General features: G+C 36.6%; 230 protein-coding genes and 1 tRNA gene (2 of these 231 cut by a window edge). 124 read left to right on the forward strand and 107 right to left on the reverse strand.

The features are described 5' to 3' along the window. A protein-coding gene (locus tag HBN50_RS01965; RefSeq protein ID WP_273867480.1) for a trypsin-like serine peptidase crosses the window boundary here: on the reverse strand, positions 1 to 150 show its start. It extends 597 nt beyond the left edge of the window; 150 of the gene's 747 nt are visible here — the first part of the coding sequence; the start codon lies at positions 148 to 150; its stop codon lies beyond the left edge, outside the window. A 178-nt stretch (positions 151 to 328) separates the two neighbouring features. Between HBN50_RS01965 and HBN50_RS01970 the strand changes: the two genes are divergently transcribed. Further along, positions 329 to 1,030, forward strand: coding sequence for a hypothetical protein (locus HBN50_RS01970; protein WP_273867481.1), 702 nt, complete (start codon positions 329 to 331; stop codon positions 1,028 to 1,030). Here the strand turns inward: HBN50_RS01970 and HBN50_RS01975 are convergent. Genes HBN50_RS01975 through HBN50_RS01995 form a run of 5 tightly spaced genes read right to left on the reverse strand, consistent with a single transcriptional unit; the run spans position 1,020 to position 5,911 of the window. Next, positions 1,020 to 1,931: a spore coat protein U domain-containing protein gene (locus HBN50_RS01975; RefSeq protein WP_273867483.1), complete on the reverse strand. Its 912-nt coding sequence runs from the start codon at positions 1,929 to 1,931 to the stop codon at positions 1,020 to 1,022. The two genes, HBN50_RS01970 and HBN50_RS01975, sit on opposite strands and share 11 nt — an antisense overlap. 15 nt (positions 1,932 to 1,946) lie before the next feature. Next, on the reverse strand, positions 1,947 to 4,358 hold the full coding sequence (locus HBN50_RS01980; RefSeq protein ID WP_273867484.1) for a hypothetical protein: 2,412 nt from the start codon (positions 4,356 to 4,358) through the stop codon (positions 1,947 to 1,949). Then, positions 4,348 to 5,040 carry a fimbria/pilus periplasmic chaperone gene (locus HBN50_RS01985; protein WP_273867486.1) on the reverse strand — a complete coding sequence of 231 codons (693 nt, stop codon included), beginning with the start codon at positions 5,038 to 5,040 and terminating at the stop codon, positions 4,348 to 4,350. Before HBN50_RS01985 ends, HBN50_RS01980 begins: the two co-directional genes overlap by 11 nt. Before the next feature lie 54 nt (positions 5,041 to 5,094). Beyond that, on the reverse strand, positions 5,095 to 5,403 hold the full coding sequence (locus tag HBN50_RS01990; RefSeq protein WP_273867488.1) for a hypothetical protein: 309 nt from the start codon (positions 5,401 to 5,403) through the stop codon (positions 5,095 to 5,097). A 37-nt stretch (positions 5,404 to 5,440) separates the two neighbouring features. Next, the gene (locus tag HBN50_RS01995; RefSeq protein ID WP_273867491.1) at positions 5,441 to 5,911 is read right to left on the reverse strand and encodes a fimbrial protein; all 471 of its coding nucleotides are present in this window, start codon (positions 5,909 to 5,911) and stop codon (positions 5,441 to 5,443) included. Between the two features lie 316 nt (positions 5,912 to 6,227). Here HBN50_RS01995 and HBN50_RS02000 point away from each other — a divergent pair, with 316 nt between their 5' ends. The 4 genes from HBN50_RS02000 (at position 6,228) to HBN50_RS02015 (ending at position 10,039) form a co-directional block, all read left to right on the forward strand. Then, positions 6,228 to 6,815, forward strand: coding sequence for a MarC family protein (locus HBN50_RS02000; RefSeq protein ID WP_273867493.1), 588 nt, complete (start codon positions 6,228 to 6,230; stop codon positions 6,813 to 6,815). Between the two features lie 119 nt (positions 6,816 to 6,934). Beyond that, complete coding sequence (locus HBN50_RS02005) at positions 6,935 to 8,146, forward strand: hypothetical protein (protein WP_273867495.1); 1,212 nt, start codon at positions 6,935 to 6,937, stop codon at positions 8,144 to 8,146. 199 nt (positions 8,147 to 8,345) lie between these two features. After that, positions 8,346 to 9,188, forward strand: coding sequence for a helix-turn-helix domain-containing protein (locus HBN50_RS02010; protein ID WP_273867497.1), 843 nt, complete (start codon positions 8,346 to 8,348; stop codon positions 9,186 to 9,188). After that, the gene (locus tag HBN50_RS02015) at positions 9,185 to 10,039 is read left to right on the forward strand and encodes a hypothetical protein (RefSeq protein ID WP_273867499.1); all 855 of its coding nucleotides are present in this window, start codon (positions 9,185 to 9,187) and stop codon (positions 10,037 to 10,039) included. The genes HBN50_RS02010 and HBN50_RS02015 overlap by 4 nt, the downstream gene beginning before the upstream one ends. Here the strand turns inward: HBN50_RS02015 and HBN50_RS02020 are convergent. From HBN50_RS02020 to HBN50_RS02030, 3 genes are all read right to left on the reverse strand, one after another. After that, entirely contained in the window at positions 10,036 to 10,779 is a 744-nt protein-coding gene (locus HBN50_RS02020; RefSeq protein WP_273867502.1) for a hypothetical protein, read from the reverse strand. The genes HBN50_RS02015 and HBN50_RS02020 overlap by 4 nt on opposite strands. Positions 10,780 to 10,805: 26 nt before the next feature. After that, positions 10,806 to 11,588 carry a class I SAM-dependent methyltransferase gene (locus tag HBN50_RS02025; RefSeq protein WP_273867503.1) on the reverse strand — a complete coding sequence of 261 codons (783 nt, stop codon included), beginning with the start codon at positions 11,586 to 11,588 and terminating at the stop codon, positions 10,806 to 10,808. Positions 11,589 to 11,667: 79 nt separating this feature from the next. Then, positions 11,668 to 12,429: an alpha/beta fold hydrolase gene (locus tag HBN50_RS02030; protein ID WP_273867505.1), complete on the reverse strand. Its 762-nt coding sequence runs from the start codon at positions 12,427 to 12,429 to the stop codon at positions 11,668 to 11,670. A gap of 109 nt (positions 12,430 to 12,538) precedes the next feature. On the opposite strand from HBN50_RS02030, the gene HBN50_RS02035 reads away from it, so the two are divergent. Beyond that, positions 12,539 to 13,036 (forward strand): SRPBCC family protein, encoded by a 498-nt coding sequence (locus HBN50_RS02035; RefSeq protein ID WP_273867507.1) that lies wholly within the window; start codon positions 12,539 to 12,541, stop codon positions 13,034 to 13,036. Here HBN50_RS02035 and HBN50_RS02040 read toward each other — a convergent pair. Together HBN50_RS02040 and HBN50_RS02045 are read right to left on the reverse strand one after the other, a co-directional pair. Beyond that, positions 12,994 to 14,154, reverse strand: coding sequence for an MFS transporter (locus HBN50_RS02040; protein ID WP_273867509.1), 1,161 nt, complete (start codon positions 14,152 to 14,154; stop codon positions 12,994 to 12,996). The two genes, HBN50_RS02035 and HBN50_RS02040, sit on opposite strands and share 43 nt — an antisense overlap. Then, positions 14,147 to 16,669, reverse strand: coding sequence for a U32 family peptidase (locus HBN50_RS02045; RefSeq protein ID WP_273867510.1), 2,523 nt, complete (start codon positions 16,667 to 16,669; stop codon positions 14,147 to 14,149). The genes HBN50_RS02040 and HBN50_RS02045 overlap by 8 nt, the downstream gene beginning before the upstream one ends. A gap of 131 nt (positions 16,670 to 16,800) precedes the next feature. Here HBN50_RS02045 and HBN50_RS02050 point away from each other — a divergent pair, with 131 nt between their 5' ends. After that, entirely contained in the window at positions 16,801 to 17,373 is a 573-nt protein-coding gene (locus HBN50_RS02050) for a glutathione S-transferase family protein (protein WP_273867511.1), read from the forward strand. Position 17,374: 1 nt separating this feature from the next. Here the strand turns inward: HBN50_RS02050 and HBN50_RS02055 are convergent, their stop codons facing one another. Continuing rightward, the gene (locus tag HBN50_RS02055; RefSeq protein WP_273867512.1) at positions 17,375 to 18,646 is read right to left on the reverse strand and encodes an acetyl-CoA hydrolase/transferase family protein; all 1,272 of its coding nucleotides are present in this window, start codon (positions 18,644 to 18,646) and stop codon (positions 17,375 to 17,377) included. A 108-nt stretch (positions 18,647 to 18,754) separates the two neighbouring features. Between HBN50_RS02055 and HBN50_RS02060 the strand changes: the two genes are divergently transcribed. Next, the gene (locus tag HBN50_RS02060; RefSeq protein WP_273867514.1) at positions 18,755 to 19,366 is read left to right on the forward strand and encodes a LysE family translocator; all 612 of its coding nucleotides are present in this window, start codon (positions 18,755 to 18,757) and stop codon (positions 19,364 to 19,366) included. Here the strand turns inward: HBN50_RS02060 and HBN50_RS02065 are convergent. The 4 genes from HBN50_RS02065 to HBN50_RS02080 all read right to left on the reverse strand — a co-directional run bounded on the left by HBN50_RS02065 (position 19,363) and on the right by HBN50_RS02080 (position 22,815). Next, positions 19,363 to 20,058: a DUF481 domain-containing protein gene (locus HBN50_RS02065; protein WP_273867515.1), complete on the reverse strand. Its 696-nt coding sequence runs from the start codon at positions 20,056 to 20,058 to the stop codon at positions 19,363 to 19,365. The genes HBN50_RS02060 and HBN50_RS02065 overlap by 4 nt on opposite strands. Positions 20,059 to 20,130: 72 nt before the next feature. Then, positions 20,131 to 20,784 (reverse strand): glutathione S-transferase family protein, encoded by a 654-nt coding sequence (locus HBN50_RS02070; protein ID WP_273867516.1) that lies wholly within the window; start codon positions 20,782 to 20,784, stop codon positions 20,131 to 20,133. A 100-nt stretch (positions 20,785 to 20,884) separates the two neighbouring features. After that, a complete protein-coding gene (locus HBN50_RS02075; RefSeq protein WP_273867518.1) occupies positions 20,885 to 21,943 on the reverse strand; it encodes a hypothetical protein in 1,059 nt (352 codons plus the stop codon). 8 nt (positions 21,944 to 21,951) lie between these two features. Further along, entirely contained in the window at positions 21,952 to 22,815 is an 864-nt protein-coding gene (locus tag HBN50_RS02080; protein WP_273867519.1) for a DUF4423 domain-containing protein, read from the reverse strand. 146 nt (positions 22,816 to 22,961) lie between these two features. Between HBN50_RS02080 and HBN50_RS02085 the strand changes: the two genes are divergently transcribed. Further along, positions 22,962 to 25,127: a hypothetical protein gene (locus tag HBN50_RS02085; RefSeq protein WP_273867521.1), complete on the forward strand. Its 2,166-nt coding sequence runs from the start codon at positions 22,962 to 22,964 to the stop codon at positions 25,125 to 25,127. On the opposite strand, the gene rlmN is transcribed toward HBN50_RS02085, so the two are convergent. Further along, entirely contained in the window at positions 25,124 to 26,170 is a 1,047-nt protein-coding gene (gene rlmN, locus HBN50_RS02090) for a 23S rRNA (adenine(2503)-C(2))-methyltransferase RlmN (protein ID WP_273867522.1), read from the reverse strand. The genes HBN50_RS02085 and rlmN overlap by 4 nt on opposite strands. Positions 26,171 to 26,258: 88 nt before the next feature. On the opposite strand from rlmN, the gene HBN50_RS02095 reads away from it, so the two are divergent. The 6 genes from HBN50_RS02095 to msrA all read left to right on the forward strand — a co-directional run bounded on the left by HBN50_RS02095 (position 26,259) and on the right by msrA (position 32,169). Continuing rightward, positions 26,259 to 27,023 carry a hypothetical protein gene (locus HBN50_RS02095; protein ID WP_273867523.1) on the forward strand — a complete coding sequence of 255 codons (765 nt, stop codon included), beginning with the start codon at positions 26,259 to 26,261 and terminating at the stop codon, positions 27,021 to 27,023. A 52-nt stretch (positions 27,024 to 27,075) separates the two neighbouring features. After that, complete coding sequence (locus tag HBN50_RS02100) at positions 27,076 to 28,056, forward strand: putative zinc-binding metallopeptidase (RefSeq protein ID WP_273867525.1); 981 nt, start codon at positions 27,076 to 27,078, stop codon at positions 28,054 to 28,056. Beyond that, complete coding sequence (locus tag HBN50_RS02105; RefSeq protein ID WP_273867529.1) at positions 28,053 to 29,057, forward strand: D-alanine--D-alanine ligase family protein; 1,005 nt, start codon at positions 28,053 to 28,055, stop codon at positions 29,055 to 29,057. Before HBN50_RS02100 ends, HBN50_RS02105 begins: the two co-directional genes overlap by 4 nt. Positions 29,058 to 29,095: 38 nt before the next feature. After that, positions 29,096 to 30,001 (forward strand): YihY/virulence factor BrkB family protein, encoded by a 906-nt coding sequence (locus HBN50_RS02110; protein WP_273867531.1) that lies wholly within the window; start codon positions 29,096 to 29,098, stop codon positions 29,999 to 30,001. After that, positions 30,001 to 31,539 (forward strand): hypothetical protein, encoded by a 1,539-nt coding sequence (locus tag HBN50_RS02115; RefSeq protein ID WP_273867533.1) that lies wholly within the window; start codon positions 30,001 to 30,003, stop codon positions 31,537 to 31,539. The genes HBN50_RS02110 and HBN50_RS02115 overlap by 1 nt, the downstream gene beginning before the upstream one ends. 84 nt (positions 31,540 to 31,623) lie before the next feature. Further along, positions 31,624 to 32,169 (forward strand): peptide-methionine (S)-S-oxide reductase MsrA, encoded by a 546-nt coding sequence (gene msrA / locus HBN50_RS02120; RefSeq protein ID WP_273867534.1) that lies wholly within the window; start codon positions 31,624 to 31,626, stop codon positions 32,167 to 32,169. Here msrA and HBN50_RS02125 read toward each other — a convergent pair whose 3' ends face one another. Further along, positions 32,170 to 32,784: an alpha/beta family hydrolase gene (locus tag HBN50_RS02125; RefSeq protein ID WP_273867535.1), complete on the reverse strand. Its 615-nt coding sequence runs from the start codon at positions 32,782 to 32,784 to the stop codon at positions 32,170 to 32,172. Between the two features lie 67 nt (positions 32,785 to 32,851). On the opposite strand from HBN50_RS02125, the gene HBN50_RS02130 reads away from it, so the two are divergent. The 3 genes from HBN50_RS02130 to HBN50_RS02140 are packed head-to-tail and all read left to right on the forward strand — an operon-like array spanning position 32,852 to position 35,973. After that, positions 32,852 to 34,081, forward strand: a complete 1,230-nt coding sequence (locus HBN50_RS02130) for a CobW family GTP-binding protein (protein WP_273867538.1) — start codon at positions 32,852 to 32,854, stop codon at positions 34,079 to 34,081. Beyond that, entirely contained in the window at positions 34,078 to 35,214 is a 1,137-nt protein-coding gene (rlmD, locus tag HBN50_RS02135; protein ID WP_273867541.1) for a 23S rRNA (uracil(1939)-C(5))-methyltransferase RlmD, read from the forward strand. Before HBN50_RS02130 ends, rlmD begins: the two co-directional genes overlap by 4 nt. A 3-nt stretch (positions 35,215 to 35,217) precedes the next feature. Beyond that, positions 35,218 to 35,973, forward strand: a complete 756-nt coding sequence (locus HBN50_RS02140) for a class I SAM-dependent methyltransferase (protein ID WP_273867543.1) — start codon at positions 35,218 to 35,220, stop codon at positions 35,971 to 35,973. Here HBN50_RS02140 and HBN50_RS02145 read toward each other — a convergent pair. Both HBN50_RS02145 and truA read right to left on the reverse strand, forming a co-directional pair. Continuing rightward, positions 35,959 to 36,675, reverse strand: coding sequence for an Hpt domain-containing protein (locus tag HBN50_RS02145; protein WP_273867545.1), 717 nt, complete (start codon positions 36,673 to 36,675; stop codon positions 35,959 to 35,961). The two genes, HBN50_RS02140 and HBN50_RS02145, sit on opposite strands and share 15 nt — an antisense overlap. A 232-nt stretch (positions 36,676 to 36,907) precedes the next feature. Continuing rightward, complete coding sequence (gene truA / locus HBN50_RS02150) at positions 36,908 to 37,720, reverse strand: tRNA pseudouridine(38-40) synthase TruA (protein ID WP_273867547.1); 813 nt, start codon at positions 37,718 to 37,720, stop codon at positions 36,908 to 36,910. Positions 37,721 to 37,844: 124 nt separating this feature from the next. On the opposite strand from truA, the gene HBN50_RS02155 reads away from it, so the two are divergent. Both HBN50_RS02155 and HBN50_RS02160 read left to right on the forward strand, forming a co-directional pair. Beyond that, positions 37,845 to 38,513: a TetR/AcrR family transcriptional regulator gene (locus HBN50_RS02155; RefSeq protein WP_273867548.1), complete on the forward strand. Its 669-nt coding sequence runs from the start codon at positions 37,845 to 37,847 to the stop codon at positions 38,511 to 38,513. 12 nt (positions 38,514 to 38,525) lie between these two features. Further along, the gene (locus HBN50_RS02160; protein ID WP_273867550.1) at positions 38,526 to 39,182 is read left to right on the forward strand and encodes an SDR family oxidoreductase; all 657 of its coding nucleotides are present in this window, start codon (positions 38,526 to 38,528) and stop codon (positions 39,180 to 39,182) included. A gap of 18 nt (positions 39,183 to 39,200) precedes the next feature. On the opposite strand, the gene HBN50_RS02165 is transcribed toward HBN50_RS02160, so the two are convergent. Continuing rightward, on the reverse strand, positions 39,201 to 39,581 hold the full coding sequence (locus HBN50_RS02165; protein ID WP_273867552.1) for a hypothetical protein: 381 nt from the start codon (positions 39,579 to 39,581) through the stop codon (positions 39,201 to 39,203). A gap of 118 nt (positions 39,582 to 39,699) precedes the next feature. Here HBN50_RS02165 and HBN50_RS02170 point away from each other — a divergent pair, with 118 nt between their 5' ends. Continuing rightward, the gene (locus HBN50_RS02170) at positions 39,700 to 40,068 is read left to right on the forward strand and encodes a response regulator transcription factor (RefSeq protein WP_273867554.1); all 369 of its coding nucleotides are present in this window, start codon (positions 39,700 to 39,702) and stop codon (positions 40,066 to 40,068) included. Here the strand turns inward: HBN50_RS02170 and HBN50_RS02175 are convergent. Further along, on the reverse strand, positions 40,061 to 41,539 hold the full coding sequence (locus HBN50_RS02175) for a hypothetical protein (protein ID WP_273867557.1): 1,479 nt from the start codon (positions 41,537 to 41,539) through the stop codon (positions 40,061 to 40,063). The genes HBN50_RS02170 and HBN50_RS02175 overlap by 8 nt on opposite strands. Further along, positions 41,539 to 42,288, reverse strand: coding sequence for a hypothetical protein (locus HBN50_RS02180; RefSeq protein ID WP_273867559.1), 750 nt, complete (start codon positions 42,286 to 42,288; stop codon positions 41,539 to 41,541). The genes HBN50_RS02175 and HBN50_RS02180 overlap by 1 nt, the downstream gene beginning before the upstream one ends. A gap of 211 nt (positions 42,289 to 42,499) precedes the next feature. On the opposite strand from HBN50_RS02180, the gene HBN50_RS02185 reads away from it, so the two are divergent. Beyond that, a complete protein-coding gene (locus HBN50_RS02185; RefSeq protein ID WP_273867561.1) occupies positions 42,500 to 43,405 on the forward strand; it encodes a hypothetical protein in 906 nt (301 codons plus the stop codon). Here the strand turns inward: HBN50_RS02185 and HBN50_RS02190 are convergent. The 3 genes from HBN50_RS02190 to HBN50_RS02200 are packed head-to-tail and all read right to left on the reverse strand — an operon-like array spanning position 43,398 to position 45,984. Then, positions 43,398 to 44,189, reverse strand: a complete 792-nt coding sequence (locus HBN50_RS02190; RefSeq protein ID WP_273867562.1) for an ABC transporter permease — start codon at positions 44,187 to 44,189, stop codon at positions 43,398 to 43,400. The genes HBN50_RS02185 and HBN50_RS02190 overlap by 8 nt on opposite strands. Then, positions 44,190 to 44,987, reverse strand: coding sequence for an ABC transporter permease (locus HBN50_RS02195; RefSeq protein ID WP_273867564.1), 798 nt, complete (start codon positions 44,985 to 44,987; stop codon positions 44,190 to 44,192). Position 44,988: 1 nt separating this feature from the next. After that, a complete protein-coding gene (locus tag HBN50_RS02200) occupies positions 44,989 to 45,984 on the reverse strand; it encodes an ABC transporter ATP-binding protein (protein ID WP_273867566.1) in 996 nt (331 codons plus the stop codon). A gap of 54 nt (positions 45,985 to 46,038) precedes the next feature. Between HBN50_RS02200 and HBN50_RS02205 the strand changes: the two genes are divergently transcribed. From HBN50_RS02205 to HBN50_RS02230, 6 genes are all read left to right on the forward strand, one after another. Continuing rightward, the gene (locus tag HBN50_RS02205; RefSeq protein WP_273867567.1) at positions 46,039 to 46,893 is read left to right on the forward strand and encodes a zinc metalloprotease HtpX; all 855 of its coding nucleotides are present in this window, start codon (positions 46,039 to 46,041) and stop codon (positions 46,891 to 46,893) included. A 42-nt stretch (positions 46,894 to 46,935) separates the two neighbouring features. Continuing rightward, complete coding sequence (locus tag HBN50_RS02210; RefSeq protein WP_273867568.1) at positions 46,936 to 47,175, forward strand: hypothetical protein; 240 nt, start codon at positions 46,936 to 46,938, stop codon at positions 47,173 to 47,175. Between the two features lie 91 nt (positions 47,176 to 47,266). Continuing rightward, positions 47,267 to 47,749: a hypothetical protein gene (locus tag HBN50_RS02215; protein ID WP_273867569.1), complete on the forward strand. Its 483-nt coding sequence runs from the start codon at positions 47,267 to 47,269 to the stop codon at positions 47,747 to 47,749. A 64-nt stretch (positions 47,750 to 47,813) separates the two neighbouring features. Then, on the forward strand, positions 47,814 to 48,149 hold the full coding sequence (locus HBN50_RS02220) for an acylphosphatase (protein ID WP_273867572.1): 336 nt from the start codon (positions 47,814 to 47,816) through the stop codon (positions 48,147 to 48,149). Between the two features lie 132 nt (positions 48,150 to 48,281). Then, entirely contained in the window at positions 48,282 to 48,764 is a 483-nt protein-coding gene (locus tag HBN50_RS02225; RefSeq protein WP_273867574.1) for an FKBP-type peptidyl-prolyl cis-trans isomerase, read from the forward strand. Between the two features lie 125 nt (positions 48,765 to 48,889). Then, the gene (locus HBN50_RS02230; RefSeq protein WP_273867576.1) at positions 48,890 to 50,116 is read left to right on the forward strand and encodes a Bcr/CflA family multidrug efflux MFS transporter; all 1,227 of its coding nucleotides are present in this window, start codon (positions 48,890 to 48,892) and stop codon (positions 50,114 to 50,116) included. Here HBN50_RS02230 and HBN50_RS02235 read toward each other — a convergent pair. Both HBN50_RS02235 and HBN50_RS02240 read right to left on the reverse strand, forming a co-directional pair. Continuing rightward, positions 50,080 to 50,988, reverse strand: coding sequence for a DMT family transporter (locus tag HBN50_RS02235; RefSeq protein WP_273867578.1), 909 nt, complete (start codon positions 50,986 to 50,988; stop codon positions 50,080 to 50,082). The two genes, HBN50_RS02230 and HBN50_RS02235, sit on opposite strands and share 37 nt — an antisense overlap. Before the next feature lie 121 nt (positions 50,989 to 51,109). After that, positions 51,110 to 52,015 (reverse strand): 1,4-dihydroxy-2-naphthoyl-CoA synthase, encoded by a 906-nt coding sequence (locus tag HBN50_RS02240; protein ID WP_273867579.1) that lies wholly within the window; start codon positions 52,013 to 52,015, stop codon positions 51,110 to 51,112. 276 nt (positions 52,016 to 52,291) lie between these two features. On the opposite strand from HBN50_RS02240, the gene HBN50_RS02245 reads away from it, so the two are divergent. Further along, the gene (locus HBN50_RS02245; protein ID WP_273867581.1) at positions 52,292 to 52,540 is read left to right on the forward strand and encodes a hypothetical protein; all 249 of its coding nucleotides are present in this window, start codon (positions 52,292 to 52,294) and stop codon (positions 52,538 to 52,540) included. 411 nt (positions 52,541 to 52,951) lie between these two features. Here the strand turns inward: HBN50_RS02245 and HBN50_RS02250 are convergent, their stop codons facing one another. Together HBN50_RS02250 and HBN50_RS02255 are read right to left on the reverse strand one after the other, a co-directional pair. Then, on the reverse strand, positions 52,952 to 53,506 hold the full coding sequence (locus HBN50_RS02250; RefSeq protein WP_273867584.1) for an FMN-binding protein: 555 nt from the start codon (positions 53,504 to 53,506) through the stop codon (positions 52,952 to 52,954). Beyond that, positions 53,494 to 54,663 carry a hypothetical protein gene (locus HBN50_RS02255; RefSeq protein ID WP_273867586.1) on the reverse strand — a complete coding sequence of 390 codons (1,170 nt, stop codon included), beginning with the start codon at positions 54,661 to 54,663 and terminating at the stop codon, positions 53,494 to 53,496. The genes HBN50_RS02250 and HBN50_RS02255 overlap by 13 nt, the downstream gene beginning before the upstream one ends. A 143-nt stretch (positions 54,664 to 54,806) precedes the next feature. On the opposite strand from HBN50_RS02255, the gene HBN50_RS02260 reads away from it, so the two are divergent. Further along, positions 54,807 to 55,853 carry an ABC transporter ATP-binding protein gene (locus HBN50_RS02260; protein ID WP_273867588.1) on the forward strand — a complete coding sequence of 349 codons (1,047 nt, stop codon included), beginning with the start codon at positions 54,807 to 54,809 and terminating at the stop codon, positions 55,851 to 55,853. 165 nt (positions 55,854 to 56,018) lie between these two features. Further along, complete coding sequence (locus tag HBN50_RS02265) at positions 56,019 to 56,513, forward strand: DUF2452 domain-containing protein (RefSeq protein WP_273867592.1); 495 nt, start codon at positions 56,019 to 56,021, stop codon at positions 56,511 to 56,513. Here HBN50_RS02265 and HBN50_RS02270 read toward each other — a convergent pair. Then, the gene (locus HBN50_RS02270) at positions 56,510 to 56,908 is read right to left on the reverse strand and encodes a hypothetical protein (RefSeq protein ID WP_273867594.1); all 399 of its coding nucleotides are present in this window, start codon (positions 56,906 to 56,908) and stop codon (positions 56,510 to 56,512) included. The two genes, HBN50_RS02265 and HBN50_RS02270, sit on opposite strands and share 4 nt — an antisense overlap. 164 nt (positions 56,909 to 57,072) lie before the next feature. On the opposite strand from HBN50_RS02270, the gene HBN50_RS02275 reads away from it, so the two are divergent. From HBN50_RS02275 to HBN50_RS02285, 3 genes are all read left to right on the forward strand, one after another. Further along, positions 57,073 to 57,795: an alpha/beta hydrolase gene (locus HBN50_RS02275; RefSeq protein ID WP_273867596.1), complete on the forward strand. Its 723-nt coding sequence runs from the start codon at positions 57,073 to 57,075 to the stop codon at positions 57,793 to 57,795. Beyond that, a complete protein-coding gene (locus HBN50_RS02280; protein ID WP_273867599.1) occupies positions 57,788 to 58,252 on the forward strand; it encodes a GNAT family N-acetyltransferase in 465 nt (154 codons plus the stop codon). Before HBN50_RS02275 ends, HBN50_RS02280 begins: the two co-directional genes overlap by 8 nt. A gap of 69 nt (positions 58,253 to 58,321) precedes the next feature. Beyond that, a complete protein-coding gene (locus HBN50_RS02285; protein WP_273867601.1) occupies positions 58,322 to 58,489 on the forward strand; it encodes a hypothetical protein in 168 nt (55 codons plus the stop codon). 32 nt (positions 58,490 to 58,521) lie between these two features. On the opposite strand, the gene HBN50_RS02290 is transcribed toward HBN50_RS02285, so the two are convergent. Both HBN50_RS02290 and HBN50_RS02295 read right to left on the reverse strand, forming a co-directional pair. Further along, positions 58,522 to 59,352, reverse strand: coding sequence for a pseudouridine synthase (locus tag HBN50_RS02290; RefSeq protein ID WP_273867602.1), 831 nt, complete (start codon positions 59,350 to 59,352; stop codon positions 58,522 to 58,524). Continuing rightward, positions 59,349 to 59,684, reverse strand: a complete 336-nt coding sequence (locus HBN50_RS02295; RefSeq protein WP_273867604.1) for a hypothetical protein — start codon at positions 59,682 to 59,684, stop codon at positions 59,349 to 59,351. The genes HBN50_RS02290 and HBN50_RS02295 overlap by 4 nt, the downstream gene beginning before the upstream one ends. A gap of 86 nt (positions 59,685 to 59,770) precedes the next feature. Between HBN50_RS02295 and HBN50_RS02300 the strand changes: the two genes are divergently transcribed. Beyond that, positions 59,771 to 60,247 (forward strand): DUF2489 domain-containing protein, encoded by a 477-nt coding sequence (locus HBN50_RS02300; RefSeq protein ID WP_273867607.1) that lies wholly within the window; start codon positions 59,771 to 59,773, stop codon positions 60,245 to 60,247. Here the strand turns inward: HBN50_RS02300 and HBN50_RS02305 are convergent. Then, positions 60,184 to 60,681 carry a PEGA domain-containing protein gene (locus tag HBN50_RS02305; protein ID WP_273867609.1) on the reverse strand — a complete coding sequence of 166 codons (498 nt, stop codon included), beginning with the start codon at positions 60,679 to 60,681 and terminating at the stop codon, positions 60,184 to 60,186. The two genes, HBN50_RS02300 and HBN50_RS02305, sit on opposite strands and share 64 nt — an antisense overlap. A 79-nt stretch (positions 60,682 to 60,760) precedes the next feature. On the opposite strand from HBN50_RS02305, the gene lgt reads away from it, so the two are divergent. Continuing rightward, positions 60,761 to 61,564 carry a prolipoprotein diacylglyceryl transferase gene (gene lgt / locus HBN50_RS02310; RefSeq protein WP_273867611.1) on the forward strand — a complete coding sequence of 268 codons (804 nt, stop codon included), beginning with the start codon at positions 60,761 to 60,763 and terminating at the stop codon, positions 61,562 to 61,564. Here the strand turns inward: lgt and HBN50_RS02315 are convergent. Next, entirely contained in the window at positions 61,518 to 63,317 is a 1,800-nt protein-coding gene (locus tag HBN50_RS02315) for a hypothetical protein (RefSeq protein ID WP_273867612.1), read from the reverse strand. The genes lgt and HBN50_RS02315 overlap by 47 nt on opposite strands. 32 nt (positions 63,318 to 63,349) lie before the next feature. Beyond that, positions 63,350 to 64,192: an ImmA/IrrE family metallo-endopeptidase gene (locus tag HBN50_RS02320; RefSeq protein WP_273867614.1), complete on the reverse strand. Its 843-nt coding sequence runs from the start codon at positions 64,190 to 64,192 to the stop codon at positions 63,350 to 63,352. Between the two features lie 120 nt (positions 64,193 to 64,312). On the opposite strand from HBN50_RS02320, the gene HBN50_RS02325 reads away from it, so the two are divergent. Both HBN50_RS02325 and HBN50_RS02330 read left to right on the forward strand, forming a co-directional pair. Next, positions 64,313 to 64,813, forward strand: coding sequence for an NADPH-dependent FMN reductase (locus tag HBN50_RS02325; protein ID WP_273867617.1), 501 nt, complete (start codon positions 64,313 to 64,315; stop codon positions 64,811 to 64,813). 21 nt (positions 64,814 to 64,834) lie between these two features. Further along, positions 64,835 to 65,839: an AI-2E family transporter gene (locus HBN50_RS02330; protein WP_273867619.1), complete on the forward strand. Its 1,005-nt coding sequence runs from the start codon at positions 64,835 to 64,837 to the stop codon at positions 65,837 to 65,839. A 1-nt stretch (position 65,840) separates the two neighbouring features. Here HBN50_RS02330 and HBN50_RS02335 read toward each other — a convergent pair whose 3' ends face one another. From HBN50_RS02335 to HBN50_RS02345, 3 genes are read right to left on the reverse strand one after another with little or no spacing between them, the layout of a single operon-like run. Next, entirely contained in the window at positions 65,841 to 66,953 is a 1,113-nt protein-coding gene (locus HBN50_RS02335; protein WP_273867621.1) for a methyltransferase, read from the reverse strand. After that, positions 66,953 to 67,153, reverse strand: coding sequence for a hypothetical protein (locus HBN50_RS02340; protein WP_273867623.1), 201 nt, complete (start codon positions 67,151 to 67,153; stop codon positions 66,953 to 66,955). The genes HBN50_RS02335 and HBN50_RS02340 overlap by 1 nt, the downstream gene beginning before the upstream one ends. 25 nt (positions 67,154 to 67,178) lie before the next feature. After that, complete coding sequence (locus HBN50_RS02345) at positions 67,179 to 67,967, reverse strand: metallophosphoesterase (RefSeq protein ID WP_273867626.1); 789 nt, start codon at positions 67,965 to 67,967, stop codon at positions 67,179 to 67,181. 158 nt (positions 67,968 to 68,125) lie between these two features. Between HBN50_RS02345 and serS the strand changes: the two genes are divergently transcribed. From serS to HBN50_RS02360, 3 genes are all read left to right on the forward strand, one after another. Next, entirely contained in the window at positions 68,126 to 69,397 is a 1,272-nt protein-coding gene (serS, locus tag HBN50_RS02350) for a serine--tRNA ligase (protein ID WP_273867628.1), read from the forward strand. A gap of 155 nt (positions 69,398 to 69,552) precedes the next feature. Further along, positions 69,553 to 69,900, forward strand: a complete 348-nt coding sequence (locus tag HBN50_RS02355) for an Hpt domain-containing protein (protein WP_273867629.1) — start codon at positions 69,553 to 69,555, stop codon at positions 69,898 to 69,900. A gap of 2 nt (positions 69,901 to 69,902) precedes the next feature. Then, positions 69,903 to 70,541, forward strand: a complete 639-nt coding sequence (locus HBN50_RS02360; protein WP_273867631.1) for a response regulator transcription factor — start codon at positions 69,903 to 69,905, stop codon at positions 70,539 to 70,541. Here HBN50_RS02360 and HBN50_RS02365 read toward each other — a convergent pair. Further along, positions 70,533 to 71,060 (reverse strand): GNAT family N-acetyltransferase, encoded by a 528-nt coding sequence (locus HBN50_RS02365; protein WP_273867633.1) that lies wholly within the window; start codon positions 71,058 to 71,060, stop codon positions 70,533 to 70,535. The genes HBN50_RS02360 and HBN50_RS02365 overlap by 9 nt on opposite strands. A 90-nt stretch (positions 71,061 to 71,150) precedes the next feature. Between HBN50_RS02365 and HBN50_RS02370 the strand changes: the two genes are divergently transcribed. The 3 genes from HBN50_RS02370 (at position 71,151) to HBN50_RS02380 (ending at position 75,416) form a co-directional block, all read left to right on the forward strand. Further along, entirely contained in the window at positions 71,151 to 72,251 is a 1,101-nt protein-coding gene (locus HBN50_RS02370) for a ParA family protein (protein WP_273867635.1), read from the forward strand. Further along, a complete protein-coding gene (locus HBN50_RS02375; protein WP_273867636.1) occupies positions 72,252 to 72,614 on the forward strand; it encodes a hypothetical protein in 363 nt (120 codons plus the stop codon). Positions 72,615 to 72,734: 120 nt separating this feature from the next. Beyond that, a complete protein-coding gene (locus HBN50_RS02380; RefSeq protein ID WP_273867638.1) occupies positions 72,735 to 75,416 on the forward strand; it encodes a helicase-related protein in 2,682 nt (893 codons plus the stop codon). Here HBN50_RS02380 and HBN50_RS02385 read toward each other — a convergent pair whose 3' ends face one another. Together HBN50_RS02385 and HBN50_RS02390 are read right to left on the reverse strand one after the other, a co-directional pair. Continuing rightward, the gene (locus HBN50_RS02385; RefSeq protein ID WP_273867639.1) at positions 75,417 to 75,623 is read right to left on the reverse strand and encodes a hypothetical protein; all 207 of its coding nucleotides are present in this window, start codon (positions 75,621 to 75,623) and stop codon (positions 75,417 to 75,419) included. A 76-nt stretch (positions 75,624 to 75,699) separates the two neighbouring features. After that, positions 75,700 to 76,641, reverse strand: coding sequence for an HD-GYP domain-containing protein (locus HBN50_RS02390; RefSeq protein WP_273867641.1), 942 nt, complete (start codon positions 76,639 to 76,641; stop codon positions 75,700 to 75,702). Between the two features lie 254 nt (positions 76,642 to 76,895). Between HBN50_RS02390 and HBN50_RS02395 the strand changes: the two genes are divergently transcribed. Together HBN50_RS02395 and HBN50_RS02400 are read left to right on the forward strand one after the other, a co-directional pair. Beyond that, positions 76,896 to 77,561: a 2-hydroxychromene-2-carboxylate isomerase gene (locus HBN50_RS02395; protein ID WP_273867643.1), complete on the forward strand. Its 666-nt coding sequence runs from the start codon at positions 76,896 to 76,898 to the stop codon at positions 77,559 to 77,561. Between the two features lie 2 nt (positions 77,562 to 77,563). Beyond that, the gene (locus HBN50_RS02400; RefSeq protein WP_337961794.1) at positions 77,564 to 78,121 is read left to right on the forward strand and encodes a peptidylprolyl isomerase; all 558 of its coding nucleotides are present in this window, start codon (positions 77,564 to 77,566) and stop codon (positions 78,119 to 78,121) included. A 28-nt stretch (positions 78,122 to 78,149) separates the two neighbouring features. Here the strand turns inward: HBN50_RS02400 and HBN50_RS02405 are convergent, their stop codons facing one another. Next, entirely contained in the window at positions 78,150 to 79,184 is a 1,035-nt protein-coding gene (locus HBN50_RS02405) for a serine/threonine protein kinase (protein ID WP_273867645.1), read from the reverse strand. Positions 79,185 to 79,307: 123 nt separating this feature from the next. On the opposite strand from HBN50_RS02405, the gene HBN50_RS02410 reads away from it, so the two are divergent. Together HBN50_RS02410 and HBN50_RS02415 are read left to right on the forward strand one after the other, a co-directional pair. Then, entirely contained in the window at positions 79,308 to 81,143 is a 1,836-nt protein-coding gene (locus HBN50_RS02410) for a hypothetical protein (protein WP_273867647.1), read from the forward strand. Between the two features lie 28 nt (positions 81,144 to 81,171). Continuing rightward, positions 81,172 to 81,837, forward strand: coding sequence for a Type 1 glutamine amidotransferase-like domain-containing protein (locus HBN50_RS02415; RefSeq protein WP_273867648.1), 666 nt, complete (start codon positions 81,172 to 81,174; stop codon positions 81,835 to 81,837). Here the strand turns inward: HBN50_RS02415 and HBN50_RS02420 are convergent. Continuing rightward, positions 81,824 to 82,951, reverse strand: coding sequence for a GNAT family N-acetyltransferase (locus tag HBN50_RS02420; protein WP_273867649.1), 1,128 nt, complete (start codon positions 82,949 to 82,951; stop codon positions 81,824 to 81,826). The two genes, HBN50_RS02415 and HBN50_RS02420, sit on opposite strands and share 14 nt — an antisense overlap. Before the next feature lie 174 nt (positions 82,952 to 83,125). Here HBN50_RS02420 and HBN50_RS02425 point away from each other — a divergent pair, with 174 nt between their 5' ends. Continuing rightward, entirely contained in the window at positions 83,126 to 84,424 is a 1,299-nt protein-coding gene (locus tag HBN50_RS02425; protein WP_273867650.1) for a hypothetical protein, read from the forward strand. Next, positions 84,421 to 84,903, forward strand: a complete 483-nt coding sequence (locus tag HBN50_RS02430) for a hypothetical protein (protein WP_273867653.1) — start codon at positions 84,421 to 84,423, stop codon at positions 84,901 to 84,903. Before HBN50_RS02425 ends, HBN50_RS02430 begins: the two co-directional genes overlap by 4 nt. Here the strand turns inward: HBN50_RS02430 and HBN50_RS02435 are convergent. Genes HBN50_RS02435 through cmoA form a run of 3 tightly spaced genes read right to left on the reverse strand, consistent with a single transcriptional unit; the run spans position 84,897 to position 86,988 of the window. Next, positions 84,897 to 85,271 carry a YbaN family protein gene (locus tag HBN50_RS02435; RefSeq protein ID WP_273867654.1) on the reverse strand — a complete coding sequence of 125 codons (375 nt, stop codon included), beginning with the start codon at positions 85,269 to 85,271 and terminating at the stop codon, positions 84,897 to 84,899. The genes HBN50_RS02430 and HBN50_RS02435 overlap by 7 nt on opposite strands. Next, entirely contained in the window at positions 85,268 to 86,257 is a 990-nt protein-coding gene (gene cmoB / locus HBN50_RS02440) for a tRNA 5-methoxyuridine(34)/uridine 5-oxyacetic acid(34) synthase CmoB (RefSeq protein ID WP_273867655.1), read from the reverse strand. Before cmoB ends, HBN50_RS02435 begins: the two co-directional genes overlap by 4 nt. Next, entirely contained in the window at positions 86,257 to 86,988 is a 732-nt protein-coding gene (cmoA, locus tag HBN50_RS02445) for a carboxy-S-adenosyl-L-methionine synthase CmoA (RefSeq protein ID WP_273867656.1), read from the reverse strand. The genes cmoB and cmoA overlap by 1 nt, the downstream gene beginning before the upstream one ends. A 121-nt stretch (positions 86,989 to 87,109) precedes the next feature. On the opposite strand from cmoA, the gene HBN50_RS02450 reads away from it, so the two are divergent. The 3 genes from HBN50_RS02450 to acnA all read left to right on the forward strand — a co-directional run bounded on the left by HBN50_RS02450 (position 87,110) and on the right by acnA (position 91,312). Further along, entirely contained in the window at positions 87,110 to 87,793 is a 684-nt protein-coding gene (locus tag HBN50_RS02450; protein WP_273867658.1) for a hypothetical protein, read from the forward strand. Between the two features lie 18 nt (positions 87,794 to 87,811). Further along, complete coding sequence (locus tag HBN50_RS02455; protein WP_273867659.1) at positions 87,812 to 88,501, forward strand: response regulator transcription factor; 690 nt, start codon at positions 87,812 to 87,814, stop codon at positions 88,499 to 88,501. A 141-nt stretch (positions 88,502 to 88,642) separates the two neighbouring features. Continuing rightward, positions 88,643 to 91,312 (forward strand): aconitate hydratase AcnA, encoded by a 2,670-nt coding sequence (gene acnA, locus HBN50_RS02460; RefSeq protein WP_273867662.1) that lies wholly within the window; start codon positions 88,643 to 88,645, stop codon positions 91,310 to 91,312. A 16-nt stretch (positions 91,313 to 91,328) separates the two neighbouring features. Here acnA and HBN50_RS02465 read toward each other — a convergent pair whose 3' ends face one another. The 5 genes from HBN50_RS02465 to HBN50_RS02485 all read right to left on the reverse strand — a co-directional run bounded on the left by HBN50_RS02465 (position 91,329) and on the right by HBN50_RS02485 (position 93,915). Continuing rightward, complete coding sequence (locus tag HBN50_RS02465; RefSeq protein ID WP_273867663.1) at positions 91,329 to 91,799, reverse strand: hypothetical protein; 471 nt, start codon at positions 91,797 to 91,799, stop codon at positions 91,329 to 91,331. A gap of 12 nt (positions 91,800 to 91,811) precedes the next feature. Next, a complete protein-coding gene (locus HBN50_RS02470; RefSeq protein ID WP_273867664.1) occupies positions 91,812 to 92,294 on the reverse strand; it encodes a hypothetical protein in 483 nt (160 codons plus the stop codon). Between the two features lie 188 nt (positions 92,295 to 92,482). Then, the gene (locus tag HBN50_RS02475; protein WP_273867665.1) at positions 92,483 to 92,758 is read right to left on the reverse strand and encodes a barstar family protein; all 276 of its coding nucleotides are present in this window, start codon (positions 92,756 to 92,758) and stop codon (positions 92,483 to 92,485) included. A 10-nt stretch (positions 92,759 to 92,768) separates the two neighbouring features. Further along, a complete protein-coding gene (locus HBN50_RS02480; protein WP_273867666.1) occupies positions 92,769 to 93,518 on the reverse strand; it encodes a hypothetical protein in 750 nt (249 codons plus the stop codon). A 10-nt stretch (positions 93,519 to 93,528) separates the two neighbouring features. After that, positions 93,529 to 93,915, reverse strand: coding sequence for a hypothetical protein (locus HBN50_RS02485; RefSeq protein WP_273867667.1), 387 nt, complete (start codon positions 93,913 to 93,915; stop codon positions 93,529 to 93,531). Positions 93,916 to 94,135: 220 nt separating this feature from the next. On the opposite strand from HBN50_RS02485, the gene HBN50_RS02490 reads away from it, so the two are divergent. Then, the gene (locus tag HBN50_RS02490; protein WP_273867668.1) at positions 94,136 to 95,608 is read left to right on the forward strand and encodes a sensor histidine kinase; all 1,473 of its coding nucleotides are present in this window, start codon (positions 94,136 to 94,138) and stop codon (positions 95,606 to 95,608) included. 30 nt (positions 95,609 to 95,638) lie between these two features. Here HBN50_RS02490 and HBN50_RS02495 read toward each other — a convergent pair whose 3' ends face one another. Then, positions 95,639 to 98,887 (reverse strand): S41 family peptidase, encoded by a 3,249-nt coding sequence (locus HBN50_RS02495; RefSeq protein WP_273867670.1) that lies wholly within the window; start codon positions 98,885 to 98,887, stop codon positions 95,639 to 95,641. Positions 98,888 to 99,039: 152 nt separating this feature from the next. On the opposite strand from HBN50_RS02495, the gene HBN50_RS02500 reads away from it, so the two are divergent. From HBN50_RS02500 to HBN50_RS02520, 5 genes are all read left to right on the forward strand, one after another. Beyond that, positions 99,040 to 100,185, forward strand: a complete 1,146-nt coding sequence (locus tag HBN50_RS02500) for a cysteine desulfurase family protein (RefSeq protein ID WP_273867671.1) — start codon at positions 99,040 to 99,042, stop codon at positions 100,183 to 100,185. A gap of 11 nt (positions 100,186 to 100,196) precedes the next feature. Continuing rightward, on the forward strand, positions 100,197 to 101,399 hold the full coding sequence (thiI, locus tag HBN50_RS02505; protein ID WP_273867672.1) for a tRNA uracil 4-sulfurtransferase ThiI: 1,203 nt from the start codon (positions 100,197 to 100,199) through the stop codon (positions 101,397 to 101,399). A 121-nt stretch (positions 101,400 to 101,520) separates the two neighbouring features. Next, on the forward strand, positions 101,521 to 103,740 hold the full coding sequence (locus HBN50_RS02510) for a carboxy terminal-processing peptidase (RefSeq protein WP_273867674.1): 2,220 nt from the start codon (positions 101,521 to 101,523) through the stop codon (positions 103,738 to 103,740). 14 nt (positions 103,741 to 103,754) lie between these two features. Further along, entirely contained in the window at positions 103,755 to 104,000 is a 246-nt protein-coding gene (locus HBN50_RS02515) for a hypothetical protein (RefSeq protein ID WP_273867675.1), read from the forward strand. A 14-nt stretch (positions 104,001 to 104,014) separates the two neighbouring features. Then, on the forward strand, positions 104,015 to 104,704 hold the full coding sequence (locus tag HBN50_RS02520) for an RDD family protein (protein ID WP_273867676.1): 690 nt from the start codon (positions 104,015 to 104,017) through the stop codon (positions 104,702 to 104,704). On the opposite strand, the gene HBN50_RS02525 is transcribed toward HBN50_RS02520, so the two are convergent. Beyond that, entirely contained in the window at positions 104,690 to 105,766 is a 1,077-nt protein-coding gene (locus HBN50_RS02525) for a type IV pilus twitching motility protein PilT (protein ID WP_273867677.1), read from the reverse strand. The two genes, HBN50_RS02520 and HBN50_RS02525, sit on opposite strands and share 15 nt — an antisense overlap. 103 nt (positions 105,767 to 105,869) lie before the next feature. Here HBN50_RS02525 and HBN50_RS02530 point away from each other — a divergent pair, with 103 nt between their 5' ends. After that, on the forward strand, positions 105,870 to 106,889 hold the full coding sequence (locus HBN50_RS02530) for a glycosyltransferase family 9 protein (RefSeq protein ID WP_273867678.1): 1,020 nt from the start codon (positions 105,870 to 105,872) through the stop codon (positions 106,887 to 106,889). Here HBN50_RS02530 and HBN50_RS02535 read toward each other — a convergent pair. Then, a complete protein-coding gene (locus tag HBN50_RS02535) occupies positions 106,870 to 108,516 on the reverse strand; it encodes a hypothetical protein (protein WP_273867680.1) in 1,647 nt (548 codons plus the stop codon). The two genes, HBN50_RS02530 and HBN50_RS02535, sit on opposite strands and share 20 nt — an antisense overlap. A gap of 8 nt (positions 108,517 to 108,524) precedes the next feature. Then, positions 108,525 to 109,562, reverse strand: a complete 1,038-nt coding sequence (locus HBN50_RS02540; RefSeq protein ID WP_273867681.1) for a DnaJ domain-containing protein — start codon at positions 109,560 to 109,562, stop codon at positions 108,525 to 108,527. Positions 109,563 to 109,664: 102 nt separating this feature from the next. Between HBN50_RS02540 and HBN50_RS02545 the strand changes: the two genes are divergently transcribed. The 3 genes from HBN50_RS02545 (at position 109,665) to HBN50_RS02555 (ending at position 113,444) form a co-directional block, all read left to right on the forward strand. Next, positions 109,665 to 110,660 carry an enolase C-terminal domain-like protein gene (locus HBN50_RS02545; protein WP_273867683.1) on the forward strand — a complete coding sequence of 332 codons (996 nt, stop codon included), beginning with the start codon at positions 109,665 to 109,667 and terminating at the stop codon, positions 110,658 to 110,660. Between the two features lie 105 nt (positions 110,661 to 110,765). After that, positions 110,766 to 112,307: a lytic transglycosylase domain-containing protein gene (locus HBN50_RS02550; protein WP_273867684.1), complete on the forward strand. Its 1,542-nt coding sequence runs from the start codon at positions 110,766 to 110,768 to the stop codon at positions 112,305 to 112,307. Positions 112,308 to 112,310: 3 nt separating this feature from the next. Continuing rightward, entirely contained in the window at positions 112,311 to 113,444 is a 1,134-nt protein-coding gene (locus HBN50_RS02555) for a glycosyltransferase family 4 protein (RefSeq protein WP_273867685.1), read from the forward strand. A gap of 5 nt (positions 113,445 to 113,449) precedes the next feature. Here HBN50_RS02555 and HBN50_RS02560 read toward each other — a convergent pair whose 3' ends face one another. The 3 genes from HBN50_RS02560 to HBN50_RS02570 form a co-directional block, all read right to left on the reverse strand. Beyond that, positions 113,450 to 113,839: an ExbD/TolR family protein gene (locus HBN50_RS02560; protein ID WP_273867686.1), complete on the reverse strand. Its 390-nt coding sequence runs from the start codon at positions 113,837 to 113,839 to the stop codon at positions 113,450 to 113,452. After that, the gene (locus tag HBN50_RS02565) at positions 113,839 to 114,357 is read right to left on the reverse strand and encodes a MotA/TolQ/ExbB proton channel family protein (protein ID WP_273867689.1); all 519 of its coding nucleotides are present in this window, start codon (positions 114,355 to 114,357) and stop codon (positions 113,839 to 113,841) included. The genes HBN50_RS02560 and HBN50_RS02565 overlap by 1 nt, the downstream gene beginning before the upstream one ends. Before the next feature lie 98 nt (positions 114,358 to 114,455). Then, on the reverse strand, positions 114,456 to 114,836 hold the full coding sequence (locus HBN50_RS02570; protein ID WP_273867691.1) for a CBS domain-containing protein: 381 nt from the start codon (positions 114,834 to 114,836) through the stop codon (positions 114,456 to 114,458). Positions 114,837 to 115,055: 219 nt separating this feature from the next. Here HBN50_RS02570 and HBN50_RS02575 point away from each other — a divergent pair, with 219 nt between their 5' ends. Next, complete coding sequence (locus HBN50_RS02575) at positions 115,056 to 115,346, forward strand: HPF/RaiA family ribosome-associated protein (RefSeq protein ID WP_273867694.1); 291 nt, start codon at positions 115,056 to 115,058, stop codon at positions 115,344 to 115,346. A gap of 158 nt (positions 115,347 to 115,504) precedes the next feature. Continuing rightward, entirely contained in the window at positions 115,505 to 116,332 is an 828-nt protein-coding gene (locus HBN50_RS02580) for a flagellin N-terminal helical domain-containing protein (protein ID WP_273867696.1), read from the forward strand. Between the two features lie 4 nt (positions 116,333 to 116,336). On the opposite strand, the gene HBN50_RS02585 is transcribed toward HBN50_RS02580, so the two are convergent. The 7 genes from HBN50_RS02585 to pstS are packed head-to-tail and all read right to left on the reverse strand — an operon-like array spanning position 116,337 to position 123,148. Then, positions 116,337 to 118,166: an ATP-binding protein gene (locus HBN50_RS02585; RefSeq protein ID WP_273867698.1), complete on the reverse strand. Its 1,830-nt coding sequence runs from the start codon at positions 118,164 to 118,166 to the stop codon at positions 116,337 to 116,339. A 2-nt stretch (positions 118,167 to 118,168) separates the two neighbouring features. After that, complete coding sequence (locus tag HBN50_RS02590) at positions 118,169 to 118,882, reverse strand: response regulator transcription factor (RefSeq protein ID WP_273867700.1); 714 nt, start codon at positions 118,880 to 118,882, stop codon at positions 118,169 to 118,171. A gap of 23 nt (positions 118,883 to 118,905) precedes the next feature. Continuing rightward, positions 118,906 to 119,517: a phosphate signaling complex protein PhoU gene (phoU, locus tag HBN50_RS02595; protein ID WP_273867702.1), complete on the reverse strand. Its 612-nt coding sequence runs from the start codon at positions 119,515 to 119,517 to the stop codon at positions 118,906 to 118,908. A 9-nt stretch (positions 119,518 to 119,526) separates the two neighbouring features. Then, positions 119,527 to 120,291 carry a phosphate ABC transporter ATP-binding protein PstB gene (pstB, locus tag HBN50_RS02600; protein WP_273867704.1) on the reverse strand — a complete coding sequence of 255 codons (765 nt, stop codon included), beginning with the start codon at positions 120,289 to 120,291 and terminating at the stop codon, positions 119,527 to 119,529. Positions 120,292 to 120,293: 2 nt separating this feature from the next. Then, a complete protein-coding gene (pstA, locus tag HBN50_RS02605; RefSeq protein WP_273867706.1) occupies positions 120,294 to 121,163 on the reverse strand; it encodes a phosphate ABC transporter permease PstA in 870 nt (289 codons plus the stop codon). Then, positions 121,160 to 122,143 carry a phosphate ABC transporter permease subunit PstC gene (pstC, locus tag HBN50_RS02610; protein ID WP_273867708.1) on the reverse strand — a complete coding sequence of 328 codons (984 nt, stop codon included), beginning with the start codon at positions 122,141 to 122,143 and terminating at the stop codon, positions 121,160 to 121,162. Before pstC ends, pstA begins: the two co-directional genes overlap by 4 nt. A gap of 21 nt (positions 122,144 to 122,164) precedes the next feature. Further along, positions 122,165 to 123,148: a phosphate ABC transporter substrate-binding protein PstS gene (gene pstS, locus HBN50_RS02615; RefSeq protein WP_273867710.1), complete on the reverse strand. Its 984-nt coding sequence runs from the start codon at positions 123,146 to 123,148 to the stop codon at positions 122,165 to 122,167. A gap of 171 nt (positions 123,149 to 123,319) precedes the next feature. Between pstS and ggt the strand changes: the two genes are divergently transcribed. Beyond that, complete coding sequence (gene ggt / locus HBN50_RS02620) at positions 123,320 to 125,083, forward strand: gamma-glutamyltransferase (RefSeq protein WP_273867712.1); 1,764 nt, start codon at positions 123,320 to 123,322, stop codon at positions 125,081 to 125,083. A gap of 35 nt (positions 125,084 to 125,118) precedes the next feature. Here ggt and HBN50_RS02625 read toward each other — a convergent pair whose 3' ends face one another. The 3 genes from HBN50_RS02625 to HBN50_RS02635 all read right to left on the reverse strand — a co-directional run bounded on the left by HBN50_RS02625 (position 125,119) and on the right by HBN50_RS02635 (position 127,527). Beyond that, positions 125,119 to 126,057, reverse strand: coding sequence for a hypothetical protein (locus tag HBN50_RS02625; RefSeq protein ID WP_273867714.1), 939 nt, complete (start codon positions 126,055 to 126,057; stop codon positions 125,119 to 125,121). 86 nt (positions 126,058 to 126,143) lie between these two features. Beyond that, complete coding sequence (locus HBN50_RS02630) at positions 126,144 to 126,362, reverse strand: hypothetical protein (protein WP_273867716.1); 219 nt, start codon at positions 126,360 to 126,362, stop codon at positions 126,144 to 126,146. 151 nt (positions 126,363 to 126,513) lie between these two features. After that, positions 126,514 to 127,527, reverse strand: a complete 1,014-nt coding sequence (locus HBN50_RS02635; protein WP_273867718.1) for a hypothetical protein — start codon at positions 127,525 to 127,527, stop codon at positions 126,514 to 126,516. A 186-nt stretch (positions 127,528 to 127,713) separates the two neighbouring features. Here HBN50_RS02635 and HBN50_RS02640 point away from each other — a divergent pair, with 186 nt between their 5' ends. Then, positions 127,714 to 128,655 carry a hypothetical protein gene (locus HBN50_RS02640; protein WP_273867720.1) on the forward strand — a complete coding sequence of 314 codons (942 nt, stop codon included), beginning with the start codon at positions 127,714 to 127,716 and terminating at the stop codon, positions 128,653 to 128,655. A gap of 31 nt (positions 128,656 to 128,686) precedes the next feature. On the opposite strand, the gene HBN50_RS02645 is transcribed toward HBN50_RS02640, so the two are convergent. The 3 genes from HBN50_RS02645 to HBN50_RS02655 are packed head-to-tail and all read right to left on the reverse strand — an operon-like array spanning position 128,687 to position 132,174. Then, positions 128,687 to 129,550, reverse strand: coding sequence for an ABC transporter permease (locus HBN50_RS02645; protein ID WP_273867722.1), 864 nt, complete (start codon positions 129,548 to 129,550; stop codon positions 128,687 to 128,689). A gap of 6 nt (positions 129,551 to 129,556) precedes the next feature. Further along, positions 129,557 to 130,576, reverse strand: a complete 1,020-nt coding sequence (locus HBN50_RS02650) for an ABC transporter permease (RefSeq protein WP_273867724.1) — start codon at positions 130,574 to 130,576, stop codon at positions 129,557 to 129,559. Beyond that, a complete protein-coding gene (locus tag HBN50_RS02655) occupies positions 130,576 to 132,174 on the reverse strand; it encodes an ABC transporter substrate-binding protein (protein WP_273867726.1) in 1,599 nt (532 codons plus the stop codon). Before HBN50_RS02655 ends, HBN50_RS02650 begins: the two co-directional genes overlap by 1 nt. 437 nt (positions 132,175 to 132,611) lie before the next feature. Here HBN50_RS02655 and HBN50_RS02660 point away from each other — a divergent pair, with 437 nt between their 5' ends. Continuing rightward, a complete protein-coding gene (locus tag HBN50_RS02660) occupies positions 132,612 to 134,039 on the forward strand; it encodes a L,D-transpeptidase (protein ID WP_273867728.1) in 1,428 nt (475 codons plus the stop codon). 129 nt (positions 134,040 to 134,168) lie between these two features. Further along, positions 134,169 to 136,418, forward strand: a complete 2,250-nt coding sequence (locus HBN50_RS02665) for a hypothetical protein (protein ID WP_273867730.1) — start codon at positions 134,169 to 134,171, stop codon at positions 136,416 to 136,418. On the opposite strand, the gene HBN50_RS02670 is transcribed toward HBN50_RS02665, so the two are convergent. The 4 genes from HBN50_RS02670 to sfsA all read right to left on the reverse strand — a co-directional run bounded on the left by HBN50_RS02670 (position 136,399) and on the right by sfsA (position 140,533). Beyond that, entirely contained in the window at positions 136,399 to 137,301 is a 903-nt protein-coding gene (locus HBN50_RS02670; protein WP_273867733.1) for a hypothetical protein, read from the reverse strand. The genes HBN50_RS02665 and HBN50_RS02670 overlap by 20 nt on opposite strands. Positions 137,302 to 137,346: 45 nt before the next feature. Continuing rightward, positions 137,347 to 138,690, reverse strand: coding sequence for a hypothetical protein (locus tag HBN50_RS02675; RefSeq protein WP_273867734.1), 1,344 nt, complete (start codon positions 138,688 to 138,690; stop codon positions 137,347 to 137,349). Positions 138,691 to 138,837: 147 nt separating this feature from the next. Then, positions 138,838 to 139,722, reverse strand: coding sequence for a polysaccharide deacetylase family protein (locus HBN50_RS02680; protein WP_273867735.1), 885 nt, complete (start codon positions 139,720 to 139,722; stop codon positions 138,838 to 138,840). Between the two features lie 79 nt (positions 139,723 to 139,801). After that, entirely contained in the window at positions 139,802 to 140,533 is a 732-nt protein-coding gene (gene sfsA / locus HBN50_RS02685; RefSeq protein WP_273867737.1) for a DNA/RNA nuclease SfsA, read from the reverse strand. 103 nt (positions 140,534 to 140,636) lie between these two features. Here sfsA and HBN50_RS02690 point away from each other — a divergent pair, with 103 nt between their 5' ends. Further along, entirely contained in the window at positions 140,637 to 141,977 is a 1,341-nt protein-coding gene (locus HBN50_RS02690; protein ID WP_273867738.1) for an HD domain-containing protein, read from the forward strand. On the opposite strand, the gene HBN50_RS02695 is transcribed toward HBN50_RS02690, so the two are convergent. Further along, positions 141,974 to 143,338, reverse strand: a complete 1,365-nt coding sequence (locus HBN50_RS02695) for an HD domain-containing phosphohydrolase (protein ID WP_273867739.1) — start codon at positions 143,336 to 143,338, stop codon at positions 141,974 to 141,976. The genes HBN50_RS02690 and HBN50_RS02695 overlap by 4 nt on opposite strands. A gap of 138 nt (positions 143,339 to 143,476) precedes the next feature. On the opposite strand from HBN50_RS02695, the gene HBN50_RS02700 reads away from it, so the two are divergent. The 6 genes from HBN50_RS02700 (at position 143,477) to HBN50_RS02725 (ending at position 151,519) form a co-directional block, all read left to right on the forward strand. Continuing rightward, positions 143,477 to 144,385: a class I SAM-dependent methyltransferase gene (locus tag HBN50_RS02700; protein WP_273867740.1), complete on the forward strand. Its 909-nt coding sequence runs from the start codon at positions 143,477 to 143,479 to the stop codon at positions 144,383 to 144,385. A 110-nt stretch (positions 144,386 to 144,495) separates the two neighbouring features. Next, positions 144,496 to 145,746 carry an ATP-binding protein gene (locus HBN50_RS02705; protein WP_273867741.1) on the forward strand — a complete coding sequence of 417 codons (1,251 nt, stop codon included), beginning with the start codon at positions 144,496 to 144,498 and terminating at the stop codon, positions 145,744 to 145,746. A gap of 31 nt (positions 145,747 to 145,777) precedes the next feature. Continuing rightward, positions 145,778 to 146,416, forward strand: coding sequence for an orotate phosphoribosyltransferase (gene pyrE, locus HBN50_RS02710; RefSeq protein WP_273867742.1), 639 nt, complete (start codon positions 145,778 to 145,780; stop codon positions 146,414 to 146,416). Between the two features lie 204 nt (positions 146,417 to 146,620). Continuing rightward, complete coding sequence (locus HBN50_RS02715) at positions 146,621 to 147,895, forward strand: citrate synthase (protein WP_273867743.1); 1,275 nt, start codon at positions 146,621 to 146,623, stop codon at positions 147,893 to 147,895. A gap of 50 nt (positions 147,896 to 147,945) precedes the next feature. Next, on the forward strand, positions 147,946 to 149,004 hold the full coding sequence (locus HBN50_RS02720; protein WP_273867744.1) for a small ribosomal subunit Rsm22 family protein: 1,059 nt from the start codon (positions 147,946 to 147,948) through the stop codon (positions 149,002 to 149,004). Between the two features lie 97 nt (positions 149,005 to 149,101). Further along, positions 149,102 to 151,519, forward strand: coding sequence for a cache domain-containing protein (locus HBN50_RS02725; RefSeq protein WP_273867745.1), 2,418 nt, complete (start codon positions 149,102 to 149,104; stop codon positions 151,517 to 151,519). Between the two features lie 15 nt (positions 151,520 to 151,534). Here HBN50_RS02725 and HBN50_RS02730 read toward each other — a convergent pair whose 3' ends face one another. Continuing rightward, positions 151,535 to 151,798: a type B 50S ribosomal protein L31 gene (locus tag HBN50_RS02730; RefSeq protein WP_273867748.1), complete on the reverse strand. Its 264-nt coding sequence runs from the start codon at positions 151,796 to 151,798 to the stop codon at positions 151,535 to 151,537. A 115-nt stretch (positions 151,799 to 151,913) separates the two neighbouring features. Further along, positions 151,914 to 152,189, reverse strand: coding sequence for a hypothetical protein (locus HBN50_RS02735; protein ID WP_273867749.1), 276 nt, complete (start codon positions 152,187 to 152,189; stop codon positions 151,914 to 151,916). A 164-nt stretch (positions 152,190 to 152,353) separates the two neighbouring features. On the opposite strand from HBN50_RS02735, the gene rpmG reads away from it, so the two are divergent. Further along, positions 152,354 to 152,530, forward strand: coding sequence for a 50S ribosomal protein L33 (rpmG, locus tag HBN50_RS02740; RefSeq protein WP_273867750.1), 177 nt, complete (start codon positions 152,354 to 152,356; stop codon positions 152,528 to 152,530). A gap of 148 nt (positions 152,531 to 152,678) precedes the next feature. After that, the gene (locus HBN50_RS02745; RefSeq protein ID WP_273867753.1) at positions 152,679 to 154,130 is read left to right on the forward strand and encodes an HD domain-containing phosphohydrolase; all 1,452 of its coding nucleotides are present in this window, start codon (positions 152,679 to 152,681) and stop codon (positions 154,128 to 154,130) included. Here the strand turns inward: HBN50_RS02745 and HBN50_RS02750 are convergent. Then, a complete protein-coding gene (locus HBN50_RS02750; RefSeq protein WP_273867754.1) occupies positions 154,111 to 155,130 on the reverse strand; it encodes a DUF4340 domain-containing protein in 1,020 nt (339 codons plus the stop codon). The genes HBN50_RS02745 and HBN50_RS02750 overlap by 20 nt on opposite strands. A gap of 60 nt (positions 155,131 to 155,190) precedes the next feature. Next, positions 155,191 to 155,985: a hypothetical protein gene (locus HBN50_RS02755; RefSeq protein ID WP_273867757.1), complete on the reverse strand. Its 795-nt coding sequence runs from the start codon at positions 155,983 to 155,985 to the stop codon at positions 155,191 to 155,193. A 168-nt stretch (positions 155,986 to 156,153) separates the two neighbouring features. Between HBN50_RS02755 and HBN50_RS02760 the strand changes: the two genes are divergently transcribed. After that, on the forward strand, positions 156,154 to 157,851 hold the full coding sequence (locus HBN50_RS02760; protein WP_273867759.1) for a S8 family serine peptidase: 1,698 nt from the start codon (positions 156,154 to 156,156) through the stop codon (positions 157,849 to 157,851). Positions 157,852 to 157,926: 75 nt separating this feature from the next. Here the strand turns inward: HBN50_RS02760 and rpmB are convergent, their stop codons facing one another. Beyond that, on the reverse strand, positions 157,927 to 158,163 hold the full coding sequence (gene rpmB / locus HBN50_RS02765) for a 50S ribosomal protein L28 (protein WP_273867760.1): 237 nt from the start codon (positions 158,161 to 158,163) through the stop codon (positions 157,927 to 157,929). 274 nt (positions 158,164 to 158,437) lie between these two features. Between rpmB and HBN50_RS02770 the strand changes: the two genes are divergently transcribed. After that, positions 158,438 to 159,865, forward strand: a complete 1,428-nt coding sequence (locus HBN50_RS02770; protein WP_273867761.1) for a lipoxygenase family protein — start codon at positions 158,438 to 158,440, stop codon at positions 159,863 to 159,865. On the opposite strand, the gene HBN50_RS02775 is transcribed toward HBN50_RS02770, so the two are convergent. After that, positions 159,862 to 160,344: a 2OG-Fe(II) oxygenase gene (locus tag HBN50_RS02775; RefSeq protein WP_273867764.1), complete on the reverse strand. Its 483-nt coding sequence runs from the start codon at positions 160,342 to 160,344 to the stop codon at positions 159,862 to 159,864. The genes HBN50_RS02770 and HBN50_RS02775 overlap by 4 nt on opposite strands. A 68-nt stretch (positions 160,345 to 160,412) precedes the next feature. Between HBN50_RS02775 and HBN50_RS02780 the strand changes: the two genes are divergently transcribed. Together HBN50_RS02780 and HBN50_RS02785 are read left to right on the forward strand one after the other, a co-directional pair. Further along, positions 160,413 to 162,854: a hypothetical protein gene (locus HBN50_RS02780; protein ID WP_273867767.1), complete on the forward strand. Its 2,442-nt coding sequence runs from the start codon at positions 160,413 to 160,415 to the stop codon at positions 162,852 to 162,854. Between the two features lie 31 nt (positions 162,855 to 162,885). Then, positions 162,886 to 163,791: a hypothetical protein gene (locus tag HBN50_RS02785; protein WP_273867769.1), complete on the forward strand. Its 906-nt coding sequence runs from the start codon at positions 162,886 to 162,888 to the stop codon at positions 163,789 to 163,791. Here the strand turns inward: HBN50_RS02785 and HBN50_RS02790 are convergent. Together HBN50_RS02790 and HBN50_RS02795 are read right to left on the reverse strand one after the other, a co-directional pair. Then, positions 163,788 to 164,801, reverse strand: a complete 1,014-nt coding sequence (locus HBN50_RS02790; protein ID WP_273867772.1) for an SPL family radical SAM protein — start codon at positions 164,799 to 164,801, stop codon at positions 163,788 to 163,790. The two genes, HBN50_RS02785 and HBN50_RS02790, sit on opposite strands and share 4 nt — an antisense overlap. Further along, positions 164,801 to 165,826, reverse strand: a complete 1,026-nt coding sequence (locus HBN50_RS02795; protein WP_273867775.1) for a 5'-methylthioadenosine/S-adenosylhomocysteine nucleosidase family protein — start codon at positions 165,824 to 165,826, stop codon at positions 164,801 to 164,803. Before HBN50_RS02795 ends, HBN50_RS02790 begins: the two co-directional genes overlap by 1 nt. Before the next feature lie 142 nt (positions 165,827 to 165,968). Here HBN50_RS02795 and HBN50_RS02800 point away from each other — a divergent pair, with 142 nt between their 5' ends. Then, the gene (locus HBN50_RS02800; RefSeq protein ID WP_273867776.1) at positions 165,969 to 166,904 is read left to right on the forward strand and encodes an aldo/keto reductase; all 936 of its coding nucleotides are present in this window, start codon (positions 165,969 to 165,971) and stop codon (positions 166,902 to 166,904) included. Continuing rightward, on the forward strand, positions 166,894 to 167,760 hold the full coding sequence (locus HBN50_RS02805) for a glycosyltransferase family 2 protein (protein ID WP_273867778.1): 867 nt from the start codon (positions 166,894 to 166,896) through the stop codon (positions 167,758 to 167,760). Before HBN50_RS02800 ends, HBN50_RS02805 begins: the two co-directional genes overlap by 11 nt. Here the strand turns inward: HBN50_RS02805 and HBN50_RS02810 are convergent. Then, positions 167,722 to 168,783 carry a hypothetical protein gene (locus HBN50_RS02810; RefSeq protein WP_273867779.1) on the reverse strand — a complete coding sequence of 354 codons (1,062 nt, stop codon included), beginning with the start codon at positions 168,781 to 168,783 and terminating at the stop codon, positions 167,722 to 167,724. The two genes, HBN50_RS02805 and HBN50_RS02810, sit on opposite strands and share 39 nt — an antisense overlap. A gap of 47 nt (positions 168,784 to 168,830) precedes the next feature. Between HBN50_RS02810 and HBN50_RS02815 the strand changes: the two genes are divergently transcribed. Beyond that, positions 168,831 to 169,790, forward strand: a complete 960-nt coding sequence (locus HBN50_RS02815; RefSeq protein WP_273867780.1) for a histone deacetylase family protein — start codon at positions 168,831 to 168,833, stop codon at positions 169,788 to 169,790. 16 nt (positions 169,791 to 169,806) lie between these two features. Here HBN50_RS02815 and HBN50_RS02820 read toward each other — a convergent pair whose 3' ends face one another. After that, positions 169,807 to 171,186 carry an HAD-IG family 5'-nucleotidase gene (locus tag HBN50_RS02820; protein WP_273867781.1) on the reverse strand — a complete coding sequence of 460 codons (1,380 nt, stop codon included), beginning with the start codon at positions 171,184 to 171,186 and terminating at the stop codon, positions 169,807 to 169,809. Positions 171,187 to 171,355: 169 nt separating this feature from the next. Here HBN50_RS02820 and HBN50_RS02825 point away from each other — a divergent pair, with 169 nt between their 5' ends. Then, on the forward strand, positions 171,356 to 172,132 hold the full coding sequence (locus HBN50_RS02825) for an outer membrane lipoprotein-sorting protein (RefSeq protein ID WP_273867782.1): 777 nt from the start codon (positions 171,356 to 171,358) through the stop codon (positions 172,130 to 172,132). Continuing rightward, the gene (locus tag HBN50_RS02830) at positions 172,132 to 173,397 is read left to right on the forward strand and encodes a hypothetical protein (protein ID WP_273867784.1); all 1,266 of its coding nucleotides are present in this window, start codon (positions 172,132 to 172,134) and stop codon (positions 173,395 to 173,397) included. The genes HBN50_RS02825 and HBN50_RS02830 overlap by 1 nt, the downstream gene beginning before the upstream one ends. A 36-nt stretch (positions 173,398 to 173,433) precedes the next feature. On the opposite strand, the gene HBN50_RS02835 is transcribed toward HBN50_RS02830, so the two are convergent. Together HBN50_RS02835 and HBN50_RS02840 are read right to left on the reverse strand one after the other, a co-directional pair. Continuing rightward, positions 173,434 to 173,757: a hypothetical protein gene (locus tag HBN50_RS02835; protein WP_273867785.1), complete on the reverse strand. Its 324-nt coding sequence runs from the start codon at positions 173,755 to 173,757 to the stop codon at positions 173,434 to 173,436. Positions 173,758 to 173,891: 134 nt separating this feature from the next. Beyond that, on the reverse strand, positions 173,892 to 174,572 hold the full coding sequence (locus HBN50_RS02840; protein ID WP_273867787.1) for a hypothetical protein: 681 nt from the start codon (positions 174,570 to 174,572) through the stop codon (positions 173,892 to 173,894). 137 nt (positions 174,573 to 174,709) lie between these two features. Here HBN50_RS02840 and HBN50_RS02845 point away from each other — a divergent pair. From HBN50_RS02845 to HBN50_RS02855, 3 genes are all read left to right on the forward strand, one after another. Continuing rightward, positions 174,710 to 174,785, forward strand: a tRNA-Ala gene (locus tag HBN50_RS02845). A gap of 254 nt (positions 174,786 to 175,039) precedes the next feature. After that, positions 175,040 to 175,591: a hypothetical protein gene (locus tag HBN50_RS02850; protein WP_273867788.1), complete on the forward strand. Its 552-nt coding sequence runs from the start codon at positions 175,040 to 175,042 to the stop codon at positions 175,589 to 175,591. Positions 175,592 to 175,708: 117 nt separating this feature from the next. Next, complete coding sequence (locus HBN50_RS02855; RefSeq protein ID WP_273867790.1) at positions 175,709 to 176,215, forward strand: AAA family ATPase; 507 nt, start codon at positions 175,709 to 175,711, stop codon at positions 176,213 to 176,215. A 141-nt stretch (positions 176,216 to 176,356) separates the two neighbouring features. On the opposite strand, the gene HBN50_RS02860 is transcribed toward HBN50_RS02855, so the two are convergent. Beyond that, positions 176,357 to 176,827, reverse strand: a complete 471-nt coding sequence (locus HBN50_RS02860) for a hypothetical protein (protein WP_273867791.1) — start codon at positions 176,825 to 176,827, stop codon at positions 176,357 to 176,359. A 271-nt stretch (positions 176,828 to 177,098) separates the two neighbouring features. On the opposite strand from HBN50_RS02860, the gene HBN50_RS02865 reads away from it, so the two are divergent. After that, a complete protein-coding gene (locus tag HBN50_RS02865; RefSeq protein ID WP_273867792.1) occupies positions 177,099 to 177,848 on the forward strand; it encodes a hypothetical protein in 750 nt (249 codons plus the stop codon). 695 nt (positions 177,849 to 178,543) lie between these two features. Here the strand turns inward: HBN50_RS02865 and HBN50_RS02870 are convergent. Continuing rightward, a complete protein-coding gene (locus HBN50_RS02870) occupies positions 178,544 to 179,797 on the reverse strand; it encodes a serine hydrolase domain-containing protein (protein ID WP_273867793.1) in 1,254 nt (417 codons plus the stop codon). Between the two features lie 252 nt (positions 179,798 to 180,049). Between HBN50_RS02870 and HBN50_RS02875 the strand changes: the two genes are divergently transcribed. Beyond that, a complete protein-coding gene (locus tag HBN50_RS02875; protein WP_273867794.1) occupies positions 180,050 to 180,481 on the forward strand; it encodes a hypothetical protein in 432 nt (143 codons plus the stop codon). Between the two features lie 41 nt (positions 180,482 to 180,522). On the opposite strand, the gene HBN50_RS02880 is transcribed toward HBN50_RS02875, so the two are convergent. Then, a protein-coding gene (locus tag HBN50_RS02880; RefSeq protein WP_273867795.1) for an IS3 family transposase occupies positions 180,523 to 181,661 on the reverse strand; the annotation gives its coding sequence in 2 pieces (ribosomal slippage) (positions 180,523 to 181,397 and positions 181,397 to 181,661; 1,140 coding nt in all). A 51-nt stretch (positions 181,662 to 181,712) separates the two neighbouring features. Between HBN50_RS02880 and HBN50_RS02885 the strand changes: the two genes are divergently transcribed. The 3 genes from HBN50_RS02885 to HBN50_RS02895 all read left to right on the forward strand — a co-directional run bounded on the left by HBN50_RS02885 (position 181,713) and on the right by HBN50_RS02895 (position 183,333). Further along, positions 181,713 to 181,952: a hypothetical protein gene (locus HBN50_RS02885; RefSeq protein WP_273867796.1), complete on the forward strand. Its 240-nt coding sequence runs from the start codon at positions 181,713 to 181,715 to the stop codon at positions 181,950 to 181,952. 100 nt (positions 181,953 to 182,052) lie between these two features. After that, the gene (locus tag HBN50_RS02890) at positions 182,053 to 182,505 is read left to right on the forward strand and encodes a GNAT family N-acetyltransferase (protein WP_273867797.1); all 453 of its coding nucleotides are present in this window, start codon (positions 182,053 to 182,055) and stop codon (positions 182,503 to 182,505) included. A gap of 18 nt (positions 182,506 to 182,523) precedes the next feature. Further along, positions 182,524 to 183,333, forward strand: a complete 810-nt coding sequence (locus HBN50_RS02895; RefSeq protein WP_273867798.1) for a retropepsin-like aspartic protease — start codon at positions 182,524 to 182,526, stop codon at positions 183,331 to 183,333. Between the two features lie 437 nt (positions 183,334 to 183,770). Here HBN50_RS02895 and HBN50_RS02900 read toward each other — a convergent pair whose 3' ends face one another. After that, positions 183,771 to 184,562 (reverse strand): hypothetical protein, encoded by a 792-nt coding sequence (locus HBN50_RS02900; protein ID WP_273867799.1) that lies wholly within the window; start codon positions 184,560 to 184,562, stop codon positions 183,771 to 183,773. Positions 184,563 to 184,768: 206 nt separating this feature from the next. After that, the gene (locus tag HBN50_RS02905) at positions 184,769 to 186,274 is read right to left on the reverse strand and encodes an alpha/beta hydrolase family protein (RefSeq protein ID WP_273867800.1); all 1,506 of its coding nucleotides are present in this window, start codon (positions 186,272 to 186,274) and stop codon (positions 184,769 to 184,771) included. 814 nt (positions 186,275 to 187,088) lie between these two features. Here HBN50_RS02905 and HBN50_RS02910 point away from each other — a divergent pair. The 4 genes from HBN50_RS02910 (at position 187,089) to HBN50_RS02925 (ending at position 189,970) form a co-directional block, all read left to right on the forward strand. Further along, the gene (locus HBN50_RS02910) at positions 187,089 to 187,889 is read left to right on the forward strand and encodes a hypothetical protein (protein WP_273867802.1); all 801 of its coding nucleotides are present in this window, start codon (positions 187,089 to 187,091) and stop codon (positions 187,887 to 187,889) included. Between the two features lie 354 nt (positions 187,890 to 188,243). Further along, positions 188,244 to 188,621: a hypothetical protein gene (locus tag HBN50_RS02915; RefSeq protein ID WP_273867803.1), complete on the forward strand. Its 378-nt coding sequence runs from the start codon at positions 188,244 to 188,246 to the stop codon at positions 188,619 to 188,621. Between the two features lie 68 nt (positions 188,622 to 188,689). Then, a complete protein-coding gene (locus tag HBN50_RS02920) occupies positions 188,690 to 189,235 on the forward strand; it encodes a hypothetical protein (RefSeq protein WP_273867804.1) in 546 nt (181 codons plus the stop codon). Between the two features lie 183 nt (positions 189,236 to 189,418). Further along, positions 189,419 to 189,970, forward strand: a complete 552-nt coding sequence (locus tag HBN50_RS02925) for a hypothetical protein (protein ID WP_273867805.1) — start codon at positions 189,419 to 189,421, stop codon at positions 189,968 to 189,970. Positions 189,971 to 190,107: 137 nt separating this feature from the next. Here HBN50_RS02925 and HBN50_RS02930 read toward each other — a convergent pair whose 3' ends face one another. Together HBN50_RS02930 and HBN50_RS02935 are read right to left on the reverse strand one after the other, a co-directional pair. Beyond that, positions 190,108 to 190,920 carry a hypothetical protein gene (locus HBN50_RS02930; RefSeq protein WP_273867807.1) on the reverse strand — a complete coding sequence of 271 codons (813 nt, stop codon included), beginning with the start codon at positions 190,918 to 190,920 and terminating at the stop codon, positions 190,108 to 190,110. Next, complete coding sequence (locus HBN50_RS02935) at positions 190,917 to 191,558, reverse strand: hypothetical protein (RefSeq protein WP_273867809.1); 642 nt, start codon at positions 191,556 to 191,558, stop codon at positions 190,917 to 190,919. The genes HBN50_RS02930 and HBN50_RS02935 overlap by 4 nt, the downstream gene beginning before the upstream one ends. Before the next feature lie 239 nt (positions 191,559 to 191,797). On the opposite strand from HBN50_RS02935, the gene HBN50_RS02940 reads away from it, so the two are divergent. The 3 genes from HBN50_RS02940 (at position 191,798) to HBN50_RS02950 (ending at position 194,270) form a co-directional block, all read left to right on the forward strand. After that, the gene (locus HBN50_RS02940; protein WP_273867810.1) at positions 191,798 to 193,294 is read left to right on the forward strand and encodes a PQQ-dependent sugar dehydrogenase; all 1,497 of its coding nucleotides are present in this window, start codon (positions 191,798 to 191,800) and stop codon (positions 193,292 to 193,294) included. A gap of 88 nt (positions 193,295 to 193,382) precedes the next feature. Next, positions 193,383 to 193,748 carry a hypothetical protein gene (locus HBN50_RS02945; RefSeq protein ID WP_273867811.1) on the forward strand — a complete coding sequence of 122 codons (366 nt, stop codon included), beginning with the start codon at positions 193,383 to 193,385 and terminating at the stop codon, positions 193,746 to 193,748. 168 nt (positions 193,749 to 193,916) lie between these two features. After that, positions 193,917 to 194,270, forward strand: a complete 354-nt coding sequence (locus tag HBN50_RS02950; protein WP_273867813.1) for a hypothetical protein — start codon at positions 193,917 to 193,919, stop codon at positions 194,268 to 194,270. A 9-nt stretch (positions 194,271 to 194,279) separates the two neighbouring features. Here the strand turns inward: HBN50_RS02950 and HBN50_RS02955 are convergent, their stop codons facing one another. Then, a complete protein-coding gene (locus HBN50_RS02955) occupies positions 194,280 to 195,125 on the reverse strand; it encodes an MBL fold metallo-hydrolase (protein ID WP_273867814.1) in 846 nt (281 codons plus the stop codon). Between the two features lie 60 nt (positions 195,126 to 195,185). Between HBN50_RS02955 and HBN50_RS02960 the strand changes: the two genes are divergently transcribed. Further along, positions 195,186 to 195,530: a MerR family transcriptional regulator gene (locus HBN50_RS02960; protein WP_273867815.1), complete on the forward strand. Its 345-nt coding sequence runs from the start codon at positions 195,186 to 195,188 to the stop codon at positions 195,528 to 195,530. 19 nt (positions 195,531 to 195,549) lie between these two features. Next, entirely contained in the window at positions 195,550 to 195,768 is a 219-nt protein-coding gene (locus HBN50_RS02965; RefSeq protein WP_273867816.1) for a hypothetical protein, read from the forward strand. A 23-nt stretch (positions 195,769 to 195,791) separates the two neighbouring features. On the opposite strand, the gene HBN50_RS02970 is transcribed toward HBN50_RS02965, so the two are convergent. Then, positions 195,792 to 197,594, reverse strand: coding sequence for a GMC oxidoreductase (locus HBN50_RS02970; RefSeq protein ID WP_273867817.1), 1,803 nt, complete (start codon positions 197,592 to 197,594; stop codon positions 195,792 to 195,794). A 264-nt stretch (positions 197,595 to 197,858) separates the two neighbouring features. On the opposite strand from HBN50_RS02970, the gene HBN50_RS02975 reads away from it, so the two are divergent. Then, positions 197,859 to 199,181: a hypothetical protein gene (locus tag HBN50_RS02975; protein ID WP_273867818.1), complete on the forward strand. Its 1,323-nt coding sequence runs from the start codon at positions 197,859 to 197,861 to the stop codon at positions 199,179 to 199,181. 3 nt (positions 199,182 to 199,184) lie between these two features. On the opposite strand, the gene HBN50_RS02980 is transcribed toward HBN50_RS02975, so the two are convergent. Then, positions 199,185 to 199,892 (reverse strand): substrate-binding periplasmic protein, encoded by a 708-nt coding sequence (locus HBN50_RS02980; RefSeq protein ID WP_273867819.1) that lies wholly within the window; start codon positions 199,890 to 199,892, stop codon positions 199,185 to 199,187. Between the two features lie 219 nt (positions 199,893 to 200,111). Between HBN50_RS02980 and HBN50_RS02985 the strand changes: the two genes are divergently transcribed. Further along, the gene (locus tag HBN50_RS02985) at positions 200,112 to 201,620 is read left to right on the forward strand and encodes a methyl-accepting chemotaxis protein (RefSeq protein ID WP_273867820.1); all 1,509 of its coding nucleotides are present in this window, start codon (positions 200,112 to 200,114) and stop codon (positions 201,618 to 201,620) included. Then, a complete protein-coding gene (locus HBN50_RS17580; protein ID WP_443135158.1) occupies positions 201,621 to 201,929 on the forward strand; it encodes a DUF952 domain-containing protein in 309 nt (102 codons plus the stop codon). Here HBN50_RS17580 and HBN50_RS02990 read toward each other — a convergent pair. Continuing rightward, positions 201,850 to 204,141, reverse strand: coding sequence for a S8/S53 family peptidase (locus HBN50_RS02990; RefSeq protein WP_273867821.1), 2,292 nt, complete (start codon positions 204,139 to 204,141; stop codon positions 201,850 to 201,852). The two genes, HBN50_RS17580 and HBN50_RS02990, sit on opposite strands and share 80 nt — an antisense overlap. A gap of 113 nt (positions 204,142 to 204,254) precedes the next feature. On the opposite strand from HBN50_RS02990, the gene HBN50_RS02995 reads away from it, so the two are divergent. Both HBN50_RS02995 and HBN50_RS03000 read left to right on the forward strand, forming a co-directional pair. Next, complete coding sequence (locus HBN50_RS02995; RefSeq protein WP_273867822.1) at positions 204,255 to 204,626, forward strand: hypothetical protein; 372 nt, start codon at positions 204,255 to 204,257, stop codon at positions 204,624 to 204,626. Beyond that, positions 204,623 to 205,009 (forward strand): hypothetical protein, encoded by a 387-nt coding sequence (locus HBN50_RS03000; RefSeq protein WP_273867823.1) that lies wholly within the window; start codon positions 204,623 to 204,625, stop codon positions 205,007 to 205,009. Before HBN50_RS02995 ends, HBN50_RS03000 begins: the two co-directional genes overlap by 4 nt. On the opposite strand, the gene HBN50_RS03005 is transcribed toward HBN50_RS03000, so the two are convergent. Further along, positions 204,986 to 207,979, reverse strand: coding sequence for an alpha-1,6-glucosidase domain-containing protein (locus HBN50_RS03005; RefSeq protein ID WP_273867824.1), 2,994 nt, complete (start codon positions 207,977 to 207,979; stop codon positions 204,986 to 204,988). The two genes, HBN50_RS03000 and HBN50_RS03005, sit on opposite strands and share 24 nt — an antisense overlap. Before the next feature lie 195 nt (positions 207,980 to 208,174). Between HBN50_RS03005 and HBN50_RS03010 the strand changes: the two genes are divergently transcribed. From HBN50_RS03010 to HBN50_RS03045, 8 genes are all read left to right on the forward strand, one after another. Continuing rightward, positions 208,175 to 209,467, forward strand: a complete 1,293-nt coding sequence (locus HBN50_RS03010) for an NCS2 family permease (RefSeq protein ID WP_273867825.1) — start codon at positions 208,175 to 208,177, stop codon at positions 209,465 to 209,467. A gap of 129 nt (positions 209,468 to 209,596) precedes the next feature. Further along, a complete protein-coding gene (locus tag HBN50_RS03015; RefSeq protein WP_273867826.1) occupies positions 209,597 to 210,085 on the forward strand; it encodes a hypothetical protein in 489 nt (162 codons plus the stop codon). 88 nt (positions 210,086 to 210,173) lie between these two features. After that, a complete protein-coding gene (locus tag HBN50_RS03020) occupies positions 210,174 to 211,397 on the forward strand; it encodes a hypothetical protein (RefSeq protein ID WP_273867827.1) in 1,224 nt (407 codons plus the stop codon). A 116-nt stretch (positions 211,398 to 211,513) separates the two neighbouring features. Further along, the gene (locus HBN50_RS03025; RefSeq protein ID WP_273867828.1) at positions 211,514 to 212,599 is read left to right on the forward strand and encodes a sensor histidine kinase; all 1,086 of its coding nucleotides are present in this window, start codon (positions 211,514 to 211,516) and stop codon (positions 212,597 to 212,599) included. 171 nt (positions 212,600 to 212,770) lie between these two features. Beyond that, positions 212,771 to 213,259, forward strand: a complete 489-nt coding sequence (locus HBN50_RS03030; protein WP_273867830.1) for a DUF4402 domain-containing protein — start codon at positions 212,771 to 212,773, stop codon at positions 213,257 to 213,259. A 63-nt stretch (positions 213,260 to 213,322) separates the two neighbouring features. After that, the gene (locus tag HBN50_RS03035; RefSeq protein WP_273867831.1) at positions 213,323 to 214,102 is read left to right on the forward strand and encodes a hypothetical protein; all 780 of its coding nucleotides are present in this window, start codon (positions 213,323 to 213,325) and stop codon (positions 214,100 to 214,102) included. After that, entirely contained in the window at positions 214,090 to 216,588 is a 2,499-nt protein-coding gene (locus tag HBN50_RS03040) for a hypothetical protein (protein WP_273867832.1), read from the forward strand. The genes HBN50_RS03035 and HBN50_RS03040 overlap by 13 nt, the downstream gene beginning before the upstream one ends. Beyond that, the gene (locus HBN50_RS03045; RefSeq protein WP_273868343.1) at positions 216,588 to 216,995 is read left to right on the forward strand and encodes a DUF4402 domain-containing protein; all 408 of its coding nucleotides are present in this window, start codon (positions 216,588 to 216,590) and stop codon (positions 216,993 to 216,995) included. The genes HBN50_RS03040 and HBN50_RS03045 overlap by 1 nt, the downstream gene beginning before the upstream one ends. Here the strand turns inward: HBN50_RS03045 and HBN50_RS03050 are convergent. Further along, positions 216,992 to 217,237: a hypothetical protein gene (locus HBN50_RS03050; protein ID WP_273867833.1), complete on the reverse strand. Its 246-nt coding sequence runs from the start codon at positions 217,235 to 217,237 to the stop codon at positions 216,992 to 216,994. The genes HBN50_RS03045 and HBN50_RS03050 overlap by 4 nt on opposite strands. A 212-nt stretch (positions 217,238 to 217,449) precedes the next feature. On the opposite strand from HBN50_RS03050, the gene HBN50_RS03055 reads away from it, so the two are divergent. Next, positions 217,450 to 218,052, forward strand: coding sequence for an ATP/GTP-binding protein (locus HBN50_RS03055; protein WP_273867834.1), 603 nt, complete (start codon positions 217,450 to 217,452; stop codon positions 218,050 to 218,052). A gap of 1 nt (position 218,053) precedes the next feature. Here HBN50_RS03055 and HBN50_RS03060 read toward each other — a convergent pair whose 3' ends face one another. Next, a complete protein-coding gene (locus tag HBN50_RS03060; protein WP_273867835.1) occupies positions 218,054 to 218,767 on the reverse strand; it encodes a hypothetical protein in 714 nt (237 codons plus the stop codon). Positions 218,768 to 218,931: 164 nt separating this feature from the next. Here HBN50_RS03060 and HBN50_RS03065 point away from each other — a divergent pair, with 164 nt between their 5' ends. After that, positions 218,932 to 219,162, forward strand: a complete 231-nt coding sequence (locus HBN50_RS03065; RefSeq protein ID WP_273867836.1) for a hypothetical protein — start codon at positions 218,932 to 218,934, stop codon at positions 219,160 to 219,162. Between the two features lie 7 nt (positions 219,163 to 219,169). Here the strand turns inward: HBN50_RS03065 and HBN50_RS03070 are convergent, their stop codons facing one another. Next, positions 219,170 to 220,288 carry a FecR family protein gene (locus tag HBN50_RS03070; protein WP_273867837.1) on the reverse strand — a complete coding sequence of 373 codons (1,119 nt, stop codon included), beginning with the start codon at positions 220,286 to 220,288 and terminating at the stop codon, positions 219,170 to 219,172. Between the two features lie 106 nt (positions 220,289 to 220,394). Between HBN50_RS03070 and HBN50_RS03075 the strand changes: the two genes are divergently transcribed. After that, entirely contained in the window at positions 220,395 to 221,114 is a 720-nt protein-coding gene (locus tag HBN50_RS03075; protein ID WP_273867838.1) for a hypothetical protein, read from the forward strand. Here HBN50_RS03075 and HBN50_RS03080 read toward each other — a convergent pair. Then, complete coding sequence (locus HBN50_RS03080) at positions 221,094 to 221,903, reverse strand: hypothetical protein (RefSeq protein WP_273867840.1); 810 nt, start codon at positions 221,901 to 221,903, stop codon at positions 221,094 to 221,096. The genes HBN50_RS03075 and HBN50_RS03080 overlap by 21 nt on opposite strands. Positions 221,904 to 222,099: 196 nt before the next feature. Between HBN50_RS03080 and HBN50_RS03085 the strand changes: the two genes are divergently transcribed. Both HBN50_RS03085 and HBN50_RS03090 read left to right on the forward strand, forming a co-directional pair. After that, positions 222,100 to 222,384 carry a hypothetical protein gene (locus tag HBN50_RS03085; protein ID WP_273867842.1) on the forward strand — a complete coding sequence of 95 codons (285 nt, stop codon included), beginning with the start codon at positions 222,100 to 222,102 and terminating at the stop codon, positions 222,382 to 222,384. A gap of 208 nt (positions 222,385 to 222,592) precedes the next feature. Further along, positions 222,593 to 224,566: a methyl-accepting chemotaxis protein gene (locus HBN50_RS03090; RefSeq protein WP_273867843.1), complete on the forward strand. Its 1,974-nt coding sequence runs from the start codon at positions 222,593 to 222,595 to the stop codon at positions 224,564 to 224,566. Between the two features lie 28 nt (positions 224,567 to 224,594). On the opposite strand, the gene hisS is transcribed toward HBN50_RS03090, so the two are convergent. Beyond that, entirely contained in the window at positions 224,595 to 225,956 is a 1,362-nt protein-coding gene (gene hisS, locus HBN50_RS03095) for a histidine--tRNA ligase (protein WP_273867845.1), read from the reverse strand. A gap of 133 nt (positions 225,957 to 226,089) precedes the next feature. Here hisS and HBN50_RS03100 point away from each other — a divergent pair, with 133 nt between their 5' ends. After that, a complete protein-coding gene (locus HBN50_RS03100; protein ID WP_273867846.1) occupies positions 226,090 to 227,019 on the forward strand; it encodes a M23 family metallopeptidase in 930 nt (309 codons plus the stop codon). On the opposite strand, the gene HBN50_RS03105 is transcribed toward HBN50_RS03100, so the two are convergent. Continuing rightward, complete coding sequence (locus HBN50_RS03105) at positions 226,981 to 227,424, reverse strand: DMT family transporter (RefSeq protein WP_273867847.1); 444 nt, start codon at positions 227,422 to 227,424, stop codon at positions 226,981 to 226,983. The genes HBN50_RS03100 and HBN50_RS03105 overlap by 39 nt on opposite strands. 87 nt (positions 227,425 to 227,511) lie before the next feature. Here HBN50_RS03105 and HBN50_RS03110 point away from each other — a divergent pair, with 87 nt between their 5' ends. Further along, a protein-coding gene (locus tag HBN50_RS03110) for a DNA recombination protein RmuC (protein WP_273867849.1) crosses the window boundary here: on the forward strand, positions 227,512 to 227,608 show its beginning. The gene runs 1,043 nt beyond the window's last position; only the first 97 of its 1,140 coding nucleotides appear in the window; it begins with the start codon at positions 227,512 to 227,514; its stop codon lies off the right edge, out of view.

A 227,608-nucleotide genomic window follows, 5' to 3' on the forward strand; every position in this document is an offset into this window, starting at 1 on the left:
TGTTGCCGTACAAGGCGAATAACTCGTTAGACTTTCAACCATGCGGCCAACTCTTTCAAGACGAGATGGAATACGATTGTCCTCTTGTCCACAAATGGATTTGTCGTTTGCAAATATTGTGACCGAGGCAAGAAGGAGAAATTTAAGCATAGAAACCTTTTAGTAGATCATTGTTGGTTAAGCTAAACTTAATTTACGCGACACGGCTTTGACAGCAAATTTTGTGAACGTATAAAAAATACATGCTCTCAGGAGTTGTGAAGGATAATTTTACTTTGTTTAGTCACTGATTGTTCAATTCTTAAATTGATAGTGATTAATGATTCTTATGAAAAATCTAATCCTTATGTCTATTTTGGCCCTCACTATTAACTCATCATTTGCTAGTGGTTGTGGAACGACTCTCGAATGTGAAAACCGCGCGATCGAACTTAATACAAGAAGAAACTCCCACATCTGTGAGTTTCAAAAAGAGATTCCAACATTCAAAGAAAAAGAAATTAAAGGAAGCATTCGTTATATGGATAGCTTTAGTGGCTCATATCACTATGATGTTCTAATGAAAGATGGCAAGACGATTTTCTCAGTAAAGCTTCACCTTCGTTCATTTGATAAATTAGAAGACTGGCAAAAAGACTATTATCGAGAGCAAATTTCCATGGCCCTTGATATGTGGAATGATGCAGTTAGGCCTCACTATCCAAATTATGAATTTCAAGTTGAATATGTAGAAAGAAGCGAAGCCTATTTTCGTCCAAAGCTTGTAACGAATAAGAGATGGCATGGTCGTGGGCCTTATTATGCCGGTTGGTTTTTTTACTGGAGTCCACGAACAATTGCGCATGAATTAGGGCATATGTTCGGACTTGATGACGAGTACCATAACTCTCTTGCTTCGAGTACATCAGTTTGTGATAGAGAGTCTCTGATGTGTAGTAATGGAAATCCTAATTCTTCGTTGAAGAAATACCATTTTGATATACTAACAAAAAGAGCTCTAGGAAGTTGTGTGGAAAACGCTACTCGATAGTCATTGCCGTAATCGTAATGTAGTCGGTGTAGAGACCTGATTGTTTATTATTAACATTTCCGATTTTTACACTGACAGTATGAGCATTTCCTTCTTCCGGAGTGACCCCATTACTTTCTGCTAGGGCCTTACTCGTAGGTAATTTCTTCTTTTTGCCATCTATTTTTAAATCGTAGCTAATTTCATCTCCATTGACTTCATTCTTCATGACTCCACTATTAATAGAGTCAAAGAAGATCATGTAGCCGGCATTTGAGCGGACTCTAAGATCGAAAGATAGTTCTTCATTTTTCTCTAACTCCCCAAAATCTAGAGTCTGTTCCGTGTCATTAATGTTAAATGGCGCACCTTGATCGACAAGAGAGATGTCGACGACTTTTGGAACGAATGTTGAGACCGAAATTGAATTTCTGGCGGAAAGTTCATAGCGATTATTATTTCTCTGAGTATAAACTGAAACTTGAACAGAATCATTATAGAGTCCACCTCTGACAAGAGGAGCTGAGCCATTTGTCGGAGGACTTAATTTTGAATAGTAATTCAGTGTTCTTGGCCAAAAGGAGTGAGAGCTAACGATGGTATCGTTAGTTGTTTGTATATCTTGGGCATCCTTTAGAACTTGTGTAGCACTACTATCTTTGTAGAAATTGTAATCGACAGTTTCCCCAAAGGCGTGAGTGAGCTTACGATTGTAGGAGTTTGCATTTCCTTTAGAAAAGGTCACGAGAAAGCTTCTAAAGTAGCAGCTAAAATCTGAAGTTCCATCGACAGTAAAAGAAGTATTAATCACTTGACCTCTTGAAGACCAGTCAAATGATAGATCTTGAATTGTTAAATTTGCATCACAGGCAAGAGACCAATTGGTAAATAGGATTAAAATTGATGTTAGGATAATCTTCATATAAATCTCGATTGATTATTCAATGTTAACAAGGCCAATATCCTTGAGTCCTTGCTCTTGCGCTGTAATTTTAAAGCGAAACTTCTTATGTTTTATATTGTTGAGCTGTATTTCATAATCTCCAGCAGTCATTCCTTCCACAAGAAATTCACCTCTTCTTCCAATAAAAAAGAGATGAACTTCTTCTGTTTTAATATTTGTTATACTTCCAGTCTTTAAAGTTAGTGCTTGGCCTTTTAAACTCATCATCCCTTTGAGAACTACACTTCCTGGTGCACCAATTTTAAGATAGTGACCAGTTTTGTATTTTGGGTAAATAGCTAAGTTCTCTTTACCAATATTATAACCTTCCTCTAACTGTGATGTATCAAAACTTAGAAGCTTGTAGTGAAAAGGTGCTAAGTTTGTAAGGACGATATCATCAGTAAGGGAGTTTTCACCTTCGTTGTATCCCGATGTTGTTCTAACACCAATTTTTTGCCCTTTGAGGTATTTGTTGGGGTTAATAATGGCAAAACTTCCGCGAACAGGTTGCCCTAAGCGAACTTTGCTACCGACCGCAAGAACTGATCCTTCAAGTTTGATCGTTGTTTTTTTAGAATCCTGACCCGTTTCGTTTTTATCATAGCGATGAGAAAGTGAAATATTTGCTAGAGGAGAGTGGTACTTCAGAGAGCCTTCCCCCGTTGTCATTTCATTTTGCTTCGTGACAGAAACATTTGAGCTGAGAGAGTTAACTTGCTTTGACGTTGTCTTGGACCACGTTGCACGCTTTGTTTGAGAAGTACTATCATAATAAGTTGTGACGTACTGATTTTTTTCAGAGAAATTTATTGTTACAAATGCGTAGAGTGTTTCATTCCAATTAGAGTATTCATCTTTTTGTTTTGAAGCATAAATATTGGCATTAACTCTTCTGGATATTCTCGTTGAAAGTGATCCCGTTATTCCATATCGATCATTAAGCTCATCGTATCTTGCTTTTGAAAATTGAAGTGTTGCTCCAATTGATGAGTTACTAAAAATACTTGTGTTAACAGATGTTGTAAAAGTCGATGAAAGATTATTTCTTTGATTTAAGTTTCCAAGAGTGGTGAAGTCTTTGGTCGTATAATCTAAACTTGTAAAGAAAAAGAGGTTTTTCAAAAGATCAATTTGCGAAAGATTCACTTCATATCTAAAAATACCATAGGCACCATTTCGATCAGTATCAAAAGTTTTACTAGTTGCGAGACCTAAAGAGAGTAGTCCCCACTTAGTTGCATAGGTCTGATTTGTTCCGAGGATTCCTTGAAATTTGTCACCTTGAGAATAAAATTTTGATGTAAGCTCTTTTGTCATACCCCTTTCATAGTAGAGAGAGAAGGTTGGACCATCTTCTGTGATATATTTCTTATTTTCTGATTCTTGATCAGATTTAATTCCAATAGCATAGCTAAAACGATTAACACCTTTTTCGATGAGATCAGTGGAACTAAATTTTGAAAATTGAAAGGTTTTTTCAATTCCAGAATCATCTTTTGCCACAACGAGAATATTATTGAGACCACTTTCAAGAGGTACACCAGTTAGAGTGTGCTCTCCTGCTTGAAAATACGCGACTTTTACAAGTCGAGAATTTACATAAATTTTAACTTGTGATCTTTCTTCGAGATAGAACTTATGCTTATAAGTTGGGGTTGTTTTTATATAAGGATTTAGTGCAAAGTCTTTAGTCCAGGAGATTCCAAAAAGATTTCGATAACTTTGTTTTTCAACAGTCTCAAAATTAATGTCTCCTAACTCTGCTCTTTGTTGTCTTTTAGAAGAGTGCCAGAGAAGACGAGTGTTGGCCCTCTTTAGTTTTGAATCATTACTTTCATAATAATGTTCACTCTCTAGGGTATAGTCTTTAAAACTGTATGCTGGATAGAGATTAAGTCTCGTCTGACTTTCACTTGTGCTCTTTGAAACAATCTCACTTTGAATGAGATAGTTCATATGAAATGAGTGGCGATCTGGGTACTTAGAACTCTTAGACCAAGAAGGAGCACCAAGATCTAAACTCCAGTCCTCAATTCGCTTAATTTTTGGATCAATTGTTAGAATGAGTTTGAGTTCATCAGCGAGATAGACAACTTTTACTCCGAGGTTTTTAAGTTGGTCTGTTTTAATGTTGTCGATGGCCTGAACTTGATTGAGAATATCTTCTTTTACCAATTGCTTTAAAATATATAAAAGATCTTTTGTGTCGATATGGTTGAGTCTTTCGAGAAGTACATTTGCTTTAACTTCTCCTCGATACTGCCCTTGATAGAAAAGGGGAATCTCAAGAACTTCTTCTTTAACTTTCTTCCCAAAGACTTGTTGATAAAGCTTACTCATATCCTCGATGGGATAGGCATTGTTTGATAAAAGTAAAAGAGAGAAGATTATTTTATTGTTCAAAATCTAAGTCGACCTTTTTAACACGTTCACTTGATGGCAATTCAACTGTAAAAATTCTTGTTTTTCCTTGTAGAATATTTTCACCTGCAAAGTTAGGTAGTTGAAGTTTTTCAAGTGTTACTTTCTTCTTTGAATTCAAAGTGAAAATTGCTTTAAGGTCATGGAGTACTTGATGGACATTACCTTTATTTGAAATTTCAAGTGTTAGTTTTTTACCTTTCTGTTCTTTAACTTTGATAGCAAGATCTCTTTTCTCGCTAGAAGGTGAAACATAGACAGCAGCAATATAGCGCAGTAGTAGTTTAATTCCTTGCTTTTTCTTTGCATTCACATTGATTGGTAATTGTTCAGCGATCAATCGAAAAGATTGTTCATCTTTGATTTCTTTATCTCCTAGCCACTGAAGTCGAAGGCTCCTTTTTTCTTTTGGCTTCAAAAAAAGTTGGCTAGGGTAAACTTTAAAAAGTGAACTTGCCAAAGGGTGCTTTTCTTTTCCAAATTTATCCATTTCTCTTTTGGCCATTGTGACTTCTACGGCAATCACTTCACTGGACTCATTTTCTACATAGACGACATTTTTGAAATCACTTTCTTTTTTTAGTGAGAGTGTCATCGGCGAGAGTTTAAAAGCATGGGTCGTAAAAGAGACAATAAGAGCAATAAAGAGAAAAAAATATTTCAACGCGAACCTTCCGTGGTTACTTAAGAATAAGAAAGAAGGAGTTATCTTCACTCCTTAGTTATTCATTATATTAAGAGTAAGTGATCTTTTAAAGCTCTTTTCTTTGCTTTTTAGAACAATCTGATAATTATTTTGATTAATTTTTTGAAGTTTCCATTTCTTTGAATGGGAGTGAAGAGAGACTTTGAATTTTTGTCTCATATTATTCTCAGTAGAGATAAAGATGGTATTTTTTCTTTTGAGATATTGGGCCTTCGCTTCAAGAGTTCCTTGCACTTGGGCCCTCAAATAGAGGTTACCGCTCGTTGAGGCAAGTGAGGTGAGGGCAATCATGAATAGGGATATAAAAAAAACCGACTTCATTAGTCGGCTTTTCGGTATAAAATTTAAAAGACTTTAATTAGTTTGCTGAGATTGTGAAGTAGACAGTGTCAGAGTATTCACCAGCAACAAGAGCTGTTTGAGCTTGACCAGTATAAGAGATCGTTACATCTTTATCTTCGTCATAATTTCCAGCAGTTGTTGTTGAGAAATCAGATCCTGAAGATAGATCAACAGTATTTGTTCCATATTTCATCGTATATGTTACTGAACCAACTCCACTGCCGTCTTCGTGGTTAAGTTTCCCAGAGTTTTGAGATTCTACACGTACTTTATATCCCGTCTTAGAGTTTGATACTTCATTAACTGTAGCGACCTTTAGATCAGTTTGTGACTGAGTAAGGTCCAGTTGAGTTGCAACACTTTCTGCTTGAACATCAATTGAAAGAAGTTCCTGAACGACACCTCTTAGTGTCAGAGTGCCTTGAGTGGCAGCGAATGATGTTGAAGCTGTAAGGGCGATAAGTAGGGCAAGTGCTGATTTTTTCATTAGTCTCTCCTGTTGTTTTTAGATGATCTAGTTGTTTCGCTTGAGTGATCATTTCCTAATTAATTCTATGCAATCAGAGGGCCAAAGTTAAGGCAGGCAAGTTTTTAGACACTTGCGTTAATAAATTTAAGATATTGTGTAAAAACAGATGATTAGTGTCTAAAAGTTAATCATGCTTAAACTAGATTGTTAGGAGAGCCTAACTTTAGATTTAAGTAAGAAAAGAAAGCTATATGCTTAAAATTTAGTTGGACGGGAGGCGGAATTAAGTTATTTTGCTCTTGTTAATTAAGTTTTAGAAAGTAAGGGGCAACCCATGTTTAGTACAGTAAGCGTTAAAGAAATTTTCTCAGTGACACTGATTCTTTTTTCGGTCATCGATATCTTAGGGGCCATTCCAATTATCGTTGAACTTAGAAGAAGGGAAGGTCATATCGAGTCAGGAAAAGCGACAATCGTTGCAGGTTTACTGATGTTTCTTTTTCTCTTTATTGGTACTTCTATTTTAAAACTCTTTGGTGTGGATGTTGAGTCCTTTGCTGTTGCGGGGGCATTAATTATGTTCCTTTTAGGTCTTGAGATGGTTTTGAATATCGAAATTTTTAAACCCGATCCTGAGCAATCGTCTGGTAACTCAACAATTGTTCCTCTGGCCTTTCCCCTTCTTGCGGGAGCGGGAACGATGACGACACTCATCTCTTTAAGAGCTGAGTATGAGAAAGTTAATATCCTGGTAGGGGTTGTTATCAATCTTATTGTGGTTTATCTCGTTTTAAAGTCCTCTGGAAAGATCTCACGCATTCTAGGGCATTCTGGAACACTAGTTCTTAGAAAGGTCTTTGGAATCATTCTTTTGGCCATCGCCATAAAATTAGCAAAAGGAAATTACACTCAGCTAATTTAGAACATCTGTCTTAAATTTAGACAGTATTTTTAAAAAGGTATTCCTAATTTCAGATGATTAGCTCTGGCACAAAGCTTGCTTACAATTTAGTCATATTTTAAATTCAACAAAAGTTAATAATGAAAGTATTTAGTATTTTAAGTTTAATCATTTTCTTACTCCCCCCAAGTGTATGGGCCAGTGAAGCTGATTTTATCAATCGCTTCACCGGCCTATTACAATTGTCGTTGAGATCAAGTGATGTCTTTATTAGTCATTACATTGATTGCTATGAGGGGAATGAAGAGGCATTAAAGTTAAAAGCTATTAAAGACACTGAGGCCTTCTGTAAAGATAAGCTCTTTGATAAAATGGACACCTATAAAGAGCAATATAGAGAAATGCGTATTCTTCTCTCTCTTGCTGAAACCTCATTTGAAGGTGACTCTCATCAATTGCATATCGATTGGTTTATTGATCGCAAAAAAGATCAATATTTTCTTCCTCGATACATGAAGTTACATCCAACTCATCTGTTCTCTAAACTTGGAGATTTAGAAGAACTCTCTGATAGAGAAATTGATGAATCTATTTCTAGACTTAATCAGTACTTTAAAAAAGTTGCTTTAGAATACTTTGAAAAAGATTTAACGAATGAAGAGCTCAGAGAAAAAATTGTCGCTTTAAAAGATTTCGAGAGAGCTCTCTTTAGAAAGCATCTTCACTTTAAGTTCAAAAGTTTTAGAGAAGGTGTCATTAAGAAGTACAATCAGCTACTGAAAAAAAGTCCAGTCATTGCTTTTATTGAAGATAAGGGCGAGGACATTACAAACAATGATATCAATGAGGCCTTCAAGAAAAATAGAGAGATCGTTAAAGAAGTTACTGAAGATGTTTTAAGCGATATTGATGAAGTGACGGAATATTCTGACTTGAGTATTTTTATGGGGTTTAAAAATCTCGTGGCCAGGCATCGCCAGCTTTTTCCTGAGGATGAGGCCTACCTTGATAAGACTGAGAAAATGTATCAAAGAAAGAATATGTTCATTCATGGCTCGATGGTTGGTGTAACCATTGGCGGTTATGCAATTTGTGAAATGATTAAAGTTCGAATGATTTTTAAGGGACTTTGTAAGTTTACTCTTGGTTTTGTTCCCAATGCTGTCTATGTCTATGTTGATGAGATGGAATTGGAGAGATTATTTAATGCCATGTTTGCCTCGGCCCATGGGGAAGTGGCACTTAGAAATGTCAATGAGCTCAATGATCTTGAATTTGCACGTGCGTTAAGTTGGATATCTTTGCCCTTCTATACCGGTGCCCCAGAAATTATAGATTTCTTAAGGTTGTAGTCTTTCTTAGCTTCTAATAATAATTCCTATCCGAATTGTTAATATTCGTTAACAATCTAACTCTTTTAAACCTAATTCGTTGCAGCTATATTAAGAAATATTGATTTTGAATTCAGGGGAAAGGAATCAGTCTTGAAAATTTATTTGAAAGCGAATAAATTTACTTGAGGAGTATCGGAGTTACGAACAGGAGAAGCAAATGATTCAAGAGGAAAGGGAAGCTGCCAAAAAAGCTGCCGGCGTCATTCGCTGTGCAAGAAAAATGAACAACCTGACTCAAACAGATATCTCAGAGATGCTTAAAATCTCTCAGGGGACTGTTAGTAAGGTTGAAAGTGGGGACTTGATTTTAAGTTCATACCACTGGATGAGGTTCTGTGAAATTTGCGGAATTTCAATGGAGACAATCGGAACGGGATACATTGAGCAATTTGGATACACGCAAGTGACTTCAAATCGTCGTATCGGAAAGTTTCAGCTCTCAGCAAGGTATGCCAATAATGCAGGAATGAAAGTAAGAGACTTTCTTCCTCTCATTGATGCCTTAAAGAATAATCTAGGAGAAAAGGATTGGAAGTCTTTTTCTAAGAAGCGATTCAAAATTGATGAAGATTACTTTATCAATCTAGATCACCAGTTATCATTCTATTTTGTCCAAGATCTTATCGAAGAGATGATTAATCAGCACGTCGAAGTTTCTACTGAGATGATTGCCTCTTCGACCTCTCTTGAGAAGTTAAAGAAGCAAATTTCTACATTAAAGTCGAATCCATTTGACCAAATTAGGTTCCCTGATAAATACTGCCGTTATTTAAATGGAGACTTTAATTTGGTTCCAACAGATGAAAATGAAGACCGTATTCACTTTAAGTACATTGGAAAGAAGCACTTGAATGGTTTTAGAGTTAATCAAGAACTAGCGAACAAGTACTTCCAATACAAGCAGCAGTTTTTTGCACAGCTTTTACGTCCGTTGAATATCGACCTTCTCGATTCTAATGGACTAGAGGGGAGCTTTGTCGCTCATATTGCTCATTCATGAATATAGATGAATTTAATCGCAAAATTTGGTTCGAGGTAGATCGTTTAGGCGAATACCTCGAATGGTCTAATGAAGATTTTGGCCATTACTTGAAGATGTCTCAATATGAGCTGAGTTCAAAGCGTGCCAACAATAGCGAGATCCCACTTTTAAATCTTACTCAGTTCTGTAGTGAACTTGGAATTTCTATTGACCTACTCCTCTCTGGAGAAGTCGATTTAGAGTGGCTGAAATATCAAAGACAAGGAAAGCGCTTCCATATTCCAAGCAAGTATAAAGAGGGAAGCTTTTCAAAAATCAGAACTTCTTCAAATGTTTTAAAATATCTCGATGATCACTATCTCGCTCAATCGGAATTTCTTTTAAAAAGACTAGGGCTTTCGCGAGAGATGTTCCTCACGGGCGATGAAAGTATCAGTATTAATTGTCTTGTTGAGATGACCAATTACCTCAAGACACAAAAAATGAAAGAAGATGAATTCATTAATATTGGATTCGCTTCATTTGAAGATAATAAAGGGAGTCTCTTTGCTAAAAAGCTTTCAGAGTTCTCTTGTGCTAAAGAGATTATCGAAGCTGTTATTTATGAGAACTCTACTTCCTATGATTTAAATTTTCGCTATGAAATAGAGGAAATGAATAGTCGCTATACCATTATTTCAGAAAGGCCAACTCAAGAGGCGCAAGATGCCCTGTCTCGTTTAAAAGTTGGTACTTACGAGACAGAGCTTATTAAAAGTGGTGTCTTGCGTGGACTACCTCGTTATATTGATCAAAAAGAACTCGATGGCTTTATTGTAAGTTCTGTTCACAAGGGTCACGATAAAACTCGCTATCAGCTAAATTTTTAAGCTGCGCGCTTGAGTAATTTCAATTCTTTCTTACTTGATATCACAGTCTTATTATCCCATATGTCTTTAAATTTTTCGGCCATTTCAAGAGCGTAAGGATGATCAAGTCTTGATAGTCGCATTAAGCGTACTTGTTCTTCAAAAAGAGAGTACTGACTAATGAGAGGGAGATCTTCTCCTTTGTTCTGGATTCTCTCATATCCCCAGGAAGAGAAGAATTGGTCGGTCTTGTATTTTACAACTCCTGAAGAGTAGACGATATCGCTTTTGAATTCTTTATGAAAATTAACGTGAGAACAAATAAAAAGCTCCTTTAAATGCTCTGTTATTGCTCTGTCTTTTCTTAGTGAGGGAAGGATTGTGTAGGATGAGTCCCAGCGAGCTTGTAATCCTTTTTTATCTGCTTGCTCTAATTCATTCACAATGATTTGAGAGTGCACATTTGCTTTTGATGAATTTAAAAGCGAAAGCAATGGAAATTGAATTCGGTGGAACTCACTTCTTTGCGGTGTGATTGATTTAAAACCGGCGACAGGGAGATATCTTTCACCGTATTTAAAACACATTAAAATATGAGTAGCGATGAAATCAGCGGTATCGACAGGGAGTACACCATATTGATAGCCCGTTTTAAAGCCATCAACTTTAAGTTGAACCGTATCGTTTAAAATATCACGTGTTCGGGGGTCGTGTAGTGTGTCGTATGGGCAATCGAGAACAACGATATGAAAATCTAGCATTGAAACCTCTTTTGTGTGTCTATTTTTTAGAAAGTTGCTGAAGCAATAAATTTATTAAGAAAGAGAGTGGACTCATCCTTCTTTTGTTCCTCAATATAGAGTTTGCAAAAACGTTCATAGTCTTCATGGGAACCAAGTGCTGATGTTAATTCTTCTTTTGCGAGATGAAGTCTTTGAATATTATTTTCAAGTTCTAGTTGTCGCTGAATCCCTTGGAAGGTGTGAGATGTCATGGTCCATTTAATATTTTTAAATCCTGCTTTTTTTAAGTAAATTGATAATTTTCTTCCAGCAAAGAGATCGACTGTCAGATTTCTTCTGAGTGTTTCAATATAAGATTGAAGTTCAGCATTTTCACTCCAAAGGTTGATAAAGCAGCCATCAGTATCGACAAGGCAAATCTGACCATTTGGATTTAGGACTCGTCTAAACTCTTCTGTTACCTCAACAGGGTGACTGAGGTATTCATAAACAAAGCGGCAAAAAATAAAATCATAAGAATGGTCGGGTTGATCTATTTTTAATAGATCACTATGGAAGTAGTTAATCCTAGAATTTGGATCTGTATTTTGAGCTTGCTTCAATCTGAGCTCGGAAAAGTCGCAGGCATGAATTTCTGAGTTGGGTAGAGTTGATTCTAAATAGCGTGAGACCATTCCTGTACCACAGCCTGCATCTAAAATCTTTTTCTTGTTTCTTAGAGAAAAGTTTCTAAGTTCTTCTTTGTAGCAATAACCGTCGATAAGACTTTGTTTCTCAAGTCGAGAATACTCTTCACTCTTATCCATAATGTAATTTGGTGAACGCATGGAGGGCCCTCTTTTTTTGGATATTATTAGGATTTAAATAATATCGGAGCCCTTTGTACTTATTTTTAATAGTTTTTATTTATGAAAGAAAAATTTTAGTGATTTCAATTATTTGATCTGGAGCTTCTATGTGAGGATAGTGACCTGACTCTTTGATAAGTTTGAAATCTAGATTACGGTTTAGGTTAATGATGGGGTCGTGTATCGAATAGAGAACAAGAGAGTTCTTCTCATCAAAATTTTCTATGAGCTCTAGGGGAGCTGAGGCCCTGATGGCCAAGTAGGAATTGATATTAAAACTATACTCATCAGTGAGAAAAGAATAGTAAGCGGCCATAACATCTTTATTTACCCAATAGTTGAGAAAGAGCTCTTGGTAAGTTCCAACTATTCCTAGTGCTTGAATTCTTATTTCATCAAAACTTCTAGTAAAACTTTGAGTTAGTTGTTGTAATTGATCATACTTATCTTTGTCTTCTCGCTCAAAATGATCTTTTGCGAGCTTAATAATATTTAAGTCTGTATTTAACGGTTCTAGGTCGGGACAGATGTAGATGACTTTTTGGTTTTTAAGACCCAATTTCTTAATGAGTGCCAGTGCATATTGAGCACCAAAAGAGTGGGCAATAAGAACTGGAGGATTTTGAAATTGTTGAAACTCCTTAACTAGACTTTCGATGGCGATGTCGAATGAAACTTCCTTGACTTCATCTCTTATTTCAGAGGGCTCATTCCAAAAAGTGATTCTAAGATCGTTAGATCGAAACTTCGATTCGATCATTCTCTCATCTGCATGTGAATTAAGACCTGGTCCGCCATGGATAAATAGTAGATTCTTCATAGGCCATTTATACAACTTTTATTTTCTAATGTTAATTAAAAGAAACAAATCACCAACATTCTGTATAGATTTTTGGGTAAAATAAATAAAATCCTTAGGGGAGGCAATTATGGGGCACGTCTTAACAATAGAAAGAACGTTTAGAACTGACCATCATAAGCTCTTTTTGGACTTCGTTGATCCTAGAAAAATTGAACACTGGTTTTATGAGGAAGATTATTGGACAGCTCAAGCAGAGGTCGATCTAAAAATAAGAGGGAAGTACCGAATTGAAATGGTGACAGATATTGGAAACTCTTTTGTTCATTATGGAGAGTTTTTAGAATTTAATCCCGCTCATACCAAATTAAAATTTACTTGGAATTCTGGTGTTGTTGAAAACACTATTGTCGATATCGAATTTCGAGATCTTGCTAGAGCACGTTCGATGATTCGCATCCATCATGGGATGTTTGAAAGTGAAAGCTCTCGCGACAAGCATGAGTTAATTTGGAATAAGTGCCTTGATCATTTAGAGAAATATGTAGAAAATCCTACACCTTTTCCCATTTATCAAGACCCTGATTACAAAGACTCAGACGATTTTGAAGAAACTCGAGCTAGTTGACGATTAATTTTAAGAAGTAAGCTCAAGGATAGGGTAAAGAGAAAAAAGACGAGAACAAAAGATATTTTTGTTCCGAGGATCTCGTTACTAATTCCAAAGATGTAGTGAGTAAAACTAAGTCCCACACCAATGAAGGTCATGACTGCTGTTGTCATGTATTCACTTCTATCTTGATAAATTTCACTTATGTAATTCATGGCCACTGGAAAAAAGTAACTCTGAAAAAGACCTATGAGAACGTAGAAATACGGTGAGATTAAGAAACCAAGAAGAAAAGATGTCAGACTCGTTATCAGAGAAAAAACTAATATAGAGCCACTGCTGTAGCGCAGATTGATAAAACTAAAAGAAAGTCTCCCCAGACCTAAAAAAGCAAAGAAACAGCTTATCGAAAAGGCCGCTTGGTTTGGTGTGAATTGGTAAGCTTTCTCTAAAACATAGGGAAGTCTTGATGAAATAAGAATTTCTGCACTCACATAACTTGCTAGCATGACTCCAAAGAAAAACCTTTCGCTAAGAGGGACAGACTTTTTTAATGGAGACTTATTGATCTTAATCTTTTTCAATCCATTCAAAAAGAAGCTGATAAATAAAACCACAAAAGCGGCGAGACTAACGACAAGAAAGTATTCTTTCCATGTGAGAGAGTTACTAATAAAAAAAGTTAGAATGAAAGGAGCTGCAAAAGAAGTTGCTCCATAGACAGAATGAAGTCCGGCAAAAAGCTTTCTTCTATTCTTCTCATTACTTCCACTGGCAACAAGGATATTCATTGTAATTGTACAAATGGCAAGGCCTACTCCCAAAAGAACAGAGGCGAGAATGAGAAGAGGGAATTGATGTGACTGCCCACTATACCAATAGAGAATTCCACTCATACCTAGTAGGGCCAATGAGTATCTCGTTGCCTTAATTGGACCAAGAAATCCTAGCCAATAACGACTCGTGAAATTGAGAATGAGTCCAGAAAAGCTGGCCAATGAAAAAATGAGGGCCCCTTTAGAGGTTTCAAGATGAAAGTCTTTAAGAATTGAAGGGTAAGCTGGTCCTCGACCATTGTCGAGAAGGCTAAGAGCAAAAATTGCACCGTAGGCCAAGAAGAGGTAGGCTTTATTCATATTTATTCATACCCTTTTTCTTGTCTCTATAGCTATCGTTCTTTAATAATTGACCTGTTGAAAGTCCATATTTTTCCATACTGTTGATTGAACTCATTAATTCTCTCTCTTCAATACGATCTTCAAAAAAATCGATATAGCTTTCGATTTTTTTAATTAATTCTTCACCTGATTCATGAAGAGCTTCAATTCTAAATTGGTGTAATCCGTAGGGAAGGACTGTATTTAAAAGTCCTGAAGCAGACTGTGAAGTAGCATTGAACATTGTGTTACGGCACTCTTGATCAACTTTAATATAATGTGAATTTCCAAATTGATCTTTTAATTCCATTTTGTGCTTTTCACATGGCTTTCCACAATCTCTAAAGCTAGAGCCATTACTTAAAAAAGCGGCAAATACACAGTGTTCCATATGAAAACTTGGCATATATTGGTGAATAGTTAATTCTAAATTTTCTGCAGGGCCTTCTTTTAGCATCGATAGAAGCTGGGCCTCATTGAGATCATAACTGACAGAGAGTGATTCGAGTCCTTTTGAAAGAAGGTAATTGGCACTTAGAGCATTGGCGACATTTAAGCTAAAGTCTCCTCTTAGAGGTAACTCTGGATTATTCTTTTTCAAGTAGGAAATAGCACCTAAATTTCTCACAAGAACAAAGTCTGGATTAAGTCTGAGAATATGATTGAGGTGATGGTACTCTTTTGGTTTTAAAATTCTTGTTGTTGCAATAGCGCATTTTATATCAGAGTTTGAAAGCTTCTCTTTGAAAAGCTCTATTGTACCACTAAGAAATTTTGAAAATTCATAATCGAGTATGATGGAATCGATCTGTCTTGTCTCTTTGTCTGTGGTTGCTAAAAATTCAATTAATTTCTCTGCTTGAAGAGGTTCTCTAACAAGAATATTGAGTTTGGAGAGATTCTTTTCATAACTTTTTATCTCTCTATTTCGTGCAATCTCATAATCTTGATAGAAAGTGATCTGGCGATCGATTCTCTTCTGATTTAACTGTTCTATGGCCTTTCTTCGCAACACTTTGAGCTCTTTGTTGTTTAAGAAAGGTTGTGTCTTGTTTGTTATGATTTCAATTTCTTTCAACTCATAGGCACTTTGAGAAAGGGCACTAAGGGTTTTTTTTGACTTATTGAGATCAATTTCTGATTTAGCTTCTTCAAGAGGAGATTCACTAAGGACTGTGATTGTGTTCCCTAGGTCGTCTTGGATTGTTAAACTCGCTTTCTTTGAAACTTCTGCCAAAAATTCAATTGAAAGTGGAATTCTCTTCCAAAAATCTCTTGATTCAAAGCTCTTTACAGTTTCTTTTTCTAGTTGAGGCGAAGAGGTTAGATAGACGGTATCGTTTACTTGGATTTTTCTTAAGTCAAAATCTTTTGAAAAACTTAGCTCATACTTAGATTGATTGAGAATTTTTACGTCAAAAACCTTCGCTCCAAGTTCTCTTTTTTTTCCATTTTCAAAGGCAGTAAAAAGAAGACCTTCGCCTTTTAGGATATTCCTTTGAGAACCAATGATGAGTGTATTTCTCGTTTTATTTAAAACCTGACCTAATTTCAACCCTCTATTACTGCCGTAGCTTCCATCTACTAATTGCTGATGATCGACCCCATGCAGCCAACCACTGAAGAATCCTCTCGAGTAGGAAATGGCCATTTCTTCAATACTCTTCTTTAGCGATTCAGGATTGTATTGGTCATTAATTACTTCTTTATACGACTTTGCCGCTGTTGCCACAAAGCTTGGCGACTTTAATCGCCCTTCAACTTTGAATGACTCTACACCCATTTCAATGAGCTCTGGAAGCTCATTTATTCCACAGAGATCCTGTGGTGAAACAAGATAATTCTTATCAATGAGATCTTTCTTCTTTCCATCGACAATCATTTCGTATTCAAAGCGACAACTCTGAGCACATTGGCCTCTATTGGCCGAACGTCCACCAATACTTTCCGAAGTAAAGCATTGACCAGAGTAAGCAACACAGAGGGCACCGTGAACAAAAACTTCTAGTTCTTTTTGAGTCTTGCCACGAATTTCCTTTATCTCTTTAAGAGAGTTTTCACGACCAAGCACAAAGCGTTTGATATCTAGGTCATGAAGTAATTCAATGGCCTCACTATTTGTTACGGTCATTTGAGTCGATGCGTGAATTACTTGTTGGGGGGAAATGGCCTTAATTAGTTGAACGAGACCAAGGTCTTGAACAATAAAGGCATCAATTCCAAGAGGCAGAACTTTTAAAAGAGTTTCCTTCGCCTTTTCTAATTCGTTTTGAAAAATGAGAATATTGAAAGCGAGATGAACTTTCACTCCGTAGAGGTGGCACAGGTCGACGATCTCTTTTAGATCATTAATACTATGGTCAACTGTTCGTCCACGAGCGTTGAATCCTGGCATTCCAAGATAGATGGCATCTGCTCCATTGTGGATGGCAGCTCTGGCCATGTCGATATTTCCAACAGGCAATAGTAACTCAGATTTCTTCTCTTTTTTCATAGCGTTATCATTAGCAAAACTCTTGGATCGAGACAATGAGAAAGCCATAAGGTGGGAATTTTATTTACTTTTTTGGAACTGGTAACTCTTTGAAAAAAGGACTAGAATTTCCATTAAATAAGGAGCTTTTAATGAAAATTTACGGATCGACAACTTCACCCTATGTGAGACGATTGCGCCTTCTTTTGGAGGGACAGAGCTATCAATTTCACAAGGTGAACCTTATGGATGAGAAGGATCGAAAATTATTGGCAGATCTTGGGCCTATTAAAAAAGTACCTATTCTTGAAGACGGTGAGACTGTTCTCTATGAATCACGAGTGATCTTTAATTATTTGCAACAAAAGCTAGCTATAACAAAGAATGAGAGCGAAAAAGAAAATACTCTATCAATAATTGATGCTCTTAGTGACTCTCTGGTTATTATTTTACAGTTGAAATGGTCTGATGTTCCCTTTGATGAATCGAAGCTCATCTTCAAATTACAAAAAGAGAGAATTATTCAATCTCTTGAAGTGTTAGAGGAAATGGTTTCTCTTGGAAAATTCTCTGCGTGGGATTATCAAGCGATGTGCCTTTATTGTCTGATCGACTGGATTCTCTTTAGAGAGGTGTGGAACCTGACTGAGTATGAATCGTTACAAAAATTTCATGCGACTCATCGTGAAAAAGAGGTCTGCCAAATGACAGACCCTAGATTGTAAATTAAGAGATAATTGATTTTTTTATATCAAACCATGCACGATCGAGTTCCTCTCGATCGTCAGGGTGAGAGATTTTTATAAGCTCTTTTGCTCTTTGATTGAGAGTTTTTCCAAAGAGATCAGCGACACCATATTCAGTAACAATGTAGTGAGCATGGGCGCGAGTAGTGACAACGCCAGCTCCTTGTCTGAGTTTTGGAACGATTTTTGAAAATCCTTTTACTGATTTAGATGTGATAACTGTGATTGGTTTACCTCCTTCAGAAAGAAAAGCTCCTCTCATGAAGTCCATCTGTCCACCAACTCCAGAAATGATTCTCGATCCAACACTGTCAGCGCAAATTTGACCAGTCAGATCGATTTCAACAGCTGAGTTAATCGCAACGACTTTAGGATTTTTCTTAATGATTGCAGGATCGTTAACAAAAGATGCTGAAAGCTGAATGATAGATGGATTGTCGTCGATAAAATCATAAAGCTCTTTAGAGCCCATAACAAAGCCCGATACCGTTTTTCCTGGATAGACTTTCTTTTTTGAATTTGTGACAGCACCAGATTTTAGTAGTTCTAAAATACCATCAGACCACATTTCTGAATGAACACCTAAATCTTTGTGATCTTTAAGAAAGTGGCAAACTGCGTTCGGTACATTTCCAATTCCTACTTGAATTGTCGAGCCATCTTCAACAATCTCAGCGACACGTTTTCCAATGGCCAATTCCGTTTCACTCAGTCCTGTGCAGAGAACTTCTTGAATTGGACGATCAATCTCTGTATAGAAATCAATTTGAGAAGTATGAATAAATCCATCTCCGTGAACTCTAGGCATTTGCTTATTGATAAGAGCGACAACCTTTTTAGCTGCTTTTAATGCCCCTAGGGTAATGTCTACACTGACACCAAGAGAACAATATCCATGGCGGTCAGGAGAAGATACTTGAATAAAAGCTATATCGACGGACTTTTCACTATTTTTTAAAATATAACTTCCCTCAGAGAGAAAGCAAGGAGAGTAGTCGATGTTATCATAGTTAAGAAGTCTTCTTACATTTGATCCACAGAACAAACTTGTTATACGAAGGTTTTCTCCTAGGTCTTGAGCGAGTTCACGATAGTCATTTTCTGTGTGGATATGTATAAGCTCTATTTGTTTTTCAATACCAACGAGAGAGTCAAGCAGTTCAGTTGGTGTTGCAGCTCCTCCTTGAACAAAAATTCTGGCATCATTTGGAATAATACCGTGCAATTCCTTTTGATCTGATAATTTCTTCATTTGTTTTCCTTTTATATTTTATAAGAAACTTTATAATGTCGATTAGTGTTTGATACTATGATTCACATCATAATTAGATTTCATTTATTATAAGGTATAGAAGGTTCTATGAATATTTTTAGTTTGTTAGGTGTAATGGCCCTTGCTCAATTCAGTCCTGGTCCAGATATGGCGCTTCTTCTTAGAAATGTTCTTTCTCAGGGAAAGGGACGCTCTCTTGTTACAGTACTTGGAATCGTTGCCGGATTATCAATTCATTTTTCCTTGTGCTCTTTAGGTCTTGCTAGCTTACTCAAAGTTAATGAATCTTTATTTTTGGCCATCAAAGTCATAGGATGCCTCTACCTTATTTATCTTGGTATATCAGGTCTTCTCGCCAAAGTGTCACAGAACGGTCAAATTGAAGAAAAAAATCAGATTAGTTATATGAAGGCCTTCACACAAGGCTTTGTTTGTAATGTTCTCAATCCAAAGGCCACGATGTTTGTGCTTAGTGTTTTTACAGCGCTTGCAGGAGATGGACTAGAGACGAAGACTCTTTTTTTCTACTCGGGACTTCTATTGCTTGAAGCCTTGGTTCTTTGGTCAGTATTTGTACTTTTTGTTAGTCGGAAAGAAGTGATTGGGAAGATTAAAAAAATTGAGGCCCATATTGCAAAAGTGCTGAGCCTCATCTTGATTATTTTAGGTGGTCTTGGAATTTACGAAGGATTCTTTTAGAAAGTTGCAATAAGGCTTGTCGTTATCTTTCTGTCGTAAGCTGTTGCACCTTCTGTTGGAAGATTATCTTTTTTCCATTCGTATGTAACTTTTAGAGAAAACATCGAGTTGATTGTATTTCTAAAACTAGAGAGGACATTGAGTTGCCAGTCTTTGCTTTCATCAAAGTTTGGAACATATTCGACCTTCGTTTCAAATGAAGTCGTCTTATTATAATCAAATTTATAAGAAGCTTGTAAGAGGGCCTTGTTGAAATATTCTTTAGCTTGTTCAAAGCGTTTTTCAACAGTATATCGATAGGCAACTTCTGATTCAACAGAATGTTTGTCTGATTTGTGTAAAATAATATTCGAACCGACATCTGTGTTGTAGCTTGTTTCTATACCAGCGAATTTATCACCTTCAATAATTTCTCCGAGAAGAAGACCAACCCTTTTAGAGAAACGATAGACATAATTTGTATGAATATCCCAATTTCTTGAACTTAAAACACCTTCAGAAGTCCCGTAAGTGTAGTGTCCTCCAAATTTAATCTTATGTAGATTCTTCTCATAAGAGTTCTTAGAAATAAGATTGTATGTTTCAAGTTGTGAATTACCACTTGTATTAACAAGTCCTACTTCAGCTTCATTATGAAATTCAGCTTGAGCTAATGGACTAATAAAAAGTGCGATGAGTAACAGACGTCTCATAATTTCTCCTTCATTTTTTGTTAGAAATAGTCTCTACAATTTAATGAAAGGTGTCAATGAGACGTCACTAAACTAGTTTTTCGAAAAGTAGACAGAGGCCCTATCGATATAGCTTTTCATCTTTTGCTCAAATTGTTCAGGGTTGCTTTTAAGCACATAAGGCTTTTCTTTTTGGTAAGTGTAGATGTCATTGAGCTTCGGATAATGTCTGAGAATATCAGTAGAGTAAGTGTTGTCTAAAAAATGAATTCTCTGAAGAAGGGGAATGAGTGAAGAATCCACGAGAGAAAATCCATCTTCTAAAAATGTTTCTCTAGAGTTAGCCGCCATTTCAAGCCATGAAAGTTTAGACTTTAATTGATGAGTCTTTTCTTGTACTTCTTTTTCACTTTTTGCCATCATGATTTGAAAACAAAGTCCTGTTAAGTCTCCGTTGTATTCTATCCAAGATCTGGCCTTTGCTCTTTTAAAGGCATCTTGGGGAAGAAGGTTTGAGCCAGTTATATCGTCGATATATTCATTAATAACTGATGACTCAAAGAGGACGTCATTATCAATACAAAGTACTGGAACTTTTCCTGTTGGCGAAAGCTTTAAAAACCATTGCGGTTTATTTTGAAGATCAATATATTCAACTTCGTGGTGGATGTTTTTAAAAAGTAGTGTGATTGTTGACCTTTGAACATAGGGACAAAGTTCAAAACTTATAAGTTTCAATTTATGCATAAATTCTCCTTCATCTATTAGGATAACAGAATCACGACTGTGAAGGAAAGTGTTTAGATTAAATCTATTTTAGAGATAAAGAGTACTAATATTACAGTTATTAGTTTTTAGAAGGTATGCGCTTGGCAAATTTGAAGAGTTTTTCATTATTCTCTTGGTTCCAAAAGACAAATTGGAATGATTCAGCTTTCTTGGCACTATAGCTCATTCCCTCCAAAGAATCGAAACATTCCATATGAACTTCAATTTCAAGTTCGGAGATGAAGTCTTTAAGAAAGATCGCTGAAGAGGTTTGGCGTACATTTGTAATATTAATTTTTTGAATATCACGGTAGTTCTTTGGGCAAGAAAATTCACTCAATATCGCTTCAGAGATGTTGAAATTGTGTTTTCTTTGTTTCAGGTAAATAAAGGTATCACTTTTTAGATGGCCTTCTGATTGCGTTACTTTAAGTTGGTAATTACTTTGTCCAGGAATATCAAAGCTATGAGACTTGAAATCTAGTCTTGCCATCGCCGCGACTTTTAATCCTAGGTGATGAAGAAAGTCATGATCTTCAATTCCTATTTGGTGACCTACTTCATGAACAATAAGGGCCGTAATATAATTCATATTAACTAGATCGAGCATATTATAGAGTTGAGCAATATTAACATAGATTGGAAATTCATCTGTAAAGCCAGTTCTGGCTACTCTTGGAGTATTTGATGGGCCTTCATAGAAAAAACCAGAGTACTTCTCATCTATAAAAGCAAACTTATCACTTTTATTGATATTGATTTCGATAACCTCACTCATCTCTTTGAGAATTTCTTTTTCTTGTTTTGAAATATTACAATTTTCTTGTTGAATACAAACTTCTAAGAGGTAAGGAAGGTTATTATAAGCAGAGTGAAACATCATTTCGACAATTCCACCGCCATTACCAACGACATCACCATCACCACTTTTTGCCATGACTTCTTCAAGTTGGTAGATTTCTTTTTGAAAAGCGAGGTTAAGCCCAATCCTTTTCATTGGATCTAATCTCTCTTTAAGTTCTTTAATCTTTGAGGTGACATCCAACTCTTTATTTTGATGAGAGTCATTAAGATCTTCATTGGCAAAGATTGAAAATTGTAGACTTGAGAATAGGAGAAAAATGATTATTTTTTTCAAGTGACGACCTAGTGTTTTAAAATGGGTTTAGTGTGTGGAAAAAATTGAAATCCTAGTTGATAAACCTCATTTCTATTTTCACCACTTGCAAATTTATTATTAAATTCTTTAATGAATGCATGGATTTCATCTTTTGCTTCCTTCGCTCTTTCTTCATCAAAGCAAAGAGTTAAAGATGAAAATTGCCTTCTATTGCACGACTCTTCATCGAGAGAGTCTAATGCTTGAAGAAGCATTTCTTTATGATGGATCTGAATTGTTTTTGATGGAACATCTTGTGTCGTGATAATTCTTTGAGCACTAATTTTAAGATTTCCATCTTCCGTTTTGGTAATGTACCCAAGTTCTAAGAGATCATTAATGGCCTTTTTAATTTGAACCTTAGAAACTTTCTTTTTAAGTCTCTTTTCAATCCACACTAAGTCATTAATAAATTCACCTGTATTGATTAGCTGCTTGATTGCAATATAGTACCATTCACTAATCAATGAGAATTCTTTGAGAGAAATATTAAAAGAAGTATTTTTCTTTTGGATTTCATGAATCTCTTCTTGAATTTTAGAGAAATCAAGTGATCTTTCTTTGGTCTTTTCTAGTTCTACGAGAAGACCAAAGTAGCGAGATTGCTCTTCATCTAGAGCAAGTAACTCACAGAGCGCTTTCATCATGTCTTTACTTGGATGTCTTTGTCCTTTTAAGACCATCGAAAGAGAACTAGGGGATTTGTAACCAAGTCTTTTGGCCCAAGATGCTAGATTATTTGAACTATGGCTATAGAGTCCATTAGGCATACAGGCACTAATGAGAAACTCTCTATAGTTAGAGAAGTTATAAACCTCTAATGTCCTAAAATTTAAGTGTTCTTGTGTCATTTGACCCCCAAGTCTTTAACTATTTACTGCTTTCTTGAATTCTGTTCAATAAAATCAGTAAAGTTTGTAAAAAGGTTAGCATTTTCATGAAATTTTAGTGGTTTAACTCGTTAAAGTTTACGCTCAGAATAGCCGACAAGAATGGTATGAAATACGTGTTTTCACCCATTTTACTATTCATTCTCATAACGACAGCGCGAGCAGAGTTTCGTGAAATTAGTGATTGTGGGGATAATCAGAGTGGTCTAAGTCAAATCAAAGACCTTGGTGGAGTCACTGTAATTGGTGAAAAAGATGATTATGGGGAGTGTTTTTTTACGATCTCTCCCAATACAAATTCCAATCATCGTTCATTAACATTTAAAAACGATGGAAAGATGAATGTCTTTCTCGACTATGGGAAAATTGGGGGAGCAAAAGAATATGGCTTCTATCCTGTTCAAAATAAAGTTCAAGTCTTTTTTGATGAAGGAAGTGGAAAGATAAAAGTTATTCATGCCTCAGGTGATGAATTCTTTATCAATTCAAGTGACGGAAGTATCGATGAATCGATGACAACCGATATCACCATTAAACAACATGAACTCAAAGCGGGATCCAATGCTGGATTCTCTATGTTTGCACCAAATAATATTCTAATCAATTACGGTGCGACTTTGCATAAATCTCCAATTGAATATCCACATAGAGAAATTCTTTTAGAAGATAGGAGAGGTAATTATTGTTCCGTTAAGGCCAAGGATATCCACTTATACAAAATTCGTTGCTCCGAAGATCATCCCGTATGTGGATGTGAAGGAGATCTGACTAAAACGTGTGATGTTCCAAGTAGTCAGATTAGTGGTGCTTCAATAGAAGATGCTCTAATGAAAAGTGACTTTCCAGAAATTTTATCGACTCTCTGTCCTGACGTATCTCTAAAAAAAATGCCTGAGAGAAAGAGAGTAAAACCAATTGTTCCTGTAAAAGTTGAAAAACCTGAAGTGATTGTTGCACCAGTGCCACCAGTTGACCCTCCTAAAAAAGAAGTTAAGACGCCAGCACAATTAGATCTTGAAGCTCGTAGAAGAGCTAATATTGAAGCTGCCAAACTATTATTAAAAAATACGAAAGCACCAAAAGTTGTGGTTCCTGCTGAATCTGAGACAGCTAATGTTAAAGAGATTATTAAACCTAAGAAAAAACCGAAACAACCGCTTGCTGAAATACCATCACTTAATGTTAAGAAGAAGCCAATTGTAAAGCAACCAGTCCCTGCAGTTGTATCAATTGAGATACCGGCTCAAGAGATTGAACAAGCAATTGTTCAAAATGACTCTGAAGAAAAGAATGAATTTGATCTCATTTCATTTGATCAGGATCTCGAAATTCCTGAGGCCCCTGTACAGCTAGTTCCTAAGAGAGCTCCTACTGCTAGAAGTGGTGCTAGCACATTGAAACCAGGCAAGAACCCAATTCAGCCTGTCGCTGTGATTTCTCCTGTTAAACCAGGTAAAGAACCACGCTTTGATAGTATTCCTGAAGTGGCCTCTTTCAAAGAAGATCCGATCGATACGCAAATTGCAAAGGATCTAAATCTTAATTGTCGTCTTATTTTAAAGGACTTTTTTGATGATCCAAAAAATCAGGATGCCATCAATGAATATATCCAAACTCAGGGAAAAATTACTTTACACCGACTGGCCTGGACTTACTTAAAGTCCTCTGAAGCTGATGCTAGACCTGTTGAACAGGTGATTAAGGACCTCCTGATAAAAAGAGATCCAAAGTTACATAAGAAGTTCATAGATAAGAAACTAGGTTCAAAGAACCAAAGGCTTCTTGAAGTTATGAGTGAATTAAAAGAGGTGAGTGAAAGCTATTCATCTAAAGAATCGATGCCTTATTCCCTAAAGTACGGAGATGTAAAAATGATGGAACTTCTCGTTCGATCCGAGAAGAGATATGGTCCAACTCCAGAAGTGGGAATGATGAATTTTCTTAATATCATTTCAAATTCCTACAAGAGCCGTCTTAAAAATAAGAGACACAATAAGTTAAAAGTAGAAAAGATACTTACTGGTCTTGTTAGTAAAATGAATTCTTTCGAAAAGAGAGTCAATCGTTACCTTGTTCAAAATAATTGTACAAAGCAATCTGATCTCATTTCATGTCCTAGAAAAGAGGAAGCAAATGAGCCAATCGATTTTAGTAAAGTGAGTCAAATCCAAGAAGATATTGTTGATCAAATTTATGCTAAACAATTTGAAAGAGACAAAGAGCTAGAGAATAATTTTAAATGGGGAAATTATTGGCTTCATGTAACAAATTAATCGTGCTCAACTTTTAACTGGCCACAGGCCGCCAAAATATCATCACCTTTTGTTGTTCGAACCATTGTGTGAATGCCAAATTCAGAGAGTTTTTCTTTAAAGAGATCGACTTTCTTAAGGCTTGGTCTTTTATAAATTGATCCCGGAAATTCATTGAATGGAATAATATTAACGATTGCACGTCTATTGGAGAGAAGTTTACCGAGCTCTTCAATGCTTTTTTCATCGTCATTTAATTGATCAATAAGAAGATACTCAAAGTTGATGAACTGCCTTTTAAGCAGAGGTATTTTATCAAGAGCTTCAAAGAGCTTTTCTAAATTATAGGCCTTATTTAGAGGAATGAGCTCATTTCGAATCTTATCAAATGGAGAGTGGAGCGAAAGGGCTAAATTAATACGCGGGAATTCATGAAAGCGTTCTAATCCTGGCAAGTAACCTGCACTTGAAAGAGTAATTTGTCTAGGTCCAAGATGAGCTCCATTTGGCTCGAGAAGGATCTCCACTGTTTTTTTGACTTCATCAAAATTGTGAAGAGGCTCTCCTTGACCCATGAAAACAATATTAGGACTCACTGCTTTATTGGGATGGTTTTCCTTTAGCCAATTCCAAGCTTGAATATATTGACCTATGATTTCTTTGGTTTCAAGATTTCTTGAAAGTCCCTGAGTACCTGTAAAGCAGAAACTACACTTCATGGCACATCCAACTTGTGAAGAAAGACATACCGTAAACTTTTTATTAAAAGGAATGAGGACCGTCTCAACTCTTTTTCCATCACTCATTTCCATAAGGAATTTCGTCGTTTGATCATCTGCGTTTTGAATGGTTACAATCGTTGGGAGAGTGAAGTCAAAAGTTCTCTCTAGATAGGATTGTAGGTCTTTAGAAATACCTCTCTCTCTACTAAAAAGGCCATCTCTCTTTTTGTAGAGGATTTCATAGATATTGACAGCAGCAGACTCTCTTAGACCTTCTTTAGAAAGAAGCTCTTTAAGTTGCGATAAACTTTTTGAATATATTGAGTCTAAATTAACTGTCATGTGCCATTTTATAGCGGAAAAGGGACTTTCAGTCACTAGAATGACTAAATTTTCTTGATAATGGGTGAGGATATCGTATTATTTTTCTATGAAAATAAAAACTGTTGTCTTGCTTCTCTTCATCTCGATTTTGCAATCGTGTTCAACCACTCCGAAGGTTCACCATCAAATGCAATATACAAGTGAGTCTCTTGGAATGGACAGGATGAAATTAGGTTTAGATGTATCAAGCGTTGAGCGCTTTCAAGTTGCCCAAGACTTGCGAAGAGACCCATTAGATAAGACTCCGCGAAAGCAAGATTCCTATTCTTTACTTTTTTACGGTTCAAAAGGAGTCACTGACTTTTGGGATCTCGATATGACGGTTGGCCCGGACTACCCAATAACAATTGGTTCAACAATCCAGCTTTTTGGAGCTCCCTATGCAGGCGCTGGTGCCTCTAATTTTTCTCTAGCTCTACGTCTCAGCGCTGGAATCTCAGTGACAGCTGGCGAGATTAAGGCAAGTTCAATTCAAACATCTAGTAATGTGCAAAAGAAAAGAGAATGGGTCATGAATGGCTATTCGATTTACTGGGGCCTTAAAGCTGGCTACCGCTTTGTTGCACCTCTTTTAAGTTACGTGGTCTTTTCTCGAGAGAGAATCGGCTATTTTATTGATTTTATGGAAGGGGTTGAGGAAGAATCTGACATTGACCTCCATCATGACCTTTTAGGAGTCGGGTTCGAATATAAGCTTGGACTGCTTGGGCTTGGGCTTGTTGTTGCCAAGGAGGAGTATCAAATTGAGCAAGATCGCGGGCAAGACTTTGATGATATCTACTACGGGTTAAACCTCTCTGTTCTCCTGTAGATATTACAAAATATCTCTCATAAAAATCTGAATCCATGTTAGATTTCTTGGCATGGATATAATCGCTCAAAAGCAAATTCGCTCATTCTCTAATTTCCCAAAAGATCACTGGGTCTTCCTGTGTGTCATGCAAGTTCAAAAAGAGTTAAGAGAAAGAGGAATTCTCTTTGAGATCAAAACTTATATCGGAGATGACTGGTATTGTTTAGATCATCAGATCGCTATCAGTATTCCTTTTTACCTCTATGATCGCAGTTTATTTCGCTACATCAAAAAATATACTTGTGCAGCAGAGGGAGGGTCTCAAAAAGAAGTTTTAAAAATTCTAAGACATGAAGTTGGTCATGCTTTAGAAAATGCTTTTCTACTTAAGGAAAACTCGAAAAGGGTTTTGGCCTTTGGAGATAGTTCTAAAAAATATCCTCGTCGCTACTTTGCCAAAGCTTCTCGTTATGATTATGTTCACCACTTAGGGGGTGGCTACGCTCAGTCTCATCCAGATGAGGACTTTGCTGAGACATTTGCTATTTGGTTGAGTTCTACAAAAACGACGAGAAAAAAGTATAAGTCTAAGGCAAAGATGAAGCTTGAAACGATGGATACTTTAATGGAAGAAATTAAAGGAAAAAGAGCTCAACGCACGCGCGCCATTCAGACTGACTCGGCCAAAAAAGATAGAAGAACGATTGAACATTATATTAGAGAGAAAGTTTTTGAACGTGGTAGTTCTTTAAGAACTGTTATGGGAAGAGCTGCCAAAGAACTATTTTCAAGGTCTCAAACGACTCAAAATACTCAGGCACTTCATTTTTTAAAGAGTGAGAGAAAAAAGATTGCTTTAAGGGTTGAAAAGAGAAGTGGAATCCCTATCATATATAGTGAAGCTTTGATGAAAAGGTTTGAAGAGATTAGTACGGTTTGGAATTTAGAACTTCGAACTTCAAAAAGGGAAACATCTAAGTTGATGGAGAACTATTTGCTCTCAAATGCTACTCATCTTATAAAAACAGGTCACTATAAGGTTCCTATGTGAAAAGAATTTTAATCATCACTCATCCAACGTTAATTCCACCAAAACAATACAGCGAAAACGATTTAGAATTTCAAGAATGGGCAACAGAATATGATATTCAAATGGCCTTATCAGAACTAGGTTATGAGTTCGAGTTTTTCGGTGTGTATGATAACTTAAAAGAATTCATGGAAAAGCTTGAAGAGTTTTCTCCCGATGTTGTCTTTAATCTTCTAGAGGAATTTCAGGGTGAAGTTAATCGCGATTTTCATATTCCAGTTCTACTAGAAATGATGAATATTCCCTACACAGGCTGTCGCCCAAAAGGGCTTATGATTGGAAGAGATAAGTCGCTGACAAAGAAAATTCTTGCTCATCACAGAATCCGAACACCTTCTTTTACTGTTGTTAAAAAGGGGTCAACATTAAACGTTCTACCTAAGAATTTAAATTATCCTATGATTGTTAAGTGTCTTCATGAAGAAGCTTCAAAAGGAATTTCACAAAGTTCTCTTGTTCATTCTTATGAGAAGCTCTTGGCACGCGTGGATTTCATTCATCAAAGCATTGGGGATGATGCCTTAGTTGAAGAATTTATTGAAGGAAGAGAGCTCTTTGTAGGGATGATGTTTCAAAACTCTATCAAGATCTTTCCAGCTTGGGAGCTCGTTTTTGAAAATAGCGAACAACCAGAAAAAGAAATCTATTCTAATAGAGCAAAGTTTAATGAAAAGTACAGAGAGAGGCTTGGGGTAAGAACAAAGGCCTCAAAGTTAACAGCTAATCAGCAATCCAGATTAAAGCAGATTTGTAAGAAGGCCTATAAAAGCCTCGGACTCTATGGCCATGCTCGAATTGATTTTCGAATGAACTCGAGAGGGGATTTTTACATTTTGGAAGTTAATGCGAACCCCAACCTCGGTCGCCTCGATGAATTTTCTTTGAGTGCTAGGCATGCAGGGATAAGTTATGAAAAACTCATTGATTCTCTTATCAAAACCTCTTTAAAAATTTCTGAGTAAGATTAAGGCTTGTTGGCTAAGTTGCCGATAAGTCTTGCATGAAGTCGATTGCAAAACTCAATGAATTTGGCGAGAAAGTAGAAAACTCAGCTTTTGAACTCTTTCGCTCAACTACCGTCAGGCTCTTAAATGGTTTTTTTCTTTTTAAAAAGAGAAAGGGTGAAGTCGTTGCAGGTGCTTCGACTTTCTTCACTCTATTAAGTTTTGGTCCACTCATTCTTCTTTTAATTTCTCTATTAGGACAACTTTTTGACGATTCGTCACTAGCGCGACAATTCGTTTTAAATGGTATCAACTTGAGCTTTCCAAAAATTGATCCGTGGATTTTGCGAAATATAGAATATCTCGTCGATGCCCAATTAGGCGCTAAGGGGAACAAAATTATACAAATCCTCTTTTTATGTGTGACCTGTATGGGTGTAAGCACGACATTTGTTTTTGGAATTAATACGATCAGTAAAGTTGATCCCGATGGAGGGCTCATTCGCGACGATCTAAAATCGGCCATCGTAGGACTCTTTGTCGCTCTTTTTCTAGTTGCGCTAGTTGTCCTTTCACAACGTGATGCTATGATTGACTATATTTTAGATACCGGTCTTGGCCTAGATTTTTTAGCTCCTCTGATTGAATCAAATGTATTCACTTGTTTAATGTCTCTCCTTTTTTTCACTTTCTTTTATAAGTGGAGTGCTTCTATTGCTGTGTCGATGAAGGATTCTTTCTATGGCGCTATGACTTTCATGTTTTGCTTTATCGTTGGAAAGTCTGGTTATTGGATTTATTTAAAATACTTTAAGGAAGATCTCGTCTCTGAGTACGGGCACTTTTATAATTTTATGGTAGCACTCATCTGGGTTTATTTTCTTATGTGTGCTTTCTTTTATGGTGCAAGTGTTGCTTATGTGACGAATAAGAAAGTTTATTCAAATAGACGGAGAAAATAATGATACGTTTTTTACTTTGGGATATGGCCTTTAATCTCTTTAAAATTGATATTAAAGAAAGACATCGCTATTTAATTGAAAAAAGTAAAAAGATGACTATTGATCTTGGTCGTGGAGTTATTTTTAAATATGGTAAGGCCGACTATGTGAGATTTAGAGAGCAAGTTGAAAACTTCTCACTCGACATTATTGCATGGTCGCATAGTGAGAATTTGAGATTTCACGCTTATAAGAACGACACCTATATTCCATTTCTTATGGTTATGGAGTATGCCAAGAAAACGAATCTCGATTGTCATAGCGTCTTCAAAGAGATTCTTGAAATTTCTCTTTGGGATAAAAGTTATAATACGTGGAGAGTTCCTATTGTGAATTCCTTTGAATCTAAACTTCTCATTCCAAAGAAAGAGTCGATTGAAATTAAAAAAGATGTTTTAAATGAATTTCACTATGTACGAGAAGATTATAGCGATGAATTTTCCTTTTTCATGGCCATGGCCACCGCATTACTTGCGGAGGGAAAAGTAGACAAGAAAGAAAAGGAAGTTATCCAATATCTTTTTTGTGATCATCTAAAATCTCTTAAAAGTAGTGTTAAAGGTCAGTTAAATTATTTACATTATATAACAGGCCGTCATCAACTTTCAAAAGATGAACAAGAGAAAGTGATGGCCTTCTGCTCAACCCTGATCACTTGTGATGGGGAAATTTCTAAAAAAGAAGTTGCTCTCTTTGAAATTTTTCAAAAGGAATTTCAGCTTGGGCATGAAGATTTAAAAAACATTAAGCAATACAGTGGCATGTCTATTGAAGATATTTTCTATGGAAGCTCGCCAAAGCTGATAAGTTACGCTCTTTACTTTGGATTATTAATCATAGCTTCCGATGATAAAATACACGAAAAAGAACTCTCTCTAATTAAAAAAGTTCACACAATTTGGCAATGCTCTAAAAAAGATCGAAATGATGAGGTTTTTCACGCCCTCCTATGGGTAAGGTTCATTGCAAAAAGAGGAATTGAATTACCAAAATTCTATCAAATCATTAAAGACTCGCTCTTTGTAAATGAGGATATCTTCAATACTGCAAGAGATTTTCTACTTCTTCTTGATGAAGGGGAAGGAGACAAGAGAAGACTTTGGTCAAAGTTTCTTTTAAAAACTCAAAAATATCTTCCACGTACTTATGAGGTTCAAAGAGATTATAAGACTTATAATGAATTATTATCTTTTTGTACTTTTGCTTTAGAGTACCCCCTCAAAGAGAAGATGATGGGGCTTATAAAAAAACAAGTCAAAGAGGTTCTCTATCAATTAGATCAAAGTGATATCGAGAAGTATCTTTCAGTTGTCTTTGATATGGTTCTACTTGATGGAAAGGTCGAGCTTCTTGAGGATCAATTTGTGATTGATCTTTGCTGTCACTACGATATTTCAGATGAGCACTTCAGAAGAGAGCTTTTCTTCTCTTCATTTATCCATTCAAGTCAAATGGTCATCTCTGAATTTATAAATTACTCACTTTTTAAAAAAGTTTAGTGTAACAATTTATGAATTAGGCTCACAGATTATAAAGTGAGGAAATATATGCTCTGTAAGGTCTTGATTTTTATTGTTTTTTTGATGGCACAAGTAAGTTTTGCTAGTGAGTATAAGAAAGCGACATTCGCCGGTGGTTGTTTTTGGTGTATGGAGCCTCCCTTTGACAAGCTGACTGGAGTTGTCTCTACCACGTCTGGCTACATTGGTGGGACCATGAAAAACCCAACTTATCGCGACGTCTCTGCCGGACATAGTGGTCATACTGAAGCAGTAGAAGTTCTCTACGATCCAAAAAAAATTTCTTACGATGAACTATTAAAGGTCTTTTGGCGCAATATTAATCCAACGACTAAGGATCAGCAATTTGTCGATATTGGCCCACAATATAGAACGGGTATTTTTTATCATGATGATTTTCAAAAAGACCTCGCCTTGAAATCAAAAGAGGAACTTGAAAAGAAGAAGATCTTTGGAAAGAAAATTGTCACTGAGATTACAAAGGCAACAACATTTTGGCCTGCAGAAAAGTACCATCAAGATTACTATATTAAAAATCCTGTACGCTATAAGTTTTATCGCTGGAATTCTGGGAGAGACCAGTATTTAGATAAGATCTGGAAAAAATAATTACTTAATAAATTTTTGAATCTCTTTGACCGCTTCATCTAGATGTTGATCAAGTGTATGGCCAGATTTTACTCGAGGTTTTAAGCTATGATCACCATCTTCTAGCCAATGAATTTTGATTTTCTTCGATAGGTTATATTGGAGTACTTCCTCTTTATTACCCATAGAATCTCTTGTTCCTTGGAGTATCAGTGTTTTCTTTTTAAAATCTTCAAGATGAGCGATGCGATCATTAGGTTCTTTGCCTGGAGCATGAAAGGGAAAACCTAAACAGATAATTCCTTTTACCATTGATAGATCTTCCAAAAGGGTGGCCATTCTTCCTCCCATGGACTTCCCTCCAATATAGAGATTTTTGTCTTTAAACAAAGTTATAGCATCCATCCAAGTCTGGAGAAGTACTTTCTTTGTATTAGGCGGTCTCTTTTTTCCATTGTGTCGTCTTTCATTCATATAGGGGAATTCAAAGCGAACAACTGTAATATCCTTTTGGACAAGTTTTTCGACGATTTGATTCATCCAGTCACTATCCATTGGTGCACCTGCTCCATGGGCCAAGATAAAATAATTTTGATTACTCTTCTTTCCATCGATTAACAGGTCTTTTTTATTCATTGTTGCTCCAAATTTGTATATAATGACTCATACTATAAAATATTATGAAATAAGAAAAGAGTCCTCCATGATTTCACTTACTCTTGTCGTTGGTTTTTTAGGATCGGGAAAAACGACACTCATCAATCAACTTATTCAATCCTTTCCAAAGAAATATGCCATCATCGAAAATGAATTTGGTGAAATGAATATTGATGAGAAGATATTAGAAAGTGATCAACAAGTTGTTTTCGATATTAGTGATGGTTGCCTTTGTTGTTCAGTTAAAGGTGATTTGGTAATTAATCTAAAAAGAATCCTTGATAAAATTGAAGATGTTAATCACATTTTTATTGAAGCAACAGGAGTGGCAGAACCTGGTCCTATTGTTGAGACTTTACTCGCGAGTGATTTTTTCAAAGAGAAATTTCTTTTAACATCAGTGATTAGCGTTATAGAGAAAGAGAGTTTCTTAAAAAATAGACATGGAGAATTTTCTAATCTTTTTAAATCTCAATTAGCTTTTTCTGATATTATCTATTTTTCTAAAAGCTGGGATCATCATATTAATCAGGCAAAAGATTTTATCAAGCAAATTAACCCTCAGGCTAATTTCTTTGATTCTATTGAAGGACTCGATTTTAATCAAAGTTACCTCGATCACAAATGGCATGTGGCCAAAGAAGTCGAAACTTATCCTTTCTCTACATTCTATGCTCTTTCATGCCGTGATGATGTAAAAATTGAATTCAAAGAGAATACGAAGGGTTGTTTTATTCCTCTAGCGAATAACCATCAGACGAATATTGATGAATCAAAAAAGATCTTCAGTTACTCGGCCGAAAAGGCGCAAGATGAATTAGTCGAGCTGGATCATCTCTATCAATTTAACGCTAAAGCTTATCAAGTTGACACGGAAAATTTTAGCGAGATACTACTGGCCCTAGGCCATCATGTAGACTTTGAGCTTGAAAATGCCGAAGTTCTCTCACAGCACGAGTTTTTAAAAAAGAGCTCGCTCATCATGTTTTTAGGGTCGTGTTCCTTTGAAATAGAAGGAGAGATTGATTTAGAGAAGTTTCAACTCTTTCTCAATTACACAATGATGCAATATGGAGACAATCTCTTGCGTTGTAAGGGGATTATTAATGTCTCTAAGGATCGTTCACTTCTTTTTCAAGGGGTTTATAACTCTTTTGATATTCAATTATTTGAAGGGGAGAGACCTTTAAAATCACAATTTGTTTTTATTGGTAAACACCTCCGTTCTGAAGTTCTAGAGCAAGGGCTTCTCAATTGTCGAAAGGATTCCCAGTGAGCTCTTGTCATCATTATGAAGAAAGTTATTGTCGCTCATGCCAGTTAATAGGTAAGGAGTATCAATTAGGTTTAAAAGAAAAAGTGTATCACTGGCGCTCCCTTTTGGAAATTGACTCTAATTTAATAGAAGAGGTTTTCTATCCCAAAGAACCGCTAGGTGGAAGAAATAAGGCGAAGATCATGGTCGGTGGAAGCGTTGAATTTCCACGATTTGGCTTTCCTGATCCTGAGAACTTCAAAAAAGTTCGCCCGCTTGAAAATTGCCCGCTCTATTTGCAAGGAATGAATAATATTTATCCCGTTTTAAAGGAGCTCGTTCGTTCATATCAACTTACTCCCTATAATGTAGAGCTAAAAAAAGGTGAGTTGAAATATATTATTTTCTATCAATCAGAAAGTACGAATGAGAAATATTTGAAGTTCATTGTTCGATCAAAAGAATCATTAGATCGTTTGAAAAAAGCACTTCCATTTTTAAAAGAAAATATTAGTCAACTCAAAGTCGTCTCAGCTTCTCTACAGCCCGAGCATAAAGCTATTTTAGAAGGGGAAGAGGAGATATTTCTTACTGATACTACGAGAATAAATAATAGAATGAATGATCTTGAACTTCCGATTTCAACGAGAAGTTTTTTTCAGGTAACAAGTGAAGTTGCTTCCAAACTTTATCTTTCTGTACAAGAGCGAATGAGCGAATGCGACTACGCTCTGGATCTTTTTTGTGGAGTGGGAGGTTTTAGCTTTCATCTTGCTAAAAAGGCTAAAAAGGTTTTTGGAGTTGAGCTTTCTAAAGATGCTATTGAATGTGCAAAAGATGCTGTTAAAAAAAATAACCTTTCTCACATTGATTTTCTCGCTAAAGATGCCTACGATTTTTTAAAAGAGCAGAGACCTAAAATCGATACGCTTGTTGTTAATCCTCCTAGACGAGGACTGGGTGAAAAATTATGTCGCTTAGTCGAAGAATTTGAGGCAAATGAAATCTTTTACTCTAGTTGTAATCCAGAGACATTGAATAAAGATCTTTTACTCCTTAGCAAATATGAAGTTATTTGGGCAAGACCATTCGATATGTTTCCTTATACGAATCATCTCGAGTTCTTAGTTCATTTAAAAAGGATAGAGGTTTAGAGTATGCTAAGAAATTTCTTTGCTTCAATTGTTTGGAGAAACAGCGGTAGAAAGGCCTTTCAGTCTATTTATAAGGAGGCCCTTCGCTCGAAAACGTATTTAAAATATATTGAAAAAGTGCATGGCAGAGATTCTTTTTGCTATAATATGCTCTCTAAGAATCAATACGAAGAATTTATCGCACAAATTAAATCTCTAGAGAATACTAAAGATAAAGTCGCCCTAGATATTGGTTGTGGTCCAGGTCTTATGGCCCAAGCATTACAAGAAAAATATTTTAAGAGAGTTATTGGTCTCGATTTTTGTGAAAAAATATTTATTGATCAAAGTGACAAACTTGTTTTGGTTGAGTCAAATATCGAGATGATGCGTTTAGAAAAAGAAAGTTTCGATTTTATCTATTGTATCGATTCTTTTTATCATTTACGAAATCCAAAAAAGGCCCTGAATAAAATTTTAAATTCCTTAAAAAAAGATGGTCTCTTTGTCCTTTTTTATAGCTTTACAGGTGAAAGTAAAATGGCCCCCATGCTTAAGTCTTGGGGGGTTGAGGGAAAGGTTGATATTGTCGATTTTACTGATGATGATCTCTCTTTTTGGAAATCTTCAAAGCAGGCATTGAATAAGTTTGAGCAAGACTTTTACAATGAAGCTTGTCAAAGAGTATTCAAAGCGAAGAAACTTGAATGTGATAAGTTTCTAAAATATCATGAAAATGGTGATATCCATCGTAAAATGCTCGTTTTAAAGCGTCTCTAGAAACTTAATCAGATTTTCTTTTAGCTCTTCTTCTGTTAAGTGTGAGCTATTTTTATAAAAGCTATCTTTTAAAAGTTTAAAGTACTCTTTATTCTTATCCAGAAGTAATGTTGGTACCTTGTGTGAAGTTGAAAAGTACTCTTCTATTTTTAAGAAGTTATTACCACGACAGAAGTCTTGATTTGCAATTAAACCTTTAGTATTTTCTGTTTTAAGATGTTCAAAAGCACTTGCTAGATTTTGGCATTTAACAATCTCATAAGGATCGAAAAGATCTTCGTAATTACCAATCCAACTAGCACTTCCTAAAATAACAATTTTTTCTTTTTGCTCTTCAGATTTTTTCATTGGAATAATATCGATAGACGTCTCTACTTCGGGTGTCTTTTCACTCTCTTTTCCATTTAAGATGGAGCGTGAAAGATCAATGACATAAAAGAATTGTTGGATTTCATTCTCGCTTAAAGATTGGTCAATCTCTTTGTCTCGCAGGCTACTCTCTAGCTTATGCATCCAGGACTCAATTTTATAAAAGCCAAACATGGCCGATGATCCCTTAAGACTGTGTAGGCAATTGAGAAGTTCTCGTTGAAATGAATGGATTAAAGACTCTGGTGAAATGGTAAGACAAACTCTCTCTATTTCATCGAGTATCTCTAACGCATCTAGTTTGAATTCGTTAAGAATGTCTTGGTCGTCCATTTTTCTCCCCGATAGGCGATAAAATTCATTTATGAATTATTTGCATCATTCTCTTCTTCGTATCATTATAAATCTAACTTAAGTTCTTTATAAACATGATATATGTCCCTGTTTTTAAAGGATAGTTTGCAATTCTTAATAATTAAAGAACTTAGATAGATAGTCTTTAGGGAAGCTTAATTTGTTGTCATTTTTTTTAAAGATAAAATTGAGCTAAGCTTGAATTTTTGTCCTATCTTTTAAAGATATTTTCCAAGTTTTCGTTCTTAAAATGAATACTACAGAGATAAAGCCCGCTTCCTGGAGCGATAAAACCAAGTTTTAAATTTGATTTTAAGCTAAGAGATTCTCTTATTTGCTCTTTTGTAATCAATCCTCTTCCAAGATCAATGAGTGTTCCGACAATGAGACGCACCATTTGTTTCATAAATCCGTTGGCCTCAATTTTAATGAGATAGGACTGTTCTATAGAGAGGCCATCGATGAAATGGGGATTTTTCTCGATTGAAAGAGCTTTAATTTCTCTTTCCATTGTCCCTTTGATGGGACTTCTATATTGGTAGTTGTGAAAGGAATGAACACCTTTAAAAAGCTCTAGGGCCTCGATCATGGCCTCGATATCAAGTTGTTCTTTGAAGTTTGGACAAAGCTGGGAGCTGAAGAGATTATCACTTTGTTGGTTAGAGAAATAGTAGCAATAACATTTACTTTTTACTGATTGAATCAGTCGAAACTGAGCGTTTGATTTAATAATTTGTTTTATGTGAATATCGCTTGGAAGCTTCTTATTCAAAAAGTCTTTTAACTCCCTTTCATCTATTGATTCATTTAACTGCAATTTACAAAATTGATCCAAGGCATGAACTTTTGAATCGGTTCTACTTGCGCCCAGTAAATGGAAAGAACCTGGTCCAAATCTCTTTTCAAGGACTGTTTCAATGGTGCCACTGAGTGTTGGGAAATTCTTTTGCTTTTGCCAACCAAAGTATGCGTTTCCAAAGTAGCTGAGATTGATTAAATAATAATACTTTTTGTTTTGTTCCATAATTCCTCTAGATAGCTGTATTTCTATAAAACGATGAATAAAGAGAGTAAAGGTGAATATTAATTTGATTTACTGACTTGTGGTCATTAAAATGAGTTTACGTTAGCCCAATGGAGTATAAAATATGAAGCCTTTAAAAACAGATGAAACAAAAGTTAGAAGACGTTCGCGTACAGCAATCGAAAAGAACGAAAAAAAGAAGAAGATTGTTGAAACGGCCTTAGATCTCTTATTTAAAGATCAGGGAGGTGAGCTTCCATCTGTTGATAATATTGCAAAAGCAAGTAGCGTTGCTAAGGGAACAATCTATTTATATTTTAGAACAAAAGAGGAGATTTTTCTCTATGCGATGGATGTCTATTTTAAAAATTGGTTTAACGAAATTAAAACCGCACTTAAGGAAAAAGAAGCGATTAACTCAACAGAATTTTCTCGCATCTTTTCATCTCCTGTTCTTGATAACGAACAATTCTTAAAACTTGCTTCTATGAAAAGACTTGTTTTTCAAAGAGGACTTAGTAGTGAGTTGATTCTCTCACACAAAGATATGATTGTAGCTGGTGTTAGAGATGTCGCCTCTGAAATTTCTAGAATTACTTCGAGAACAAATGAGGAGTGTGAAAAGTTGATTATGCGCTCTTATGGTGTCGTTCTTGGTTGTCACTATATTTCATATCCACCAAAGGGGAATATGACGACTCTTTCAGAAGAAGAGAAATCAATTCTTCTACTCAACCTCGATGAAGATATTAATCATATTCTCAATTGTTTGTTTGAACGTTTTTTAAATTAATAAGGAGTTGTCATGGCAAATGTTGTCATTACTGGGGCCAATAGGGGAATTGGTCTTGAATTAACAAAAATATTTACTAAAAGAGGCGACTCTGTAGTGGCCCTATGCCGTGAGGCATCTTCTGCACTTAGAGAGACTGGTGCAAAAATTATAGAAAACTTTGATGTGACTAATCAAGAGTCAATTGATTCCCTTAGTGAGAAAATTGATGGTGTTGATCTTCTTATCAATAATGCAGGTATTTTTTTGAATGAGACAATACAAGCGTTGGATTTTGATTCCATTGAAAAGCAGTTTCAAGTGAATACTCTTGCACCCCTTAAAATAACAATGGCCTTAATTAAGAATTTAAATCAAGGGTCCAAGGTTTGTTTTGTTTCTTCTCGAATGGGATCAATCAGTGATAATACTTCTGGGAGTTACTATGGTTACAGAATGTCTAAGGCGGGATTAAATGCTTTTGGAAAGTCGCTGGCCATGGACCTTAAAGGGCAGGGGATTGCTGTTGCTCTTTTACATCCTGGATATGTACAAACGAAAATGACTGGCTTTAATGGAGAAATTTCTCCGACAGAAGCAGCCGAGGGTTTATCAAAGAGAATTGATGAGCTGACTCTTGAAAACTCTGGTGGTTTTTGGCATTCAAATGGTGAACAATTACCTTGGTAGTTTAAAATACGGATGGGCCTAGATCAGGCCCATTTCTCTTCCTTTTTGCATCAGGTCAGCTTTCTCTTGCTCACTCATATTTGCAAATTGCTCTTGGAGTGCGCGCAATTGCTCTGGACTCATCGAAGACATCATATCATTAGCTTGTTTCATCATATCCTCTTTGGACATATCGCCAAAAGCTGAGTCTTGGGCCAATGATTTTTCAAAGACAACTTTCTCTGTTTCAATTGTATAGTCAATTTGATGATCAGCTTTCATCTTTTCTAAAACGTTGTTGAAATTAAGACCTCTGTTATCGGCCGCTTCATACATTTTTTCAACTGGAAGTGAAACACGCTTTTGTGGAAAGCCATTTGATTCTAGTGTCGCTATGATTTTTTCAATAAATTCATTCATCTCTGTCTCCTGCTAAATTGAAACGTCTATGAGAATCTATCGCTTTATGAGGGAAAATTGAAGAACTTTTAAGGTCTTTTTGTGAGTTATTAACGGATAATAGAGAGAAGGAGTATCTATGAGAAGTATCGTTTTAGTTGATGATGAAACAGATATGTTTCCTCTTTTTAATATTAAATTTAAAAAAGAGATAAAGAAAAATGAAATTAAATTTATTTTCTTCTCCTCTGCTCAAGATGCACTGACTTTCATCAAGGGGACCCCGCCGGATAAATTTCAGTATATTATCAGTGATATCAATATGCCTAATATGGATGGCCTTGAATTGTTGCGAGAAATTAAAGATCGGGATCAGCATCAAAAAGTCTATATGATTTCAGGGCAACAGAGTCTCGATGCAAAAAAAGAGGCCAAAGAACTAGGGGCCGATGGTTTTTTGAAAAAGCCAATTAACTTTCAAGAGTTAAAAGATTTACTTCTTAGCTAGCTATTTCTTTGTGAACGAATTCTTCTGCTAGAAAAAGGGCATTCTCTGTTAAATAAGAAAAACTCAAAAGTCTATCGTTGAATTCTCTGTGTAGTGGTCTTCTATAGCGAAGAAGTGGGCGAGTGGCGGCCCTCAGCTTCAGCTCATCTTTGATAAAGGTGTCAAAGATATGAGCGGCCAGATCTTTTTGACCTTTTGAAGCTGACTCCCAATATGTTTTTGCCATTGTCTTTAATAAAATTTCTTGGTGTTCAGCTTCTGTCACTCGTTCTTCAATGAGTGGTAGAATACTCTTTGAAACAAAGTTAATCGCTAACTTTTCGTCTTCATAAGCGCAGTAGAGAATAATTCGCCCTAAATCAAAGAACATCGTTTCTAAAGCATTTTTAAGTTGATGCCTATGCGACTGTAGGGCGTAGTGAAAGAAACTCTCTACGGCAAACTTCAGATGAATAGGGTTGTTGATTAATAGCTCAATGGCAAGTCGGTAGTAGTAACTAATTGATTGAAAGCGATCATTATCCTTGGCCTCAACCGCACGGTTGAAAAGAGAGTTTAATGTCATGAGATGCAGATCAATTAAGGTTTCTCTATTTTGATCGATGGCCTCATCTAATGTTTCTAGAAGTTTTTCACAGTAAAAGGGAATGATTTCATTATTTTGTTTGTTGAGATTATTGACGATTTTAGTGAGCCTGCCTATGAAATAGGCCTCAGGCCACTCTTTTTCTTTTTCAAGATAAAACCTTGCTTCTTGAGAGATCCCAACGATAAATGAAGGTTCATAAAGTCTCCATGTACTTTGCTCTTCTTCGTAATTACTAATGAGATCATTGACGATTTCATAGGAGCGATCAAAAACCATATAGATGAGATGTTTGTCATCTCTTTTTGCTGCTGTGTAAGCGATATTGGAGAGGACTTCAAAAGACTCAAAACAGCTTTCTTTAAATTCTAGAGGAACAGCTTCTTTTCTGATTCGATTCAACTTTTTAAGAACTTGGTGTTTAAGAAGGGGGAGAAAGTAGCTCGGTTTAATAAATTGGCTTACATAGTACAAGTAGGGAATGATCCCACCAATGGCCAGACAGCTAATAACGAAGCTCGCAAGGTAGAGGCCATGATAGTATGGATTTTCTGGTGAGGTAATATTACAAATCATAACCAAGAGATTAGAGATAAGAATAAACCCCATTCCAATAACTGTTAGAGGGTGGGTCACAAAAATTTTAGAAATACGTGCTGTATAGAGATTTGAAGTGAGTGTAATAATTAATGCCATTGAGGTTAATAGAGCAGAGAAAAAGGAATTGAGCATCCTATTGGTTGCAGCTAGTCCCGAGGAAGGAGAGTGAATATCATTACTCCACAAGAGAACTGCTAATCCCACTGAGAGTGTATAGCCGATGACAAGCAAGGGAATGATCTGGTAAATGATTCCCTTTTTAACTCGCTCTAAAGTTAGTTTCATTAAAATGACTCATCTAATTCTTTTTCAGGCTCTAAGACATAGTGAAACATCTCTATTTTAATATGCCGACTCGTTTTAACACTAACGATGAAATCGCTATCATTGAATTCGACACTATAAGTTCTTCGACCGTTTTTATCGCAAAAATTATCGAAGCAATTAATAATCCTCAAGCTTTTATATTTTGTCCTCTCAAGAGATTTTAAAATCCCTGTAGAGTCAAAGAAGAAGATTCTCATATCAGTAACAACGAGAACTCCATAGATGTGCTCAGAAAAGCTAGGGCTGAATCTTCCAAGAAGGGCCGCTTGTACTTTTTCTTTTGGATGAAAGATATTGGGCGTCTCAATCATTCTAGAGACAACAATGGGCGTGAACATTTTTTTACACTCCATCATTTTCATATCAACACGCTCTTTTAAGAAGTGATTCATGGAGTTCTTGCTCAAAGTCCAACCTTTCATATAGTAGTAGACTTCCTCGGCACTCGTTGCATCGTCATCGATAAAATAGCGATAGACATTTTGATCATTTCTAACTTCTATGATTCCCTTTTCATGCACAGGTACCGGCATGTTGACACTGATAATATGTTCAAAGGGAATGGTGTGAATGATCTCCGATTCACTGGCAAAGAGGTAGTGGTCTCTTGTGACGTAGAGCCTACCTTCGAGGCCTTCGTAGGTTGAATTTATATAAAATGGGGCATTGGTTTCAAGTTCATCTATTGTTGCAGCGGCGATACCCATGAGAAGCTCCTCTGAATGATAAACGTTACTAGAGCCTATTGTATAGGCTAGCTCATTTAAAATTTATAAATGTTTGTCAAAGTTTTCTCATAGTTAAGGAATTTCATAGACTTTAATAAATAAATTTATTTTTAAAGTGTAAATATCTCATTCTGTGGCGAAATTGAGCAAAAACAGCTATTCTATCTTCTCAATTTCTAAGGTGATACTGATGGCAAAAAAAGACAAAAGTAAGACGAAACTCAGTTTTGATGATTTTTTTAGCGAATTCTACTCGTCGAGATGGGACACGCTTAAAAAGGCCATGATTGAAAAAGACTTCAAGGTTTGGAGACGCAATAAGTTTAGCGACTTAAAGATGTGTGAGTCATTAGAGCTTAGACCAATAGAGTGGTTGGAGTCTTGCTATTATCCTGGAGAAAATAGTGAGGATTTAAAACTCTGTGATGAAAATGGAATTCGTCTATTTTATGGGATGGACCCTGCGAGTATTATTGTGGCGAGAACGCTTGCTATCAATTCGGGTGATGAGGTTCTCGATATGTGTGCTGCACCTGGGGGAAAAACACTTGTTCTCTTTGAATCGCTCGTTGATGGAGGAAATCAAAAGAGTAACGAAGTCTCTAGAACGAGACGCGATCGCTTAAAGAGAGTTATTCGTGACTATATTCCTGAAGAAAAGAGAATGCGTATCTCTATCTCTGGTAAAGATGGCCTTCGCTTTGGCCTAGACGAAGTTGAAACCTATGATAAGATTCTTGTGGATGCCCCTTGCTCGGGCGAAAAACATATTTTAGAAAGTGAATCTGAGCTTTCAAAGTGGACGGTAAAGCGAACGAAGAGGCTTGCTGGTCTTCAGTATGGACTTTTGTGTTCTGCTCTTTTAGCGGCAAAGAAAGAAGCTGAAATTGTTTACTCGACTTGCTCTATCTCCCCACTTGAAAATGATGATGTTCTCGAAAAGCTTCTTTCAAAGAAAGGAGATCAGTTTGAGTTTTCTCCATTAGAAGGTCCTATTTATGATCTTGGGGAAAAAACGAAGTATGGAGTTATTTTTCTTCCTGATCATTGTGGGTTCGGCCCACTGTTTGTTAGTCGATTAAAGAAAATCAACTAGAAGCAGAGTCATAGTGAGCAATGGCCTTTTTCCAAATAAAGATTAAGAATAAATAAGACGCAACGATGGCCACAAGAAGCCCTAACAGTGGACTAACGCTTATTGGTTGCAGCAAGAATTTTACAGGTGCTGAACCAATGACTAAAATCGGGAAAAAGAAAGTGAGGGCCCTCTTTGCAAGTGGGTTATAGATAAAATCAGGCCAACGGGCCAGTTGCTGAAATTGCATTCTAAGTACATTAATTCCAAGTCCTTCTGTTAACCAAAACATACTTGTCGTAATGATGAACTCAATGATTGCTAAGAGAATAAATGAGAGCAACACCAGTAGTGGAAGTGAAATCCAAGAAACAATTGGTAAATCTACTTTAAGTCCATAGTAAATGAGCGCACTCCAAGTGAAGATGATATTAATAAAACTCGATGGCCGAAAATAACGAAAAAAGACAATAAAGATCGAATGAACGGGCTTTAGGAGAGTGTAGTCAAGTCTTCCTGTTTTTATATCTTCAGATAGTATCCAGAATGATTCGCTAAGAAGAGTCATGTGAAGATGATCTATTGTTAGCATAAAGGCCACAAAGAAAAGTAATTGTTCTCTATCCCATGGACCAATTGTTGAAATGTGGTCATAGATGAAGCTCACAGTTAAAAGAGCACTCAAATAAAAGAAGATATCCATGACAATGAGAAGAACAAAGTTTAAGCGAAAACTTGATGCCTCTGAGACACTTGTTGCCACGTACATTTTATAGATACTGAGGTAGTGTTTAATTGTATTCATCTAAATTCCAGCTGCCGTGTAGTTTTTTATTCCTCTTTTCCATATTAAATGATTGAGAAGAAAAGCAATCATTATCCAAAGTCCAATCACTGCTATGGCGATTGGAAGTTTCGAGTAGTCACCTTCAAAAATCTTAACAGGGTAGTAGGTGAGATAGGGAAAAGGTGTCCATTGAAGAAGATCGACAAAGGCCTTTGGGTAAAAATCTAGTGGCAAAATTGCCCCCGATAAAAAGAGTGAGAGAGTTTGCAAGATGACTCGCAAAATCCAAGTTTCTTCCAGCCAGAAGGCCAGAATTCCGCAAAGATATTGTAAGAGATACCAAAAAAATGAGATGTAAAAACAAAATAATATTCCAATTGCAAGTTGGGAGACGGTTAAATCCGCAAGGAATCCAAAACTTGATATAATTGCAATTGTCACAAGACTAATGAGTAATTGTAGAAATTGAAAACTGAGAAAACTTGCCGTATGAAATTCCCAAAAGTTAAAAGGATAAATGAGGTAACTTGAAATTCTACCTAAGCGTATATCTTCAGAGAGATTCATCGAGTTATGACCTTGGGCCAAAAGAGATATAATAAGGGTCCAGATATGATAGTGGATCATTTCTTGAAAATTATACCCTTGAATGACCTGTTGCTCATCGCCACCATAAATTGATGACCAAAGATTATACTTAATGAAAAAGAAGACAATGGCAGGGCCAATAACTTGTAGGAAGAAATTTAATCGATAGGCCGTGTATTTAGACCAACTAATCTTAATTGTTTGCCACCACTTTGCAACATTTTTCATGCTATTGATCTCTCGTCAGAATTTCGGGATTGGCCATAAGGGTTTTCATAACTTTTTCAATAGGCATTTTCTCTGTATGAAAATCTGAAACGGAAAATGTCGAAAGAATTTCACTGGAAACTTTGTTGAGTTCATTTTCATCAAGTTTCAATTCAACTTCCATTTTGTTTTCACTCCATTGGCAATCGTGATTTCGCCAGAATGAATGTGCAAATACTTGATCGTCTTGAAAGGTGAATGTTACCGTTTTCTTTTTACCGAGAATTTTTTCAAAGTCTCTTATGGGACCATCGAATCCTTTCTTCCCTTTAAAGATAAGAACAATGCGATCACAGAGAGCTTGTACATCCGCCATATAATGAGATGTGAGAATAATCGTAACCTTATTTTTTTGATGGTATTCTTTGATGAAGTTTCTAATATTTTCTTGGGCCACAAGATCAAGTCCAATGGTTGGTTCATCAAGGAAGATTATATCGGGAGAGTGCAGTAAGCTCGCCATGAGCTCTAGTTTCATTCTCTCACCCAAAGATAATTTTCTAACATGGACGTGAAGGAGTTCTTTGACATCGAGAAGAGTCGACATCGATTCAATTTTTTCTTGAAAAATATCATCTGGTATTTCATAGTACTTTTGAAGAAGAGAAAGTGAGTCCATGGCCGGAATATCCCACCAAAGTTGAGATTTTTGTCCCATGACCAAGGCGATCTTTTTTCGAAAATCTTTATTTCTCTCCCATGGATTATGACCATTCACTAATAACTGCCCCTTAGAGGGAACAATAATTCCTGTGAACATTTTCATAAGGGTTGTTTTCCCAGCACCATTAGGCCCTAGTAATCCTATGATTTCGCCTTTTTTAATCTCGAGATTAAAGTCTTCAACGGCATTTTTAGTGATATAATCTCTTTTAAAGAAGGTTTTGAATGCACCTAAGAGTCCAGGTTCTTTTTTGTAGCTTCTAAATTGTTTTGTGAGTCCATTTGCTTCTATCATGGTTGAATCTTAAGTTTACGGTGACAGATATTCAATCCTTTTTAGGAGTAGCTTTTGCTAAATTTTAAAAAATGGCGATCTTACAACTTGAGGCTTATTATTGAAGAAGTGGTCCTTCTTTCGATTCTCTGTTTGGTTAGTGTCATTACGACCTATGTGATTTTTGGAGATATTTTTAGTGCGCTCTTTTCAATGATCATTCCTATCCTTTTTACTTTTCATTTGAAAAATAGTTCCCAGATTTTACTTCGCTACTATCGAGCAAGGCAATTAGATCGAGAGGATTTTGATTCTATCTATTCTATTGTCGATGATCTCTCTGTAAGGGCTTCACTTGATCAAAGACCTAGACTGTATTTTCTCGATACCTTTCAAATTAATGCTTTCACTGCTGATTTTGGTGAGTATTATGGTATAGCCATTTCTCGAGGTTTGATCAATACGATGCAAGAGAGAGAACTTAAAGCTGTCTTGGCCCATGAAATATCTCATATCTCTAATCGAGACCCGCTTTTTTTAAAAGTAACAACCGCTATTTATAGCTTTATCTCTTTTGTCAGTACGGCCATTCATATTATTTTAATTCTCTGCTTACCATTTTACTTATTAAACTTAATAGAGATACGTTTGCAGCTGGCCTTTGCCATCATATTCTCGCCGTGGATACTCAGATTCCTTATTTTGGCCATCATGAGAAATCGAGAATATAAGGCAGATCTCAATGCAAGTCTTCTTACTCAAGATCCTCTGGGACTTGCCATGGCCCTTAGAAAGTTACTTCGATTACAAGGGCGCTTTTTGAATCTCTTTTTTCCTTTTCGTCCCAATCAAAAAACGAGCATGCTCGACACTCATCCAACGACAACAAGTCGTATTTCTCGCTTACTCGATCTTGAAAAAAGGATGTAACGTTTTCTCTTGGAATCTCACTCAATGAAAAGGAGTGGCAAGATGTTGACGTGCAAGAGGGTCTATACACTTTTATGGTCTAGTGAAGATTTACATTTTTGGCAAAAATGTCGTGTTTCTCTACACTTACTTATATGCCCTAATTGCCGTAGGGCCCAAGAACTTAAAGATCGGTTAGATATGGCCATGAAAAAGGTTCAAATCAAGTATGGGGATTTAGAAAAAATAAGGAAACTAGAAGATGAAATTCTTGTAAGTGTTAGAAATTACGATAGGAGATGAGTGTCTCTCTTTTTGACAGTAAGGGAATCTTTTTCAAAGTCTCTGCACAAAAATCTCTGTTGGCTAAAATTTTCTTAAGGAGGCCAACGAGATGGTTCAAAAACTTTGTGTTCTATTTTCTTTTCTAGCAATTCTTCTTTCATCTGCAAAAGCAGATGAGTTTAAGATTGGAAATGACAAACACGAGGTCAAGCTCTCTTGTGCTTTTACAAATTGTCTTATTGTTGAAATGAAAGATGGAAAAAGAGAAACTCTCTTTGATGGAATCAATAGAGACCAAGGCAAAAATCTAATTGATCTCTCTTTGAAATCGAATAGCTCAAAAATTTATTTTCCTATCTCTTCAAAGAAAATGAACTCAAGTAGTGGGTTGGCACCTCTTCGTTTTGTCTTAGATCTTACTCATATTGCTTTTGTACAAGTTCCAAATATCCTATCTCAAAAGATCGCCCGTCTCTTTTTAAAATTAGATGAGGATGGAAGCCTATCTTGGCTTTATTCTTCATTTCTTAAATCATTCAAGACGGACTCAATCGCAACGACATTAAAAAAGATTAAAAATCGTTCTGTTTAATTTCTCGTATTTTCCTCTAGCAGTATAAAATGAAATTATGTTTTCTTGTGTGAAGGAGGCTCTAATGAAGAAGAAAGTTACGATTAATGTCTATGGCAAGGTTCAGGGAATCATGTTTCGCCAAACTTTTATTCGGGCCGCAATCAAAAGAGAGCTTGATGCCGGAGCCACAAATGATCCCAATGATAGAAATCATGTCACATGTTCAATGGAAGGAGATGATACGATAATTGAAGAATTGATTCATGATTTAGCTCAATTGGATAAACTTAACTCATGGGGTGCTAAGGTTGATAAAGTCGAAAGACTTAGTGACTATCTCAATTATTCTTCTCACGAAGTAACGACTGAAAATGTTGATGAATACAAATGGTCTAGTGGTGTAGAGTTCTATCTCTAATACTCGATGTCATCACAGCTCTAATTCAAGAAAACATAAAAACTTTCAATGTTTTGCCAAGTATTTCTGGGCATTCTCCTCAATATGGCCTAGGGTTAAAGTATAACGCTAATTCTACATAAGGATTTAATTATGACGATCTCTAAAAACAAAGTTGTGACAATGCACTATCATTTAACAAATGATAATGGAGATGTTCTCGATTCATCTCAAGGCGCAGAGCCTCTTCTATATCTACAGGGTCACAATAATATTATTCCAGGTCTTGAAAAAGAAATGGAAGGTAAAAATGTTGGAGACAAATTTAAAGTAACGATTGAAGCAAAAGATGGTTATGGAGAATATGATGAAGGTCTCGTGCAAAAACTTCCTAAAGAGCAATTTGCACAATTCCCAGAGCTAACAGTAGGGATGAGATTCCACATTGATAGTAACTATGGGCCAATGGTTGTTCAGGTCGATGAAATTACTGATTCTGAAGTGACGATTAATGGGAACCACGAACTTGCTGGAACAAGACTAACTTTTGATGTTGAAGTTGTTGAGATTCGCGATGCAAGCCAAGAGGAAATTGATCACGGTCACGTTCATGGACCAGGTGGACACCAACACTAAAATCTATTGATTATGAAGCCCCGTTATTTCGGGGCTTTTTTATTTCAATAGGATCTATTTGAAAATGGCTCCTTCCATTGACCTATACTCAGACTTGGGAGATGGTTAAAGAAATCGGAGTCTTCATGAACCAAATCAAAAATCCAAATAATAATTTAACTATTTTAATCTTAGGGCTCTTAACGGCCTTTGGACCTTTAAGTATCGATATGTATCTGCCATCATTTGTTTCTCTTTCAGAAGAGTTTGCTGTTCCTATATCGCAGATTCAACTGACTCTTGGAGCATTCATTATTGGTATGGGTGCAGGACAAATTTTCTATGGACCATTATCTGATCAGTATGGAAGAAGAACATCGCTCTTTGTTGGACTCTTTCTTTATATCTGTTCATCTTTTCTTTGTATCTACGCTCACTCGGTTGAGCAAATTATCTTATTGCGCTTTATCCAGGGACTTGGAGGATGTGCCGGAACAGTTATGGCACGAGCGGTTGTTAGAGATCTCTATGATGGAGACGATGCCGCAAAAATTTTTTCAGTTTTAATGCTTATCATGGGAGTTGCTCCCATTCTTGCTCCAACGATTGGTGGCTTTATTTTAAGTGCCTACACGTGGAGAATTATTTTTATCATCCTCGGTTGTATTGGTGTTTTGGCCTTCATCAATGTTCTGTTCTTTTTAAAAGAAACAAATCCAAAGGAAAAACGAAACCCACGAGCTTTGAAGATGGCCTTTTCTACATACAGAGAGATCGTAAAGGATAAATCTTTTATCGGTTACCTTTGTACAGGAGGAATGATTCAAGGGGTTCTCTTCTCTTATATCACAGGCTCATCATTTGTTTTTATGAAGTACTATCATTTAACAGAATCACAATACGGCCTGCTCTTTGGTCTTAATGCATTTGGATTGATCATGGCCTCTCAGGTTAATCGCTATCTTCTATCTAGAATGTCCATCAATCAAATTATTAAGAGAGTGACTCTGGTGAACTTTATTTGCGCTTGCTTTCTCTTATTTAATGGAATTACGGAAACGTTTGGATTCTATGGAATTGCTGTACCTCTTTTCTTTTGTATTGCATCTATTGGTATGGTTTTTCCTAATACGACGGCAGGAGCCCTGTTAAATCACTCAACTCACGCAGGAAGTGCTTCAGCGCTACTTGGAACTCTTCTCTTTGTCTTTGGATCGAGTTCTACTCTGTCGGTAAGTTTATTTGCCAATGGAACTCTCATTCCAATGACTGCTGTGATTTTCTTTTGCTCCCTGATGGGACTTAGTCTTTTTCGTTTTCTCGTACTTCGCAATGATCAATCAGCGGTTGCTGAGAGTTCTTCAAAGTCTTGAGCGTCCTTTTCAAAATTTGTCATTTTGGGAATGAGTGCGACACAGATAAGAACGAGTGAACAGCCAATGAGAGCTTGAATTGAGAGCGTCTCTGCGAAAAAGAGATAGCCAAAGAGTGCTGCAAAAATAGACTCTAAAAGAAAGGCAAGGCTCACAATATGAGGAGGCGTTCCTTGTTGGGCAAAGACCTGAAAGCTAAAGGCGATGATCGAAGAAAAAATCGATAGAATAATAAATCCTAATAGCGGAGAAGGGCTAAGAGTTACAAGTGAGTCAAAATCTAAAAGAGGTTTTAGGTTTGGTGGTCCTTCAAACATAAGTCCAAAAATGAGTCCTAAAACTCCCATATAAAAACATTGAAGAAGATTAAATTCCACGGCCGGTAAGTGGGCAGCGTATTTATCAACAGCTAAAATATGGAGAGCAAAGAAGAAGGCCGAGATAATGGTAATGATATCTCCCATATTGATATTGTCGATTTTAAATTCACACAGAAGCATGATTCCAAAAAGTGATCCCGCTAAGAGAAACCAATAACCTTTCTTAAAACGTTGTTTAAAAAAGAAGTAAGTCAAAATGGGCGTGAAGATAGAATAAAAGACTGTGAGAAAGCCACTCTTTGCCAGTGTGGTCATTTCAATTCCATATGTTTGAAGCTGGAGAGCTGTTAAAAGCAACACTGAACAAATGATGGGACCAATCTTATCTTTGATTGTTCTTCTCATCATGAGAAAGGGCAGTGAAAAGAGTGCAGCGAAAACGTAGCGAAGTGAATTTGACCAAAGAGGTGAGTAGTCTACAAGTGTCCATCTTGTTCCTACAAAACCCATTCCCCAAATTAATGTCGCTATAATTAAAAGTCCAAATCTCATGCTGCCTCCTGCCAAAGAAGGTAACACCGAATCAAAAATAAGGGAAGTTTATTAGGCCTAAGGGATTTTGTTTAAAAGTATCAATGGCCCAGACAGTGATTGCTGGGCCGTTAACTTTCAATTAGTAATGCCAAGGAAATTTAGAAAAGTCTTGATCTCTTTTTTCGAGGAAGGCATCTCTTCCTTCTTTTGCTTCATCTGTAGCGTAGGCTAGGCGAGTTGCTTCTCCAGCAAAGAGTTGCTGTCCTACCATTCCATCATCAGTGAGGTTGAAACCAAACTTGAGCATTCTCATGGCCGTTGGAGATTTTGAGTTCATTTCTTTTGCCCAGCGAAGAGCTTCATTTTCTAACTCTTTATGTTCGACAACTTTATTAACCATTCCCATTTGGAAAGATTCTTCGGCCGAGTAGTTAAATCCGCAAAAGAAAATTTCTCTCGCTCTTTTTTGGCCAACCATTTTTGCAAGATAGGCCGAACCATAACCAGAGTCAAAGCTTGCTACATCAGGATCTGTTTGTTTAAAGATTGCATGTTCTTTAGAGGCAATTGTTAAGTCGCAAACAACATGAAGAGAGTGTCCTCCTCCTACGGCCCAACCTGGAACGACGGCAACGACAACTTTAGGCATAAAGCGAATGAGTCTTTGAACTTCTAAAATGTGAAGGCGTCCAAGCTTTGCTGGATCGACAACACCTTCGCTTCCTTCGTACTTGTATCCATCTTTTCCACGAATCCTTTGATCTCCACCAGCACAGAAGGCCCATCCTCCATCTTTAGCAGAAGGCCCATTCCCTGTTAAAAGAACAACTCCTACATCAGAGGTCATACGTGCGTGCTCAAGTGCGCGATAGAGCTCATCAACAGTCTTAGGGCGAAAGGAATTTCTGCACTCAGGTCTGTTAAAAGCGATTCTCACAGTCCCTTGGTCTTTAGCTCTGTGGTATGTAATATCAGTGAATTCTTCAAAACCTGGAACTTCATTCCATAGCTCTGGATTAAAAATATCTGAAACTTGATTGGTCATATGGTTCTCCTTTTATCGAGCCTATCCTAATGATCGGAAGGTCTTCAGTCAACGCAAGGAGTGCGTTTGTAAGGGATTGAATTTAGATAATTGACAATGATTCGTGTCACTTTTTAAGAAAAAAAGTTGGGCCAAAAAACTGGATAGATCAGTTATAAGTGTTGGTTTTAAAAGAATTTAGAATAGAAATTTGAAATTCTTTGAAAGCGAGATCTTATTTGTTTTTATAATGGACTTTATCACGTTAAGAATCCGATTTTTGAGAAGGGGAAGAGGATGGCACTTTATATCGTTAAAGACGTTATTGTAGATCATTACAGAGATGAAATTAGTTCAGCTTACAGTACAAGTAGTCATTATGGAGTTTTAAATTCAGGTGAATTTGATCATGCCATCACTGAGTTGTGGAAGGCCGCAAGAGTTGACGGTCTTACAAGAGATTTTTTCAACACATTGGTTGAGTACGAAGTGAAGGCCCATGGTGTTGAACCTGAAGTAACTACCTTTTTACAACAGGCCGCTTAAGTTTTTGTCCCATGAATTGGTGGTAGATAAAGAGAATGGTCCATAGGATTGATGATCCAATGTGGCTCCATTTCCAAAGGCTTGTTGTCCAAGATTCGACAGAACTTTGAAGTAGATACCCCGAAAATGTCATCAAAATAAAAAGGGCGGTCATAACGAGGCCGCTTCTTCTTAGTTTTTGATAGCCGCAGACAATTCGAAACCAAATGTGGTCTTGCCATATCACTCCTATACAAAAAATAAGTAGGGGAGATAAAATGATATGCAAGTGGTGAAAGTGAGCTTGAAAGGGATGAGACTGTAGTCCGTAGAGACCTTGAACTTTCATGAAGTACTTAAACACTCCATAGAGAAGCCCAGTGAGTATGCTCGCGTAGGAGCTATAAATAAGGGCATTCTTCTGTCTTGGACTCATTTCTTGTAGGCAACCTTGTCGATTGCGAGAATGCGTCTCGCGCTAATCACTGTTGATTTCGATGTGAGAGTTGCACCACTCACGACATCAATTGATTTCTTTAAATGAAGATCTCCATTTAAAATTTTGCTTTTAAACAGATCGAGCCACCTTTTTGGTGCTTTATATTCCACAGGCTCTTGGAAATTGAGAGTTCTAATTCTTTCAATGGACTGATTTTTGACAGCGATAAGCATTGATTGAGTGTGTGTTCGTACAACTTGCGAATCAATATAGGCGTGAATCATTTCCTTTTCACATTGAACGAGAAAACTCATAACGATTCCCGTATCAATTTTTAGCTCTGAAAGTGAACTTGCTTTTTGTAATTCCTCTTCTGAGAGATAAATCATTTTCTTTTCAATTTTACATTTAGGAAAATGGCCTTGCATAACATCGTTTAATGTTGCTCCACCTGCAAAAGAGAGGTTTATTGATAATAAAAGAGGGAGGAGTAAAACTCCTCCCTTATAAATCGAAGAATATGTTTTCAATTTAATTAGAAATGCCATCCCATACCTAGGTTGAATGAATCTCTACCAGTTTCAGCTTCATTTGTATTTTTAACATAATCAACTTTGAAAGTAATTCTGTCAATTGGCTTGAACTGAACACCGTAAGTGATATTTGTTACTTCTTGTGACTTGTTCTTAGTTACACCTGCTGGAACTTCTTCTTGAGTGTTGTAAGTTTCGTAACGAACAAATGGCATAATGGCCATGTCTGATCCAGACATTACATCATAACCAGCTTCAATGTAGTAACCTTGCATTTTATCAGCAGCGCTTCCACCTTTTTGCTCATTAAGTTTCTTCCCATCAAGATCTGCCCAAGTGTAAAGAGCACGAGTCTTTAGACCTTTCCACTGATACTCAGCGTGAAAGTCGAAGATATTGTGGCTAACACCAGAAACACCATTAAGTTTTCCAACGTATGCTGAAGCTCCAGCTACAAGACCTTGAAGACCTGTATAGTCAACTCTTGCCACATAAGAGAAGTGATCAGCCGTTGCATTTGAAGCCTTTTGACGACCATCTCTAACACCATTCTCTCCAAAGTTTGAAGCAGAACCATCAAGCGAGTTCATGATGTAGAACTTGTAGTTAAAAGAAGAAAGCTTCCCATAAACACCAAGTCCGTGCTCTCTCCAAGTTGTTGGAAGAATTTTATTTTCAATTTCTGGTCTGTTTACTGAAAAGAATGTTGTTGGCTCGTGTGTTTCATTGATCCAACCCATTGGTGTAAGAAGAACACCCGCTCTAAAGTTAAGAGCATCAGAGTGGTGGTAATCAAGGTGAGCAAATTCTAGATAAATTTTGTTAGCGTGCTCAATTTCGATTTCTGTGTTTAGAGTCCACTTCTCATCGAATTTGTAACCAACGTAAAGAATATTTCTTAGCGCATCAGCTGTTGCTGGTTGAGAAGAGCGATCACCCTTTTCATTTTCTCCACTTTTATTAGTGTAAGTAATCTCTCCGTATCCTCCAATCGATAGACCGTTTCCAAGATTGTAAACTTTGTCTTTTGAAAGACCTTGAGTTTGTGCTCCTCCGTGACGAAGTTTAGCAACTTCTGAAGCGAGAACGTCAATTTTCTTTTCTAGTTCAGTAACTGTGGCACCCATCGCGACAGCTGGAACAAGAGCTAGTGCTGCTAGTGTCTTTTTCATGTTGAACTCCTTATTAACATGGTACTGGTCTAATACTAAATAAAATGTTTGACCTGTCAAACAGAATCGAGTCAATAGGAATTGTTTTGATAAAGCTTCCAATGCCCATAGTCAGCTTGAGAGCTTTTTGATAAAACCCTTGCATGGATATATTACGCATAGAAAAACTCTTGAAAACATATGATGAAAAGTCGTTAACCACTGTTAATGAAGTAAGCTTTGCCCTTAAAAAAGGGGAGATCCTCTCTATTATCGGTCCCTCTGGAACGGGAAAGAGTACCTTGGTTAAAATGATTGCGGGTATCGTTGGCCCTAAGTCGGGCAAGATGTTCTTTTATGATACCGAGCTGCCATATGAAAAAGAGCATGAGAAGATCGCCTATGTTCCGCAAGAGCTCTCATTAGATAATGATAAAAATATTTTTGATAATATAAAAACGAAAGTGGCCCACCTTAATGAAGATGAAATTCATGTGAAGGTCAGAGATATGATTGAAGTTTTTGGTCTTCAGTATAAAGACTTTAAAAGTCCAACAGAGCTCTCAACGGGACAAAAGCAAAGGGCCGAGATGGCCAAGGCGCTCGTGAATTCTCCTGAAGTTTTAATTCTCGATGAGCCCTTTTCGAATTTAGATAAAAGTCTTCGTGAACAATTAAAAGCTGAGCTATTTGAAATTCTAGAAGAGAGAGAAATAAGCTGTATTATGGTGACTCACGACTTGGATGATGCCTTTTCTGGTTCCGATCGCGTGATGGTGATGGCCGATGGTATTGTTAAGCAATTGGCTTCGCCGAGAGAAATCTATCAAAAACCAGCATGTAGTTATGTTGCCCGCTTTAGTGGTGCCGTCAATCTTCTGGCTGGCCCTATTACCCCTCTTGAAAATGGACTCTATCACATAAAGAATAGTTTTGGAGAGTTTGAAGCGAAGGCCCATCAAGAAGCTCTTTCACAAGCTAAGTTTGCCTATCTCGTCGTTCGCCCAGAAATGACTGAATTGAATAATAAGGGAAAATACAAAGGAACAGTCTTAAAGAAGCGCTTCTATGGACCCTATGTTGATCTTTGGCTGAAGACTGTTGATCAAAATAAATTTATCATTCGCGTTCCTTATGATCAGGAGCAGGAGATCGGTAAAACTATTCGCTTTGATATAAAAGCGAAAGATCTCTATCTACTCATGATTTAAAAAAATCTAAAAATACTGATCTAGCTCATAGTGGCTTTCGCTAATTCATGTAAATTAGATGAAAGAGGTTTGGGTCTAGGTTGCACAAATTCCGATCTCTAAGACCAGTGAGGTTTTATCCCTATTTTTTTTCCTCACTGGTTTTTTCTATGTTACCTTATCACTATGAGTGACAAAAATAATCCAAAGAAAGATTCAAAAGAAAATTCTAAGAAAGAGCAGGCCCAGCACGAACTGGATGTCTTTAAAGAGGACCGTGTCGATCTTCAAGGTCTGATCAAATTTGCTCACGAAAAAGGTGGCTTTTCAATCGTTCCTACTGAAAAGGGAATGAGAGAGGGAAAGGCAATGGAGGCCTTACAAGGGCAAACCCAAATGCAACTCGATACTATCTTTGAGCAAATGAAAGTTCTAGCGAAACAGGCCGAGCAACTGCGCTCACGAGTTGATCTCTCTTCACAAGTCTATGATGCAAAGTATAGCTTTGATCCTGTCGTTGGTGATCAATATTATCTCTATGATAAAAAAGATGGTTCTAAGATTCTTTCGATGATTTCACCTGATCAGTGGAATAATGATTCTCTAACTTACGTTGCTACTGTGAAGTTCTTGGCGGATGAAACTTGGGAAGTCATTGCTAAAGAAGGTGATGAGAATTAAGCCGCAGCCATTTCTCCACTTCGATAAAAGAGCACTGCTGATAAGATGGAGTGCTTGAGTTCTTTTTCAATTTCGACTTCATTAACTAAATAGCAGCCACTATCAACAAGCGTTAACAGCCAATTTCTCGTTTCAGTGTTTTTTGGCAAATGATTGATTAAAACAATTGGTGTGCTTGGAACTATGTCTGCGAGCATTCCTTGATCAAAAATTTCATAATTATCTAAGTAAATTATGAGGGCATCAGTTGGAACAGTCCCGATATGTTCAATGCACTCTTCCTTACTCCAAGAGAGTGAGACATCCCAGTTATTGCTTGAGAGGAGAAAGCCTATTCGTGAGGCTTCATGGTCGTTATTTGTCAGAAGGTTAACAGACAAATTGTGAATATTCATGGGAGCCCTCCTAATGGATAGTCTCTATTATAAGATAAATCTCAACTTCAAGTGTTTAAATGTTTTATTAATTAAATGATAACGTTTGATTGGGAGTTTGCGTTGCGTCTAGGGACTCTCAATATTTCCATTATAATGGTTGAACATCACTAAGGAGGGTGCATATGCCTTTAGAGTTTAAAAAGGTTAAAAACGGTCAATTAACAATCTCTTATGCTATTCAACGCCATGGAGAGGGGCCGAATCTTGTCATTTTACCAGGAGCACTGGCAACAAAATGGGACTATACAGGCTTTGATGAGTTCTTTTCTAAAGATGATAATAAGGCACTCGGGACCGTGATCTCACTAGACTTTAGAGGTCGTGGGGAGAGTGAATTACCTGAGGATGAGAAAGTTAAGATTGGCTTTTCTGTCGATGATCATTTAAGTGATGTTGCCGCAGTCATTGATGAAGTTGGTCTCAATAGTTTCTACATTGTCGGTCATTCATTTGGTGCTGCTCTAGGATTGAAATATGCCATTAATAATCGCGATAAAGTTTTAGGATTAATTGTTGGAGACTACGTTCCTTTTTGTCCTCCTTTTGATAGCAACTGGAAGGAGAAAATTGAAAAGAGAGTAGGTCAATTTAATATTCATCCAGATCTTCCGAGTCTTTTAAAAGATGGTTTTAAACCAGAGGGATTCGTTCACCAATTAAGTGAGATCGACGGGCTTCCTCTTCTCATCATTAAAGGGCAATTTCTATCAAATGATAAGGCCATGAAAATGTGGTCGGCCATGAGGAATACCCAAGTGTTTGATGGACCAAAAGACCACGATGTCTATTCAAGTGATCAAACGAGAAAGAGAGTTTTAAACTTCTGTGGTGCGAGCCTTGCTTGAATTGATTGAAAATAATCCTTTTGATGTTGAGGGACTTAAAGAAGTTTATCAAACAGAGAAAGAGTTAAAATTATCTTGGCCTAGTGCGAGATGGCCAATTGAAGAAGGTGAGTGGACGCAGTGGCTTGAGGCAGAGCACTCTGAATCAGTATCGCTCATCTTTGAACTCCATCAAAAGAAGATCGGTCACATCGCTTTTAAACGTTATCTATTGGAACCTAAGATGTGCTATCTGTGCTTTGTTTATATGCAGCCAGATTTTCGCTCTAAGGGGCTTTCTAAAGTCATGCTCGATCAGGCTCTTTTTTATGCCAAGTCGCGATGGTCACTCGATGAAGTTCATTTGCTCGTCGAGAAAAATAATTTAAGAGCACTGCAGTTTTATGAAAAAAATGGCTTTCAAGTTCTCGATACTATGAATGACAAATGGCGCATGAGAAAAATGACAGAGAGTTGACCTATTTGACCTTGACCTTTGGGCCATCGGTATTATCTTGTGAGAAGAAATCATAAAGGAGATAACGATATGGTTAAGCCTTGTAAGATAGGGAAGGTTCATGTGAATAGAATGGGGATTATGATTCCCGTTCCACGAATGATTCCACTCTACACAAGAAATGGCGATGCTCTTGCGAAAATTAAGGCCAAGGAAAAGAGCGAGAATAAAAAGAAGTCTTCTAAAAAAGAATCTTAAAAAAAATAATGCCCCTTATTCAGGGGCATTTTTTATATGTGCTCTAATTTTTCTTCAGGGACTTCAAAGTTGAAGACGCGGTTAGTGACAGGATCAGTCACTTTCAATTTATAAGCGACGAGTTTAATTTCCTCACTATCTTTTTTCCCTCGACCAAATTTACGATCACCAACAATAGGGTGACCTAGATCGGCAAAGTAAGATTTGAGTTGTTGGACTTTTCCTGTTGGAAGAGTTGCTTCAACTAATGTCGTCTTTTCTCTGGCTTCGATAACACGAAAATAGGTTTCGGCCTTCTTTCCTTCTAAAACGGCATCGATAACTTTGTCTTTGTCACCTTCGACAAGATCCCCACGAACTTCAACTAAATACTTCTTTTCAATTTTTGTACTCGCCCAAATATCACTGAATTTACTTGCAAGTGTTTTATCGTAAGAAACGAGAATCAATCCGGCTGTCTCTCTTTCTAGACGGTGAACGAGATAGACATCCTTTTTGCCTAATTGCTGAAGCTGTCTCTCGACTGCTCCTTCATCAGCAAACTTTGTTCCGTGAGATAGGATATTTACTGGCTTATACCAAACTCCCCAGTGTCTCGATTCATAGATCAATTCGATTGGAGTCGATTCGATTTTTTCTAGGTGAGGGTTATAGTAGAATTGGACCTTTGTTCCAACGAATAGTTCGAGACTTGCTCTTCTCGCTCTTTCAAATTTTTTACGGCCTTTTTTCTTATACCAGACGGCACCATTTTTAAGGTATCTTTTCAAGCTTTGCTTTGAAAGCTCAGTTTCTTTAGCGAGTAAATCGATAAGAGTGACTTTCTCTTGTATCGTAAAGTTGTAAATTTTAGTATTTCTCATTGAAGGTCCGATTGATTCAAACTGTCTAGCTGTGAAAGTGTCCAAGGGCAACCTGGACAACCTGACTGGCAACAACCTTCGTCGGCCCAGTCCGATGTTTCATTATTATTTTCGATGTTTTTAAAAGAATAAAAATGGAGGTCATCTTCACTATCAAATTCTTCATAGAGATCAGGAGATTGAAGAGGATCACTCATGGTTTGAAGAGTGAGAGACAACATGTGAGAGTGGGCCTTGTTTTTATCAGAAAAAACGATGGCGAAGCTCTCATTTTTGGCCTTAACAAAGTAGCTATCAAGGTCGATGTTGTAATCTATATAATATTCTCTCATAGGCCCTTTTGTAGCATGAATTAAAAAGGTGTGCTAGCTTTCTCTTGAACCCTGGAAGAGTTGACTCGGTAAAAAGGAAATAGAAAATGTTGAACCAATACTTCTGGCAAATTCTTGTCGTTCTTTGTCTGTTAATTGTTGTTTTAGCGACTGTTGCTTATAGACTTTGGCGCGGCATGGAGAATGTGAAAAAAGCTGAACTTGATAAAAAACAAGAACTTGCTCTTAAAGATCGAGAAAGAGAGGAATTTGTAGAAGAGAGCCTGCGCATTATTGGAAAGGCCGTGCTCGAGAAGCAATGTGAGATTTCAGAGGGCTGTATTCGCATTCGTATGCTTTTAAATAGAACATCTAAGATTGATGTTACCAATCCTAACTTTAATACTTTCTATGAGTTGTATGAAGAGATCAAGCACTTTAAAACTCACCAAGAGAGAAAAGAGCTATCAAAGCAAGCAAGGTTTAATGAAGATAAAAAGAGATTTGAAATTGAAGATCGTTATAGAGATTCAATGCTTGAAGCGACTCGTGAATTACTTAAGGCCTTAGAGTCTTTTAATTGATTCTTCCCAATAACTTTAATGCTCTTTTTTAGAGGAGTTTGAGCTGGCTCCATTTCAATGTAAATGGAGTCATCAGAGAACTTCTTGAGATTGCCCATCATGGCATCAGCACCCCAAAAAACAACATTGATTAGATTGAGTGTGGCCATTGGATTGAATTCTTTTCGAAGAACATAGGTTGCATCTTCAAAACCATCTTTTTTGACCGTAAGTTTCGACTCATCAGGAAGATCGCGACTAATCGAGCGCTTAAGAGGTGTGTCTCCAATGTACTTGTCATTGAGATAGACTTTTGCCCCTTGTGCATTTGTCGATAATTGAATTTTGTCTTCACTACCGCCGATCATTGTCGCACAGCTTGTAAACAGTGAGCAAAAGCTCGCTGTGACAACAGTCTTTTTGACCTTCGATTTGATCTTCATTTTTAAAGCCATAGAAAAATTGTAAGTTTTTTGTATGTTATCTGTAAATAGGTATAATAATCCTAATAGAATCTTAAAATTAGGTGATTCGGTGAGTTATTACATCCATAATCTAGATCCCATCGCTTTTCGCATTGGTTCATTGGCCTTTCCTTGGTACTGGCTAGTCTATTGCCTAGGCTACTTCTGGTTTCTCTTCTCTCTAGAGAAATTCATCGTGAACAAGAGCCTCAAGATGTCCTCTAAGAGCCTCTATAGCTTTGTTTTTGGCGGTTTTATCGCACTTCTCTTGGGAGGAAGACTGGGCTACGTTTTCTTTTATAATTGGCCATTCTATCAGGCCAATCCGCAAAAGATTGTGGCCTTATGGGAAGGAGGGATGAGCTTTCATGGCGCGTTGGCCTTGAGCGCAATCTGGGTTCTTATTTACAGCAAAATAGTGAATATTCGCTTTTTTAATTTGTCTGACCACCTGTGTTTTTTGGCCCCTCCAGTGCTTGCCTTTGGGAGACTCGCTAATTTTATCAATGGAGAACTCGCTGGAAGAGTAAGCGATGTGCCCTGGGCGGTGATTTTTCCCCGAATTTATGGAAATACTCCCAGACACCCCTCCCAACTTTATGAGGCCTTTATCGAGGGGATTCTTCTTTTTGGAGTGATGCTTATTTTGAAAGGGAAGCTTAAAGTCGAGCGCTTTATGAGTTCACTCTTTTTAATTGGCTATGGACTTGGACGCTTTGTCGTTGAATACTTTAGAGAGCCTGATCAGCAACTTGGCTTCATAATAAAAGAGCTGACCCTAGGCCAGCTCTTTTGCTTAATGATGATTTTAATTGGTGTTATTATTTTTATTTCTGGTCGAAGAAAATATCCACAGCATAACTTGGAAGTTTAGAGATATCTTCAATGATTTTTCTTTCATACATGATCTGTTGAACTTTTTCATCGTATTCTTTTCTTAGCTCTTCTGGCAGATCAGGGTTTTGATAGTCAAAGTCATCTTTCAAGAGTTCAAACTCACGTTTATCATCGAGTTTAGAAGCTACAGGAGTGTAGACTTTCTCATAAATACAAAGTGGTAAGTACTTAGGATTGATGATGATACACTCTTTGATTCCATCGATATCCACAGGCTTTCCAGAAACGCTTTGCTTATAAAGTTTAAGAATTTCCTTCTGTCTATCTCTAATATAAGTCGAGTAAGCTCTAAACTTTTCCATCTGTTGAAAGTCACTGATATAGGCATCAAGAATGGCCTTAGGCAGAGGAACTTGTCTAATTTGTTCCATATCCCAAGGGTTGAAGCTTGGATTCTTAATGGCAAAGTTCACGAGATCTGGGAACTCTTCTTGATAATTTACCCAAAGACATTTCGTGTAAGCATCATCTGTTTTCTCTGTCGTACAAAGAATCTTATCTCCATACCACCAGCGAAGAGCATCTTGATAGTATTCACCAAGTTTCTCATCGAGATCAAACCAATAGATTGTCCCACCGAGTGGAATACCACCAGAGATCATAATATAGGCCATTCTCGCTTGGGCCGCATAACCTTGTGAGAGAATCTTTCCACGTGAGAGATCTTTGCTTTCTAAGTACTCTTTAATGAGCTCAGACTTCTCAGTGAAGTTCTTATAAACCTTATTATTTTTAACCGATCGCTTTAACTCTTCTTTTGCTTTTGAATAAGAGATATTTCTTCGTGCGTAAGAAGAAGGTTGAATCGACTCATCTTTTAAAATCTTTGTAATCTTTTGGTAGAGTGCTTGAATTTCTGCTTTTTGCTCCGCTGTCGTGTGAGTAAACTCGGCGCGCTTTCCAATGTTAAGGTAGGCAAATTCAAGTTCTCTATGGAGGATAACAAGCTTGTCTTTTAGCTTTGCTTGATGGGAAATTCTATTTTTAATGACTCCATCAGTGAGAAAATTAAAGTTGATGCGATCGAACTCATTTTGTTTTTTTGGAGCAAAGATTCCACCATCAAAATACTTCAAATCGTGCTCAAGGTGTTCAATTAAGTTTTTAAGATTTTCATCTTCTTTTCTAAAAGTAAAAACTGTAGGTTCCCACTTTCCATTCTTTTTAAATTGAAGCTCAACACGATCAAAATCTTTTGCTTTTTTCTTATAGAGCTTTAAAAGTTCTAAGTTGTATTTAATTGAAACTCTCGTTTCTAGAAGTTCTTTTACTTGATCGTTGTAGGCTTGATAATCACTTAACCACTTTCCAATCTTAATATTCAGTTCTTCAAGTTTTTGTTGTGCTTTAGGGTCTCCTGCGAGCGCCTTTACATAAACAATGACACTTGAAAGAGTTTCTTCCTCGTCAAAAATATAATAAGTAGGAAATTCATTGTCGTTTACAAAGCGAAAAAAACGATAAGTCTTATCGTAGATTACTTTTCTGATACTTTCTTTTGGTTTGTTAACGATTAAACTATCAGTGCTTCGGTGAACGAGCTCTTTATCTTCAGCAGCTTTTCTCAGCTTATCGCTGTAGCCATCTTCCATAAACATGTGCATCTCTCTAAAACATTTGAGAGTGACTTTTGGTTTTGTTTGACTTGCCGGACTTCTCGTTGCTTGAAAGTTTGAGCAAGAGCTAAGAATAAAAGGCGCCGTTAGAATGAGTGATTTTAGTATTTTCATAGAACTCTTATCGGTTATAGAGGTTAAATTATTTAGAAAGAATTAAACCAACAATTCGGTCTAAAGCCCTGATTTTTCTCACAGATCCAATCTTTACTTAAGGGGTCTTTGTCACAGAGGGCCCCCGAGAGAATGGTATCGATGCGACATTGAATATCTGGATAGGAATTGATGATCGTTCTCTCGACATGTTGATGAGAGGGATTTGTTAGACTCGCGAGTCCATCATCTGGAAAAATATAGTAGAGCACATGAGCAAAACTAAGGGCCGCCTCGGCCACATGTTCACAAACACGTTTCATTTTATCCGTTTGATGAAAGCGATGACAGAGATCGAGAATCAAAGGAGGAAGAGCTCCAGGAAGATCTTTATCGAGATCTTTTTGAAGATAATATCTTTTTAAGCATTGAGCTGCTGCAAAGTAGTCGGCCTGCCCTTCGCTAGAAGCCCATCTCATTGTGTCGAGCTCTGTTCTTGGCATTCCTGCGAGGATGTGACCAATTTCATGACAAGCAGTAAAGGCCCAGCCTTTCTCTGTCATTCCTGGAATTCTCGCCATTCCACCCCAGAAGTTGATGCTAAAAGATTCGTGTTGGAGGTCTTGGCCATCTTCTTGAACTGCCCAAGCACTGAAGTAGGGAACATCCCAAAAGAGATTGAGTTTGGTTGGTCGGTTTTGATTTTTAAATTCTTCCTCGTAGAGGTTGTAAACTTCTGTGGCGACTTGTTCAAAAGTTTCTCTACCAAGGTGGGATTGGATTTGTGCATTTTGGTCGATCATGTATCGGCTTGGATCGGACTTCTCCTCAACACAGAAGGGACAAGCTAGTGCTAGACCGTGAAAGAGAGAAATTATCAAGACAATCCATTTCATAAATAATACCGAAATTCCCTGAAATCATTGATACTTTGTATATTTTGGAGTCTAATATGAAGAGTCTTAAATAGGCAGAGAAGTTATAAAATTTATAGATTAAAAAAAGGGAGAACAATCGTGGCAAAAGTTTCGATTCTTTGTGCAACTAGTGGAAATAACTTAAAACTAAGCCATTCGCTTGAAGAGGTTTTAAAAGAACTTGGAGCTGAAGTAGAGCTCATTAACCTCGAGGCACTAGACCTGCCACTTTATTCACCGAAAGAAGAAGGAAATGGTATTCCTGAAAAAGCAACTCACGTAGCTGATACTCTTGCAGCAAGCCAAGGGATTGTTATGGTTGCCCCTGAATATAACGGAAGTCTTCCTCCTGTTATGAATAATGCTGTTGCATGGATTTCAAGAACTGGAGAGGATTGGAGAGCTGCTTTCAATGGTAAATTCTCTGTTGTTGCGACACACTCTGGTGGTGGCGGATCAAAAGTATGTAATGCGATGAGACAGCAATTAGAGCACGTTGGTTCAGTTGTTCTTCCAAGAACGATTGTGACAAATTATCAAAAAGAGTTGAATCCAAAGTCGGCAAAAGCGATTATGACTCAACTTCTTAAGTACTGTTAAAAAATTAAAATAGGGAAGATCATGGAAGGAACTTTTCAAAAGATAAATAATGTTTGCTTGGTTATTTTAACTCTAATCGCTCTTACCGGAGCGCTTGTTTATACGAAAGCAATCTTAATTCCTTTTGTGATCTCTCTTTTTCTCTACGCTATTTCAAGTCCCTCTATCTTGTGGCTTGAAAAGAAGTTTCACTTTCCAAGAATGGTCTGTGCTTTGATTACCATTATTCTCTTTCTCTGCGTGATGAGTATTGTGGTTCTCTTTGTCGTTTATTCTTTAAAGAACTTTATTGCCGGAGCTGATCTTTATACGCAGAAACTTGCGACTTTCTTTGAAGATGTCACGGTACTTTTGAAAACATATGGAATCCATATTGACTCTAGTAATATTCGTGAAGAGATCTTGAGCCTGCCAATCTTTACTTATTTAAAAAGATTTACTGGCTCTATTGTTTCCTTAGTTGGCAATAGTACTCTTATTTTGATTATCACTTCTTTTCTCATTGTAGGGGAAGGGGCAACAAAAGGAGAGAATGCTCTTTTTAAAGAAATTCACTATAAGATTTCTCGCTATGTAATGACAAAGTTTACAACGTCATTCATTACAGCTCTTCTTGTTGGGATACTCTTAGGATTATTCAAAGTCGACTTGGCCTTTATGTTTGCGATTTTAACGTTTCTCTTTAATTTTATTCCAAACGTTGGTTCCATCATCGCCACGGCCCTTCCACTGCCAGTGATTCTTTTACAATTTGGTTTTGGTTTGCCTTTCATTGCGATCTCTCTGGGATCACTTGTTATTCAATTTACAATTGGTAATGTCATTGAACCAAAGGTTATGGGAGAGTCAATGGATCTGCATCCTGTTGCAGTTCTTCTTTTTCTTATGTTTTGGGGTCTCGTTTGGGGGCTGCCTGGAATGTTTATGGCCGTTCCAATTACAGCGATTTTAAAAATTGTTCTATCGAGAATTGAAACGACAAGACCGCTTTCGGAATTACTTGCTGGACGAATTTCAAACTTTTAATTTACTTCCTGCACTCAAGAATTGTAAATTTCTGATTGCTTGCTAGAAGTTCAACGTTCTTAAAAATTCTTTTAAGTTTGGCGTGATAGCCTAAGTGTCTATTTCCAATGACAAGAAGCCTCCCTTCTTTTTTAAGAGCTTTCTTTGCATCTTGAAACATATTCCAAGCAATGAAATCACCGATAGTATTATTTTGGTGAAAAGGAGGGTTGCATAGAACGAGATCAAAGATTTCTTCTTTTCCATCTTCAAAGCAATTGGTCCAATGAAAGTGTGCTTCATCTTCAAAGAAGAGCTTATAATTTTCTCTCGCACTTTTAACGGCCATAAAGGATTCATCAGAGAAAGTGATTTGAGATGCTGGATTGAGCATTTTTGCTTTTAGTCCAACGATACCATTGCCACAACCAATATCGAGTATTGTTGAGTAGTCTCCCTTAGGAATGTGCTCAAGAAAAAACCTTGTACCAACATCTAATTTCTCTCGGCTAAAAACATTTGAGTGATTAATGAGTGCCAGATCAAAATTAGGCATCTTCACTTCTAAAGGGTATGGGTTTTCTACAAGAGAAGGTTGTTCGGCCTTTGAAAAAAGAAGTCTTGCTTTCTTTTTTGCTAAGCTCGTTGTCACTGTTCCAACATATTTCTCTAAGAGTTTAAAACTAACTTTTGGTAAGTGTTTAATCATCACACCGATAATTACTTGGCAGTCTTTTGTCATATTCTTTTGTAGTGAGATGAGAATATCTTCAAAGAAAGACATACTTTTTGGGAGCTTGATTATGATGAGATCATAAACTCCTTCAATCGTATTTAGGTCATTGATTAAATGAGGTGCTTGAAGTTTATTGTCCCTAGCATTTTCTATAATGCCTTTTGAACAGACAAACGAGTCTTGGTAGATGTGGGGATTAGATGAATTTAGATTTAAGCTAAGAGCACCCCATTGATCATTTACGATCAAAACTTTTTCACTCCCAGACAGATTTCTCGAAGAGATCTCTTCTAAGATAAGTTCATCAGCTGCATCCCAGGCCCTGAGTTTCTCATCTTTGATGCGTGGATATCTCTTGAGTGTTAAATCGAAAAAAGGGGAGTTTAAAGTCTCTTCCATTACTTCTTCTTATTTATCGCTTGCTCGTACTTTGCAATTTCTTCTGGACTTAGAGTCGTTGGTTCAATCTTCTTAAAACTCTTGATGGCATCTTTTCTCTCTTGGCAAGTGTGGACCGTTCCATCACCTTCAACAGGAACATTTTTTCTTCCCTCTTTCATCCAAGTAATTTCTTTATTGCAGTAGCGACATTTAGACATTGTTTTCTCCTTTCCAAAAGCTTCACTATACCTTTTCTTGTTCTAAAAGGGTACCGTCATTACACCATGCTGTTAGTTTTTCACCATAGCAACAGCCTGTATCTAATTGGAGAACTTTCTTGTTTTTTCTCCACTTTGCCCCTTCAAAAAATGGTGTATGACCTGAGATCATTAATTTGTCGGGGTGAGTATAAATATTTTTTGCTCGACGATTCCAAAGGAAATGATCGGCCTGCTCAATTGTTTCGATTTTATTTTGTTCCAATGACTCTTGTTGCTCATTGAGTATCAGAGCATGGGTGAGAATATAATTATCACCTTCAAAAATGAGGTCGAGATTCAAAAAAAAGTCGATATACTTCTTATCGAAAGTCCATGTGTCTGGCTTAAGCGGTTCTAGTTCAAAACTTTGAATAAATTCTTTTCCACCTTGAACGATCCAATTCGACAATTTTCCTTCAGTATAATCGACAAAACTTTCTTGCATCTCATGTTTGTGCTCTTCGTATTGCTTTTCTAGATCGTGAACCCAGACAGGTAGTTTCGTATTTTTAGAGAAAGAGTCTTTGGCAAAAACCTTGGCGAGACTAACGAATTCTTGTTCATGATTCCCGGCAATGGCAAAGAAGTTCTCATTTTCTATAAATAGATCGATGACTTCCTTTGATTTTGGCCCGCGATCAATAAGATCGCCACAGGAAATAAAGCGTAGCGTTTCCTCGGGGGCATGCTTTTTATGATGCTCCGTGCATTTTTCTATTAAGGCCACGAGTTCGTCGTAGCAACCGTGAATGTCGCCAAAAATAAAGTCCATTTCATTCTCTTTTTTTATTTATCAAAATTATATTATGGGCCGATTTTTTATTAAAGGGTAAAAATGCGCAGCTTTGGGCAGTAAATATGCGCCAGCTCTTTATAAATGAGGGAAATTATAATAGATTTAAGGGGTAATAGAATGAAAAGGATGACGCTATGCTTGATACTAAGTTTATTCGTGAAAATGCTGATGCCGTAAAAAAGGCCTGCCAATTAAAGTGTATTGATCTTGATATTGATAAGATCCTCGACCTCGACAAAGAGGTAACAGCGCTTAAAACTCAAATGCAAGAACTTCAAACAAAGAAGAATGCAGCGTCTAAGCAAATTCCAAAAGCTTCAGCTGAGGAGAGACCGAAATTGATTGAAGAATCAAAAAAGGCCGGAGCTGAACTGGATAAGATGAAAGAAGATTTTACAAAAGTTGAAAGTGAACTAGCCGAGCTTCTTTGGCTTGTTCCACAAATACCTTCAGACAAAGCACCTGTTGGAAAAGATGATAGTGAAAATGTTGAAGTAAAACTTCACGGAGAAGTGCCAAGCTTTTCTTTTGAACCGCTTGATCACGTCGATATTCTCGAGAAGAACGAGTGGGCCGAATTTGAAAAAGTTGCTAAAGTTTGTGGTTCACGTTCATATTCTCTAAGAAACGAAATGGTTCTTCTTGAAATGGCCCTCCACCGCTTTGCTATGGATAAGCTTAGAAAGAAGGGATTCACACTCGTTTCAACTCCTGCCCTTGCAAGAGAGCACGCTCTCTATGGAACGGGTCACTTTCCAACGGGAAAAGATCAAGTTTACCACTTACCAGAAGACGATTTATATCTTTCTGGAACAGCAGAAGTTCAGCTTAATAGCTTTCACGGTGGAGAGATTCTTTCAGAGTCTGATCTACCAATTTTCTATGCTGGATATTCTCCATGTTTTCGTCGTGAGGCGGGAAGTTATGGGCGTGATGTAAGAGGACTTATTCGCGTACACCAATTTCAAAAAACAGAGCAATATATTATTTGTAAAAACGATATCGGTGAATCTGAAAAATGGCACAAGATGCTATTAGAAACATCTGAGGAAATTGTTCAAGAACTTGAACTTCCTTATAGAATCGTTGAATGTTGTACAGGTGATATGGGAACGGGGAAAGTTCGTATGTACGATATTGAATGCTGGGTTCCATCTGAGCAAAAATATCGTGAGACTCACTCTTGTTCAGCTCTTCATGACTGGCAGTCAAGAAGAACAAATACAAGATACCGCGACAGTGAAGGAAATGTTCAATATGTTCACACACTCAATAATACGGCAGTGGCAACTCCAAGAATCATCGTTCCTTTTCTAGAAAATCACCAACTAGAAGATGGAAGCGTTAAAGTTCCTGAAAAATTAAGACCTTATCTGTCTGGTCTTGAGATTCTAAAAAAAATCTAAAGTAATTTCCCCTGCTTAGCAGGGGAAATATTATTTTTCTTGTATTAGTTAAGCCAACCATTCAAATTGACGATAAGTTTTCTAAAGAAATCCTTTATATCAGCAAAGTTATGTTTATAATGGATGATGAGTTTTTATTTGAAGAGGATCAAAAAATGAAATTCAATCAGGAAAACTTAGTGGCCATGTTTGATGGAGATGAAGATATCTTCTTAGAAATTAGAGATGACTTTGTTTCTACCTATCCGGAAATGGTCGAAGCTATTGTTGAAGCTGCAAAAAATCAAGATCATGAAAAACTTCATATTAGTGCTCATACGATGAAGGGGGTTCTCGCTACTTTTTGTGCTGACGAACTTCGTGAAGTCGCTTTTGAAATTGAGATGATGGGCAAAGATAATAACTTAGCGGGCTCTGTTGAAAAAGCTGAGTTCTTGGCAACAGAAGTTCAATCACTCATTGAAGAACTAAAGAATTTTGATACTACTAAAATGGCGGCCTAGTTATGATGAAAGTTCTCGTAGTTGATGATGATAAGATTAACGCTAAGTTCTTAGCGAAAAGCCTAGCAAAACGCGGTTTTGAAGTTTCAGAAGTGCACGATGGTCGTTCTTGCCTTGAATATGTAAAGTCCAATGAAGTGGATATTATTCTTCTCGATATTATGATGCCAGATCTCTCAGGACAGGAAGTTCTTTCAGAACTTCGTTCAGAGTATTCGGCCTTCGAACTTCCAATTGTTATGGTGACTGCTAAAAGTGATGCTTCTGATGTCGTAAACTCTCTAAGAAAGGGTGCCAATGACTATATTACAAAGCCTGTAAATATTGATGTAGCCGAGGCTCGAATTAAAACGCAGGTCTCTTTGAAGTCTCTTTATAACGACTCTCTTGATAAAAAAGAGCTTGAAACACTCAATGCAATGATTGTGACTTACAATCATGAAATCAATAATCCTTTGACGATTGCTATGGGAATGCTCAATAGGGCAGTTGCCAAGCAAGATTTCTCTTATCTTGATAAAGTTGAAGATGCTCTAGATCGAATTGCTGATATTGTTAGTAAGATTGATGGTGTCACGGCAAAAGGTAAGGTCGATCAGAAAGAGTATACCAAGGGAAAAAAGATGATCAGCCTAAAGTAGGGCCTTTTCAAGATCGCCATGAATTTCCATTAAACCAGATCCAGCGTGATGAAATTGAAATCCTTTGAATTTCTTTAAAAGAAGTTCCATGCCTTTGTTTTCAACTCTCATCGTGCCAATTACTTTTGTGATTCCAACCGCGAGGGAATCTTTAAAGAGTCTTGTTAGTAAGTGCTTTCCGATGCCCATTTGTTGATAACTATCCACTAGAACGATAGCGAATTCACCGGTATCAGACCCCTCAGATTCTCTCACGATACGAGCAACGCCAATACCCAATTGCTTTTGTTCTGTTTCAATACCTGCTGAAATGGCCAAATGATTCTTACCATCAGGCTTTGCATAGAATTCAGCTTCTTTATCGGCCAATTCCTTTTTTGCACTCATAAAGCGAAAGCGCTTCGTTTGCTCTGAGAGCATTTTAAAGCCCTTAATAAAGAGTTCCTTATCTTCAGGGATAACTTGGCGAATGGTGACTGTTTCACCATTTTTGATGGTGATTTTCTCAATATTATTCATTCCTTATAAAATACCATAGAACTCGATAATTTTGACACTTAAAATCTTGGTGAGTAGAATTTGAGTTAGACTTATTATTAGGAGAAGTTTGTGGCCAATCAATACTTTAGCCTCAAAAAAACCGCAGAGATGTTTGGTGGCCAGCATCTCAAGGAAAGGATTGAGGAATTTGAAAAGAGTGGAGTCATTCCACCTTCAAGTCGTTATCGTTCAGGAGCTCTTTTTAGAAAAGGGTGGACGATTAATGACCTACCAACAATTGGAAGCAAGCTTGGCTTCTTTAAAAAATTTAAAAAATCGACTGCAATGGCCGTTTTTACTACAAAGGGCGGTGTTTTAAAAAGTACGCTTGCACTTAACTTAGCAAGAACCGCAGCTCTTCACGGTCAAAAGGTTTGTGTTGTTGGACTAGATATCCAAGGAGATATTACGACAGCACTAGGTTTTGAAAGTGATTTGGATAATCAAGAAGATCTTTTAGAAGTTATTGAAAAACTCAATAGAACAAAAGGTCTCTCTGATCTTTTTAATAATCAAGTGAGATTAACAGAGATTATTCAATCAACTGATATTGCCAATCTTTATTTGATTCCTGAGACTCCAGAGCTTGTCGCTTTAAATGATTCTCTTAGCAATATAAATCGACGTGAATTTTGGCTAAAAGAGAAAGTCGTTGATCTTTTAAAAGAACACTTTGATCTAGTCATAATGGATTGTTCACCAAACTGGAACAAGTTGACAACGAATGCTCTTGTGGCCTGTGATGTTCTTATTTCACCCCTAGAGTGTAAGATTAATAATTTTAGAAACTTTAGAGTCTTTAGACACTTCTTGAAAGAGTTTAAAGATGAGATGAGACTTCGTTTTGAAAATGTTTTCATCCCAACTCGTTATTCTAAAAATAGAAAACTCTCTCAGGATATTTTGTCTTGGTACCGTGAAAATGTTCCAGGATGTACTGATCATGGGGTTAGAGAGAATGTTTCTGGTGAAGAAGCAACTGCTCTTAACCTCTCTCTCATTGAACACGTTCCAGGCCAAGAAATTGCCAAGGAGATGCGTGAGCTTTTAAAAGAAGTACACGGGAGAGTTGATCAATATCATGAGTATGTCGAACTTAGAGAGCCAGATGAAGTGATGATGACTCCAAGAGATCAGTATCAGCATGAAGTTCGTCAGTGGAGCTTTTAGATGGCACTTTCTCTTAATGATGTAAAAAAGAACACAGACAAAAAGAAACAGGATTTATTTGATCAAAAGGAAAAAGTTCTAAGACCTTGGCAGACATTTGATCAAATGGGAATGCAAACGAGAACATCTTCAGCGCAAGAGGCCGTTAAACGGGCCAGAAGAATTGTTGAAAAGAATAACGATATCGTCTCGAAGCTTCGTGATGGCACGGTTGATGACACTGTTATTGAGCAGTTAGACTCTAAAATTCAAGACCGTGACAAAAACTTTGAGGACTTTAGTGAGCAATTTCCATTGAATCACCAAATTACTTCTCAATCAAAATTAAAGAGCTTTTTTCGCTCAGTCTTTGGGGGCCAGTAGGCCCTCTTTTTTCAGTCATTTGGCCATGAAATTTCCCTATAAGTACTCTATTCTCTATTGCAAATATTTCGAACTCATGTAAATTCATCTCTTAGAAAATTTTAAGAATTTGAGGGTCATATGAGAAACTTTATTGTCGGTCAACGCTGGATTAGTGAAGCTGAACCAGAACTCGGTCTTGGGATCATTTGTGAGGTCTTGCCAAAGACAGTCAATATTGAATTTCGAAACTCTGATACAACTCGTGTTTATGGATTAAAAACAGCACCTTTAAAAAGAGTTGAATTTCAACGAGGTGATAAAGTTCAAAGTGTTTGTCAGACGAAGAAGTTTACTGTTGAAAGAGTAGAAGTCGTCGATGAACTTCTCGTTTATATAGGTGAAGAAGATGTTCTTTGCGAAGTCGATATTTGTCACTCACTAAGTTTCAATAGACCACAAGATAAGTTATTCAATAACCTTTCATCTCCTTTAAGCTTATTTGATCTAAGATCAAAAACTTCTGCTTGCCGCCAAGTGTATGAGAGAAGTCCTGTGAAGGGTCTTCTGGGAGGAAGAATGTCACTTCTTCCACACCAATTCTATGTGGCAAGCAAGGTGATAAATGAGCCTTTACCACGAGTTCTCTTTGCTGATGAAGTCGGACTTGGAAAAACAATCGAAGCGGGTCTCGTTTTACATAATCTTATTAAAACTAATCGCGTTGATAGAGCTCTCATTCTGGTTCCTGATTCATTGGTTTATCAGTGGTTTTTTGAAATGAGAAAGAAGTTTAATTTAAACTTTCAAACGATCAATCAAGAGAGCTATCTAGAAAAGGGAACAAACCCTTTCAAAGATTCACAATTTTCAATTGCAAGCTTAGACCTTCTCCGCGGAGCAGAGATGGCCAGAGAGCTTTTAAAGCAATCTGACTTTGACCTCATCATTGTTGATGAGGCCCACCAACTGAAATGGACAAAAGAGGGACCAGATCTAGCTTTTCAGGTCGTAGAAGAAGTTGCATCGAGAACTCCAATGACATTTCTACTAACGGCTACGCCTGAGCAGCTTGGTGAAATGGGTCACTTTGCAAGGTTAAAACTTTTAGATAGCAATCGCTTCTATGACTACGATGCTTTTAAAAAAGAATCGGCAAATTATCATGCAGTAGCAGAAGAGGCGAAAGAGATTCTTTCCAAAGGAGAGTTATCTGAAAGTGATAAGGAGTCTTTAAGATCTTTGTTAGACCGTCACGGTACGGGACGTATTCTCTATCGCAATACGCGAGCAAATCTACAAAATGACTATGACTTTTTTCCTAAAAGAATATTAAATAGTTATTCATTAGACTCTAAACCTGAAGGTGATTATAGAGCGGCCCATAATTTAGATGAGCTTTTCTATGAAAAGGCCAACTGGCTTGTTGAATTTCTTTCGAATAACAATAATGAAAAGGCCCTACTAATTTGTCGATCTAAGAAGAAAGTTCTTGAGCTAGAAGAGTATATAAGAAAGAATTCTTCCTCGATCAAAACGGGAGTTTTTCATAGTGATCTCTCTCTTATGGCCAGAGATAGGCAGGCTGCCTACTTTGTCGAAGCTGATGGAGCACAAGTTCTTCTTTGTACTGAAATTGGAAGTGAAGGTCGTAACTTTGAATTTTGTCATCATTTAATTCTCTTTGATCTACCAATCTCTGCTGATCTTTTAGAGCAACGAATTGGTCGTCTAGATCGCATTGGACAAAAGTCTGATATTCAAATTCATGTACCATTTGCAAAAGAATCACATGAATCTGTTCTCTTAGACTGGTTTCATGAAGGACTAAATGCGTTTGAAAAGTCGTGTAAGGTAGGATCAAAAGTTCTTTCTGAAGTAAAAATTGATTTAGCAAAAGCTTTAGAAAATGAAAGTCAAAGTCATGACTTAATTGATAAGACGAAAACTCTTCGCCTAGAGCTTGAAGAGGAACTTGAAAAGGGAAGAGATCAGTTGATTGAATACAATTCCTATCAGCATGATCAAGCCTATGAGATTGTTAGAAATGTAAGAGCAATGGATAACTCTAGTGAACTCTATTCTTTTTTAGATCTCGTTTTTCATAGTATTGGTGTTGATGTGGAAGAGATCGAACCTTTTGTCACTTTTATTAAGCCTTCTGATAATATGTATATCCCTCACTTTCCAGGACTACCGTCAGATGGTATGAGAATTACATTTGATCGAAGAGTGGCCCTTGAAAGAGAAGATGTTTCTTTTATCTCTTGGGATCATCCAATGGTTCAAGGCATAATGGAACTGATTGAAAGTGAAGGTCTTGGAAACGTAAGTGTTGTAACTAGAAAGGGTGGAAAGCCTGGAAAGGTTTTTCTAGAGTGTTTTTTCAAGTTAAGTGCACTTACTAAAAAGGGTGTTGATACATCAAGATATCTTCCAACACAAACGATTCGTGTTCTTGTGAACCCACAAGGAGAGGACTTCAGCGAAAAGTTTCCAAAAGAACTTCTCGATGAGAAGGTCATGGATTCAAGCGCTGAACAAAAGATGAAGGCCTCGAAGTTTCCAAAAGATAAAGTAGAGCAAGCTTTAGATCAAGCGAGAAGCCTTGCACTATCAAAAGCAGAGACGATTAAAGAGAGCGCGAAAAAAGAGGCAATGTTAGCTCTTGGTCAGGAAATATCGAGACTTGAAGAACTACAAAAAATTAACCCAAGTGTGCGCAGTGAAGAAATAGAATTCTCAAAAATCGCACTCAATGAAGTTTTAAATTTTATAGAGATAAGTGATATTCAATTAGATTCAATTCGTGTGGTCGTTTAATTAACGACCATACTTATTGAGTTCTCTCTCATTGAAACATTGTATGATTCTCTCGCCAAATTTCGCGATGAGTTCTTGCTCTTTTTTACCTTGTACGAGTTCATTAAAAGCTAGCTGACAAGTTCGCCTACTGTAGCGAAGAACCTTTCCCTGACAATTCTTTTTAAATTCTGAACCGTAATTAGGAAGACCTCTAAAGTCTTTCATCGCGAGTTCTTCACAAGATTCAATCGTATACTCTTTCTTTTCAATCTGACAGGAGAGACAGAGTAGAAGAGTAAAACTAGTCCAGAAAACCTTCTGTTTGAAGGACTTCTTTGAATTTGTTGATAAGATCGAGACTATAGTTTCCAACTTCATCAATGGTCATTTCCTTGATTGTTTCCTTAGGAGTCTTTCCCGTGGTGATAATTCTTTTATCATAGTTGTTAACGAGCGAGAGGATCTCTTCAGATGGGCTAAGTTTTGATTTCTTATTTGGTCCCTGTCCACTGAGAACTTCTTCGTGATTGACGACAAGTTCGATAATCGCTTGAGTTACCCAAGGTTTATCTTTTAAAACTTCAACAGCATCTTTGACGTGGAAACCATAAAGCCTCTTATCATCAGTACCATACTCGGTACGAGGTTTTTTAAATAGGGCCTGGTCTTCTTTTGGCATTCTTGCAATTCCGACATCATGAATGAGAGCAGCTGTTGCGATGTTGTCGATTTCTTCATCAGGAAGTTTACATTTTTCAGCAAGCTTTGTTGAAAGGGCCGAGACATTGAGTGAGTGCTTAATAATTAAATCAGCATCAGATGCCTTTTTACCAAAAATCTTTTTAAGTGCATCAGGATTGCCGGCAATCACTTGTCGCAGACTTTTTGCTGCATTTTGAGTCATTCTATATGAACTTTCACTCTCTGGATCTTTTTGCATTCTTTCAACAGCTGTTCCACAAGCTCCTTCTACAAGATTCACTTTCTCGTCAACAGTCGCTGTTGGAGAGTTCATCGTTTCTTGAAGAAGATTATCGAGAAATTGTTGATAGAGGGGTTCATCATTTTCTGTAATATAGAATTTAGCTATCTTTTGCTTTTTAAGTTTGTTGTACTTTTCATCAGCAATTTGTGTGCCTCTTTCCGTATAGCGGAGATATGTCTCTTTGAAGAATATGTATAAGTCAAAAGACAACTCTCTGTTTGGCTTAACAGTTGAAATTCTAAGTGGTGTATAGCCCATCTTCTACCTTTTGATGTGAATTCTTTAATAGAGAAATTTTAGGATCAATTGGGATATTTTTCAATGCGGTATAAACGAAACTTTCTAGAATCACAGACTTATTTAGTCTTTCTTTAGAGAAATATTGGCATACGAATACGTATCTTCTAAAATACAAGAAAACTAGGCGATTTTGTTAATTTTTCTTATAAATTGCCTCCTGATCTTAATAGGCAAGGGGGAGTCCTCTACCTTAAGAATGTTTGGATACGATAATGAATGATAAAGTGATTAAATATTATTTTGATTTTCTCTCTCCCTATTCTTATTTGAGTTGGACGTGGGTAAGAGAGAATTATAGACAATGGATTTCCTCGGGTTATTCTGTCGAGTTTTTGCCTGTCACTCTTGCTCCTTTAATAACTCAGTTTGAAACAAAGGGGCCCGCTGAGATTGCGCCAAAGAGAAATTATCTTTTTAAAGACTGCTTGCGAAAAGCACAAAAAAGAGGTGTGCGCTTTAACATTCCAAAACTTCTCCCTTTTAATTCTCTCTATTGCTTAAGGTTAGCTCTTGCAGTTGAAAAAGAGCGTCAAGTTGAGTTGATTAATCTTCTTTTTGAAGCAACCTGGGTTCAGTCATTGGATATGGAAGATGAGGATGTTCTTCTAACTCTCTTATTAGAAAACCAATTTGATGGTCAAGCTCTGATGGATAAAGTTACTGATAAAGAAATAAGAAGAGAATTGAAGACGAATGTTAATGAGGCCAAAAAGAGTGGGGCCTTCGGTGTTCCTACATTCATTGTTGGCGATGAACTCTTTTGGGGGGATGATTCAAAGGCGGATCTTGAACTGCATCTTTTTAATAATGATCTTTACAATAAAAACCAATATCAACAATTTGTAACAAATTATCCCTTTAGAGGGGAAAAGGAATGAATATGAAGAATTTTATGATTTTAATGTCTCTCATTTTTTCATTAAACACACTTGCAAGAACTCAAGTTGTTATGGAAACAAATTTTGGTAATATTGAAATTGAACTCTATGATAAAAAATCTCCTAAAACAGTAGAAAACTTTCTTAAGTATACGGACTCTAAATTCTATGATGGAACAATCTTTCATAGAGTCATTGATAATTTTATGATTCAAGGTGGAGGCTTTACTCCAAGTTTAGAGAGAAAAAAGACACTTGATCCAATCGTAAATGAGGCGAGTAATAAAATTGGAAATGAAACGGGAACAATTGCCATGGCAAGAACTCCAAATCCAAATTCGGCCACAAGTCAGTTCTTTATTAACGTGAGAAATAACTCTAACTTAAATTATGCAGGTCCTGGTCAAGAGGGGTATGCTGTTTTTGGTCGCGTTATTAAGGGGATGAGTGTCGTTAATAGAATTAAAAAGGTAAGAACAATGAGCAATGGAAATATGAGAAATCTTCCATCTGAAAATGTTGTTATCAAAAAAGTATATAGAAAAGCGACAAAGTCTTAGTTTCTTTAGTAGAGGCCTTGGTAGGCCTCTACATCCAATAGTCATAAGTGACAATTGATTGAATCTTTTGTTGCTGAACTCTCAAGTCTTGAATCAGTGTTTGCCAGTAATGTGGTGTTTTAAAGTGGGCAAACGCATTTTGAAAAGAAGGATCTTCAAACCTTCTTACGACCCATGTTGTGTAGTGAATGTAGCGAAGGGCGCGATAAATTTCAATCAGATTGAGTTCTCTTCGATCAAATTCACGAAACATCTCATAGCCTCTAAGAAGCTGCTCTCTTTTTTCAATGGCCTCTTCTCCTTCAGCAGGTAGAAGTAACCAAAAGTCTTGAACAGCGGCACCCATCACCATGTCATCAAAGTCTACGATGGACATACCTTCTTCTTCGCGCCAAATGAGATTTCCCATGTGGCAGTCTCCATGGAGTCGAATTGTTTTAATATTGTTAAAATGCTTTTGCGATAAATCAAAAATTTGATTAGCAATTACTTCTAAATGAGGTTTAAATTCATCAGGAGTTAGATTGTTAGAGATCAGGTGAGATAGATTGCTTCTTCCATAAGTTTCGATATCTAGATGGAGTCTATGCTCAGCAGTTTCTCTCTGTCCAATATTATGAATTCTTCCAAGGAGTCTTCCAATTTGAGCATATTGGTCATCTGTTAACTCGCCAAGGGTTCTCCCTCTCTTTCTAGGGTAGAAGCAGAAATAGAGATTCGTTACTTCATCGTAAAATAGAGATGTCCCATCTATTTCAATAGGAGCAATAACAGGAATCTCTTGTTCGAAAAGTTCGAGAATAAATTTATGCTCATCAAGAATTTGCTCTTTGCTCCATCTACCGGGACGATAGAATTTTGCAACAATATGATCTATTTTTTGCTCTAGATAAGGATAGGGTGTGTCGAGTTCAATTTCATAAACACGATTCTCCATACTATTGAGTGCAAGGCAGCGACCTGTTGTTTTAAGCCCTAGATTTTCAAGTGCACTAAGAACATTATCAGGGGAAAGTTGATAGAAAAACTTGGTCTCTTTGTTTCCCCACATATTATTACTCATTTAGTCTCCTTATTGATGTGAAATCATAAATTCTAAGTGGGCAAAAGTACAGATTTGCGGAAAAATCATTCATCTTTACCATTGGAGGGAATCGATTGGTTATAATGGAGCTAGAGGTTAATAATGACTAAACTTGCTAGAAAAATAAACAAAAATTATCAGGATAAAAACTATCGCTACTCTAAGTTTAAAAAGATAGATGGTAGTCACCCTTTTCAGGATGCCTGTCCTCATTCATGCGTTCTTTACCGAGCACGAAAGAGAAAGGGAGGTAAAGTTGCTTTCTTTAATTTCGAACTTGCAAAAGAAATGGGGCTCATTTCAAATGATCATCCAAATATCGTGACTGAGGAGCTTGAGAAATCAATTCTTGAAACCTTTAGTCTTGTCATCATCAATGAATATGATGAAATCAATAATATTCAATTTCCTAAAGAAGATATTTTACCCAATAAATATATGGCCACAAGATACTTGCAATTGCAGCATCCAAACAAGCAGGGAAAAACCTCTGGTGATGGAAGAAGTATTTGGAATGGGCAGGTTTCTAATAAGGGTGTGACTTGGGATATTTCAAGTTGTGGAACTGGTGCAACAAGGTTAAGTCCAGCAACTCATATAAAGAAGAAGTTCTTTCAAACGGGCGATCCATCAATTTCATATGGATGTGGTTACTCTGAGAAAGATGAGGGATTAGCAACTCTCTTTTTTAGTGAAATATTAAATCGCAATGGCATGTCGACTGAGAGATGTCTTGGAATCATTGAATTTCAAGGTGGGATTTCAATCAATATTAGGGCCCACGAAAATTTAATTCGACCTTCTCATATGTTTAGGCATATGAAGTTAGGGGAATACTCTAGTTTAAGAGATGTCGTTAATTACTACATTGATAGACAGATTGAAAATAAAGAGTGGAATGATGTTCCTAAAACTGAAAGGGCAAGATTTAAGTATTTTTTAGAGAAACAAGTTGAAGTTTTTGCCAAGCTTTCAGCAGACCTAGAGGATCAGTATATTTTTTGCTGGCTCGATTGGGATGGCGATAATGTCCTCATGGATGGTGGAATTATTGATTACGGCTCAATAAGGCAATTTGGCCTATTTCATCATGAGTATCGTTATGATGATGTCGAGCGTTATTCTACAACGATCAAAGAACAAAAAGAAAAGGCCAAACATACAGTTGCAACATTTGAGCAAATTTATGATTTTCTCACGACCAGAGAAAAGAAATCGATAAAAGAATTTAAATCAAGCGATGTTCAAAAGAAGTTTAATGAAATATTTGAACAACGAAAAAATGAGAACCTTCTTTATAAAGTCGGACTAGAAAAAGATTATGTTGATTATCTTTTGAAGAATAAAACACAAAAAGTATATCAATTTAGAAAAGTTTTCTCTTACTTTGAAAGGGCAAAATCAATTGAAGGACTTCATCAAGTTGCCGATGGAATCAACTGGTCTGCTATTTTTTGTATGCGAGATATCTTAAGAGAACTCCCTCAGATCTATCTGGCAAGAGGTGAGGCCATTGACCAAAATGAGTTCATCGAAATCGCAAAATCAAATTATGCGACACCGGCGGACCTAGAAATTAACAGCTATCGTGAGAGAATGATCTCAAAATTTCAAAATACATACTTAGAGCTTCTCGATTGCATAGAAACGAAATACTCCATTAGTACGACAGATCTTCTCTTGAAAATAACGATGCGCTCATCTGTTATAAATAAATACGATCGAGTGACGGGTGATTCCATAACTAAGATCGTTGAACAGGTTCTAAAGAGAAGACCAAAGTTCTCTCCTGAGGAGTTGCAGGAAGTTCTTAAGGATTTTACTGAGTATCAAATGCTCGATCCCGATCATAAAAAGAAAGCAAAACCTCTTAAAAATCACTCGCGATTTATGAAAGGTATGTTAAAAGTTGTTAGGGACTATAGAGAGGGACTCTAGTCTTAAGAGTGTCGTTGAAAGAGAGGGAATGTTGAAACTTGTTTTCTACAGTGGGGGAGATGCTAAAGATAATACCAGTCTTGATAAAAGACTGTTAAAACTCGTCGAAAAAAAATCTCCAAGAATCGCTTTCATCCCTTCTTGCTCCTATGATAGCGAAATGTATTTTCAGGATTTCGTCTCTCAATATCGAAAATACGGGGTAAAGAAATTTCTCCATTTTCCAATTGATGTTCCTTTCGATGCCATTATGCTTAATGAAGTTTTAAAAAGTGATATTATCCATCTCTCTGGTGGAAATACCTTCTATTTTCTCTTTCATTTACGAAAGGCAAAGCTTCTTTCTAAGCTTAAAGACTTTGTTAAAAGAGGTGGAATCTTAACTGGCCTAAGTGCCGGTGGTATACTTATGACTCCCGACATTGCAACGGCAGGGTTTCCTGAGTTTGATCGAGATGATAATGACGAAGGAATCAAAAATTTAAAATCTTTGAAGCTCGTCGATTTTGACTTTTTTCCACATTATCGTAATTCAAAGCGCTATGATCAAGAGTTGCTATTGCACGCTCGAAAATCGAAACGACCTTTGTATGCTTGTCCTGATGGAAGTGGCATCATTTTAAATAGAGGCTCTCTCGAGTTTGTCGGTAAGTGCTATCTCTTTGTTGGGAATAAAAAAATTAGGCTCTCTTAAAAGGGTTAAGTACTTCTAGATGCTCAAATAATCTCTCTAATTCACGTTTTTCTTGCGCGCAAAAGCCTTGAATCGCACGATCAAATTCTCTATCTTTTATAAAATGTAGGCTATGAGTGTGAGTAGGTAAAAAACCTCTTGGTATTTTATGCTCGCCCTGAGCACCGGCCTCAAAATAGTGAAGGCCTTTCTCAAGAGTGAATTCAATTCCTTGATAGTAACAAAGTTCAAAATGAAGACCCGCAATGTCTACATTAGACCCCCAATAGCGACCATACAGCTTTTGATCGTCGTAGAAAAATAGCGATTGTGCAATCGATTGGTTCTCTCTTTGTGCTCGAACAAGAAGAATGGAGTGCTTCATTGTTTTAAAGATTTTTTTAAAAAAGTTCTTAGTCAGATAGGGATGGGCATTTTTTTTGTCGATTGTTTTCAAGTAGAAGTTATAAAAAATCTCGCCATCACTTTCACTCAGTTGCTCTCCTGTGAGCCGTTCAATATTCAACTTCTCTTTTTGCAAAGAACTTCGTTCTTTTTTGATATTCTTTCTCTTGGATTTTCTAAGTTGTTCTAAAAAGGAGTTAAAGTCTTGATAGTGATCATTGTAGAAATGATATTGCATGGAATGGCGATGAATCCAAGATGAAGGAAAATTATGGTTTAAGATAGTCTGATCGACAAATAATAGATGGGCACTACTTAAACTCTTTTTTGTAACTTCACTTTGAATGAAGGTCAAAAAGTGAGGAAGAAGCTCTTGGTCGCCAAGGATTTTTGGAGAACTAACCGGACTAAAGGGGATCGCACACGTTAACTTAGGATAATAATCTCTTCCATATTGAGCGTAGGCATTGGCCCAAGACCAATCAAAAATATATTCTCCATAGGAGTTTACTTTCAAATAAAGCGGCATAAAAGCAAGTATCTCTTTTGAGTCTTTATCTTTTTTTGCTACGAGATAGTAGGGGTACCAACCTGTATTTTCAAATAGACATTGCTCTGTTTCAAGGGCCTGAAGAAACTCATGAGAACAAAAAGGATTTTTTGTCTTAAAGGACTTTGTCCAAGAATCTTTTGAGATCTTCTCGAAGCTGTGATGGATTTCAATAATCATAATTCTATTATACTCAAAGACTTAGGTGTATGGCCGCCAAAAAGATGTGGCTAACTCAAAAGAGCTAACTTCATGAAGTTTCGTTAAGGATTGTGAATTTGGCAAATTATCTTAAAGTATATAGGTGAGTGATCCGATCAGATAAATGGTTACCTACGAGTTTTATGAGAGATTATGATTAAAAAAACACTTTTATTGCCCATTCTATTTGCTTTTGGCTGTGTTCAAAATGGCCAGCAATTTCAACAAGGTGTTTATAACGTCAATAATCCCCAGTCTCCAAGTTACTACGCTAATTTAGGCGAAAGAGATGAGGAGCCAGAAGATCAATATACTTCAGAAGAAATTTTCTTTTTAAATGAAGTCTCTACAATCACAAAGGATTACCGAACTTTTCCAGATGCTCCAGAAGTTAATGCTTTCATTGATGGGATGGTTAGTGCAAAGAAGACAAGATGTCACGAAGAAATGGCAAGGGCCCATCGTAAACAGGCCCAGGCGCAAAATCCTGCTGCTTTAGGAGCGAGAAAGCTTTTATCGTCTTTCTATCAATCTTGTGATGCTTTGGATACGGCCATAGATAAAGATACTCCTGTTGCAAAAGGAGTTAAGGTTTCAAGTTCATCAAGTGCACCCGGAAAGGTGAGAACTCTTGTTAATAAAGATCGCTATATCTCTAGTCACTACTTACTTTCAAAATTAGACAAACAACCAGGTTATCCTGGAGAGCAATGTCATAGTGCTTTAGAAACACCGCCAATTTATGGGTATGGTTCTAGAAAATTACCAAATAGTAGTGGGGATATTCGACTTCGCTCCAAAGGTGTTGGAGTGACATCTCGATCACAAAGTGCCGCAGGAATTGATTGTTCTTCATTTGTTTCTGTTGCTATGGCCACGCATGGATTAAAAATGACTCCCGATTCTGGAGCATTTTTTCCTGTGACGACACGCTCACTTGGTGACCTTGTCGATCGATCTCCGGCCTCGCGATCATGTGTTGAACGTAAGTCTTTTGATAGTTCTAAGTCTCTTGAGTCTGGTGATATTATCAATTACTCAGGTAAGCATGTCATAATGGTCGACACTGTCGGAGAAGACCCTCTTGGAATTAAGAAAGCCGTTGCCAGTGGACAGTGTTCAGATATAACTGTTGCTAGTTTTGATTTTACTTATATTCACAGTGGAAGTCTTGGTGGTTCGGTTGGACCATCACGTGTTCACTCGTCTAGGCACGTCAAAAGTCAGGACTCAATGTTTAATAACCTCGTTCTATCTGCTAGAAAATCTTGTAAAAGTATTTTAAAAGGTGAAGAAGAACTAGGTGGGAAAGATCTCGTTGGGACAAAGAGATTTTCTGTCATGAGACACAAAACAGAGAATCCAGAATGTCTTTCTGACAAGAAAGTGACTCTTGAAAATGAAGAGTGTATTAATAGCTGCTACGCTAAAAATAATGGAGCCTCTTCATGAGTCTAAATAAGTCGCTAATCTTTCTATTATTAATGAGCCTTACAAGTCTTTCAATGGGATTTGAGTGTAAAAATATTGAGCCTTTGGAATTTGCTAAAGAGCTTATTCGTCTCGATCTCTCTGGAGCACGACTTGATAATTATGAAGATTCTCACTGTTTGAAAAAAGAAAATTATAAGCATATCGTAACCGTCTATTCTCCGGCAGAAGACGATATCAATAATGCTCAATATATCGTTGAAGACTTCAAACAAGTAAAGATGAATAAACCGACATTTGTTGATAAAGATAACTTTGTCTATGAAGTGAAATATTCTTATAGTGGAACGGATCAAAAGACAAAAAAGAAAAAAGCTATTCAAGACTCGATTCGTTTTTTCCTCAATAAGTCTGAAAACTCTCAAAAGACCATGGGTTGTGCTAGCTTAATTCAAGCTCCACAAGTTAAATCAATTCTTAAAAATTGTATTGTTCAATAATTTGGTCGAGAGAGAATAAAGCCTAGAACGGCAAGCCCTGTTAGAAAGACAATCACCTTAATCCAAAGAGCAACATTAACGAAAATCAATGTATAAGAAAAGAATGTCACAATCAAGAAAGTCGACAGGATTTTTGCTTTCGGCTTAATTGCGCCTCTTTCGTGCCAATCTCGGATGATTGGCCCAAATGTCTTTTGATTCAATAGCCACGCATGAAGTCTTTCACTTCCTTTAGAAAAGAGAAAAGCAGCCAATATTAAAAAAGGAGTTGTTGGAAGGAGGGGAAGAAAAATACCAATGACTGCCAGAACAATGCAGATCCAACCTAGTGCAAGAAAGATGAAACTTTTAGTTTTAGAGATCATCATTCTACTCCAAGAAGAGGTCCTTTTTTCTTTTTCATCTTCAGGCAAAATCTCACTGGTGCTGGGTAACCTTCAACTGTCTTTGTTGGATCGTCTTGGTCGAGAAAGTCTTGAAGAGATTGATGAGGAGGTGGACACCATTTGGTCAATCTTTGCTCATCAAAAGTAGTCTCTTGAACAGAGAGAACTTCAATATCAATAAAGCCCGCTCTATTGGCCCAATTCTTTAAGCAGGATAGAGTAGGGAGAAACCAAACATTTCTCATCTTGGCATATTTATCTTCAGGAAAAAGCGCCACTGTTTCATCTCCTGGTATACCAATTGTTTCAAGAATCAATTGGCCTTCCGGAGCGAGGGCTTCTCTCATTTGAATAAGTTGTTCCATCGGGTGGCGGTGGTGATAGAGTATTCCCATTGAGAATATCGTATCCCAATAATTTCTAAAATAAGTGAGATGTTCAACTCCAAAGAGTTCAAATTTTAAATTATCTAATTGGCTGAAGTGATTGATAAATTCAAATTGAGCTAGGTTGTGAACGACAGGGTCAATTCCTAAAACGAGTTCAGGATTTTGAGCGGCCATTCTAAACATGAAGTAACCATTATTACAGCCTATATCGAGAACTTTCTTATCTTTTAAGCTTCCAAGACTTTTTTCGAGTCTTTCCCACTTAAAATCACTTCTCCATTCAGCATCAATCAATTCTCCAAAGAGGCGAAAAGGTCCTTTTCTCCAAGGAATGAGCGCCTTGGCCTGCGAGAGGATTTCTTCTCTTTGTTCACAAGGAATCTCATCTTCATGACCAAGAGTGATTTCACTATTTTCAAAATCGCTGAACTTGGCCTTTAATTTTGGGAGATTATTTAAAAGGTCTTTGTATTCTTTATTTGAAGGACGATCGATCCAAGTGTCTCGTTCGTCTTTTAAAGCGAGAAGTTTCTCTTTATTAATGAATTTCGAATCAAGATCTAAATAGGATAATTTCATTATTTAATTCCAACATAACTGGCAAAGTTATACCATCTAAAAATAATGTCGACTTTTTTAAATCCAGCATCCTTCAAAAGTTGAAGTTGTTCATCTGGGCTAAGAGGGACGAGTACATTTTCTAGTGCCTCTCTCTTTTGTGAGATCTCTAGCTCTGAATAACCATTTCTTCTTTTAAAGTCGTAATAGAGATCAGTAATAAGATCGTTAATTCCTTCTTCGCGACAAAGTAATTTTTCACTTAGAACGAAGAGACCGCCTTCTTCGAGATTGTTATAAATCTTTTTAAGAAGTTCTAACCGCTGAGACTTTTCGATGAATTGAAGAGTGTAGTTCATGACGACCATAGAAGCATCGCTGATCTCTGTTTCACAGACATCCTCATCTCTAAGTTCGAAGTTTTCAACACCGTGCTTTTCTAGTTTTGTCTTCGCCTTTTCAAGCATTGGTGCAGACATATCAATACCAAAATATTTTGGTGTTTGCTCATTTTTGCTCTTTAAATGGCCATCTATGAGAGCAAAAGTTGTTCCCGTTGAACAACCTAGATCATAAATTTTACCTTTATTTTTTAATCCCCGATCGATAAGGTCGAGAATTATTCGGTGAATTTCATCGTAAAAAGGAATTGATCGCGAAACCATATCGTCGAAAACATCGGCAACTTGTTGATTAAACTCAAAACCTTTAATAGTTCTTAATTTCGTTCTAAATACTTCGTCTCTGCTCATAAATTTGTCTCTGATTTTTATGCGCAGTCTAATAACAACTACCTTACTTTGTAAAGGAATCTATTGTATCATTGTAAGATAAGAATACCTTTAATTTTAACAACATACCGAGGAATGATGTATGAAAGAGAGTAAAAATGTTCTAAAAGAGCAAACTCTCAGAGTTGTTGAAACGGCTTCGAAGTTTTCTCACGATATTTCAGGGAAAGCTCACATATTGCAATTTTGTTTAGATGAGGTCCTAGAAAAGAGACCTGAGCTTGGAAATGATAAAGTCTTTTCAAAACTCGTCCAGTCCATGGAGGACCTTTGTGAGATTGTTGCCTTCTTTCGCGACTATCTCCCACACGAACTAGACCTAGAGTCAAATGAGTCGGTTTTAGAAGTTTGTGACAAAGTGAGGAGGCTTCTTAAAGTCTATCACTGGAAAAAAATGCCATCGATTATCTTAGAGTTTCCTGAAAATGATATCCTTTGTAAAAGTTGTTGGGAACTTGGGGAATCACTTTTTTCAATTTTTAGCTATTGTTTAGACGAGCTAGATTTTAGTCAGGCTGAGCCTCTTGAGGTTATGACTTCGATGGAATTGCAAGCTGAAGATGAAAAGCTCTTTGTGCAAATCGATGTGAACAGAAGCAGTATTTCTCTGGATTCAATCATTTCATATTTTGAAAATGCCAACTATCGAACTAAAACCATGCGAAGTTCACTTGGTTTTAAATTAGCTGGTCTAATGGATGTGAGAGTTGTTGAAAAAGATGACCACTCGATTTTAAGTTTTATTATTTCAAACAAAATAGATTAGAGAGAGAAGGAATTTATCATGAATACGATGTTAGCAGACAAAACAATTTGGGTTTTAGAAGACGATCAGGGATGTCAGTTTGTTTACGAACAGACTCTCGATTTGAGATATCAGACAAGATATTTCTCTTCTCTAAAAGACTTTGATGCTGCGTTAAATGATGATTCAATCATCAAGCCATCAATGCTCATTGCAGACTTAATGCTTGATGATGGGAACTTTCTTAATTATCTAACAAACTCACATGATGAGAGTGTCATCAATATGCCTTTCATTATTGTTTCAAGCATTGATGATGTTGATGCTTTAAGATTTTGTTTTAAAGAAGGTGCACTCGATTACTTGACTAAGCCATTCAAAAAAAATGAGCTGATTGTAAAAGTTGAAAATGTACTTACTAATTCAGGTCCTCTAAATCCAGTTCCTACAATTGATGTTACGGGAAAAGCAGTTGTCCTTGATGGTCAAGAAATTAAAAGTCTTACAATTAAGCAAAGACAGCTATTGAATCTTTTCCTTTCTTCCGAAGAGAGAAGTGTTACAAGACAAGATATTCTCGAAAAAGTATGGGAGAGTACGAATGTTCACCCTAAAACGGTGGATGTTCACTTATATAACCTACGCCGAAAACTGCACGATTATGGATATATGATCCGCTCTGATGGTGGAGGAAAGTGGTCACTTTTATCTGATCGTAAAGAGGTTTAATTAATTCTAAGTGTTGTAGACCGATATGTTTGAGGCAAGGTGAGTGGTACTTATCTTGCCTTTTTTTATTTGAGTTAATGAAAGATTTTATTCGATATGAAAAACAATAAGAAGTTTCCTCATTTATAGGAGTATCAAATTATGAGTAAGGTAAAGAAAACCCTTAAAGTTGGTGATAAGAATTATTCGTATTACTCGCTAGAAGAAGCAAAAAAACTTGGACTCGGAAATGTTGACAAACTACCGAGGTCATTAAAAGTTCTTTTAGAAAATCTACTTAGAAAAGAGAATGGGCAAAGTGTAACTTGGGCCGATGCACAGGCAATAAATGATTGGGCCAATACTCAAAAATCTGATCATGAGATTGCATATAATCCAGCAAGAGTTGTTCTTCAAGACTTCACTGGTGTTCCTGCAGTTGTTGATCTCGCTGCCATGAGAGATGCTATGAATGTTTTGGGTGGAGATGCTCAGAAGATTAATCCTCTCGTTCCTGTGGATCTCGTTATTGATCACTCTGTTCAGGTTGAGCATTTTGGGAATAAAGAAGCTTTTGAAAAAAACGTAGAACTTGAATATGAAAGAAATGCTGAAAGATACAACTTCCTTAAGTGGGGGCAAAAAGCATTTAAAAATTTTCGCGTGGTTCCTCCAGGAACGGGAATTATTCACCAAGTAAATCTTGAGTACTTAGCAGATGTCGTTTGGACTAACGATGAAAATGGTGAAACTTTCGCTTATCCTGATACATGCGTTGGAACAGATTCCCATACAACAATGATTAATGGACTCTCTGTTTTAGGCTGGGGAGTTGGTGGTATCGAAGCTGAGGCGGCCATGCTTGGGCAACCTGTTACGATGCTTATTCCAGAAGTTGTTGGTTTTAAAATGACAGGGAAATTACAAGAAGGTGTCACTGCAACAGACCTCGTATTAAATGTTGTAGAAGCACTTCGTAAACACGGTGTTGTTGGTAAGTTTGTCGAGTTCTTTGGTCCAGGTATGAGTGATCTCTCCCTGGCCGATAGAGCGACTCTAGCGAATATGGCCCCTGAATACGGAGCTACTTGTGGCTTCTTTCCAATCGATCAAAAGACAATTGATTATTTAAAGCTTTCTGGTCGTAAGGACGAGACGATCGCTCTGGTTGAAGCCTATGCGAAAGAGCAAGGCCTTTGGGCCGAAAAAAATGATACAGACCCTGTTTTTACAAGTATTGTTGAACTTAATCTCTCAGATGTGACGCCTTGTATTTCTGGTCCGAAGCGCCCACAAGATAAAATTATTCTCGATGGTGCGAATAAAGAATTTACAGAAGTGATTTTTCCAAAAACTTTTGGTTATTCGCCATCTGATTTAAACAAAGAGTTTGATGTCGAAGGTGAAGATTACAAAATGAAACACGGTAACGTTACAGTTGCTGCCATTACTTCTTGTACAAATACTTCTAACCCCTCTGTACTTATCGCTGCTGGACTAGTTGCTAAAAAAGCAAATGAACTGGGAATGAAGACTTGTCCATGGGTAAAAACATCTCTGGCCCCTGGTTCTAAAGTTGTTACAGATTATCTCGTTGAATCAGGTCTTCAGGAGCACCTTGATGCTCTTGGATTTAACCTCGTTGGTTATGGCTGTACGACGTGTATTGGTAACACTGGACCGCTTCCGGCTCCAATCTCTAAAGCAATTAATGAGAATGATATTCTTGCAACATCTGTTTTATCGGGAAATAGAAATTTCGAAGGAAGGATCTCACCCGATGTGAAGGCCAATTTTTTGGCCTCTCCACCGCTTGTTGTTGCCTATGCTCTAGCGGGAAATCTCAGTGTTAACGTTGCAAATGAATCACTTGGAAAGGATAAAGATGGTAATGATGTCTTTTTAAAAGACATTTGGCCAAGTAACGCTGAAATTGAACAATATGTTAACAAGCACATCTCTTCTCAAATGTATCAAAAACGCTATTCAAATGTTTTTGATGGTGATGAAAAGTGGAGTGCAGTTAAGGCTCCTGAAGGCGAGTTATACTCATGGGATTCAAGCTCTACCTACATTGCCCATCCAACATTTTTTGAAAATATTAAAGATGGAATCATCGATCATTATGAAGTTAAAGATGCAAGTATTCTTGCTCTACTTGGCGATTCGGTAACAACCGACCATATTTCACCAGCTGGTGTAATTAAAAAAGATTCTCCGGCAGGCGTGTGGTTAACTGAAAGAGGTGTAAAACAATACGATTTCAACTCTTACGGTTCTCGTCGAGGTAACCATAACGTCATGATGAGAGGGACTTTTGCCAATATTCGTATAAAAAATGAAATGCTCGATGGTGTAGAGGGTGGTTATACAAAACATATCCCATCAGGCTCACAATTATCTATTTACGATGCGGCGATGAAGTATAAGGCCGAAGGGACAGAGCTAGTTGTTATTGCCGGAAAGGAATACGGAACAGGATCATCGAGAGACTGGGCGGCCAAGGGAACAAACCTTCAAGGTGTTAAGGCGGTTGTAACAGAATCATTTGAGCGAATTCACAGATCAAACCTTATTGGAATGGGAGTTCTCCCTCTTCAATTTCCAAAAGGAGTCGACAGAAAAACTCTTGGATTAGATGGTACTGAAAAAGTGAGTATTAAGCCCGTCGGTGAACTTGCGCCTAAGCAGAAGTTTCAAATGACTGTGACAAAAGCGGATGGAACAACACAGGAAGTTACACTAGATTCTCGAGTAGATACTCTCGATGAATTGAATTACTTTAAAAATGGTGGAATCCTTCAATACGTTCTTCGTAATCTAAATTCATAATAAGAAAAAGGCCTCGTCATGAGGCCTTTTTTTCATTTCTTTTTAGCTGATCATCTTCATCCTGAAAATTCTCAACAAAAGAATTAAATTGATTCTGGATATTTAAAAAATAATCACCTTGTCTAAAGTGCACTTTTTCTAGTTTCTTATTTGAGATCATTTTTTCTAAAGCATTCTCTAGGTTGTAAAGAGGTCCTGCAATTCTATGAGTAATGAGAAGTGAGGCCATCGTAAAAAAGGCCGTTAATGAAATAAAGAGTAGACCCATCACGAGTAGGCCATAGTTTTTAAAATCTTCCACAATTAATAAAAGCTCATCTCCTTGAGGAAGATTCATCGATTGGATATAGTCCAAAAGGGGAGAGAGTAGCCATATATTTGCTAGGACAATCGTTGCAAAAATAAAGCTTAAAAAGAAAAAGGCCTTCTTTAAGAAATTCATTTGAAAGCTTTTATTGATAAGTATTGTTGATCTTCTATTGTTCATAAGGAATCCAATTTAAAAATGATAACTTCTACCTATTTTGCATTCTGTAAGTTTTGGTCCAGGTTTTAGCTTTGTATGGAAAAAACGAAAGCTTCTGATTAACTTTCCAGTTCTCGTATTTTTAAAGAAAATCTTATGAAGTACGGTTGCATCTTGTTGATGGCGATCAACAAGTTGAACAGACATATCGTAGAAAAGAATATTATTTGTAACCATACTTCCCACTGTGAGCTCATTAAAGTTATTTTCTGACTTAATAGAAGCTAGGGAACGTGATTTCTTTGAAATCTGTACAGATGAGAATGTGTTGAGACAGGCCTTTTCTTTTGACAGTGTCTTCTCGGCCATGGAAATAAAAGTTTTAAGCGCCTTTATCTCATTGCTACTTCTACTTGAATATTTGCTGCTTACAAACTTGATCATACCAAGAGAAATGAATCCAAGTATTCCTAGAATAAGAGAAATGTCTTTAACATTAAAGCTCGGTCTTTTCATATGGGCATTGTAGAGATTTATGAGTTCATTTCTAGTGAAATTGGGAAATAATCTTCATTCGCTAAAGAGATGAGATTTATTCTGGGTAGTTAACTCTTCAAAAAAATGGTTTTCTTGATGATCGTAGATATGCGAAAAATGGGCACTTTTATGCCAAAGAAATGAGTCAGAAAAGTGATTCAAAGGAGTTAGTTTAAATAGAATTCAAACTCTTCGAGATTGCTTGCACTACTTTGTAATACATCAACGACTCTTTGAAAGTCATATCCCATATGGTCTTTACTAATATCGTGATTGGTCCAATTCAGCTTTATTCTTGGGTCGATATAGCTATTGAGGCAGTCCCAAAGTCCGTCGAGAGTTTTGTCGTAGTAGTGGGGAAAGCTTAGAAGCTTTGCTATTTCTTCATGGAAATCTTCTAGGGATAGAATTGTCGCACCTGTTAGCTCGAGTTCTCTTTTCATTGGGTTCCTTTTAAAAGGGGTCGATGAGATAGAGTATACCATTGCTGTCGACCAAGAAGTTTTCATCATGAGTCCAAATTTGTATCCCCTCTGACGTCGTTAAGTCAATATTAAGCTTCTTCGTGAGATATTCTCTAGGAAGTATCCCCGATGTCGTTTCTAATAGGTGGGCGCGTCCATTGATTGTTTTTAAATCTCTAAATTGAGAAATATGCCCATTTGGAAAATCTGCGAGTTCTTTTTCGTAGTATTCAAAGATCTGATAATTAAATTCATTATAGGTATTGAGTACCGCAATCTTTTGGGCGGTAGAAAAATCGGGATTATTGGTTAGGCTTAAGACGGTTATTCCTTCAATGTAGTCGAGGACCATGGCCTGTTTTGATTCATAGAGAGTGGGTTCTAAAACGACAACCGATGAATTTTGAATCTTTTCTCGCAACTCTTTTAAAAGATGATAGTCGCGAACGAGTGTGGCCTGTTCATAGTAAATTTTTAGAACTTTGGAATGACCACTTTTGAGCTGGACTTTATAGATATCGCCCCCTCCAAGACCGCTATCGACATACTCAATGGCCAAGTAATCTTTTTCAAAAATTTCTTTTGCTTTAACAATTGCCTTAGCTAATTGATTTTGATCTTTAAGGGTAGCAAATCTTTTTGAAAACTTAATAACGAGATCAAAGCACAGGGGCTCATTGGCCCAGCTCGGACTAAAGATTAAGCACAGAAGAATTGGCAGAAAAAGTATGCGCTTCAAAAAGGATTTCCTATGTGTCTAAAAAATCGACATTCCCAATATTTTGAGAAAATAGCTCTTCATTTTGTGATGAGTTACTTTCAATTCTTTCAAGAAAGATCTTTGCTTTTATAAGACCTTCTTTGACCATGGCCTTATCTTCTTCGCAGGCCGTGATCTTTTGGAGTTTATCTAATTGTTCAATATAATTTTTGATCGACTGTGTCTCAAGCTCTAAAGTGATTTGCTTATTTTTTACACTCTGTGCAAAGAGAGTCGTTTCTATTTTACTGTATGAACGAATAAGCTTATTTTGAAGTCCTTCGATTTTCGCAGTCTGGTCTTTAGGGCAAATAGAGAAATAGCCCAATGCCGAAAAATTTAATGTAAAAATAAGAAGGAAAATTAGCTTTTTCATGTGACCTCATTTATTTTCTTATGCATGATTTAAAGCAAGTTGGATGCCAATAAATGAGTCTCTTTTCTCTGTAGAATTGACTGATTTTTTGACATATAGCGCTCAAGTGTAAAAATTTGCGACGATAATGTCATTGTGAGGTAAAATTGTTTAGTTTTGCTGCTTTATCGTTTACAATAAGACTGCTCTATTATGGCGACGAAGTTAAAAAGGAATCGAGTTGAATAAGCGAAGTATCATGGATAATCCCAAGCAATTTAAAAGTTTGAGTTTTAAAGTCCTCGTCTGGATTCTTTTGACGAGTTCTTTTTTAACGACGCTCTTTACCTGTTTTTCTCTCTATCTTGACTATAGAAATGAGATGAACCTAATGGACCTAACGATTGAACAGGTTAGAAAGAGTACCGTTTCTTCTCTAGGACGATCTCTTTGGGATATTAACCTCGAGCAGGTTCAGGCCCAAGTTGATGGAATTATGAAAATTAATGACGTCGTTGCTGTGGTTGTCTATGACGAAAAAGGAGAAAAACTCATTGAAGAGGCCAAAAAGTATAAAACGACATTTGCCACAAAAACTCGATTCAACCTAACGCACTTAACAAGTGAAGGTGAAAAGAATTTAGGTGAGCTATTGATCGTCCTTACTCAAGAAAACCTCTTTGATCGATTAAAGACCAAAGTTATTTTCATCTTTCTAACTCAAGGGCTTAAAACCCTGACGATTTCTTTTATTATTATTTTAATTATTAATAAGTTTATTCTTGGATATCTGGTTAAGCTTTCACTCTTTTTTAAGAATTATGATCTGAACTCTATGGAGATTACAGAGCTTCCTGACCGTGGAAACCCACCAGATTATTATGACGAGCTTGATATGCTTCACGACTCTATTGAGAAGATGAATGTCGTTGTTGGTGAGTACAACAAAAAGATGCGTGAAGATATTGAAAAGAAGGACGTGGAACTTCAAAAGCAAAAGGCCTATGCCGAAAATGCGAGTCGACTAGCTTCTCTTGGTGAAATGGCCGGAGGGATTGCTCACGAAATTAATAATCCACTAATGATTATTTCAAGTTCTTCTGATCTAATTAAAAGAAGCTTGAAAAACGATCAGCCTGATCTCGACAAAATCGAGGCTATGAATGAGAAAATTAAAAACACCGTTCGTCGTGTCGTTGAAGTTATTCAGGGATTAAAAAGAATTGCACGCAATGCAGAGAGTGACACTCTCAATCCAACTTTTGTTAACGAGATCGTCAGCAATGTGACGGCACTTTGTACTGAGAAATTTAAAAGCTCTGGTGTTCAATTTGACCTTGATATTAGCAATAAGCAATTACAAGAAAGAGTTCTCTGTAAAGAGGTTCAAGTAGGACAAGTACTCATCAATCTCTTAAATAATGCCTTTAAAGAGGTCCAAGATCAAAAGAATCCTTGGATTAAATTTCAAATTGAAGATCGTGGAGATGAATTAGAATTCTCTATTATGGATAGTGGTCGAGGAATACCTCAGGATATTAAAGAGAAGATTTTTGATCCTTTCTTTACGACAAGAAAGCAAGGTGAGGGAACAGGGCTTGGACTTAGTGTTTCATCGAGTTTGATGAGTCAGCAAGGCTCTCAGCTAATCCTTGATGAAGAGTGTAGCAATACTCGATTCTACTTTAGACTTAAGAAAATCGTTGTAGCATAAATAAAGAGGGGCCTTAAGAGGCCCCTTTTTTTATTCTGTTGGCAGTTTTGGTGCCTTTAAGTTTGGCTTCTTTTTAAAGTCTGGCCTTAGAGGAGGGGTTTTCTTATGCTCTTTCATAATGACTTCAATCGATTTATCAAGTTGTGAATCAGTCTCTTTTGCCCAATCTTCAGGACTTATCTCAACTTCAATATCAGGGTCTGTACCGTAGTTCTCAACGTTAAAACCTACATCTTTAAACCAAAAAGAAAATTCAGGTTGAGATGTTAAGCTATTATCATTGAGATAGTGACGAGGCCAAATACCGATAACACCACCCCAAGTTCTCTTACCAACGAGTTTACCAAGGTTCTTAAGTTTAAAACTATGAGAGAAAATATCTCCGTCTGAACCTGCGTGCTCATTTGTTAAACAAACCATTGGCCCATTTACAGCGTTTCTAGGATAGTTGTCATGCCCATACCATCTTGTCGTATTGAAGCCGATGACTTGCTGATTGAGCATTTTAAAAATTAACTGACTTACTGATCCTCCGCCATTATAGCGAACATCAACAATCAATCCCTCGCGATTAGACTCTGAAAGATAATTTCTAAAAAACTCTGAGTAGCCAAAAATCCCCATGTCGGGAACATGGACATAGCCAATCTTTCCTTTGGTTTTCTTGTGAACATATTCTTTGTTCTTATTTACCCACTGTCTATAGAGAGGGAGAGTTGGATTGGGAATCGTTTCAACAATGACATTTTCAAATGTTCTCTTGTTCTTTCTTTTAATATAAAGAGTGATTCTCGTTTTTGGTTTTCCTTCTAGTGAGAAGTTTAAACTTTGTGAGTTCGAAAAAGCTTCTCCATCAATAGCATAGATTTTGTCACCAATTTTCAAATCGACTCCTGAAACGGCGAGGGGGGAGCTAAAAAATGGATTCCATGAATCTCCATGATGGATTGAGGTGATTTCAAAAGAGTTATCTTTTCTTTGAAATTTGAAACTAGCACCAAGGTGCCCATTTGGAAATTGAGGAGGTCTTCTATTGTAATCACCGCTAAATTCATAACAGTGACTCGTTCCAAGTTCTCCCTGCATCTCCCAGATGAGATCACTAAATTCAAGCCTTGTGTTTACCTTTGAAAGTAGGGGAAGGTATCTCTTATAAATTTTTTCCCAGTCAATTTTTGACATATCTGGCGTCCAAAAGTGCTCTCTTTGAAGGAGCCATGCTTCCTGATACATTTGTCGCCATTCTCGTCTTGGGCATATTTTGATATTGATTCTTTGAATATCGATCCATCCATTCTTCTTATCATAGCCTTGATCATCAGAAGGCTTTGATGATGTTTGAACTAATCGCAAGTCATCACTTTCTAAGAGAAGATACTTTCCGTTGTCAGTGAGCATAAAGCTATGTGTATCGTCATGAAACTTTTCAAATTTCTTTGTTTTGAAGTCAAAAGTATAAAGAGCGCTACTCGTTGTCTCCATCGCCGACATAAGAGGTGAGATGGTCTGTGCTTCTTTTTTTAAGATAAAGAGTCTTTCATCAGTTGCTTTTGTCTCGATATATCCACCCATAGGAAGATCGAGAGCATAAATTCTATTTTCGATGCCATTGAAGTCAATGATTGTCTCTTCAGTTAAATCTTCATCATCTTGATCTTCATTATCATCTTCTTCTTCAAAGTTTAAGTAACGCTCCATTGGTGGTGGAGTAGAGGGCTCAAGACAAAGAGCATAGACTTTACTTGCGCTTGGAAATGAGAGGTCGTAGTGCGTTTCACATTCAACTGGATGAAATTCTCTCATTGAGTGGAAGTAGAGATATTTTCCATCAGGTGAAAAACAAGGACTACCATCTCCAAGAACTGGCGTTATTAGTTGCCTAAGCTCTTTCTTTTTGAAGTTATAGACCATGAGGGCCTCTGTACCTTGTTTAAGTGGTTTTGGATAAACAAGATAGTTACTATCTGGGGACCAAGCAACATCACTGAAGGCAATTGGCCACGATTTACCTTCATCTATCAGTGAAAGTTTTCGCTTTTTAAGATCAAGTGAGAAAATCTGATTTCTATTATTAACTACACAGATATGCTTTTTATCTGGAGAGAGGGATAGATCGCTAATGATCCCCCAATCTTCTTTGAGAGTGATCTCTTCTTCTTGCATATTTTCTAAATTAAATAGTGAGAGACCTTCAGTGTTGTTTTCTAGACGAATCGCAAGGAGCTTTGTTTCGAATTCTTTTTTCTTTTTCTTCTTTCCTTTTTGCGCCTTTTCTACTTTCAGCCAAAGGGGGCTTTTGTAGCGAACATTATCCTTTCCAAGTTTTATTGGAGCCCCTCCCCATGGAGGAATGATGTGTATCTGCCCTCGAACAGTGAGGGCTAATTTATCCGCATTTTCATTGATAATATATTCTTGAAGATAGTTGTATGCATTTTCAAATCGCTCTTGCCCTTGAATGGCCGTTGTTTTAAATTCAAATTCAACAAGCTGATCGGCGCCTGTCGACAAATCATGAAGATAGAGATCTGCTCCGCATTGGTAACAAATTCTATCGCCGTGAATAGAGAAGTTTCTCACATAGAAATCTTGGTGATGGGTCACTCGCTTAATTGAGCGACCATCTTTTGTACAAGAGTAGATATTTCCAATCCCTTCGTGATCAGAGATAAAGAGAATACGATTATTCCACCACTTTGGAGAAGCTAAATTTCCTTTAATCGATTTTAAAATTTGTTTAAAACGATTACCCTTGCTCTTAGCTTGAGAAGTCCAGATTGTTCCAGCAGTTCCGCCTCGATATCTTTTCCATCTCGCTGGGTCTCCATTATTTCTCCCAAGAAGAGTTTCGCCTGTTTCATTTTGTGCATAAGCGGCAGCGGGGCCAACATCAATTCTTTTTAAATCAAGCGACTCAATATTGAGCTCATAGATGAGACGTTCTCTTGCCGTGAAATGCTCATGTGATGAACTTACGATTAAAGTTTTCTCGTTTTTCCATCCAAGAATCGTAGGCCAAAAAAGATTGGATACCTTGGCGTATTCACCTCCATAGGAGTCCATGAGGTAAACATTCTTTTGTCCCAAGTCTGTCGCTATAAATGCAACAAGTTTACCATTTGGACTAAAGTGAGGACTTGTCATTGCTCCTCGTCCTGAAGTGATTTTATAGGCATAGGCCCTTTCGTTGAGGTCTAATCTCCAAAGGTCGTCATCTGATTGAAAAATGATTGAATTTTCGTGAATAGTTGGATGTTGGAAGTAGCCAAGTCCTTGCATATATTCCTCTTTTTTAAGGTATAATAGAAATATTTATAGAGTTTAAATTATATAGAATTTTGCATATGTCACAAGAGTTCCCTTTTGACCTAACTCGTTGACATATGGCGTTGGTATGGGCATTATTCGCTCTTTAAGGTTAGGAGTCATTCATGTTGTATTTTGACTATGCGGCAAGCACACCTTTAAGTGAAAATGCCCTTAGATCATTGAAAAATTCTTTTGAAAGCGATTTTGCTAATCCTCATTCTGCGCATAAATTATCAAAGAATATTGCGAAAAAAGTTGAGGGGATTCGTTGTTCATTTTTGGATTTTCTTAAAGCAAAAGATCAATATGAACTCTATTTTCTTTCTTCTGCCACTGAAGCAAATAATACAGTCATTAAGGGATTGGGACTAAATAGCGAATCAAAAGTTATTTTCTCTAATTCTGATCATCCAAGTACCGTTAATCCACTAGGTTTTATTGAAAAAATGACTGGGGCAAAGCTTTTTGAAATGCCTCTATGTCATGATGCTACTATTGATTTTGAATCTCTAGAGAAGCTCGTTGATGAAGCTACAAAACTTGTCGTGATCACTCACGTTAACAATCTATCGGGATCGCTTCAAAATATTCTTGAGATTGCGGCCCTTATAAAAAAGAAATCACCGAAATGTCATGTCCATGTTGATGGTGTTCAGGCCTTCTCTAAAGTTGAATTTTCTCTAAAAGACTCTCAAATTGATTCATATTCAATTTCAGCTCATAAAATTTGTGGGCCTAAGGGGATTGCAGCTCTTTATTTAAAAAAGGGTGTAACTCTTGAGCCTCTCTTACATGGTGGAAATCAAGAACACGGTATGCGTTCATCGACATTGGCCTATCCTCTTGTTGAAGCTTTCTTTAGTGCTGCCAAGGATCAATTTGAAAAATTAAATGATGCTTATATAAAGGCAAAAGAATTGAATCTTTTCTTGCGAGAAGAACTCTCTAAACTTCATCAGAATATCTCTTATCCATTCTCTCTTGAATCAACGAGCCCTTATATTTTAATGATTCAATTTAAAGGAATTTCCAGTGATATTCTCCTTAGGCACCTTGAAATGAAAGACGTTTATATCTCTTCATCTTCTGCCTGTTCATCAAAGGTTAAGGGGTTGAATCCTAGCTATTTGGCGCTTGGGATCGATAGTAAATTTCACAAAAATATTTTGAGACTATCATTTGGTATGGATACTACCAAAGATGAAGTCGAATCACTTATCAATGAATTTAGAAGCGTTATCAATGAAATTGGAATGCTCATTAAGTAATAAGGAATGTCATGTATACAACAATTGTTTTAAATGTCGATGAGCTCTGGCTTAAAGGAAAAAATAGACCTCACTACTTTAGTGCTATGAAAAAGCATTTGAAGTTCTTGTTTAAAAATTTACATGAAGCTCCTGTTACAATCAGAAATGAGCAGCAACGACTTGTCGCAAGATCTGAAGTTGCGTTTGGCGAAGAGATAATTGATGCACTTAAAAAAGTTCCTGGATTAAGTTCCTTTTCTCCAGTTGTAAGTGTGGCCCTTGATCAAGAGGCGATTCTTCCTGCTGTAGAAAAAGAATTGAAGAAAATGGGTCTTGAAAAGAAGACGTTTAAAGTTCAATCAAAGAGAATTAACAAGCGTTTTTCAACTCCATCGATGGAGCTTAACCGCTTTGTTGCTGGCCATGTTTTAAGAAATTTTGAACACTTTAAGGTCGATGTACATAAACCTGATTTCTATATTGATATCAAAGTAATGCCGAACTCAATCTATATTTCAACTCAGACAATTAAGTGCCCTGGTGGACTACCTGTTGGAACAAGTGGTCGTCTTGTAACGATGATCTCTGGTGGGTTTGATTCACCTGTAGCCAGTTACATGATGTCAAAAAGGGGAGCTTCACAAGATTTTATCTTTTTCTATGCCTATCCTTATGTTGGTGAAGAAGTAAAAGAGAAGATTCTAGATATGTGTAAAGTTCTTTCATGTTTTCAAAATGGATGCCGTCTGTATGTCGTTCCGTTTGGAGAAGTTCAAAATCATATTTCAAAAGTCTGTCGAGAAGAGTACAGAACTCTACTTTTTAGAAAATATATGATCGATATTGCCAATTTGCTCGCTGATCGAAATGGCGCCCAGGCCATCTTAACTGGAGATGCTCTTGGTCAAGTATCGAGCCAGACAATTGATAATATGAGTGCACTTGATAAAAGTTCTGATCGCCTAATCATGAGACCTTTAGTTGGATTTAATAAATTAGAAATTATTGAAACGGCAAGAAAGATAGGAACTCATGATATCTCTATTATCCCTCACGATGATGCTTGTTCTTTATTTGCGCCAAAGCATCCTATCATTCGCCCGCAATTGAAGTACTGGGACGCATTTTTGGCAGAAAATGACGTTAACGAGCTTCTGACAAAGGCCCTTGATGATGCAGAAGTGTACAAATTTAACAACGTTGGAGAGATAAAGTTCCATAATGTTGAATAAAAATGTCAACTTTTTGTAAAATTATGAAATGACTCAATTTTGCCCCTTTATTGATAAGGATAGAGAACTTATTATAGAAAGATAGATTCTCTATATATCGTTATAAATAAATGGAGCTTAAATGAAGTATTTTTTAATTACAGGGATGATGCTTTCTCTAACATACCCTTCTTTTGCAGAACAGAATAAGGGACCTGATTTAACGCCAAATCCTAAAAAAGAAAGTTTTATTGGGAATATGGTTAAAGGTGCACTAGAGCAGGGACATTACAGGAAATTAAAAGTTAACGACTCTGTTTCAGTAAAAGCTTTTGAAGAGTATCTAAAAAGAATTGATTACGCTAAGCACTTTCTTACTCAAGCAGATGTGAAAGAATTGAGAAAGTATCAGTATAAAATGGATGACCAGATGAAATCTGGAGATCACGTTCTTTTAGGTAAGACAATTGATCTTGTTACTAAAAGAGTGAAAGAAGCTGAGAAGTATAGAGAAGAGTATTTCAAAAAAGGTTTCGATTTTTCTAAGGATGAATCTCTAGAACTTGATCCAGAAAAAAGAGAATTTGTCGCAAACGCAAAAGAACATAAAGAACTTTGGAGAAAGATTTTTAAACAATCTGTCTTAACTCGTTATTACACATTGGCCGAAGATCAAATTGAATCTCAAAAAGAAGATAAGAAAGATAAAAAAGATAAGAAAAAAGATAAGGCAAAGAAGAAAGAGAAAATTTTAACTGATGCCCAACTTCAAGAAAAAGCAAAAGAGCTTGTAAACAAAAAATACAAAAGATACTTTGAAAGACAACTTCAGGAAAATAGAACGGACTATTTTGAAAAGTTCTTCAATTCAATCGCTACAATCTTTGACCCACATACAGTTTATCTACCACCAAAGAGAAAAGAAGACTTCGATATTGATATCTCTGGTCAATTAGAAGGTATTGGTGCTGTTCTTCAAGAAGATGATGGTTATATTAAAGTCGTAACAATCGTACCTGGTGGAGCTGCTTGGAGACAAAAAGGGCTTGAGGTTGATGATGTTATTCTAAGCGTTTCAGAAGGTGAAGAGGGGGAGCCCGTTGATCTTGTTGGAATGAGAGTACAGGATGCTGTTCGCTACATTAGAGGGAAAAAAGATACTGAAGTAAGATTAACTGTTAGAAAGGCCGACGGTGCGAGAAAGGTTATCCCTATTATTAGAGATGTCGTCCAAGTTGGTGAATCCTATGCGAAGTCTTCAGTTCTAAAGCTTAAAGATTCTGATTATAAAGTTGGATATATTCATCTTCCAAAGTTTTATAGAGACTTCGAAAATAATACGGTCAACTGTACGAATGATGTTAAGAATGAAGTGAATCGACTTAAAAAACAAAATGTTGATGCTATCATTCTCGACTTAAGAAATAACGGTGGTGGAGCACTTATTGATGCCACAGAAATGTCAGGTCTTTTCATTAAGCAAGGACCAATCGTTCAAGTTAAAGATAGTCGCGGTTACACAGAAATTAAAAAAGATACTGATCCATCTGTTGAGTATGATGGCCCAATGGTTGTTATGGTTAATAGATTTAGTGCCTCGGCCTCTGAGATTCTTGCAGGAGCTCTACAAGACTATAAAAGAGCCGTTATTGTTGGTGGGGAATATTCTCACGGTAAGGGAACTGTTCAGGCCATTTATAACTTAAACCAAGGTGCACTTGTTAGCTTCTTTGGTCCTGTTGTTGGGGCCTTAAAAGTGACAATTCAAAAGTTCTACCGAGTAAATGGTGATTCAACACAGTATAAAGGTGTAACTCCAGATATTATACTTCCAGACCCATATGCTTATGTAGAAAATAGAGAACAAGACCTTGATTACTCTCTACCATGGGATAAGGTACAGCCTTTAAAGTATGATACTTGGAAGAGATTTAGTTATGATCTAAATACACTAAGTTCAAACTCTCAAAAACGTGTTTCTAAAGATCAGTGGTTCAGTAAGCTACAGAAAAATATCGATTACTTAACGAAGAGAAAAAATGAAACAAATGTAACTCTTAATTTCGATAAATTTAAAAGTGAAGAAGAAAAGAATAAGAAAATTGTAGAGGAACTTAAAATTGAAAAAGAATTTAAAGACCTTGAAGTAACTAACTTTGAAGCTTCTTTAAAGGCCCATGAAAAAATTAATCCAGGTGATGAAAAGCACTGGAAAGATGACTTTAAACAACGTAAGGATGAATGGGTATCGACTTTAAGAAAAGATATTCAGCTAAGAGAGACGATGTCTATTGTAGGTGATATGCTTAAAGGTAAATCTGTTAAGCAGTATAAACTGGCTGCAGATAAGTCGAATAAGTAAGTTGGAGTTATAGTTTGAGCGAAAAAATTGAAACGTACGTTGATAATAGCGAAATAAATGAAGTTATGTTGATTCTTGAGGAGCTGGAGGACGAGCAATTAGCCGTCCAACTCCTTAAGGAATTAAATGATAAAACAAGAGCACTAGGTGTTGTTCTTATGAATATGGACTCTTCACTTTCTCATGACGAATGGAAAAAAGAATGTGATAAGGCCAAAAAAGAAGTTGATCTGCTAGTTAAAAAAATTAAAAGTCTATAGAAAAAGGGCCACGGATGGCGGAGAAAAAGAAGAAAGACTCTCAAGACTGGAGTTTTGAGGTTGAGACTAGTGACGGGGCAAAATCTGATGACAAGACAAAGACTAAAAAAAGAGTCGTTGCCTCAATCAAAAAGCCTAAAGAATTAGAACCACTAACAAAAAAAGAAAAAAATATTGGACTCGATTATAAGAGTCTTCCTAAACGTAAAACTCGAAGTCAAATGGCCAGAGAAGAGCGTGCAAGGGAGAGGCAACTAAATGATCGTGCTACTCCTGTTCGCTTTACAGTTAGAACAACTGCTTTTTTTATTGATCTTATTTTAACTGGACTTATTGTTGGCGGAGTTTATCTCTACGATTCGTCTCTTTTTAAAATACCTCTTAAATGGTTACTTCAGCTTCCACATGAAGTTCGACAAATTGATCAATTTCATTTAGCAGTAGCGGCCATGACTTTAGTTGCGTATCATATCGTTGTTATCATCCCAAGTATTCTCTTTGCGGGAAGTTTGGGAAAAAAGATGAAGAGAATTCGTATTTGTAATTTCAGTGAAAGAAGAGCTGGATTTTTACAAATAGCTTTACGAGAATACATTAAGTTCTTTTCTATCGTATCAATCATAGGCGTTCTCATTCTCTTTACAAATAGAAGAAAGAGAACACTCCATGATTTATTATCTTTAACGGAATTACTCTACAATTAGTTTTTGCATAAAATCAGATTGAGATGAAACCGATTCAAGGGCAACTTGCTTAGAGATAATATTATTTTGGTAGAGACTCATTATATGTCCGTCAAATGATTGCGAGCCACTTGTTTGAGCAATGATTGAATTGATTCTTGCTAGTGGTTCGTCGCCAAGAATACACTCTCTAATTCCTGGATTTGACTGGCAGATTTCCTGTGCCACAACAATACCTTTTTCATTTCTTGCCTTAAGCATTCTTTGGCAAATGACGGCCTTGAGAGATTCTGAAACTCTCTTTCGAACTTCATTTTGCTCTTCACTAGGAAACATTGAAATAATTCTGTTAATAGTACTGATAACATTTGTCGTGTGCACAGTTCCAATGACAAGGTGACCTGTTTCAGCAGCTTTGAGTGCCGTAGAAATAGTCTCTTGATCTCTTAGTTCACCAATGAGGATGATATCAGGGTCTTGTCTAAGAGCAGACCTTAGAGCACTTTTAAAGTCGTCTGTATCTTTACCAATTTCTCTTTGAGAGATTCTCGACTTTTTTTGAAAGTGTAGATATTCAATAGGGTCTTCAATGGTAACAATATGTGTTTGTTTATTTTCGTTGATATGATTAATCATAGAGGCAAGAGTCGTGGTTTTTCCTGAACCGGTTGCACCAGTAACGAGAATGAGTCCTCTCTTATAATCGCAAATATCATAGAGACTAGAACTTAGGTTGAGTTCAGCTATTGTAGGAATTTGTGTATTGATAATTCTAAAGATAATCCCATAGCGATCGGCGAATCGAAAAACGTTGTACCTTAGTCGACAGAGCCCTTCAATTTCGTATGCGCCATCCACTTCGTGTATTGTAGTGAGATCGTCATCATTCTTTTTAATAGCACCTATGATATGAGCGATATCTTCAATATCTGAAAGAGAGAATTGTCTGTTAGACTTTACTGGGTAGAGCTCTCCCTTGATTCTTAGCGCAGGTGTTTCCTCGGCACGAATATGAATATCACTGGCCTTGTTATCCATGGCCACTTTAATTAAGCTTGCTAAATGTTCTTTTTTGAATGGCATTGTTTCCTCCGAAGTCTATTTTCGCATTGAAGTGAAAATCAATCAATATGGTCTGGACATGATGCAAAATGTCTAAAAATTAAAAATAGTGTAAGGTAGTTTGGTGAGAGAAAAAATATTAATTATTAGATTTTCAAGCTTTGGGGATATTGTTCAAACAATGTCTGTTTTAAATCCCTTGAGAGCAAAATTTCCTCAGTCTGATGTTCACTGGGTTACAAGAAGTGATATGAGCTCACTTTTAAGTTACAATCCAATGATCGACAAGCTTTGGAGCTTTGATCGAAAGGAAGGGCTTGTCGGCCTTATTAAGCTCTCATTTAAACTAAGAAAAGAAGGGTATCGTTATGTTTATGATGCTCACTCAAATATCCGCTCTAAAATAATGTCTTTAATTTTATGCCCGCCATTTTCTAGAGCACATTTTGTAAGGCGCTCAAAAGATCGTTTAAAGAGAATTCTACTATTTAAATTTAGAAAGAATACCTATGATTGGCCTTATCGTGGAATGCTCTCTTTTTTAAAACCTTTAAAAAGTTGGGGAGTTGAGTTTAGTCGCGATGATCTTTCACAGACATGGAATTTCCGTGAAAAAGAAATTCAAAATGTTAAAGAGAAATTAGGTGAATCACATTTTGTTGAGTATGACTTTATCGCTCTTGCTCCTTCTGCGGCGTGGGAAATGAAAAGGTGGCCACTGGATCATTGGAAAAGCCTTATCAGGTTAATGGAAAATGAGAAATTCGTTGTTCTTGGCGGACCTGGTGATGAGTTTTGCCAAGAATTAGTTGATCTTGCTCCTGGTAGAGTTTTAAATCTTGCTGGGAAACTGAGTTTGATGGAGAGTTCTTTTTTAGTAACTCTCTCTAAGGGCCTTATTTCTGCAGACACAGGGGTTTTACATGTCGCCGATATCCTGGGCGTAAAAGCTTTAGCTCTTATTGGACCAACGGCTTTCGGATTTCCTACAGGATCTCAAATGAAGACATTAGATATTGAGCTACCTTGTCGCCCATGTACTAAAGATGGGCGAGGTAAGTGTGTTCAAGATGTTTATCAAAAATGTATGGTTGATATATCGCCAGAAAGAGTAGCCGCGGAAGCTACTCTCTATCTTCGTTAAGAGATTTTCTCATCTCCCATAGTAGGTGAGAAATAAATGGTCTTCTATCTTCTTTTGTCGAAACCATAAGTAGTTTTGTAATCTTTAAATTATATGGATCAGAGACTAGGAGAATAAGAAGCTCTTGGATATAATTTGTCGATAGCGTTACATAGTTATCTGTACCAACTCCAAGGTTAACACCTTTCTTTTCCCACCATGAAAATGGGTGGTCTTTATAATCAGGGAATGAACCTGTTAACTTCAAGTTTGATGTAGGAAGGGCAACAAGCGATACTTTTTTATGGATCATTCTGTTGAGGACGTCGTGTTGATAGTGCTCAATCTCCCTTGCTGTATGGAATTTGGTTTTTAAAAAGAGAGTTTCCTCTCTCTTATTTAGCGGTTCACCTTTTAAGAGTTTCTCCAGAACTTCTGGCTCATACCAGTCCATATTTTTAAGCTCATTTTCTGTTTGAGAACCCTCTTTAACTGGGCGAGAGGCCTTATTCTCTTCCATGACTCTTTGAAAAAGACGGTGGAAGTAGAAGTTTGGGTTAATCCCTAAACTGAGTCCATGTTCTAATGTGTCGATATGCCAAATATTCATCGCATTATCTACAGACTGAACACCATTTTTAAGGGTCTTCCAAGTTTCACCGTGGTGAGATCGAATGCTAAAACCATTGTATTGAAGCTTTCTTAGACCACTGCGCATTTCACTGAAATGTACTTTTCTATAAAGCTCTTTCTCATCTCCAACGGTATCAACTTCACAAAGGTGATAAGCAAGCTCTGGTCTTTGATCGATAATATCGAGAATTTTATCGACTTGATCCATGAAGTGATCTTTTTTAGAAGAGTAATTCTCTGTATCGTAAAAATTTAATTCCTTTCTAAAACTAGGAGAGAGAATGAAGTCAAAAAATGGTTTCTCTTCTTGAAATTTTTTAAAACCATCATAGAGACCAAAGACAACATCTTCTTCTGTTACATCATCGAGTCCTGGAATTTGTTCTGATTTAATACCAGTAGATCTTGAAAGGGTGAACTTTAATCGAATTTTTCCTACGTTATATTTCTCGTAGAGATCTTTGGCCATGTGATAAGCAGCATCGAAGTGAGCTTGTCTCGAGTTCAAAATGAGCTTTGGAAGATAGAGAATCTTCAAGTATTGCATGAACTGTTCGCCATCTTTTAGACGAATCAGATTATCAACATCTTCAACAGAGTTGATTGGTAGGGAGTCCTCACCATAAACTTCTGCAATTTTCTTCTCATAAATTTCTTTATTCTCTCCTTCAAGAAGAACCTTAAGCCTAGGGTAGATAAACTCTGCTGTTAGAGATCCCGTTAAGTGAATATGTTCTTCATGATATGGAAGAGGGAAGTCTCTAAAGAAGCGAAAAAAGGCCTCTGAAAAAGGGTGATTCAAAAGAGTGTCGATTTCAACTTCATCGCTATGAAAACCAATTAACAGGCGGTGAAATTCATTAACTGATTTCTCTACCATAGGATTTTCTTGTACTGCAGGTGAGTGTTGGAGAAGTTCGATTGTATCTGCTAGATTGAGACCATTGGTCTCACTGATAATATTGACAACTTGCTCGTAGATCATTTGAACAATTTGTTCGTGCTTTCTTTGCATAATAATTCCTATTTATTGTTTTGTTTGATTATATCATAGGCCATTTTCACTATAGTGAAGTTCTCGCTGGCTATCTTTTTGCCGGCTTCATTGAGACCTTCTCCGGAGAGTACATCTGGATGGAAAACCTTCGCAAGTTTTCTGTAAATTTTCTTTGCTTCTTCCTCTGTTGACCCCTCGGCTAGTCCTAGAACTCGGTAAGCCTGCTCAGTAGTGGACTTTTTATTTAATTCTTCGAGAGGCGTAATCGCCTTTATCAAGTAGAACGTGTTTTGAATGTTTTTTAAAAGAGATTTTGTTTGATAGTTTTCTACATCTTGAATGATCTTAAAATAGCGACTCATTATAGGAGAATTTCCAACAGGTTTTGGTACTTCAGTCTCTTGAATTTGTGCAAGACCTTTCGCTCTATCATTCTTATCAAAATAGAGATGAAGTGCGATAGCTTGCTGAAGGGTTAAAGAGTTTATAGCATAAATCTTTTCTATAATTGGGGCCCTTCTTCCTTGTTCAAGAGAGTCAATGACAACGTATAGTTTTAAGATCGAAGTGACTTCTTTAAAGCTGAGGGGTTGTCTTTTGAATTTCTCATAAAACTTCGATTGGATTAATTCTTTAAAAGCGCGAGAAATCTGATCAGTTGTAAGTTTTAAAGCAAAGTCGCGCTCTATTGATTTTGCCACTTCTTTAAAGGTCGGATGATCTCCCCACTGAAGAGATTCAATTAATTTGATGGATTTCTTTAAATCCTCTTCATCTCCATTAGCAAGATGAGATTTTAAAATCTGAAGAAAATCTTTTGAATCACTCGATTTCTCTCGCAACTTCTTTGAGGGGGCGAATTCTTTTTGAGAAGCTCCTTGATTCCTTAGGGCATTTTTTTTCTTTTCAATTAGTGAATCAAAATTGTCGCCTTTTTTAAGCTGCCTACCTGTTACTTTCTCGTAGAGCCACTCATAGAGAGCTGGTCCCAGTGTTTTGATAAAAATATAGCCAAAAACAACACTTACAAAGGCATTGATAATGAGATCGATTCTTAAGTTCATAATTACCTGATACCAGCTTTTAATAAAAAGGGATAAAATAATAAAATCTGGACATCCAGAATTGTATATTGATTATCATATTAAAAAAGGCGAATCTTTTCTATGAAGTGGAATATTAGACCGATAGAACTCAAGTTAAAGTTTGACTGGAAAATTTCAAGATCAACGAGCTTAGAGAAAAAAAATTTCATCATAGAGATTGAAGAAGGTGATTATAAAGCATTTGGCGAGATAGCTCCTAATCTTCATTTTGAGGAAACTCCAGAAAGAGTAATTGAAGAATTTGAATTATTTTTAAATGAGAAACCTGAAAAATTTGAATCGATTGAAGAGTTAACGAAATTTTTAAAGAGTTGCTCTTATTGTAATGCTTTAAAGTTTGGTCTTGAATCAGCGTTCGTTGACTATATTGCAAGAATCAGTGATCTTTCGAAGCATCGTTTACTTGGAACGAATACTATTTCACAGATTGAAACATCTTTTTCTGTCCCGATTATGGAAAAAGAGAAAGTTGAATCTTTTATCGCGACACATGATCTAAATCGTTTTTCTAGCTTAAAAATTAAAGTTGAAAAAGTAGAAGATAGCACTTTTGTTCATGAGGTTTTAACTCATTATCAAGGACGCATTCGCATTGATGGAAATGAGTGTTTTAAAAGTGCTCATGAGGTCATCGAATTTCTTAAAGGCTTTGATTATTCAAGGCTTGATTTCATCGAGCAGCCACTTCCTGCTTCTGCCCATGAAGAGGCCCTCGATCTTAAGGAAGTTGCTCCTGTTCTTATCTTTGCAGATGAATCTATCACAAATAATGAAATCACTGACTATTACAAAGAAAGATTTCACGGTGTGAATATAAAACTAATGAAGGCCGGAAGTTATTTTCAGGCATTAAAGCAACTTAGAAGAGCTAAGGAAATGGGTTTAAAGACAATGCTTGGCTGCATGATCGAATCATCTCTTGGTATCTCGCACGCCTTCGCTATCGCTGAAGGTTTCGACTATATTGACCTCGATGGCTCACTTCTCCATGAAGGGGATGAATTTGGTCTCATTACGGAAGAAAAAGGTCGCCTATTTTCATCTGAACTGCATTAAAAGAATGCAAGTATAGCTGTGTTGCGTCAGGAAGTTTCGTCCGATTCTTGAACCTAATTCTTAGGACTTTAGAATATTGATAGAGATTGTATTAAGGAGTTCAATTTGCGCCATATAAAAATAGTCGGATTAAGTTTACTTGTTGCTTCATGTTCAGGGATTCAACCTAAAAAACCAGGTTCGCAAAATTATGTAACGAAATCTGAAATAAGAGAGATCATTCAAGATGCAATGAGACCTCAAAGTGTTGCTGTTGCCACTCAAAATACAGTTTCCAAGCCTGCTTCAAAAGAGGTTGAAGAGAATGAGCCTGAAGAGCAAGCATTTGATGTTGATAACACGGAAAGTGGGACTACTCATTTTGATCCAAAGAACGAGCTGAATCTAGAGTACTCACCAAAGCTTTTTAATTTCTGGGTGAATTACTTCACAAAAAGAGAGAAAAAGAGATTTGCTCGTCACATGAGAAATGGTCAGCTCTATCGTGAAATCGTTCGTGAGACTTTTAAAAAGCATGGTTTACCAGAAGACCTCTTCTTTGTTGGTCTTATTGAAAGTGGATTTAACACTCATATCCGCTCACACGCTTCTGCAGTTGGTCCTTGGCAATTTATTAGAGGAACGGCTTTAAGATATGGACTAAGAGTTGAAAGATCGGTCGATGAAAGAAGTAATATTCATAAGGCTTCAGAAGCAGCTGCTGGATACTTTAAAGATCTCTATAATATTTTTGGTTCTTGGGAACTCGCTCTTTGTGCTTATAATGCTGGAGAGTATCGAATTATCAATGCGATTAGAAAAGGTAATACAAGAGACTATAGAGAGCTTGTTAGAAAGAAGCTTATTCCAAAAGAGACAATTTACTACGTTCCAAAAGTTGCGGCCGCTAGAGAAATTTACAACAATCTTTCAAAGTATAAATTTACCAATATCACTAATGATGGAACGATATTCACTGAAAGTGAAATTCAAACAATTAGTGGTTCATTTGACTTAAAGTCTTTAGCATCTCATCTAGGGCTTAGTTACAACGAGATGAGAAAACTCAATCCCGATTTCAAGTATCGTCAAGTAAGATCAAGAAGAGGGAAGGTTCGCGTTGTTGTTCCTAAAAATAAAGTCGAAAGAGTTGCTAGTTTTTCTCCAAAGAAGGGACGTTTTTATACAGATCTTCCAGAATATCACTATGTGAAAAGAGGAGAGTCTCTTTACTCGATTGCTAAACGTTATGGAACATCTATTAAAACACTCAAAAGAAGTAACGGTTTAAAGAAGAGTTTTATCTATACGGGACAAAAGTTGATTCTTCCTGGATCTGATTCTAGCTCACCAAAAAAAGTTGCAAAAATAAAAGTTCACAGAGTTAGATCAGGTGAGTCGTTAACTGTTTTAGCTAAGAAATATGGAACTTCAGTTTCAAAAATTAAGAGCATTAATAGACTTAAAAGAAATACTCTTTATAAAGGCGAGAAGCTTAGAGTTCCAGCTTCGACAGTTTCACATGAAACATATGTTGTACGAAGAGGTGATAATCTTTTTAAAATTGCTCGTAAATTCAGGACATCGATTCAAAAAATTGCTAGTATAAATTCTCTGAAAAACAATAGAATTTATTCGGGACAAAGGCTTTTTATCCCGAGAGGATAAAAAATGAAAATAGGATACGATGGTAAAAGGGCCTTTCATAATTTTAGAGGTCTAGGAAATTACAGTCGACTTATGATTGAGGGGCTTGATCAATTTGCCCCTCAAAATCAATACCATCTCTTCACTCCTGATTTTAAATCTAAAAGGGCCATGGATTGGCAAAAATCACTTAGCGATCAAGTCATCACGCATACTCCTAAAACATTTCTTTCAAAAATCTCTCAAAGCCTTTGGAGAAGATCACAACTGGCCTATCTGTCAGAGAGTTTAGAACTTGATATTTTTCATGGACTGTCACATGAATTACCAATAGGCATAGAAAGAACGAAAGTTAAGAGTGTCGTTTCTATGCACGATCTCATTTTTATGAGATATCCTGAGTTTTTCCCATGGATTGATCGCTTTACTTACAAGAGAAAGTTCACTCATTCTGTAGAAGTTGCAGATTGCGTTCTCGCTATTTGTGAGCAGACAAAGAGAGACCTCATTGAGTTTTTAAATGTACCTGAGAGTAAGATAAAGGTGCATTATCAAAGTTGTGATCCTCATTTTTATAATCGAGTATCAGACGAATTTAAAGAGGATGTTCGTAAAAAATATGAGCTTCCAAGAAGCTATATTCTCTCTGTTGGAGCAATTGAGCAGAGAAAGAATGCTCTTTCACTGGTTAAGGCATTTGATAAAGTTAAAAATAAAATTAATGAAGATTTAGTTCTTGTTGGAAATGGTAAGGCCTATAAAGAGCAAATTGTAGATTATATTTCAAAAAATAATTTAGAAAATAGAGTTCGTATTTTACACGGCATCCCTTTTTCTGAGCTACCGGCCTTTTATCAAATGGCCAAGCTATTTTGTTTTCCTTCTCATTTTGAAGGATTTGGGATACCTCTTATTGAATCACTTTTTGGTGGGACTCCTGTATTAACATCAATGGGAAGTTGCTTTCCTGAAACTGTAGGTGAGGATCAGCTTTTTATCGATCCAAACCGCATTGAGAGTATTGAAGATGGCCTTTTGCAATTACTCACGAACGAAGATCTAAGGCTAGAAAAATTAAGTCTTGGAATGAAGCATGTTGAAAAATTTAGAATTGAAAATACGACGAAGAAATTATTAGACCTCTATAGAGAGGTCTAATAAATTTAATTTTCAGTAATAAGTGAGATGTTGGCCAAGTTATTTGCTTTAAGCTTGTCCAAAAGAATGACGACTCTTTCGTAACGAACATTCTTATCGACTCTAAGTTCAATTGGAGTATCTTTTTTAGTTACATCTTTTAACTTTGAATCGATTTGCTCTAACGGCATTTTTGCACCATTATAAGCAATTTCTTTCTCTGAGAGCTCAATGTAAATATTCTCTTTTTTCGTCTCTACCGATTCACCTTTACTTGCCTTTGGAAGATTGAGCAGTAGTGCCAATTCATCTTTTTTAAAGACCGTTGAAGTCATAAAAAAGATGAGTAGAAGAAAGACAACGTCAATCATTGGGGTGATGTCTGGAGGTAAGACTTCTCTTGTACGCTTGCGCATTAAAGTACCTTTTTAATGATTTTCTTTTCTAGAGTTGTCTCTAAGTTATCAAGCATTCCAATAAGGTAGTTGTGTCCAATATAATGTGGAATCGCAACGATCATTCCACCAACTGTTGTTATAAGGGCCATTGAAATCCCTTGAGCGAATGATGATGGATTATTGAGTCCTGTTTGAGACATAACTCTAAAGGCAATGAGTACACCAAGAACTGTTCCAAGAAGACCTAGAAGAGGTGAAATGGAAGCGATGATCTTAACAGTATTTAAACCTCTTTCCATATTAGAGATATATGTTTGTAGTTCTTGTTTTGCAACTTCGATAATTGAATTAGAATCTTTACTTTCGTAGTCATCTCTTACTCTCTTTCCTAGATCGTCTGAGATTTGTTCAGTCATTTTCTTTTCTTTTGCAAAAATGATGAATTTTGTAAGCATGATAGCAAGACCGACAATATTGAGGGCCAAAAGAATATACATGATAACTCCACCTTGGTGGATGTAATCGATAACGCGCATGAGTTCTCCTTAACTTTAAGTTCGGCGTGCAAAATAGTAATTCTATTTTTCTACAGTTTTACTCGCTTGGCAAATTGTTGAAGAGAACTCTTTTGCTTTTAAAGGTGATTTTGAATAACTTTCAGGGCATCAATCCATGTGAAGATACCTATTAGTTGACCGTTTTGTACAACCATTGCTGAGCTCAGTTTCTTTTCGGCCATGTCTTTGCATACATCTTTTACAAGGGCCTCTTTGATAACAGTGTAGGGATCATCAGTGTAGGCATCATCTACTTTGAGATCTTTTAAATCTATTTTTTCGTAAGACTCAATAAAGCGAATATCTCTTTCTGAGAGCATTCCTGTTAATTTTCCACCTTCCATAACCGGTAGGTGTCTTACGTTATGCTCTTTCATTTTCTCTAGCGCAAAAGATAGGCTCTGTCCGCTGGCAACTGAGAGTGGAGCCTCTGTCATAACTTGTTCAATTGTAATCATATAATCTCCCTTTTATACGAGAGAATTTTACATGTTCTGTGATTGAAGAAATATGATCTAGCTCATAATAAGAGTTAATTGAGGAGGGGCTAGGAGTGGATAAACATCATTTCATAATTAGATACAAGATAGGGTTGTATGATAAAAAATTGATACCATATTTATAGTGAAAAGGAGGACAATAAGGCCCTTCAAAAGGAATCCAAAATAGGAGGTTCTATGAAAGTTCAAGTTGCCTATCATGGTGTCGATCACTCACAAGCTCTTGATTTCTTCGTTAGAGAGAAATTAGATAGAGCAAAAAAACTCTTTAGTCGTGCTAGTGATGTTGATTGTGTAGTAGCACGTGATGGCAATAATTATAGTTTTTCACTCCACTATAAAGGTCATGGATTAGATGAACATGTTAGAGCTAAAGGTAATAGCGTTCATCGCTCAGTTTCTGAAGGGGTTCACAAACTGAAAAATAGACTTCGTGGCTTCAAATCTAAAAAACATTCCCACCGCTAAACCCCCCACGCCATATATCTAGAGGGCCCCGCAAGAGGGGCCCAGTCTTTTAAAGTAAATTAGTCAGTCTTAAATCTCTAAACTTAGGGGCAAATATTTCCGTAGAGAGATTGAGGGACAAGGTAGTCCCCATATGAGCGAATTTTTGGGATTCAAGGATGAAAGTCAATACAAATCCGCTCTCTTTACTGGCCCAAAGAAGGCTGGGACAAGTTGCCCGTAGGCAAGAAGAAGAGAGCCTAAGATTATCTAGTGGAAATAGAGTTTATCGTGCCGCATTCGATCCGGCAGGACTCGCTATATCTGCAAAGCTCAATGCCAAGTCAGTTTCCAATCTTCAAGCACAAAGAAACGTTAATGATGGAGTTTCACTTTTACAAGTGGCAGAAGGAACTCTGGATACTCTTCATAAAATTGGTGGTCGTCTAAGAGAGCTGGCCATGCAAGCAGCTAACGACACAGTTGGTGTTCATGAAAGAGAAATTGCAAATAGAGAGTTTGTCAGTCTTAAGGATGAAGTTAAGCGACTGACAAGTTCAACAAAGTTTAATGGAAATCATATCCTTAATGGTAAGGGCAGTGTTTATGATATCCAAATTGGTGTGAACAATAATAATCGTGAAGATAGAGTTAGTTACAACTTAGAAGATGTTTTAAAGTCGGCGAATAATTTTGGTCTTGCTAGTGTTAATATCACTTCTAAGGTTGGTGCTCAAAATTCTTTTAGGGCCATTGATGGTATGCTTGAGGAGATTTCTTCTAGTAGAGCGAAACTTGGTAGTGCGATGAATCGCATGACATCATCTTTGAATAATCTACAAATTCACCGTGAAAATGTTGAAAAGAGTAAGAGTAAAATTCAAGATGCAGATGTTGCTAAAGAGGCAAGTGATCATGCAAAAGATGAGATCATCAAAAATGCTACACTGGATATGTTAAGACTTGTGAATCAATCACCTTCACATGTTGCCAAGTTGCTTGGTTAATCAATCAAGATAGGTACTGAGGAAAAGTAGCGGTAAAACTAGTTCCTTTGCCAATTTCACTTTCTACTTTTATTTCACCTTTATGTTTTCCAACAATATGCTTAACAATTGAAAGACCAAGACCTGTTCCACCTGATTTTCTATCTCTTGCTTCATCAACGCGATAAAACCTTTCAAAGAGCCTTTCATGGTGTTTTTTCTCAATTCCTGGACCATTATCTGAAATTTTAAGAATGATATAGCGAAATTGCTCATCGACTTTTTGAGTCCATGAGATCTTAATCTCTCCACTATCTCCAATATATTTATAAGCATTTTCAACTAAGTTTGTTATAACCTGTTCAAGAAGAGCAGCATTCGCAAATATAGAATCAGCTTCGTAGTGAGTATCAATTGTTACTTCTTTATCTCTGTATGATTGCCTTACATTTGAGATAACTTGTTCTGTTATTTCAGGAAGTGGAATATCTGACTTATCAATCTTTCCCTTTGACTCAATAACAGAGAGATTCAAAATATCTGAGAATAGGTGGGTGAGCCGATCGCTATTGTGCTCAATTTTAGACATGCACTCGTTGGCCAACTCTTCATTTTGCATACCGAATTGTTTTAAAGTTTGAACATAACCTTTCATTGCTGTCAGAGGGGTACGAACTTCGTGTGAGACATTAGCAACAAAATTTTCTCTCATTTGCTCCGTTAGTATACGATCAGTTACTTCTCTAAAAACACAGACGACACCATAGATATTGTCTTCACTAATACTAATTGGTGAAACCGTGATGTCGAAGTAGGCATCGTGCTTTTTTCCTTTGATTTGGAGAAGAGTTGAGTTGAGATGATTCGTACTCTTCTTCTCAATAGACTCATTAATAAGCATATTAATGTCTTCGTGGTTAAAATAGTCTTGAAGAGAGTTTTTCCTAAGCTCATCAGGGCCCATTCCAAGATGCTCAACAGGTAAAAAGTTTTTAATAAAGTGTTTGTTGGCAAAGAGGATTTTTCCATCGTGCCTAACGGCAAGAATAGATTCTGAAATTGATTCAAGAAGACTTGTTTTGATAACATATTCACGATTCAATTTGAATGAGAGTCTGTTTCTATCCCATTGAGTGGAGTCGATCGTTTTAGAAATTAACTCCCATTCATCATCATAATGAGAGTTTTCATTGATCTCTTTATCTGTCGTTGAAATTTTTGAAAGAATCTTTTGTAGTGGTGTTGATGCTTTTAGACTCCCATAGAGCGAGATAACGGCGATCGCAATCAGCACTGGCAAAAGAAAGAGAATGATAATCATATCTAACTTTGCAACGGCCTCATGAAGCTTAGCTAGTGGAAATGAAAGTCGAAGAATATACTCTTGATTTGAAGCATTTCGAAGTCTGATGGCACTATATATTCTCTGGTCTTTCATTGTGTCACTATAGCGTACACTTGAACCCTTACCCTTATTAAGGGCCTCGATAAATTCCGGCCTATCTTCGTGGTTGTTAAGATGAGATCGCGTAACTTTAGAGTCACACATAACAACACCAAGGGTGTTGATGAGAGTCACTCGGTTATCATTTTTTTCACTTAACTCACTACACCAGACTCTTGGATTGAGATCTGAGTAATAAAATGATTGCTTAATTAATTGAAGAGAATCTTCAAGCTGTTCAATACTTTGATTCGTAATGTAGTTTTTTAGATAGTAGCGAGCAACTCCAGCCGTTACTAAAATAATAAGGACAGCTGTGATGATTTGAATTAAAGCAATTTTTCTAAAGAACTTCCAAGGAAGCTTTTGCTTTGTCTGTTCGCCGTTAAGAAGTTGCTCTAGTTGTGGCATAGTTATTCTTTAAAGTCGCTTGATACTCTGTAACCAATCCCTCGTATCGTTTCAACGATCTTAGAGTAGGGACCAAGCTTCTTGCGTAAACCAAAAATATGAGTGTCAATAGTCCTGTCTGTTACATGCACTGGACCATCTTGAATTTCAGAAACGAGTTGATTTCTTGTCATCACTTTTCCAGGCTCTTTCATAAAAGTGCAAAGAAGCTTGTATTCAGAGAGAGTTAGCTCAACTTCATTGCCTTCAAGCCAGACTTTACATTGATTGGTATCAATTTTTAATTCTTGAATTTGAAGAACAGATTCATCAGTAGGCTTTTGTTCAATTGATTTAATATGATCAACTCTTCGGGATAAAGAGCGAACTCTTGCCATGAGAACATTGATGTCAAAAGGTTTTGTTATATAGTCATCAGCTCCAGCATCGAGCCCTTCAACAATTTGTTCAGGCTTTGTTAGTGCTGTAACCATGAGGATTGGTTTCTTTTTGGTTCTTTGGTACATTCTAAGAAACTTGCAGATTTCCAAACCGTTTGTTCCAGGTAGCATACGATCGAGAATAAATAGATCAATGTCTTCCTCATCTGATTGGATGTAACTAAGTGCTTCGGCTCCATCGGAAATAACTGTGACTTTAGATCCTGTCGTTAGAAGTTGAATTTTTAACAGGTCACTAATATCTTTTTCATCTTCAACAATAAGTACGTGCTTCAAAGTATTCTCCCCGCTGTCGCAGATTAATTGTCCGGATTATGCCTGATATCATCACCTGATTCAAGGAATATAATATCTTCTGCAATATTTGTAATATGATCGCCAATTCGCTCAAGGTTTTTCGATATTCTCATAATGGCCATGGCCTCTTCAAAAGGAAGTTCGTTAGCATGAGAGACGATTTCTTGAATGTTTTCTTTGTTTATTTCATTGATATGTTCATCGAATTTAATGACTTCAGTCGCAAGGTGAGTGTCCTTTTCTTTAAAGGCCTTAAGGCAACTCGTGTAGTTGTTCATAACATTGTCATAAAGACTTTTAAGACCTGGTCTCTCTGATTTTATCTTGCGAAGGTAGCGTTTAATATTGACGGCTTGATCTCCAATTCGCTCGAGTTCTGAGTTCATTTTCATAACGGCCAAGGCCATGCGAAGATCTTTTGCGTGTGGGTTCATTAGGGCAATATATTTGAAAACTTTATCATCAATGTCTTTGTGATATTGATTGATTCGTCTCTCTATTTCGAAAAGTTGTTCTAAAGTGACATCCGCTTCTTGAGATGCTTTTAGAATCATCTCAACTTCACTGGCCATGTCTAAAGCAATTTGTTTAATATCGTTTCTAGTTAATTCCATAAAGGCCTCTTATCCAAATCTTCCCGTAACATAGTCTTCAGTTTTCTTTTCTTTCGGATTGGTGAAAATATCCGTACTCAAACCATTTTCAATTAATTCTCCAAGAACGAAGAAACTTGTATAATCTGAAATTCTCGCAGCTTGTTGCATATTGTGAGTTACAACAATAACGGTATAATCTTCTTTTAATGCACTCATGAGATCTTCAATCTTAGCTGATGCAATTGGATCGAGTGCCGATGTTGGCTCATCCATTAAAAGTACTGGAGGGTTTACTGCTAGAGCTCTTGCGATACAAAGTCTCTGTTGCTGACCCCCTGAAAGAGAAGTTCCATCTTTGTTGAGCTTATGTTTTACTTCTTCCCAAAGTGCAGCTTTTTTTAAACATAATTCAGCTTGCTCTCTAAGGTAGGCTTTATTTTTAATTCCTTGTAGACGAAGACCAATCACGACATTGTCAAAAATACTCATGGCCGGAAATGGATTGGGCTTTTGAAAAACCATTCCAATCTTTCTTCTTAAAACAACGGGATCCATCTTTGGGTCAAAAATATTAACACCATCAAGAATGGCCTCGCCACTTAAACGAGCCCCCGGGACTTCCTCGTGAATTCTATTGAGACAACGAATGTAGGTTGATTTACCACATCCAGATGGTCCAATAATTGCGTTAATCGTATTTTTCTTATAGTCGAGACTAATACCTTTGACGGCATGAAAATCTCCAAACCAGGCATTAAGGTCTTTAACTTCTAAAATATTTTCGTCATTCATTTTTATTTCCTCTTGTAATCTTTAATCTCAAAGACAAGTCGCGCCGTGAGATTGAGGCCAAGAACAATAAGTATTAAAACAAAGGCCGCTGTCCAGGCCTGTGCTTGCCAGTCATCAAAGGGAGAAATGGCATAGTTATAAATTTGTACTGGCAGTGATGCCATTGGTTCTTTGACGTTGTAGGAGAGATAGAGACTTCCAAATGCTGTAAAGAGCAGTGGAGCTGTTTCTCCTGCGGCCCTAGAGATAGCGAGAATAATTCCTGTAAAGAGCTTTGATAGTGATCCTCTTACAATGATAAAGAAGATAACTTTCCAGCGTGGGATTCCAAGAGCAAGTCCGGCTTCGCGAACATGATTTGGAACGAGTTTTAAGATTTCTTCCGTAGATCTCGTTACGATTGGTAAAATAATAAGTGAAAGACTTAAAGCACCAGCTAGAGCTGAAAAGCTTTTAAAGGGAACGACAACTAAAAGATATCCAAAAATTCCAATAACAATTGAAGGCACTCCAGCTAAAAGATCTGTCGCAAAGCGAAGAGCCGTTTGAATTGGTCCTTTTTCAAACTCTGATAAAAGAACACCTGCAAGGATTCCAACAGGTATTGAGATGAGTGAGCCAAGAGTGACCATAATAAATGTTCCAACAATGGCATGAAGCATCCCACCACCAGGTTCTCCAACTGGTTTTGGTATTTCTGTAAAAAAGTCGAGGTTTACTCCACTTGCCCCTTTTCCAAGAAGATAGAGGACAACGAGAAAGAGGGGAGCAATGACAATCAATGCACTTAGGACGAGGGCCATGTGGAAGAGCTTGTTTTTAAGTTTCCTTAGCTTTAAGTCTCTCATTGAGTCTTTCATTGGTTCTTTCATTTTTTCACCCTCCTGTTATTTCTCCAAATAACCATTCTCGCGACAAAGTTCACGATGAAGGTGACAAGAAAGAGGACGATGGCAATAAGGCAAAGGGCCGAAAGATGAAGTTCTCCCTCAGCTTCAGCATACTCATTAGCGATAATACTGGCCATCGTTGCTCCTGGAGCAAAAAGTGACTTAGAAATAACTGGAGAGTTTCCAATGACCATAGCAACGGCCATGGTTTCTCCAAGGGCTCGACCAAGACCTAGAACGCAAGCTCCAAGAATTCCCGAGAGGGAAGGCTTAAGGATTGCAATCTTGATCATTTCAAACTTTGTGGCCCCAAGACCTAGTGCCGCTTCCTTTTGTAAGGGCGATATGGCCTTGAAAACTTCCCTTGTTAATGAAGTAATCGTCGGCGTAATCATAATGGCCAAAATAATTCCAGCTGTTAAAAGTCCGATTCCAAAACTTGGTCCCTGAAACAAGGGAAGAAAGCCAAGAGTCGTCTTGAGAAAGGGAGTTAAACTATTTTTTACCCATGGTGCGAGATAGAAAAGACCCCATAGACCAAAGACAATACTTGGAATTGCTGCAATAAGCTCAACAAGAAGTCCTAGAAACTTTGCTAGAGCACCTCTTAAAACAACAGTTAAAAACAAGGCCATGGCAATACTCAAAGGAGCAGCAACAACAATGGCAATAGCTGAAGTAACGAGTGTTCCGTAAATAAAGGAGAGTGCTCCAAATTCATCCTCAACAGGGTTCCACCAGTCGGTCTTGATGAAACTTGTAAGGCCATATTCTTTGAGCGCCAAAGAAGACATGTCAAAGAGTAAATAAATCATGAGAGCGAGAATAAAGATGATAAAAAGGCCGATTCCCTTTAAAAGATAAAGGGCCAATTTATCCTGGCTTTTATAACTTAAAAGTGGACTAGACCCAGAAGAATCGAAATTCTTTTGGGCCTTATCTATGGGTAAGTTTTCTTTCAATTCAACTTCCAAGGTTTTTACCTATTTTATCTGCTTTAAAACCTCTTTTGCAAATTTGTTAGGAAGCGGAGCATAGTGAAGTGCTGGCGCATAATTTTGGCCTTTAGTTAGGGCCCAATTTAAGAATTCCTTAACAAATTTAAGGTTCTCTCCCTGGTGAACAGGAAGGAGAATATATGTAAAAGCTGCGATCGGGTAAACTCCCTTACCTGAAGCATCTACAATTGAAGTTGTTAGTCCTTTTGAGGCATCAACATTTTGGGCCGCAAGAGATACACCTTGAACTGTTGGCAACTTATATTCTCCAGCTTTATTTTTAAGAGAAACAACTGAGAGCTTGTTCTTAATAGCGTAAGCTAGCTCGATATAACCAATAGCCCCATCGTTCTGTTTTACAGCTCCTGTTACACCACTATTTCCTTTCGCTCCAATTCCTGTAGGCCAGCGAAGAGACTTTCCTCTTCCTACTTTATCTTCCCAGTTCTTACTAACTGTTGAAAGGTAGTCAGAGAAAATCGCTGTGGTACCAGAACCATCAGCACGACGAACAACGAGGATATCTTTTGCAGGAAGCTTAAGCCCCTTGTTTAGAGTTTGAATTTTTTCGTCATTCCACTTTGTAATTTGACCTAAGAAGATTGCTGAAAGAGTTTCTCCATCTAGCTTGATACTTCTTGTGATTCCTTTGAGATTGTAGGCAATCGCAACGGCACCAAGAACAGTTGGAATATGCTTAACTGGCCAAGCGGCTTTTTTAATATCTTTATCTTTCATAGGAGCATCGCTGGCGCCAAAGTCTACTGTCTGCTTAATGAGTTGTCTGATTCCGCCACCAGATCCAATGGCCTGGTAATCAAATTGAACATCTTTATTTAATTTTGAGTATTCACTGAACCACTTTGAGTAAATTGGGTAGGGAAATGAAGCTCCCGCACCATTAATTTTTGTAATCGCATGAGCACTTAGGCCACAAAGCATGAGAATTGTTAGAACAACATTTTTCATTATAAGCATCCCTTTCCTGATTGTATTGATATGTTATTTAGTCATTTTATAACAAAGTTGTTTGATTTTTATTGTTAGGGTTCTGTTAGGATCATGTCCTAGCTTTATTAGTTGCAGCTTCGTTAACGGCTTGATTTAATTAAAGCATTAAGAATAAATTATGGAGTAAATATGAAGAAAATAGTTTTTATTTCCATGTTGGCACTTGGTTGCTCACATATGGAGGCACCTTTAGAAAAGGAAGTGCTTCTGGTAAACCCTGGTAAGGGGCAAAAGAGACAAGATCACGAAGCTCAATCTAAGAAGTTCATGATCACAACTCAGGGTGTTTACGCCACGAAGGCCGCTGAAAAGATGTTTGAGCTAGGTGGAAATATCGCCGATGCTGCAGCTGCGGCTTCCTTTGTCATATCAGTAGAAAGACCTCAGTCAACGGGAATTGGTGGAGGAGGCTTTCTTCTCTATTTTGATGCTGTTAAGAATAAAGATTCCAATCCTTGGGCCTATGACTTTAGAGAGAAGGCACCTCTTTTAGCGCATAATAAAATGTTCCTAAACCAAAAGGGAGAAGAGATTAAGGGGAAATCTCTCGATGGCATTTTTGCTGCCGGTGTACCTGGTCTTGTCGCTGGAATTGTTGATTTTCAAAAAGAGCACGGGAAGCTAGATTTATCAAAAGTTATTGCTCCGGCCATTGAGTTAGCTCAAAATGGATTCATCATTTATCCAGAGTTGGCAAAGGCACTCAAGTATCGTGAAGATGTTCTCTGTCGATTTAAGGCATCAAGAAAAATTTTCTGTCACAAAAATAGAAAGGCATTAAAAGAAGGTGAGAGGCTTGTCCAAAAGGATCTTGCAAAGACATTGAAAATTATCTCTAAAAAGGGAAGAGATGGTTTTTATAAAGGTTATATTGCTAATCAGATCATTAAAGAAAACAGAAGACTTGGTGGTCTTATGCAACAGAATGATCTTGATCAATATGATGTAAAACTTAGAAGACCTGTTATGGGGAGTTATAAGGATTACGAAATCTATTCAATGTCTCCTCCTAGTTCTGGTGGTGCCCACGTTGTTCAAATTTTAAATATTTTAGAAAATGATGACTTAAAATATTATGGAGTTCATCATCCAAAAACAATTCACCTCACTGCTACTGCTATGCAGTTGGCCTTTGTTGATAGGGCCAAGTATATGGGCGATAGTGATTTTGTTAGTGTCCCTCTCACTGGTTTAACTTCTAAGAAATATGCAAAGGACCTTCGTTTTTCAATCCCTGAGTCAAAGGCACTCAATAAGATGTGGGCAGGAAATTTAAATCCTTTTCTCTATCAATCGCTAAAAGTAAAAAATGAGCACAAAGAGACAACACATTTTACAATTATGGATGATCAAGGAAATGTCGTTAGTTCTACTCAAACGATTAATGGTTACTTTGGTTCAGGAGTTGTTGTTCCAGGAACGGGAATCTTGTTGAATAATGAAATGGATGACTTTGCAACAAAGCCAGGTGCAAAGAACCTCTTTGGAGCCGTTGGTTCAGATAAAAACCTTGTTGAACCACAGAAGAGACCACTAAGTTCAATGTCTCCTACGATTGTCTTTAAAGATAAAAAGCCTATTCTTGCTCTTGGAACTCCATCCGGTACAAGAATTCTAACTTGTGTTGCTCAAACCATTCTTAACTACATTGAGCACGATCTTTCTCTTTATGATTCTGTTCATGCTCTACGCTATCATCATCAGTGGATGCCAGATGAGATTCGCTTTGAGGAGGTCTCACTTCCAAAGAGAACGAGCGATAAGCTCAAGAGAATGGAGCATCAGTTAAACTTTAAAAATTTTGGTTGTCGTATTCAGGCCGTTGCCAAGGAAGGAGAGTTCTTAAAAGGAGTCTCCGATGCCAGGGGGCGTGGATTTGCTCGCGGACTTTAAATAAATTAAAAGGCCTTCTACTGCGAAGGCCTTTTTTATAATTGTTTTTCTATTTCTTTGATCATGTCTTCAAATTCTTCAATTTTTATAAAACTGCGATTTGATTTTCCTTCGCGATTATATATTTTTTCAATAATAATTTCGATTCCTTCTTTTTGCGTAATACTTAGAACCTGAGCAAATGAAAGAAGGGCGAGAGGGTCAATGGATTCGGTCTTTTCTTTTAAAAACCTAGAAGCGTCGATATTTCCAAGTTCTACTGCATTTGGAAACTTCTTATACAACTTATCTAGAAATTTTTGATAAGAAATCATTTTCTCTTTTAACATCGCATTGTTTTCTACGATGTAGATGAGTTTAGCTTTCTCTTGATCTTGATAATGCTTACCTGCAACTCTTTTTGCATCATAGGTTTCAATAATTGTATCCTCTTCAAAGGGAAGGCCCTTTTCTCTAAAAGAAGCAACACTACTTAAGAGGCTGTCATCATCTCCACGAAAGCTTCCTGAAAAATTATTAAGCTTTTGAATATGTCCTCGATAAATTTTTAGTTCACCAGCTCCGATGACAAAGCGATCAGAGTTTAGTCCCTCTAAAAGAGATCTATGTGAATTGTATTTCTCTATTTTTGGGTTAAATTTTTTATCAATAAAGAGTGAACCATCACTTAGAGTAAGATAAATATATTCACCATCATCGAGTTCTTGAGATTCGTAGAAATAACCTGCCTTATCTGTTTCAAAGGGGAGTCTTTGTTGATCAGACCTTTCAATTTTAAATTCTGACTTTTTTAAATCGGCAGGAAGTGTTGAATAGGCGATACGATGAGTTGATTCAAAGAGAGGGTGTCTCTTTAGGACATTGAACTCACTATGTTTTTCAAAGCAATCTATCTTTGATGAAGGAGCTCTTCTGATTGAGAACTCAGAACAACTAGTGACGAAGAGTAAAAGGATTAAGAAGAGAGATCTCATACTAATCTTGTCGGAAATATTAAGAGAAAACTTGAGTTGAATTTAAGAAGGTCCTTGGCCAAAAGATGATGACCAAGGAGCTAATTTTACATAAGTGTATTTGTAATATAGAGGTAGAATGTCTTGTCTTTCGATCTTCTGATCGTACATCTTCCGTCATTCTTTTGATCAATGAGATAATCGTAAAATTCAGGAAGAGTGTCTTGGACTTCAAGAACTGACTTTCCTTCATGTTCACCAAAGTCGATAACAACTTGTTCTTCGGCAATAATTCCTGTGATTGGACTAATTTCCTGTTGTAACATATTCCCTCCCTAGAATTATGTTTCAAATTTTATATATATCTAAAATCGAGTTAATTGCATTCCTTTGCGTCTCTATAATTATGATGATTTATGAAAAACGAAATGTAAAACATTTTAAACTGGAACAAATTAGTCGGAGGTGGGACCAAGTTTATTTTCTCATCGTTTTAGCAAAGAAATTTTTAAAGTAGGTAACAATCAGACGAAATTCATTTGGATAGCTGTCGCTGATGAGAATTTTAATCATCTCAAGAGCTTCAAAAAGGCTTGTAGAGCCTCTGTAGGGACGCTCTGATATCATTGCAGAAATAATATCCATACAGGCAACCATAACTGTTTCAGTTCCTGTAATGACCAGACTGTTTTCTTTTTTCACTTCACTTAAGTCATCAGAGAGGAGGGAGAAAGCATGGTGACCTTCAATGATTTTTAAATGATTTGGTGAAATCGGCAGACGACCTTGAAGAATATCTACAGAGATATCGGCATGCCTTGATAGAAGTTTTTTGTCATGTTCGGAAAGTTCTTTTTCATTATATTTTTCTATTGGTACTGCTGACATCCCAATATCTTTGAAGTAACTCGTAACAAAGAGATTCTCTAATTCTTTTTCAGAATAGACGTGTGACATTTTCAAAACACCTAGAAGAAAAAGTGAACTTAGAAATGGTTGAGAAAAAATATAATGGTGCTTGTACTTTTTAAAGTCGAGATAAAGTTGTTCATGAATACTCGTGTTTTCAAAAAGAAAGCGAAAGAGATTCACAACACTTTGATACTGAAGTTGAAGAAGATCATCTTCCATTGGAAACTCATAGAGATAACCCATGTTAATGGCCAAGAGATTCGTTTGCTTTTTCCCCTTCTCAAGGGCATCACCAATCGAGAGAGATCTCGTTACTTGACGTAGGTTTTCTTGTTGTACAGCAATCAACTCTTTTTTGTCGTCAGCGTAAATGAATAAGTGAATTTGATTATTCTGGATAAGCTCACGAATAACATCATTATCAATGTAAGTATTTTTTCTTAAGAGTTCTACATAGAGTCCATTTTCCTGAATGTAAAAATCGCAAGGAGTCGAACTCAAATAGAGGAGTTGGCGAATTGTAACGGGAACAAGTTTATAACCCAATCTTGCTTGCTCGAGGGCCTGTGCTGCTTTCATCTCATCTATTGTACCTCAAATTTGAAAAATCAAAAGAACTGTCAAAAATGACAGGCACTTATCAGGGGCTAAGAAAACATTAATTTTCAATAAAAAGTGGATCTAAGTACCTGATAAAAAGCTAAGTGGAGAGAAATGCTCAACTAACTCTAGAAAAAACCGATAAGTATCCTAAAGTAAATGTATATGGAAAAAGAAAAAACAAATATTCACAAATTTAAAGACTATTTAAACAAAGGCAATCTTTGTCAAAAGCACGAACTTACAAAGAATGGGAATTTATATTTCCACTGGGCCAACTGGGCCGAGAGTTGTAAGTATCAAAAAAGTTTGCTCTATAAAAATAGTAAACAGTCTAAGCGTCTTAAGAATCTTGAAGCTGAGCTAGAGAAATTAAAAGACATTCCAATCTGGCTTTCTATTAAAAATGAAAGACATGAAATTTGTCTCTATGATCTTTATAAAGCCTATTTAGATCCTCGACTTAAAAGTGCCTGGTTTGATGTGCATTCTGAAACATTGGTGTCTTCTCAGTCAATATCTGGCCCTTATGTTACGTTGCATTCGATGAGATGGTTTGAAAAAGATACTTATGAGAAATTTATCTATTTAAAGATCTTATCTAATTATGTGCCTTTAAGAAGTTTTCGACTAGGGGTCAATGTTCCTGTTAAGGCCTTTGGTGATGATTCTCCATTGAAAGATATTGGCATGACTCTCTACCAACTTTCAAAAGATGGATGCGTTTTTAAGATTAAAGGACAATTGAAAATTGCTAATCTTCTCAATAGTGAGAAGTTAACGATGAAAATGAGGATACGTCCTTTTAAAAATGTTATTGATGCTGGCTTTGATGATGTTATTAAGGCCTTTTCTAAAATAGACTTTTCAATAATTAATGATGATGAGTTGAGTGTTGTTGAAATTGATCGAGATGTTATTGATCGCTTTGGAAAAGATGAGGGTGTTCGCTTCTCTAATGGAGATGAATTTTTTCTCTATGTTCCTTATCATCAAATGAAGCTAGTAGATGATAAGTATAAAATTTCAGAAATTTTCACTTCACTCGTTAATAAAGTGGAATTCCACTTACTCGATGAACTACAAGAAGATCTAATCGCAGCATAAAAAAAGGGAAGCAATTTGCTTCCCTTTTTGTTTATTTTCTAAGTCTAGGATCGAGAGTGTCTCTAAGTCCATCTCCCAATAAATTAAATCCAAGAACACATACTGAAATACAAACACCTGGTAAAGTAACTAGCCAAGGTGAGCTTTCGATATAGGCCCTTGCATCTGCAAGCATAATTCCCCATTCTGGAGTTGGAGGTTGAGCTCCAAGTCCTAAGAAACCAAGTGCTGCGGCATTAAGAATACCGTCACTGAATCCAAGAGTTGCTTGAACAATCATTGGCGCCACACAGTTTGGTAGAATTTCAATGAACATAATTCTAAAGTCTGAAGCACCAAAAGATCTTGAAGCTTGAACGTACTCTTTACTTTTCTCAGTGAGAACACTCGCTCTTACCAGTCGGATAAAACTTGGAAGAGAGACGATACTAACTGCAACGATCGCATTCATAAGTCCTGGTCCCATAACAGAGACAACAACAATGGCCAGAAGAATACTTGGAAAGGCCATAAGGATATCAACAAATCTCATGATCACTTTTTCAATTTTTCCTTCATAGTATCCAGCGATGAGTCCTAGAAAGCTTCCTATTGTTACAGAAAGAAGAACAACAGCAAAACCGATGAAGAGAGAAATTCTCGCTCCAAAGATTAGACGTGTATATAAATCTCTTCCTAGATCATCTGTTCCTAGAATAAAAAACTTATCCCCAGCACTTTCAAATGGAGCGACTCTAAGAGCGCCCTGGATAATTTGGTCTGGAGTATAAGGAGTAAGCATTGGCGCAAATATTGCTAAAAAAAGGAAAAGAAGAATAATAATGAGACCACAGATGGCCCCTTTATTCTTTTTAAACCTTTTATAAAAATCTTTATCTATTAGTTGAATTGACATAATTTCCTACTTTCTAAGTCTTGGGTTAATGACAAGGTAAAGCGTGTCTACCATCGCATTAATAAAAACGATCATTGAAGCAATAAAGAGAAGTCCACCCTGAATAACTGGGTAGTCCCTCGCAGTAATACTTGCAACAAGCCATTTTCCAATTCCTGGCCAAGAGAAAATTGTCTCAGTAAGAATTGCACCTGTAATGATACTTCCAAACATTAGTCCAATAATGGTTACAATTGGAATGAGTGCATTTCTAAGGGCGTGATTGACGACAACTTTAACTGGAGAAAGACCTTTGGCCTTAGCAGTTCTAATAAAATCTTGTCCAAGAACTTCTAGCATACTCGATCTTGTCATTCTTGCGACGATAGCAAGAGGAATCGTTCCCATGGCAATTGATGGAAGAATAAGGTGTCTAATTGCACTAAAAAATGGTGCAATTCCTTCTTCACTCAATACCGTTGGGCTCAAAGTATCGATCAGATAAAAACCTGTAAGATTAGGAATATCGTAGATAACTTCAATTCTTCCCGAAACTGGTGTAATTCCCATTTGTACAGAGAAGATAAGAATCAGAATAAGGCCCCACCAAAAGATTGGCATTGAATATCCTGTTAGCGATCCTCCCATGAGAATGTAATCTAGGGGAGAGTTTCTTTTTACGGCCGCAATAACTCCAAGAGGAATTCCTAGAATAATGGCAAAGACCATTGCACAGATTCCAAGTTCAAGAGTTGCCGGAAAACGAGAAAAGAATTCTTCAACGACAGGTCTCTTAGAGACAATCGATAAACCTAACTCACCTTGAAACACTTGAGTGAGGTAGTTGAAGTATTGTTTATAAATTGGAAGGTCAAGTCCAAGGTTTCTTTTCATTTCCATGTAAACAGCAGGGTCTGCACCCCTTTCTCCTAACATGAGAAGAACTGGATCACCTGGAATAAGTCGAATAAGAAAAAAGGAAATGACCGAGATCCCTACAATTGTAGGGATCAGCGATAGCATTTTTTTTAGAAAGTGAGTCAACATTATTTAAGCTCTACGTATTTTAAAATATCATTACCAAGAGGATCAATTTTATATCCTCCAACCTTATTGCTCATAGCTCTAAAAACAATTGAGTGTGCAATTGGTACCCAAGGAGCTTGTTCTTTGAAAACAACTTGTGCTTGTCTGTAGAGTTCAGTTCTCTCTCTTACATCAGTTGTTGTCTTTGCTTTCATTACTAGGTCGTTAAATGGAGAGTAACACCACTTCGCATAGTTTGATCCAGCAGCTACTGCTGAACAACCTAGAAGCGTATTGAGGAAGTTGTCAGGGTCTCCATTGTCTCCTGTCCAACCCATCTGCAGCATTTCGTGTTCACCATCAGATGATTTTTTCAGGTAAGTTGGCCAGTCGTAACTAATAAGTTCAACTTTGATTCCAATCTTCGCAAGGTCAGCTTGCATAAGCTCACCCATCTTCTTTCCATTTGGGTTGTATGGGCGAGTAACTGGAAGGGTCCAAAGAGTCGTCTTAAATCCATCAGCATATCCTGCTTCTTTAAGAAGTTCTTTTGCTTGAGCAATGTTGTACTCATCATCTTTGATATCGTCATTATATGACCAGATCGTTGGAGGAAGAGGGTTCTTTGCTACTTGAGCGTGACCAAGGTAAATAGCATCAATATAGCTCGACTTATTTAGTGCCATTGAAATCGCTTTTCTAACCTTTACATTATCAAATGGCTTTTTCTCAGTATTCATTGCTAGGTAACCAACATTGAACCCTGGAGCTTGCATCAATTTAAGGTCTTTATTCTCTTTCATTGCTTGAAGATCTGCAGGAGATGGTTCAATCACAAGGTGACACTCACCAGTCTTTAGTTTTTGGTAACGAACTGATGCATCTGGTGTGATAGCAAAAACGAGACGATCAACTTTAGGCTTTCCTTCAAAGTACTTATCAAAGGCCTTGTACTTGATGAGATTGTCTTTGACATACTTTTGGAAAACATAGGCGCCTGTTCCAACAGGGTAGTTGTCGATGTCTTCTTTTTTGTCTTCTTTAACAAGCTTGTCAGCATACTCTTTTGAAAGAACACTCATAAAAGGCATGGCAAGGTTTGCTAAGAAAGGAGCTTCTGGCTTTGAAAGGATGATTGAAACAGTGTGCTCATCAACTTTTTGAACATCTTTAATAATATCGCCCATGGCCATACCGCTAAAATATTCATAGTTCCCACCACCAACTTTATGGAATGGATGATCTTTAGATCTCATTCTGTTAAAGCTGAAAATGATGTCATCTGCATTCATCTTACGAGTAGGCTTGAAGTAGCTTGTCGTGTGAAATTCAATGTCTTTTCTTAGGTTGAATGTGTAAGTTAATTTGTCATCAGAGATGGCCCATGAGCTAGCTAGAGCTGGAGTCAGTTCTGTTGTTCCATATTTAAACTCAACAAGTCTATTGTAGATTGTTTGTCCTGCAGCGTTGCTAGAAGTTCCATCTGTTGTGACTTGTGGGTTGAAGGCCGTAGGGCTTCCCTCTGAACAATATACAAATGTCTTGTTATCTGCTTTCTTTCCCGAACAAGCACTCAGTAAACCTGTTAGTGCAAGCAAAAGTCCGATATTACGAACCATTAGTTCCTCCCATTGTGTTGTGTGAATATATTATTTTTACAAGCGGACTGTAAGAAGACAACAACTTATCGCCGAAAAACCGATCTTTTTTGGCCAGTATTGCCGCACTCTCTTCTCTTGAATTGGATGCTGCGCTGCTTGGAAAAATAAAAAATGTGTGTGGTTTTATATCACGACTCAGCGACTCCTTGAGTCGTAAGAATTATTTTTGTCAACTTATTTAAAGAAATGATATTTATCTACCTGAAAAATCGAAGGTTATTAAAGTTTTTAGTAAAAAATGGTGAAAAATAATCATGCAAATAGACCAGAGAAAAGTTTTTTATTTGTAACTTTTTCAATAACGTCTATTTTTATGCCACTTTTTTTTGGAGTTGTGTATTTTGCCCTCACATACAGCTTAATAAGCTCGTGTTCACATTTTTGGGGGGTATAAAATGAGAAACACAAACCTTATGGCATTAGGCGTTAGTGCGCTTATTGGTCTATCTACAGTTGTAAGCCCTATGGCCTACGCACAATCTGAACAAATTGAAAATCAAAAGGAAGCTGAGGAAGGTCTTTCTCTTGGTGAGACTTACTATGTTACGGCGAACCGTCTAACTGTAAGATCACTAAATAAAACACCTCTTGGTTACCTAAACCGTTCTGATAAAGTTGAATTAGTCGACAATTCATCAGATCTTCCTGAAGGATATGTTCTTGTTAAAGTAACATACTCATTCAACTACGATGCTAAAGGAAAGAGAATTAGAGGGAATCAATACCTTGTTAGTTCTAAGTACCTAAGCGGTGAGAAAAATGACTACAGAAACTTTGATGGTAAGTATTTTGTTATTCAAAACTTAGCAACAGAAAGACTTAGAGTTTACGAAAAGCAGTGTAACGAAGACCAAGCATGTAAGCATAAGATGATTATGGAAACAGAAATGGTTGTCGGAGAAAATACAAGTGATGGTGGGACAAGAACTTATGTTGGATCTTACCGTCTTACTGAATGGGTTAAGTTTTACGAAGATGGTAAAGGTGAATACCCAGCTTGGTATAAAGAGGGATATCCATTTCCTCCTGGTCCAGAATCAGGTGCTATGACTTGGTTTAGAGATAAGTATATGCCAGAAGAAAATGGAAAGCCAAAAGGAAGTATGAGAGGTGCTTTTGGATGGTATGCCGCTCTTGTTGGTCCAAACCACAATTCTCAGTGGACACACGGAACGATTGGTTGGGGAGAGAACAAAGATGAGTTTATTCTTAAGACAAAGAAATTCTTTTCTAACGTTGTTTCTGATCCACGTTCACACGGTTGCTCAAGACTTAATAACGAAGCGATTGCTTTTTTAAGAGAGAAGCTTCCTGTTGGAACACCATTTATTAAAATCTATGCGAAAGAAGCACTTCTAGATGGCGATAGATTAGATTACCCAGAGAGAACAAATACTTGGGACTACATTCTAACAAAAGAGAGAACTTCAAAGGCCTACAGTTCTGATGAGCAAAAGGTTTTAGAGAGAGGTGTTTCTCAAGATATGTGGTTAGAGCAAGGAAGATTTGAATACGATGCGTATCCAAACCTTGTTTATTACACTCCTGCTAAGTCCCTTTGGGGATGGAGAGCGAAGCTCAAAGATAGAGGAAATGTTTATAAAGTGAGAAAGAAAGCAATGAGAGGGGTTTACTTCGTTGATGCTGGACTTCTTTTTGATTATCAGCACCCGATTGACTCTGAAAAGCACAACAAAATTGAAGTTGGTGGATTTAAAGATGAAGTTGCACCAAACTATATGTGGCTAAACAGAAAAGAGATCTCTCTAGACCGTATGTCTTGGGATGATCCTGAAGTGAAAAGAAAATATTACCAAAAGTAATCCTTTTTGAGAGAGGGATTATTTTATACCCCAAATGACTTAAGGTCCCGTTTATACGGGGCCTTTTTTTGTTCTAAAAATCAACACTTCTTCAGCTTTTCTTTTATATCCCGATAAGTTTATTGATATATGAGAAGAGGAATAAAATTCATTACCATATTGGCGACAACTTTCAGCTTAGTAAGCGCCCAAGCAAGGAATTGTTATGACACTCCTAAGGCCGCCTTGCGTGTTACTGATTCGGGCCTAGAGAAAGTGATTCGAAATTCTCTCGTTAACGGTAAAGAAGCGATGGAAAAAAGTCTATCCGCAGGTAAGCCTTTCGCTTTTCAAGTGAAAGCAAAAAGAGATAAGTGCACACGCGAAAAGTGGGAGGCCATGACTATTGGTGAATCATGGAAACACTGTGCTGGCTATCCTATGGCCCTTTCTGGACTGCCTGTCTCTATTAAAAAAATGCAAGACATGGGAAAACCTCTTCCAACTGATTTTGATTTTAATAATTTTAGAATAGATGAACTTAAACTTAAAGAGCCTCTAGTTAAGTGTCAGGGGCGATTGTGCGATATTGAAGTTCCCATTGAAAGAGTGAAGCTTAGAACGGATCTGAAGGGGAAAGATCTTTTTTATGATAAGACTTTTGTCGATATTGATGATCTTACGATAACGATTGATGAGAGTGAAAAAACGACACCTAAAGTGCGTTTTCAAGTGAAGCTAGGCGACGACAACTCAATTGAAAATTTCGTTTCATTTCCTGCTGATTTTTTAGGCGGAGATATGAAGAGTGAAAATCTAAAGTTAGGAGTAGGTGGAAAAGACTCTCTCTATGACTTTACAAGTGATAGGCTTAATAGCTTCTTGAAAAATGATTACTTCGTAAACGTTGTAACTGACTTTTATAAGTTATCAGAAGAGAAGTTTTCTCCTGATGGTGAGTTTAAGCACCTCAGTAAAGAGGCAAGAGAACAAAAGCAAAAAGAGTGGCTAAAGCAGAAAATCGAATTCGTAGAAAAGCAGATTATCGACTCTTCTGTTAAAAAGGGTCTTGAAGATGCAAATAAGTATTTAAAAAACGATGAAAGTAAGGCGCTCTTTTTTATATCAGATCAAATTGCTGATATGCAACTCCCAGTAGTAGATCAACTTTTCGGTAAGTTGATTCCAAAAATGGCCGAGAAAATTGAACCAAAAATTCGCGAGAAAATGGAACCGGCCATGAATAATCTACCTTTCATTCATAAGGATAAGGATTTTGTTGTTCCAAGTGTAAAAATTGAAGACCTTGTTAATGAGAAGAAAATTATTCAACTTCAAGAAGCGATAAAAAAGTCATTTGATGCTTGTATGGTAGAGTATCGAAGAAAGTATTGCCGAAATGATATCTTTGATGATCTGGATACTTTTTATAAGAAATCTTCGCATAAAAAAGTTCTCGATTTGATGGATGATTTAGGAGTTTATTTTGCTGATCTGCAAGAGAAATTAAAGCGCAATGAACAGGGAAAAGGCTTCTCAGCGAGAAAGAAAGAGCGATTAGAACTTGATGTGAAGAAGCTCCATTCGCGCTTAATTAATAAAAGAAAGCGAGTCTTGCAAAACATTGAAAATAAAGATGCTCAATTTGCAGTTAAGCTTGCAGTTGATTCCATCTTATCGAGTGATGAGATGATTGATTTCTATGTTGGGGTTTGTAATTCAGATTGCCAGGAAGTCGATATTCAAAAGATCTCCAATACTAATATTGTAGACATGGGGCTTCCTTACGACGTTGCACTTAAAGTAAATATTGGTGTGATTAATGATTACTTAGAGAAATTGCAAAAGAATGGTCTTCTCGATGTTTGCATGGTCCAAGGAAGTTTATCTCATTGTGATGAGTTTAATCTCTTTGAAACGGAACATCGCTTTCGATTTAAAAAGGCCCCTAAAATTCTTTGGGATGAATCTAAAAATGCCTTTGTTCTTCATGCTCACGATATTTTAAGAGAGCAGGACCTGATAGGACTTCCATCTTGGATGATTGGAAATAGAGAGTACACTGACCTTGAAGTTCCCTTTCAATTTGATATTCATAGTGATGGAAAAGGCGTTGGTCTTAGGCCATTAGGCGATATAAAAATGAATTATGATGTTGATGAGAAGAGCTTTATCCTACCGACAATTCTAACCTTTGCCGTGGCCCCATATGCCGGTCTGGCCTTTGAAATGATTCATGCATCAACTCATTCAATTGTCTCTAAAGGGCAAGAGAAGCAACTTCAAACGAAAATGATTCAGGGTGTTCGCTTAAGTGACAATGGCCCTATTCGTGAATTTGTTGGAATGGATGTTGAGAATCAAGACATAACAGTGTTTGTTAATTTAGAGGACAATTAATCTCTTGTGACTTTAATCTTTTAAAATTATAAGCACTCGAACGCCATAGCACATCACCCATATCATCTTTTTTCTGACAGAGGGCTTCTTCCAATTCGATTGTCGATTGATTTTCTAATTGTCCATCTTTCATGTTTTGTAGAAGATATTCTAAAGAGCTTGAAGGGCTTAATCCAGCCTTTTCGTTGAGTGAATGGATTGTTTCACTCGTTGATTTTTCGTCGCTTAGAAGCTCTGTGAAGAGGCTAGAGAAGCCTTCTTTTGTTAAAGAAGGGGCAACGTTTACAATCAACTCTTTGTTAAAATTCATTTTCAAATAAAGTGAGATTGCGGCCACATCTATTTCACTTGTCTTTATACTTATAGCGTTTAATAGGGCCTCTTGATCTATTTGTGGTTGAAATCCTTCTTCTATAAGTGAAGACATCATTTCAAATACGCGAACTAAGAGTTGGTGAGCGACGGTTCGATCACTTTCAAAATATCGTTCTCCCTTTTTCCTTTTTAGCCCACAATTATCAATCTTTAAGCAGCTTGTTAGTTCATCATTAATTTGAGGAAGAAATTCATTTAACTCCGTAAGTCTTTTCTGTTCTTTGAGTTGATCAAATTGGACTGTGAAATTTAAAATTTCCTTCATCATTTTATGTGATGACGACTTAACAAGGCTCTGAGCGATGAGTTGAAGATCTTCGTTACTCTCTTTGAGAATGTCTTGGTCTTCATTTTCTTTTTGATTATCAAAATCAAAGCGCTCATCATTGTTATCTGACTGCTCTTTGAAAATACTTACTTGCTTTGAATCATCAATATCTGATTGTAAGTAAGTGTAGAGCGAAGCTCCAGCGATAATAAGAATAGAGAGAACGATTATTTTTTTCATAGATTCTAAAAGAGGGTCTAGTTATTAGACCCTCGATATTGGAGATTATTTAGAGAGAACTGATCTTAGATCGCTATAACCTTTTGTTGCAATCTGAGAACATTTCGCTTGTACTTTTTGATCAAACTCTTGAGCTTCTTTTTTGTCATCAATCGAATCAGAAAGCTTCTTTGTATTGTAGTTGTAGTGACAAATGATTTCATCAAGTGCACCTTTAACTTGCCTAGAAGGAATAAAGCTTACATCTTCTCTATAACCTAGGCTCTCTTGGAAAAGGAAACCGTAGATCTTTTTGATGTTGTTGTAGAACCACTTGTCAGCTGAAAGATCTTCTTTCTTAAAGCGACATGCATTGTAGATACTACCTGAGTTGTAAGTCCCGGCCCAAGAAGCTCTGATAAGATTTTCGAAGTTAAAATCTCTATCGAAGAAACCATTTCTTAAACAGCTCTTTGTTTTCTTCTTTACTTTCTTCATATAAGTTGAATCAGGCTTTTTCATATGGAAAGCTTGGTAAAGTGGTGCAAAAGATTTATCGTGAAGAAAGTTAAGTCCGTAGGCAAAAGTCTTTCTAAGGGACTTGTAGCTTTGCTTGGCAAAGAATTTATCTAAGTGCCAACGAATTGATAATTGCATGGCCCCAAGGTCTGATCCATCGTAACCACGAATAATATAACGAACCACTTGGTCGTTTCTAATTTCATCACAATTAGCAAGAAATGGTGTTGATCCTGTCTTAAGTGCCTTATTGAAGTTTCTAAGAGTGATCGCTTCTTTCTGCTTTTTCTCTTCAATTTCTTCATAACTCATTTTTCTGTAGTCTTCTTCCTTTGGATTAATCATCGTAAGACCACTTTGAGCATATGGGTTACAAACGCCAGGAATATCTGTTGTCTTTCTAAAGTGCATCCAAAGTCCCTCGTGTAGAGGAACAACAAGAGCTGTCATCATAAAAGCGTAGTAAGCTTTAAGATCACCTTGTCTTTTATATGAAGAAGCGATTTTGTCAGCTTCTTGCATGAGAGTTTGAAGATATTCTGTCCCATAACGTGACTTATTAATTGGCGTGTTGTGAAACTCTGGCCCATCAAGTTTTTGACCTGGAGTTAGTGCAAACGTCATATTGTCTAGAAGGGGAACACGATTTCCTGCTGCAATCTCTTGCGTATTTTCATCAGAAAAGTCTGCTGTTAGATCGATCAGACTCTTTTGCAGCTTTCTGTCTTCACTTTGCTCTGCAGAGTTAGAGTTTTTTGCATTTGCTTTTGCAGTTTGTTCTTGATTCGTCTGAGATGTTGGCTCAGTACTTGTTTCTGTCTCTTTGTCGCTTTGGCACGATACCAAAAGCACAGTCATAAGAAAGAGAAATCCTGCGGATTTAATTTTCATTGAATACCCCCAATTGTATAAATGACTGGGGCGATCCTATTAGGATATTGATAACGCGGCAAGTTAAATTGTTGAGTTGTGAAAATTCTATAGGCTTGATTTTAATAGGTTAAGGCAAAAAAAAAGGGCCCATGAAAGGCCCTCATATTAATTTAATCGACAGTCGCGACCATGGTATTTGTATTCTTCAACTTCATTTAAAGGAACAACCTTCACGCGTTCTCTTTGGGCCCACTTGAGAAGAAGTTCAGTGGCCTTAATCGAGCGCTCATGAATATCGTGCATAAGAACTACACCTCCACCTCTAGGAGATCGAATCTTATATTTTTCGACTTTGTGTTTTGTATTTCCAAAAAATGTGCGAACCGTTTTATGTTTATAGGCCGTTCCACCTACGATGTGTGCTTGAATATTAGAAGCGATATTTTCCGGCGTAAGCTTTGCAACCCAGTCCTCAGAATCAATATCCCAAAATGCAAAGTTAATGCAGTTTTCACCAAAGAGCTCATCCGAGACATCTTTCATAACATTAAAGTGGTGATACGCTTCATTTGATCCGTAAGCACCATAAGGAAAACGGTAATAAGATTCATTTTGAATAATCCCTAGATCGTTTTCGATATCTTTGATCATTTTCACTGATTTTTTTAAGTCACTGTGAAAATGGGCCCTACTTTCATTGTTATTGTTACCATGATCGTGATCGTGGCTTGCAAGGATATGTCCTTCTTTAAGAATTCTCTCAACAATTGGGAGAGTTCTCTTGTTAACATTTTTAGTAAGAATGAAAAACGTCGCTTTTACGTCATATTTTTTAAGAAGATCAAGAACGCGAGGAGTCCTCGTTGCGTGCGGTCCATCATCAAAAGTTAAAACCATCTTCTTTGTCCCGCGCAAAGAGTTTGATTTATATTGATCAAAACCTCTATCAACTTTTGGACGATAGATTTTATTAAGTTCTGGAAATTGTTTTTGAGCGGAAAAAGCTGAAATACTCAGCATGAGTCCGGCCATAAGAATAGACTTGTTCACGATAGTAACCCCCCACAAATCATGAAAATTTTTAAATTTTTAGCATAAGATGAATGAGGGGCCACGATAATTGTATTTTTTATAGCTCGTAAGGGAGGAGTTTTTCTACTTGAACTCCATTTTCATCAATCAAGCACTGGTAGGGAAGTATCTCTACGCCTGCTTTATGGGCTTCTTTTAAGAGTCTGGCATACTCGGGATCAATTTCTATTGCAGGTGCAAAAATTTCAACATCACGTCTTTGAATAATATAGAGCATGCAGGCCCTAATTCCTTGCTCTTTCAAGCTAATAAGCTCTTTAAGGTGTTTTTGTCCACGCTCACTAACTCCATCAGGAAAGATTGCTCTTCTTTCATCTTGAAGCATCGTAACGTTTTTAACTTCGACATAACATTGTTTGGTCGGCGCTTTTTTGTCACCATCATAGAGATAAATATCGATTCTACTTTTTCCAATCTTTGCTTCTGGCTTTATTGTCTCATAGCCCTGAAGTTCTTTGATTGTTCCATCAGCGATGGCCTCAACTGATATTTTATTTGGAATTGCTGTATTGACGCCAATCCATGTTTTTCCATTATGAGTCATCTCAAGAGAATACTTAAGTTTTCTTGTGGGAGAGTCGTTGAAGCTAATGAGAACTGGCCAGCCTGGTTCCCAGCACGTTTTCATGCTCCCTGTGTTGGCAGTATGGGCAGTAATGACCTCTCCCTTCTTGTGCTCTCCATGATCTTCACTTAGTTCAATATCGGCCAAAAACCTTTTATATCTCTTTAAAATGACGCCTTTAACGATGGGCTTATCAAATTTCATTTAGTCCTCCTATCATTCGGTTTGGCATTTTATGAAATAGGTTAGAATCTGGCCCGTTTTTTTGTTAAAATGTTCTAACTTGCTAATAATTCAAAAGGATTTTATGAAGAAACTTCTTCTTATCAGTCATAATGATATTATTTGTTCGTTGTATAAAACGAATCTAAAAGTTTACGTAAACTGTGAACTGGATGTTTCAAAGGGCTACCAAGAAGCTCTGGATAAACTTGAAGATGGTGAGAGCTATGATCTTATTCTCTGTGAAAGTTCTCATGGCGAACATGCGGCCGGTGCGCTCATCTACCAATATCTGGTAGAGCATGATGTTAAAAGTGAACTGATCTTACTTGGAAGAAATGATGATGTTCCTGAAGATGTTGATGCCATTGGGGATGTTACAAATATTCCCGATCTTATTAAGATGATTGCTAAGAAAGTGAATATCACAGCTAAGGACATGATTGCCCTTGATGTTCCGGATATGTTTCCACTCTCAATACGCCTATTTTATAGCCTGAAAACTTCTCCTTGTAATGTTTATTGCAAGACAGAAGATAATTATCAACTGATCTTTTCTAAGGACGGACCAGTCTGGCCAGAAATTAAGCAATACCTCGATCAAGGTGTTGGCGAGTTGTACGTTCATGCCATGGACCGTTTAAAACTTGTCAATGAATCAACGTCAGTGCTTCTTAAGATTGTGAAGAATAAACGAGATGGTGCAAGTGCCGATGAAAAAATCGATGTCACTGAGCAGGGCTTTGAAGCTGTTGCTCAAGCTTTCTTTGGTGGAGATGAGTTTAATGAAGAGCTTCTTCAGCTTTCAAATGAATGTATGTCGATGATGCAAGATGTGGTGAAAGAGATCCCAGATCTTAAAAACTTGATTCTCCTTTTAGCTAAGAATAAATCGAGCTTTCTTTTTAGTCACTCTGTGATTGCAACTTTTGTTGCTGAACATATTGTTACTGAAATCTCTTGGGGCTCTGATGCTCATAGAGAAAAGCTTAAATTTGTCTTCTTCTTTCACGACATTTTCTTAGCTCCAATCTATGCCAAGTATCCTGATCTCACTTATGAAGATTCTCTCGTTCTAGATAAGAGACTTTCAGAAAAAGAAAAAGAACAAGTCCTCTCGCACGCTAAAGATGCAGCAGAAGCGCTATCGCGTTATCCTAAAATTCCTATGGGTGCCGATACAATTATTCGTCAACATCATGGAACGACAAATGGACTTGGATTTGCGATTCAATACAAAGACGATATCTCGCCACTTTCAAAAGTGATGATTATCTCAGAGGCCTTCACTGAATCAATTCTTCGTGCTCTCAAAGAAGAGGGGGTGAAACTTGATAAGAAAAAGGCAATTGAAGATCTCAAATTGCGTTTTAGAAAACATACATATATCAAGATCATTGAAACACTTGAGAACATTCCTGTTTAAAAAAGTGTTCTTTGAAGTGAATTGAGAGGCTCTTTAAAATTTCCAACATTATAAAGAGTCTTGATCTCACGAAAGATCTTAATGAGGTTCCCTTGCTCTCCATTACTCATCGCAAGCCGAGTGGTAAAGGCGGTCGCTAAAATAAAGGCACAGCTGTGAGCAGTGAGCTTGTTGGAAGTGAGTTTTGCCGGGAATCCATCTCCTCTTGGACGTTCGTGGTGTTGAGCAATGATAAAGTCAACTTCAGAGTAGCCTTGGAAATGTCTGGCCATTTGCGCAGCTTTTGCTGGATGAAGTCTAAACTCTTCCTGCTCCTGTTCAGTAAACATCGCAAGATTTCTATCGTCGAGAGATCGAATTTTTGAGAGGTCTTCATTTGTTAACATGGAATCATAGAGAATACTTGCAAGCCCAAGTTTTTTTCTCGAAGTATCACTGGCCCAACCAAGGCCAACAAGCATGGCCTCACAGAGATAGGCGGTGAAAACGGCTTGTTCTGAAGTATCGAAATTATTAAAAGGAAAATCTACTAGTAGAGTTTTCATCTTTCCATATTGTCTAAAGACGATATTGGTCGTCTCGATCAGTTCTTTGCAAAGAAGGTTCAGCTCCTTTGTAACACCAACTTTTTGAATGTATTGGTGGGCGAGAAGAACGCCCTTAATCTGTGTTGCGATTAATATCTTTGGTGTTTGCTTATTTTTTTGTTTTAAAATAAAGAGAATTCTCTTCATTCCCTCTTCGAGTAATTTTAGAAAATCGTCTTTAAATAAGTAGAGGTGCTTAACTCCGCGCTTAGAGAAATTACTAATTTCTGCCTGAACGTATTTCTTATCTTTTGTTAGTACTTTAGCAAACTTTGTTTGAGTCAGTTCCAAGTAGGCATCGTAGGGGATTGTATTGTAGAGATAGAAATTTCTAATTCTCATAGGAAGAAGCTCTTCCTTATCGATTTCAATAATACTTTGTTCAAACTCTTCTTTTCTAACCCAATCGAGACCGGCCTTAACTATTTTTTTAAAGGAGTGAATATCAAAAGGCTTAATAAGGATCTCGTTGACTTCACTTTCTTCAATGAGCTGCTCATCGATTCTAGAAGAAATGTGAACTTTCTCGCCAACAAAGATGATAGGTCTTTCTCCGGCGAGATCGATAATATTTTGAGCAATCTGACTAGGTTCTTCATTTTTTAGACCGGCTTCAATTAAAAAGAGAGAAAAGCTCTCTTCAGAACCAATCTTTTCTATGGCCTCATCTCCATGTATGCAAAAGACAACTTCAAGCTTCGTGAAGTGGCTTGCAAAGAGATTTCTATAATAAGTCCATAAATCTTTTTCATCGCAGACAAATAGGGCCTTCAAATACTTTCCTTTATTAGGGAGTTTCTCTATGTATCTTATCACTATTCGAGTTATTAAATTGATAACTTAAGGATTACGGAGTAAAGATTTATTAACTCGTAAAAATTCAGTAGTAATTCGCTTTCTAGGAAAAAGAATGTGGCAAAATTAGATCTATTTACAACGCTCATACAAAAGATCAGCGAGACTCAATCACAGGCTCCTCACTCTTACAGGCTTTTTCATGGAAGAGGTGGACGCTATGAGGGGCTAGAGCATATTTGTGTCGACCAATTTGGCGAGATTCTTCTGGTAACACTCTTTAAAGAAGAAGAGTGTTTTAATCTACTGCTTGAGATGCTGAGCAAAACCGATCACAAAAAAGCCTATATTCAAAAGAGATATCTTCAAAGGGCCGAAATAGAATGTTTTAAAGGGCAAGAAGTTGAAGTTGAAACTTTTGCTAAATGGAATGATTTAAAATTTCATTTAAACTTCCACGGTATTCAAAACCTTGGCTACTTCCTCGATATGGAAAAGGGCCGTCAATACGTTCATGATCACAGTAAAGGTCGGAAGATTCTCAATCTCTTTAGCTTTACTTGCGCCCTTTCTGTTATTGCAAAAGATGCTGGGGCTGAGTCAGTTCTCAATGTTGATATGAGTAAAGGGGTTTTAAAAAGAGGAAGAGAAAACCATCAACTCAATGGTCACGATCTTCGAAGCGTTAGCTTTCTCTCGCACGATATTATGAAGTCGATGGGAAAGCTTACTAAGCTTGGTCCCTTTGATGGCATTATCCTCGATCCACCAACCAGTCAGGGAAAGAGCTTTCAAATCGAGAAGGACTATCCAAAAATTCTTAGACGAGTTTCATCAATGCTTTCTCCTGGCGCTTGGCTGATGGCCTGTGTGAACTCCCCATTTCTTGAGGTTTCCACGATAAAAGACTGGTTTGAAAGTAATTGTGAAGATTTAGAATTTCAGGAGGTTTTTTATTCCTGTGAGTCCTTTGAAGAGCTTCGTGATTCAAGTGGCTTAAAGGTTCTGATCTATAAAAAGACATAATTTAGAGGCAAAATTGAATATTAACATTAACCTAATTTTAATTAGTTAATCCTCAATTAATTGATTCTTAAGACTAAGCCTATAATAAATTTCAGGATTGGTCGTTGCTTATGAAAAAAATTGAAATTAATGATTTGGACGAGATTTCTCGCTCCTTTAGAGAAGAATCAAATCTGGCCTTGTGTCTGGATCGAGTGGCTCCCATTTTATGTGAGTACCTCAAGGTTCATCGCTTATTTTTGATTGAAATCGCCGGCGATAGTGGTGGTGTCTTGATTTTAAAAGATCAATTCGAACACGCCGTTGATGGAGTTGAAAAAGTTCACAACAACATTAACCTTCAAAAGTCGGATTCCCCATTAGTCTCTAATATTTACTTCGACTACTTTTGCGCAGGAAAGTCTTATATCGCTAGAGGTGAACAAGTTCGTCAATTTGGAGAGGGAATCATTGAATCTTATCAGCAGTACAAAAATAAGATGACAGCTCTTTGTCCTGTTCTCGTTCAGGGGGAACTTGTCGCTCTTTTAGGTGTCAATGACCTCGATGATGAAAGGCATGAATTTGAAGAGGAGCAAAAATTCTTAGAGTTTATTGCAAGAAATGTAGAGTCAAAATTAGAGGGGATGAATTATCAATCAAATCTTGGATCAATTGATGAAAATACAGAAAGACTTGCTACGCTTGGTAAAATGACCGCTGGAATTGTCCATGAAATCAATAATCCCATGTTTGTCATCTATGGCTACTCAAGTAAGATTCAACAAATGCTCGAGCGCAATGATCTTAATGAAGAGAAGCTCGATGGTTACGCCTCTATGATTCAAAAAAACTGTAAGCGGATCAATGGAATTATATCTGGACTTCAAACTCTATCGCGTAATTCAAGTCGTGATGACTTTGAAGTGACGAGTTTAAATAATATTGTGGAATCGACCTTAGATTTTTCTAAGGAGAGGATTAGACTTGGTGAAATCAAGCTAGATGTAGAGCTAAGTGAGGATGATCTTCCAATTGAGTGTAAATCGGGACAGATCGTTCAAGTTCTAACAAATCTTTTAAATAATGCCTATGATTCACTTGAAGGACAAAGTGGCCAGAGATGGATAAAGATTGAGAGTGAATCAAAAGATGATCGTGCGCTCGTTCGCGTAACGGACTCTGGAGAGCCTTTATCAGAAGATCTTCGAGAGAAGTTGATGGCCCCATTCTTTACGACAAAAGGTCAGGGAAAAGGCACAGGATTAGGACTTCATATATCGAGAGAAATTTTAAAGCGCCACGATGGTAGGCTTTTTATTGATGAAGATTCAAATCATGTTAGCTTTGTGGTTGAACTTCCCATGCTGCAATATGAGTGATAAATTAGATTAAAAACTTCTCGAGGTTTTCATGTCTGATTCTTCAAATCTTGTTGCTAAAACTCTTCTTGAACTTAAGTGTGTCCAATTTTCTCCCAATGAACCTTTTACCTATGCTTCTGGTTTAAAAGGTCCCATGTATTGTGACAATCGATTATTACTCTCACATCCAAAAGAGCGCTCACTAGTGATTGATCTCTTTATCAAAGTGATTGAAGAAAATAATCTTTCTTATGATCAACTTGCAGGTCTTGCAACAGCGGGAATCCCACATGCTGCCTTTATTGCTGATCGCTTAAAAAAGCCCATGCTCTACATTAGAAGTAAGGCCAAGGGACATGGAAAGGGCAACCAGATTGAGGGAAGATATAAAGAAGGGGAGAGATTGCTTCTAGTCGAAGACTTGGTTAATCAGGGCTCAAGTCTTGAGAAGGCGGTTTTGGCCGCCAAGGAAAGTGCTCTGGAATTGAGCGGGTGTCTCTCTATTGTCGACTATCAAATGGAGCAGGCCCATGCTCGTCTTAAGAAGTTCGATCTTACTCTCTTTTCGCTAACAGATTTCACCTCACTTGCCGATACGGCACTAGAAATGAAGCTCATTGATAGGACGGGACGTGAAATTTTAGAAAAGTGGCATGCTGCGCCGGCAGACTGGCAAGCTCCTCTATAAATTTCAGTTAATTAGACGCACCTAATAACGACAAATCGTATATTTGTTAGTAGGTTAGCGATAATGACTCCTTTAGGCTTGGCCCTGTGCTAAAATTTGAGCCTCATGTAAGACCAAAAACCTTTGGAACATTGAACGATAGATTAAGATTACAACGACTTGTCGTAATATATTTCTCAGAAACCTATATTTGGAGGATTTTTTATGTCCAATGTAAAATTAGAACTCGATGGTAAAACGATTGAACTTCCTGTGATCGAAGGATCGGAAGGGGAGAAGGCCATCGATATCACGAAGCTTCGTGCTGAAACTGGTTATGTCACTATTGATAGTGGTTATGGAAATACTGGATCTTGTACTTCGGAAATTACTTTCCTAGACGGTGAGAAGGGAATTCTTCGCTACCGTGGATACCCTATTGAACAACTTGCAGATAAGTCGAACTTTGTTGAAGTTGCTTACCTTTTAGTTTTTGGAAAACTTCCATCTGCTAGTGAACTTGCTGAGTTTAACAAGCTTATCGCTGATAACTCTGAACTACCGGAAGGTGTTAAGAAGATTATCGATTCATTCCCATCAGATGCTCACCCAATGGGTGTTCTTTCATCTGTAACTGCTGGTCTTTCAGCTTTCTATCCTGAGCTTCTTGGTGCAGAACTGAGCGCTTCAGAGCAAACGAAGGCCATTGCTCAACTTATGGGGCAAACGAAAACAGCGATGGGTTACTTCTTTAATAAGACTCAAGGAAAAACTCCAAAGTCGACAGATGCTAACCTTGATTACTCAACAGATTTCCTAAGCATGATGTTTAATAAAGACGGTGAAGTGGATGCAGACGTTGCAAAAGCTCTAGACGTTCTTCTTATTCTTCACGCTGATCACGAGCAAAACTGTTCAACTTCAACAGTTAGAAATGTTGGTTCATCACACGCTAACGTTTTTGCAACAATCTCTGCTGGGATTGATGCTCTTTGGGGACCACTACACGGTGGAGCAAACCAAGCTGTTCTTGAAATGCTTGAAGAAATTCAAAATGACGGTGGAGATTACAAGAAATTTATCGGTAAAGCGAAAGACAAAAATGATTCATTCCGTCTTATGGGATTTGGTCACAGAGTTTATAAGAACTTTGATCCAAGAGCTAAGATCATCAAGAAAGCATGTGATGTTGTTCTTGAGAAGCTTGATGTTAAAGACCCACTTCTTAACATCGCTAAAGGTCTAGAAGAGGAAGCTCTTAAAGATCCATACTTTGTTGAAAGAAAGCTTTATCCTAACGTTGATTTCTATTCTGGGATCATCTATAAGGCCTTAGGAATTCCAACAAACATGTTTACAGGTATGTTTGTTCTTGGTCGTCTTCCTGGTTGGCTAGCTCAGTGGAAAGAACTTCGTGAGTCGGGAGCTAGAATTGCTCGCCCACGTCAGATCTACACTGGGGCGACAGAGAGAAACTACGTTGATCAAAACGAAAGATAATCGCTAAATTGGCCCTCTTCTAAAGTGGGCCTTTTTTTTTTGGAAAAGAAATGAACGGAAACACTTTAAGGCCTTTGCTATTAAATCCCAATCTTCCAGAGACTAAACTCGTCGATAAACTCAAAGAGGTGAGTGCTAATTTTACTTCTTCGCGTGATCAGATTGGAAAGTACGTTTTAGATGAGGACATGGTTAGTGCCTATGCCGCATTTTTTCTTCCTACAAATATTCCGAAATTTCACTTCTTAATGAATCAATTGAGTGAAGAGGTTAAGAGTTACCTAAAAGATGCAACCTTCATTGATATTGGTTGTGGCCCTGGAACTTATTCTGTGGCCTTTTTAGAGGCCTTAAATGCCAAGGGACGAGTTCACCTTGTCGACTCTAGCCCTTTAATGCTTAAACAAGCTCAAAAGATCATTAGTGCTCTCTATCCAGAGGCTAATGCCACGTACAGCTCAGAAGTTCAAGTGGAAGATTCTAAGCGCGTTCTTTTTTGGGGTAATAGTCTCAATGAGATGGGGGTTAAGGCCGCTAAAAAGATCTTAGAAAAAGTTCAAGCAGATATGATTCTCTTTATTGAGCCTGGAACAAAAGAAGTCTTTGATCAGGTACATCTTTTAAGAGAGAGTTTAATTGAAAAGGAATTTGATATTCTCTATCCTTGCCAAGATTCTAAAAAATGCCCTGCTGCTAAAAATGATAAGGAGTGGTGTCACCAAGTTCTTCGCATGACCCATGAATTATCTATTGAGCGATTGGGACAAATGGCAAAAATTGATCGAAAGATCATGCCTTTTATTGGCCACGTCTACTCCAAAAAAACACTCTTTGAACATGGAAATACATCGGCCCTCCTTTTTCGCTTTCTACAGGAGACTAAATTTTCTTTCAATTGGCAATTGTGTGCAAATGTTGAAGGAGAGTTAAAGCTTATTCATGTTGAAGTTATGAAGAAGGATCTCGGCAAAAAAGTAGCAAAAGAATTCAAGAAATTAAGTGTCGGGTGTCGAGTTGAATATGAGGTTTTGAAGGTATTAAAGGACAATCATTTAAGAATTCGTGTGCAAAATTTAGACGATCTCTTGAGTTTTTCTTTGAATACTTAGGGTTCCCAAAGCTTCTGTCATTTTCTTTGTTATTTGCCAAAATAATCTTTTGAATAAACCGATAGTGTCTCCATAATCAATGTTAGTGGAAACATCTGTGAATCAAAGAAAGTCTATATTTACAGTCTTTAAAAGAAGGTTGGCTTTTGTCAGCTTAGCCTGCTTTGTTGTGCTTGCTTTCTTCTGGATGGGTGAACTTTATTTTGGTTACCAAGGTCACTACGAAGAGATTAAAAATGATGTTTATCATGACAAAGAACTTTTGATTCGATCTCAAGTAAATAATGCCATTCAATTTATTTCCAATAAAAGACAGAAAGTAGAAGTCCATCTAAGGGAGAAGTTAGAAGATAAAGTTTCAAGTGTTGCTAAGTCGATTGAAGGACACGACAAGGCCTTTAGATCAAAGGACTCACTCGAAGATTTTATTATTAAATCTCTTCGTGGTCTCGAGTATAAAAATAATCGTGACTACTTCTTTGCCTTTTCTAGAAATGGGAAAATGATTTTTCATGGAAATAATAAAAAGCTTCAAGGTAAGCATGTTCCTTTTCTAAAAGATGAAAAGGGCAATCTTATTATGGAAGAGTTTATAAAAACGGGAATGGGTGGTGGAGGATTCTACGACTACTGGTGGAAGCATCCTCAGACTCATCTGGTCGATCGAAAATTTTCTTATGTTAGAAGAATTGGGCTCTCCGATTATTTTATCGCAGCTGGTGAGTATTACTCAGATGTCGAAAAAAGAGTAAAAGACGATGTTATTGAGTGGTTTCGATCAATTCGTTTTGAAAATGGTGAAGGCTACCTTTTTGTATTTACTGAAGATGGACATCAATTATTAAATCCTGGAAGTCCTGAAATTGAAGGAACTTCTGTTGTAAAACTCAAAGATGCGAGGGGCCGAGAATTCGTCTCAGATATAATGAATGCGGCTAAGTCCTCTGGGGGTGGAGTCACTAAGTATTTTTGGAAGAAACCTACAAATGGTATTGTCAGTGAAAAATTGACCTTTGTACGTTTTGATCCTATGTGGAAATGGGTTATTGGAACGGGGATCTATCTTGATTCAGTTGAGAAAATTCTCGCTGTTAAAAGATCACATCAAAAGAAAGAGATCTTTTTAAAAATTATCTTGATTGTAGTTATTGCAGGACTGCTTTTCTTTCTCTTTCAGTATAACAACCATAAATTCTTTAAAAAGATTAATTCTGAAACAAGTAACATCATTCAGTACTTCTCAAAAAGTCATGAACTAGAAGAGAAGTTAGATATTGAAAATATATATTACGAAGAGTTTTATCATATTGTTGAAGCTTACAATCAAATGATTGAAAAACATGTCAAAGTGGAACAAGAAAAAGAGAGTCTCCAAGTTCAGGTTCTCGAATCTATGGAAGAGAGTGTTAGGATTAAAAATGATTTTCTAGGTACTGTCTCCCATGAACTTAGAACTCCATTAAATGGGATTAAGGGGATGTGTGAGCTCTTAGAGGGAACAGAATTAAGTGATGAACAAAAAGAATATCTTGGAACTCTTGATGGTTGTTCTGAACGATTAAACATTCTTATTCACGATCTACTAGACTATTCACGTCTAGAGACGGGAAAATTTAAGCTTTTCAAAAAGAGCTTTTCTTTAAATGAGATCATATCTACTCTTGAAAATATTTATAACTTTCGTGCAAAAGAAAAGAGCATCGAATTCTCTATTACGACAAATGCCAAAAAGGATGTGAATATTATCGGTGATGATATGCGTATTCTTCAAATCGTAATGAATCTTCTCGATAATGCTTTCAAATTCACTAATACTGGAAAAGTAGAGCTTGTGATTAATGCTTCTTCAATAAAAGATTCGATAAAGCTTGATTTTCAAATTCAAGATACAGGAATTGGTATCTCCGATAAGAAAAAGGCAACTATTCTCGAGTCCTTCTCTCAAGAGGAATCCACAAACTCTAGGCGTTATGACGGTTTGGGCCTTGGTCTAAGTATCTCTAAGAAGTTAATTGAGATGATGGGTGGAACGATTGGGTTTGAAAGTGAAGAGGGGACAGGTTCTGTTTTTTACTTCTTTGTCGTTGCAAAGCTCGACCATACTGTGACGAGTGTTAATGAGCAGTGGGAAGATCAAATTAAAGGCCTTCGCATTCTCATTGCTGAAGATAATCCTGTTAATTTGAAATTGATTAAAAAGCTTCTTGAAAAAAGAGGTCTTTCGCCGGATATCGCCTTGAACGGACAAGAGGCCGTGGATGCTGCTCTTTTAAATGATTACGATATGATTCTTATGGACATTCAAATGCCGATTCTTGATGGAATGAATGCTTCTCTTAAGATTAGAGAGTTCGTTGGTAGTACGCCTTTCATTGTTGCCCTAACGGCCAATATGGAAGAGGTTACAAAAGAAGAGTGTTACAAGAGTGGAATGAATTACTTTGTTTCAAAGCCAATTAAGAAAGATAAATTGAAAGAGATTGTTGAAGTTTATACAAAAGAAAAAGGCTCCTGACGGAGCCTTTTTTGATTATTTCTTTTTAAGAGCAGCGTAAGAATTTCCAAATTTCTTCTTGAACTTCTCAATACGTCCTTCAGTATCAAGAACTTTTTGCTTCCCAGTATAGAATGGGTGTGAAGCTGAAGAAATATCAAGCTTAACCATTGGATACTCTTTTCCTTCGAAAGTAGTCGTTAGGTCAGTCTTGATTGTTGATTTTGTAAGAATTTCTTCTCCACAAGAAACGTCGTGGAAAACTACTTCTCTGTACTCTGGGTGAATACCTTTTTTCATAATAAAACCTCTGATTTCGTTACATTGCTTGATACAATGATTCTTAAATATAAGTCTTAGGAATTTCGCTAATTTTCGGCCTGTTGTCAATAGGCAAAGCCCGAATTAGTAAAGTTTAGTGGGCGCTACAGCTTGAGCAACCATCGCCACTTTGTCCATTCGTAGCATCAACAAATTCCCATGAGTCGTAACGAGAGTTGAGAGCGTCCATGGCTTCTTCAAGAGAGTAGTGTTCAGATTGAAAGAGTTCTTTATCGTCAAAATCAGTTACTGTGACGAAGAAAAGCTCTTGGATCTCATTTTCATCACTTGGCTCAGCTCCAAGACTGATAAAGGCCTTGAGTTTTAAGTTCTTGAAATGACAATAAGTCCAGTTTTCATTTGTGATCATATTTGCTCTCGAGCACCATCAAATGGGCCATCTAACGTTTTTTTTTCATGTTTTATCAGTTTTTGGTTGTCATGCCAAACGGAATCTAGTAAGTTTTCCAGACCGCTATTGGTTTAGTTATTAGTTAATATATTGATTTTAAATAGTTTATATTGGAGGCTGTCGTGGCAAAGGGACCTAGAGTAGTTATTACACTTGAGTGTACAGAGGCGAGAAAGTTAGGAAAATCTCCTTCACGTTACACTACAACAAAAAACAAGAAGACGAACCCAGATCGTCTAGAGATTAAGAAATACAATCCATTTCTTAAGAGACACACTGTTCACAAAGAAATTAAATAATTTCTCGATATAAAAGGCCCTTCTTCTAAGAAGGGCTTTTTTTTGCCTTTTTTTACTTTCACCCACTTACTCATTCAATTTTTCTTTAGATTTTTAGGATAAATACCGATCTGTGTTAAAGTAAAACCTAGCTAATAGGGGATAAACTTTGGCCTTAAATGTACTGCTTGCTGATCCTGATTCCGAATGGTTGGAAACAGTCGGTAAGTTTCTTCGAGATCAATTCTATCAAGTAAAATGTGTTACCAATGGTAAGGACGCACAGCTGTCTTTATACAATGATAAATATTTTGCTGTGATTATCAATTGGGACTTGAAAAATCATGCAGGAAGCCAGGTTTTAAAGTTTATTCGCACAAATTATCCCTCTCAAAAAGTCATTCTCGTTCTAGAAAATGATGGGCTCTATGCTTCTGGCCAATATGATGAAGAGAAGTTGAAAAAACTTGGAGCAACAGAAATCGCTCTAAAGCCATTTGAAATCTCACATTTAAAAGAATTATTAGAAGGTCACCAGAGTCTTGGAGATCTCGTTTCTTCTCTGCCAAAGAGGGAAGGTCTCTCTGAAGAGGAAGAAGTTCAGCTTCAAGATGAAGAGTTTACAAGTGTTAACATCAATAGCTTCTATTCTTCAAAAGCAGTTCTCTTTGATATTTATATTCGCCTTTCAAGTGGACGCTATGTAAAGATCTTGCATGCTGGAGATAACTTTTCAAAAGAGCGAATTGATAAATACAAAAATGACAAAGGTGTTGAGAATCTCTACTTTCATAAAAGTGATAGAAGAAAATTCATTCAATATAATAACTACTTAACAAGAAAGGTCGTTGGAAATAAACAACTTCCTGGTTCTGTTAAAATCGATATGATGAAAAATGTGGCCGATAAATTCGTTGAAGAAATTCATACGCAAGGGGTAAAGCCACAAGTTGTTGATCAAGGAAAAGAAGTTTGTAAAACCCTCTTTCGTCTGGTTGAAAAACAAGATGATCTCTACAAAGTTTTAAAAGAGCTTGAGCAGGACGATCCCAATATCTTCACTCATAGCTTCCTTGTTAGTCTCTATTCAACGGCGATTATTAAGCAATTTGAGTGGCAATCTCAAATTACAATCGAATCGACGGCACTTGCTTGCTTACTTCACGATATTGGAAAAACAAAGCTTCCAAAAGAGCTTATTTCCATGCGACCTGAAGATATGAACGATGAGCAGCTTGAAGAGTACCAAAATCACCCACAATACGGTGCTGAGATCGTAGAGCAAAATAGAATGATTAATAACTCTGTTAAGCAGATTATTTTACAACACCATGAGTGTTATGATGGAAGTGGTTTTCCATTTGGAAAGAGGGGATCAAAGATTCTAACGCTTGCTAATATCGTTAAACTTGCCGATGACTTCACCCACATCATGCTCGATGAGAAAAAGAGTCCGACAGAGGCCCTCAAATCAATTCTCATGAACCAAGAGATGGTGGCCCGCTATAACTCAATGATCGTTGAAAATTTCATTAAGGTCTTTGTTGATCCTGCAAAAATTGAAAGGGAAGCAAAAGTTCTCCCTTCAAATAGTCGCATGGTTAATAAAAAAGCTTCTTAATTGTCAGTGGAGGGAAGTTCCTCTGTCTTTTCGAGAAAAGCTCAAGAGCATTCTTATGAACAATGAACGGGTGTTGTCTATTAGATGCTCGAATGATGAAGTTCTGCTTTTTTTCAAGCTTGATATCAGGGAGAGTTGTGAAAATATAAGAGACATCGTAATTGATGCTTTTATTTTCTTTTGTCTCAACAACAATTCGATAAAGTGGTTTGCTTAGATATTGATCAATCTTTTCTTGTTGCTCTTGGGTTCTCGAGTCTAGGATATAATTACTCTTTGTCGTTAGAAGCTCTTGCAGATAAGTTTCAACTGTTCCTGAGTTTAACTTTCCCTTAGGGCCACTCCAAGTGGCATCTTCATCGCGAAGAATTTCAAGTCTTGTTTTACTTTGTTCGTTTTGGCGAAAAATCTTGAAAGACTGAATATCTGTAATATTCATTGTAAAAATTCTCGAGTCAACAAAGTCGGGAAGAGATAGTCTTTCTAACTTTGGAAGAATATTATCTACGTGATAAATTGCATCGAGTCCTTCAAGCGTTAAGTAGGTCGAGTTATCAATTGAGTTAATAAGACCAAAGTGAATGGTTTTCTTTTCCGTTTTATTTTGTAGCGTTAAAGAAAGAGAGGGACTCTCTAATTGGAAGTTAGACATATTGATCGTATCTTTTGGATAGATCTTTCTAATCTTTAAAGATCCAATGGCATTTTTAATGATATCGATCGTCTTGATGTTTGCATCAATTCTTCTTGGAGCTGTAAGTAGCCAGTGGTCATTCTTTTCTAAGTTAAATTGACCGAGGTTATTTTTAAATTGAATGATACTAAAAGTGTCTAGTTGTTCTGAAGTTAGGAGTTGACGGTATTTTTCAAGTTCCTTTGTCGTCGTCACAGGAGCTTGGAAAAATTCACTAGCGAGCCCACCAATAATGAGTGAAAAGGTAAAGAGGGCAAGTACCCATGAAGAAATCGTATTTTTATTGATTTGTAAGTTTACTAGCATATAAATGTCCTATTTTAAGAACATTTTAGCTTCTAAAAACTACGAAGTCATCCGAGAAAGCTAGATTTCCATGTCGTCAAGACTGTCAAAGAGATCGTCCTCATCATCCTCTTGCGCACTCGATTGAGCCTCTTGGGCCGGTGCTTCTGGGATATCTGGTTCAATACTCTCAACAAAATTTCTTAAAAGAGTTCTTTCTCCGTCTTTTAAAAAACTGAAGTTGGCGCCGATGCGAAAAGGCATCCTCTTCTCACTAATGATTCGGCTTTTCATATTAAAGGAACGACAGAATAAGATATTAGCGTTCACGATAAAACGCTTTGGAATTAAAAATTCAATGACAATTGACTGACCAGAGAGAAATTCTTTCGTTGAAAAGAAATAAATCTCACTCATATTCACTTCAGAAAGTATCGTTTTAGCGTGATAGACTTTATCTTCAGAAAGGGCAGGTGAGCGCTGGCGAATAAGATAGTTGTCGCCTTGCTTTAAGGCCTGAGTCTCAGTTGCCCCAACTTCACTACTTGACTCCTCTTCAGCTTGCTCTTGCTCAGATTCATCTTCTTCCTCATCATCTTCAGCAGCTTGCATTGCAGCTAACATGGCCGCTTCGCCATCATCTTCTTCGGGAAGATCTTCTACAGCTCTAAGACCAGTTTCTTCTTGCTCTTGGCCTTGGAAGTGGCCTTGTGAGCGATACTCTTGAATGAGGTCTTCGATAGAAGGGGCTTCTTCACCTTCTTTAAGGTTTTTGATTCTCTCATTAATGACAGCTTCGATTTCATCTCGAAGGAGCCATACTTTGAGGGCGATCTTTTTAATTAAAACTGGGTCTGGTGAGCTTCCGTGTATCATGTCTAACATTTTCTCACAGACTTGCGGATTTCGGGAGCTTAACTAACTTTGGAAAAAATTGCCCTCTGCGTAAAATGAGTCGCTGCGCATTAAGCTTATATTATCGATAAATATTTTGGGAATATTAATCAAGTCCTCCAAAAGAGGCCATTGGGGAAGGAGAACCTTATGAAAAAAAGCTTAGCGCTTAGCGCACTATGTGCTGTAACTATGATGGGAACAGCTAGTGCAAATGAAATCAAAGTTGTACCAGGAGAACTTATTGTTAAGTTTAAAAGTACAATGAATAAGAGTCTTGTTAATGGTTTAACAACTCTTGGTGTTGATATCGACAGAAAAATTGAAGTTTCATCTGACAATCTTTATGTTGTTAAGTTTCCTCAAACAAAATCAATGAAGGGAATTCAAAACCTTCTTTCTGATCACCCTGAAATCGAATATGCAGAGCCTAACTTTATTTATGAAATCGTTAAGCCAGTTTCTAAGACAGATGATATTCAAGGTCTTATTAGCTCTTATAGTGATGTAAATGAAGAATATAACTATACTCCAATGGATCCAAAGTTTGGACAACTATGGGGACTTCAAAATACTGGTGAAAATGATCCAGGAAGAACTCCAGGTGTTGTTGGTGCCGATATTGATATGATGAAGGCGTGGGAAATCACTAAAGGTGATAGAGCTGTAAGAATTGCTGTTATCGATACAGGGATTGATTACAATCACCCAGACCTAAGAAATCAAATGTGGACTAACGAAGCTGAGCTTAATGGTCTAGATGGTGTTGATGATGATGGAAACGGATACGTTGATGATATTCACGGATATGACTTTGCTTCAAATGATGGTGATCCACTAGATGGTAACTCTCACGGTACTCACTGTGCTGGAACGATCGGTGCTGAACACAATGATCTTGGTGTTGCTGGGATTATGGCCGATGTAGAATTTGTTGCGGTTAAGTTCCTTTCTGATAGTGGTTCAGGAACAACTGAAGCAGCTATTAAGGCGATTGATTATGCAACGAAGCTAAACGTAGATATCATGTCAAACTCTTGGGGTGGTGGTGGCCGCTCAGAAGCTCTTAAAGAAGCAATTGAAAGAGCGAATGACAAGGGAATCATCTTTACGGCCGCTGCTGGTAACTCAAGCACTGACAATGATACTCGTCCACATTACCCATCGAACTATGAAGTTGAAAACGTAATTTCAGTTGCTGCGACAACTTCTTCTGATGATCTAGCAAGCTTCTCTTGTTACGGAAGAAATACTGTTCATATCGCTGCTCCTGGGCACAACATTCTTTCAACAGTTAAAAACGGAAAGTATTCATCATTTTCTGGAACATCAATGGCAACTCCACACGTAACTGGTGCTATTGGACTTCTTCTTGCTCAAGAGGGAAGACTTCCAACAAGTGAAGTTAAAGAGAGAGTTATGATGACTTCTGAGCCTCTAAGCAGCCTAAGAGGAAAGACAATCAACAGTGGTCGTCTAAATGCTTACAACCTTCTTACTGATACTCGTCCAGAGAGAAAAGAGCCAAAGCCAGAACTTTGGGAAGTTATGTCAGTTGATCAGTGGCTAATGGATGGATACTCAGAGAATATGGATGAGTCGAGAACTTATGAAGCTCCAGGTGCGAAGTACATGAGACTTAAAGTTAAGAGATATGACCTAGAGTCAAAATATGACTTCTTAGCTGTTAAAGATGCAAATGGAACAGTTTCTGAGAAAATCAGCGGTAAAGGTGAAGACTATACTTCAATGTTTATCGAAGGTGACTCAATGACTATTCAATTCAAGTCAGACCGTTCTGTACAGAAGTGGGGATTTGAGATTGTTGAAATCGAAGTTCAGTACTAAGATTATTTTTCGAAAATAAGACGAAAAAAAAGGCCCTCAATTGAGGGCCTTTCTTTTTTTTAAGTATCTTTAAACTTACACTTCAAAAAGGTGCTTGTACTTTCTAAGGAACTTAGAAAGTGATCCAACTTTATCAAGTGTTCTAATAGCACTTGTAGAAAGTCTTAGCTTAACTGTTTCACCAGTTTCTGGATCGTAAATCTTCTTCGTTTGAAGGTTTGGTTTTTGAGTCATTTTCGTCTTGTTGTTTGCGTGCGAAACTTTGTTTCCAACAAGTCTTCTTTTTCCTGTCAAATCACATACACGTGCCATAACATCATCCTTATTTAATATGCAAAAATTATCACAACTTTAAAGCTTAAGTATACAGGTTGCATAATATATATAAATTCCGCCCAATTAGCAAGGGGTTTGACTATTTTTCACAACCTTCGCTTAAAGCTCTCGCATAATTCCAGTAAATACTCAAAATTTCAAGAAAAAAAATGATGCAAGGCCAAAGTTTTAGGCAAATTTATTACATTGATAATATTTGTTGATAGGAAAAAAATAGAGGGAATAAATCTTGTTGAGAAAGGAGTTCCCCATGGATTTAGGTCCAAAGAGTTTTATGTATGGAAGAAAGGGGCCATGGCCTCAGCCCTCACCGGCCCATCCACAAGGTGAGGCCTTTGCCGTTATTCACTTGCCCTTTATTGAAAAGTTAGATTGGTGGATTCATATCGGTTCCCGTTATATGTATTCTCTTGGAATGGCGCCTTTTATGCTTTTAAAGGCCTTATTCTTCAATGGACTCTCTCCTGTGAGTGATACTGAGTTTCACGCCATTTTAACTAATTCTATGATGAGTAAATTTCTCTGCCCAAAACTTGATGAAGATGATCTGATCAATTTCAAAGATGTCCTTGAAGAGGGTGAGCGCTATATGATTACTGATTTGCAGGCGGTGCAAACAGTGAAGCCTTACAAAGGAATCCACGTTAGTGCGACAAAGACTCTCTTTAAAATGAAAATGAACGATGCCAATGAAATGGAATATGAAGTTGTCGCCATCTATGTTTTTAAAACAAATGAGCTTTTTAGGCCAACAGACGGAGATGCTTGGGAACTTGCTAAATACTTTGTTCTACAGGGGGGCGCAATTTGTGCAACTCTAGTTGTTCATCCAAATCTTCATTTTCCCCTTGATGCCATCAATGCGATAACCAAGACATCACTTCCAAAAAAACATCCTATCGTTCAACTATTAAAGCCGCACATGCGTTTTACTTTGCCCTTAGAAAATGCCGTCTTAACTTTTGGGCTTTCAGTCTTAAAGAATAAACCATGGATGAGTTACGCTCCCTATCCAGGCCACTATGATGGATTAAGAGACTTACTCGTTGAAGGCTTCACCGGAATTAAGGGCAATGATAGTTATCCTCCTTATGAGTTTCCCATGAATCCTCCAAAGATATATTCAAAGTATGGAGATTTTCAGCAAGCTTACTTCGATGTCATGTACACTTTTGTTTCTAAAGTGCTTGAGAAAGTAGATCCAAATGATCGCTACGTCATTAGCTGGGCCAACTATATTAGTGAGCACGTACCAGGCTTTCCAAGTGGAAGTGAGATTTTTGAAGGTGATAACTTAGTAAGAGCGGTAACAAGTTATTTTTGGAGTATCACAGTGGCCCATTCTATTGATCATTATAATTATGGCGAGATGGATGTTCGAAAAGTTCCCATGCGCTTAAGGCAAGCGCCACCTGTGAAGGGAGTTAAAATGAACCCTTTATCAAAGCTTGTTACTCCGATTGATCAAATGAAATATCTCATGTGTATGAAGATGTTTTTTGGTCCAACGAATGTGACAACACTATATAAATCGAAATATAAGTTTGAAGTAGAGCATGGACTTGAAAGTGCTGTGCAAGAATTTAAAAAAGAGATGGAAGATCTCGAAAAGCTCATGATCGAAAAAGGGATGAACTACATTCCTTTAAAAGAGATTGCTGCCAGTATTCAATACTAAAAACTACACCAACCGGCATAGGTTAGGCGCTCTCCGCGTTTGACCTTGCCCACACGGTGCTCGTATCCGTCCATACCCGTACAAAAGACGACGAGAGTTGCAAATTCTGGGGGGTGAATGGTCATTATTTGATCGCTCCCTTTTTTTCTAAAAAAAAGTTCCCCACCTTCGATTAATTCTGGATTGAGGTTGAGTGACCATGTGAAGGCGAGGTTTCTTGATCCATCACAGTGCCAAATTCCTTCTTCATCTGTTTCAGCTTTTCTAAGAGCGATGATGTGTTCAATGGAGTTAAAATTAGCATATTGCTTGAGTTCATCAAAAAGAAGGCCACCTTCTTTGCAAGCTTCTAGCATCCATTGGTCAAGGAAGTTAAAGTTTTTATCTTTCACTTGATCAATGATTTGATCAGGAAATGAAAAAGATTTGATTAAAATACCTGATTCGTTTAATTCCTTGCACTTGATTTCGTGTGTCATCTCTTTTCAAACCTTTCTCTGCTTCTCTATAATTTTAGTACACAACAAATTAAGCAAATGGGGACAAATTGAAAAGTATTTCATTTTTAATGGTATTTTTATTCATATCGATTAAGTCTTTCGCTGCACTTTCACCGGCTGAAACTCTCTTAAGCGCTTATTCATCACAGTGTCCCGAAACGATGACCTCTACAGTTCGAGGGTCACTGATAAACGTTAAAAAGATAATATCTGTTGTAGAACAGCTTAAAGAGAATTCCCAGTGCTATGGTGGTAGTGATTTCTCTGGAGTCTTTGGCTCATTCCATTCAACTTACTCTGAGTATGAGATTTATCGCCAGATGAAGGGAGATAAAATTGCACTTGAAAAAAAAGTAAGAGATCACATTGTTGCTCTTAACATGCCAGGTCTCAGTGAATCGGAACTTGAATACTTAAAAACCTCAGTTTTTGAATCGCAAACTGGAATTATGAGCTTGGAAGCTGATATCTCGCGATTTGAATACCTTTCAAAAGACTTTGGGCTAGGGACGGCCCAATTTTTAACAAGTATGAACGGCTTTTTACAGACCTGGGCAGAGGGCCCAATGTGTTTTGACAAAAAGACATCGACTATTGCAAGTCTTGTTGGCAATGGTCTCATGGCCGCGAGTTCATTTGCCGACCCTGGAACAGGGATTGCTCTTGCTGCAAGTGGCGTTCTCGTAAACTCTATTTCCCAGTTCATAATGAACTTCAAGCATAACAAGCTTCTAGAAAACCTCGATGACATTCAAATGCCGACGGCCATTAGCTGTGTGTCTGAAGCTCTCTCAAAACAGTATTGTAACGCTATTGATACTCTCGATTTAATCGAAGCTTATAAAGACGATCTGGGTAAGAATAAGCATAGCTTCGAGGGGGTTGATCTACTTTCTAATCACATGGGTGAATTGAAGAGATGGCTTACTGAAGTGCACGCTGGAAGTCCTATGACAGATGAAGGAGAGATGCAAAGAAGGCTCAAGCCATTTGAGCAGTATAACTTTCTAACAAAAATTAAATGGAGTATTGAAACCTATCAAACTCTACGCAATGAGCTTATTAAAGAGTCAAAAAACCCTAGTGAGAAAACAGAAATCATTGCTTCAAGTTTAGTAGGACTGGCCAATATCATGTTTGTACCAACTCTAGAGCCAAATACTGAGATGGTTCAATCGAGTTGTTATGGTGATGGATGTCCAAAGTTTGAAAATCCAATCTTCACTAAAAGATCGGCGAAATTAATTGCGTATCAAATTTTTAATCCTACATTAAATGACATACCTATTTGTACGGCCGGAGAGAATTCTTACCCGTGTTCTTCCTTTAAAGAGTATGTGAGATCTCTTGAAGTAAACTTAACTGGTAGTGATTGGACTCGCCTTGTCGCAAATTCACTACTCATCGTTGAAGAGGCTTTAATTGATGTAAATGAAAAAAGAGCAAAAACGATTTCTGCTGATCCCTTTCGCGTTCTCGCTGGAGCCAGAAGAGACACGGGCAGTCTAGGAAGAACGAATGCTTATAATGCCTTAAAAATGATTTCTAGAAATGCAACGAGAATAGAGGACTATCTTACCTCTCTTGCTTGTTCTCGCGATTCTGAGGAATGCGAAAATGGAGAACCTACGTATTTTAATACTTATTTTGATCGAATCAAAGATGTGAAAAATACTAAGGCCGTGAACGATACCATTGTCTACTTATTAAAAAGCGCCCTCTCTCACAGAGATGTCGCTGAAGATCAGTGGCCAACAATTTGTCGTGAGAGTTTTGTGAAAGAAGCTATCCCTGATATCGATTATGACATTGATATAAGGGCACAGCGCGTTTCGAAGTGTATTTCAACGATTTTAAAACTCAATCAGAGGGGAGTGAATTATTTCTTTGCTAAGATTAGAGCAATGGTAAGCTATGAAGTTGAAGGCCTTTTAGTCGATAATGATTATCGCGATAAAATGCAGGCCATACTCTATGCAACGAGATCGGATCTTGTAGACTCTCTGACAAGAACATATGGGTCAAATGGTGATTTACCACTGGAAGTCGTAGAAACAGGACTTGAGAGAACTCTTGGAATTACTGTCGAGACACTCGATATTTTCTTTGAAACATTTAATGATCAAATTATGAAATCTCTTAAAAAAGCTCAAATGACTGATCGTGTTTTTAGTGAACTTTGCTTTCGTCTTCTTCCTTATGCTGGAGACGATACTGTTTATCGAAAGTTTTTAAAAGAGATTTACCCAATGTGTAGAGGCTCTGTTTTACAGCAATATAAGAATGGCCCTAAATTAGTTTGGGATGACTTTGTTGAGCATCGCTCTAAAGTTGGTCGCTATAATTATTTTCCTTTGAAAACACAGACTGAAAATTACTGTGCTCTTTCTAAGTATAGATTGAAGAATCAGGTTTTTAGAGACCGCTCAAGAAAGAAGGATCTTCTGAATTCGCAAGGTAAACTTAAGCTCTATTCTTCTGAGTATTGAGAGTTTCCCCATTTGGCGCTATGATAGATAGGTGAACTTAGATTACCGAAAAGTACTTATTTTCTTTATTGTTGTAGGAGGGCTTTCTCTCTATTATTTCAATGTTGTCGCACCAAAGAGAGCGAGAGATCATTATTCAGTAATTCCTACTGATCAATATCTTGGAGAAAATGGACCCGATCTCAATGAAGTTCAAGATACATTTGAACGGGTACAAGAAAATGAAGTTGATGAAAGACTTAAATATCGCTTTCAACAAGATATGCGTGAACTCAACACGCTTGAAAACCAAGTGAAATCTAGGCAGCGTGAATGTAAGGCCGAGATGGGAAAAATTCTTGGAAGTCGAGATTTTATTGATCCTGAAAATGTGGTTTACGAAGATGTCGTGTCTGTTTATGAGAAGGCGTTTCTCGCTTGGACTGAAACTTTTAGTCGCGCTCCAGCGGTCATGGCCTTAAAGAAATTGCGAAGTATTTTAGATCAAGATTATCCCATTGATCCTATTGCTTATCGTTCGAGATTAAAAAGTTACTTTATTTGTTGGGATTCAAAGATGTTCAATTTCTTTGAAACAATTCTAGAAGTTCAAGAAAATAACAATTGGTCCCCAAAACAAAAACTTGGTCTTAAAAATCTACTTTTAACAGGAATTGTCGATGCCTTGAGATCAAATATAGGAATGCCAGACTCTGTACAATTGACTCTAACATTTCTTGGCTCTCTCAGGTCTTCAGGTTTTATTAGTGATTTTCAAGCTAGTGAACTGGAACTTTTAAAAGAAGAGATTAATGAATTTGAAACACGTTTTATGGATCAATTCGGGGTTCGCTCACAAAGAGAGCAAAATCTCTTTTTACTGCGGGATTATCTAGCACGCTACCAGACCTTTTCTGAACAGCTTCTCGTTATTACTGAAGGGCTTAAAGAAAATTAATCTTCCATGCAGAGATAGATCTTTTCAGAGTCAATTCCGGCCTCTAGACATAATTCTTTGATTGTTTGAAGAATCCACATTCGCATGGCCCTTGCATAGCGAACTTTTCCATCTTCAGCTTTAATCAACTCTTCTGCTAAGAGTTCACTTTCAGGGTAATTCATCTTAACTTGCTGATAGACATCTTTGGTAAAGCGAACAACTCCAATTGAAATGTATTCAATCTCATTTGCACTGATTGCCTGAGTAAGGTCTTTCAGAAGATTCGTATACTTCTCTTTAAAGTCATGGTCATAGATAACTGGATCAAAGTGAATTCCAATAGGATGACCGTGTTTCGCAAGCTTTGAGATCGCCGATAGTCTTGCTTTAAGAGAGGGTGTTTTTAAGTCATTCTTCTTGATCTTATCCGCTGGAGAGAGTGAGAAGCTTGTTATGACATTTGGAAGTGGGCTTAGCTCTAGAAGATTTTTAACATTCGCTGATTTTGTTCGAAATTCCAATTTTCCTTGAGGAAGATTTTTAAAGACTTCAAAGTAAAAAGGAAGTTCTCCTGTAATGTGCGAGAGGGCCAGTGAATCACTGAATTCTCCGGCGTGAAACCATGGCGTTGTTGTCGGGTTCTTTTCTATTTGCTCTTTTGCAATTGCTTCTATTTCATTTGCGATCTCTTCATGGTTTAGAAAGAGAACAATATCAGGCGAGTGAAAATAACCTTGAAGATAGCAATAATTGCACTCATAAATACAATTATAAGCGTGAATAAAATAGTAATGGGGATCACCCGAAAGGCCATAAGCATCGGGAGCCTCTTTAACTAATTTACCTTTCTTAGTTCCAAGAAAGAGATTGAGATTATCTCTCTTTTGAAGATAGGGCTTTTTAACTTTTTGAAAGACATCATCAATGGCATCGATTTCTTTAACTGGAAGAGAGGAGAATCGATTTAAAATCGCTTTAGCTCTTGGATTATCTCTAAGGTCTTTTTCGATGAAGATGCGATTGAACATTACTTATTTCCCTCTAAGAGTGATTTGTATTGTTCAAAATCAAACTTTGATAATTGAGAGACTTTATAATTAAACTCTTTTTGATCTTTTGCTTGAATTTTAAAAATTGTCTTCAAGCTATCGAGGTCTTTATCAATCTTTATATTGACCTCGCTAGATTCAAAAGAAGTTAGGTAGTTTTGGATATTCTTTAAGACTTGTGCTTTGTGAGGATTGAGAAGATGGGAAAACTCTTCTAAGACCATTTGCGCTTTTTTCTTAGGAAGACATTCTTTTTCAAGAATTGTATTAATTTGAATTTTCTTAAGGGCCTCTTCAAGGTCGTAATTGTATTTGACTTCCAAGCTGTGCAAGAGATTATCTAATTTTCTTTTCATGGAAACAGAAAAATGTAGTCCACTAGGTAAGTCGAGTTCTTGAGTTGGCCCCTCAATCGCACTATTTTGAGTCTTTGTAAGATAGAATTTGTAGAGTTCTTGTGAATACTCTGGCGCTTTCTCTTTTACAATCTTACATATCTCTTCATCTCCAACTTCATCACTGATCAAGCGATATGAGTAAAAGGGAAGAGAGAGCATTTTAGCAACACTTGCAACAGACCAGCATTCACGATCAACAAGTGAAGCGAAGTTTTCAAGATAATTGGCATAGGTAGAGTCTAAAACTCTTTTGTTGGAAGAGATGAGATCGATCTTTGCCATATCATCATTTGAGCTAAACGATTTAAAGCTCATCTGTCCATCTTCTTCGCGATAAATAGTTCTTATGGAATGGATGTCGCCTTTTTTGGCCTCCTGATTGAGAGAACCGCTGACTCCGAGGCTTAGAACACGAGAGACTTTATCTTTAAGAAGGCCAAGGGCGAAGCTTGTCTTTTGCATAGCATTTTGCAATCCCTCACCAGTGAGAAGAAGAAAGTAGTTCTCTGACTCATAGAGACCTTCAATATTTTCAACTGGTTTTGGGCCATCCTCTTTTAAAAAACTTTGGGCCTCTTGTCTGTGTGCAAAGACTAATAAATCCACATATACCTCTTTGTCTCAACATAACCTGAAAGCTTATATGTGGCCACTTTATGCCATGCTTCTATGAAAGAAATGCTTTCTAGGCCCTTTACTACTTTTAGTCATAAAGGCATGTTAATCTCAGGACTTAAGGAGAGTTTATATGGCACTTTTAGATAAATGGTCAAACATTCCACTGGGCTTTGGTGGCGCTAGTATTTCAGGAGAAGGAGCCGGCTATGGCTTTGGTGATATTACTGAAAGCGATGCAATCGATTTACTAAAGCAGGCAAAGGATTTGGGGATTACAATCTTTGATACGGCCCCTATTTATGGTTTTGGACTCTCTGAAAAACGCATCGGTATGGCCTTTAAAAATGAACGTGAAAATGTTCACATTATTTCTAAATCAGGTGTGACTTGGCATCCCAATATGCGTGTGGATATGACAAATGATCCAAAGGTAACAGCGAAGATGCTCGAGCAATCCCTTCGCGATTTAAATACCGAATACATTGATCTCTACATGATTCACTGGCCAGATAAGAACGTCGATATCAGACGCCCTCTAGAGGTTTTAGCTAAGGCCAAGCACGAGGGGAAGATTAAACACATTGGTTTATGTAATACGACTAAAGATGATCTCATTCTAGCTAGTGAAGTAGATAAAGTTGAGGCCGTGCAATCGCAGCTCAATGTTTTTGAGCGCGATGCTGTGGGTGATCTCTTTGAATATCTTGCAGAAAAAAATATCGATTTTATGAGCTGGGGAACTCTTGATAAAGGGATTATCACCGGTCGAGTCAATGAGAAAAGAAAGTTTGATCGCTCTGATTGCCGTTCGTGGGCACCGTGGTGGAAGGCCATGGATAAAAAGCCTCGCTATGACAAAATGAATCGCATCCTTCCTCTTCTTGAAGAACAAGGCCATAGTGGGCTTGAGTTTGCTCTTTGGCATAATCTTCAATTTGAGCAAGTGAAGCTTCTTCTTTGTGGGGCAAGAAATAAAACTCAATTAGAAGGTTTGATCAAAGCGATTCAAAACAAACCGAATCAAGAATTACTAGAAAAGTGTATTGAAATTGCCTATGAAAATTAGTGTCATCATTCCTACTTATAATCGCTCTTATTGCTTAGAGCGCGCTATTGAATCTGTTCTAAATCAAAGCTATAAAAACTTTGACTTGTGGATTGTTGACGATGGATCAACTGATGAGACTCAGGCTCTTTTAAAGAAGTATTGTGAGCATCCTCAAGTTCATTTATTAAAGACTGAAAACCGTGGGGTTAGTGCTGCTAGGAATTATGCGGCCAAGCTTTCCGATGGGCAGTGGTTGAGTTTTCTTGATTCCGACGATGAATGGTTAAAAGACAAACTACAAAAGCAAGTGGATTTTATAAAGGCCCATCCTAATATTCGACTTGTTCATGGCGAGGAAATTTGGATTCGAAATGGTAAGAGAGTCAACCAAAAGAAAGTGCATAAAAAATCTGGAGGAATGATTTTTAAAAGAGCACTTGGACTCTGTTTGATTTCACCTTCAGCTGTGAGCTTAAAAAGAGATCTTTATTTTGAACATGGTGGTTTTGATGAAGAGTTCGTCGTCTGTGAAGATTATGATCTCTGGCTTAAGGTGACTCATAAAGAAGAGATTGGCTTTATCGAAGATCCTATTATTAATAAGTACGGAGGCCATGAAGATCAATTATCAGCTAAGTACTTTGCTATGGACTATTATCGAGTCAAATCGATGATTCAACTGGCCGCCAACTACAAATTAGAAAGTGAAGATTATCTTGCGCTTTTAGTGATGGTTCAAAGAAAGTGTGAAATACTACTTAAAGGCTATGAAAAACATCAAAACATGGAACATCATCCGCAGGTGAGCTCTTGGCTCTCATGGGCCATTGGGGAGCTAAGGGAAGGGAACCCTCAAATTAATCGAATGCACTGAAGATACCCAGACATCTTCTTGAGGATTGCGATAAGGTGTTTTAAGTCCATAAGAAAATTCAAAATACTTATAAGTAATCTTCGGAGTGAAAGTTAGAAATTGATTCGATACTTTTGTAATAAATGAAAAGGGATATTTCTTAGTCCCTTCAAATCGAGCACCAAGATAAATTCCATCAGATAAATCGTAGCGCTTTCTATAGTGAAGCCCTAGAAAAGGGGAAACGGCCATATTGAGAAAGCTCTTATTCCATTCATAGCGCCCATGAATAAGAGGGGTTCTTCCGTAGATCGATTTTTCACCAGATTGAGTTAACTTCAAATCGAGAACCTCTAAGAGGTAGGAGTAATCATCAAAGTGACGTTTATAAGAGAGATCAATAGCATAAGAACTCTCTTTTTTATCAAAGTCATCTGTGCTTATGATCTTTTCATCTTCAGCAATGGCCTGGGCCGTACTTTGAGTGAGAAAGTCCTTTGTTTCAACTTTATAAAGAGCGAGATCTAGGGATTCTCTTTTTTTATCGTTCCACTTCATTCGCGTGAAAAGCCCATAGCGCATTTCTTGTTTTAGGTAAGTTTGCGCTTTAGGATTGAGGCCGTCTTCTTTATTTGAAATCGTTAAGCTTCCTCCAAGATTCATTCCTATAAAGAGACTAGGAAGAAAGCGATAACTCCCATACTGCATATAGGGGAGAGGAAGAGCAAGTTCAGCGCCAATGTCGATATATCTTTCTGTATTGATATTTCTATTTAAAACCGCCAGAACATTACTGGTTTTTGTCGATGAAGAATTCGAATCATCTGTTGACGTATTGATATCGCCAATTAGCTTCTTTATGCCGCTACTTATATTGATTTGCAGATCAAAAAATGACTGATGGGCCTGACTTTTAAGGCCGTGATCTACAATTGTTCTATCGCGAAGAAGAATGTAGCGACTGAGCTCACTTCTTAAGTTATTAGCGGCGAACGCCTTGGTTGATAGGATTAAGAAAAGAGCTGGAGTTATGATTTTTAGCATAGTAAAAGTATACTAGAGCTCGATTGATATTACCTTTGGAGGAAAAAGTGATCATTTATAATGAACAAATGGACCAGAGATTTAGTGATTTTGGAATCATGATTCCCATTGTTGATGATCGCTCTCAAAAGGTTGCTTCAAACTTAAAGATTGAGCAAACTCCTCTGGATAAAATTCCTCTCATTTCACGTGATGACTTACTTCTTGTTCACTCTAAAGATTATGTTGATTCCCTTTTTGATGAACTTCGAAGAGAGCAGTCGATTTTTAGAACTTATGAACTTATTAATCTCGATGGTAGCTATCATCGTTATGAGCCACAGAATGCGCTCTATAGTTTAGATAAGCTTGTTGATCGAATACTTCTTCAAGCAGGAGCTAGTTTACTTGCAATGAAAAGAGCGATCGCTGGAGATGATAGCTTTGTGCTGGCAGGAGGAATGCATCACGCGATGAAAGACTCTGGAAGAGGATTTTGTCTGATTAATGATATCGTCATTGGAATTAGAAAATTACAAAATAGTGGCGAGATTAAAACGGCGTGGGTTATTGATGTTGATGCCCACAAAGGCGATGGTACTGCTGAGGTGTGCTTTGGAGATGATTCGATACGCACGATGAGTATTCATATGAAAAGGGGATGGCCTCTTTGTGAAGGAGAAGGCAGCGAGCCCTGGTTTCTTCCAAGTGACCTTGATATTGAAGTAGATGTTGGACAAGAGAGTGATTATCTCTTTTTTCTTTCTAAAGCATTAGAGAAAATGGAAAAGGGCTTTGGTTTACCTGATCTTTGTGTTGTCGTTTGTGGAGCTGATCCTTATGAAAAAGATGAACTTGAAAGTGCGAATCTTTTAAAACTCACAAAAGAGCAAATGTTAAAGAGGGATTTGCTTGTCTTTGATTTTTTTAAGATGAGAAAAATCCCCCAGGCCTATGTCATGGCCGGGGGGTATGGTAAAAGTTCTTATGAGATTTATGAACAATTTATTAAAGAGTCTTTTCTTTAAGTCTCTTTAAATACAGTTAGAGTGAAGTCGTATCTTCAATCTCGTGAGCAAGAGTTCTCTTGATTGGTCTAAAATACGTTCTTGGAGAGTATTCAAGAAGATCAGTTACCTTTGTCATATAGATACATGCATACTTCTCAACTTGATCGGCAATACGCGACTCTTCAAGACCAGCTCTCATCATCTCTCCCCAATATGGGTTAAAATGCGACTTGAACTCTTCAAGAAGTTCTGAGATTTTTGAGTTGATTTTGTCGATTTCCATATAACATTTGTTGATGTCTTCTTTATTAACTTTTTCTGGTTCTTCGTGTTTAAGAAGATCAAGAGTATTCAACTTATGTTCAAGTTTCTCTTTTTCAGTCATTAATTTGTCGATTTCTTTTTGACAAGGTCTCGAGTTTTGAATGGCCTCAATTTCAGCTTCTAGAGGATCGAGGATAAGGGCCGTTCTCCAGTTAAAAGTCTTTTTAATTGAGAGAACGTCTCCATAGATATGGTCACCAAGATAGAGAATTTCATCGCCTTCAACACCAAAATCTTTTTCAAGTTTTCCGGCCCAACCACCTTGATAGATTCCTGGAACGAGTGGTCCTTCTAGGTTTTTCATCATCTCTGTTTCTGGGTCAATCACAAGATAGTCATTGTCGTGAGTGAAAAAGCGTGGCTTTCGCGCTAGAACTGTTGTTAGTTCAAAGAGTTCACTCCAGTGCTTGTGCTCTTTAAGAAATGGATTGATTGTATAATCGAGAAGAAGCTTCGCATAGTGAAACTCCGAGTTCGTAATAACCCATAGCTTTTTACCAAAACGCTTAAAGCGCTCAAGAAGTTGAACAACTTCTGGGTCTTGAATAATGTATTGGTCAATATTATCGCGAACCTTATCTTTAATAGAGCCATCACTGTGGCAAATATCGATGGCCTCTTTAATATCTACAGCAAGAGTTTCATAATCAGGTAGTTCATGACCTTCTGATTTTAAATCAACGAGCTGAGCATAGATAATACCGTTGGATACAGAGAAGTTTGTATCAAGAGATTGAATGGTCTTATCGTTAAGATCGATAATTTCGTTACCATAGAGTTTTTGCATTTCTTTAAAAGGAATTTCCTTTGTCCCATGGTAAGCAATTTTCACTTTTCCAAAACGATTTGTTTGAAGAAGGTTTCCTCTCATCTTATCGATACAAAGACCTTGAATAACTCGGTTAAATTGAAAAGGCATGTCAGCTACCTGCGCTGGATATCCTTTAACTTCAACAAGTTTTTTTACAGTTTCTCTATGAGCAAGTTCTTCAAAATTTTCTGTTTTATAACGAACTAGTGTGTAGTCCATGTCAAAGCCAATGGCCTTGATTTTTTTCATGTTTAAAGTTCTGTTTACAAAAACTTTCACAGTTAACTCCCTTTGTTTTTCTGCTTTAGCTTGAACCTCAAATTAGGGGCAAAGATTAGTTTACTAAACAATGAGAAAACTAGTCAATTCTTAGACCCAAACTTGCTTTTCTGGCCAAGAAAAAGCCGTTAATCTATGATAATTCATAAAAATGACTTGGAGAGTTGTGATGAAAACGTTGGTTAAAATCTTTATCTTATCTGGTTTGTTTCTTAACGCACACGCTAAGGAATCTGACCAAAAAGGCCTAGAGATCGCAAAAGAGATGCAGCGCAGAAGTGAGGGGTTTCTTGGCGAGACCTCTAAAATGAAGATGACTCTGATTACGGCTTACGGCGAAAAAATCGAGAGATTGGTGAGCGGAAAAGTCCTTGAGATTAAAGGTGATGGTGACTGGTCGCTCTCGGAATTTTTAACTCCTAAAGATGTCTCTGGAACAAAAATGCTAACTAAGGCCTACAAAGAAAAAAGTGATATGCAATGGCTCTATCTTCCATCCATTAGAAGAGTGAAGAGAATTTCTTCTAGTTCTCGTTTTTCTTCTTTTATGGGGAGTGAATTTAGTTATGAAGATTTGGGAAGTCAGGAAATCGAAAAGTATAATTTTAAATTAGTTAAAGAAGATAAGCTCGACAAAGAAGATGTGTGGGTGCTTTCACGAGTGTCTAAGGAAAAGTCTGGGTACTCTAAGCAGATTCTCTATGTGACTAAGAATGACTACAAAACACTTAAAGTTGAATACTTTGATCGAAGGGGAGAACTGTTGAAAGTTTCTACTCAGGATCAATTTAAAACTTATAAAGTTGGAGAGAGATCATTTATTAAGGCCAATCGAATTTGGATGAAGAATGTTCAAACCAAAAAAGAATCGATCTTTGAATGGGTTGAGAGAAAAATAGGGGTTACTCTAAAAGAGAGTGATTTTTCTAAAAGGGCACTTAAGTAATGAAGATTATCACAGCTATTTTATATTTTATTTCTCTCTCTTCTGTGGCCTCTTATAAAGGTGAGTTGAACTTAGAAAATCGCTACTTTCATAAAGATGATAACAAAGAACTTTCTAATGAGCTGGGTAATGCCGTTGCTCTTAAGTTTTCAGCAGACTATCAGGGGAAGAATTATTTTTTAAAGGGCAGCTTCTTAACTCGCTTTGATCTTCAAGATGAAAAGAGGCGCTATCTCTATATCGAAGATCTCTTTGTCGACTATGACATCTCTAATAAAATTAAACTTGGAGCAGGATATCGCATTTTCAATTGGAGAATGATGGAGCTTTTTTATCCAAGTGATAATGTGAACTCTAGAAACTTCGATGGAGATCTCGAGAGTTTAGAAAAAAAGGGAGAACTCACTTTTGATCTCAATTATAGAAAGAACGATCATCAATTTTCATTCTATTATTTTCCTCTTTTTGAAAAGGCCATTTTTCCTTCTTATGAGTCTCGCTTAGGTGAGGGCTATGATTTAACTAAGTACACCTTAGTGACAAAAGATGAAAATAGAAAAGGTCGAAAGCAAGCTTCACAGTATGCTATTCGCTACAGTGGCCTTATCGCTGATACCGACTTTCAATTGCAATATTTAAGACATATTGATCGCAATACTCCTGTTTTTGGATTTAGTGATTACCAAGTCGTACCTGTTTTAAATTCCTTGGCACCAATTGATTCAAAAGATGTCCGCTCACATTTTTATGAAGTCAATGAATTGAGTACGAGTTTTACGAAAGAGATAGGAGAGACACTTTTTAAGTTCATTGGAGTGTATCGCGATTATTTAAGTCGTAGGGATATTTTAGTTTTAAATGAAAACTCTAAGTTTGAACTTTATCGTCCTAAGGACCACTACACTCAGGCCCTTGGGCTTGAGAAAATGCTTTCTCTAGAGCGTGGGCACGATGTGACTTTTTTCATGGAGTGGCAAAAGGTTTTTGATCGAACGAGTAATGCTCTTTTTCAAAATGATTTAGGAGTTGGTGCTCGTTACGCTCTTAATGATATTGAAGGAACAGAGTTCTATAGTTTCTATCTCTTTGATCTCTCTGGTAGAGATGAGGGGATATTAAGTTTAAAGGCAGCACGAAGACTGAATGAATGGATGCGCTATGAAATATCCTATCGATATATTTATGCGGGGGAGTCAGACTCTTTTGGTCTTAATTTATTTAAAGATGATCATTACTTCACTTTAAATATCAAATCTTATTTTTAAAAAAAGAAAGGGCCCAATTTGAGGGCCCTTTTAAAATTATTCGCTATAAGTTTCAAAACTTCCTAGGTGTTCACAAGTTGCGGGGTCTAGAGCAATCGCATACTCAAACCAACCACTGTAGTAAGAACCTGTCCCACGATAAACGACAACATTTTGATCAAATGATTTGATGTCATTTTTGTAGAGGTCTTTAATTGTTTCTCCGGTTTTTAGAATGTAACCGTTTTCAACACTTCTGGCTCCTCTCGGACCATTTTTTCCAAGAAATGATTTCTTCGCTTCTCCTAGGCAGAGATCAAATTGTGGAGCGGCAAATGAAGAAAGAGAAATAAGAGTAGCAAGAGATAAAAGAACTTTCATGAGTTATCCTTTTGTGTGTTTTTCTTGCTCAAACTAATTATATCAGGAGCTTCTATTGGTCAATGGAGAATCGATTAAAGAAGTATTAGGATTTTGTTAGCAAAAAAAAAGGCCCTCGTTAAAGGGCCCTTGTCTTAGTCATTTTTATAATTGATTTCATACCTTGGTAAACCATCTAATTCTAAAAGAGAAACATCAGTGTCTGGAAGAACTGTCGTTTCCGATTCTATCTCATATGCAGTTCCACTTTTAGTTTTTGCAATAGTTTTCGATTTAAGATTAAATTTAAGCATTGATCTTTCGATGCTGACGATCGATTGAAACTTACCATTGTAGCCATTATTAAGAAAAGCTCCTTCAGCTCTAAGAAGTTTTTCACCATTCTTAGTTCCCTGATAAATAGTCATTTTTTTCAATTCTTCTAAATCTAAACCATAGAAGTCTTCATACTTATGAATCTCGACATACTTACTTTCACTTGCTGTGACTTCATCTTTGCAGTTCTTTTCTTCTTTTTCTTCAACATAGAGCTCTACTTTGTCGGCTACTTCATTTAGAAAAACCCTCTTGTACTGCGTTTTAGTAATACAGTTGTCATAGGTACTAGTCTCTTTCTCTAATGCTGTTTCACCTGTAGAAACAGTCGCCGTCGTTTCTTTATACTCATTATATAAAGCAACAACTTTTTCATAAGAAATTTTCTTTTCTCCATCTAGCTGATCTAATTGGATTGAGTTACTCCCATTACCCGATGAGCTGTCTGACCCGCAAGAAACTAAAGTAAGCCCTAAAATGGCCATAAGTAGCATTTTCATTTTTCCCCTCTCTGTTTGTTGTGCGAGGGGTTTTTTACCAATTTAGCACTAGTGCGTCAATGAAGTTTGTTGAGCGATAGACTAATCACTTGTCAAATAGTCTCAATTTAAGTATATTTTCCGAACCAATTCACATTGGGCCCTTAGCTCAGCTGGGAGAGCGCTTCGCTGGCAGCGAAGAGGTCAGCGGTTCGATCCCGCTAGGGTCCACCATTTCACCCCAAACATTTACAACACACAACCCTTTGAAACACCAAAGATCTAATTCAGTGTAACTATTTTGGTGGACCAAAGCGGGATCGAAGATCCTGCTAGCCTCGCGCGATAAAATGGTCCAGTGGACCTTTTTGGCGAGCAGAGGTATGTGACGAAGTGAAGCTAGCCGAAGGCGCGGCATTCACGGGAAACAAGCGACATATTTTCTTTATACAACTATAACAATGGTGATACCTTATAACTGGAATAATATGACAAATTGTATAATAGAGACATTCGTAAAAACAAAGAGCGACTATCCTTACGGTCATTCTATAAAGTCAGTACAAAAAAATAGAATAGCTTATAATTATAATGAAGATTTTAAACTTAACTTTCTACAAATATCATCTGTAGATGAAGTTGAAATTCAAGAAGAAATGTATGACTTCGTTAAGGGAGCTATTGTACTAAAAGTTGGCAGTGTCATAGTTGTTGATTGGGAATGTTGGGATGAGATAATTAGCTTATGGTTAAAGCTATATTTAAATGCCCGTAGGACATCGTTTAAAATAAACTATGACCTGGATTATTGCGAATCTTACGGAAAAGTCACTTTTGAACCAGATGAATCCGAAGATATCATAGAGCTATATTTAAATAAGTCATATAAGGCAACTGTTAGAAGAAAAGAATTGTTAAAAGAGGTCGTAAGAGGAGCCGACGAATTCTTTAATTTTTTATGGAAGATTAGGCCAGAGCTAAAAGATGAACTCAAGTGGTTACTTCCAGATCTAAAAGAAGATGTTAAAAATTATCTCTAGATTCACTATTTACGAAATTTACCCATTAAGTTCAAATTCCCACCATTTCTTTTACACTTTAATTTCAACATATTAAAATCATACAAAACTCAAGTAATCGAACGCACAAGGTTCTTTATGGAAAGAATATTAATTACAGGTTCATCAGCTGCTGGAAAAACAACTCTAGGTAAAGAGCTTTCAAAAAGACTTAACTTAAAACTGATTCATTTGGATAAGTTTTTTTGGAAACCAAATTGGGTAAGACCTGAATTAGAAGAATGGCGTGAAACAGTCACGGGTTTGGTAGAAGGAGATAAGTGGATAATCGAAGGTAATTATGGAAGTACTTTCGATATACGTTTTCCTAAAGCTACAATGATTATACATTTTGATATTTCTCCCTATGTTTGCCTTTATAGAGCAATAAAAAGATCTATCTTAACTGGAAAGTCAGTAAGAGAAGATATGGCCGAGGGCTGTATCGAACGAATTAACCTAGACTTTTACAAGTATATACTCTCTTATCCAAAGAAGTTTGGACCAAGAGTTTATCAAAGTCGTGATGATTTTTTTAGTGGGGAGTTTGTTGTAATCAGAAACTCAAATGATCTAAAAAAATTATACTCCAGACTTGGAATTTAAGATAATAGTTCGATTTGTGTGGGCGGAGATCATCTACCTCAATTTTTTATACTTTCATTCTAGAATTGATATAAAAAAAGAGCACCTTTTGGTGCTCTACATTTATTGTAAATTTCTCTAAATATATTCGCTAAAGGTTAATTATCTTTTTGAGATTCCTATACTACTTATTTTCTTGAAATAATAGTATCCATTTTCAGTTTCAACTAGAACACGACGCTTTTTAGAAAATAGTCCTGATGGCCTTACCTGTATTCCAATGATTTCGCCAATCTGCCCATAAACGACAGCTTTGTCACCAATACAGACTTTAAGGCCCTCGGATTCCGATACATAACAAAGGTCAGGATCTTGCGAATAAGCGCTTTTTGCACCATAGTTAAATTCCATTTTATTGCTAAAGACATAGTCAACGTTTCCCTTTTCCTCATAAATGTCTAAAACTTTTTCATTAAGATATGAGGTACTACCTTTACCATAGCTAAAGTATTTCATATAAACATTCTCTCCGATTTCTAACTCTACATCTCCTTTGTCTCCAATCGTTTTTGCTGAACAAACTCCCGAGAGTACAGTTAAAAAGACCGTCAATGTAACACAAAATTTCTTCATAATTTCTCCTTCTAAGCGAGCTAAAAAGTATAGTGAGAATACTTTTGTAAAGCCTGAATGTTATTCTCTATCAAGTAATGTTTTTTACAATATTTTCATTTTTTTGGAATCTCAGATGTAATTTTGATCTGTTGAAATTGAAAGTGTCTAAACTTTGTACATTTTTTTAAACTAGACACTGCTTTTTAAACAGGAGTGGAGACTATTAAAATTATAAGGGTTAATAATTTACATAATCTATCCGATAACTTTGAATCCCAAGGAGAGAATTATGAAATCTGTTCTGTTATTAACTTGTCTGTGCTCTTTAATTACTAGTTGTTCGCAGATGGAAGGCCAATTTCTTGAGCGCTCAGTGGCTTCTCTAGAAGAAAAAGCATCTTCGTCAAATTTGGTAGTTATGAATGCAACTGGATTAGGTGACTCTTTAATTTTTGAAAATGAATCTTCATCTGTTTATAGGAAAAGAGCAGTAGAGATGGCAAAGTTTAAACTTGAAGAAAAGTTAGCTGACCAGTGTCTATTGGAAGGCGGAATTATAAAAAAACTTATAATCGATGATAGATCTAAATCATGTTATAAAGCTCCTAAAGGTGTGTTTTATTCATCTCGTAGCAGTTATCAGTGTTCATTAAGTGGGCTAAGTACTTGTGATACTTTTCCAGTTAAGGCCTTAATGAAATCAGTAGATAAAGATAAAGTAGATTCTTGTCTTTCAAATTTAGAAAAAAAATATAAAAAAATTGGCGAATATGGTGAATCAATACAGACAGTCTCTTCTGCACTTAAAAGAAATGCTTGTGTTCAGTTTATAGCATCAAACAACGATTCAGGTCTTGAAGATTGTATTGATAGAACACTTCAGAACACAAAAAATCGCCCTATAATTGGCTCAGTAGTAAGTCTATGTTTTAGAGCAGAGAGATTGAACGAAACTTCAAATTGGCTTGAATCATTGCCGTATTTAAAAAGTTTTTTACCATCTGCTTTTAACGTGCGATTTGGGTTAGAAGAAAAGTAATTTTAATTTTTAAGGCCCCTCTAGTCACGAGGGGTTTTTTGTAAAAGAAGGTATGGGAGTATATCGACCATCAACTTTTATAAGACTTTCTGCGAAATCACCCGATTTCCCAATGAATTTCCATTGCAATGATAAATGAAAATAGATATATCGCTTACGGTGGTAAGTGGTTTTTCAATGCAGTTATTTTGGAGTGTCGAGTTCTGTGAAGAAGTGAAGCTAACCGAATGCGCGGAATTTACGAGAACATTAAAAAAATTATTTAAACAACTAAAAAAACAGAGATAGGATTTTTTACGGAGTCGAAAGGATAAAGATGGATCGTTTAAAAAAGATAGCTTATCTATATTATTTTATTTTCATCACACTAATGAGCTTTGTCTGGTTTTTAGATAATGGCCTTTCAGGCGAATACTGGTTATATTTCACCGCCTTTTCCCTCTCTTTTTTTATTGCATTTACTCTACCTGTAAAACTTGGCTTTTTTGAGTATTATCAATTTAATCAAAAGTTGAGTAATTTTAAAATAATCTATCTAGCGATACTTCTTCTTGTTTGCGTACTTCTTTTTGTAGATCCTATGAAAAATTTAAATGTAGTAGGTAAGGGTGGTAAGTATATAATCGTCTATTTAATGAGCTTTCTTGTCTTTTTGGAAAAGAGAAATTGAATTACTTGGTAATTTGAATCATGATTTAGTTAATATAGATTCCATCTAGTTTTGGGTATTCTTCCTCTGAGAAATAAATCGTTATTTGTTTTTTCGAATTAGTCTCTAATATGAAAGAATTAGGCCCTATTTTTTTACATTTAGAAAAGTTATTTATTTGTCCATTTTTATGAAACTCAAAAATAAGTTGATCATATAACTTTTCTTCACCGCCCACAGCATTAATAAAGGCATGAGAAAATAGACTCCGATAGTTTTTAGACTTTGTGTTAATTATTGGTAAAAGAACTTTCAGGTGATTGAGGATTTTTTTCTCCTCAATAGTCATATTTTGTATTCGTAAATCACGAACTATATTACAACCGATATTAAATAGATCAATTGATGAGGTATTAGATAAGATAATTACACCTAATTTATGATCTTCGAGTAAACCAAAAAATGTTGAAAACCCACCTGTTTTTCCATGATGACCTATATGATGACTCTCTTTATTTAGTGTTTGATAGAGTGCTAGTCCTGTGATTTTTGTAAAATCATGATCTATTTTTGAAAAGTTAAATAGTTTTTTGAATTGTTCTTCTTTGAGAAGATTATTCGTATTATAAAGTAAAAAGGCCATCCACTTTTTGAGATCTGAGATTGTTGAAATCATTCCACCTGCTGCTCTATAGTAGCCAAAGCTTTCAATGGGAACAGGTATTTGTTTATCTTTATATCTCATATGCCCAGTACGAAGCTTACTAGAATGTTCACTCGAGATTGTTGTTCTTTTCATATTTAAGGGATTTAAAATATGTTCATTTAAAAAATCTTCAAGTTTTTGCTTCGAGACAACTTCAATTAGGATACCAAGATATGCATAAGCCAAATTTGAATAATGAAAATGTCTACCTGGCTCGTAAAGATCATCAGAGTTTATTTTTAATTGAATTTTATCATAGTTTAATAACTTAACAAGTTCTTCTCTCGAATTAATATTTATTTTTGATTGAGTTATTAGTCCAGAAGTATGATTTAATAAATGCTCTACTTTTATGGGGACTTTTGTATCAGTTAGTTTATTGAATTCTGGAATATAGTCATGAAGATTACCTTTTATATCAATCAGTTTTTTTTCTTCAAGAATTAACATAGCAACAGCGATAAACGTTTTAGTTAAGCTCCCAATACAATAGGCTTCATCTTTAATTAGACTGTGCTCCTCAAGGATATCAAAACCGTTGGTAATTATTGCTGAAGTAAAAAAAGAATCTTCTTTTGAAAAATAACTATTCATAGAAACCCTAACTGAAAAATGAAGCATATGTTTAAAATTATAAGTCTTTTTTTCAAGGAAGATAAGTCCTTTGAAACTTTCCTAAGAAACATATCGAAGTTTTAATGCAGTATTTCTTTTATATTTTGTCTCTATTAATATCAGAAAAGATAGTCTTTAAAGTGATATATAGTTAATCTTTTCTAAAGATAAATTAGAGAAAATTTACTTGTGTGAACGTTAAGAAAACTTGATTGGTTGGTGAGGTAAACGATGGGATGGTCAAGAGAAAGTTTAAGAAATGGATTATCTCGAATACTGTTTCAGCTAGGAAGTATTCCATTCCAAAAGGATCTTTGGGAAAGTAAACTTCCTGGTTATTGGTCATGCTTTGATGAAGTCCTGATTGGATTAGATTCATGTTCTATTCCGGATAGCTTGGACTTCTTTGTAGAGGAAGGCTTTTTGTCTGAGATTGAGGCAAGAAAACTTTCTGAATTAAGTGACCTTGTCGATGCTGTTATAGAATATTTTGGCGTGAAAAGTGACCCTCCTCATGAGGATATTTGGAATACTGAAATTTGGAAGCAATTTGAGAAAGAGTCATGGAAAATCTTTGAGGCCCACTTTTTGAATGACTTTTTAGTTAGTGGTGAGCCCTCTAGTGAATGGTATGAGAAATATTCGAAGAAAAAGAGTCTCTAATTTAATAGGGCTTGTGAGCTGCACCCGTCTTTGCTTCCACTCTATTGTATACACTCTAGGACTTCCGCCTTCTCATAACTCGGCAAAATTGCCAAGGGAACAGGAACCCTATACCCCAAAGAACTGTGTGGTCTAAAGTGGTTGTACTCCTTTCGCCAGTTCTCTGTTAAAACTTGAGCCTCTTTCAAACTGTAAAAAATCTCTCCATTTAAAAACTCATCTCTCATTCTTCCATTGAAGGATTCACAATACCCATTCTCCCATGGTGAACCTGGTTCTATGTACAAAGTCTTAACTTCAAGACTAGAAAGCCATTCTCTTAATTTCTCCGCTATGAACTCAGGACCGTTATCCGATCTTATAAAAGCAGGTTGTCCTCGCTTTAAAAATTCTTTTGCTAAAAACTCTAAAATATCAAAGGAGTTGATTCTTCTTTGAACGAGGCAGCCAATACATTCTCTCGTAAATTGATCTACTACGTTTAAAATCCTAAAGGCCTTACCGTCTTCAGTTCTGCACATGACGAAGTCGTAAGACCAAACATGATTTTTATAGAGGAGCCTATGTCTGATACAGGAGCCGTCGTTTAGCCATAAGCGACCTCGTTTTGGCTGTTTCTGAGGCACTTTTAGTCCTTCCTCCCGCCAGATTCGGTAAACCCTTTTATGATTTACATGATAGCCCTCTCGATTCACTAGAGCAGTGATTCTGCGGTAACCATACCGTCCATACTCACTGGCCAGCTCAATAACTCTAGCTCTCAATACTTCATTGAATTTACTTTCGTTTTTCTTATAGCGCTGAGTTGTTCTGTATTGGTCAAAAATCCTGCAAGCTCTTCTCTCTGAAAGCTCGTACTTTTTCATAGCATTTTTAATAACCAATCTTTTTCGCTCAGCGCTTACAAGTTTCCCTTAGCAAAATCCTTTAGGACACTGAGATCAATCGCTTGCTCAGCGACGATCCTTTTCAAACGAGCGTTTTCTTTCTCAAGGTCTTTAAGCTTTTTCGCTTCTGACTTAGTCATGTTTCCGTATTTTTTACGCCATCGTCCAAAAGTTATTGGAGAGATTTCAAGGGCCTTGCAGACCTCTCCTTTGGATTTCCCCTCAGAAAAGAGAAGTTCTGCTTTCCTTAACTTTGCAATGATTTGCTCTTCGTTGTAGCGAATGTTTCCCATGATTTACCTCCATATTTGACAATTTTATCGTCATTATTTCTGGAAGCAAAATTGGGGGGGGCAGGTCATAAAGCTGTTGCAGAAGCTCTTGCTGAAGCTATTTTGGATGGAGATAAAGAAGCTTTCCATGAAATCTTTGCTGGATATCTTAGTATTATTAACAAAGAAGAACTATCAAGACGATCTAATGTTCCTATTGCTACAATCAGAAGAATGGCAGCTGGAGCAAACTTTAATAACGACAATATGCTTAAGGTAACTTCGGCTATCAAGAATGAGTTGGCTGTCTAAACTAGATCGACCAACCAAGTCATAAGTGATTTGAGTATTGGGACATCTTCACAAAAATTTCCTACTCGAAGCACTGCGTACTTTCCTATAAAATCTAATTATGAAAAATATAAATTATACTTTAAGAAATGCACAACAGGATGATCTATCTTTTGTTTTGAATCTTCACCATACAACACTACGTGAATATATAGAACCATTGTGGGGATGGGACAAAGAGCAATGGGACAAAACTGTAACAAATTGGTTTCGTCCAGAACGTATTCAAATTATAACAACTAACGAAGTTGATATTGGAATACTAGTAGTCCAAGAAAAAGATAATGAGTTCTTCTTTGAAAGTATTTCCATTCAGCCTGAGTTTCAAAATAAAGGAATAGGGAAAAAGGTAATTTCTAATATTGTAGAAAAATCAGATTTAAATAATAAAGCAATCTCTCTACATGTTTTAAAAACTAATTCCTCAGCAAAGAGATTGTATGAAAGCTATGGATTTCATCAAACAGGTGAAGATGGAGCAAATTATACTTTAAAAAGAGAGCCTAATTGTTAATTAATATAGAATAATTCAATGAAAACAAAAAATGTAAAACTTAGATTTAAAGATGGAGAGCTTAACTCAGGTAAAGTTTTTCTAAGTGTTACTATCGATGGAACCGAGACTGAATGCTTCTTTGATACAGGAGCAACATTTACTGGCATCAAAAATGCTTCGATTCTTAAGAGTAATGAACTTATTGGAAATCACTCATTTCAAAGTGCTTCAGGTGCAAAACTAAATGCAAAAAAGATGATGTGCGAGAGCCTTGAGCTTGGATCGCTGAAGTTAAAACAAGTACCAATCAGTATTTTACCAGAAGAATTTGAACATGATACAACAATTGGAATAGATACTTTAAGTGACACATTTTTTACTTTTAATTCACTTGAGCAGAACTTTTCATTTAATGGCAAGAATCAAGAATTAGCACACAAATTTAGCGTCACTAAAAAAGGACATATAAGTATTGATTTTATATGTAAAAGTAAGAAATATGGCGGAATTTGGGACACTGGAGTAGAGCTAACTGTTGTCAGTAGAGAATTAGTTGAAAGTTTTCCTGAGTTATTCTCTGATCCTCTAGATATAAATAATGGTTCTGATAGTACTGGAAACAAAGTGAGCTTCACCCTTTGGAATATGAGTTATTTAGAAATCTCAGGAACCGTATTTAATGACGTAAAAGTATTAGCAATGGATTTCACTCCTCTCAAAAACCACTTTCCCTCCAATACTGAAATGATATTTGGTTACAACCTTATCACTAAGGCAAATTGGAACTTTGATATGAGTAAAGAGCGTTTTGATTTAACTTTGATATTGAAAGAATCACAAGATTAAAACACTTTGCTCAAACAGATAGATTGGGCAATCTTTCAACATAAACTAAGCTTTTTTCTTCTCACTGTGACTCGACATAACACGAGTTCGCTACTGTTGTGAAAGAGCCTATTATAATGGTTGAATATGCGTTAAATACGCAAAATCCACCATTTTTCGTTAGGTCTTCTTTGAGGGCCTTTTTTTTCGCCCGAAATTCAAAGAAGACATCGTTGACACCATTCCAAACACTTAGAGAATCAATAACTTAATGACTATTGATATCGAGGGTTTGATTCGCGCTTCGACTGTTGCCAAAACTAACCATTGTGACTGGACGTGACCAGAGTTGGCTATTCGTAGCCAAAAATTGTGATTTTGAGCTGACTTGACTTTAACGAGTAAGCAGAAACTACTTACGCTTAGTATAGCAATAATTATAGATAAAGAGAAAGGAACTATAAACCTATTAGATAATCTTCAAATGAACCTTTTAGGTTCTCCTTCACAAAAGGAGTAAGATCATCAAAGCAAAATTCTTTATGATTTATTCCAAGGTTTGTTAATCCGAATTGGAGTCCTGAACGCTTACACAGAGAGTCAGACCAAACATATTGAGTCCATTCAGAGACCTGCTCATTTAAGCTATTTTTAACAAATAAGTCTCGATAAACGAGACGCTTATTTAATGAATTATCAGTATGAAACAGACCTATTACTTTAGCGAACTCTTTGAAAGGCAGCGAATAATTCTCAACACTTAAATTGAAACTCCTAAGTATTTTCATCGCCAAAACATCAATGTTTAGGTGTTGAAGGTCACTTGAGTCTATCTCATTACCGTAATCGCTTGGAAATTCTTGTTCAAGGTAGTGTGAAACATGATTATCTACTTCACTTGGCCCATAGAGAAGATGCACTGTTTCGTGAGCAAGAATAAATAAGTGAAAATCCCTTGCCTCTCTTTCAGTATAAATATCGGTTAGGTTTTGAAGATAGTCAGTACAAACAATTGCATATTTTCCACCGTTCTTAAATTCATATCCAGGAGGCCTATACTTCATAAATGAGTTGAACTTTGCACATTCTTTTTTGTCATCTATTTCAAGAATAATTTTATCATTAAAAAGGGTGTTTATTTTTGAGACGAGGTCTTTTGATTGTTTTATCAACTCATCAACTTCACTGGCCAATGAGTTAGAAGAAATTAACAAAACAGAGAAAATGAGTAAAATGACTTTTTTCTTCATAATTATACCTTATTGCTAATTCCCTAACACTATATAGAAACTTAGGTAAATATCAATAGTTATTATGGTTTAGTGAAGTGTTTATATGTCAAAAACTTATACAGAATCTATAAATACCTTTAATTAAGCTACCAGATCATAAAACTCTAAGTATCGTGAGAATTTTTGTATTTCGGTTCGATATAAGGGAACTAGGGTCCACCATTTTATTTCTTTAAAAACTCTAATACATTACTTTTCCAAAACTCATAGCCCTCTCTTCCTTTGATATTTTCTGGATCTTGAATCTCAGATAACGTCGGGAAGCCATGCCCCCAGTCGTGTAAAATAACTTCAACTTTTTCTTTTCCTAAGGCATCCTGAAATTGCTTTGGTGAGTGCACTGAAGTGTTGCCTTGAAGCTCTGACTTACCTGTTAAAGCTAGCAATTCACCTTGAAAACCTTGCTTATGATGAAAAGGGGATTGGTTAAAGTAAGCTTCGGTATTACTTAGTGGCATTTCTTTTTCATAATTTTTTCTATGAAAGCTTTTGAATTCCTCTGTTTCAATTTGTTTTACTTGTTCCCATTGGGACTCTGTAAACTTTCCTTCTGGTCTAAATGAAAGAGCTCCATTAGTCCAATCATCATCAACAAAGTCTAGGTTTTTATCTTGATCAAGCTCTTGATCTAGATCATTGTAATAAGAGTAATAACCATCAATAGTATTGAAGACGCCACTACTTGCAACCGTTTTACTGATTTTGTATTTATTTGTATGTTCTGATAGACGAGTCGCCATCAGTGCTGCCATGTGGCCTCCGCGTGAGTGACCAATGATATTTAGATTTTCTTTGTCTATAAGTACTTTGTCAGAGAGGCCTTTTAGGGATGTTAATACGTCTTTTATCCCATGATTATGCATTTGCCCTGGTCCAGTTAGCCTAAATTCATTACTTAATTTTGCCTTACCACGAAAATTTGCAAGAAGGACTGTATAGCCAGCATCTCTTAGAAAATTAATTGTAGTAAGATCTTCGAAGTCATCATATACAGGTTCACTATGATAAGACCCCGTTCCTCCTTGAAGAAGTATGACAACTTTTTGCTTCTTCGAAGAATTATAGTCTTTTGGAAGATAATAAAATGAGTAAAAATCTATTCCATCATGAGTCTTCAATGGTAAGAGTTTTCTTTCTGGATCATGAGTTTCTGTTGGGTCTTCGTTCCAGCTTATTTTATTAGGCCACTTAGAATGGGAAGATATTTTTGCAATAAGTCTTTTTCCGTTTTTAATGTTATTTTTTACTAAATACTGGTGGCCATCTCTTTCTTCGAACCAAGCTCTTGTATCAGTATTAATAGGGATATCTACGGACTCGTTATTACTGAAAACTCTCAAATAAAGCTCTCTTGCTTTTTTATCAAGTTTTTTCTCTATCAGGTAATTCAATTCACCAACTTCATTTCTCCATTGGCATCTGACTTGATGGTTTTCTTTTTTAAGCTTTATTTTATCGTTATCATTCCATTTACAGTTTATGGTATTTTCGAGTTTTTCTTTTTGCTTAAAACAATTATTTTCATTAGCCTGGTTTAAATCATTTGAAACGGCCTTGATTTGGGAAGGAATTTTCGTGATTTCTTTAAGAGAATATTCTTCGGCGTTTGCCTTATACAGACTGAAAATAAAGCATACAATGTTTAAAAAATAGACATACTTTCTCTTCATAAGTCCCTTTTATCAATAGGTTATCTTGTTTAATGAGTAAGTTACTTATTTTATAAGCAAGTAAGATGCCATATCTAAAAGAATGGCCTATTTAACTCGTAATTAATTTTTTGGCGAGCAGAGGTACGTGACGAAGTGAAGCTCGCCGAAGGCGCGGCATACACGGGAACAAAGTAAGGGAAGTAATACGGATACTATAAAGACAATTGACCCTAGTCATCCAGATCTTTAACATACAAGTGATATTAGTCCGATTAGATATGTGCCAAATGGTGGATTTGGTGATTCTCCATCTAAAACCAACAAGTAAAGGATTTTCTTTGAAAAATAGAAGAAAAGAAAGAATTCTATTAAGTTTCTACATAGTTATAAATTTAATAATAGCTATAATTTTTTATTCGAAATTGAGTCTTTGGATATTTTTCGGATCTGTCATTTTATATTTTCTTCCATATCTGGAAAGAGGTGTCGTCACATATAGATATTTTAATGAAGTAAGCTTAAAGTCTTATCTTATCAATATTTTATTATTTTCATCTGTCGGCGCATATCTATATAGCTTAATGATTAATGTTTTTGGCCAAGAAGTGGCAATGAACTTTCTTCTATCTTTCTCTTTTTCTTTTTGCTTTTTTACGCTCTTTCTAAAATTAATACGTGAGCCGAAGAAATAATGTATCTTTTTTTTCAGTCAAAAAAGTTCGATATTTCGGAAGTAAGGTCCACCATAACAGCTTTGTATATGAGTCTCAAATTTAATAGGGCCTGTTCATATTCAAATAGGAGATTATAAATATCATTGCTAGGAGCTTCTATGGAATTGAAATTTGAAGTTTTTAAAAATGTTTTCTATGAATATGAAGTAACTTTTAATGATGGAGAGTATCTCTTAGGAAGTGGTTTTTACCTATCTGATAACAAATCCTTTTGGGAGGATTATTGTAATAATAAAGAAGTTACCTCATTAATGTATGAGTATTTCTATGTCTATGGAACCCCCGCCGGATTTAATAGTTTATTATATCAAGCAATATCTTATTTTTTAGCACGAAAGAAGGATAAACTAATTGTAGGATCTTTTTTTGGTGATATGGGAATAAGTTCTTCAAGAGCAGATGAGACTACTACGTATCTAAAGGACCGTTTGTATTTATCCTCCAAGTGGGAATATTTAGAGAATAATGTTTTTGAGAAAAGTTCAGATGAGGCTCTCTTAGAAATCTCCAGTTTTGGGGAGCTTGTAAATGCTGTCAGAATAAGTTCATCAGATGTATCAGGAGCTACACTTTATAGAACTTCATCTTTTCAAGAGTTAGCTTTAAACTTCGACAAAGCCAGTAATACCCCAGATTTAACTGAAATTCTTAAACAAGATGATCTCTTTGTTCATTTTTATATAGATGAAGATGGCGATTATAAAGATGGAATTATAATAAAATCAAAGACTGATATTAGTGACATAATAAGTGAAGTTGAAAAGAGGACGAATTTATTTATTTCAAAGTTTAAAGAAGATTTCCATAAAAAGAAAAATGTTCTTGAGGTCGTGAAGTTGTTGGAAGAGCTACTTTTAAATTGTTTTGATATTAAGACAAAAGGGACATTAGATTTATGAAGAGGCTTGTTTTGATTTGGAATTTTGATCCACATTTTGTCTACAAGGAATTCAAAAAAGATAGTCATTAAAGTTATATAAAGTTAGTCTTTGCTAAAGTTAATTCTGAGATATTTTACTTGAGTGATGTTAAGAAAAATTGATTGTTGAGTGCGCGATCAATGGGCCGGTCAAGAATAAGTTTAAGAAGAGCTTTATCTCGTATACAGTTTCAAAACATTTTGGTCATATATAGTTACTAATGAAATTAATTTTCGAGGAGAACCGAATCATAAAGTTATAGATGGATTTCAAAAAGCTAGGGAATCATCAGATGTATTCGAAATTAAAAATTTTGGGGAACTCATCTCTCTTATGAAAGCTAGTAATGATATTGTCTTTAGCGGATATTTTTTTAGTGTAAATTCTCCGGAAAAAATAGCTTCATCTTTGTATAGTAAAGAATCTAGTCCTAATTTCAATGTTTGTCTGGAAGATGATGAATTATTTCTTTTTTTAGAGATGGGTACAGAAGATGAATTTGGTGACTCTATTGTTATTCATTCTCGTTCTGATATTGACTTGAAAATTAAAAGAATTGAAGTGATGGCCAACAAGTTTATCAATAAGTTTGAAAAAGAATATTTCCTCATACAAACAAGCAAAGAATTATGTGATTTTCTTATTGATTTGCTTAAAGAGTGTTTTGATATTGAGAGCAGAGGAGCTGCTGATTATAAGTATAAGACTTAGTGAAGAGCCGTTCGTGTAGTAATAAATAAAGGTATTATGACTCAATTATTTCCGTTAAAATAGAGCTTATGAAAATTGTTATAGAAACATATATTAAAACTAGAGATGATTATGATTTTTGTTATTCAGTTAAAAAAATCATTAAAAATAGAATTTTGTATAATTATAATAGTGATTTTAAATACAACTTTTCTCCAATCGACAAGGTTAGTGAATACCCCATTACAGAGGGAATGTATGATTATATAGAAGGGGCCATTGTCTTCTATGTCAATGATGTGAAAATTACTGATTGGGAAAATTGGGATGATCTAGTTTATCTCTGGGCATTTTTATATAGGGAAGTTAGTCAGAGTTCTCTCTTGAAACGTTGTGATCATGAGTACGCTGATACCTATGGTATACTTACTTTTATTCCATTAGATAGTGGCCTCGTAGACATTTATTACAATGAAGAAAAAAAAGCTTCTGTAGATAGACTATCGTTAATGAAAGCTATTATTTTAGAGGCAGATCGTTTTTTCCAAGTTCTTTGGCAAATTCGCCCAAAATTAATAGAGGATTATGATTGGGTTGTTGAATTTCTTGAGCAAGACAAGAGAAAGTTTTTTTAATTTTTTCGTTCTTCTGTTATTTGAGTATTCATTGTTTTTATCGCCGCATAACTACAATTTCCAATAGGGGAAATGAGCACCATTCAATTAAATAATTAAGTTAACTGAACGAATCGGCAGTGATAAAGTTTCAGTACAAATAAATAAGGGTGTAATTACACAATTATATCCAATGGATTAAAAATGAAAAAAATTACTTTAAAAACTTTTATTCAGACAAGTTGGGATATACCGTTTGCTTACAGTGTAAAAAAAATCGAACGTAGAAGAATTATTTATAATTATAATAAAGATTTTGAAAACAATTTTGTAAAAATGAAGGATGTCCATGAACTTCCAATTCAACATGATATGTATGACCATATTCAAGGAGCAGTTCTTTTTAAAATTGGTGATAGCGTAATTGTGGACTGTGAAAATTGGGATGAATTAATAGGTTATTGGACATTTTTGTATATAGGATTAAGTGAAAGTCGTTTTGAGAAGGACTATTTACATACTTATGCCGAGACATACGGTTATCTTGATTTTCGGGTGAAAAACTCAGAGGAAGTAGATATCTTTTATAATAAAGAGTACAAAGCGACGGCCAATAAAAAAGAGTTAATGCGAGAAGTTGTTTTAGCAGCTGAAGAATTCTTCAATTTCCTTTGGACTGTTCGACCAAAGTTAAAAAAACAATATTCGGTTGAATTAGGAATGATTAAAAGAGATAAAGAGATTTACTGCCAATAATTTCATTATGTCGAAATTCAAATCTAGTTTAAGTTTAAAGAGAAACGATCTCTGGAATTTGTGAAAAGATAGAAAGGTGCGATGGAAAGAAACGTTCTTTCTGCTCTTGTAAGAACTGTCAGAATAAGTTCATCAGTTCACGATTTGTGAAAGTTATCCATTAGCTCTAAGCAACCTTCATTATTTTTTGGAATCCATACCTTTGGGTAATCATGGATTTTTATAATTCTTCTAAAATCTATTAGCTCTTTGGCAATTGGTGCCTTTTCACTTTGGATCGTGATTCCATTTTCACTTAGTAGATCATTGAGAAGATAGCCATTAAAGCCTTTATAGTAGGAATCAACGACCCATGTCTTTCCTTTGTGTTCAACTGTGACAAATCCGTGGTTTTCAACAATATTATAATCTTCGGCATTGTTAACCCGTCGTATTTCAGCGTACGTATGTTTATTTTTTATTCCTGCACTATTTAAAAGTAGATGAATGAGTAGAGCGTGTTCACGACAAACACCAACAGAGCAGTCAATGTATTCGCTTAGTGGGATATCAAGTTCACTATCTTTGTAGTATCTGGTTAGGTTTATATAGCTAGGGGAATCATAGTCGCGCTCACGTAGGGCCTTCTTAGAAACTAGATCACTTATTTTAGAAATCTTTGTCCAAAAATCGGATTCTTCTTCTCCAATTAACTTCGCTTCATTTAGGTATTGCTTTAATAGAGGAGTATCAAGATCGATAATGTAGTTGGGTTGCATACCATCATATGCTAAAGATCCTTCCACAACACTATTATTGGGGATGTTCTCAATGCTACCGCCATCAACCTGATGATAAGATGAGAAGTCAGTTATCTGTGCAGGTTTCCTAAAGTAAGAGTTATCTACTGATAAAAAACTTAAACTGAATAGTGTCGCTAAAGTGAGAGCGAATATAGATACTTTTCTCATTCTTTTTCGCTTGTCCTAGAGCCTATCTGAAAAATGTCATTTCGTTGTAAATCATAGGCCCAAACGTTGGTAATCGCTTCAACTGGTATTGTCTCTTTTAATCTTCCTGCAACCTTCGGTCTGTCGGAACTTGGCCAAGGTAGTTTATCTGCATCAAATTGGAAGATTATATTCAAAATGAGGTGATCTCCATCAACTTTTAGAATATTTCCTCGAAAGTTTGAGGCCGCAACGCCGTAGTTGAGTCGAACCCCTGTAGAAATATAATGACCGTCCCATGAGGATGCTTTTTCAGGTTCAATTCCATTTCTTAGAATATGTTCTAAGCTATCCTTATCTAAGGTCATAACACGATAGTATGTCTGAGCTGGATTATGAGGGAAAATATCATGAAATTTTTCCCAAGGTTTATTTGTATTGAAATATTCCTTTCTAATTTCTAAGGCATATTTAACTTGAGAGGCGTATTCTAAGACTTCTTTCATCGGAAGAATCTTTAGCCCCTGAAAATCAGTTGTTTTGACTACTTTTCTATGAAAAGCCTCTAAGAGGTCATGACAAGACTTTTCTGCTGAAAGGGTTTTTTGCGCAGAAAGAATAATTAATATAAAAGTAACTTTTTTCCAAAATGAGTTCATTTCTAACCTTACTTGTTTTGTGTCGAAAAACTTCTTTATTGTATAAAGCTTATACAAATCAAAACAATTTATTTTTGCTAACTTATAAGAAATGCAATGCCATCTATATGTAGGTAATTAAATGCATTTTTTATGCCAAGCCTCATCTCCTGATAGAGGAGTGTATTTCTTTCAACTTGTCCAAGCAAAATGACTTTTCTTGATATAAAGGTCCTACATTATTCAAAGATAGGCCCATTATGAATTATTTAATTAGCATTCTTTTAATGATTTCTTTTAACGTTTTCTCTAAAGAAAGCTCATCATATCTTCTTGATTCTAAGAAACAATGTTTTGGTTACGATCAAGTGCCTGTCTCTAGTATTGATTCTAGTTGTGTTGGAATGATCATTAACTCAAACGATGGTCTTAAAAAGCCACGAAAAGTCATTCAGCTTGATAATGGTGATTTTTATATCACTGATATGGTTAATTGGAATAAAGGCAATGGGATATTGTGGCGTTTTTCAAAGGGCTCTCTTAAACAAGTTTTTTCAGGTTTAAATTTGCCTCATGGTCTTAGAAAAGGCCCAAATGGTCTCGTGTATGTTGGCGAATCAGATAAGATCTTTCGATTCAATCCTAACGATCCTAATGGTACAAAAGAAATTGTGATCTCTAATTTACCATCGGATGGAAAACATCCGCTAAGTGAATTTCTCATCACTCGTGATCAACGTATTCTCGTCAATCTTGGTGCACCAAGTGATCAGTGTTTAAATTCTAAGGGAAGACCTGTTTATCCTTGCCTTGAAAGCGATAGAGAAGCAGCTCTTTATGAGTATGAGATCAGCGATAATGGAAAGGTTGAGTTTACAAGAATCCTTGCAAGAGGACTTAGAAATTCAATGGGAATCGTAGAACTTGAAAGTGGTGAGATCATTCAATTTAATAATGGAATGGATTTTAATGATGAAGAGGGTCCCCTTGAAGAAATCAATCTCATTATTGAAGATTCTCATTATGGTTGGCCATATTGCTATGAGAAAAATAAGTTGAATAAGGCCTATAAGAGAAGCTTTTTTAATCGCTCTGTACCAAAAATAAATTGTGAAAAGTATGAATTACCCATTGGTCTGTTGCCCGCCCACTCGGCACCGTTAGATGCGCTTTTGTATCAAGGCGAGATGTTTCCTGAGCTAGAGGGGAGTATTATCGTTTCACTTCATGGTTATAGAAAATATGGTCAAAGACTCATTCATTTAAATTTAAATACACAGAATTTAAGAAACGAGCATTTTACGAATCTGGTTTTTGATTGGAATGCAAGAAAGGGGCTTCGTCCAAAGGGTGCTCCAGTTGGATTACATGTTGGGAAGCTAGGAGAGATTTATTTTATCGACGATAAAAATAAAACTCTAATGGTGCTTGCAAAAGGTGAGAAGTCTCTTTACGAACAAAAGGCAGAAGTTCAACTTCTAACCAATTATGCTCTTTCAAGTTTTCAAAAAGTTTCGAATGAAGTTTTAAGTAAACATTGTCTCAGTTGCCACTCTGAGTTTTTAGGAGAAGATAAGTTAGTCATTGATCGCCTTGTGGAGTCAGGGCTTGTCGAACCCGGAAAACCTCTTGAAAGTGATCTTTATCTTCGCGCAATTGGAAAAAGCTCTAATATGGCCATGCCACCAGCTCGTCCAGATGCTCTAAGTGATAGAGATAAGGAACTTATTCGTCAGTGGATACTTGAGATCAAATAAATTTTACAGAGCAAAGACATTTCACATTTATTGTGAAAGATTTTGTGATACTTCTTTTTTATAAATTGAAACAACTAGGGAGAGATTTATGAAATCATTAATGGCCGGTTTATTTTTACTGACATCAATTACTTCTTTTGCAACTGATCTATCAGTAGATTACTTTCTTGGAAAAACTTATGAAGGTGATAAGTATATCGTAGAATTTGCATCTGATCTTAATTCAGATGGAGAAGTAGAAGCTGTCATCGAAGAGAAGAAACTTCTTCTTAATGACTCAAGAGATATCCCTGTTGTAAGAATTAGCGATGGGTACATTAAGTTTTACTTCGATAAAGATGTTGATAATCTACAGTTTTTTGGTGTTTCAGGTCGTTTAGAAGAAAGCAATGGTGAAGTTCAATTTTGTTTTCCACTTCCAGGTTACAAAGTAGATTGTTTAAGCGAAATTTAATAAGTAAAAAAAACTTTATAGAAAGGCCTTGCATTTGCAGGGCCTTTTTTTTGGCCTTATTTGTCTAAATGTTTCTTGTGTATCTTTTTCCTAAGTTCCAAATAAATAATGCACGATTTTCTAATCATCTTATTCTAGGACTCCTTTAAGTTAAATATAGGAGAGTTTATGAAAAAAGTAATTATTTGTTTATCTATTCTATTTTCTTTTACATCGATGGCAGCGACAAGAGATTGTAAAGAATATGCAAAAACTGAGCTATTAGAGAGACTTTCAAAAATTGAAAAACAATTTGATACTCAAGTTGAAATTAATGAAATTATAAAAAATGAAATTTTCGAGGCAACGGATTTAAATCAACATAATAAACACGAAATTAATTCGTATGCTATTCTCTCATTTAAAATAAGAGAGTTCATTCGTATAGGATATGAAGCAAATCTAAAAAGCGAAAGATATTTAAATCAACATCTAAAATCGTTAACTGTTGGATTAACTCGTCTAATAGATAATTGCCTTTAATAAAGTTTACTAAAGATTAGTCCATAGCGGGTAGTATCCAATGGTATCATGTACTTTTGAGTCATGAGTAGGTACTACCCTAAATTTATATTTATCTCGCAGCCTCTTTATTTTTTCTAGTGAAGTCGTAAGTTTATTTTTATCTCTGTCTACTAAATATGATGGGATTAAGGCCTTGTGAGAGATAAGATCGAGCTGTTTTTCTAACCATATGGCATCACCAACAAAAAAGACTTTTTCTTTTTTTCCATTCAGAATAAGGCCAATCGATCCATATGAATGACCTGGAAGGGGCACGAGAATAACAACACCATCTCCAAATAAGTCATAATGCTTTTCAAATTCTAAATATTGTTTTTCAGTCCATTGAAATGAAATTGGGTGATTATCTTTGAAATGAATAGGAAATGTTCTGTGATGAACAATATGATTACCTTGAATTTCTTTTATTTCATCAGGTCCAATCAGTGGACGTCTACCTAAGTTGTCGGTCAATCCACCGGCATGATCCCAATGGGCGTGACTTAAAATAATATGATCATATATCAGTTGGGGGGCCTGTGACTTTATTCCTTCAATGAATGTGAAATGAAAAATTGGCCTTGCCCAAAATGGCATACTTTCTTTGAATTCCTTATGAATATTAGAACCAATACCTGTTTCAAAGAGTATTGTTTTCTCTTTATGTTTAATGACAAACGCCGCATGATTGAATCTAACTTTTTTAAAGTTACCATCACTTATACTAATCATTTCTAAAGATTCAGCATGCCCTGTGTTTATGATTGTAAACGATGTCTTTGCTGATGAATGGAAACAAAATATCGCAATAAAAAATATGAGAATAGTCTTCATTTAATCTCCTCTTTCAATTAGTATAAAGGTTAAAGTATAGTTTAAGGTCAAGGAGAACCTATGCTCATTGGTGAATTATCTAAGGCCCTAGGAATTCCTAGTTCAACGATTCGCTACTACGAAAAAATCAATTTAATACCGAAAATGAGGGCGAATAACGGATATCGCAATTACCCTGATGAGATCGTTCATTTGTTGAAGTTGATTATCCAAGCAAAGGAGTTAGGATTTACTCTTTCTGAAATTAAAGAACTTTCTTCGCTAATCCAAGATCTGGGACAAGAGAGAGGAAAAATTCGATTGAAACTTGAAGATAAACTTCATGATTTAGAAAACAGAATTAAAGAACTACGAACGTTTAAAAAAAATATTTCAGCACTTCTCAATGCCAAGTGCCCTTTATAAAAATGAATAAGGAGTATTCATGAAAGAAAATGAAACAAAAGAAGTACAAGAAGCTGTTATTGAAAAGGCCCAGGATATTTTTACTTCAATGAAAGAAAAACTCTCTGATGTTGAATGTCCAACTCATGGAAAGGCGCTTTTGTTACTAGAGCAAGATAAGGTTAGGGGTGGTGTTAAGATCGAGACATGTTGTCCTGAAGGGGAGAAGTTAGTCGCAAAGGCCATTGAGAATCTCTAATGTCTCATGGCCTTAAATTAATTTTAAATAATATTGTCTTCAATCATCTTTTCACTGATTCGTTCAGCTAGCGCACTAATTGTTAATAATGGTGTGGCACCTAGAGATCGCGGGATAATTGAAGCATCGACAACATAAAGTCCTTTGTGTATTCCTGTTCTTCCATTGAATACCTGTCCTTTATGATTAACGACTCCTTTTGTAGCATCATCTCCCATAGGGCATCCCCCAAGTGGGTGTGTGGCCATCATTTTATCTTTGAAGATACTTGTTCTTGGATTATCGAGATAATGTCCACCTAGTTTTTTAGATACTTCCTTCATATGAGAAGTGATATTTTTATAAAAATATTCTTTTACAATATCTGGATAGATAACTTTTATCTCATCGTTTTCAGTTAAAATATATTTTCCACCTGAAGAGTCATGTCCACAGGCAAGAAAGAGAGTTGAATAATTGAGTGCTCCATCCTGTTCGAATTTTCCAAAATTATTTGTAATATTACTGTCTCTTTCAACTCTATCCCATTGCTCAGTTGAAAAATTAAAATCTTTCTTATTTGCTTTTGCAAACATAGAAAGGCCATAAGCTAGAGTAGAAGCAAGAGGAGAGGGGATGGCTCCTTCTAAAAGTAAAAATTGTTCTTCGAGAGCTCGTTCCTTGTTGAGATCCCTAAAGTTTGCAACTGTTGAAATTCCTGTACCTACAGAACCCTGGACTAATTGTAATCTCTTATTGACTCCTGTTCCAACTGATTGCGTTTTTTCGTGTCCATTGTAGCAAAAGCCAAGAACATCAGCGTTTAATGAAAGGGACTCACCAATTTTTTGAGAAAGTCTGATCCCATTCTTTCTCGCTTTTAACAGAAGTTTTGTACTTCCAAGAGATCCTGCTCCTAAAACAATATTTTTTGCATTTATAATTTTCTTATCAAAATTCAGATTAGAAGATGATTTAATCTCTATTCGATAACCTGACTTTGTTTTATAAAGATCAATGACTTCTGTTTCTGTAAAGATAGAACATCCACTTTCTTTAGCTTTGTAGAGATAGTTATAGGGAAGTATGTTTTTTGCACCTACATTACAACCTGAACAACAATCCCCACAAAGGGTGCAATCATTTCTATCTGACTTAATATTTGACTTGTAATTTATATTTAATTTTAAAAAACTAAGCTTTACTTTGGCCTTTTCAAAAGCTTTCTTAAATGCAATTGATTTCTTAGTTTTACTTAATTGATCTTCTTGATAGCTTGCTCCTAACTCTTTATCGGCGCGACTGTAGTACTTTCCCAATTCGCCAAGTGTATGATCAGGTCCTTTCGATGCACTCTCTCTAATTTCTTTTGGCCATTCTTTTTGTAGGAAGACTTCTTTTGTTGGAGCGATACTAATTGCTGCATTTATAAGAGAAGTTCCTCCGAGCCCATTAGCACCAATAATATCTAAATCGCAATCCTCTTCTGCCCCTAAATTCTGACTAAGAAGTCCAAGAGGGTTTGCTTTAGAGTGCATTTCCCCAAGAACATTGGCAAATGATTTTGGAAAGTCTCCTGGAAAAAACTCTTTACCTCGTTCTAAGACACAAATTTTTGAATTTGGGTACTCTTCACTCATTCTAGCAGCAATGACACTTGAGCCGTATCCAGAACCAATACAAATGAGATCATAGTAATCTTCTATTTGATCAAAATCATTTGATGATAATCCTTGAGGCTTGGATCGAAAGATATCAAATAAAGTAGAGCTAGGAGAGCGTTTAACTTTCGAAGCACAAGATGAAAGAAATAATGTCGTTGATAATAGAAATGATCTTCTTTTCATTTTGATCCTTTGAATACTTCACAGTTCATTCTATCTTTCGTAGAAATCGCTTACAACAGTAGGAAAAATCGGTTTTTTTCTTTGAAAAATTAAAGAATGTAACTATTGATTTTTTAAGTGTTTATTATATCCCATCTAACTTTCTTACTTGAGACTATGGCCCTGACTCTAGAATTCTTACTTTAAAAATGACAAAGAAATTGAGCTTTAATTAAGAAATTCGGTTTATTTCAGTGAGTATAATAATTATAAGCGAGGTGATTAATGAAATTCTCTTATCTATTACTATTTCTACTTATGGGGTGTGCTACGACGAGTTCCTATATTGGACCAGTTGAAAAAGAGCCTAAAAAAAAGAGTGATCTCAATGCAGAAATTCCTGCTGAAAAAACTGTTTTTTATGTAACTCAACAAAATAGAAGTGGAAGTTGTAAGTTGTACGTGAACAAAACCTATATTGGTCAATTGAATAATGCTCATGTTCTAAGGGTGGAAGCTCCGGCCGGAAAGCACAAGTTACTTTGTTATTTCGGAGGAAATGCTACTACATATTGGTTCAATAAATACTACGATAGCTTCAAAGAAATTGATTTTGACTTTGAGGGTGGAAAAAAACACTTTGTTCTTTATACTTGGAAGTATTCTAAGAAACACAAAATGAATCGTCCTTTTTTGACCGTTGATATAGATCCAGATATTGTTGATAAAAAGGTTGCTGAAAGAGGTCAATTGCTCCGTTCAACAAAGTTTGTAACGACTAATCACTTTGATAAAGAAGAACAGAAAGTTTTAGCTAAAGCGAAAGAAGATGACACTATTTCTGGTTATAAGAACTTTCTTTTTCAATATCCTTCTTCTAAGAGTGCACCAGAGATCAAAGAGAGACTGAGTGAGCTTGAAAAAGAAGACGATATGGCCTTTTCTAGAGCATCTAAAAACAATACATTCAAATCTTACATAGGTTATATTGAATCATTTTCTAAGGGAAAGCACATCAGTTCAGCTGTTGCTAGTGCTATTGATGTTGCTAAAGTAAAGAAGAAACCAATTCGTTTTTCCCATTATCGAAAATTAATCTCAATTAATGCCAACTATATGTCCCAGATTCCAGCTAGTGATGCAAGAGAAATTGAATTGCTAGAAATTGGTCCTGAAAACTTTAATGTAGCAAAAGTAATAGAGCTCAAGAAAAAGGGGCATTCATCTTCAATTCTCTCTGCCAAAATTAAGGCAACTAATGAAAGATATAAAAACTTTACGATGGAAGAAATAGGTTCGTTGAAGGGAATGGGTCTTGATGAAAAGATTATCGAGGCGATGATAACAGTGACAGCAACTTATGATTCAAGAATTAAAGCGATTACTGAAAATAAGGAAATGATGGCACAGATTCAGAAATTGATTAAATCTAGTCAAAAATCAGCGAATAAAACCTATTCTAGAAGAACACCTTCAAACTCAAATAACAATAATACGCTTACGAGTTGTATAAAGAGAAAAGCTGCCTTAGAAGCTTGCCGCAATGTGAGCGGATTTCTAAGGTCAGCTTGTGAAATGACTGCTAAATCAACTTACCCATGCCGATAAGAATTACTTATAATTTGATTTAATTTTTTCAACGGTACCATCGTCAATCATCTTTTTAAGTGTATCTTGAAGCTTTTTGACGGTGGCTCCATCAGTATCTTTATGACAAGCAATACTCATTACGGTCTTCTTAATGGTAAAGAGCTCTTTGAGATTAGTAATGTTATTCATTTTAGCTAAGTAAGGACCAACAGCACTAGAGGTTGCCCAAATATCAATCCTTCCAAAACTTAATTTCTTAGCATTTTGAGTATCATTGGCCGCTTCGTCGACTGTGTGACCATTAGATTTTAAATACTCAGCAAGAGCATCTCCAATGTAGCCCCCAATTGGTTTTCCTTTGATCTGACTTAAGTCTGTTGCTTTAATATCTGAATCATTTCTAACCATGATTACCCAGTCGTTTGATACGAGAGGTCCAATCCATTTGAAGTGAGGCATTCTTTCTTCAGTTTCTGTTGTGGAATAAACACAATTGTTCACATTCTCTTTTGCAGTGTTAAAGGCTCGCGACCAAGGGGCCATTTCGTGAGTGTATTTAACGTCTGCTCTTTTCATTAGCTCTACAACAATATCAGAGGCCATCCCTTTGATCTTGTCATTTTCTTTATATTGAAAAGGAGCAGAATCTTCTGTGAAAATTTTTAGTTCAGCCGCAAATGAATTGGTGAGTAATGGTAAAATGCATAATAGTTTAAACATCATTTTCATGTCAGACCCTCTTTTGTTCTTAAGGAATGTGTTCAGTTTAACCTCAATTTTGCCTCTTATTAGTTCTTTGATTACTTAAATTTAACCTCAAATTTGTAAGTTTTATTTATATTCAACTAATTGCGAGTCAAACATTAAATTTTTGAAGAATTATGAGTCAAGGCACTGTTTTGATGCATAATATATTTCAGTCTATAAATTCAAAATATAAGGTGTTCCATGAAAAACTGGTCGATGCAAAAGAAACTCATTGTCATCACAAATATGATTTCAATGTTCATTATGTTTGGTCTTGGTGTTGTTATCCTTAATGATAAAGCAAAAATTCTCAATCATTCTCTTGAGTCAAAAATGACAATGGTTATAGAGTCTCTTGGACTCTCTACAAAGGCCCTTTTTTGGAACTTTGATAATGCATCACTTGAGGCCCTGGCCAAGCAAATTCAAGCGGAAAAAGAGGTTGATTATATTTTCTTTCTTAATGAGAAAAAGAAGTCGATGTTTAACATTCCAAAGGAACTATTGGAATTAGAAAAAGGGCATGATCTCTTTATTACTAAAGAAGTCAAAGTTAAAGATCGCGTAGTTGGTCATATTAAACTTGGTTATAATAAGTCTGAAAATAAAAAGGCACTTACAGCGGCCTTGATTAAAATTGTCACAGTCGTTATTGCTGGGCAGGTCATTTTATCAATTGCTGTTGCCTTTCTTGTGCGAAGATTGTCAAAAGAATTAGAGAAAAATATTGAAAGTCTAAAAGATACATCGATCCGTTCAAAAGAGAGTTCAGAGAAACTAAGACATGCCAGTGAACTTCTTTCTTCATCATCTAATGAACAGGCCAGTGCTATACAAGAAACAGTGGCAACACTTGATGAAATTTCAGCAATGGTAAAAACGAGTGCGACAAACGCATCTGACAGTAGTGAACGAGCGGATGAGTCGTATCAAGTTACGGTTAAAGGGAAAGAGAGTATTGGAGAACTTGCTAATGTTATAAATATGATTATTCAAAATAATCAAAAGATTAAAGAGCAGATGGACGAAAATTCACAGAACTTAGATAGTATCTCTTCAACAATTAATGAAATATCGACAAAAACTAGTGTTATTAATGATATCGTTTTTCAAACAAAACTTCTCTCATTTAATGCATCTGTTGAAGCTGCAAGAGCCGGAGAGTCGGGGAAAGGCTTCGCTGTAGTTGCAGAAGAGGTTGGGAATTTAGCAACAATGAGTGGAAAGGCATCACAAGAGATATCTGAAATGCTTGCAAGTAGTACTGATAAGGTCGAGTCTATTGCAAAATATTCGAAAGAGCAGATCGAAAAAATCGTCGCTGAAGGTGATAGACAAATGGATCTTGTGTCTGAGATTATTAAAACCTGTGAAGATTCTTTTGATCAAGTTGTTAGTAACGTTTCTGAAGTCAAAGAAATGATGAATCAAGTTGCTAGTGCCGTTTCTGAACAATCGGTAGGTGTTGAAAATATCACACAGGCCATGAATGAACTTGATTCAACTGTGCAAGAAAATACAAGAGGTGCACAGGAAACCTATGGGCATGCAGAGAACCTTTCTACTCAGTCAGAACTTTTAGATAGAATTGTAGAAAGTCTATTTAAAACGGTAAACGGAAATAAGAAAAAGAGCGGAAAATCGAAAGAATCTTTGTTACAATTTAAAAAAAAAGAAACGAAAGTCGTAAGAGATAAAAAGGCCGCGTAAGTGAGAGATGAAAGAGTATTTAAGATTCTAACAGAGAATGAGTGGGATAAATTTCAAAAAGAAAAAGAGAGCGCTGGCACTGAACTAGATATAAAAGATGGTTTTATACACCTTTGTAGTAGAGAACAGGCCATTGGCGTCATCGATAGGTACTTTAAAGATATGAACGTGATTACTCTCGAACTGACTAATCAAGATTTATTAGATGCAATTAGATGGGAATCATCTACTAATAATGAGTATTTTCCTCACTTGTATGTTGAAAGAATTTATTTGCATGACTTTCAGATATGTCATATTCATTCATGAGGTACTCTTTCGATTTCACTTGAACATATCTTGATAGTAATTGAGTTGCAAAATAACTTCCTACACCATAATCATTCACTTCAATATCTTTCAAAGTTTGAATAAACTCTTCATTTAAAATATTAACATTCCTATAGTATGGAGCATTACTTAGTCCCGACTTGAGAGAGGCGATGGCCATCTCATTAATGTGATCAATAACTGCGTTGATTGATGTTTTCATTTTCTCTTTAAGAGCAAAGAATTCACTATTCTTTGTATAGCCAGCTTTTTCATAACCACATCTTAAAAGAGTGATAACTTCTAAATTATCTTCGTCAAGAAAGTAAGCTCGTCTTTGATTGAGAAAATTTTCTGATTGAATATCATTTTCACATATAGCTATATATGAATTAGTTCTCTTTTTAGTGATTATTCGTTTTAGATTTTCATCGATGCAACTTCTTTGTTCATCAGGACAAGTTTCTTTTAACTCTTTTACGACGAGGTAACCTTTATAAGAATTTAACTGACCTGGGAGATGTTCTCCATTTTGTATTGTTTTGAGCGCAGTACTCTTTAAAATTGTAATCACATCATTTCTTTTAAGGTTAGAGAAAATTGAGAGCCAATTGGCAACAGTCGCAGCTACCATCGGTGTTGCTCCACTTGTCTCTCCAAAGGAGCTGATCTCGTTGTGAGCATTTATTGTTTGTTGATAATGATCAGCAGGAGCTAGGATAACAACATTCTTATCAATTTGAGTTGAATTTGTCACAAGTCCACTAGGGGAGTATGAACCCACTAAAATGGCCTTTGATTCTGATTCCCAAGGGTTAACTCTCTTTGGAAAATCATTTCCCGAGGCCAAAAACCATAAGATGTCTTGCTCATGTGCACGTTCTGCCACTTTCGAAACTGAATCAGTTCTCCATCCGAGTGAATTACTAATAATTCTTGTTTTAGGACTTTGTTTCAACGACTCGTCTAAAATATATGAATAATTAAAATCATACATAGCTTTCGCTAAGAGATTTAATTGGACTTTTTCAGATCCCCCAAATCTCGAATGATTGATTACATTAGCTACATTTGTACCGTGATGATCGGCGACATTTCTATTTCGATGTGTTTTAGAATCAACGCGTACTTTATTTGGGACATTAATTGCTTTTCTTGTAAAACCACTATCAATGACAGTCACTGGAATATAATCCTCATTTTCATTTCCATTTGATGATATTTCCATTCTAACAAGATCATTGCCAGAGTATTCGAGAGACCAGTCAGGAGTAAGTTTTTTATCTAAGATATCGATTGATTCAATCTCCTTAATAAGAAATTTATTTTGAGATTCGATCGTTTTGTTCTTTCTGGTAATTGAGCTTTGAATTTCTTGAATTGTCGCTGTTAATACTTTTTGTACATATGGAATCTTTCCGTAGTGTCTAGGCGTCCACATATTTGTCCCAAGCCAATTCCTGACTATGTAGAAAAATTGATGGGCATTAGAAATGTCTTCACTTTTTAATTCAGAGAGAGACGTTTTAAAATTTCTATATTCGTCATTCAATGTTTCTGTAAAAATATGTTTTTCATTAAGTATTAATGCTGAAAAATAGTCTGCAAAAAGCTCTTCGTAATGTTCGATATAACTATTTTGTTTTAAAGCATAAGGAGAAGAGGCAAATAGGTTATAGTCTCTTGTATGTCTTGTCTTTCTTCGAGCATATTCTAACGATTGCTTATCTTCAAATTGCTTTAGCTCGAATTTTTCATGGGAAAGGGACTCTATCTTTTTTAGGAATCTTTGTAATGGGATTACTTCTTTTTGAATTTCACCTTTTATTACATGGTGGGCATATTCATGAATTATGATTGCTTGTCTATTCTTTCCAAGAATTTCATTTCCGTTAATGCTAATTGAAAAAGGAAGATAGATTCTTCCACTTTTATCATAATGGGGATTAAAATTAGCGTTTTCTAAAATTATAGTGACTGGTTTCGAGTTAAAACTGAAATCAATGGCCAATTCCATTGTTTTTTCAATTCTTCCTTTTAGTATTAGTGCTTCCTTTTTTTGTTTTTTACAATCATCATCTTGTTTATAGAAAATATGAATTTCAGAGATATTTTCGATGTGGCTCGAAAGAACTTCACTAGGACAGCTCGTCGCAAAAGAGATTTTAATAGATAAAAAAATGATAATTGAAAGGATGCTCTTTAGATTCATACTCTTATTTATAAGTGATTCTCGTGATTTGTGCCTTTATCCTTGAATATTTTATAGTGTTTTTCTTTATTTTCGGTGTTGCCTGTTAGGAGAAAAAGTTTGAAGATAGAGGAATGTTAAAGCGCTTTATAATTAAATTACTCTGCTTCTTTTGTGGCTGTTCTCTTTGTTTTGTTCTTCATACAAAGTTTGATGTTAGTGCTGTCGTTGCTTCTTGTATCGTAGGTCTTTTTGGGACATTTATTCCATTATCAAAGCTTGGGAATGTTAAAGATATCCAGAATGCTGTTTATGCTGGAAGCTTTGCTGGCATGTGTTCAGCAGGAGTGTTGACTCATTTTAGTCAAATCTTTTTTCTATCTCTTTTAGGTGCAAGTTTCTATTTACTTACGATTGATCTATTTAAAGGGTATGGTGGTAAACTTGGTACAATCGCATTTATTAGTGTTTCTCTTGTTTATTTACTAAAAGGAAGTCTTTTGTGATTGCGATGAGTCTCTTTATTTCTTGTATTGCTGCATGGCTTACTTTTGAAGTCTCAAAGTATCCACAAGTTGGTAGTATTAGAGCATCTGCTGGTTTAACTTTACTATCATTTATAGATTTTAACTTGATTCACTACTTCTTTGATATCGATGTTCTTTATTTCACTAGTATTTTCTTTGGTGGAACCTTTGTCGGAATGAGTTGTCCTACAAAAGTTACGACTATTGAAATTCTTATTAGTGCTTGTTTCTTTGCACTCTTTTTTATTTTTCTCGTTCCACTGGTTCCTGGTATGGGTGGAGCTCTTGGACTGAGTGCATTTCTCTCTGTTGTCCAGACCAAGATCCTTCACAGAAGCTTATTTAAGAAAGTAAACCATTAAGCTCATACAGGGTACACTTATCTTGCCATTTTTCTTATCAATAAAAGCTTCTTCTCTTAATTCTGTACCTGAGTTGTCGAGTAGTTCTTTCAAAACTTTCTCGTTTGATTCGCTCAAATCCTTTGCCAAGACAATATTACCATTTTTGATATCATCATCTTGAAAATGGAGCCATTCGTCCCATGATGTGTTGAAAAGAACATAGGCGGCCTTATTATCTGAATCGATTCTTTCGCCATTTCTATCGTCAATTTTCATCACTAAGAGTCGTGAGTCATGATTTCCATTTTTATCTGTGATATTTTCTGGAAAGCTAACTTTTTGTTGCACTTGCTCTCTTGTTCTCAATCTAAAAAGAGGGGAGCTCTTTCTTGTTTGAAGCATTGTTTTAAACCACTCCAAATTGTTTTTAATCTGATCACTTGAAGGACTTGGGATTTTAAGAAGTCTTTCTTTCCAATTTGGCCATGCATGTAGGTTTTCTTCCTGCCACGCTGGTGGAAGTCCTTTTCGCCAGTTATTTGTTGTATACGTATAATCTAGACGGTTGAACCAGTCTCCCGAGTTATAAGAGTTTTCATCTCCAGATTTTGAACGAAGAATTTCTACCCCTGCGTGAAAAAATGGAATTCCTTGAGCAAGAGAGATAAAGCCAATACCCATTTGTTGCATCTTCACAACCTTTTCCATTGGGGCCCATAATCCTACTTTTGCTAGAAGGTGATCAAAGAGAGTTGCTTTGTCATGTGCCGTCAAATAGTTGATCGTCTCATCGGGACTATTATAAATTCCTTCGTGCCAGTCATTCATTGTCGCTCTTAAGGCTAGTTTTACTTGATCGCGATTTTCAGTTTTATCAGTAAGGTAAGAGTCATCGACAAAGAGTTCTCTTTCATTTTGTCCCTTTCCTTTGATGCTATCTCTAAAGATATGATTAAAACTTCCAAGTCCCATTTTAAGTGAAGCTGCTCCCCATTGGTGCAGACTTTCTTCTGGTAAAAGCCACTTGAGAGAGCCAAAATCCCATCCTTCGCCGTAAAGGTAGACTCCTTTTCCGTTTACTCCATCTTTTTCAAGCGTTAGAGAATTGATCGACTCTCTGATATCAACGAGTGTTTCTTTTGTTAGAAAATTCATTAGATCAAATCTAATTCCATCTAATTTATAGTGACGAACCCAGTTGACTGTCGCATCTTTAATTAGTTTTTGAACCATCGTGTTTTCACTGGCCGTGTCAAAACAACAAGAATCTTTTGTCGCGACTCCAAAGTGATCGAGTCGATAGTAGTAATCTGGTACGATCTTATTAAAGACACTATTGTCATAGGTATGATTAAAAACAACATCGACAATTACTCTTAGTCCGCTTTCATGAAGTGATTGAACGGCTTCTCTAAGTTCTTTTACACGAGCACCGCCATTGGTGTCACTTGCATAAGCCCCCTCTGGGGCCATGTAATGATGAGGATCATATCCCCAGTTAAATCCATCGAGATCCTTAATCTTTGTCATGATCTCTTGTTGCTGATCGCTATCAATAGGAAGTCCTTCTAGAACTTCTAAAATGGTTTTATCTTTAAACTCATGGTTTGGATCAAGTTTCTCCATTTTGTCTGTAAGTTCAATTCTTTGCTCTCTATTTTCATTAATTGAGGCCATGTCATTAATTGGAAGAAGGTGAATGTGAGTTAATCCAGATTTTGCAAGTTCACTTAAATGCTTCATACCGTGTGAATCTTTTCTGGTGAACGCTTTGAATGTTCCTTTTTCATTTGCTGGCACTTTTGGGTCGAAGACCGAGAAATCTCTTGTATGAAGTTCATAGATCGTCATATCTGTAGGAGACTCTAGAGGGTAGTACTCAGTTGTCTTGTGCTTATTCCATCCTTTAGGAGCAAAAGATTTATTGAGATCGACTATCTGAGATCTCTTACTATTTTCACTTAATGAAAGAGAGTAGGGATCAGTGACTAGATGTGTTTCTATTTCACCAGCTTCTCTTTGAAACTGCTCAATCTCATAGACGTAGTATTTATTTTCATCACTCAATGCTAATTCGCTATTCCATAGTCCATTTTTCTCTTTCATCTCAATAGTGCGGTACTCCTTCGAATTAGCGCTATCATAGACTCTTAGGCGAATATTTCTTGCCGTTGGTGACCATAGGTTGATGTCGATTTTATTTTTTGAGACGACTGCCCCAAGTTCTATTTCTTTATTACTGAAAAATTGATCCAGTACTCCGGCCTTTTGGAGACCTGAACTATCAATAATATTCCCCTGCTCATCACGAATAACAACAACCATATGTTCTTTGACAAGAGCTCTTACCTGAGATTCATCTAAATCGAATTCTATTTTAGAAAATTGATGATCTCTTAGAAAGGCCCATCTCTTATAAAAAGAACTTTCTTCGTTGTGAAAGTTTCCTTTTAATGTTCCTTTAATTGGAGAGACCACTTTTCCTTCAACGAGTACTTGTTTGCCCTTAACTCGAATAGCACCTTGATCGTTGTGATAAAGTTCTATTTGATGATTTTGTGAAAGTTGAGATGGCCATGCTACAGTTCTTTGTTCAATCCAACGTCCTTTAAGATCGTAGACTTTTTCAAGAGCTTCTGTTGCTTCTTGTTTACTGTAAAAGGCCTTACCCGCTCCTTGAATAAAGAAGACCTTTTCTCCTTTTGTCGGATCAACTTCAACTGGTCCGAGATCAGATTGTCCATTTTTGTGAACGATGACATAGAAAGGCGATTCATTTTGAAGATCGAGATTGACTGCTGTTGAAAGAGGATGAACTTCTGGCCAAACTGTTCGTTGTGACTTTTTAATAGATTCTCCCCAAACGTGGATACCGTACTGCTGAGCTTTTGAATCTTTTCTAAGATAGTTAATTTCTACTGCACTGGCCGTCGTTGTCACTGCGTATGCACAGAAAAGTAAAACTAGCATTTTGTCCAAAAATCTCATGATATCTCCAAAAATTGTTTTTTTATTTAAAGCAAATAAGGTGCCAAACTGATGTTGTTGAATAGTGTGGGTATGGACTCGATATCGTCTAAAACTTAGACAGTTGCTCCTAAACCTAACAAAACCCTAATGCAATAGAGATGGACTTTAATTTGGTTCTCATTAGATAATTGGCCTTTAATTATGGGGGAAAGAATGAAAGAGAGAATCGCAAACTATTTTGAATTTGAACGAAATGAGACGAATTTTAAGACTGAAATTCTCGCTGGGATTACAACCTTTCTAGCAACGGCATATATCATTATTGTGAATCCACAGATTCTAGCTCAATCGGGTCTTTCTTTTAATGCCGTTGTTACGGCGACAATTATTGTGACATTTTTTTCTTCGGCCATGATGGGTCTCTATGCTAAGAACCCCATTGTTCTTGCACCCGGAATGGGAATTAATGCTTTTTTCACATACAGTATTGTTCTAGGGATGGGAGTTAGTCCTTATGTCGCTCTCGGTGCTATCTTTTGGTCAGGTGTATTTTTTCTACTTATGAGTATCTTTAATATAAGAGAGATTATTGTTAAGGCAATTCCTCGCAACTTAAGACTTTCCATTGCAACTGGAATAGGCTTTTTTATTGCCCTTATTGGTTTAATTAATGGTGGTGTTGTCGTTGATAACCCTGCAACTCTTATTAGTGCTGCTAAATTAGATGCTAATGTTGCACTCTTTTTTGTATCACTTCTTTTCATTGCGATTCTTTCTTATTATAAAATTGGTGGTGCTCTTGTTATTGGAATTCTCTTTAGTGCTTTTGGTTTTCATTTCTTAAATGATGTTAAAGTTGGTGCCACTCTCATTTCTTCGCCAGATTTCTCTCTTCTTGGAAAATTAGATTTTACTAATTCACTCGCTCCAGGGCTTATTCATGTGATTTTTAGTCTTATCTTTACCGATCTCTTTGATTCGCTCTCTACTTTTGTCGCGGTCTCGGAAGCAGGTAATCTAAAAGACAGCAATGGTGAACCCAGAAATTTAAAAAAGTCTCTTTTGGTCGATTCCATGGCCACGCTCATTTCTGGTCTTTTTGGAACAAGTTCTGCTACTAGCTATATTGAGTCTGGTGCAGGAATCTCTCAAGGAGGAAGAAGTGGTCTTGTGGCCCTTATTGCGGGTTTTCTTTTTCTACCGTTTCTCTTTCTCTCTCCGGCCCTTTCTCTTTTTCCAAGCTTTTCAACAGCTCCAGTCCTTGTTTTTGTGGGACTTCTCATGAGCCGCTCTATAACAATGATTAATTTTAAAGATCTTGATGAGGCCCTTCCTGCATTTCTTAGCATGATGTTAATTCCACTAACATATTCTATTGGTCAGGGGATTATCTGGGGGTTTTTGAGTTACACAGTTTTAAAAATTGTTCTTGGTAAGAGAAATGAAGTTTCTCTAGGACTGATCATCATTGATATTTTCTGTTTGCTCTCTCTTCTTATGAAGTAGAAAATTAGAAAAAAATACGCACTCTAAGTATTTGGAAACTAGTAGCTTCAAACAAAAGATCCTTGGCCTGTATTCAATTCTTGACCAAAATTTTTGGGGATGAGATGTCTAGAGGGATAGGAGTTTTTTATGAAGGCGATTTTATTAGCAATGTCATTTATTTTCGGTACGGCGCAGGCCTATGATGTCTGTAATGCCAAAGAAGAGTATCCCTATAACTATTATCTTTCAGTGAAAGAAACGAATAAGAGTTATAGAGAGCTTGCTGAGACTTATATTGTTCAATGCTATTATCGCAATAAAAGAGATATGCACGCTGTTAGTGAGTCTACTATTGAGCTTCATGAACGTATTGAAAAAGAAAGAGAATTAAAATGTGTACCGGCTCCTGATGTCTTCGAAAAGGTTAATTACATTTTTAAAACTCTTGAAAATAGCTCTGTCTGTTTTGACAAGGAAGATAAACCCTATCTTCTTCGTTATAAGAGTCGCTATAAAGTATCAGAATATAAGCGTTATAAAATGTTCGGTTTCTTTCCAGAGCGTTTTGCTAGTGAATTTGATTTCTCTTTAATGAAGTACCGTTTAAGAAAGATATCTAAAGATTCCTTTGAGTAAATATCATTGCCGCTTAAATTTAGACTAATTTAAATAACGGATAGCAATTTCCGAGTAAAATTAGAGTGACTTACAATGGAGTCTCTCTGTGAAACTACGGTGGTATCACCATTTCTTTAGTCTCGGTATTGCTATATGTATACTCATGGTTATGAGTGGATTCTATTTCTATAACGTTGAAGAGAATCAAGAATTACGAATTAAGAGTTATATAGCGAGTATTGAAAAAAGTATCATGAGTGAAGTTCGCCTTCTCAATGCCATTGTTCTTTCCTTTAAAAGTGATAAGGCCGTTTTAAATTTTCTAAATTCAAAAAATGAAAACGAGGAACTTAAGAAATTTCTCGATCATCGAGTAAAAACAACTCTCTTTAATTTCACAAATATTAATCAATTTCGCCTTTTAGATGTAAATGGCCTAGAAGTCTATCGTCTAAACTCTTACGGAGGTACGATACTCTTTGTCGATAAGAGAAACCTTCAAGATAAATCGAATCGCTACTACTATAAAGAAATGATTGAACTCAATCGCTATTCATCTTATTTTTCAATGATTGATTTTAATATCGAGCAAGGGAGAGTTCAATACCCCTTGACGACTATGATGAGAGCAGGGACAAATATCTACAGTAGCGAGGACGTTCGAGTCGGCTCGATTATTATTAATATTAATATGGATAAAGTTTTAAAAGACGCTCAAATAGATGAGAAAGTCGATTTTTCTATTATCAATGCCAAAGGTGAGGCCATTAATGGTGATAAATTCTTTTTTTCTTCTCAGGCTGAATTTATTAAAAGTAATGGAAAGCTTAAAAATTTCGATGAAGAGAGTTTGAAAAAAGTTGTTAAAGAAAAATCACAGCTCTTTAGAAAAGTATTAACTAAGAAGATCGATTTATCAGATCAACAGTATATTTTTATTGCGGGTATCAATCCAGCATTTGTTGATGAACAAAGGTGGGATTATTTCTTCATGGCCTTTCACGCCTTTTTATCCATTGTTGTTTTTAATTATCTTGTCTTTTTTCTTTATAATTTTATTAAAAAAGGTGATGACTATAAAAAGGTGATTAAATTTTTAAAAATTGAATCCAATCAATTGCAATCTGATAAAGATAATTTGATTGAGTCATTAGGTCTTGTTTCATGCGAGATTGTAGAGCCTGTAAATTCCCTTGAAGACTCAGCTCTTTTGATTGAGGGCTTTCTAGATTCGCAGGAGATAGAGCTTGCTCGTGAAGAATGTCAGGTACTGTCATCGCGCCTAAAGCAGCTAAAATCCTTTATTCAAAGACTAAAGTCTTCAAAATAACTGAATTTCTATTCATTTTGCGAAAAACTTAAAAAATGTCTAACAAAACATTTGTTTCTTATTTTAAAGCCAATTTCATTTCGCTATTTAATACTTAGCATTAAAAATTGGTGATCATGTTAACAAATTCAATAACCCAAACAATTCTAGAAACTGTGCCTCTTCCTTGTTTTTTCAGGGGAGTTGATTCACGTTATCTCGATTGCAATGAACTCTATGCAAGTGAAGTATTGAATTTACCAAAAGAACAGATCATCGGGCGCTCCCTTTTTGATGACGTTGGAAATACCCCAAACAATCTTTTAAAGAAATATTACTTTCAAGACCAACGACTTTTTGAAAGTGGTGGAAAGCAAGTTTACGATACCGATGTCTATTGTTTTGATGGGGTGATTCGTAAATTTCGCGTTTTTAAAAATTGCTTTTACAATGAACAAGGCGAGATCCTAGGACTTTTTGGAACCATGGTCGATCTTGAAAACTCGCTTCCTTGCTCGAGACTTATGACGATCAACACTGGTCTACAGGCCCTTGGGCGTAAAAGTAGCATTCTCGTGCACGAAATCAATAGTGCGCTTTCCAATTTAAAAATTTTAACAAACCAAGTTGCTGATGCCTCACTTGTTAATCAAAGCCCTTCTGAAGATGTTCTTATCAAGATGCAAACATCTCTAGAGTTAATTGATAATATTTCAAAATGGGCCTTAAGTTATGGACACAAAAGTTTTGATACTCCTTTTGAAGAAGTTGAAGTTTCACGCATCGTTGAAACTGTTGTTCAAACTTTTGGCGATGTTCTTTTAAGTAAGGGTATCGAATTTAACTTTCCTGATATTGGTCAACTCGAGTCGATAAGGGTTCATTGCCAGGTCGTACAAGTTATTCAAGTTCTTCATAATCTTCTTGGTAATGCAACAAAAGCAATTGAAAACCTCGATCATAAATGGATTAAATTATCTTTCGAGCAAACGGAGAGTCACTTTGTTTTTACAGTTCAAGACTCTGGCCGTGGTCTTAGAGAGGAAGAAATTGAGAAAATCCTGCAAAGAAGAGTTGAGAAGAAAGACTTTCTCTCTGGTAGTGGCCTGGGTCTCGATTTAGTTCAGCAAATTCTTCAAAACCATCAAGGGCATCTCTCGATTCCTCAAAATCAGAACAATACAATATTTAAATGCTACTTTAGTCCACATGTCTTGAATTAAATATTTGTTATTGCAAATATTTGAAAAATCTGACAAAATTCTAAGTTCCCGAAAATCAAGCAAAATCTCTTTTTTGATGCTTATCTATTCGTAATTTCTCAAGAGTTAATTTTCTTAACCGAATAGTTAACCACAAAATGAAATAGGGTAACGAATTCAAAAGGAGAAGTTATGAACTTTAAAAAAATTGCCGCTACGACATGTTTTCTTTCTATGGCCACTGTTGGTGTTTTAACAATCGATTCAGCTAAGGCTGCATCTGCCACAGCTCAGGCCCTCGCAGTTGTTACAGCTGCTATTAATATCACTCAAGTTGCTGACCTTGACTTTGGATCAGCAGTTCAAGGTGATGCTTCAAATCTAGTTGCTCCTGGAGATGCTTCTGCAGCAGAATTTTCTGTAACAGGACAACCAAATACGGCCTATACGATTACTCTTCCTGCTGATGGTACCGTTGTTATGACAACGGGAGCTGGTTCAAGTGCGGATGAGCAAATTGCCGTAGACTCATTTGCTTCAACTCCAGCTGTTGGTGCTAACGGACTACTTGATGGTTCAGGTGCACAGACGCTTAAAGTTGGTGCAACAAGAGCGGCCCTAAGTGGAACTCAAGTTGTAGGAAACTACTCAACAAACTTCACAGTTGACGTTGTTTACTAATCACTAAGCTTTCATTGACCCCTCTTCAAATAGGAGGGGTCTCTTTTGAAGTTAAGGAAGATCATGAAATTAATTGCTCTCACTATAGGTTTTCTTTTATCAGTTTCAAGTTTTGCCAACTTACAGGTGTTTCCAACTAAAATTGAATTATCAACGCGTGCAAAAGCTGCAACAGTCACTCTTAGAAATAAGGGAAGTGAAAAGACAACTTATAAAGTTAGTGCTGTGTTTTATCGCCAAGATTATATGGGAAGAATGGTAAGAGTTGATTCACCTAAAGAAGAAGAAAGATCAATTATAAATAATTTAAGATTTTCTCCTCGACGAGTCGTCCTCGCTCCTGGGCAAGAGCAGGTCGTTCGCTTTATGGTAAGAAAGACGGCAAAACTTGAAAGTGGGGACTATAGGGCACACATAAGATTTGAACCTATTAAAAAAGAAGTTGATAATGCCTCTGGAAGAGACAATTTTGTTATGATGAAAGTTGATGCGCGAGTCGCAATCAATGTTCCTGTCATTTATTCCAAAGGGCGATCAAAATCTAAGATTAGTTTGGAAAAATTTCATATGAGTGATTCTAAAGAAGGCCAACTCTATAGTGTCGTCATGAAAAAAGAGGGTCCAGTTTTTCCATTTGGAACCTTTAAAGTTTTCAAAGTTAACAACGAAAAAGAAGAGCTTGTAAGCCTTGTTAATGGTGTAAGTTCCTATGTGGATGAAAGACTTTTTTCTTTTCAGTTTACTAAACCAAAGGATCCCGAAGGAAAGTATGAGATTCGTTTTTACAAAAATGAATACTCAAGACAGGCCCTTGCTGTCGATCAATTTGTATGGAAAAAATAGGTGTTTTCTTCCTTATTCTTACTATTGTTTTTGGAAAAGTCTCCTTTGCCAACGATCAATGGTACGATAATGAACGAATCATGCTGGTAAAAACAGAGAAGGGATTTGTTCTCTCTGATGCTCTCATCTCATATCATATGAATAATCGTTGGTATGTGCCTTTAATCGACTTCTTTGATATCACAGGAATTGAAATTAAATTCTCTAAGGAAAAGAAATACGCGGAGGGGTTTATCATTGATGAGAGAGACCACTATCGAATAGATTTTCAAGAGTGCCACTTAACGTTTAAAAACGAAATCAAAAGCTTTCCTTGTGAGTCTTATGTTGAGCTGATTGACGAGGTTCTCGTTGACAGTGCTATGCTCGAAAAATTATTACCAATTAAATTCAAGATTGATTCGCTCTCTTCCTCCATTATATTGAAGACTTTTAGAACATTGCCTCCTGTTGCAAGAAATATGAGAGAAGATAAGAAAGTCTCATCAAAAAAGACAGAGCAGCATTTCAATGAGCAACCAGTGAAAAGAGATCTCATTGATGGACTTAATTTCGGTCAAGACCTAAAGTATTCTTTTAAAAGAAGTAGTGCCAATAAAAAGACCTCAGATCTCACTCATCAAAGTTCTATCTCGGGAGAAATCCTTACATTTGAGACTCTTGGTAATTATAGAGGAACCAATAATAAAAGAGATTCTTGGTGGTTAAGCTTTGAAAAGAACGATCACAATGCTAAGGCCATTGGAAATCTAGGGTTAAGCGAAGTCAAGATTCACCACTTTAATAGTCCGAGTCTTTCTCTCTTTGGTGGAGGACAAAAGATAACAGGTCTCTATCTCTCAAATCAATCCCTTGAGGAATCAACTCATTTTACAAAGAAAGACTTTTCTGGACCACTAGATAGCGGTTGGGAAGTTGAGCTTTATCACAACGATGTGTTTCTTGGACGCCAAATTGGAAGTCAAAGTGAGCAGCGTTATCTTTTTTCAAATGTTGATCTCTATTATGGCGTTAACCGTTTTCGCTTTGTTTTTTATGGGCCAAAGGGAGAAGTTCGCTACAAAGAAGATACTCTCTCAATTGGTCAAGAATTCTCAAAGAGGGGAAAAGTGATCTATTCAACGAGTATGGGAAAGGATAAGGATCACAATGATTACTATTCATTTGAAGCGACGACTAATATCCTGGATCGGTTTAAACTTGAGGCATTTGGTGTTCATTCGAATGAGTATTATCAAGGCATTGGTATAGGGACATTTTTTAGTGGAATGGTTATTGATTATCGTACTCTATTTCAAAAGGAAAAGAGGGCGATGGAATTGAGCTCAAAATTTAATCTCTTTGGTATCAATACAAATATAACGTATATCAATAATTCAAATCTCAAGACATCACTTCTTGGTGAGAAGAATCCATTGGATTACTCTTATCGATTAACAACGTTAATTCCTTTGCGCTTTATACGAAATCTTCAGCTTTATAGTGACATGAAAAAAGAAATGAAGGTGAATCAAAGTAGTGATGGTCTTTCTCAGTTACATCGTCTTTCGTATTCTGTAGGGCAATTCTATCTTTCTGGAACATTTAATATCGAGCAAGAGAAGTTTTTAAATGAATACTTTGTTCGCTACAGTTGGAATCGAAATTATATTCGTCTTAAAAATCGTTTTGACGAGCAAGGGTTAGTTGATAGTGAATTAGGTCTTCGTTTTGTAAATGAGGACAAATCCAATTACTCACTTAATTCAATCTATCAATATGATAAAAAACTCTTGGCCTTGAATTATAGATCAGATAAGCGCTTTGATCACTTTTCTCTTGGTCATGAATTTGAGGTTAATTCAGATAAAGATATTTCTCTTGGGCTAAATCTCTCCTACGGTCTTACCTATGATGACCAGATTGGAACGAAGTTCTTTGATCGATCAACAAGTGAGTATGGAAATATTAAAGCTTTGGTTTTTCACGATCTCAACAACAATGGAAAAATGGATAATAGCGAAACCCCTGTTGAGGGAGTTGAAGTAAGAAAATTGGCCGGTAATGAAACTCGAGTTTCTGACAAATATGGGCGCTCATTTTTTACCTTCATTCAACCTAAGAGACCAACAGATCTTCGTGTGAGTTTAAAAAACGTTGAAAATATTTATTTGAAATCTCTTGAGCAAGGGAAAAGAGTCTGGGCCCGTGCTGGAAAGACGGCCGTTGTTTATTTTCCTCTTGTTGTAAGAGGGGATCTTGAAGGGGAGGTTAGTCGAAGTGATTCTAATAATCTTTCGATGGTTAAAGGCTCCATTGTTAAAGAGGGAATAGAGATTTCTACATTTAAGATTGAAAATGATGGTTACTTCTTTGTTCCCAATGTTGTTCCTGGAGATTTAACGGTAAAATTTCAATGCGATGAATGTCCTAAGAGGTTTATTGAAAAAAAGATCTCGATGCCTAAAGAAGGTGATAGTCTCTTTATTGAAGGAGTACATTTTTGATGAAAAGTCTATTTCTCATTCTTTTGTTTTTGAGTATCTCAAACTTAACTTTTGGGTTGACGGTTACTACAACTCAGAACCTAAACTTCGGAACACTCGTTCAAGGTGATTCCGCAAAAACAATTCGCCCCAGTAAGGCGGACACTAATAATGCTCGCTTTGATATTGTAGGTGAGCCAAATCGCTCTTTTATGGTCATTCTTCCATCGGAGGTAGAGTTATTCTCTGCTTCAACACCTTCTCAAACTTTAAAGGTTGGAAGCTTTAAGTCTCGACCAAATATATCTGGAAGTCTTAATAGAAAAGGGAAAAAGGAGCTCAGAGTTGGGGCTAAGTTACAAAAAATTCCAAACGGACAGGCTTCTGGTAGCTATTTTGGTTATTTTATTGTCGATGTCATTTATTAGAAGATAATTTCAACAAGTTCACTATTTTTTGGAATAGTGATATCTCCATTCTTTGAATTTACATTGAGAGTTTTCTTTTCAACGAGAAGAGTGACATTTTGATTAGACTTCATCTTGAGAGAAGAGTCATTGATATGGGCACTCGAATAAACGGTTAGTCTTGCTTGCGCTCGCGATGAGCCAGCAAAAACACTTGAGCATAAGAATGTCGAAATCAGTGTGGTGATAATCAATTTCATCATGAAGATATTTTCTCACTAGTGGGCGTGAAATTGAGTCTTTCCTGTTAGTTTTCAATATAAGTTATTGAAAATCGTGAAAAGAGCACTAAAATGACTTAATAGTTAAGAATGGTAAAGATTTTTTGGAAATTTATTCATATTTGTAGCAAAATCTATTAAGTGATTGAATATTCGATCATGCGCCTAAAATATGAGTCAAAAATGAGGTTTAAATGAATAAGTTAACTGGTTCAGAGTGTGGGAAGATTTGTTTAACGGGTGGACCTGGTGGTGGAAAAAGTACGGCGGCCGATCTTTTTAGGCGAGAGCTCGGAGATAAAGTTGTCATCGTTCCTGAGACGGCCACAATGCTCTTTTCAGGAGGATTTCCAAGAACAGACAACCCTGAGGGGGTGCTTCATACTCAAAAGGCTATTTACAGTGTTCAAGTAAACAACGAGGATCTTCATACAAGTATCTATCCAGGAAGAATGCTTCTTTGCGATAGGGGGACAATTGATGGTGCTGCTTATTGGCCAGGGGGAGAAGAGGAGTTCTTTAAAGAGAATAATACTACTTTGGAGCAGGAGCTTGCTCGCTATGATGCCATTATCTTTTTTGAAACGGCCGCTGTTGGTGGAATTTCAATAGAAGGGGGAAATCCTGTTCGAAATGAAACTTTGGATAAGGCCATTGAACTAGATCGTCGCTTACACAATCTTTATAAGTCCCATCCTAATTTCATTTTCGTTCCCCATAGCAATTCTTTTATGAAGAAAATTGTGTACGGACTAACATCTATTGAATCCATGTTTAAGCAATTGAATCGCGATTAGTTTACAGATAGAGGGAGATGCCAAAGGTGTCTCCATTTCTTTCTTTTCTCGTCACAGAAGTTCCAGAGTCAAAAGAATATTTCTCAATTGTTTTATGATAGTAAAGTCTTATGAAGTAAAATTCTAGAAAGCCTCCAAAGCGCGATTTCTCACCCTCGACTTTCGAGATGGTATTTGCTCTTTGGCGAATCTTTTCAAATCTTCCACTTGCACCTAAGAAACTCAGTAAATAGAGATCTCCTTCAGCTCCATAGAATTGAGTTCGATAATCCCCATAGATTCTCGTTTCAATTTCTTTATAGCCCCACAGAAGATTGACATGAGTCGATTGTTGCGAGCTTCCAAGGAGTCGTAAGCTTAAGTTGTAGTGATTTGTTTTAAGCTGCGAAGTTGACCATTCTTTTTCTGCTTCAAGTCCAAGGAGAGTAACAAACATTTTTAAATTGGCTCTATCAGAAACTTTTGTTTCACTTAAAAAAGCATCATCGAATTCATAGTGTTGGTAATCAACAATCATTTCAAAGATATTACTTTCAGTGTTAAGAGCGAGCCATTGATCCATGAGTGCGATTCTCTTTTTTGTGGCCAGCCAGTCTGCAAGAGACCATCGACTTTGTTTTTTCTGCTCTTGTTTTTGAACAATAACGGTATAGACACCTTCAATGGCAAAGCTATTTTGAACAAAGACTAGAATGAGGATAAATAAGCGAGTCATAGGATCTCCAACAAAATCTTGGCACTTAGGCCAATGGTCCATCTATTATCTCACTTTTAAAAGGGGAATTAAGTATCGAAAAATATTCCACTATATCTATTTAGAGGGGGTTAGAACTCAAGTATCCTATATAATGACTTGGTTATTGATCGTGATGAGGTTTTATGAATTCAATTAAAAGTACTCTTCCAAATTTTACGACACTACAAATTTCGAGTGATCTTAAGGCGAAAAAGAAAAGCCCCTTAGGATTACAAATTGCCAGTGAGCTAGACAAGATTAAATCAAAGTATTCTGATCCAACTTGGCGTTACGAGCCGGTTAGTTCCCATTATCGTAACACCTTTGTCGAAATGCAAAATGAGGCTTTTAAAAAGAGACTGAATCTCTTATAGGATCATTTTATTCGATTATAAAATACTTATCATAACTATCTTCACCATCTGAATTTAAATCATCCAGAGTAGGTTTCTTTGGTTTCACAAGCTGGCCTTGAATTTCTCTGTTTAGCTTTGAGACTTCTTCTTTCTTTCCATCTCCAACGAAACCTTTAATCGCATCGAGCTTGATTCCCTTAGGTGGAATATAGCTACCACTAGATGTAATAGAACCTTTCTTTGTGTCGAGTTCATAGATATTAAGTTCTTTGTTAAATTTCTTGTCATCAATTGTAGGAGGAATATAGAGTCCTGTCTCCAAATCTAGAACACCTCCAGCCGTTGGGCGGTAGCTTTTGTTATTAACATCGTATTCTCTTTTTGCGACGATATTTTCTTTTTTCTCTTCTTTTGAAATCGCGGCATATTCTTTGACTGTTTTTTTCAGTTCTTTCTCAAATACTTTCTCATTGATTTTCTTGTCTTCTAAAAGCTCTTTGTTAAGTTTCAACCTCGTATACTGTACAGGTGAAATCTTTATTGGTTTAGTTGTCTTTTCTAAGTTCTTTGTTACAGAGGCATAGCGTCCATTTTTAACTTTTGTTACATTTTCTTTTGCGAGTTCTCTTTTTAGAATTTCGTTGTCCATAAGGTTTTTGGTTTTTTCAGTCTTGGCCATGGCAACTTCACCTTCAAAAGTAAGAAGGGAAGTGATGTTATTTTGTGGGTTATAGACTGTTTGAAAATCTGTCCCTCTAACCCCTATGGCCGCAGTTTGTGTTCTAATATAAAGTTTGTCTTTATTTTTTGTAGCCGCCTTTTTAACCTCAGATCGAACTTTACCTTTCATCAAGTTAACTATCCCAGTATCTTGTTTCGGAACTTTATCAATAATCATTTTACTATCTGGTCCTAAGATGATTTTAGATTTATCAAAGAGTGTGATTTGAACGAAACTTTTTTTCTCGGTTAAAATTGAAGTATCTTTTCTTATAGGAGTTCCTGCTTTAACAACTCTTGCATCTCGTTCACCAACATTGAGAAGAGTTACCTTTCCTCTTACTTTTGTGGCCTTACCAATGACAGGGGTTGCTAGAGTTACTTGAGTAAAAAGGAGGGAAAACGAAATTAAGATTATCTTCATACCAAATCCTTGGAGTAAATAATTCTCACTTTTACGTTCATTCGAAAAAGTGATTTAATTAATAGGTATTCTATCCATAAACGATATTCTTAAAAAGGACTTTTCCATGAGGGATTTTTTTTCTAAGGGCCTTTGCTTAGGTTTTTTTACTTTGTTGAGTTTTCAGTCTCTTAGTGCAGACAAACTTCACTACCCAGAATTAGAGGTTACTCCAAGAGCAAGTGAGCGCCTTAAAATGATGGTGATTAAAGAAAAAAAGGCGAATTTTTTCTCTGAATTACCTATGCAAATTTCTGCCATGACTACTCTAACAGCAGGGCTTCTTCAATTTGGTAATGTCGATGAGAATGATGACCCTGATAAAAAATCTGCTTGGGCCGGTGTTGTTGTCGGAGGTGCTTGGTTGGGAATTAATTACTACCTCTCAAATCAGCATGGTCTTTACGAAAATAGCTACCGTGAAATGATACAAGCGAAAGGACAAACCGATAGAGATCAACTCATTCGCGAAAGACTTGCTGAAGAAGGTCTCAAAAAGGCAGCTCGTCTTTCAAAAAGGTTGAAGTGGATGTCTGCTCTTACAAATGCGGGAGCTGGTGCTTATATGATGAGCAATGTTGAAAAGGATAATATTTCTGAGCTAGTCAATGCTCTTTCAATTGTTGCGGCCTTTGGACCACTTTTCTTTGAATCTGAAAGAGAGAGGGTATGGAGAGATCAAAAATCTTATAAAAAGAAAGTATATGGCCCAATTCTTACTTCAAGTGTTTTCAACCTTGGAAATAATCAATGGGCCCCTGGATTCTTATTTTCCGCTAGATTCTAATTCAATGGTTCTTTTGGCCATCAATTTAGCAAATTCGATGGCCTCTTTCTTATTCTTATCAAGACCCTTTTTAGAGATGGCAAAAAGATAACCATTCTTAAAATTCTTAATTGATTCAGGTCCAAATGACGTTATTTCTTTCGCTAACTCTAGTGCTTGAAAGTGGGCGAGATTTAACTTTTGATTCTCAGTACTAAATTCATAGAGATCCAGGAAATATGAACTCATGGCCTGGTTGTACTTCACTGTATTTTGCAATACATCGGAAGCTAGCTTTGCGCAGTGTTTTCCTGACATGTCGAATCCACGTGATGAAAGACAGAAGCGAACGATTTTTTGAAAGTCATTTCTAATGAGAATTGGATCTTCGATCTCTTTAAGAGAGAGTGAAAGAGCAGTATCAACGGCAGATTTGATATCAAGATCAAGATATTCTTTTAGGAAAGACTCTTTGAAGATGGTGATGAATGTTTCACTGCTTCGATCTGACTTATCGCTAAACTTTAGTGCTGTATTGATGGCATCACTTGTTTCAAGACCAGCTTTAACGAGTAAGTTTGAAATGGAGATAAAGCGCTTCGCTGCATTCGTGCAACCTTTAGAAACGGAATCTGAAACGCGAAGAAGATCGTTATTTTTGAGCGAGTATTCTTTTTTGTTTTTTAAGTAATTATAAGTTGTGATGTACTCTTTTGAAGAACTACATTGCTTAATCGGAGCGTATTCAGCGTGAGTCAAAGAGGGCACGAGCGATGGGATCAAGAGAAGAGTGAAAAAAGTCTTTTTCATAAGTATCTACCTTTCTAAATTGAATATGGAATTATTTTATCTGAAAATCGAAATTTCACAACGTCGTTAAAATGACTCCTATCATACTCTAGCTGTCAAAATTCTAACGTTAAAAAAAAACTTCTTTTTCGTTGACTATTACACGAAGTGAAAAATAAAATAGAGGAAGTCTTATTCACCCCAAAAGGAGTTTTTCATGGCAAAAGCTAAGAAAAAAGCAACAAAAAAACCAGCTGCTAAAAAAGCAGCAAAGAAAACAACTGCAAAAAAAGCAGCTAAGAAACCAGCAAAAAAAGCAACTAAAGAGATGCTACTAGTTGGTTCTAAAACAAAAGAAGCTCTAAAAGGTAAAGGGTTCAACGTTTCTGCTGACACTCTAAGCGCACTTAACGAGCACGTTTACTGGCTAGTTGAGCAAGCTCAAAAGAGATGTGAAGCTAACGGTAGAAAGACTATTCGTCCATACGATATTCTTGCTTAATTAAGCTTCTCTTAAGAGATAAAGAAGGCCTCCTATCGGGAGGCTTTTTTTTGACCTAAATTGTGGTCAATCTTATCATTTTCTTGATTTATCCCCTCTAAAAAATTCCTCCTGTAATAGAAAGACACCCCTTTATAAAGGTATTAAGAAACTTTTGTTTATGTACGATAGGATAGATAATGAAGCATTTAAAAGAAGGGTGTTCTTTATGGATTTGAAAAAGAAAATGATTGTAAGTTTCATTTTAGTGTCACTGATTCCTTTTGCCTCAGGTCTTGTGATGGCGATCAAAAAAGCAGAGCCTTCAGTAAAATCTGAAATTGTGCAAAAGCTAGGTGCGATTCAAAAATCAAAAAAATTACGAGTTAAAGAGAAGATGAAAACTTTTAATTCAATGTCTCTTTTTCTAAGTCGCCATAGAAAATTTCAAGATGCTTTCGTTCTCTATGAAGAGGGAACTTCTTTTGGAAAGTCTTCAGATGAGTATAAATCAGCTCATAAAAAGTACGATCCATTCTTAAAAACTTCAGCTAATGAAATGGACCTTGATGATCTGATTCTCATTTCCAATAAAGGAGAGATTCTCGCTTCTGGAAAAGATTCTACAATTGTCGGAATGAATGCTCTGGATAAAGGTGGTTTTGGAAAGGTTCTTAAAAATGTTCTCGATAACTCCTATAGTGCTGATTCTGGAATCCTCTTTGTCGATTATATGAAAATAAGAGATGGTGGCGATTTCAATGCTTATTTTATTACTCGCTTTGCTCCAAACTCGTCTGATCGTGGTCAATGGAAAAAAGGGGAGAGTATCGGTGCGATTGCTCTTGGTATTCATCCAGATACAATTGATGCGATCGTTAATGAGAGAACAGGTCTTGGAAAAACGGGTGAAACATACATCGTTGGGATGAATGAAGATGGTACAACGTCATATAGAAGTACAAGGGTTGTAAAAAAAGGTGAAATTGGAAAAGCTAAAAAAGGTGGATCAATTAGTGCCGCTTTTAAAAATAAGCCCGAGCTTGCCCATTCTGAAAAAATCGGAAGTACTGGTGTTGCTGAAGTTGTCTACTCTTCATATATTCCAGATTTTGGAATGAATTGGGCCTTGTTTACAACACAAAGTGAGTCTGAGGCCATGAGTTCTCTTTATGATATTTATAAAGTTGCCTTTTTCATTGGAGCTTTTTTTGGAATCGTGATTATTGCCTTTTCTCTCTACTTTTCAAACTCGATTACAAAACCTATTCAAATGGTTGTTGAAAATTTATCTAAAAGAGCAGAGTCTTTAAGAAGCACTTCAACAAGTATGGAGCATCAAAGTCAAAGACTTTCGAGTGCTTCCACAGAGCAGGCTTCTAGTCTACAGCAGACGGCCGCTTCCATTGATGAGATTTCAGCGATGATTGATCGAAATACAGAATCATCAACTTATTCAAAAGATCTTTCAACGAAGTCCAATCAAGTGGCCATTGATGGGAAAATGACTATTACAGATATGATTCGTGCTATTGAGGATATCAATGAGTCTAATAACGATATTACCAATCAGATGCAAGAGAGTAATAGGCAGATAGAAGAGATTGTCCAAATTATTAATGAGATTGGAGAAAAAACCAAGGTCATTAATGATATTGTTTTTCAGACAAAACTACTTTCTTTCAATGCTTCGGTTGAAGCTGCAAGAGCTGGAGAAGATGGAAAAGGCTTTGCCGTTGTCGCAGAGGAAGTAGGTAATCTTGCTAATATGAGTGGTCAGGCGGCCAATGAAATTTCTGATATGCTTGAAAAAAGTGTTGTGAAAGTAAAGTCAATCGTTGAACAAACTCAGGGAAGTGTTGATGTCCTTATTGCAAAAGGGAGAGAGAAAGTTGAAACGGGAACTGAGATTGCCAATAAATGCGGTATTGCCTTGGATGAAATTCTTCAAAATGTCTCTCTTGTAAATGACAAAGTTGCTGAAATCGCTCAGGCCAGTATCGAGCAGTCATCTGGTGTTCAGCAGATTACAGCTGCGGTAAGAGAGCTTGATATTGTTGCCCATGAGAATTCAAATATTGCCTCAGAATCGACAAATAATGTTCGAGTCCTTAAAGATGAAGCCCTTGGGATCGCTACTGTGGTGAGTGATCTAAATCGCTTGGTTTATGCAAAAGAATTAGAAACGAAAAAAAGCGCATAAAAAAAGCACCCTAATTAGGGTGCTTTTTTTATTTTGAGATTATTTCAATGGCCCTTTCAATTGAGACCTTTTCTTGATCACCTGTTTCCATATTTTTTAAGGCGAGCATATCTTCTTTAAGTTCATCTTCTCCAATCATAATGACAAATCGAGAACCTTTAGCATTGGCATATTTCATTTGTTTTTTCATTTTGACAGGTTCTGGAAAAATTTCAGCTCTAAGATTGGCCTTTCTTATTTTTAAAAGTTGCTCTAGTGACTTATCTTGAGATTCATCACCAAAGTTAATAAATAGAACATCGAGAAAGTTTTCTAGGTTTTTAGGAAAGAGGTCTCTTGCTTCCATAACATCAAAGATTCGATCAGCACCAAAACTAATTCCAACCCCTGAAACACCTTTGAGGCCAAAAACACCTGTAAGGTTGTCATAGCGACCACCGGCCCCAATGCTTCCCATTGATCCATCGAGTAGCTTTACTTCGTAAATTGCTCCCGTGTAGTAATCAAGTCCTCTAGCGAGTGTTACGTCAAAATTGAGAGTTTCTACTCCAAGCTTGTCTGTATATTTAAAAATGGTTTCAAGCTCACTAATTCCAAGAAGACCTGTTTCACTATCTTTTAAAAACTCTTTCATTGAGTTTAGCTTTTCGCTATTTGACCCTGTAAGTTCAAAGAGTGGAGAAATCTTTTCGAGTTTATCTTGCTCAAAGCCTCTCTCTTTAAGCTCTTCGAGAACCTTTTCTTTTCCAATTTTATCGAGCTTATCGATGGCAACAGTCATATCGACCAGCTTATCCGAGGCTCCAAGAACTTCGGCAATTCCCGCTAGGATTTTTCTATTGTTGATTTCAATTTGAACGCCTTCAATATTTAGATTTTTAAAGACATCATCGTAAATTTGGACAAGTTCAACTTCGCAAAGAAGCGAATCACTTCCAACACTGTCAGCATCACATTGAAAGAACTCACGATATCGTCCTTTTTGCGGGCGATCAGCTCTCCATACAGGTTGAATTTGAAATCTCTTAAAAGGCATGGCCAGTTGACCATGATTTTGAGCGACAAAGCGAGCAAAGGGAACTGTGAGGTCATACTTAAGACCTTTTTCGCTAATTTGCTTAATGAGCTTCTTTGAGTCTTTGGCCTTTAGATCTTCATCGTTGGCCTTTTTAAGGTAATCACCTGAGTTTAAAATTTTGAAAAGAAGGCGATCTCCCTCTTCTCCGTACTTTCCTGTGAGAACTGATAGATTTTCCATAGAAGGAGTCTCAAGTGGCATAAATCCATATTGAGTGAAACTCTTTTTAATCGTGTTGAATAAATAGTTTCTTTTCACCATTTGTGACGGTGAAAAATCTCTTGTCCCTTTAGGGGTACCAACTTTACTCATTGTAAATCTCCTTAATTAACTAAAAAAATATAACGTTTTTCACGCTTATTGGCTACAGGAGAGGAATTTCTTGTGACTATCCTTTAAATTTTGCATTTTTTTTCCCATAATAGGGGACAAATAAGGAGAATCTATGGATTTAAGGATCATACCTTTAACACTACTCGCTACATTCTTTGTAAGTTGTTCTCATATTGGAAATTTGAAGAACGACCAAGTTGTGAGACTTGCCCAAGAAGATATCGAGATCAAAGACTACAATATTCACCCTGGCTCGACGAAACTGGTTTATGTTCCTGTGAAAAACTCATTTCGCGATGGGGAGCTTTATTGTGATGAGAAAGTTGTCGGTATGGATCGAGTTGGAGATTATTATCGCGCCTTTGTCTCTGCTAACTATTATGCTGTAGGACCTAGTTTCTCTTGTTTTATCAAAAAGAAGCTCGATAAGAATACTTATCTCAGTTTTCATGTGATGAATTTCAATGTCATTCCTTATGAATACCCTTTCAATAAGCTCAATGTTCCAAAGAAGCACGTTGATCTCGCTGAAAAAGACGTTCAACGTTGGTTAAAAGAAAAAGAAATTTTGAAAAAGGTCTATAGTGAGGCGATTATGGATCGCGCACTCTTTACAGGAGCTTTTGTCAGACCTCTAAATTCTAAGGTTACTTCTGTCTATGGAACTAAGAGGATCTTTAATAACAAAAAGGAATCTTGGCACTCTGGAGTCGATTTTAGAGCGAGAAGACCAACGCCGATTCCCGTTTCTAATCGCGGAAAAGTTGTCTTTACGGGGCATCTCTTTTTTAATGGAAAGACAGTGATCGTCGATCACGGGCTAGGGATTTTCACTCTCTATTGCCACCTTTCAAAAATTGATGCCAAAGTTGGAACGATTGTAGAGAAGGGAAATATTCTTGGACTCTCTGGAAATACAGGAAGATCAAGTGCTCCTCACTTACACTGGGGAACGCGCGTTCAGGGGAATTGGATCAATGGTCTTGATCTCATTGATCAAACTCTAGTATTTGAGAATCAGACCAGCACCGCCCAAAAGTAAAAGAGCCCCAAGGACTCTCATTGGATTGATTGAATTCACTGGGAGTCCTAGAATTCCAAAATGGTCCATTGTTAGAGACATAACCAGTTGTCCTGTTACAATGAGCGCCACAAATCCCATCGATCCTAGTTTAGGAACAATCATTATCGCAGAGAGAACAAAGACACTTCCAATGAGTCCTCCAATGAGAACGTAGGGAGGAAGGGAGAGTAGTTTTGATGGCGAAGGAAAGGGAATTGGTAGTAAAAGATTAAGTGTTAAGAAGACCAGAAATCCTCCTGTGAAGGAGATGAGGGCCGCTGAAATATTGCTTTGAATAAGAGTTGATAGTCTCGAATTGATGATTGCTTGAAAGGGGACCAAAAGACCCATGGCAAATGCAAAGACAATATAAGCTACTTTCATATTATTTCCTTAAGTTTCTTCTTGTTTTCTATTATTATGGTTGAGTAGGGTTTTTGGTACAAGACAGTAAAAAAGGATTTTTACGAAATGCAGCTCGCTTTTCTTATTCTAAATAGTATATTTTCACTTCTTATTTTCTGCCTTCTTTTCATTCTTTGGAAAAAGAATAGTGGAGAGAACTCCT

Source organism: Halobacteriovorax sp. GB3 (assembly GCF_028649655.1).
Lineage (GTDB): Bacteria > Bdellovibrionota > Bacteriovoracia > Bacteriovoracales > Bacteriovoracaceae > BSW11-IV.

Excerpts from the sequence above, each read along its gene's own strand:
- HBN50_RS02450 (WP_273867658.1), top strand. The coding sequence starts at position 87,110 with ATGAAAGAGAGTAAAAATGTTCTAAAAGAGCAAACTCTCAGAGTTGTT.
- HBN50_RS02585 (WP_273867698.1), bottom strand. The coding sequence starts at position 118,166 with ATGCCACAACTAGAGCAACTTCTTAACGGCGAACAGACAAAGCAAAAG.
- HBN50_RS02300 (WP_273867607.1), top strand. The coding sequence starts at position 59,771 with ATGTTGAACCAATACTTCTGGCAAATTCTTGTCGTTCTTTGTCTGTTA.
- HBN50_RS02170 (WP_273867554.1), top strand. The coding sequence starts at position 39,700 with ATGAGAAGTATCGTTTTAGTTGATGATGAAACAGATATGTTTCCTCTT.
- HBN50_RS02705 (WP_273867741.1), top strand. The coding sequence starts at position 144,496 with ATGAAAAAAATTGAAATTAATGATTTGGACGAGATTTCTCGCTCCTTT.
- phoU (WP_273867702.1), bottom strand. The coding sequence starts at position 119,517 with ATGGAATTAACTAGAAACGATATTAAACAAATTGCTTTAGACATGGCC.
- HBN50_RS02060 (WP_273867514.1), top strand. The coding sequence starts at position 18,755 with ATGAATATTTTTAGTTTGTTAGGTGTAATGGCCCTTGCTCAATTCAGT.
- HBN50_RS02230 (WP_273867576.1), top strand. The coding sequence starts at position 48,890 with ATGAACCAAATCAAAAATCCAAATAATAATTTAACTATTTTAATCTTA.
- HBN50_RS02255 (WP_273867586.1), bottom strand. The coding sequence starts at position 54,663 with ATGAAAAAGACACTAGCAGCACTAGCTCTTGTTCCAGCTGTCGCGATG.
- HBN50_RS02415 (WP_273867648.1), top strand. The coding sequence starts at position 81,172 with ATGTTGAAACTTGTTTTCTACAGTGGGGGAGATGCTAAAGATAATACC.
- HBN50_RS02260 (WP_273867588.1), top strand. The coding sequence starts at position 54,807 with ATGGATATATTACGCATAGAAAAACTCTTGAAAACATATGATGAAAAG.
- HBN50_RS02850 (WP_273867788.1), top strand. The coding sequence starts at position 175,040 with ATGACAAATTGTATAATAGAGACATTCGTAAAAACAAAGAGCGACTAT.
- HBN50_RS03005 (WP_273867824.1), bottom strand. The coding sequence starts at position 207,979 with ATGAGATTTTTGGACAAAATGCTAGTTTTACTTTTCTGTGCATACGCA.
- HBN50_RS02080 (WP_273867519.1), bottom strand. The coding sequence starts at position 22,815 with ATGACACAAGAACACTTAAATTTTAGGACATTAGAGGTTTATAACTTC.
- HBN50_RS02955 (WP_273867814.1), bottom strand. The coding sequence starts at position 195,125 with ATGAAGACTATTCTCATATTTTTTATTGCGATATTTTGTTTCCATTCA.
- HBN50_RS02650 (WP_273867724.1), bottom strand. The coding sequence starts at position 130,576 with ATGTTGACTCACTTTCTAAAAAAAATGCTATCGCTGATCCCTACAATT.
- HBN50_RS02410 (WP_273867647.1), top strand. The coding sequence starts at position 79,308 with ATGACTAAACTTGCTAGAAAAATAAACAAAAATTATCAGGATAAAAAC.
- HBN50_RS02215 (WP_273867569.1), top strand. The coding sequence starts at position 47,267 with ATGGTTCAAAAACTTTGTGTTCTATTTTCTTTTCTAGCAATTCTTCTT.
- HBN50_RS02045 (WP_273867510.1), bottom strand. The coding sequence starts at position 16,669 with ATGAAAAAAGAGAAGAAATCTGAGTTACTATTGCCTGTTGGAAATATC.
- HBN50_RS02655 (WP_273867726.1), bottom strand. The coding sequence starts at position 132,174 with ATGGTTCGTAATATCGGACTTTTGCTTGCACTAACAGGTTTACTGAGT.
- HBN50_RS03065 (WP_273867836.1), top strand. The coding sequence starts at position 218,932 with ATGAATTCAATTAAAAGTACTCTTCCAAATTTTACGACACTACAAATT.
- HBN50_RS02755 (WP_273867757.1), bottom strand. The coding sequence starts at position 155,985 with ATGATACACGGAAGCTCACCAGACCCAGTTTTAATTAAAAAGATCGCC.
- HBN50_RS02400 (WP_337961794.1), top strand. The coding sequence starts at position 77,564 with ATGAAGAATTTTATGATTTTAATGTCTCTCATTTTTTCATTAAACACA.
- HBN50_RS02975 (WP_273867818.1), top strand. The coding sequence starts at position 197,859 with ATGAAATTCTCTTATCTATTACTATTTCTACTTATGGGGTGTGCTACG.
- HBN50_RS02735 (WP_273867749.1), bottom strand. The coding sequence starts at position 152,189 with ATGATCACAAATGAAAACTGGACTTATTGTCATTTCAAGAACTTAAAA.
- HBN50_RS02360 (WP_273867631.1), top strand. The coding sequence starts at position 69,903 with ATGATGAAAGTTCTCGTAGTTGATGATGATAAGATTAACGCTAAGTTC.
- HBN50_RS03075 (WP_273867838.1), top strand. The coding sequence starts at position 220,395 with ATGAGGGATTTTTTTTCTAAGGGCCTTTGCTTAGGTTTTTTTACTTTG.
- HBN50_RS02660 (WP_273867728.1), top strand. The coding sequence starts at position 132,612 with ATGAGAAACACAAACCTTATGGCATTAGGCGTTAGTGCGCTTATTGGT.
- HBN50_RS01975 (WP_273867483.1), bottom strand. The coding sequence starts at position 1,931 with ATGAAGATTATCCTAACATCAATTTTAATCCTATTTACCAATTGGTCT.
- HBN50_RS03015 (WP_273867826.1), top strand. The coding sequence starts at position 209,597 with ATGAAGGCGATTTTATTAGCAATGTCATTTATTTTCGGTACGGCGCAG.
- HBN50_RS02395 (WP_273867643.1), top strand. The coding sequence starts at position 76,896 with ATGAATGATAAAGTGATTAAATATTATTTTGATTTTCTCTCTCCCTAT.
- HBN50_RS03085 (WP_273867842.1), top strand. The coding sequence starts at position 222,100 with ATGGCAAAAGCTAAGAAAAAAGCAACAAAAAAACCAGCTGCTAAAAAA.
- HBN50_RS02970 (WP_273867817.1), bottom strand. The coding sequence starts at position 197,594 with ATGAAAAGAAGATCATTTCTATTATCAACGACATTATTTCTTTCATCT.
- HBN50_RS02510 (WP_273867674.1), top strand. The coding sequence starts at position 101,521 with ATGAAGTATTTTTTAATTACAGGGATGATGCTTTCTCTAACATACCCT.
- HBN50_RS02180 (WP_273867559.1), bottom strand. The coding sequence starts at position 42,288 with ATGGGTATCGCCGCTGCAACAATAGATGAACTTGAAACCAATGCCCCA.
- rlmN (WP_273867522.1), bottom strand. The coding sequence starts at position 26,170 with ATGACAGTTAATTTAGACTCAATATATTCAAAAAGTTTATCGCAACTT.
- HBN50_RS02730 (WP_273867748.1), bottom strand. The coding sequence starts at position 151,798 with ATGAAAAAAGGTATTCACCCAGAGTACAGAGAAGTAGTTTTCCACGAC.
- HBN50_RS02115 (WP_273867533.1), top strand. The coding sequence starts at position 30,001 with ATGATACGTTTTTTACTTTGGGATATGGCCTTTAATCTCTTTAAAATT.
- HBN50_RS02380 (WP_273867638.1), top strand. The coding sequence starts at position 72,735 with ATGAGAAACTTTATTGTCGGTCAACGCTGGATTAGTGAAGCTGAACCA.
- HBN50_RS02210 (WP_273867568.1), top strand. The coding sequence starts at position 46,936 with ATGTTGACGTGCAAGAGGGTCTATACACTTTTATGGTCTAGTGAAGAT.
- HBN50_RS02320 (WP_273867614.1), bottom strand. The coding sequence starts at position 64,192 with ATGAAATGGATTGTCTTGATAATTTCTCTCTTTCACGGTCTAGCACTA.
- HBN50_RS02810 (WP_273867779.1), bottom strand. The coding sequence starts at position 168,783 with ATGCTAAAAATCATAACTCCAGCTCTTTTCTTAATCCTATCAACCAAG.
- HBN50_RS03105 (WP_273867847.1), bottom strand. The coding sequence starts at position 227,424 with ATGAAAGTAGCTTATATTGTCTTTGCATTTGCCATGGGTCTTTTGGTC.
- HBN50_RS01990 (WP_273867488.1), bottom strand. The coding sequence starts at position 5,403 with ATGAAGTCGGTTTTTTTTATATCCCTATTCATGATTGCCCTCACCTCA.
- HBN50_RS02750 (WP_273867754.1), bottom strand. The coding sequence starts at position 155,130 with ATGCTAGTAAACTTACAAATCAATAAAAATACGATTTCTTCATGGGTA.
- pyrE (WP_273867742.1), top strand. The coding sequence starts at position 145,778 with ATGTCTGATTCTTCAAATCTTGTTGCTAAAACTCTTCTTGAACTTAAG.
- HBN50_RS02805 (WP_273867778.1), top strand. The coding sequence starts at position 166,894 with ATGAAAATTAGTGTCATCATTCCTACTTATAATCGCTCTTATTGCTTA.
- HBN50_RS02470 (WP_273867664.1), bottom strand. The coding sequence starts at position 92,294 with ATGAAAAGACCGAGCTTTAATGTTAAAGACATTTCTCTTATTCTAGGA.
- HBN50_RS03010 (WP_273867825.1), top strand. The coding sequence starts at position 208,175 with ATGAAAGAGAGAATCGCAAACTATTTTGAATTTGAACGAAATGAGACG.
- HBN50_RS02840 (WP_273867787.1), bottom strand. The coding sequence starts at position 174,572 with ATGAAAATGCTACTTATGGCCATTTTAGGGCTTACTTTAGTTTCTTGC.
- HBN50_RS02345 (WP_273867626.1), bottom strand. The coding sequence starts at position 67,967 with ATGGACTTTATTTTTGGCGACATTCACGGTTGCTACGACGAACTCGTG.
- HBN50_RS02690 (WP_273867738.1), top strand. The coding sequence starts at position 140,637 with ATGAAGAAACTTCTTCTTATCAGTCATAATGATATTATTTGTTCGTTG.
- HBN50_RS02190 (WP_273867562.1), bottom strand. The coding sequence starts at position 44,189 with ATGAATACAATTAAACACTACCTCAGTATCTATAAAATGTACGTGGCA.
- HBN50_RS02165 (WP_273867552.1), bottom strand. The coding sequence starts at position 39,581 with ATGAATGAATTTATTGAAAAAATCATAGCGACACTAGAATCAAATGGC.
- HBN50_RS02775 (WP_273867764.1), bottom strand. The coding sequence starts at position 160,344 with ATGACACACGAAATCAAGTGCAAGGAATTAAACGAATCAGGTATTTTA.
- HBN50_RS02630 (WP_273867716.1), bottom strand. The coding sequence starts at position 126,362 with ATGTTACAACAGGAAATTAGTCCAATCACAGGAATTATTGCCGAAGAA.
- HBN50_RS02455 (WP_273867659.1), top strand. The coding sequence starts at position 87,812 with ATGAATACGATGTTAGCAGACAAAACAATTTGGGTTTTAGAAGACGAT.
- HBN50_RS02800 (WP_273867776.1), top strand. The coding sequence starts at position 165,969 with ATGGCACTTTTAGATAAATGGTCAAACATTCCACTGGGCTTTGGTGGC.
- HBN50_RS02920 (WP_273867804.1), top strand. The coding sequence starts at position 188,690 with ATGAAAATTGTTATAGAAACATATATTAAAACTAGAGATGATTATGAT.
- HBN50_RS02275 (WP_273867596.1), top strand. The coding sequence starts at position 57,073 with ATGCCTTTAGAGTTTAAAAAGGTTAAAAACGGTCAATTAACAATCTCT.
- HBN50_RS02950 (WP_273867813.1), top strand. The coding sequence starts at position 193,917 with ATGAAAAAAGTAATTATTTGTTTATCTATTCTATTTTCTTTTACATCG.
- HBN50_RS02940 (WP_273867810.1), top strand. The coding sequence starts at position 191,798 with ATGAATTATTTAATTAGCATTCTTTTAATGATTTCTTTTAACGTTTTC.
- HBN50_RS02390 (WP_273867641.1), bottom strand. The coding sequence starts at position 76,641 with ATGGGCTATACACCACTTAGAATTTCAACTGTTAAGCCAAACAGAGAG.
- HBN50_RS02945 (WP_273867811.1), top strand. The coding sequence starts at position 193,383 with ATGAAATCATTAATGGCCGGTTTATTTTTACTGACATCAATTACTTCT.
- HBN50_RS02000 (WP_273867493.1), top strand. The coding sequence starts at position 6,228 with ATGTTTAGTACAGTAAGCGTTAAAGAAATTTTCTCAGTGACACTGATT.
- HBN50_RS02295 (WP_273867604.1), bottom strand. The coding sequence starts at position 59,684 with ATGAGAGAATATTATATAGATTACAACATCGACCTTGATAGCTACTTT.
- HBN50_RS03090 (WP_273867843.1), top strand. The coding sequence starts at position 222,593 with ATGGATTTGAAAAAGAAAATGATTGTAAGTTTCATTTTAGTGTCACTG.
- HBN50_RS02200 (WP_273867566.1), bottom strand. The coding sequence starts at position 45,984 with ATGATAGAAGCAAATGGACTCACAAAACAATTTAGAAGCTACAAAAAA.
- HBN50_RS02625 (WP_273867714.1), bottom strand. The coding sequence starts at position 126,057 with ATGAGATCTCTCTTCTTAATCCTTTTACTCTTCGTCACTAGTTGTTCT.
- HBN50_RS02020 (WP_273867502.1), bottom strand. The coding sequence starts at position 10,779 with ATGCTAGATTTTCATATCGTTGTTCTCGATTGCCCATACGACACACTA.
- HBN50_RS02065 (WP_273867515.1), bottom strand. The coding sequence starts at position 20,058 with ATGAGACGTCTGTTACTCATCGCACTTTTTATTAGTCCATTAGCTCAA.
- HBN50_RS02865 (WP_273867792.1), top strand. The coding sequence starts at position 177,099 with ATGAAATCTGTTCTGTTATTAACTTGTCTGTGCTCTTTAATTACTAGT.
- HBN50_RS02910 (WP_273867802.1), top strand. The coding sequence starts at position 187,089 with ATGGAATTGAAATTTGAAGTTTTTAAAAATGTTTTCTATGAATATGAA.
- HBN50_RS02930 (WP_273867807.1), bottom strand. The coding sequence starts at position 190,920 with ATGAGAAAAGTATCTATATTCGCTCTCACTTTAGCGACACTATTCAGT.
- HBN50_RS02270 (WP_273867594.1), bottom strand. The coding sequence starts at position 56,908 with ATGAATATTCACAATTTGTCTGTTAACCTTCTGACAAATAACGACCAT.
- HBN50_RS02995 (WP_273867822.1), top strand. The coding sequence starts at position 204,255 with ATGTTAAAGCGCTTTATAATTAAATTACTCTGCTTCTTTTGTGGCTGT.
- HBN50_RS03100 (WP_273867846.1), top strand. The coding sequence starts at position 226,090 with ATGGATTTAAGGATCATACCTTTAACACTACTCGCTACATTCTTTGTA.
- HBN50_RS02355 (WP_273867629.1), top strand. The coding sequence starts at position 69,553 with ATGAAATTCAATCAGGAAAACTTAGTGGCCATGTTTGATGGAGATGAA.
- HBN50_RS02495 (WP_273867670.1), bottom strand. The coding sequence starts at position 98,887 with ATGCAAGGACTTGGCTACTTCCAACATCCAACTATTCACGAAAATTCA.
- HBN50_RS02175 (WP_273867557.1), bottom strand. The coding sequence starts at position 41,539 with ATGAAACTAACTTTAGAGCGAGTTAAAAAGGGAATCATTTACCAGATC.
- HBN50_RS03050 (WP_273867833.1), bottom strand. The coding sequence starts at position 217,237 with ATGATGAAATTGATTATCACCACACTGATTTCGACATTCTTATGCTCA.
- HBN50_RS02005 (WP_273867495.1), top strand. The coding sequence starts at position 6,935 with ATGAAAGTATTTAGTATTTTAAGTTTAATCATTTTCTTACTCCCCCCA.
- HBN50_RS02130 (WP_273867538.1), top strand. The coding sequence starts at position 32,852 with ATGATTTCACTTACTCTTGTCGTTGGTTTTTTAGGATCGGGAAAAACG.
- HBN50_RS03035 (WP_273867831.1), top strand. The coding sequence starts at position 213,323 with ATGAAATTAATTGCTCTCACTATAGGTTTTCTTTTATCAGTTTCAAGT.
- hisS (WP_273867845.1), bottom strand. The coding sequence starts at position 225,956 with ATGAGTAAAGTTGGTACCCCTAAAGGGACAAGAGATTTTTCACCGTCA.
- HBN50_RS03040 (WP_273867832.1), top strand. The coding sequence starts at position 214,090 with ATGGAAAAAATAGGTGTTTTCTTCCTTATTCTTACTATTGTTTTTGGA.
- HBN50_RS03055 (WP_273867834.1), top strand. The coding sequence starts at position 217,450 with ATGAATAAGTTAACTGGTTCAGAGTGTGGGAAGATTTGTTTAACGGGT.
- HBN50_RS02245 (WP_273867581.1), top strand. The coding sequence starts at position 52,292 with ATGGCACTTTATATCGTTAAAGACGTTATTGTAGATCATTACAGAGAT.
- HBN50_RS02125 (WP_273867535.1), bottom strand. The coding sequence starts at position 32,784 with ATGAATAAAAAAGACCTGTTAATCGATGGAAAGAAGAGTAATCAAAAT.
- HBN50_RS02155 (WP_273867548.1), top strand. The coding sequence starts at position 37,845 with ATGAAGCCTTTAAAAACAGATGAAACAAAAGTTAGAAGACGTTCGCGT.
- HBN50_RS02555 (WP_273867685.1), top strand. The coding sequence starts at position 112,311 with ATGAAAATAGGATACGATGGTAAAAGGGCCTTTCATAATTTTAGAGGT.
- HBN50_RS02580 (WP_273867696.1), top strand. The coding sequence starts at position 115,505 with ATGAAAGTCAATACAAATCCGCTCTCTTTACTGGCCCAAAGAAGGCTG.
- HBN50_RS02905 (WP_273867800.1), bottom strand. The coding sequence starts at position 186,274 with ATGAAGAGAAAGTATGTCTATTTTTTAAACATTGTATGCTTTATTTTC.
- HBN50_RS02960 (WP_273867815.1), top strand. The coding sequence starts at position 195,186 with ATGCTCATTGGTGAATTATCTAAGGCCCTAGGAATTCCTAGTTCAACG.
- HBN50_RS03045 (WP_273868343.1), top strand. The coding sequence starts at position 216,588 with ATGAAAAGTCTATTTCTCATTCTTTTGTTTTTGAGTATCTCAAACTTA.
- HBN50_RS02825 (WP_273867782.1), top strand. The coding sequence starts at position 171,356 with ATGAAAACGTTGGTTAAAATCTTTATCTTATCTGGTTTGTTTCTTAAC.
- HBN50_RS02305 (WP_273867609.1), bottom strand. The coding sequence starts at position 60,681 with ATGGCTTTAAAAATGAAGATCAAATCGAAGGTCAAAAAGACTGTTGTC.
- sfsA (WP_273867737.1), bottom strand. The coding sequence starts at position 140,533 with ATGAAATTTGATAAGCCCATCGTTAAAGGCGTCATTTTAAAGAGATAT.
- HBN50_RS02675 (WP_273867734.1), bottom strand. The coding sequence starts at position 138,690 with ATGAAAATTAAATCCGCAGGATTTCTCTTTCTTATGACTGTGCTTTTG.
- HBN50_RS02485 (WP_273867667.1), bottom strand. The coding sequence starts at position 93,915 with ATGAAAAAGCTAATTTTCCTTCTTATTTTTACATTAAATTTTTCGGCA.
- HBN50_RS03060 (WP_273867835.1), bottom strand. The coding sequence starts at position 218,767 with ATGACTCGCTTATTTATCCTCATTCTAGTCTTTGTTCAAAATAGCTTT.
- HBN50_RS02430 (WP_273867653.1), top strand. The coding sequence starts at position 84,421 with ATGAGTCTAAATAAGTCGCTAATCTTTCTATTATTAATGAGCCTTACA.
- HBN50_RS02465 (WP_273867663.1), bottom strand. The coding sequence starts at position 91,799 with ATGAACAATAGAAGATCAACAATACTTATCAATAAAAGCTTTCAAATG.
- HBN50_RS02990 (WP_273867821.1), bottom strand. The coding sequence starts at position 204,141 with ATGAATCTAAAGAGCATCCTTTCAATTATCATTTTTTTATCTATTAAA.
- HBN50_RS03070 (WP_273867837.1), bottom strand. The coding sequence starts at position 220,288 with ATGAAGATAATCTTAATTTCGTTTTCCCTCCTTTTTACTCAAGTAACT.
- HBN50_RS02375 (WP_273867636.1), top strand. The coding sequence starts at position 72,252 with ATGGCACTTTCTCTTAATGATGTAAAAAAGAACACAGACAAAAAGAAA.
- HBN50_RS02915 (WP_273867803.1), top strand. The coding sequence starts at position 188,244 with ATGAAAGCTAGTAATGATATTGTCTTTAGCGGATATTTTTTTAGTGTA.
- HBN50_RS02040 (WP_273867509.1), bottom strand. The coding sequence starts at position 14,154 with ATGAATAAAGCCTACCTCTTCTTGGCCTACGGTGCAATTTTTGCTCTT.
- HBN50_RS02365 (WP_273867633.1), bottom strand. The coding sequence starts at position 71,060 with ATGAATAATATTGAGAAAATCACCATCAAAAATGGTGAAACAGTCACC.
- HBN50_RS02100 (WP_273867525.1), top strand. The coding sequence starts at position 27,076 with ATGGATATAATCGCTCAAAAGCAAATTCGCTCATTCTCTAATTTCCCA.
- HBN50_RS02670 (WP_273867733.1), bottom strand. The coding sequence starts at position 137,301 with ATGAAAAAAATAATCGTTCTCTCTATTCTTATTATCGCTGGAGCTTCG.
- HBN50_RS02720 (WP_273867744.1), top strand. The coding sequence starts at position 147,946 with ATGAACGGAAACACTTTAAGGCCTTTGCTATTAAATCCCAATCTTCCA.
- pstS (WP_273867710.1), bottom strand. The coding sequence starts at position 123,148 with ATGAAAAATGTTGTTCTAACAATTCTCATGCTTTGTGGCCTAAGTGCT.
- HBN50_RS02985 (WP_273867820.1), top strand. The coding sequence starts at position 200,112 with ATGAAAAACTGGTCGATGCAAAAGAAACTCATTGTCATCACAAATATG.
- HBN50_RS02570 (WP_273867691.1), bottom strand. The coding sequence starts at position 114,836 with ATGATTACAATTGAACAAGTTATGACAGAGGCTCCACTCTCAGTTGCC.
- HBN50_RS02435 (WP_273867654.1), bottom strand. The coding sequence starts at position 85,271 with ATGATGATCTCTAAAACTAAAAGTTTCATCTTTCTTGCACTAGGTTGG.
- HBN50_RS02830 (WP_273867784.1), top strand. The coding sequence starts at position 172,132 with ATGAAGATTATCACAGCTATTTTATATTTTATTTCTCTCTCTTCTGTG.
- ggt (WP_273867712.1), top strand. The coding sequence starts at position 123,320 with ATGAAGAAAATAGTTTTTATTTCCATGTTGGCACTTGGTTGCTCACAT.
- HBN50_RS02560 (WP_273867686.1), bottom strand. The coding sequence starts at position 113,839 with ATGCGCAAGCGTACAAGAGAAGTCTTACCTCCAGACATCACCCCAATG.
- HBN50_RS01995 (WP_273867491.1), bottom strand. The coding sequence starts at position 5,911 with ATGAAAAAATCAGCACTTGCCCTACTTATCGCCCTTACAGCTTCAACA.
- HBN50_RS02565 (WP_273867689.1), bottom strand. The coding sequence starts at position 114,357 with ATGCGCGTTATCGATTACATCCACCAAGGTGGAGTTATCATGTATATT.
- rpmB (WP_273867760.1), bottom strand. The coding sequence starts at position 158,163 with ATGGCACGTGTATGTGATTTGACAGGAAAAAGAAGACTTGTTGGAAAC.
- HBN50_RS02290 (WP_273867602.1), bottom strand. The coding sequence starts at position 59,352 with ATGAGAAATACTAAAATTTACAACTTTACGATACAAGAGAAAGTCACT.
- HBN50_RS02420 (WP_273867649.1), bottom strand. The coding sequence starts at position 82,951 with ATGATTATTGAAATCCATCACAGCTTCGAGAAGATCTCAAAAGATTCT.
- HBN50_RS01970 (WP_273867481.1), top strand. The coding sequence starts at position 329 with ATGAAAAATCTAATCCTTATGTCTATTTTGGCCCTCACTATTAACTCA.
- HBN50_RS03080 (WP_273867840.1), bottom strand. The coding sequence starts at position 221,903 with ATGAAAAAGACTTTTTTCACTCTTCTCTTGATCCCATCGCTCGTGCCC.
- HBN50_RS02225 (WP_273867574.1), top strand. The coding sequence starts at position 48,282 with ATGACGATCTCTAAAAACAAAGTTGTGACAATGCACTATCATTTAACA.
- HBN50_RS02575 (WP_273867694.1), top strand. The coding sequence starts at position 115,056 with ATGAAAGTTCAAGTTGCCTATCATGGTGTCGATCACTCACAAGCTCTT.
- HBN50_RS02900 (WP_273867799.1), bottom strand. The coding sequence starts at position 184,562 with ATGAAGAAAAAAGTCATTTTACTCATTTTCTCTGTTTTGTTAATTTCT.
- HBN50_RS02855 (WP_273867790.1), top strand. The coding sequence starts at position 175,709 with ATGGAAAGAATATTAATTACAGGTTCATCAGCTGCTGGAAAAACAACT.
- HBN50_RS02760 (WP_273867759.1), top strand. The coding sequence starts at position 156,154 with ATGAAAAAAAGCTTAGCGCTTAGCGCACTATGTGCTGTAACTATGATG.
- HBN50_RS02965 (WP_273867816.1), top strand. The coding sequence starts at position 195,550 with ATGAAAGAAAATGAAACAAAAGAAGTACAAGAAGCTGTTATTGAAAAG.
- HBN50_RS02250 (WP_273867584.1), bottom strand. The coding sequence starts at position 53,506 with ATGGCATTTCTAATTAAATTGAAAACATATTCTTCGATTTATAAGGGA.
- pstA (WP_273867706.1), bottom strand. The coding sequence starts at position 121,163 with ATGAAAGAACCAATGAAAGACTCAATGAGAGACTTAAAGCTAAGGAAA.
- HBN50_RS02145 (WP_273867545.1), bottom strand. The coding sequence starts at position 36,675 with ATGGACGACCAAGACATTCTTAACGAATTCAAACTAGATGCGTTAGAG.
- HBN50_RS02340 (WP_273867623.1), bottom strand. The coding sequence starts at position 67,153 with ATGTCTAAATGTCGCTACTGCAATAAAGAAATTACTTGGATGAAAGAG.
- HBN50_RS02890 (WP_273867797.1), top strand. The coding sequence starts at position 182,053 with ATGAAAAATATAAATTATACTTTAAGAAATGCACAACAGGATGATCTA.
- HBN50_RS02335 (WP_273867621.1), bottom strand. The coding sequence starts at position 66,953 with ATGGAAGAGACTTTAAACTCCCCTTTTTTCGATTTAACACTCAAGAGA.
- HBN50_RS03030 (WP_273867830.1), top strand. The coding sequence starts at position 212,771 with ATGAACTTTAAAAAAATTGCCGCTACGACATGTTTTCTTTCTATGGCC.
- HBN50_RS02520 (WP_273867676.1), top strand. The coding sequence starts at position 104,015 with ATGGCGGAGAAAAAGAAGAAAGACTCTCAAGACTGGAGTTTTGAGGTT.
- HBN50_RS02330 (WP_273867619.1), top strand. The coding sequence starts at position 64,835 with ATGGAAGGAACTTTTCAAAAGATAAATAATGTTTGCTTGGTTATTTTA.
- HBN50_RS02935 (WP_273867809.1), bottom strand. The coding sequence starts at position 191,558 with ATGAACTCATTTTGGAAAAAAGTTACTTTTATATTAATTATTCTTTCT.
- HBN50_RS02035 (WP_273867507.1), top strand. The coding sequence starts at position 12,539 with ATGGGGCACGTCTTAACAATAGAAAGAACGTTTAGAACTGACCATCAT.
- serS (WP_273867628.1), top strand. The coding sequence starts at position 68,126 with ATGCTTGATACTAAGTTTATTCGTGAAAATGCTGATGCCGTAAAAAAG.
- thiI (WP_273867672.1), top strand. The coding sequence starts at position 100,197 with ATGTATACAACAATTGTTTTAAATGTCGATGAGCTCTGGCTTAAAGGA.
- HBN50_RS02895 (WP_273867798.1), top strand. The coding sequence starts at position 182,524 with ATGAAAACAAAAAATGTAAAACTTAGATTTAAAGATGGAGAGCTTAAC.
- HBN50_RS02085 (WP_273867521.1), top strand. The coding sequence starts at position 22,962 with ATGAAATACGTGTTTTCACCCATTTTACTATTCATTCTCATAACGACA.
- HBN50_RS02285 (WP_273867601.1), top strand. The coding sequence starts at position 58,322 with ATGGTTAAGCCTTGTAAGATAGGGAAGGTTCATGTGAATAGAATGGGG.
- HBN50_RS02405 (WP_273867645.1), bottom strand. The coding sequence starts at position 79,184 with ATGAGTAATAATATGTGGGGAAACAAAGAGACCAAGTTTTTCTATCAA.
- HBN50_RS02140 (WP_273867543.1), top strand. The coding sequence starts at position 35,218 with ATGCTAAGAAATTTCTTTGCTTCAATTGTTTGGAGAAACAGCGGTAGA.
- HBN50_RS02640 (WP_273867720.1), top strand. The coding sequence starts at position 127,714 with ATGGAAAAAGAAAAAACAAATATTCACAAATTTAAAGACTATTTAAAC.
- HBN50_RS02925 (WP_273867805.1), top strand. The coding sequence starts at position 189,419 with ATGAAAAAAATTACTTTAAAAACTTTTATTCAGACAAGTTGGGATATA.
- cmoB (WP_273867655.1), bottom strand. The coding sequence starts at position 86,257 with ATGAAATTATCCTATTTAGATCTTGATTCGAAATTCATTAATAAAGAG.
- HBN50_RS02715 (WP_273867743.1), top strand. The coding sequence starts at position 146,621 with ATGTCCAATGTAAAATTAGAACTCGATGGTAAAACGATTGAACTTCCT.
- HBN50_RS02545 (WP_273867683.1), top strand. The coding sequence starts at position 109,665 with ATGAAGTGGAATATTAGACCGATAGAACTCAAGTTAAAGTTTGACTGG.
- HBN50_RS02980 (WP_273867819.1), bottom strand. The coding sequence starts at position 199,892 with ATGAAAATGATGTTTAAACTATTATGCATTTTACCATTACTCACCAAT.
- HBN50_RS02265 (WP_273867592.1), top strand. The coding sequence starts at position 56,019 with ATGAGTGACAAAAATAATCCAAAGAAAGATTCAAAAGAAAATTCTAAG.
- HBN50_RS02835 (WP_273867785.1), bottom strand. The coding sequence starts at position 173,757 with ATGAAAGTTCTTTTATCTCTTGCTACTCTTATTTCTCTTTCTTCATTT.
- HBN50_RS02425 (WP_273867650.1), top strand. The coding sequence starts at position 83,126 with ATGATTAAAAAAACACTTTTATTGCCCATTCTATTTGCTTTTGGCTGT.
- HBN50_RS02525 (WP_273867677.1), bottom strand. The coding sequence starts at position 105,766 with ATGCCATTCAAAAAAGAACATTTAGCAAGCTTAATTAAAGTGGCCATG.
- HBN50_RS02875 (WP_273867794.1), top strand. The coding sequence starts at position 180,050 with ATGGGATGGTCAAGAGAAAGTTTAAGAAATGGATTATCTCGAATACTG.
- HBN50_RS02385 (WP_273867639.1), bottom strand. The coding sequence starts at position 75,623 with ATGAAAGACTTTAGAGGTCTTCCTAATTACGGTTCAGAATTTAAAAAG.
- HBN50_RS02870 (WP_273867793.1), bottom strand. The coding sequence starts at position 179,797 with ATGAATAGTTATTTTTCAAAAGAAGATTCTTTTTTTACTTCAGCAATA.
- acnA (WP_273867662.1), top strand. The coding sequence starts at position 88,643 with ATGAGTAAGGTAAAGAAAACCCTTAAAGTTGGTGATAAGAATTATTCG.
- HBN50_RS02195 (WP_273867564.1), bottom strand. The coding sequence starts at position 44,987 with ATGAAAAATGTTGCAAAGTGGTGGCAAACAATTAAGATTAGTTGGTCT.
- HBN50_RS02645 (WP_273867722.1), bottom strand. The coding sequence starts at position 129,550 with ATGTCAATTCAACTAATAGATAAAGATTTTTATAAAAGGTTTAAAAAG.
- HBN50_RS02055 (WP_273867512.1), bottom strand. The coding sequence starts at position 18,646 with ATGAAGAAATTATCAGATCAAAAGGAATTGCACGGTATTATTCCAAAT.
- HBN50_RS02535 (WP_273867680.1), bottom strand. The coding sequence starts at position 108,516 with ATGCAAAGAAAGCACGAACAAATTGTTCAAATGATCTACGAGCAAGTT.
- msrA (WP_273867534.1), top strand. The coding sequence starts at position 31,624 with ATGGCACAAGTAAGTTTTGCTAGTGAGTATAAGAAAGCGACATTCGCC.
- HBN50_RS02235 (WP_273867578.1), bottom strand. The coding sequence starts at position 50,988 with ATGAGATTTGGACTTTTAATTATAGCGACATTAATTTGGGGAATGGGT.
- pstB (WP_273867704.1), bottom strand. The coding sequence starts at position 120,291 with ATGAATGACGAAAATATTTTAGAAGTTAAAGACCTTAATGCCTGGTTT.
- HBN50_RS02010 (WP_273867497.1), top strand. The coding sequence starts at position 8,346 with ATGATTCAAGAGGAAAGGGAAGCTGCCAAAAAAGCTGCCGGCGTCATT.
- HBN50_RS02160 (WP_273867550.1), top strand. The coding sequence starts at position 38,526 with ATGGCAAATGTTGTCATTACTGGGGCCAATAGGGGAATTGGTCTTGAA.
- HBN50_RS02220 (WP_273867572.1), top strand. The coding sequence starts at position 47,814 with ATGAAGAAGAAAGTTACGATTAATGTCTATGGCAAGGTTCAGGGAATC.
- HBN50_RS02770 (WP_273867761.1), top strand. The coding sequence starts at position 158,438 with ATGGATTTAGGTCCAAAGAGTTTTATGTATGGAAGAAAGGGGCCATGG.
- HBN50_RS02860 (WP_273867791.1), bottom strand. The coding sequence starts at position 176,827 with ATGAAGAAATTTTGTGTTACATTGACGGTCTTTTTAACTGTACTCTCG.
- HBN50_RS03025 (WP_273867828.1), top strand. The coding sequence starts at position 211,514 with ATGTTAACAAATTCAATAACCCAAACAATTCTAGAAACTGTGCCTCTT.
- HBN50_RS02025 (WP_273867503.1), bottom strand. The coding sequence starts at position 11,588 with ATGCGTTCACCAAATTACATTATGGATAAGAGTGAAGAGTATTCTCGA.
- HBN50_RS02050 (WP_273867511.1), top strand. The coding sequence starts at position 16,801 with ATGAAAATTTACGGATCGACAACTTCACCCTATGTGAGACGATTGCGC.
- HBN50_RS02665 (WP_273867730.1), top strand. The coding sequence starts at position 134,169 with ATGAGAAGAGGAATAAAATTCATTACCATATTGGCGACAACTTTCAGC.
- HBN50_RS02015 (WP_273867499.1), top strand. The coding sequence starts at position 9,185 with ATGAATATAGATGAATTTAATCGCAAAATTTGGTTCGAGGTAGATCGT.
- truA (WP_273867547.1), bottom strand. The coding sequence starts at position 37,720 with ATGGAACAAAACAAAAAGTATTATTATTTAATCAATCTCAGCTACTTT.
- HBN50_RS02070 (WP_273867516.1), bottom strand. The coding sequence starts at position 20,784 with ATGCATAAATTGAAACTTATAAGTTTTGAACTTTGTCCCTATGTTCAA.
- HBN50_RS02540 (WP_273867681.1), bottom strand. The coding sequence starts at position 109,562 with ATGAACTTAAGAATCGATCTCATTATCAATGCCTTTGTAAGTGTTGTT.
- HBN50_RS02635 (WP_273867718.1), bottom strand. The coding sequence starts at position 127,527 with ATGAAAGCAGCACAGGCCCTCGAGCAAGCAAGATTGGGTTATAAACTT.
- HBN50_RS02500 (WP_273867671.1), top strand. The coding sequence starts at position 99,040 with ATGTTGTATTTTGACTATGCGGCAAGCACACCTTTAAGTGAAAATGCC.
- HBN50_RS02475 (WP_273867665.1), bottom strand. The coding sequence starts at position 92,758 with ATGAAAAGAGAACTCGAGCTAACAGGTGCGACAATTCTATCCCTAGAA.
- HBN50_RS02315 (WP_273867612.1), bottom strand. The coding sequence starts at position 63,317 with ATGAAAATACTAAAATCACTCATTCTAACGGCGCCTTTTATTCTTAGC.
- HBN50_RS02030 (WP_273867505.1), bottom strand. The coding sequence starts at position 12,429 with ATGAAGAATCTACTATTTATCCATGGCGGACCAGGTCTTAATTCACAT.
- HBN50_RS02095 (WP_273867523.1), top strand. The coding sequence starts at position 26,259 with ATGAAAATAAAAACTGTTGTCTTGCTTCTCTTCATCTCGATTTTGCAA.
- HBN50_RS02790 (WP_273867772.1), bottom strand. The coding sequence starts at position 164,801 with ATGTTCAATCGCATCTTCATCGAAAAAGACCTTAGAGATAATCCAAGA.
- HBN50_RS02240 (WP_273867579.1), bottom strand. The coding sequence starts at position 52,015 with ATGACCAATCAAGTTTCAGATATTTTTAATCCAGAGCTATGGAATGAA.
- cmoA (WP_273867656.1), bottom strand. The coding sequence starts at position 86,988 with ATGAGCAGAGACGAAGTATTTAGAACGAAATTAAGAACTATTAAAGGT.
- HBN50_RS02185 (WP_273867561.1), top strand. The coding sequence starts at position 42,500 with ATGGCAAAAAAAGACAAAAGTAAGACGAAACTCAGTTTTGATGATTTT.
- HBN50_RS02110 (WP_273867531.1), top strand. The coding sequence starts at position 29,096 with ATGAAGTCGATTGCAAAACTCAATGAATTTGGCGAGAAAGTAGAAAAC.